167 protein-coding genes and 1 tRNA gene (1 of these 168 only partly in view) are annotated in these 188596 nt (G+C 54.7%); 102 read left to right on the forward strand and 66 right to left on the reverse strand.

The features are described from left to right. The 5 genes from trpB to ACKC9G_RS12220 all read left to right on the forward strand — a co-directional run. Positions 1–237, forward strand: partial view of a tryptophan synthase subunit beta gene (gene trpB / locus ACKC9G_RS12200; protein ID WP_411405716.1) — the 3' portion only. Its footprint begins 1014 nt before the window's first position; only the last 237 of its 1251 coding nucleotides appear in the window; its start codon lies beyond the left edge, outside the window; it ends in the stop codon at positions 235–237. After that, complete coding sequence (trpA, locus tag ACKC9G_RS12205) at positions 234–1031, forward strand: tryptophan synthase subunit alpha (protein ID WP_411405718.1); 798 nt, start codon at positions 234–236, stop codon at positions 1029–1031. The genes trpB and trpA overlap by 4 nt, the downstream gene beginning before the upstream one ends. Before the next feature lie 126 nt (positions 1032–1157). Beyond that, on the forward strand, positions 1158–1667 hold the full coding sequence (locus ACKC9G_RS12210) for a molybdopterin-dependent oxidoreductase (RefSeq protein ID WP_411405720.1): 510 nt from the start codon (positions 1158–1160) through the stop codon (positions 1665–1667). Positions 1668–1695: 28 nt separating this feature from the next. Continuing rightward, positions 1696–3591: a putative bifunctional diguanylate cyclase/phosphodiesterase gene (locus ACKC9G_RS12215; protein ID WP_411406046.1), complete on the forward strand. Its 1896-nt coding sequence runs from the start codon at positions 1696–1698 to the stop codon at positions 3589–3591. A 248-nt stretch (positions 3592–3839) separates the two neighbouring features. Beyond that, on the forward strand, positions 3840–6206 hold the full coding sequence (locus tag ACKC9G_RS12220) for a putative bifunctional diguanylate cyclase/phosphodiesterase (RefSeq protein ID WP_411405722.1): 2367 nt from the start codon (positions 3840–3842) through the stop codon (positions 6204–6206). Positions 6207–6231: 25 nt separating this feature from the next. On the opposite strand, the gene ACKC9G_RS12225 is transcribed toward ACKC9G_RS12220, so the two are convergent. Together ACKC9G_RS12225 and ACKC9G_RS12230 are read right to left on the reverse strand one after the other, a co-directional pair. Beyond that, a complete protein-coding gene (locus tag ACKC9G_RS12225) occupies positions 6232–8037 on the reverse strand; it encodes a methyl-accepting chemotaxis protein (RefSeq protein WP_411405724.1) in 1806 nt (601 codons plus the stop codon). Positions 8038–8164: 127 nt separating this feature from the next. Then, positions 8165–9037: a LysR family transcriptional regulator gene (locus ACKC9G_RS12230; protein ID WP_411405726.1), complete on the reverse strand. Its 873-nt coding sequence runs from the start codon at positions 9035–9037 to the stop codon at positions 8165–8167. Between the two features lie 322 nt (positions 9038–9359). Between ACKC9G_RS12230 and ACKC9G_RS12235 the strand changes: the two genes are divergently transcribed. The 5 genes from ACKC9G_RS12235 to ACKC9G_RS12255 all read left to right on the forward strand — a co-directional run bounded on the left by ACKC9G_RS12235 (position 9360) and on the right by ACKC9G_RS12255 (position 14045). After that, a complete protein-coding gene (locus tag ACKC9G_RS12235) occupies positions 9360–10472 on the forward strand; it encodes an S-(hydroxymethyl)glutathione dehydrogenase/class III alcohol dehydrogenase (RefSeq protein ID WP_411406048.1) in 1113 nt (370 codons plus the stop codon). Between the two features lie 91 nt (positions 10473–10563). Continuing rightward, on the forward strand, positions 10564–11403 hold the full coding sequence (gene fghA, locus ACKC9G_RS12240; RefSeq protein ID WP_411405728.1) for an S-formylglutathione hydrolase: 840 nt from the start codon (positions 10564–10566) through the stop codon (positions 11401–11403). 94 nt (positions 11404–11497) lie between these two features. Further along, positions 11498–11947: a hypothetical protein gene (locus tag ACKC9G_RS12245; RefSeq protein WP_411405730.1), complete on the forward strand. Its 450-nt coding sequence runs from the start codon at positions 11498–11500 to the stop codon at positions 11945–11947. Between the two features lie 310 nt (positions 11948–12257). Further along, entirely contained in the window at positions 12258–12752 is a 495-nt protein-coding gene (locus ACKC9G_RS12250) for a TIGR00645 family protein (RefSeq protein WP_411405732.1), read from the forward strand. Positions 12753–12803: 51 nt separating this feature from the next. After that, positions 12804–14045, forward strand: coding sequence for a leucine-rich repeat domain-containing protein (locus tag ACKC9G_RS12255; RefSeq protein ID WP_411405734.1), 1242 nt, complete (start codon positions 12804–12806; stop codon positions 14043–14045). A gap of 75 nt (positions 14046–14120) precedes the next feature. Here the strand turns inward: ACKC9G_RS12255 and ACKC9G_RS12260 are convergent, their stop codons facing one another. Beyond that, a complete protein-coding gene (locus tag ACKC9G_RS12260; RefSeq protein WP_411405736.1) occupies positions 14121–14846 on the reverse strand; it encodes a glycerophosphoryl diester phosphodiesterase in 726 nt (241 codons plus the stop codon). A 231-nt stretch (positions 14847–15077) separates the two neighbouring features. Here ACKC9G_RS12260 and ACKC9G_RS12265 point away from each other — a divergent pair, with 231 nt between their 5' ends. Next, on the forward strand, positions 15078–16079 hold the full coding sequence (locus ACKC9G_RS12265) for a WD40 repeat domain-containing protein (RefSeq protein ID WP_411405738.1): 1002 nt from the start codon (positions 15078–15080) through the stop codon (positions 16077–16079). A gap of 83 nt (positions 16080–16162) precedes the next feature. Here ACKC9G_RS12265 and ACKC9G_RS12270 read toward each other — a convergent pair whose 3' ends face one another. Both ACKC9G_RS12270 and ACKC9G_RS12275 read right to left on the reverse strand, forming a co-directional pair. Continuing rightward, on the reverse strand, positions 16163–16876 hold the full coding sequence (locus ACKC9G_RS12270) for an FKBP-type peptidyl-prolyl cis-trans isomerase (RefSeq protein ID WP_411405740.1): 714 nt from the start codon (positions 16874–16876) through the stop codon (positions 16163–16165). Between the two features lie 137 nt (positions 16877–17013). After that, a complete protein-coding gene (locus tag ACKC9G_RS12275; protein ID WP_411405742.1) occupies positions 17014–18972 on the reverse strand; it encodes an ATP-binding cassette domain-containing protein in 1959 nt (652 codons plus the stop codon). Between ACKC9G_RS12275 and ACKC9G_RS12280 the strand changes: the two genes are divergently transcribed. Then, positions 18971–19504: a TIGR02444 family protein gene (locus ACKC9G_RS12280; RefSeq protein ID WP_411405744.1), complete on the forward strand. Its 534-nt coding sequence runs from the start codon at positions 18971–18973 to the stop codon at positions 19502–19504. The genes ACKC9G_RS12275 and ACKC9G_RS12280 overlap by 2 nt on opposite strands. Here the strand turns inward: ACKC9G_RS12280 and ACKC9G_RS12285 are convergent. The 3 genes from ACKC9G_RS12285 to ACKC9G_RS12295 form a co-directional block, all read right to left on the reverse strand. Beyond that, positions 19469–20353 (reverse strand): DMT family transporter, encoded by an 885-nt coding sequence (locus tag ACKC9G_RS12285; RefSeq protein ID WP_411405746.1) that lies wholly within the window; start codon positions 20351–20353, stop codon positions 19469–19471. The two genes, ACKC9G_RS12280 and ACKC9G_RS12285, sit on opposite strands and share 36 nt — an antisense overlap. Before the next feature lie 137 nt (positions 20354–20490). Then, a complete protein-coding gene (locus tag ACKC9G_RS12290; protein WP_411405748.1) occupies positions 20491–21030 on the reverse strand; it encodes a hypothetical protein in 540 nt (179 codons plus the stop codon). After that, positions 21027–21758, reverse strand: a complete 732-nt coding sequence (locus ACKC9G_RS12295) for an AraC family transcriptional regulator (protein WP_411405750.1) — start codon at positions 21756–21758, stop codon at positions 21027–21029. The genes ACKC9G_RS12290 and ACKC9G_RS12295 overlap by 4 nt, the downstream gene beginning before the upstream one ends. A gap of 198 nt (positions 21759–21956) precedes the next feature. Here ACKC9G_RS12295 and ACKC9G_RS12300 point away from each other — a divergent pair, with 198 nt between their 5' ends. After that, the gene (locus ACKC9G_RS12300) at positions 21957–22253 is read left to right on the forward strand and encodes a hypothetical protein (protein WP_411405752.1); all 297 of its coding nucleotides are present in this window, start codon (positions 21957–21959) and stop codon (positions 22251–22253) included. A gap of 66 nt (positions 22254–22319) precedes the next feature. Here the strand turns inward: ACKC9G_RS12300 and ACKC9G_RS12305 are convergent, their stop codons facing one another. The 6 genes from ACKC9G_RS12305 to ACKC9G_RS12330 form a co-directional block, all read right to left on the reverse strand. Further along, positions 22320–22754 carry a hypothetical protein gene (locus ACKC9G_RS12305; protein ID WP_411405754.1) on the reverse strand — a complete coding sequence of 145 codons (435 nt, stop codon included), beginning with the start codon at positions 22752–22754 and terminating at the stop codon, positions 22320–22322. An 11-nt stretch (positions 22755–22765) separates the two neighbouring features. Continuing rightward, positions 22766–23350, reverse strand: a complete 585-nt coding sequence (gene sodB / locus ACKC9G_RS12310) for a superoxide dismutase [Fe] (protein WP_411405756.1) — start codon at positions 23348–23350, stop codon at positions 22766–22768. 222 nt (positions 23351–23572) lie between these two features. After that, positions 23573–24526 carry a thioredoxin-disulfide reductase gene (gene trxB, locus ACKC9G_RS12315; RefSeq protein ID WP_411405758.1) on the reverse strand — a complete coding sequence of 318 codons (954 nt, stop codon included), beginning with the start codon at positions 24524–24526 and terminating at the stop codon, positions 23573–23575. 258 nt (positions 24527–24784) lie between these two features. Continuing rightward, the gene (locus ACKC9G_RS12320; RefSeq protein WP_411405760.1) at positions 24785–26533 is read right to left on the reverse strand and encodes a SulP family inorganic anion transporter; all 1749 of its coding nucleotides are present in this window, start codon (positions 26531–26533) and stop codon (positions 24785–24787) included. Positions 26534–26550: 17 nt separating this feature from the next. Continuing rightward, positions 26551–28293 carry a TIGR01244 family sulfur transferase gene (locus ACKC9G_RS12325; protein ID WP_411405762.1) on the reverse strand — a complete coding sequence of 581 codons (1743 nt, stop codon included), beginning with the start codon at positions 28291–28293 and terminating at the stop codon, positions 26551–26553. A 47-nt stretch (positions 28294–28340) separates the two neighbouring features. Next, complete coding sequence (locus tag ACKC9G_RS12330) at positions 28341–29207, reverse strand: MBL fold metallo-hydrolase (RefSeq protein WP_411405764.1); 867 nt, start codon at positions 29205–29207, stop codon at positions 28341–28343. A gap of 305 nt (positions 29208–29512) precedes the next feature. On the opposite strand from ACKC9G_RS12330, the gene ACKC9G_RS12335 reads away from it, so the two are divergent. Together ACKC9G_RS12335 and ACKC9G_RS12340 are read left to right on the forward strand one after the other, a co-directional pair. Continuing rightward, positions 29513–29589: transfer RNA gene (locus ACKC9G_RS12335), tRNA-Arg, on the forward strand. 243 nt (positions 29590–29832) lie between these two features. Further along, positions 29833–30255 (forward strand): hypothetical protein, encoded by a 423-nt coding sequence (locus ACKC9G_RS12340; RefSeq protein WP_411405766.1) that lies wholly within the window; start codon positions 29833–29835, stop codon positions 30253–30255. 143 nt (positions 30256–30398) lie between these two features. Here the strand turns inward: ACKC9G_RS12340 and ACKC9G_RS12345 are convergent, their stop codons facing one another. The 4 genes from ACKC9G_RS12345 to ACKC9G_RS12360 form a co-directional block, all read right to left on the reverse strand. Beyond that, positions 30399–31682: a short-chain fatty acid transporter gene (locus ACKC9G_RS12345; RefSeq protein ID WP_411405768.1), complete on the reverse strand. Its 1284-nt coding sequence runs from the start codon at positions 31680–31682 to the stop codon at positions 30399–30401. A gap of 173 nt (positions 31683–31855) precedes the next feature. Continuing rightward, positions 31856–32203 (reverse strand): hypothetical protein, encoded by a 348-nt coding sequence (locus ACKC9G_RS12350; protein ID WP_411405770.1) that lies wholly within the window; start codon positions 32201–32203, stop codon positions 31856–31858. Between the two features lie 88 nt (positions 32204–32291). Next, positions 32292–33410, reverse strand: a complete 1119-nt coding sequence (locus tag ACKC9G_RS12355) for a trypsin-like serine peptidase (protein WP_411405772.1) — start codon at positions 33408–33410, stop codon at positions 32292–32294. Positions 33411–33652: 242 nt separating this feature from the next. Further along, positions 33653–36643 (reverse strand): hypothetical protein, encoded by a 2991-nt coding sequence (locus tag ACKC9G_RS12360; protein WP_411405774.1) that lies wholly within the window; start codon positions 36641–36643, stop codon positions 33653–33655. Positions 36644–37126: 483 nt separating this feature from the next. Between ACKC9G_RS12360 and ACKC9G_RS12365 the strand changes: the two genes are divergently transcribed. Continuing rightward, positions 37127–39475, forward strand: coding sequence for a glucose/quinate/shikimate family membrane-bound PQQ-dependent dehydrogenase (locus tag ACKC9G_RS12365; RefSeq protein WP_411405776.1), 2349 nt, complete (start codon positions 37127–37129; stop codon positions 39473–39475). Between the two features lie 130 nt (positions 39476–39605). Here ACKC9G_RS12365 and ACKC9G_RS12370 read toward each other — a convergent pair whose 3' ends face one another. Next, entirely contained in the window at positions 39606–40502 is an 897-nt protein-coding gene (locus ACKC9G_RS12370) for a LysR substrate-binding domain-containing protein (RefSeq protein WP_411405778.1), read from the reverse strand. Between the two features lie 61 nt (positions 40503–40563). Here ACKC9G_RS12370 and ACKC9G_RS12375 point away from each other — a divergent pair, with 61 nt between their 5' ends. After that, positions 40564–41190 (forward strand): LysE family translocator, encoded by a 627-nt coding sequence (locus ACKC9G_RS12375; protein ID WP_411405780.1) that lies wholly within the window; start codon positions 40564–40566, stop codon positions 41188–41190. Between the two features lie 71 nt (positions 41191–41261). On the opposite strand, the gene ACKC9G_RS12380 is transcribed toward ACKC9G_RS12375, so the two are convergent. Then, complete coding sequence (locus ACKC9G_RS12380; protein ID WP_411405782.1) at positions 41262–42122, reverse strand: SDR family oxidoreductase; 861 nt, start codon at positions 42120–42122, stop codon at positions 41262–41264. A gap of 118 nt (positions 42123–42240) precedes the next feature. Between ACKC9G_RS12380 and ACKC9G_RS12385 the strand changes: the two genes are divergently transcribed. Together ACKC9G_RS12385 and ACKC9G_RS12390 are read left to right on the forward strand one after the other, a co-directional pair. Beyond that, positions 42241–42756, forward strand: coding sequence for a winged helix-turn-helix transcriptional regulator (locus ACKC9G_RS12385; protein WP_411405784.1), 516 nt, complete (start codon positions 42241–42243; stop codon positions 42754–42756). Positions 42757–42870: 114 nt separating this feature from the next. Then, positions 42871–43785, forward strand: a complete 915-nt coding sequence (locus ACKC9G_RS12390; protein WP_411405786.1) for a glutaminase — start codon at positions 42871–42873, stop codon at positions 43783–43785. A gap of 75 nt (positions 43786–43860) precedes the next feature. Here the strand turns inward: ACKC9G_RS12390 and ACKC9G_RS12395 are convergent, their stop codons facing one another. The 4 genes from ACKC9G_RS12395 to ACKC9G_RS12410 form a co-directional block, all read right to left on the reverse strand. After that, on the reverse strand, positions 43861–44070 hold the full coding sequence (locus ACKC9G_RS12395) for a hypothetical protein (RefSeq protein WP_411405788.1): 210 nt from the start codon (positions 44068–44070) through the stop codon (positions 43861–43863). A 234-nt stretch (positions 44071–44304) separates the two neighbouring features. Continuing rightward, positions 44305–44712 (reverse strand): hypothetical protein, encoded by a 408-nt coding sequence (locus ACKC9G_RS12400; RefSeq protein WP_411405790.1) that lies wholly within the window; start codon positions 44710–44712, stop codon positions 44305–44307. Next, on the reverse strand, positions 44709–45230 hold the full coding sequence (locus ACKC9G_RS12405; RefSeq protein ID WP_411405792.1) for a T6SS effector amidase Tae4 family protein: 522 nt from the start codon (positions 45228–45230) through the stop codon (positions 44709–44711). Before ACKC9G_RS12405 ends, ACKC9G_RS12400 begins: the two co-directional genes overlap by 4 nt. 138 nt (positions 45231–45368) lie before the next feature. Beyond that, positions 45369–46886 carry a TrkH family potassium uptake protein gene (locus ACKC9G_RS12410; protein WP_411405794.1) on the reverse strand — a complete coding sequence of 506 codons (1518 nt, stop codon included), beginning with the start codon at positions 46884–46886 and terminating at the stop codon, positions 45369–45371. A gap of 257 nt (positions 46887–47143) precedes the next feature. Here ACKC9G_RS12410 and ACKC9G_RS12415 point away from each other — a divergent pair, with 257 nt between their 5' ends. The 3 genes from ACKC9G_RS12415 (at position 47144) to ACKC9G_RS12425 (ending at position 49590) form a co-directional block, all read left to right on the forward strand. Then, positions 47144–47491, forward strand: coding sequence for a DMT family protein (locus ACKC9G_RS12415; RefSeq protein ID WP_411405796.1), 348 nt, complete (start codon positions 47144–47146; stop codon positions 47489–47491). Positions 47492–47623: 132 nt separating this feature from the next. Beyond that, positions 47624–48310, forward strand: coding sequence for a glutathione S-transferase family protein (locus ACKC9G_RS12420; protein WP_411405798.1), 687 nt, complete (start codon positions 47624–47626; stop codon positions 48308–48310). Between the two features lie 173 nt (positions 48311–48483). Continuing rightward, positions 48484–49590, forward strand: a complete 1107-nt coding sequence (locus tag ACKC9G_RS12425) for a TIGR04552 family protein (RefSeq protein WP_411405800.1) — start codon at positions 48484–48486, stop codon at positions 49588–49590. A 94-nt stretch (positions 49591–49684) separates the two neighbouring features. Here the strand turns inward: ACKC9G_RS12425 and ACKC9G_RS12430 are convergent, their stop codons facing one another. Beyond that, positions 49685–51049 (reverse strand): sigma-54-dependent transcriptional regulator, encoded by a 1365-nt coding sequence (locus ACKC9G_RS12430; protein ID WP_411405802.1) that lies wholly within the window; start codon positions 51047–51049, stop codon positions 49685–49687. Between the two features lie 91 nt (positions 51050–51140). On the opposite strand from ACKC9G_RS12430, the gene ACKC9G_RS12435 reads away from it, so the two are divergent. Further along, positions 51141–52103: a magnesium transporter CorA family protein gene (locus tag ACKC9G_RS12435; protein ID WP_411405804.1), complete on the forward strand. Its 963-nt coding sequence runs from the start codon at positions 51141–51143 to the stop codon at positions 52101–52103. A 311-nt stretch (positions 52104–52414) separates the two neighbouring features. Here the strand turns inward: ACKC9G_RS12435 and ACKC9G_RS12440 are convergent, their stop codons facing one another. Continuing rightward, positions 52415–53425, reverse strand: a complete 1011-nt coding sequence (locus ACKC9G_RS12440) for a hypothetical protein (RefSeq protein WP_411405806.1) — start codon at positions 53423–53425, stop codon at positions 52415–52417. 547 nt (positions 53426–53972) lie between these two features. Between ACKC9G_RS12440 and ACKC9G_RS12445 the strand changes: the two genes are divergently transcribed. The 13 genes from ACKC9G_RS12445 (at position 53973) to ACKC9G_RS12505 (ending at position 66717) form a co-directional block, all read left to right on the forward strand. Then, positions 53973–54884 (forward strand): hypothetical protein, encoded by a 912-nt coding sequence (locus ACKC9G_RS12445; RefSeq protein WP_411405808.1) that lies wholly within the window; start codon positions 53973–53975, stop codon positions 54882–54884. Between the two features lie 106 nt (positions 54885–54990). Next, positions 54991–55632 carry a hypothetical protein gene (locus tag ACKC9G_RS12450; protein WP_411405810.1) on the forward strand — a complete coding sequence of 214 codons (642 nt, stop codon included), beginning with the start codon at positions 54991–54993 and terminating at the stop codon, positions 55630–55632. Positions 55633–55793: 161 nt separating this feature from the next. Next, positions 55794–56882, forward strand: coding sequence for a hypothetical protein (locus ACKC9G_RS12455; RefSeq protein ID WP_411405812.1), 1089 nt, complete (start codon positions 55794–55796; stop codon positions 56880–56882). Positions 56883–56978: 96 nt separating this feature from the next. Continuing rightward, the gene (locus ACKC9G_RS12460; protein ID WP_411405814.1) at positions 56979–58184 is read left to right on the forward strand and encodes a hypothetical protein; all 1206 of its coding nucleotides are present in this window, start codon (positions 56979–56981) and stop codon (positions 58182–58184) included. A gap of 58 nt (positions 58185–58242) precedes the next feature. Next, positions 58243–59139, forward strand: a complete 897-nt coding sequence (locus tag ACKC9G_RS12465) for a hypothetical protein (RefSeq protein ID WP_411405816.1) — start codon at positions 58243–58245, stop codon at positions 59137–59139. A gap of 363 nt (positions 59140–59502) precedes the next feature. Beyond that, positions 59503–60006, forward strand: coding sequence for a hypothetical protein (locus tag ACKC9G_RS12470; protein ID WP_411405818.1), 504 nt, complete (start codon positions 59503–59505; stop codon positions 60004–60006). 80 nt (positions 60007–60086) lie between these two features. Further along, positions 60087–60635, forward strand: coding sequence for a hypothetical protein (locus ACKC9G_RS12475; protein ID WP_411405820.1), 549 nt, complete (start codon positions 60087–60089; stop codon positions 60633–60635). A 50-nt stretch (positions 60636–60685) separates the two neighbouring features. Continuing rightward, positions 60686–61615: a hypothetical protein gene (locus ACKC9G_RS12480; RefSeq protein ID WP_411405822.1), complete on the forward strand. Its 930-nt coding sequence runs from the start codon at positions 60686–60688 to the stop codon at positions 61613–61615. Positions 61616–61845: 230 nt separating this feature from the next. Beyond that, complete coding sequence (locus ACKC9G_RS12485) at positions 61846–62778, forward strand: hypothetical protein (RefSeq protein ID WP_411405824.1); 933 nt, start codon at positions 61846–61848, stop codon at positions 62776–62778. Positions 62779–63000: 222 nt separating this feature from the next. Beyond that, positions 63001–63996, forward strand: coding sequence for a hypothetical protein (locus ACKC9G_RS12490; RefSeq protein WP_411405826.1), 996 nt, complete (start codon positions 63001–63003; stop codon positions 63994–63996). 26 nt (positions 63997–64022) lie between these two features. Continuing rightward, entirely contained in the window at positions 64023–64520 is a 498-nt protein-coding gene (locus ACKC9G_RS12495) for a hypothetical protein (protein WP_411405828.1), read from the forward strand. 211 nt (positions 64521–64731) lie between these two features. After that, positions 64732–65244 carry a type III secretion system chaperone gene (locus ACKC9G_RS12500; RefSeq protein WP_411405830.1) on the forward strand — a complete coding sequence of 171 codons (513 nt, stop codon included), beginning with the start codon at positions 64732–64734 and terminating at the stop codon, positions 65242–65244. Positions 65245–65868: 624 nt separating this feature from the next. Then, positions 65869–66717, forward strand: coding sequence for a hypothetical protein (locus tag ACKC9G_RS12505; protein ID WP_411405832.1), 849 nt, complete (start codon positions 65869–65871; stop codon positions 66715–66717). Between the two features lie 114 nt (positions 66718–66831). Here the strand turns inward: ACKC9G_RS12505 and ACKC9G_RS12510 are convergent, their stop codons facing one another. Continuing rightward, complete coding sequence (locus ACKC9G_RS12510; protein WP_411405834.1) at positions 66832–69048, reverse strand: NAD(P)-binding protein; 2217 nt, start codon at positions 69046–69048, stop codon at positions 66832–66834. Positions 69049–69172: 124 nt separating this feature from the next. On the opposite strand from ACKC9G_RS12510, the gene ACKC9G_RS12515 reads away from it, so the two are divergent. From ACKC9G_RS12515 to ACKC9G_RS12600, 18 genes are all read left to right on the forward strand, one after another. Further along, positions 69173–75589 (forward strand): AAA family ATPase, encoded by a 6417-nt coding sequence (locus ACKC9G_RS12515; RefSeq protein ID WP_411405836.1) that lies wholly within the window; start codon positions 69173–69175, stop codon positions 75587–75589. 82 nt (positions 75590–75671) lie between these two features. After that, a complete protein-coding gene (locus tag ACKC9G_RS12520) occupies positions 75672–76676 on the forward strand; it encodes a diguanylate cyclase domain-containing protein (RefSeq protein WP_411405838.1) in 1005 nt (334 codons plus the stop codon). A gap of 428 nt (positions 76677–77104) precedes the next feature. Next, positions 77105–78469 carry an ABC transporter substrate-binding protein gene (locus tag ACKC9G_RS12525; protein ID WP_411405840.1) on the forward strand — a complete coding sequence of 455 codons (1365 nt, stop codon included), beginning with the start codon at positions 77105–77107 and terminating at the stop codon, positions 78467–78469. Between the two features lie 86 nt (positions 78470–78555). After that, positions 78556–79449: a carbohydrate ABC transporter permease gene (locus ACKC9G_RS12530; RefSeq protein ID WP_411405842.1), complete on the forward strand. Its 894-nt coding sequence runs from the start codon at positions 78556–78558 to the stop codon at positions 79447–79449. A 4-nt stretch (positions 79450–79453) separates the two neighbouring features. After that, on the forward strand, positions 79454–80416 hold the full coding sequence (locus tag ACKC9G_RS12535) for a carbohydrate ABC transporter permease (RefSeq protein ID WP_411405844.1): 963 nt from the start codon (positions 79454–79456) through the stop codon (positions 80414–80416). A 26-nt stretch (positions 80417–80442) separates the two neighbouring features. Beyond that, positions 80443–81594: an ABC transporter ATP-binding protein gene (locus ACKC9G_RS12540; RefSeq protein WP_411405846.1), complete on the forward strand. Its 1152-nt coding sequence runs from the start codon at positions 80443–80445 to the stop codon at positions 81592–81594. Then, positions 81591–82751 (forward strand): glycerate kinase, encoded by a 1161-nt coding sequence (locus ACKC9G_RS12545; RefSeq protein ID WP_411405848.1) that lies wholly within the window; start codon positions 81591–81593, stop codon positions 82749–82751. The genes ACKC9G_RS12540 and ACKC9G_RS12545 overlap by 4 nt, the downstream gene beginning before the upstream one ends. Next, entirely contained in the window at positions 82748–84499 is a 1752-nt protein-coding gene (locus ACKC9G_RS12550; RefSeq protein ID WP_411405850.1) for an alpha-amylase family glycosyl hydrolase, read from the forward strand. Before ACKC9G_RS12545 ends, ACKC9G_RS12550 begins: the two co-directional genes overlap by 4 nt. Positions 84500–85227: 728 nt before the next feature. Continuing rightward, positions 85228–86217: a TRAP transporter substrate-binding protein gene (locus ACKC9G_RS12555; RefSeq protein ID WP_411405852.1), complete on the forward strand. Its 990-nt coding sequence runs from the start codon at positions 85228–85230 to the stop codon at positions 86215–86217. Positions 86218–86316: 99 nt separating this feature from the next. Then, a complete protein-coding gene (locus tag ACKC9G_RS12560) occupies positions 86317–86952 on the forward strand; it encodes a TRAP transporter small permease (RefSeq protein WP_411405854.1) in 636 nt (211 codons plus the stop codon). 5 nt (positions 86953–86957) lie between these two features. Continuing rightward, a complete protein-coding gene (gene dctM / locus ACKC9G_RS12565) occupies positions 86958–88241 on the forward strand; it encodes a C4-dicarboxylate TRAP transporter large permease protein DctM (protein ID WP_411405856.1) in 1284 nt (427 codons plus the stop codon). 218 nt (positions 88242–88459) lie between these two features. Then, positions 88460–88873 carry an SRPBCC family protein gene (locus ACKC9G_RS12570; protein ID WP_411405858.1) on the forward strand — a complete coding sequence of 138 codons (414 nt, stop codon included), beginning with the start codon at positions 88460–88462 and terminating at the stop codon, positions 88871–88873. Further along, entirely contained in the window at positions 88870–89307 is a 438-nt protein-coding gene (locus ACKC9G_RS12575) for a GNAT family N-acetyltransferase (RefSeq protein ID WP_411405860.1), read from the forward strand. The genes ACKC9G_RS12570 and ACKC9G_RS12575 overlap by 4 nt, the downstream gene beginning before the upstream one ends. Before the next feature lie 82 nt (positions 89308–89389). Further along, entirely contained in the window at positions 89390–89845 is a 456-nt protein-coding gene (locus ACKC9G_RS12580; RefSeq protein WP_411405862.1) for a DUF3465 domain-containing protein, read from the forward strand. Between the two features lie 124 nt (positions 89846–89969). Then, positions 89970–90353 (forward strand): YkvA family protein, encoded by a 384-nt coding sequence (locus ACKC9G_RS12585; RefSeq protein ID WP_411405864.1) that lies wholly within the window; start codon positions 89970–89972, stop codon positions 90351–90353. A 270-nt stretch (positions 90354–90623) separates the two neighbouring features. Continuing rightward, positions 90624–91250 (forward strand): NMCC_0638 family (lipo)protein, encoded by a 627-nt coding sequence (locus ACKC9G_RS12590; protein WP_411405866.1) that lies wholly within the window; start codon positions 90624–90626, stop codon positions 91248–91250. A gap of 4 nt (positions 91251–91254) precedes the next feature. Beyond that, the gene (locus ACKC9G_RS12595) at positions 91255–91533 is read left to right on the forward strand and encodes a hypothetical protein (protein ID WP_411405868.1); all 279 of its coding nucleotides are present in this window, start codon (positions 91255–91257) and stop codon (positions 91531–91533) included. Positions 91534–91743: 210 nt separating this feature from the next. Further along, positions 91744–92169, forward strand: a complete 426-nt coding sequence (locus ACKC9G_RS12600) for an OsmC family protein (RefSeq protein ID WP_411405870.1) — start codon at positions 91744–91746, stop codon at positions 92167–92169. Positions 92170–92284: 115 nt separating this feature from the next. Here ACKC9G_RS12600 and ACKC9G_RS12605 read toward each other — a convergent pair whose 3' ends face one another. Further along, positions 92285–92440 carry a hypothetical protein gene (locus ACKC9G_RS12605; protein WP_411405872.1) on the reverse strand — a complete coding sequence of 52 codons (156 nt, stop codon included), beginning with the start codon at positions 92438–92440 and terminating at the stop codon, positions 92285–92287. Positions 92441–92553: 113 nt separating this feature from the next. Between ACKC9G_RS12605 and ACKC9G_RS12610 the strand changes: the two genes are divergently transcribed. The 4 genes from ACKC9G_RS12610 to ACKC9G_RS12625 all read left to right on the forward strand — a co-directional run bounded on the left by ACKC9G_RS12610 (position 92554) and on the right by ACKC9G_RS12625 (position 96236). Further along, positions 92554–93249, forward strand: coding sequence for a dienelactone hydrolase family protein (locus ACKC9G_RS12610; protein WP_411405874.1), 696 nt, complete (start codon positions 92554–92556; stop codon positions 93247–93249). A 153-nt stretch (positions 93250–93402) separates the two neighbouring features. After that, positions 93403–94770 carry an MFS transporter gene (locus ACKC9G_RS12615; RefSeq protein ID WP_411405876.1) on the forward strand — a complete coding sequence of 456 codons (1368 nt, stop codon included), beginning with the start codon at positions 93403–93405 and terminating at the stop codon, positions 94768–94770. Between the two features lie 54 nt (positions 94771–94824). Further along, positions 94825–95106, forward strand: coding sequence for a YrhK family protein (locus ACKC9G_RS12620; RefSeq protein ID WP_411405878.1), 282 nt, complete (start codon positions 94825–94827; stop codon positions 95104–95106). An 83-nt stretch (positions 95107–95189) separates the two neighbouring features. Beyond that, on the forward strand, positions 95190–96236 hold the full coding sequence (locus ACKC9G_RS12625; RefSeq protein ID WP_411405880.1) for a threonine aldolase family protein: 1047 nt from the start codon (positions 95190–95192) through the stop codon (positions 96234–96236). A gap of 81 nt (positions 96237–96317) precedes the next feature. Here ACKC9G_RS12625 and ACKC9G_RS12630 read toward each other — a convergent pair whose 3' ends face one another. The 6 genes from ACKC9G_RS12630 to ACKC9G_RS12655 form a co-directional block, all read right to left on the reverse strand. Next, positions 96318–97451 carry a mandelate racemase/muconate lactonizing enzyme family protein gene (locus ACKC9G_RS12630; protein ID WP_411405882.1) on the reverse strand — a complete coding sequence of 378 codons (1134 nt, stop codon included), beginning with the start codon at positions 97449–97451 and terminating at the stop codon, positions 96318–96320. Between the two features lie 7 nt (positions 97452–97458). Next, positions 97459–98403, reverse strand: coding sequence for a bifunctional Delta(1)-pyrroline-2-carboxylate/Delta(1)-piperideine-2-carboxylate reductase (gene lhpI / locus ACKC9G_RS12635; protein WP_411405884.1), 945 nt, complete (start codon positions 98401–98403; stop codon positions 97459–97461). A 69-nt stretch (positions 98404–98472) separates the two neighbouring features. Then, on the reverse strand, positions 98473–99243 hold the full coding sequence (locus tag ACKC9G_RS12640; RefSeq protein ID WP_411405886.1) for an amino acid ABC transporter ATP-binding protein: 771 nt from the start codon (positions 99241–99243) through the stop codon (positions 98473–98475). Position 99244: 1 nt separating this feature from the next. Further along, a complete protein-coding gene (locus ACKC9G_RS12645) occupies positions 99245–99997 on the reverse strand; it encodes an amino acid ABC transporter permease (protein ID WP_411405888.1) in 753 nt (250 codons plus the stop codon). A gap of 1 nt (position 99998) precedes the next feature. After that, positions 99999–100673, reverse strand: a complete 675-nt coding sequence (locus tag ACKC9G_RS12650) for an amino acid ABC transporter permease (RefSeq protein ID WP_411405890.1) — start codon at positions 100671–100673, stop codon at positions 99999–100001. A 69-nt stretch (positions 100674–100742) separates the two neighbouring features. Next, the gene (locus tag ACKC9G_RS12655) at positions 100743–101582 is read right to left on the reverse strand and encodes a transporter substrate-binding domain-containing protein (RefSeq protein ID WP_411405892.1); all 840 of its coding nucleotides are present in this window, start codon (positions 101580–101582) and stop codon (positions 100743–100745) included. 329 nt (positions 101583–101911) lie between these two features. On the opposite strand from ACKC9G_RS12655, the gene ACKC9G_RS12660 reads away from it, so the two are divergent. Next, on the forward strand, positions 101912–102619 hold the full coding sequence (locus tag ACKC9G_RS12660; protein ID WP_411405894.1) for a FadR/GntR family transcriptional regulator: 708 nt from the start codon (positions 101912–101914) through the stop codon (positions 102617–102619). A 99-nt stretch (positions 102620–102718) separates the two neighbouring features. Here the strand turns inward: ACKC9G_RS12660 and ACKC9G_RS12665 are convergent, their stop codons facing one another. The 3 genes from ACKC9G_RS12665 to ACKC9G_RS12675 form a co-directional block, all read right to left on the reverse strand. Next, on the reverse strand, positions 102719–103540 hold the full coding sequence (locus ACKC9G_RS12665) for a formate/nitrite transporter family protein (RefSeq protein ID WP_411405896.1): 822 nt from the start codon (positions 103538–103540) through the stop codon (positions 102719–102721). Between the two features lie 313 nt (positions 103541–103853). After that, a complete protein-coding gene (locus ACKC9G_RS12670) occupies positions 103854–104690 on the reverse strand; it encodes an AraC family transcriptional regulator (RefSeq protein ID WP_411405898.1) in 837 nt (278 codons plus the stop codon). Positions 104691–104840: 150 nt separating this feature from the next. Continuing rightward, positions 104841–106460 carry a methyl-accepting chemotaxis protein gene (locus ACKC9G_RS12675; protein WP_411405900.1) on the reverse strand — a complete coding sequence of 540 codons (1620 nt, stop codon included), beginning with the start codon at positions 106458–106460 and terminating at the stop codon, positions 104841–104843. Between the two features lie 451 nt (positions 106461–106911). On the opposite strand from ACKC9G_RS12675, the gene nfsB reads away from it, so the two are divergent. Together nfsB and ACKC9G_RS12685 are read left to right on the forward strand one after the other, a co-directional pair. After that, positions 106912–107568 (forward strand): oxygen-insensitive NAD(P)H nitroreductase, encoded by a 657-nt coding sequence (gene nfsB, locus ACKC9G_RS12680; protein ID WP_411405902.1) that lies wholly within the window; start codon positions 106912–106914, stop codon positions 107566–107568. 453 nt (positions 107569–108021) lie between these two features. Further along, a complete protein-coding gene (locus ACKC9G_RS12685) occupies positions 108022–108843 on the forward strand; it encodes an aldo/keto reductase (protein WP_411405904.1) in 822 nt (273 codons plus the stop codon). Between the two features lie 163 nt (positions 108844–109006). Here the strand turns inward: ACKC9G_RS12685 and ACKC9G_RS12690 are convergent, their stop codons facing one another. Continuing rightward, positions 109007–109924 (reverse strand): SDR family oxidoreductase, encoded by a 918-nt coding sequence (locus ACKC9G_RS12690; RefSeq protein WP_411405906.1) that lies wholly within the window; start codon positions 109922–109924, stop codon positions 109007–109009. A gap of 175 nt (positions 109925–110099) precedes the next feature. Here ACKC9G_RS12690 and ACKC9G_RS12695 point away from each other — a divergent pair, with 175 nt between their 5' ends. Beyond that, a complete protein-coding gene (locus tag ACKC9G_RS12695; protein WP_411405908.1) occupies positions 110100–111002 on the forward strand; it encodes a helix-turn-helix transcriptional regulator in 903 nt (300 codons plus the stop codon). Positions 111003–111037: 35 nt separating this feature from the next. On the opposite strand, the gene ACKC9G_RS12700 is transcribed toward ACKC9G_RS12695, so the two are convergent. Beyond that, positions 111038–112069, reverse strand: coding sequence for an SDR family oxidoreductase (locus ACKC9G_RS12700; RefSeq protein ID WP_411405910.1), 1032 nt, complete (start codon positions 112067–112069; stop codon positions 111038–111040). A gap of 234 nt (positions 112070–112303) precedes the next feature. On the opposite strand from ACKC9G_RS12700, the gene ACKC9G_RS12705 reads away from it, so the two are divergent. From ACKC9G_RS12705 to ACKC9G_RS12720, 4 genes are all read left to right on the forward strand, one after another. Next, entirely contained in the window at positions 112304–112867 is a 564-nt protein-coding gene (locus ACKC9G_RS12705) for a VOC family protein (protein ID WP_411405912.1), read from the forward strand. Between the two features lie 133 nt (positions 112868–113000). Further along, complete coding sequence (locus ACKC9G_RS12710) at positions 113001–113711, forward strand: SDR family oxidoreductase (RefSeq protein WP_411405914.1); 711 nt, start codon at positions 113001–113003, stop codon at positions 113709–113711. A 287-nt stretch (positions 113712–113998) separates the two neighbouring features. Next, positions 113999–114160, forward strand: coding sequence for a hypothetical protein (locus ACKC9G_RS12715; RefSeq protein WP_411405916.1), 162 nt, complete (start codon positions 113999–114001; stop codon positions 114158–114160). A 109-nt stretch (positions 114161–114269) separates the two neighbouring features. Continuing rightward, positions 114270–116258: a hypothetical protein gene (locus ACKC9G_RS12720; RefSeq protein WP_411405918.1), complete on the forward strand. Its 1989-nt coding sequence runs from the start codon at positions 114270–114272 to the stop codon at positions 116256–116258. A 3-nt stretch (positions 116259–116261) separates the two neighbouring features. Here the strand turns inward: ACKC9G_RS12720 and ACKC9G_RS12725 are convergent, their stop codons facing one another. Next, positions 116262–117161 carry a LysR family transcriptional regulator gene (locus ACKC9G_RS12725; RefSeq protein ID WP_411405920.1) on the reverse strand — a complete coding sequence of 300 codons (900 nt, stop codon included), beginning with the start codon at positions 117159–117161 and terminating at the stop codon, positions 116262–116264. Between the two features lie 150 nt (positions 117162–117311). Between ACKC9G_RS12725 and ACKC9G_RS12730 the strand changes: the two genes are divergently transcribed. Both ACKC9G_RS12730 and ACKC9G_RS12735 read left to right on the forward strand, forming a co-directional pair. After that, positions 117312–118283: a TDT family transporter gene (locus ACKC9G_RS12730; RefSeq protein WP_411405922.1), complete on the forward strand. Its 972-nt coding sequence runs from the start codon at positions 117312–117314 to the stop codon at positions 118281–118283. A gap of 122 nt (positions 118284–118405) precedes the next feature. Beyond that, complete coding sequence (locus ACKC9G_RS12735; protein ID WP_411405924.1) at positions 118406–118954, forward strand: DsbA family protein; 549 nt, start codon at positions 118406–118408, stop codon at positions 118952–118954. 115 nt (positions 118955–119069) lie between these two features. Here ACKC9G_RS12735 and ACKC9G_RS12740 read toward each other — a convergent pair whose 3' ends face one another. After that, positions 119070–120245 (reverse strand): 2-isopropylmalate synthase, encoded by a 1176-nt coding sequence (locus ACKC9G_RS12740; protein ID WP_411405926.1) that lies wholly within the window; start codon positions 120243–120245, stop codon positions 119070–119072. A gap of 181 nt (positions 120246–120426) precedes the next feature. Further along, a complete protein-coding gene (locus ACKC9G_RS12745; RefSeq protein ID WP_411405928.1) occupies positions 120427–121065 on the reverse strand; it encodes a LysE family translocator in 639 nt (212 codons plus the stop codon). A gap of 209 nt (positions 121066–121274) precedes the next feature. Between ACKC9G_RS12745 and ACKC9G_RS12750 the strand changes: the two genes are divergently transcribed. Beyond that, complete coding sequence (locus tag ACKC9G_RS12750; protein WP_411405930.1) at positions 121275–121736, forward strand: DUF2000 domain-containing protein; 462 nt, start codon at positions 121275–121277, stop codon at positions 121734–121736. Here the strand turns inward: ACKC9G_RS12750 and ACKC9G_RS12755 are convergent, their stop codons facing one another. Next, the gene (locus ACKC9G_RS12755) at positions 121737–122564 is read right to left on the reverse strand and encodes a helix-turn-helix domain-containing protein (RefSeq protein WP_411405932.1); all 828 of its coding nucleotides are present in this window, start codon (positions 122562–122564) and stop codon (positions 121737–121739) included. Positions 122565–122669: 105 nt separating this feature from the next. Between ACKC9G_RS12755 and ACKC9G_RS12760 the strand changes: the two genes are divergently transcribed. After that, positions 122670–123182 carry an Lrp/AsnC family transcriptional regulator gene (locus tag ACKC9G_RS12760; protein WP_411405934.1) on the forward strand — a complete coding sequence of 171 codons (513 nt, stop codon included), beginning with the start codon at positions 122670–122672 and terminating at the stop codon, positions 123180–123182. Between the two features lie 65 nt (positions 123183–123247). Here the strand turns inward: ACKC9G_RS12760 and ACKC9G_RS12765 are convergent, their stop codons facing one another. Together ACKC9G_RS12765 and ACKC9G_RS12770 are read right to left on the reverse strand one after the other, a co-directional pair. After that, positions 123248–124066, reverse strand: a complete 819-nt coding sequence (locus ACKC9G_RS12765; protein WP_411405936.1) for an N-acyl homoserine lactonase family protein — start codon at positions 124064–124066, stop codon at positions 123248–123250. Positions 124067–124738: 672 nt separating this feature from the next. Then, positions 124739–125629, reverse strand: a complete 891-nt coding sequence (locus ACKC9G_RS12770; protein ID WP_411405938.1) for a LysR family transcriptional regulator — start codon at positions 125627–125629, stop codon at positions 124739–124741. Positions 125630–125764: 135 nt separating this feature from the next. Here ACKC9G_RS12770 and ACKC9G_RS12775 point away from each other — a divergent pair, with 135 nt between their 5' ends. Next, positions 125765–126598 carry an SDR family oxidoreductase gene (locus ACKC9G_RS12775; protein ID WP_411405940.1) on the forward strand — a complete coding sequence of 278 codons (834 nt, stop codon included), beginning with the start codon at positions 125765–125767 and terminating at the stop codon, positions 126596–126598. A gap of 163 nt (positions 126599–126761) precedes the next feature. On the opposite strand, the gene pncA is transcribed toward ACKC9G_RS12775, so the two are convergent. The 5 genes from pncA to ACKC9G_RS12800 form a co-directional block, all read right to left on the reverse strand. Further along, complete coding sequence (gene pncA, locus ACKC9G_RS12780; RefSeq protein ID WP_411405942.1) at positions 126762–127394, reverse strand: bifunctional nicotinamidase/pyrazinamidase; 633 nt, start codon at positions 127392–127394, stop codon at positions 126762–126764. Between the two features lie 31 nt (positions 127395–127425). Next, entirely contained in the window at positions 127426–128442 is a 1017-nt protein-coding gene (locus ACKC9G_RS12785) for a BMP family lipoprotein (RefSeq protein WP_411405944.1), read from the reverse strand. Between the two features lie 291 nt (positions 128443–128733). Continuing rightward, positions 128734–129120, reverse strand: a complete 387-nt coding sequence (locus ACKC9G_RS12790) for a hypothetical protein (RefSeq protein WP_411405946.1) — start codon at positions 129118–129120, stop codon at positions 128734–128736. 162 nt (positions 129121–129282) lie between these two features. Then, on the reverse strand, positions 129283–129936 hold the full coding sequence (locus ACKC9G_RS12795) for a sensor histidine kinase (protein ID WP_411405948.1): 654 nt from the start codon (positions 129934–129936) through the stop codon (positions 129283–129285). Beyond that, complete coding sequence (locus ACKC9G_RS12800; RefSeq protein ID WP_411405950.1) at positions 129929–131065, reverse strand: response regulator; 1137 nt, start codon at positions 131063–131065, stop codon at positions 129929–129931. Before ACKC9G_RS12800 ends, ACKC9G_RS12795 begins: the two co-directional genes overlap by 8 nt. Before the next feature lie 815 nt (positions 131066–131880). Here ACKC9G_RS12800 and ACKC9G_RS12805 point away from each other — a divergent pair. The 9 genes from ACKC9G_RS12805 to ACKC9G_RS12845 all read left to right on the forward strand — a co-directional run bounded on the left by ACKC9G_RS12805 (position 131881) and on the right by ACKC9G_RS12845 (position 141898). Further along, on the forward strand, positions 131881–132300 hold the full coding sequence (locus tag ACKC9G_RS12805; protein WP_411405952.1) for a cyclic nucleotide-binding domain-containing protein: 420 nt from the start codon (positions 131881–131883) through the stop codon (positions 132298–132300). 17 nt (positions 132301–132317) lie between these two features. Continuing rightward, positions 132318–132974: a hypothetical protein gene (locus ACKC9G_RS12810; RefSeq protein ID WP_411405954.1), complete on the forward strand. Its 657-nt coding sequence runs from the start codon at positions 132318–132320 to the stop codon at positions 132972–132974. Between the two features lie 241 nt (positions 132975–133215). Further along, positions 133216–134469: an adenylate/guanylate cyclase domain-containing protein gene (locus tag ACKC9G_RS12815; protein ID WP_411405956.1), complete on the forward strand. Its 1254-nt coding sequence runs from the start codon at positions 133216–133218 to the stop codon at positions 134467–134469. A gap of 170 nt (positions 134470–134639) precedes the next feature. Further along, entirely contained in the window at positions 134640–135866 is a 1227-nt protein-coding gene (locus ACKC9G_RS12820; RefSeq protein ID WP_411405958.1) for a glycosyltransferase family protein, read from the forward strand. Between the two features lie 42 nt (positions 135867–135908). Next, positions 135909–137054: a glycosyltransferase family protein gene (locus ACKC9G_RS12825; RefSeq protein ID WP_411405960.1), complete on the forward strand. Its 1146-nt coding sequence runs from the start codon at positions 135909–135911 to the stop codon at positions 137052–137054. Further along, positions 137047–137829 (forward strand): hypothetical protein, encoded by a 783-nt coding sequence (locus ACKC9G_RS12830; RefSeq protein ID WP_411405962.1) that lies wholly within the window; start codon positions 137047–137049, stop codon positions 137827–137829. The genes ACKC9G_RS12825 and ACKC9G_RS12830 overlap by 8 nt, the downstream gene beginning before the upstream one ends. Before the next feature lie 80 nt (positions 137830–137909). Then, positions 137910–139091 carry an enoyl-ACP reductase FabV gene (gene fabV / locus ACKC9G_RS12835; protein WP_411405964.1) on the forward strand — a complete coding sequence of 394 codons (1182 nt, stop codon included), beginning with the start codon at positions 137910–137912 and terminating at the stop codon, positions 139089–139091. A 482-nt stretch (positions 139092–139573) separates the two neighbouring features. Beyond that, complete coding sequence (locus ACKC9G_RS12840) at positions 139574–140080, forward strand: hypothetical protein (protein ID WP_411405966.1); 507 nt, start codon at positions 139574–139576, stop codon at positions 140078–140080. Between the two features lie 123 nt (positions 140081–140203). Beyond that, a complete protein-coding gene (locus ACKC9G_RS12845; protein WP_411405968.1) occupies positions 140204–141898 on the forward strand; it encodes a hypothetical protein in 1695 nt (564 codons plus the stop codon). 353 nt (positions 141899–142251) lie between these two features. Here the strand turns inward: ACKC9G_RS12845 and ACKC9G_RS12850 are convergent, their stop codons facing one another. The 3 genes from ACKC9G_RS12850 to ACKC9G_RS12860 all read right to left on the reverse strand — a co-directional run bounded on the left by ACKC9G_RS12850 (position 142252) and on the right by ACKC9G_RS12860 (position 144682). After that, positions 142252–142932, reverse strand: coding sequence for a YoaK family protein (locus ACKC9G_RS12850; RefSeq protein ID WP_411405970.1), 681 nt, complete (start codon positions 142930–142932; stop codon positions 142252–142254). Positions 142933–143029: 97 nt separating this feature from the next. Then, positions 143030–144109, reverse strand: coding sequence for a DUF1176 domain-containing protein (locus ACKC9G_RS12855; protein WP_411405972.1), 1080 nt, complete (start codon positions 144107–144109; stop codon positions 143030–143032). 93 nt (positions 144110–144202) lie between these two features. Then, on the reverse strand, positions 144203–144682 hold the full coding sequence (locus ACKC9G_RS12860) for a GNAT family N-acetyltransferase (protein WP_411405974.1): 480 nt from the start codon (positions 144680–144682) through the stop codon (positions 144203–144205). Between the two features lie 334 nt (positions 144683–145016). Here ACKC9G_RS12860 and ACKC9G_RS12865 point away from each other — a divergent pair, with 334 nt between their 5' ends. From ACKC9G_RS12865 to ACKC9G_RS12945, 17 genes are all read left to right on the forward strand, one after another. Beyond that, the gene (locus ACKC9G_RS12865; RefSeq protein WP_411405976.1) at positions 145017–146012 is read left to right on the forward strand and encodes a rhodanese-related sulfurtransferase; all 996 of its coding nucleotides are present in this window, start codon (positions 145017–145019) and stop codon (positions 146010–146012) included. A gap of 343 nt (positions 146013–146355) precedes the next feature. Next, positions 146356–147738: a glutamine synthetase family protein gene (locus ACKC9G_RS12870; protein WP_411405978.1), complete on the forward strand. Its 1383-nt coding sequence runs from the start codon at positions 146356–146358 to the stop codon at positions 147736–147738. A gap of 16 nt (positions 147739–147754) precedes the next feature. Beyond that, entirely contained in the window at positions 147755–148081 is a 327-nt protein-coding gene (locus ACKC9G_RS12875) for an antibiotic biosynthesis monooxygenase family protein (RefSeq protein ID WP_411405980.1), read from the forward strand. 82 nt (positions 148082–148163) lie between these two features. Then, entirely contained in the window at positions 148164–149549 is a 1386-nt protein-coding gene (locus ACKC9G_RS12880; protein WP_411405982.1) for an aldehyde dehydrogenase family protein, read from the forward strand. Positions 149550–149560: 11 nt separating this feature from the next. Continuing rightward, entirely contained in the window at positions 149561–150751 is a 1191-nt protein-coding gene (locus ACKC9G_RS12885) for an iron-containing alcohol dehydrogenase (RefSeq protein ID WP_411405984.1), read from the forward strand. 57 nt (positions 150752–150808) lie between these two features. Beyond that, positions 150809–151510 (forward strand): glutamine amidotransferase-related protein, encoded by a 702-nt coding sequence (locus ACKC9G_RS12890; RefSeq protein WP_411405986.1) that lies wholly within the window; start codon positions 150809–150811, stop codon positions 151508–151510. A 310-nt stretch (positions 151511–151820) separates the two neighbouring features. Further along, positions 151821–152654 (forward strand): hypothetical protein, encoded by an 834-nt coding sequence (locus ACKC9G_RS12895; RefSeq protein WP_411405988.1) that lies wholly within the window; start codon positions 151821–151823, stop codon positions 152652–152654. After that, the gene (locus ACKC9G_RS12900) at positions 152647–153048 is read left to right on the forward strand and encodes a PAAR domain-containing protein (protein WP_411405990.1); all 402 of its coding nucleotides are present in this window, start codon (positions 152647–152649) and stop codon (positions 153046–153048) included. The genes ACKC9G_RS12895 and ACKC9G_RS12900 overlap by 8 nt, the downstream gene beginning before the upstream one ends. A 21-nt stretch (positions 153049–153069) precedes the next feature. Beyond that, positions 153070–156570, forward strand: coding sequence for a hypothetical protein (locus tag ACKC9G_RS12905; RefSeq protein WP_411405992.1), 3501 nt, complete (start codon positions 153070–153072; stop codon positions 156568–156570). A gap of 1 nt (position 156571) precedes the next feature. Further along, on the forward strand, positions 156572–157393 hold the full coding sequence (locus ACKC9G_RS12910; RefSeq protein WP_411405994.1) for a hypothetical protein: 822 nt from the start codon (positions 156572–156574) through the stop codon (positions 157391–157393). Positions 157394–157460: 67 nt separating this feature from the next. Continuing rightward, a complete protein-coding gene (locus ACKC9G_RS12915; RefSeq protein ID WP_411405996.1) occupies positions 157461–158306 on the forward strand; it encodes a hypothetical protein in 846 nt (281 codons plus the stop codon). Between the two features lie 121 nt (positions 158307–158427). Continuing rightward, positions 158428–159150, forward strand: coding sequence for a hypothetical protein (locus ACKC9G_RS12920; protein ID WP_411405998.1), 723 nt, complete (start codon positions 158428–158430; stop codon positions 159148–159150). An 81-nt stretch (positions 159151–159231) separates the two neighbouring features. Further along, the gene (locus ACKC9G_RS12925) at positions 159232–159714 is read left to right on the forward strand and encodes a hypothetical protein (protein WP_411406000.1); all 483 of its coding nucleotides are present in this window, start codon (positions 159232–159234) and stop codon (positions 159712–159714) included. Positions 159715–160106: 392 nt separating this feature from the next. Continuing rightward, positions 160107–161105, forward strand: a complete 999-nt coding sequence (locus ACKC9G_RS12930; protein ID WP_411406002.1) for an ABC transporter substrate-binding protein — start codon at positions 160107–160109, stop codon at positions 161103–161105. A 116-nt stretch (positions 161106–161221) separates the two neighbouring features. Further along, positions 161222–162112 (forward strand): ABC transporter permease, encoded by an 891-nt coding sequence (locus ACKC9G_RS12935; RefSeq protein ID WP_411406004.1) that lies wholly within the window; start codon positions 161222–161224, stop codon positions 162110–162112. Continuing rightward, a complete protein-coding gene (locus tag ACKC9G_RS12940; protein WP_411406006.1) occupies positions 162105–163196 on the forward strand; it encodes a quaternary amine ABC transporter ATP-binding protein in 1092 nt (363 codons plus the stop codon). The genes ACKC9G_RS12935 and ACKC9G_RS12940 overlap by 8 nt, the downstream gene beginning before the upstream one ends. A 652-nt stretch (positions 163197–163848) precedes the next feature. After that, positions 163849–165183: a cation:proton antiporter gene (locus ACKC9G_RS12945; protein WP_411406008.1), complete on the forward strand. Its 1335-nt coding sequence runs from the start codon at positions 163849–163851 to the stop codon at positions 165181–165183. A 106-nt stretch (positions 165184–165289) separates the two neighbouring features. Here the strand turns inward: ACKC9G_RS12945 and acnA are convergent, their stop codons facing one another. Beyond that, positions 165290–168028 (reverse strand): aconitate hydratase AcnA, encoded by a 2739-nt coding sequence (gene acnA / locus ACKC9G_RS12950; protein ID WP_411406010.1) that lies wholly within the window; start codon positions 168026–168028, stop codon positions 165290–165292. Between the two features lie 426 nt (positions 168029–168454). On the opposite strand from acnA, the gene ACKC9G_RS12955 reads away from it, so the two are divergent. Further along, positions 168455–169834, forward strand: coding sequence for a class II fumarate hydratase (locus tag ACKC9G_RS12955; protein ID WP_411406012.1), 1380 nt, complete (start codon positions 168455–168457; stop codon positions 169832–169834). Between the two features lie 15 nt (positions 169835–169849). On the opposite strand, the gene ACKC9G_RS12960 is transcribed toward ACKC9G_RS12955, so the two are convergent. Together ACKC9G_RS12960 and ACKC9G_RS12965 are read right to left on the reverse strand one after the other, a co-directional pair. Then, positions 169850–170887 (reverse strand): hypothetical protein, encoded by a 1038-nt coding sequence (locus ACKC9G_RS12960; protein ID WP_411406014.1) that lies wholly within the window; start codon positions 170885–170887, stop codon positions 169850–169852. Positions 170888–170975: 88 nt separating this feature from the next. Then, positions 170976–173792, reverse strand: coding sequence for a cation-translocating P-type ATPase (locus ACKC9G_RS12965; protein ID WP_411406016.1), 2817 nt, complete (start codon positions 173790–173792; stop codon positions 170976–170978). 118 nt (positions 173793–173910) lie between these two features. On the opposite strand from ACKC9G_RS12965, the gene ACKC9G_RS12970 reads away from it, so the two are divergent. Then, positions 173911–175116, forward strand: a complete 1206-nt coding sequence (locus ACKC9G_RS12970; protein ID WP_411406018.1) for a DUF1835 domain-containing protein — start codon at positions 173911–173913, stop codon at positions 175114–175116. On the opposite strand, the gene ACKC9G_RS12975 is transcribed toward ACKC9G_RS12970, so the two are convergent. From ACKC9G_RS12975 to ACKC9G_RS13000, 6 genes are all read right to left on the reverse strand, one after another. Continuing rightward, entirely contained in the window at positions 175098–175556 is a 459-nt protein-coding gene (locus ACKC9G_RS12975) for a hypothetical protein (RefSeq protein ID WP_411406020.1), read from the reverse strand. The two genes, ACKC9G_RS12970 and ACKC9G_RS12975, sit on opposite strands and share 19 nt — an antisense overlap. 273 nt (positions 175557–175829) lie before the next feature. Next, entirely contained in the window at positions 175830–176318 is a 489-nt protein-coding gene (locus ACKC9G_RS12980; protein WP_411406022.1) for a universal stress protein, read from the reverse strand. Between the two features lie 152 nt (positions 176319–176470). Next, positions 176471–177622 carry an ABC transporter permease gene (locus tag ACKC9G_RS12985; protein ID WP_411406024.1) on the reverse strand — a complete coding sequence of 384 codons (1152 nt, stop codon included), beginning with the start codon at positions 177620–177622 and terminating at the stop codon, positions 176471–176473. Next, the gene (locus ACKC9G_RS12990; RefSeq protein ID WP_411406026.1) at positions 177619–178617 is read right to left on the reverse strand and encodes an ABC transporter permease; all 999 of its coding nucleotides are present in this window, start codon (positions 178615–178617) and stop codon (positions 177619–177621) included. Before ACKC9G_RS12990 ends, ACKC9G_RS12985 begins: the two co-directional genes overlap by 4 nt. After that, positions 178617–180512 carry an ABC transporter substrate-binding protein gene (locus tag ACKC9G_RS12995; protein ID WP_411406050.1) on the reverse strand — a complete coding sequence of 632 codons (1896 nt, stop codon included), beginning with the start codon at positions 180510–180512 and terminating at the stop codon, positions 178617–178619. Before ACKC9G_RS12995 ends, ACKC9G_RS12990 begins: the two co-directional genes overlap by 1 nt. 56 nt (positions 180513–180568) lie before the next feature. After that, on the reverse strand, positions 180569–182485 hold the full coding sequence (locus tag ACKC9G_RS13000; protein ID WP_411406028.1) for a dipeptide ABC transporter ATP-binding protein: 1917 nt from the start codon (positions 182483–182485) through the stop codon (positions 180569–180571). Positions 182486–182715: 230 nt separating this feature from the next. Here ACKC9G_RS13000 and ACKC9G_RS13005 point away from each other — a divergent pair, with 230 nt between their 5' ends. Together ACKC9G_RS13005 and ACKC9G_RS13010 are read left to right on the forward strand one after the other, a co-directional pair. After that, complete coding sequence (locus tag ACKC9G_RS13005; protein WP_411406030.1) at positions 182716–183207, forward strand: hypothetical protein; 492 nt, start codon at positions 182716–182718, stop codon at positions 183205–183207. Then, positions 183204–185051: an adenylate/guanylate cyclase domain-containing protein gene (locus ACKC9G_RS13010; protein WP_411406032.1), complete on the forward strand. Its 1848-nt coding sequence runs from the start codon at positions 183204–183206 to the stop codon at positions 185049–185051. Before ACKC9G_RS13005 ends, ACKC9G_RS13010 begins: the two co-directional genes overlap by 4 nt. Positions 185052–185152: 101 nt before the next feature. Here the strand turns inward: ACKC9G_RS13010 and ACKC9G_RS13015 are convergent, their stop codons facing one another. The 3 genes from ACKC9G_RS13015 to ACKC9G_RS13025 all read right to left on the reverse strand — a co-directional run bounded on the left by ACKC9G_RS13015 (position 185153) and on the right by ACKC9G_RS13025 (position 187162). Then, on the reverse strand, positions 185153–185641 hold the full coding sequence (locus ACKC9G_RS13015) for an FKBP-type peptidyl-prolyl cis-trans isomerase (protein ID WP_411406034.1): 489 nt from the start codon (positions 185639–185641) through the stop codon (positions 185153–185155). A gap of 77 nt (positions 185642–185718) precedes the next feature. Further along, positions 185719–186507, reverse strand: a complete 789-nt coding sequence (locus tag ACKC9G_RS13020) for a M48 family metallopeptidase (protein WP_411406036.1) — start codon at positions 186505–186507, stop codon at positions 185719–185721. Positions 186508–186538: 31 nt separating this feature from the next. Next, on the reverse strand, positions 186539–187162 hold the full coding sequence (locus ACKC9G_RS13025; RefSeq protein WP_411406038.1) for a DsbA family protein: 624 nt from the start codon (positions 187160–187162) through the stop codon (positions 186539–186541). Positions 187163–187289: 127 nt separating this feature from the next. Here ACKC9G_RS13025 and ACKC9G_RS13030 point away from each other — a divergent pair, with 127 nt between their 5' ends. Then, positions 187290–187676: a VanZ family protein gene (locus ACKC9G_RS13030; protein ID WP_411406040.1), complete on the forward strand. Its 387-nt coding sequence runs from the start codon at positions 187290–187292 to the stop codon at positions 187674–187676. On the opposite strand, the gene ACKC9G_RS13035 is transcribed toward ACKC9G_RS13030, so the two are convergent. Next, positions 187654–188226 (reverse strand): GspH/FimT family pseudopilin, encoded by a 573-nt coding sequence (locus ACKC9G_RS13035; protein ID WP_411406042.1) that lies wholly within the window; start codon positions 188224–188226, stop codon positions 187654–187656. The genes ACKC9G_RS13030 and ACKC9G_RS13035 overlap by 23 nt on opposite strands. Positions 188227–188596: the final 370 nt, after the last annotated feature.

The following is a 188596-nucleotide window of genomic DNA, read 5'->3' on the forward strand; positions in this document are numbered from 1 at the left end:
CGGATGCTGATGATGCACGAGGGTATTATTCCTGCGCTGGAATCCTCCCATGCGCTGGCGGCAGCCATCGCCGATGCGCCAATGCTGGATAAGGACACGCATTTGTTGGTGACCCTGTCAGGCCGCGGCGACAAAGACATCTTCAATATGGCAACGGCGATTCGTGACGATGCCTTTCCCACATTTTTGCAGGAGTTCTGCCAGAACTACGCTCAGACCGAGGAGGGCGAGGTATGAAGCCGCTAAGTGCCTACATGGATCAACGTCTGCATGAACGCCGCCGCTCGGGTGAAACCCTGCTCATGACCCATGTGGTTTATGGCTATCCGAGTGTCGATGAGAGTCTGGCGCTGATGGAGCATCTGCTGGAGCAGGGCGTCGCATTTCTGGAGGTCCAGTTTCCGTTTTCTGATCCCGTGGCGGATGGCCCGGCGATTGTGAATGCCTGTCACCGGGCACTGGAGAATGGCCCCTTGCCACTGGTCGACTGTCTTGAGTCTCTGGGCAAACTGCAGCGACGTTTCCGCCAAAGCCGGATTGTGCTAATGAGCTATCTGAATCCGCTGTATCGCTTTGGTCTAACCAAACTGGTCGACAGCTGTGCAGAGCAGGGCATTACCGGGCTGATTATTCCTGACCTGCCACTTGAGCAGGCAGGGGCATTTCGTCAGGACTGCGAAGCTGCAGGCATCAGCCCCATCTGGATGGTGACCCCGGCGACGCCAATATCACGTTTGAAAGTGATTTGTGAGGCCGCTGATGGCCTGCTTTACTGCGTCAGTCGTGCGGGTGTCACGGGGAGTAACCCGGATGCCGTGCAGCGTTCACAGGAGGATTATCTGCAGGCAGTCAAAACACTGACGGCCACCCCTCTGGCGCTGGGTTTCGGGATACGTTCAGCGGCTCAGGTGAGAGAGGCCAGCCAGCGGGCTGATGTGGTCGTACTGGGTTCTGTGCTGCTGGATGCCTTTACTGCGGGGGGAATTCCCGCCGTGGACGCCACCCTTAAACAACTTGTCGCCGAAGAATGAGATTTAAGCGCTAGAACCACAGGAAAGGCTATAGCCTTGGTTGGGCTTTGTGTCAAAATGTCACCACTGCCGGATTGAAAGTCATAAGAGTCAGTCGGCTGTTGATCAACAAGGCATGGAGTCTGAATGATGAAGCGATTGATCGCCTGGCTGGGGGCTGTAGCCCTTCTCCTGTGTGGTAATGCTTTCGCCGGTGATCTGGCAACCCCCGCAGGTGAGGTGTTGCTGTCCGTTAACGGTGAAATCGCCCACTTTAATACTGATCAGGGTGCGGACTTTGACCGTGCCATGCTTGAGCAGTTACCACAAACCGAATTCGACACCACGACTCCGTGGACGACCGGTGCCCACCATTACAAAGGTGTACTTCTGCGTGATGTGCTGACGGCGGTTGGTGCCAGCGGGGATCGTATCGAAGCCCGCGCTCTTAATGACTACCAGACCGTACTGGAAGGTGAAACGCTGGCCAAATATCCGGTGCTGATTGCCATGGAAGAAGACGGTCAGGTGCTGACTGTTCGCCATAAAGGGCCGCTCTGGGTCGTCTTCCCCCTCTCCGATTATCCTGAGCTGGATGTTGCCAGTGTTCACAGTGCCATGATCTGGCAACTGCGCAGTCTGGCTGTGCTGCCATAATCGGGCTTGCTCACGGATGAAACGGGTGATGCTCAAACAGCTCAGAAGCAGTTTTCTCTATGCGATTGTGGTCGTATTTGTGCTGCTGTCCGGCTTTTCCTATGTGCAATACACCCGTAATGCCAGCCTACTCTCTACCCACATACAGCTGAGCGCCTGGTCATTGGCGCAGCTGGAGCTGGAACACCAGAAGTTCTATAGCAGTCTGAGTCTTTATCAGGCGGGGGCGCTGGATCATAAAGGCCTGATGTTCTCCTACGATATGCTCTGGAATCGCCTGACGGTGTTTTTACAGGGCAAGGAGAACGCTGCACTGCGAAGCCGTTTCGGCGCCGATGAAACCGTCTCCTCGCTGTTCGCCCTGATTCGTAGTTACGAGCCCATCATCTCGGACCCCGCCAAACTTACCGATGCTGAGCTGTCGCGGATGCATCTGGCGATTGAACCCTTCACCAGCCAGATCCGGGAAATCATGGTGCTTAACTTCACTGGCCCCGAAGCCCTGAGCAGGATGGATTCCATCCGTAAGCAGCAGCACTTATTAGCGCTGAATATTGCCGGTCTGGTGCTCAGTGGCCTGATTCTGGTGGTGTATCTGCTTCGTCAGAACCGCAAAGAACGCTTTCGCGCCATGCATGACAGCCTCACCGGGCTGTATAACCGCGGTGCGTTTCAGCAGGCGCTCAAACAGAATCAGTCACAACGTCATGCCCAGTTAAGTGCATTGGCACTGATTGATCTTAGCCGGTTTCGGGACATCAACTCAGCCATGGGCCAGGCGCATGGGGATGAGTTACTGATCGACATGGCGCGGTTGCTGGTGCGCCATGGCCGCAAGGATGATCTGGTCGCCCGACTCGACAGCGACCATTTCGCTATCCTGATGACGAACCTGTCCAGTCGTGAGGAAACCCTGGGCCACTTGCACCTGTTGCAACAATTGTTGATGACAGAATGCCTAAGTCAGGAAACCCGCTTCCAACTGGAGGTGCGTGCCGGTATTTGTTTCCTGCATCCGGAACTAAGCAGTGATCAGGCCATGAGTCAGGCCAGTCTGGCGCTGATCGAGGCTAAGAAAAAAGCCGTTAACACGCCGGTCAGTTTTGCCCCCGCCATGGCTGAGCGCTCCCGCCGTCAGCAGATGCTGTCACGAGACCTGCGTACACAGTTGCTGGAAACGCCGGTGGCCGATACCCAGCTCTATCTGGTCTACCAGCCTATTTATGATATGCAAAGTCAGCAGCTTCGAGGTGCAGAAGTGCTGATCCGCTGGTCGCATCCGACGCTGGGAGCCATTCCGCCGATGGAGCTGATCGATATGGCGGAAAGCCATCGTTTAGGTCAGTTGCTGGGGGACTGGATTTTTAATCGTATTGGCAGTGATGCGCTGGTTCTGGCGCCGGGGCTTCGTCTCTCCGTGAACCTGAGCCCTTCGCTCTTTAATCATGGCTTGCCCCAGTGGTTGCTGGGTGGCCTGCAACGTGCCGGGCTGACGCCTGAGCAGCTGATGGTTGAAATCACCGAGAATACGGTGATGGCGAGCATGCAGCGTTCCCGCAGTATTTTGCATCGCGTGCGTGATGCCGGTATTGAAGCGGCGCTGGATGATTTTGGTACCGGTTACTCCTCACTGTCGTACCTGCGGGAATTGCCCGTTGATAAGCTCAAGATCGACAAGAGCTTTATTCAGGGGCTGAGTCATAAAGCCAGCCAGCGTGCCTTCGTCGGAACGATGATGCAGCTGGCCAATCACCTGCAGCTTGAGGTCGTCGCCGAAGGCATCGAAACCGAGGAAGATGCCCGAGCCGCGCGCCAGTTAGGCTGTCAGCAAGCACAGGGCTTCTTCTTTTCCTATCCGCTTGAAGCCTCGGCCATGCGCCGTTTATTGCCTTCATTACCTTCTATGCCAGACACCCTTCACTAGGTGCGGGTTTTCTTATGTCCTGCTGTGAAACGGAGGGCGATAAAATTTCCCTAACAGCCTGATTCCACGGTAAAAAAATGTTATCAAAGGGAACCAGCCTGGCTTTATTTGAACCTATGGGTAGGGACTGACGCTGTTCATGACTAGACTGTCACTATGGGTGAGTGATTGTCTGCACCTTCGGTTCGGGCCTTGTGTAATGTAACGGGCTTGGAATACTGGTTTGAACCCCTCAGAGCATTAATGGAATGTTTGCGAGTCTGCGGAGCCGTCTGATTCTTTTCGTACTGCTGGTGCTGGCACTGACCCAGCTCCTGACGGCGGCCTACACCCTCAACACCATGGAAACCCATGTCCGCTCGGACGCTGAAGACCGCCTGTTATTAGGCTCCCGTGTTTTCAATAATGCGATTCGCGTTAACGGTGAACAGATCACCAACGCGATGGATATTCTGGCCGATGATCGCGGCTTCAAAACCAGCCTGCTCAACTCCAATAGCGATGAAGTTCGTCTGGCGCTGAACACCCGTGCCCATCGTATGGGCGCTGAGCTGGCATTTGTGATGACCGAGCAGGGGATCGTACTCGGCTCCAATGTCTCAAGCCTGGTAACGGGCAAACCTTTTCCTATCCCTGATTTCAAAGATCATGTCCGTGACCGCGGTTATACCGTGGATGTCACGGTGGTGAACGGCAAACTCTATGAAATGGTCGCCGTCCCTCTTGAACTAAACGAGCCCATGGCCAGCATGCCGAAAGAGGCAAACCCGCTGGATAAACGCCTGGCGCTGGTGATGGCTTTCCCTATGAATCAGGAAATGGCGCACGAAGTCAGCGCCATTACCAATCTTGATCTGAGCTTCCTCGGCTACGATAACGGTAGCCAGCTGGTTATGGCCTCCACGCTTTCGGCAGATGCGACCCGTGCGATTGAACAGGAAGTGGATAAACAGCGCCCCCCGATTAATCAGCTTTTTACCACGGGGAGCGGGCGCTTTCGTGCACTGATGGTGCCGCTGGCGACGGTCGGGAACGAACCTGTCTTCGCGTTGCTGTATCTGGATAACCACCATTTGCAAATGCTCAGCGCCCAGCTGCAAAAGCAGCTGATTATGGTGTTCTTTATCACCGTGCTGCTGGGCGTGGTGGTGGCATTCCCGCTATCGCGCTCGGTCTCTGGCCCCGTCAAGGAGCTGGCCGAGTTTGCCACCGCCGTTGGTCGGGGGGAGTCTTCCAGGCCGCCGCGGGTCATCAAGGGCGAGATCGGCATGTTGAACCAGACGCTGCAACAGATGCAGGCCAACATCCGCCACCGTGAAGAACAGCTCACCTTCCAGAGCAGCCATGATGATCTTACCGGGCTGATGAACCGTGTTGCAATGACGCAATACCTGCGCAAACTCCTGCTGGACCCGTCCCGTCCGGAAGGGACGGTCATGCAAATCTGTATTCGTGACTTTAAAGAGATCAATAACGCCCTGGGTTATCAGAACGGTGACGATACTCTTTGCGAGTTTTCCCGACGCCTGGCGGCTTTGCCTGTCGATGCAGTTTCCCGTCATGGCGGAGATGAGTTCTTTATTGTATCGACGGGTCATCTGGGGCCGGAGCTGATTGAAGATCTGCTCAAGCCTCTGGTGGCGCCAATGGTTATTCAGGGAACCCAGCTGTCTCTGCGTGTGGCAACGGGTGTGGTCTACTTCCCGGATCAGGGCCGCCATGTGAATGAGCTGGGCCGTCGTGCGGATATTGCAATTAACCTGGCCAAGCAAAACAGCTTGTCACTGTTCTTCTATAAAGATGGTCTGGATGAAAGCCACCGCCGTGAGCTGCGTCTGATCCGCGATCTGCGCCGCGCACTGGCCAACGGTGAGATCTATCTGGTGTATCAGCCCAAGATCACCCTGATTACCAATCGTTGTAACGCCGTCGAAGCGATGATCCGCTGGCTACACCCGGAACTGGGTGTGGTGCCACCGGATGAGTTTATTCGTCTGGCGGAGCACTCAGGGAATATTGGTCTGGTCACCCGCTGGGTAATGGGCTCGGCCATGGACCAGATTCAGCACTGGCATGATGCGGGCCGCGAGATGAAAGTGGCGGTCAACCTGTCCGTGCGTGATCTCAGTGATCCGGCCTTCCTGCCGGAAGTGCAGCGTCTGATTGATCGTAATCCCACCGCTTCTCGTGGTTTGATGTTTGAAGTCACGGAAAGCCAGATGATGACCGATGCTGAGCGGGTGATTAAAACCCTGCAGCAGCTGCGTGCCATGGGCTTCCCGCTGGCGATTGATGATTTTGGTACGGGGCACTCCAGTCTGGCTTATCTGAAGCGTCTGCCTGTGGATGAGCTGAAAATCGACAAGTCCTTCATCAAGAACATCAGTGATGATGATCAGAACCGCCTCATTGTGGCTACGACGATCCGACTGGCCCATGCCATGGGGATGACCGTAACCGCAGAAGGGATTGAAGAGAAAGACAGTCTGGAAACGCTGCAGGCCATGGGCTGCGATACGGTGCAGGGCTTCTACTTCACCAAACCCTTGCCCCCGGCGAAGCTGGAGGCCTGGATTGATGGCCCGAATGATCTTATTGACGGCTCGCCCGTCTGACCACGCTTGGCTGAAGCCGCGGGCCTCAGGCTAGCGCGCGGCCACTGTAGTGTGATGCGGTGGACGTTGAAAAGGCTTCCCGTGAGCGGCTATAAGGCTGCTCTGCAGTAAGGTGTGCCTCATCGTCCTGCCCGGTCTGATAGCCACTTTCTTCCAGAACAAAATCCGCGGTTGCCTGATTCACTACTTCAATCTGTGCATCCAGTTGTCGCGTTTGCTCCTGCATATCCTGACCGAGCTGATACTGCTGACGGGCATGATCATGGATGTTTTCCATCTTGTCGGCGATTTCTTCAGTGGTAGTGGATATTTCCTCTACCGCCCCCACCACCTGATAAATATCCGCGCGCAGGTCAGTAATATACTGGCGAATCTCGGTGATGCTGCCTGCCACATCGGCGGCGCTTTGTTCGCCATTGGTGGCCAGTGTTAAGCCTTTATCCATAAGGATGCTGATAGCCTGGGTTTGCTGACTGAACTCCTGAATGATCACGCCGATACCCTCAGTCGCGGCCACGGTTTTCTGCGCCAGTGAGCGTACTTCATCGGCCACGACCGAGAAGCCCCGACCAGCATCGCCGGCGCGTGCTGCTTCGATCGCTGCATTGAGTGCCAGAAGGTTGGTCTGGTCGGCGAGAGAGTTAATGGTATCGAGAATGCCTTTGACGCGAGTACCGGATTGCTGCAGGCGGCTGACCTGTTCGTGAGAATCGCTAATCAGGGTGGAAAGCTCACGGATGGCACCCGCATTGGTGGTAATCACCGCTTCCCCCTGAGTGGCTTTGGCTTCGGCCTGCTGAGACAAATTGCTGACCTGCGCCGAGCGCTCGGCAATTTCGTTGAGGGTACTGGAGATTTCCTGAGTCGAGGCGGCTGTCATCTGAATGCGCTCTTCAATCTGACGGCTGCTATGGCTGAGGCTGGTCATGGTCTGCCCCATGTGTCCCTGGATGGTGGTTAGCGTGGCATTGCCATTCAGTAGTTGCTCCACCAGTGCCGCCATCGATGCCACCATGGCATTGGCTGACTGGCTAAGCTGGTTAAATTCATCGCGCTTGTTGCGAGTAACCGCGACCCGCTGGGACAAATTACCTTCACCCACCTGATGCATCAGCCCGGAAATGGCCTTAAGTTTGATATTCAGCCCGCGAGCCAGGGCTATCACGCTTAGCACCAGAATAAGCGCCACACTCACTGAACTGATGATGATCACCAGCAGGCCCGTTTTTTTCACCTGGGCAATGGTTTCCTCCCCCTCGGCCAGAATGCTGAACTTGATGGTGGTGCCGAGCATTTCCAGTTGATTGGCGAGGTTATCCGTCGTGGCCTCCAGCGCCACGCTCTCACGGTACAGATCCTGCTTTTGCTGAGCATTCGGTTCGCCCTCGAAACCGACGGACTGGCGAAGCTCCAGCCATTTCTCCCGCTGCTCAACATAGGTATCGACGCTTTGCACGATATCAGTGGCTTGCTGGGTAAGGTCGTCGTTATTCAGTGCGGCGGCCTGCAGGTTCAATTGCTGGGCGGTGGTGGGCAGGGTATTCAGGCTGTTTTGCAACTCGATCAGGGTATCTTCGCTAATGCCAAGGCTCAGGTTCTCCAGTTCCTTCAAATCCGTGAGTAAGCGCAGGGTGGCATTCTGATAAGCCGAGGCTGCGAGCATGTTCTGGAAGACGGCGGATTCTTTCTTCTGGCTAAGCCAGGCACCCAGCGTGATGGCTGAAAGACCGAGGAGTGTCACCAGAATCAGCAGAGTGAACTTTTGACGCCAGGACAGGGCGATCCAGGAAAGCGATAGCCAGGAAAAGGACAGCCGGGGCTTGGACGACATAGGGTGGGGCTCCTGAACAAGTGAAAACACCCACTTCTGACGAAAAGGGCATCCTCCCAGTGTTACAGGCGAATGTGACAGTTTTCTGAAAGCTGTTCATTTAGTGTGCAGTGTCTGCCGAAGCAGGCTACTTTCCAAGGTTGGCTTCAAGAAAATCCAGCAGCAGGCGTACCTTTCTTGAGGTGTAGCGGTTAGAACCCATCACCGCCCAGACGGCATTGTCCTGTACGGCAAAAGGCGCCAGCAGCGGTAACAGCTCTCCGGAATTCAGATAGTTATCGACGTAGAAGTCCGGCAGCTGGCAAATACCCAGACCTCTCAGCGCGGCATCCAGTACCGAGTGTCCGTTATTGCAACGTAACCGGCCATGCACCCTGACCAGCCGGGTGCGGCCTTGCTCGACAAAGCTCCAGGTGTCCTGGGTGCCAATCAGGCAATGGTGCTGATGCAGCTCATCCAGAGTATGGGGCGCACCGTAACGGCTAAGATAGGCCGGACTGGCACAGACATGCAGGTGGCGGTCCGCCAGACGCTTGGCGATCAGGCTGGAGTCCGGCAGCCGACCGAGCCGAATGACCAGATCGTAGCCCTCCTCAATGATATCGACGATGCGATTACTCAGGTGCAGGTCAATCTCAAGGGCCGGATAGAGGCGTGCAAACTCATTAACCAGCGGAGCAATATGGCGTTCACCATAAGCGACAGCACAGCTGACACGCAGCTTGCCCGTTGGCTGGTGATTGAGCTCATGCAAGGTACGCTGGGCTTCGCGCAGCCCTTCAAGCAGCGGGCGACAGCGCTGGTAATAAAGCTGACCGAGCTCCGTCAGCGCCACATGGCGAGTGGTGCGCTCCACCAGCCGAACCTTCAAGGCTGTTTCCAGTGCCTGCAGGCGACGGCTGACGTTGGCCGTCGATGTTCCCAGCCGATCCGCAGCGGCAGTAAAACTGCCGGTTTCCGCCAGTGCAATCAGCTCATTAAGCCCGGTCCAGTGATCCATAGGGTTCCTTTGCCGCTGCCGCACGCACCTGAATAAGTGGTCGTCAGTTTTTCTATTACGAATTTGTAAAAATCATTTTCGAAAAAGGCAGATTATCACTGGCTCGTTAGTCGCTACAATCCGGAGCTATTCACATCACTGTTGTCCGGGGAAGGACGCTGGCTTACGCAGCATTCTTGCCTGCCTGTTGGCGTGATCTGGCTCAGCCAGATGAGATTGGCGCCACTTCGATGACATGCCAGGCCTGCGAGGCCCCACATTCACGATTCTGTTTGATCCACCTTTTTCACTAAAGATTAGCGATAACGCTAAGGAGTACATGATGATTACCTGTCGTGCCGCCGTCGCCTGGGAAGCAGGCAAACCTCTGAGCATCGAACAAGTGCAGGTTGCCATGCCGAAAGCCGGTGAAGTGCTGCTGAAAATGGTAGCGACCGGTGTATGCCATACCGATGCCTACACCCTGTCCGGTGCTGATCCTGAAGGTCTGTTCCCGGTGATTCTCGGTCACGAAGGTGGCGCTATTGTGGAAGCCGTTGGCGAAGGCGTAACCAGCGTCGCTGTGGGCGATCACGTGATCCCGCTGTACACCCCTGAGTGCGGCAAGTGCAAATTCTGCCTGAGCGGCAAAACCAACCTGTGTCAGGCCATTCGCGCGACTCAGGGTAAAGGTCTGATGCCGGATGGCACCAGCCGTTTCTCCCAGAATGGCAAAGAGCTGCTGCACTACATGGGCACCTCTACCTTCTCTGAATACACCGTCGTGCCTGAAATTGCCGTCGCTAAAATCAACAAGGAAGCCCCGCTGGATAAAGTTTGCCTGCTGGGTTGTGGCGTCACCACCGGTATGGGCGCTGTACGCAACACTGCCAAAGTGGAGCCAGGTTCAACGGTCGCGGTCTTTGGTTTGGGTGGTATTGGTCTGGCGGCGATTATCGGTGCGGTACAGGCCAAAGCCGGTCGTATCATCGCGGTGGATATTAACCCCGAGAAATTCGAAATCGCCCGTCAGCTGGGTGCGACCGATGTGGTGAACCCGAAGGATTACGACCGTCCTGTACAGGAAGTGATTGTTGATCTGACCGACGGCGGAGTGGATTACTCCTTCGAATGTATCGGTAACGTCAACGTCATGCGTTCGGCGCTGGAATGCTGCCATAAAGGCTGGGGCACCTCGGTCATCATCGGCGTTGCCGGTGCCGGTCAGGAAATCAGCACTCGTCCCTTCCAGCTGGTGACAGGCCGTACCTGGAAAGGCACCGCTTTTGGTGGCGTGAAAGGCCGTACCGAGCTGCCTGGCTACGTTGACCGTTACATGAATGGCGATTTTGATCTGGATGTGTTCGTGACTCACACCATGGGTCTGGATGACATCAACCACGCCTTTGACCTGATGCATGAAGGCAAGAGCATTCGCTCCGTCATCCTGTTCTGATCAGGGCAGGATAAGGAAGAGCCGCCTGAGCGCGGTTCTTCTTGACTGATGCGACAGACACTGACGTCGACACATCCGAAAGGAGTACGCCATGACCCTGAACCTGGTCTCCAGCCAGCGCCTGTTTGATGGCTGGCAAAAGCGCTACACCCATCAGGCCAGCAGCACGGCCTGCGAAATGACTTTCTCTATTTATCTGCCGCCCCAGACGGCTACCGGCGCCCGCGTTCCCGCGGTGTACTGGCTGTCCGGCCTGACCTGCAGTGATGAAAATTTCTCCAGCAAAGCCGGTGCGCAGCGTATTGCCGCTGAGCTGGGGATTGCCCTGATCATCCCCGACACCAGCCCACGAGGTGATAATGTCGCCGATGATGATGCCTATGATCTGGGCAAGGGCGCCGGTTTTTACCTGAACGCCACCCAGACACCGTGGCAGCCGCATTTCCAGATGTATGACTACATCGTCAAAGAACTGCCCGCGCTGATCGAAGCTCACTTCCCGGTGACAGAAGCCCGCGCCATTAGCGGCCACTCCATGGGCGGCCACGGTGCGCTGACCATTGGCCTTAAAAACCCCGAGCGTTACGCGGCCATTTCGGCCTTCTCGCCGATCTGCAATCCGGTGAATTGCCCCTGGGGCGAGAAAGCCTTCGGTGCTTATCTTGGCGATAATCGTCAGGCATGGGAGCAGTACGATGCGACCCTGTTGCTGGAAAAGCTCGGTGTGGCACTGCCCATCAAGATTTCCCAGGGCTCCGATGACGCTTTCCTCAAAGAGCAGCTAAAGCCCGAAGCCTTCCTCTCTGCGGCAGAAAAAGCCGAAGTGGAAGTCGATTATCAGCTCTGCGAAGGCTACGACCACTCGTACTACTTCATCAGCAGCTTTATCGAATCCCACCTGCGTTTTCTCGCCCGTCATCTGGCGGATTAAGCTTGGGTATCAAGTGAAAAAGGCAGCTTCGGCTGCCTTTTTGTTGTGTGTCGATTAATCTGAGGCCAACGGTCACTCAGCTAAGGACAGCTTGATGAAAAAGGAAATTTGGGCGGTTCACACTATCGCTTTACTGGCTTTCAGCGTACAGGTGCATGCCAGTGATCTTGATGAGCAACAGCGTTTTTTACAACGCTCTGTCATGAGCACACCTTTTACCGCAGAGGTGCAGCATACTAAGGTCAGCAAAACCGCCACACTGGCAGATGAAGATGTGTATGAGTTGGATGCCGATGTATTAATGACTATTGTCGGCAAGACGGAACACCATATTACCTATCGCATGACAGTAGAGTCTGGCGAGGATGTAAATCTTGATCCAAAACCGGTAATTCTCTCCTTGTGCCAAGATGCTCAAGGGTACTACTGGCCGGGCGTCGGCGCTGAGTTTCCTGCTACTCAGGAGTTATTAGCGCTAGCGCAGCAAAGTGCTAAAAAGCGTGCTGCCTTAACTCCCGATCAGCTGCACACGGATTGTGAGTAACCTCTCTGTCTGTCCACGCGTTGATAGCCTGTCCATGTCACTGGTTGAGGTGGCAGCATTCGATCCTTACGTGTGAAGTGTCTGATGCTGGGTATCAAGTGAAAAAAGGCAGCTTCGGCTGCCTTTTTATTATCCGGTGGGTCGTCACAGGAAGCTGGTGTCAGCGATTGAAGCCAATCGTTGCTTGCCGCAGAGGGGGGAGGCGGTATCATAACCGCCGCTTGCTCACAGGGTGGTTTTAAGACTGACAGCTACCGGTGAAGAAAAGAATGCAATTGCGGCGAATGACGGGGAAGAAGAGTAGAGCACGATGGAAAAATACCTAGAACGCACCATGTATGCCATGCGCTGGCTGCTGGCTCCCATTTATATGGGCCTGAGTCTGGCTTTGCTGGCGCTTACCATCAAGTTCTTCCAGGAAATCGTCCACGTCCTGCCACATATTCTGGATACCTCCGAGACCGATCTGGTGCTGCTGGTATTGTCACTGGTGGACTTGTCTCTGGTCGGTGGCCTGCTGGTAATGGTGATGTTCAGTGGCTATGAGAACTTCGTCTCGCGGATGGATATCCCCGATGATGGCGACAAGCTCGGCTGGATCGGCAAGTTGGACTCCAGCACGCTGAAATCCAAAGTGGCCGCTTCGATTGTGGCGATCTCCTCAATTCAGCTACTCAAGGTCTATATGAATGCCTCGAATTATGAAGCCAGTCAGCTGAAATGGTATGTCATCCTGCATATGACCTTTGTGGCTTCCGCGTTCGCCATGGGCTACCTCGACCGGCTGACGCGGGACAGTCATTGAGTGCATCAGGAGTTCTCTCCTGCACTGAATAAACCCTAAGGAAAATCGTCTATGCATACGCTGGCGCAACTTGAGGCAGGAGCGCTTCAGGGAATCACCCGCTTACAGCTCGCCGCCGGACTGACGGCGTTTCCGGAGGCTATCTATACTCTGGCAGACAGTCTGGAGATTCTGGATCTTAGCAATAATGCGCTGAGTGAACTGCCAGCGGATCTGCATCGACTGACGAACCTGCGGGTGATCTTTTGCTCGAATAACCGCTTTCGACGCTTGCCGGAGGCACTGGGTGCTTGTCCGAAGCTTGAGATGATCGGCTTTAAGAGTAACCAGATCGAAGAGGTTCCTGCCGGGGCGCTTCCTGAACAGACCCGTTGGCTGATCCTCACGGACAATCGGGTTGCGTCGCTGCCTGAGCGGCTGGGCATGCTTAAGCGTTTGCAAAAGCTGATGCTGGCCGGGAACCAGCTCACGGCTTTACCTGCTTCACTGAGGCAGTGCCATCATCTTGAATTACTGCGTATTTCCGCAAATCTGCTGACTTCCTTCCCGGATGTGGTGTTGGATTTACCAAGGCTTTGCTGGCTGGCTTTTGCCGGTAATCCTTTTTGTGAGTCTCACAGCGAACATGGCGAGTTTCCTCAGGTTTCCATGGAGGATCTGCAGATTCATGACGTGCTGGGTCAGGGCGCTTCCGGTGTGATCAGCCGAGGCTCATGGAAGCGTAATATTCACGGTTTCAGTGATGAGGTGGCGGTTAAGGTTTTCAAAGGTGAAGTGACCAGCGATGGCTATCCGCTGGATGAGCTGGAAGCCTGCTTGTCACTGGGCCAGCATCCCAATCTGGTCACGCCGCTGGCGCGTATGCACAGCGCAGGGCATGCCGGTCTGGTGATGGAGCTGATTCCTGCCGACTACCGTAACCTGGGGCAGCCGCCCAGTCTGGCCAGCTGTACACGTGATACCTTCACTGCGGGGCAGTCATTCCGGATTCAGACGCTGAGCCGTTTCATCGAGCAAATGCAGAGCGTGGCTTCTCACCTGCAGGAGCACAGTATCAGCCATGGCGATCTTTACGCGCACAATGTGCTGGTCAACGATGAGGGGCACGTGCTTTTTGGTGACTTTGGCGCGGCTTCCCGCTACCACTTTCTGGCCAAATACCAGCGTGAAGGCATAGCGCAAATAGAAGCGCGAGCGCTGACATGCTTTATCGAGGACATGCTGGGGCTTTGCCCGGAAGAGGATAAAGGCACGACCGAATATCAGCGCCTCTTGGCACGGGTGTCCGGCTGATCTTTGAAAGCCTGCGAAAACGGATAACGTAAAAGGCAGCTCAGGCTGCCTTTTTTAACCAATTACATCAACGACTTATTCGGCCAGCAAAAAGCACGGCGGATTATCAGTGATAATGCCATCCATGCCCCAGGCCCAGTGTTTAGCCACTTCACTGGCTTCGTTAGAGGTGTAGCAGAACAGCTGATAGCCCTTGGCTTTGATGGCCTGCGCCAGTTCGGGTGTCAGGTGGGTATGGTCACAGTGCAGACTAAAAGCGCCGATGGCGCTTAACTCATCGGCCCAGTGCTTCGGAATATCTTCATACAGCTGCCCCAGGGCAAAGCGGCAGTTCAGGGCTTTTGCGTGTAACAAAGTGCCGTGGTTAAAGCTCGAAATCACCAGCTTATCGCTATCCTGCCAATGCGCCTCCAGTGCTGCCAGCGTTGGGTCAACAATGCGTGAATACTCGTGGCCTTCGTATTTAATCTCAAGATTAAGCCCCAGCCCTAGCGACTGAATACACTCCAGTGCCTGTTCCAGGGTGGGAATACGTTCATCCGCAAAGCGTGGGTCGAACCAGCTTCCAGCATCGAGATCCTTGATGTCGGACCAGAACTGCTGCTCCAGTACGCCACTGCCCGAGGTGCAGCGCTCCAGGGTTTCATCATGGAAAATCACCAGCGTGCCATCCGCCAGCACCGAAACATCAATCTCAACCCAGGTGGCGCCGGTGGCTTTGGCTTCCCTAATGGAGGCCAGGGTATTTTCCGGGGCCAGTGCGGCGGCGCCTCGGTGACCAATGACTCGCGCTACGTGCATGCAGAGGATCCTTGCTGAAAAGAGGGGGCGTCTGTGTCTTAGCAGACGTGTTTAAGCTAACGCGAAACAGGTAAGGGAGCCAGTGTTGCCCGAGTGCTTGTCGTCATTGGAGTTCTGGGGGCGCTGCGCTATGCTTTGCTGTCATATCCACGCGAATCCGGGCGCGCCCTGAAGGGCGCCAAACCCCGAGTCTGGCGCTATGCCAACTCATCGGCAGGAATAAGAAATACTGTGAAAGGACGTTGGCGCTTTCTTAACAATCTTGGGCTCTGTGCTCTGACCATCGTCGCGCTGGGGCTGGCAGGCTGTGGCGAGCGTAACCCGGATCAGGCGAATGAAATGGCGGTGCAAGGGCTCTACAGCGGCGCTCTCTCGCCCGATGGTAAATATGCGCTGATTGGTTCGGTCGCCCACGGCGGAAGCTTCTGGGACATTAAAAGCAATGAGCGTTTGTACGACTGGAACCATCAGGCCGGTGTCTATTCCAACCTGGTCGCCGTCGATATCAGCGCCAACGATGCCCGTGCGATCACGGCCGAGAATTTCGATTTTGTCTTCTGGGATGCGACAACCGGTAAGGCGCTGGATTTTCGCCGTGCTCCCGCCAGCATTATGGATGTGTCACTGGCTCAGGATGGCAAGACTGCAGCATTAGGCCTTGAGAACCAGACGGCGGTTATCTTCGATGTTGATGCTGGCAAGGTCACCCACAGCTTTGTACATGATGCACGAGTGCGAAAGCTGGATCTTAACGCTCGGGCAGGGCTGCTGCTGACCGCCGATGACAGCTTTAATACCTACCTTTGGGATCTATCAACCGACACCCTGCGGCACAAGCTTTCTATCGGCAATCAGCCCAGTACGGTCGCCATTTCCGATAACGGTGCGCTGGCATTCTCTGCGGCGCAGCTGAGTAAAGCCATTGTCTGGGATACCGTGACCGGACAGGTGAAATACACGCTGGCCTCCATGGGGTCGATTCTGGACCGTAAGGCTACCTTCACCGCTGCACGTTTTATTGATGAGAATCAGCGGCTGTTGACCGGCACCAGTAGTGGCAAGGTGATGCTATGGGATATGCGCACCGGCAGTCTGGAAGCGACCTGGCAGTTGCATCGGCGCAATGAGCTGAAGCCCGTGAGCGTGGCAGTGATGAGCGTCGCGAGCCGTGGTGGAATCCATCATTTTGCCATTGGCTCCAACGGCTTTCTTGATTTACTCGAAGGGCCATAAGTAGGGTACTGGTATCGCACTTACGACATTACAGACACAAAAAACCCGGCACTGGCCGGGTTTTCTTATTGAAGGCGTTAACCTTACTTGGTTTTTGGCTTGGCAGCCGCAGGTGCTTTGTCGTCACCCTTGACGATATCCAGTAGCTCCACTTCGAAAACCAGTGCAGCGTTAGGAGGAATGCTACCTGCACCGCCAGGACCGTAACCCAGTTCAGGCGGAATGTAGAGCTCGTACTTGGAGCCAACAGGCATCAGCTGCAGACCTTCGGTCCAGCCAGGAATAACGGCATTCAGCGGGAATTCAACAGGCTCGTTACGCTTGTAAGAGGAGTCAAACTCGGTGCCATCGGTCAGGGTGCCGCGGTAGTTAACGCGTACGGTATCAGTGGCTTTAGGCTTTGGCCCTTTGCCTTCTTTGATCACTTTGTATTGCAGGCCGCTGTCAGTGGTTTTTACACCATCTTTCTTGGCATTGGCCTTCATGAACGCATCAGACTTGGCTTTTGCTTCAGACATCATGGTTTCCATCTGCTTTTTCTGGAAAGCCTGGATGGTGTTGCGCACTTCATCCTGAGTCATCGCAGGATCGTTTTTGCTGTAGATGTCTTTGATACCGGCCAGAAAAGCATCGTAATCGAGCTTATCGACGTGGCCAGACAGCTGCTCGCCCAGCACCAGGCCGAAAGAGTAGCTGAGTTTGGCGTTCTCATCGTCCAGTTTGACGCTGGAAGACGCGGCAAAAGCGGGAGCCGCTACTGCCAGGCTGAGGGCACAGGCCAACAGACGCTTTTTCATGCATGCATCCTTAAGGTTTGAGAATGTAACGCCGTTTTTGTACGGCTTGTCAGCCGTCCATCAGGGCCCTGCACCCAGGTGCAGGGTTCTAACAAAAAGCATGACAATTGTGGCAGAGGGTACTCGTTTCCTGGTCGTTAGTCGTCCAGGGCGTTGCTTAATTGTATTTCCAATTGTTCCAGCTCTTCCGTGAGTCCGAGCCAGATTTCCTCTGCATTTGCCAGCCGAGTTTGCACGTCTGCTTGCTCAGTTAGCAAGCCTTTAAGCACAATCTTCTTACTTTCGTCATAGATGGAAGGATCCGCCAAAGCTTCATTCAATTCGGTCAGTTTTGCTTCCAGTTTGCCGACTTCAGCTTCCTGTTTTTCCGCCTTTTTCTTAAGAGGGCTGAGCTGCTGACGCATCTCGGCAGCCAGACGCTTGCGCTCCTTTCGGGCGGCAGCGTTATCGACCACAGGCGCGGCGGGAGCGACTTCTTTTTTGACCTCAACTTTGGGTTCTGGCGCCGCCTGTGGTGCGGACTTGGTATTGCGTTCGCTCAGCCAGCGCTGGTAGTCGTCCAGATCGCCGGGGAATTCCTCGACCTTGCCATCGGCTACCAGCAGGAAGGTATCGACGCAGCTGCGCAGCAGGGAACGATCGTGGGACACCAGTACGATGGCACCTTCGAAATCCTGCATGGCCATCGTCAGCGCATGACGAACTTCAAGGTCCAGGTGGTTGGTTGGCTCGTCCATCAGCAGTACGTTCGGACGTTCGCAAGCAATCAGGGCCAATGCCAGGCGGGCTTTTTCTCCCCCGGAGAAAATGCCGACTTCTTCAAAGGCACGATCTCCCAGAAAGCCGAAGCTGCCCAGGAAGTTGCGCACCTGCTGCTCACTCCAGGCAGGCTTGCGACGTTGCAGATGCACTGCCGGTGTCGCGTCCATATCCAGGGATTCCAGGGTGTGCTGGGCAAAATAGCCGATGCGCAGGTGTTCGCCGGAGTGGTACTCGCCGCTGCGCAGTGGCAGCTCGCCGACCAGCGTCTTGATCAGGGTGGATTTACCCGCACCGTTCGGACCGAGCAGGCCAATACGCTGACCGGGCTGCAGGCTCATCTTCATCTTGCCGACGATGGCTTTCTCGGCATAGCCCAGACTGGCATCGGTCAGACTCAATAGCGGATGGGACAGCTTATCGCTGGCTTCAAAGGTAAAGGTGAAGGGCGTGTCCACGTGCGCCGCAGCAATACGCTCCATACGCTCCAGCGCTTTGATACGGCTCTGGGCCTGACGGGCTTTGGTGGCTTTCGCCTTAAAGCGGCGAACGAAGTCTTCCATGTGGGCGATCTGCGCTTGCTGACGCTCAAACATGGCTTGTTGCTGCATCATGCGCTCGGCACGGGCCATTTCGAAGAAGGTGTAGTGGCCTTTATAAAGCACGGTTTTGCACTGATCGAAATGGACGATGTAATCCACCACGTTGTCGATAAAGTCGCGGTCATGGGAGATCAGCAGCAAGGTGCCCTGATACTGGCGCAGCCACTGCTCCAGCCAAAGGGTGGCATCCAGATCCAAGTGGTTGGTGGGCTCATCGAGCAGCAGCAGATCCGAAGGGCACATCAGTGCCTGGGCCAGGTTCAGGCGAATACGCCAGCCGCCGGAGAAGGAGGAAACTTCACGCTCGTGGTCATGGGGGCCAAAGCCCAGACCATCCAGCAGCTGCCCGGCGCGTGCCTGTGCACGGTAACCATCGATGGCGGCAAATTCAGCGTGCAGTTCGCCCAGTTCGATATAGCGCTCCTCGCTCTCGGCGAGGGCCATTTCATTTTCCAGACGGCGGTATTCGGTATCGCCGTCCAGTACGTAATCCAGCGCGGTACGTTCTGAGGCGTGAACTTCCTGACGCATGTGGGCGATACGCCAGCCGGAGGTGATGGACAAATCGCCGCTGTCAGGTTGCAGCTCGCCAGTCAGCATCTTGAACAGGCTTGACTTGCCTGCGCCGTTGGAGCCGATAATACCGACCTTGTAACCTGGGTTGAGAGTCAGGTCGGCTTTATCCAACAAAAGCTGGCGGCCACGCTGAAGACTGAGTTGGCTGAGTTTTATCATGAAAGATTCGCAATACCTGCAGGCCCCGGCCGGGGCGCTTTGGACTTTTGCCTGCCGCCTCTACGATCAGCCTGGGGTGATGACATGCTGTCTCGACGCTCAGGATCAGGCGGGGCTATCGGTAAACTGGCTGCTTGCCTGCGCCTGGTTGTCCAGTCGTGGGCAAAGGCTCGATTATAACGTGATTCTTGGCGCAACGGCATGGCAGGAATGGCATCGGGAGGTCACTTCGCCATTAAGAAGTGCCCGAAAGCACCTTGGCGTGCAAAATCGGCAGCATTCGCTCTATGCCGTCCTGAAAAATGTGGAGCTGGACGCTGAGCGCGAGGAGCTGGCTATGCTTGAGCGCTGTTGTGCTCCCCTTACCGCTGCTGAGCAGGATGTGGATGCGGCAACGCTGATGCAGGATAACCTGCTGGTGTACCTGCACAGCACCGGTTTGCAGGGCGAGGCGATTGAGCACTGGCAGCAACAGCTGATACCGCTTCGCCAGGGTTCACTGCGCCTGCGCGATGAGCTTGCCGGCCCGTAAGCGAGACCAAAGCCAGGGCAGTAGCGCCGAGGTGACAATCAATAAGCAGGCGAGCCACAACCGGGGTGAGCCTTCCGCGACTGCGAAGACGACCAGCAGCAAGGTCGACAGTAGCGGTGCGCTATAGGCCAGTAACCCCAGCAGCGACACATTGCCGTGCTTCATCCCGTAATCCCAGGTAAAGAAGGCAATACCGACCGGCCCCAGGCCCAGCGCGAGAATGGCCAGCCAGTTGCGGTCTGAAAGTGCAGCCATTGGCGCTTCAAAAAGCTGATGGGCGATCAGGCCCAGCACTGCCGTCGCCAGACAAAACCAGCCGACAGAATCCGTGGCGACCTGTTGCTGCAGGCGCGACGTGACGGAATATCCGGCCCATAAGAATGCTGCGATCAAGGCGGCAAGGTAGCCGCTGATCTCTCCGCCTCCCCAGTGATGTCCGGGTTTGATCACAATCAACAAGGTACCCGCCAGCCCCATTAATGCCGCCAGCAGATGAGGCAACTGCAGTTTATGTCCCGGTAGCAAGCCTGAGAACAGGACGATTAACAGCGGCCACAGATAACACAGCAGGCTGGCTTCAATCGCCGGGGCATGCTGTAGCGCGTAGAAATAGCAGGCGTGATAACCAAATAATCCTCCGGTGCCCAGTAGCCAGCTTTTCACTGGTACACGGGCAAATCGAAGGGGCGATTGTCGGCAAAGAGCCCACTTCACCAGCATGACGCAGAAGGCGAGGGCGAATGTCATTGCCAGCAGTTTGAAGGGGGGAACCGGGCCCGCCCAGCGTGTGAACAAGGCCAGCAGGCTCCAGAGGGCGATGGCGCTGTAACCGATTAAGGTGGCATGCATGAAAAGACTCCTGAGCTGAACGGGCAGAAGTCTAGGGGAGAGCGATGGGCGTTGCTTGTGAGTGTTCGCCGGGCTGTGGCGAAAGTGCACATGGCGGTTGCGCACAGGCATGCCGCGGCCGTAGGGTGTTGGTGGCTTTAGCCCGAGGACTCTTCTTCCAGCGGCAGAACGTTCTGACCCGGCTCGTTGATGCGGCAAAGTCCCTGCAGGTGGTGAATCAGGCGGATTCCACTGCCAAAGTCACAGCGACCTGAACGTAGGCTGACCCGAATCAGCACACCGCTGCCTTCGGGGCGTCGCGGCAGAATCCGTATCGCCAGATCCTGTCTGAGCAATCCGAGGGCGAAGCGACGCGTGGCCTCAAGTCGTAATTCCTCCGGCGCATCGCGGGCAATGGTGAAGCCATGACGACGGCACCAGCGGCTGAGTAGCATAAAGAGCGTTGCCGGATTTTGCTGGCATTCCAGTGGGCTTAGCTCCGGGAAGTGTTGCTCCTGAAGCAGGCGTTGTTGTTCATCCCACTGCAAGGAATTCTGCCAGCGTGAGCGCTGGATACTCAGAAACTCAGGAGGGGACTCAGGCGCGTTGGTGATGTCGTGCAGCAGAATAAACCAGCGGCGATAGCTCCAGATCAGTCCGGCGATCACCAAGAACGCAATCAATGCGGCGAGTATCATTGGGTAAGTTCCAGTCGCCGTTGCCAGTGGCCTGGTGCATGGCCCGTCTCACGCCGAATAAAGTGGCTGAAGTTGGAGGTGTCCTGATAGCCGAGGTGCAGGGCGGTTTCGGTCACACTCACGCCCTGTGTTAGCCAGGCGATGGCACGCTGGCAACGCCAGTACTGCCAGCATTGCTGTGGGCTGCGTTGCCAGTGCTGTTGACATAAGCGGTGCAGAGAGCGGGCGCTGAGCCCCAGTTTGCGCGCCAGGGTTTCGAGTTTGGGTGGTGTATCGAGTTGCTGATGGATGCAGTGATAAAAGCGTACCAACACCGTCGGCAGCCAGGCAGGGTCACCGTCGGCCAGTAAGCTCAGGCACAGATTGCCGAGGTGCTGGCGGCTTTGCTCATCGGGCTGATGCCTTAGTGCCGAAGGCAGATAATCCAGAAAGGCGCGAGCCCCCGGGCCGATGGCAAAGCTGGTATGCAGAGGCAATTGCTGAGGGGCTTGCCGGCCGCTGGCGGGCAGATCCAGTACCAGAAACTGGTCGCTGCTATCGGCATGAAAGCCATGCAGCATCTGCGGGGGGATGCAGGCGCCGCGCTCGGTGTTTAACGTCAGGGCGTTGCCTTCAATGTCCAGATGCAAGGCTCCTTTGAGCGGCAACACAATCTGAAAATAGCTGTGCTGATGCACTTGCCGAGTGGGCAGATAATGGCGCTGTTCCATATATCCGGATGCTTGCACTGGTTTTCCCCATACCCTGAGCTTCAGGCGTGAACGCGCGGCAGTGGACGGTTTGCCGTGTTCATCATGCTAGCTTACAATGTGTGCCCATTCATCCTTCTGAATGTTTCTTTACACGCAGGAATTCTGCGGGAAACATGCGCTGTTGAGGATGATGTCTCCTTACTCACATTCCACCACGGATGTTTAGCTGCTGGCATGATGAAGCCCAAACGTAAAACCCTCTCCGAAAAATGGCGACTGGCTGCCGTTAGTCAGGGGGTCGATGTCGGGGTTGCACGCCTGGGACAGCTGGTATTCCAGTCCCATTACGAAGGGCGTTTGCCACACGCAGAGAATGTCGGTGTGAATGCCTGGGGCAATATGATCAGCTTTGCCCTGAACGAGCCGGATGCCGCCAAGGAACATTGGAAGTGGCTGCTCTCAACCGAGCAGGATGCGGTGGAAGAGTCTCCCGAAGAAATCGAAGACGATGGGCAGATGCCCTTATTCTGAGTACCAGATAACGAACGTATTGCCGGTTTCCCTTCTGTTTTCATCCTCTTCAGCTTGTCTGGATAGCTAGTCGTAATCCTTTGGTGTCGGCGGCAAACCGTGCTTCAGCAGCCAGAACTCTCCAAGCCAGGCCAGCAAAATTCCGCTCAGCACCCCAAGCATGTTATAGCCCACGTCATACCATTCCATGATGTGAGAGTGGCCAAAGACTTCCAGCCCTTCATGGCCAATGGCCGCCAGTGTGCACAGAATCAAACCCAGCAACCAGCGCTGACCGCCCAGCAACCATTGCACCGGAATGCTTAGGAGAAAGAAGGCCAGCCAGTGCAGCTCTTCGTGCCAGGCTCCGGAGGCATAATGGCCCACCACGCGAATTTGCGAAGCGATAAGCAAGGTGACCAGTTCGATAGCCAGAAGCTGCAGCAGGTAGCGTCGACGACGCGGATGGGAAGGATGCAACCACGAAAAAACCCGGCCTAAGCCGGGTTTTTTTTCGGACACAGGGGTCGTCATTAGCCTGCCAGGTTGGCAGCAACGAATTCCCAGTTAACCAGTGCCCAGAAGTTTTCCATGTACTTAGGACGCGCGTTACGGGTGTCGATGTAGTAAGCGTGTTCCCAAACGTCACAAGTCAGCAGAGGCGTTACACCTTCTTCGGTCAGCGGAGTGCCAGCGTTGGAAGTAGAGCGCAGTTCCAGTTCGCCAGCAGCGGTTTTCACCAGCCATGCCCAGCCAGAACCGAAAGTGCCGATCGCGCACTTGGTGAACTCTTCTTTGAATGCAGCGAAAGAACCGAACTTGGCATTGATGGCATCAGCCAGTGCGCCAGTAGGTTCGCCACCTGCGTTAGGTGCCAGGCAGTTCCAGTAGAAAGTGTGGTTCCATACCTGAGCTGCGTTGTTGAACAGGCCACCAGAGGAAGAACGAATAATTTCTTCCAGAGACTTGCTGGCGTTATCAGTACCGGCAACCAGGTTGTTCAGGTTGGTTACGTAGGTCTGATGGTGCTTGCCGTAGTGATATTCCAGGGTTTCCTTGGAGATGTGTGGCTCAAGCGCGTCCATCGCGTACGGCAGAGCGGGCAGTTCAAAGCTCATGGTGTTCTCCTATCAGTGCAATCAGGGTTGGTTCTTTTATTGTCGATAACTGCCGGAGGCGGTTACCGAAAACAGTCGCACTCTGATGAGTGTCGTTGTTATTGCAACCCCAGCATCTTAGCACTGCGATCCGGGCTTTTCATGGCCGAGAGCGACAGCACCTCACGGATGCCTTGGGGTGAAACAGGAAAGGCCCGTCAATGACGAGCCTTTCGATAAGGATTATTCCGCGTTTTCGAGGAAACGCTCTGCATCCAGTGCGGCCATGCAGCCAGCACCTGCAGAGGTAATGGCCTGGCGGTACACCTGATCCATCACATCACCTGCGGCAAAAACGCCGGGCTTGCTGGTGGCGGTCGCCATGCCTTCAAGGCCGCCTTTGACCTTGATGTAGCCATTGCTCATGTCCAGCTGGCCTTCGAAGATGCCAGTGTTGGGCGTATGGCCGATGGCGATAAAGACGCCGTCGACATCCAGCTCTTTGATTTCGCCACTGTCGACATCCTTGATGCGCATACCCGTCACGCCCATGTCATCGCCCAGCACTTCTTCCAGAGTGTGGTTCCACTCCAGCTTGACGTTACCGTTAGCCGCTTTGTCGAGCAGTTTGTCGGACAGAATTTTTTCGGAGCGGAAGCTGTCACGGCGATGCACCACGGTCACTTCTGCTGCGATGTTGGATAGATACAGCGCCTCTTCAACGGCGGTATTACCACCACCGATGACCGCGACTTTCTTGTTACGGTAGAAGAAACCATCGCAAGTGGCGCAGGCAGAAACACCTTTACCCTTGAAGGCTTCTTCGCTGTCGAGGCCAAGGTAACGGGCGCTGGCGCCAGTACAGATGATCAGCGCATCACAGGTATAGGTCGCACTGTCACCGATCAGACGGTAAGGGCGGGAAGACAGGTCTGTGGTGTGGATGTGATCAAACAGAATTTCGGTATTGAAGCGTTCAGCGTGCTCGCGCATGCGCTCCATCAGTGCAGGGCCTTGCAGACCTTCGACATCACCGGGCCAGTTATCGACTTCGGTCGTGGTGGTCAGCTGACCGCCCATTTGCATACCGGTGATCAGTACCGGATTCAGGTTGGCGCGCGCTGCATAGACAGCGGCAGTATAACCCGCAGGGCCGGAACCCAGGATCAGCAGACGGGCGTGTTTGGTTTCGCTCATAGTGCACCTTTCACTTCAAATACGCGTTGGCCATGCAATGGTGACGCTGACGCAGAAATTCAATAGCAAGACGGAAAGTTGCTAAGTGTATTGGTCTGCGACAGCGGCGCCTAATGAAGCCAACTTATCAGAGTCATTGACTAAGACTATCAGAAAGCCCGTGCACATAACTCCTTGTCGGACATAAAAAACCGCGATAAGCCAGAGCGCTGATCGCGGTGTGTTGTGAGTGCAGGTGATGACTGATCGTCGCGGGGGCTAGGGCACAGTGGTTATCCGCGGTGTGCTGACGTGGCAGGCGGCTTCACCGTGTAACTGCTTCCAGGCCTCGTATTGGCTAAGGAAGACCTTGCCGGTCAGATCCTGCAGGAAATGGGTACGCTTGAGCATATCCATCACCGGGCCTTTGACCTCCGACAAGTGCAGCTGCACACCGCTGTCGGAAAGGCGTTGATTGATCGCTTCGAGGCTCTCCAGCGCTGAGGCATCAATCAGGTTAACCGCCGGACACATTAAGACCAGATGCCTGAGTTTGGGCTGCTGGGCGACCAGCTCATAAATGCGGTCTTCCAGATAGCGGGCATTGGCAAAGTACAGGCTTTCATCGACCCGCAAGGTCAGGACGGCCGGATCGGTTTCCACCTGAAAACGCTCGACATTGCGAAAGTGTTCGGTGCCAGGCAGGCGGCCGACGACGGCACTGTGGGGACGCGAAGTCCGGTAGAGGTAAAGCAGCACGGAGAGTCCAACACCCGCCATAATGCCGGTTTCCACACCGTCGACCAGCGTCAGTACCAAGGTGGCAGACATGGCGGCAAAGTCGCTGCGGCTATAGTCCCAGGTGCGCTTCAACGCTTGAAAGTCGACGAGCCCCAGCACGGCCACAATAATGGTAGCGGCCAGTGTTGCCTTGGGCAGAAAGTAAATAAGCGGGGTCAGCAGCAGCGCCGCTATGGCGATGCCGACCGCGGTGAAGGCGCCGGCGGCTGGCGTCTGGGCGCCTGCATCATAGTTAACGACGGAGCGGGAGAAGCCGCCCGTCACCGGGAACCCCCCGGAAAAGGAAGAGGTCACGTTGGCGGCGCCCAGGCCGATCAACTCCTGATCAGGCGAGATACGTTGACGGCGTTTGGAGGCCAGGGTCTGCGCCATGGAAACCGATTCAACAAAGCCAACGATGCTGATCAACACCGCAGACATCAGCAGTTCACGCCAGGCTTCACCGGGAAGACTGGGAATCTGCAGTGCCGGCAAGCCTGCATCTATCGCGCCGACAATCCTGACGCCTGCGGAGTCCAGGCCGCCAAGCCAGGTCACCGCCGTTGTCAGCGCCACCACGACCACCGGGCTGGTTTTGGATAACAGATCGGCGCTGCGAGCCGACAGTTTTGTTTCCAGCAGCAAGGGTTTCAGAAAGGAGCGGCTCCAGAACAGGAAGATCAGGGCAAAGCTGCCTATAAAGAGCGTCGGCCAGTGAATGTCAGCAATATGGCTTGCCAGGCTGGAGAGCAGCGTCAGCAAATCATCGCCGTGAGCCTGAATCCCCAGAATATGCTTGAGCTGACTGGCGGCGATGATCAGGCCTGAGGCCGTGACAAAGCCGGAAATCACCGGATGGCTGAGAAAGTTGGCAATCATGCCCAAACGCAGGATGCCCATGGCAATCAGCACTGCGCCGGACATTAACGCCAGCAGAATGGTGGTTTCCACGTAAGCGTCACTGCCGGGACTGGCGATCTGGCTGGCTGCCGCCGCTGTCATCAGGGAGACCACGGCAACCGGGCCTACCGAAAGGGTGCGGCTGGTGCCAAAAATCGCATAGGCCACCAGCGGCAGAATACTGGCGTACAGACCCACCTGAGCGGGGAGCCCGGCCAGCAAGGCGTAGGCCAGCGATTGCGGGATCAGCATGATGGTGACGATCACCGCCGCCACCAGATCGGCGCCGAGAATATGGCGGTTGTACTCGCCAATCCAGGTCAGAATCGGAAGATAGCGCTTCAGCATGGCCGCGACTCCTGCTCTCAGGGCTTCTTGGCAGAGCTATTGCCGGTGAAGTCGCAGGCTTGCTCTGCCTTTTCCTTCAACTCGGTAGTGCTCAGGTAGTCCGGTGCGGCCAGCCATTCACGGCCCTTCAGCATGGCATTCCAGTAAAGCCAGGGCAGCATGTTGGCTTTGAGCATCCACGACAAGCGGCTTGGGCGTTTACCTTCCAGCAACCAGGTGGGGAAAGTGGGGAGCAATTTGCCGCCATAACCAAACTCTGCCAGAACAATCTTGCCGCGCTCGACCGTCAATGGGCAGGAGCCATAACCGTCATAGGCTGCCTGGGGCTGACGACCGCTCAGTGACAGCAGGACGTTTTCCGCCACCACCGGGGCTTGCTGGCGGACAGCTGCGGCGGTTTTGGCATTCGGGGAGTTGGCACAATCGCCGAGGGCGAAGACATTGCCGTAGGTTTTATGGCGCAGGGTTTGCGGGTCCACATCCAGCCAGCCTGCAGCATCGGCAAGGCTGCTGCCTCGGATAAACTCAGGAGCGCGTTGCGGCGGGCAGACATGCAGCATGTCGAAGCTTTTCTCGACCTGCGTCACTGTGCCTTCTTTATCGGTGACAGAGAACACTGCTGTCTTATTGGGGCCGTCGACTTCCACCAGATTGTGCATAAAGTTAAGGCCGATCCCGTACTTTTCGATGTACTCCATCAGGGCGGGAACATAGGCCGCTACACCAAACAGCGCGCCACCAGCGGTGCAGAATTCCACTTCCACATCGGGCAGGACACCACTTTTCAACCAGTGATCACAGGACAGATACATGGCTTTCTGCGGCGCGCCGGCACATTTGATCGGCATGGGAGGCTGAGTAAAGAGGGCTTTGCCCTTGCGGGTTTTCTGCACCAGCTCCCAGGTGTAGGGCGCGGTGTCGTAGTGATAATTGGAGGTCACACCGTGCTGACCGAGGGTTTCCTTTAAACCCTGGATGCCTTCCCAGTTCAGGCTTAGGCCCGCTGCCACGACCAGCGTGCGGTAAGCGAGGACAGTGCCATCCTTGAGCATCACGCTCTGCTGGTCGGGCATCATGCCGCTCACTTCGCTGCGATACCAGGTCGACTGTTCTGGCATGACATCAGCCATGGGTTTGCCGGTTTCCTGCGGGGTGAAAATACCGCCGCCGACCATCGTCCAGCCGGGCTGGTAATAATGGGTATCGCGGGGTTCGATGATCGCAATATCCAGATCGCCCTGGCGTTTAAGCAGGCTGCTGGCCACGGCCAGACCCGCGGCACCGCCGCCAATAATCACCACATCATGTTTCCTGGCGGGAGCTGTGAAGGTCGCATTGGCGTTCGCCAGCTCCTGCATACGGGGTTGTTGGGCGCTCAGGTCATAACCTGCTGCGGAGGCAGTATCCAGCGCTGACTGAACACGCCCGGCCCGGGCTTCATTCATGGCCCACAGAATCGTACTGCGCGTCCCTGTGCGGCAGAACGCCAGGATGGGCTTGGGCAGGTTCTCCAGCAGTGTGCCGAAGTCCTGAATATCCTGATCCGTGATCTGGCCCGAAATCACAGGGAGATAGGCCCATTGCAGACCGGCGGCCTGGCAGGCATTTTCCAGCGATGGCATGTCCGGTTGATCATCACTCTCTTTCGCCGGACGGTTGCAGATCAGGGTACGAAAGCCCTGCGCCGCGACGTCACGGATATCGGCTTCCTGCAACTGTGGGGTCACGCTCAGGGCAGAGGTCAGCTGGCTGATTTTCATGGGCATCTCCTGATTTCTTATGGTGTTCTCGTTATGCCAGGGACGGATCAAAACAGGTTGATCGGGATTTTCAGGTAGGTCTGGCCGTTGTCTTCCGCAACGGGCAAGTGACCGGCACGCATGTTGATCTGCACTGAGGGCAGAATCAGCCGCGGCATGCTGAGGGTTTTGTCACGCTCGGTGCGCATGCTTACGAAGGCTTGCTCATCAGTACTGTCTTTGACGTGGATATTGCCTTCGCGCTGAGCTTTGACGGTGGTTTCATGGACGTATTCAGTCCGCCCCGGTGCCTTGTAGTCATGGCAGAGGAAGAGCCGAGTGTCCTCCGGCAGGGCGTAGAGTTTATGAATGGACTGAAACAGGGTGGCTGCATCCCCACCGGGGAAATCACAGCGGGCAGTGCCGTAGTCCGGCATAAACAGGGTATCGCCGACAAAAGCAGCATCACCCATCACATAGGTCATACAGGCCGGAGTGTGCCCCGGTGTGTGCATGGCATGGCATTCCAGCGAGCCAATATGAAAGGTTTCGCCATCCACAAACAGGTGATCAAACTGGCTGCCATCACGAGCAAACTCAGTACCGGCATTAAAGGCCTTGCCGAATGTTTCCTGCACTGTCGTGATATGAGCGCCAATGCCCATTTTGGCCTGAGTATGGTCACGCAGATAAGGCGCTGCCGAGAGGTGGTCGGCGTGAACATGCGTCTCCAGCACCCACTCAACCTTGAGTTGATGCGCTTTGATGTACGCCAGAATTTCCTCAGCAGAGCGCGTGTCTGTGCGGCCTGCGGCATAGTCGAAATCCAGAACAGAGTCGACAATAGCGCAACTTGAGGAGTTGGGGTCTTCCACCACATAACTGAAAGTAAAGGTGGGTTCATCAAAGAAGGCGGTGACCTTAGGAGAATTCATAAGATGTACCTGCTTATTAATATATGGAATAAGCTTAGAGCTTAAATTTATATAAAGTGTAGAGAGCTTTTTTATTAAAGCCAAGATGCAGGACAAAAATGTCATCAAGTGGCGTGTCTCTGGTATCGGGCGCGCGGTGAAAAGCGTTATCAGGAATTGCAGGATGTTGGAGTTGAGGGCATGCCGCTGACGGCTAATAAAACCGATGTGTGGAGCTAATCTATTGATTTTTCACTGCCTGAGGCTGGACGTCACCCCGGTGCCTCAGTAATATACGGCCTCGTTCAGGCATCTTGCCGGACATTGCGCCCGTAGCTCAGCTGGATAGAGTAGCAGGTTCCGATCCTGTTGGTCGGGGGTTCGAATCCCTCCGGGCGCGCCACCTCAAAGCCTTATACGGCGCGGCTTTCAGCCAAATCCCCAAAAAATTATCTTCCCCGAAAATGGCTACTGTGACCCTCACTGTGACCTTGCCTTGTATTGAGGCCCTCCCAAGTAGACCCTTTTAAAGCGCTGATTGATACTCTATGGCGGATAGGGCCAGCGTACATTTTCAGGTCTTGGCCCGGTGCGCCGGACTGAATTTAACTGCACAAAGTTGCCGTTCAGCGGATGCCTGTCTACGTTGTACTTACTGACATTTTTGTTGCTGGTAGGTAAGGGAATAATGGTTAGGCAACTGGTAGCAGGTATTACCGTGATCGCCTTTGGCACTGGCGTTGCCTTCTATTTTCTCAATCAGCAATCCACCGAAGTCCACGAGAACTTCAATCCAGAGGCCTGGCACTCTCACATTCCCAGCCGGGCTCCCATGATCTACACGCTCACTCATCAGTATGACCTGACCGCCATGTCACAAGCGCAGATCATAGAATTGCTCGGGCAACCCGATGGTTATTATGAAAGGGATGAGTTTCCCGCCTATCGCTTGCGGCTGGGCAGAGACTGCGTGTTCGCTATCTCAACAGATCAATCCACTGGCTTGGCTGATGGCTGGCAGGTAGCCCCGCGAGGTTGCCTGCGGCAGAAAAAATCGCAGAAGCAGTGAGCTCCGGCATCGCAAAGCTTCTAACTACCTTCGCTACTCACATTCCTGCTTCTGCCTTTCGGGCCGTTATCGGAAATCTCGGTTGTCGATAGCAAAAAACCGGGCAAGCCCCGGTTTTTGCATCTTGTGCGATGATGTCTGTGTCAGAGAAAGCTTAAGCCCAATCCGATAACGATACCGGAGACGATCAGCTGGATCAGGCAGTAGCCCATAATGTCGCGTGCCCCGAGTCCCGCGATGGCGAGTACGGGCAATGCCCAGAAGGGTTGCAGCATGTTGGTCCAGGCATCACCCCAGGCCACTGCCATGGCTACACGCCCAACATCCACATTCAGCATCTGTGCTGCGGGCAGCATGACGGGGGCCTGAACCGCCCATTGTCCGCCACCACTCGGTACGAAGAGGTTGATCAGGCCGGCCGAGAGAAAACTCCACAGGGGGAGTGAGTCCTGATTGGCAATGTGGACAAAAAACTCGGCCAGCGAGGTCGCCAGCCCGGAGCCTTGCATGACGGCCATGATGCCAGCGTAGAAAGGAAACTGAATCAGAATGCCACCGGCGGTCGATACTGCCGGGCTAAGGGCGCCCAGCAAACGGGCGGCGGTGCCAAAGAGCACGAGCGCGATACCGAGGAAGATCAGATTGAGGACATTCAGGTTCAGCCCGCCACCGTTAACAAAGTAAGGCACCAGATAAGCCAGCATCAGCACCGCGGTTAAGTAGAGTGGCCAGCGCTGGTGCAGCATCGGGCCTTGTCCTGCTTCCAGAACTTTCTCCTCTTCACTGATGACCTTTTTCAGCGGCGACTGGCGATCCAGCATCAGCATGTTCAGTAGTGGCATGATGATCAGCAGTGCCACCACGATGATGAGGTTATAAGGGGCGAAGATTGTTTCGCTGGTGGGAATCAGCCCAATGGTGGCTTCGGTAAAGTTGCCGGGGGTGTTGATCGTGAGAGGAATGGAGCCGGAAATCCCTGCGTGCCAGATCAGGAAGCCTGAGTAGGCCGATGCCACCAGCAGCTTGTAGTCGATGGCGATTTCCCGGGCAATCGCACGGGCAAAGAAGGCGCCGACCACCAGCCCGAAGCCCCAGTTCAGCCAGGAGGCGACCAGTGCCACCAGCGTGACGGCAACGATGGCACTGCGCGGTCCGGGCAGACGTTTGGCCAGCGCTGCCAGCAGTCGGCGAACAATCGGTGTTGAGGCGACAAGATGTCCCAGTACCAGAATCAGCGCCATCTGCATGGCGAAGGTGAGCAGCTTCCAGAAGCCGCCGCCCCAGCTTTCGATGGCGGCCATCGGTGCCATACCTTCGACGCCAACAGCGAGCACCATGACCAGCAAGGTCAGCAGTAATACCAGTACAAAGGGATCGGGGAGATAACGCTCCACCAGACGGACCGACGCATTCACCAGCCAGCGCATAGAAGGCTCCTGTTGTTATTGGAATTGTGGGGATGGAATAGCTTTGAGTACGAGGCTCACTGCTTTTAGTGTGGCTGGTTTTGGCAAGCTGGCAGGGCAACAAAGTGTTGAACCCTGCTATGGCCTAAAGTCGACTCGTCTTGAGGAGGCAATCTGTGAATGAGCTGACGTGCTCAGGACTTCATGTAAAGGCGCTGATAAATCAGTTCGAGATTGTCGAGTACGTGACGGTACATGGCCCCCGCATCCCAGTAGCCGAGGCATTGATTACAGGTGGCCAGCAGACGTTTCAGAATCTGCGGTTCATCGACAGCGCCTTCCCTGATCATCATTTCCCTGAGGGCGGTGAGATGGGGGATAAAAGTCTCGGGTAAGGGTCTGTTGATGGCATCTTCATCAGCAAGAAAATCCGCGATGCGGGCAAAGTTCTGACGAAAAGCATCGCTTAACCCCTGTGAGCGGGCTTCGGCTTCCGCCCGGGAGAGGTAGTCATGCATATCTGACAGTGGCGTCGTTGCCATGGTGCCCCCTGCGCTGATAATGGGTCTCTGAGTAATACACTATAGACCGTTTTATTCGCTTGCGGCCGTCACCCGAGGGCAGTGTCGGCTAGCGGCAACCGAAGGGAAAGGTGTAAGGGCCGTAAACGAAGGTTTGCACCTTCTGATAAGGAACGTCGTCGTAACGGGTGTCCTTGCGGTTGAGGAAAGACTTGCCTTTGTCGCGGGTGCCGCTCATGTAGAAAATGCCATTGCCAGTCTTGGCGATCAGCATGTCAGTGCCAGCCGCAATGTGATAGAAGCCTTCGTTTACCCACTTGCCATTCAGGTTCTTATAGCGAATACCGGCCAGCACTTCCGAGGATTGGCAGGTATTCGAGACAATCACACTGATCTCGTCCACCGGGTGTTCTATCTCGTACCAGTGCTCGGCAAACGCCGTGTCGTCGTAACGGTTATTCATGATGGCCTTGATGATTTGCTGTCGCTCGGCGCTGATGTAGGCGCCGTAGCTGTCATTGGCAGACATTCCTGAAATCACCCCGAAGATATAGTTGCGGTCATACTCAGCTGAGTAGCGAATCAGCGGCCCGCCGCTCTGGCCCTTGGCGACATCACAGTTGAGCCTGAGCAGGTTGTCGTACTGTTTGATGACCTTGCAGCCTGTCTCATAAAAAAGCGCATTCTTCTTGTCAGAGGGATAACCGATGGTGGTGATTGGCACCTCATTCTCCGGGTATTTACGGCCCCAGTAAGAGAAGGTGCCGACCAGGCGGTTGGCGTCCTGCTCACTCTGATCCTGCCCAATCGCCATGATGGCAATGTCGGAGGCAATACTCATCGAGGTGGATTTGTAGTCGTAATCGTAATCCTGGGGGACGTAGGAATACTTAATCGGGAACGAGCCATAAGGCAGGTGGTAAGGGTCTTTGGCGCCGGGGCTGAACATGGCGTTACGAATGGGGTTGCCGTATTTGTCAAAGGCGCAGTGGGCGGCGGTAAGGATAAACCCCGCGCCAATCATGGCGCCGGTACAGACAGTAATGGTGACGGGGTTTTTGCCGGGGGTGCCGGTACTGTAATGAATCAGGCCGGTTTTGGTGGCGAAGTCCTCGCGCAGTGAGTCCGCGCTGACCCGGTTATCCTTACCGATCACATCGGCGTGGCTGGTCAGGCTCAGGATGAGCAGCATCAGCGTTAGCACACTGAACAGGCTGTGTTTTTTCATTGCCCCTCTCAAATCCAAAAACACCCATCAAAATACGTACTGTCCGGATATGCGCTGTAACAGCTTTGCTCCCGCCAGTCGTGGCTTGGCGCCATTCTTACAGAGTTTTGACATACTTAAGTACGGATTAAGAAGTCTAACACAGCCTCACCGGTGCGCCTGACGAAAAGCCCTGACCAGCCGGTATTGCACCGACTGGCACTGGAGATGCCGCAGTGGATTGGCGTGCTATCAAAGCGGCATCAGCCCAACTTATTAAAGAAGCGGGCGACCTGTAACTGAAGGCGGGAGTTAGACGCCAGCTGCTGATCCCGGTTGCTGTAGGTGCTGTCTCCAAGCAGTGGCCCTTGGGCTGCGTTGGCTTCAATACCGCGCAACACGCTTTGCAGCTTCACATGCTGGCCCTGTAGATACAGGCGCTCAGCGACCAGTAACTGGGAGTGGGCTTCCATATGACCGAGCATGCTTTGCACCAGATGCTGCTTCATCTCGTCGTCCGCCTCATTAAAGACGGGCTCCGGAATGTTGAAGAAGTACTCCGGATTGGAGCTGAGCTGCAGTCTGGCACCTGCATCGGCCAGGGTTTCCAGCCCCTGACGGCGGATGGCCGGATCATGGGATTTCATATCATCAGCGCAGACGGTGGCCTGTACATCCATGATGGCGAGTTTCGAATTCATGGAGACATGGGGCATGCCGGAGTGCACCAGTCCGTAAAGCAGGTAATCCAGCTCGCGACGATTGGTGCCTTGCATGGCCGTGTGGGGGTTGGCCAGCGGCATCTTGTTGGCCTGATGATTCGCCAGATAGGTTGAGATGCCCAGGCCCATCACCCCGGACACAATGGAGTGAATGCGAAAGTCATTGGCATTGGCCAGCTCGCGCTGGCGAAGCTCAGCACTGTTCTGAATCTGCGCCTTGGGCGGCAGAGGATTCGCTTCACGATCAATATCGATCAGCTTTTGTGCCAGCGCATTACCCAGGCGATGATCCTTGTCGGCCTGGGTGCTGAAGTCGGGTTTGGGAATATCCAGCAAGGTGGTGGCCATATGCACGATGCTTTCGGCATTCCACTGGTTCATCTTGCCGCTTTGCAGAATCGACACCAGCTGCAGGGCTTCGGTCAGTTCGGCCGGGCTTTCCTGGCCAAAGGCCAGACGAATCTGGTCACCCTTGAGGCTGGCGGTCGTCTGGGTGTAGCCCGAGCCTTCGCGCATTTCGACATGCTGAGGGCAGAGGCCAAAGACGCCATCAATCGGGCATTTCACCTGCAGGCCACGTTTGGCACCTTGCTTCATGGAGTCAGTAAAGAAAGTGTACTGGCTATTGTCCTTGGTGAAGCTGGCGATGGAGGAATTCGGCTGATGGTGGGCGAACTTACCCAGCACACCGGTGCCGGAGAAAAGCATCTGCTGTGCTGTCTGCGCGGTGGCGACTGCGCGCTCTTTGATATCAAACGCACGTTCGCGACTGATCAGCATGTGGGTGAGCAATTGGGTATCGTTACCGCCGAGGCGGTTCAGGCCCTGCTCGATATTGGCCAGTGAGGCGCGAATCTGCCGCGCGGGTTTGTCATTCACCGAGATCAGGCCAATACCACCGCCTGTGGCTTTGGGGTTACCCAGTCCGGTCTGCTTCTGGTAGCTGGTACAGGACAGAATACGCAGCTGGCCCGCGGCGATCTCCCGCCCAAAGCTGCCCACCACCTTGTCCATATCGCCCCGGTTTTCCATGGTGGCATCCAGTACGAGGGTCAGTGGTGTGCCGTTATGGGCCTTAAACCGCTCACGCATCCCGGCAATGACGGCATTGCCATCCCAGCCCTTGCTTGAGCCCAGGCGCGGGCTGCTGTCATCGCCCAGCGAAGCGACAATGATGGGAGCGTTACCGGAAACCTGAAAGTTCTTCTGCAGATGCTTTTCAAGATCCGGGTAGATCGGTGTGTCGTTATAGCCGGGAGCGGCCAGATATTCGATCTGATTGCTGCCGGTCAGGTGTCTGGCTGCACGAAGTGCCGTGGTCAGGGCGCTGGTGCCGCTGCTCATCAGATGCACTTCCGGCGTCGGTACGCTAGGCGGCAACTGGTCCGGCGCAACCAGAGGGGAGGCGGCCTGGCGGAAATCATTCACATCATAGGGGCGCGCGGCAGAGAGGCAGACCTGCAGCTCCTCGAGGAGCGCATGGTAGCCAGTGGCAAAGATGGCGGTGCCGTCCTTCGCCAGTGATGGCAATGAATCGGCAACATCCGTCAGCGCCTGCAGGCCATTGGCGAGCAGCACATCATGACGCAGCTGCTGACCACTGCCCCGGGCATCCAGCATGGTGACCAGATTGTCGATCAGTTCTGCTGCTGTATGAGCGAGGGGACCGGTGCTGTGCTGGTTAGGAATTTCACGCAGGCGTTGGCTAACCGAGTTGCCCGGTGTGCCACGCAGCTGATGAATCAGCGCCTGATTGTTAATGCTCGGGTCCTGCTGGCGAGGCCGCACTGCGCCTTTGAACTCCGCCATCATGTCGTACATGGTCGGACGCGCGCCCTCATCCGTCAGGGTGCGCGGCATGGCTTCGAGCAGATTGGTCTGGCCCTTGGGCGTCTTGTCCATAATCAGGGTGTAGACATTTTCCCCCAGTTTCTGGAAACGCTCTGACTGCATGAACTGCTCGGTCGTCAGCCCCGCCATGTGCGGCGTGCCCTGATAAAGATTCAGAATCGAACGGGCGCTGTGCGGTGAGTTCACATGCACATAGGCCAGATTGCCCTGGGTACCAAACTTGCGCCGAAACAGCTCGGCACTGACTTTTTCCGGCAAATTGCCGCTGTCGCCAGTCTGGTAAATGCCATCGCTGCCGGTGTTGGCGCGCAGGTGGTGCAGCGCCGGGGAGTTCATGTCCTTGGAGCGGGACACACTGAGGCCGTACTGAGCGGCGACGTGCTCGCCACCGGGAATGGCTTCAAGTTCGATACGGCGACGGTCACTGTAGGAGCGCATGTTCAGACCGTCCTGCTCAAGGGTGCGGTCATGGCGGGAATGGCGCTGCAACTCCTGCAGCAGGGTGTTGCTGTCAATGCTGCCTACATTCAGCTGCTGGCGCAGGCTTTCCATCTTTTGCGCCAGATGATCCGCCTGAGGAGTGCTGCCGGTGCCGTTGGCAGGGTTCGGTTGAGTGTTCTGGTGCTGGGTCTGCTGTGTGTTGTAGTAACCCGAATTCCCACCCACGCCGGGGATATGCATGGCGACACTCCTGAAGATTCTTGTCGTTATGCTCCGGGGCTGTTGCCTGCCGGAGGCGGTCTCAACGCGGTCTCACTGACGCGCGTTCCTGGCAAGGGCGTGTAATACACGCTCCCTGCGTAGTTTACTTCAGGTAGTAGTGTGGCCGAAAAGGGCACAGAAGTTCCCCCATTTGACGGAAAGTTGCCCGGTTGTCGCCTTTGATTGGACGACTCATGAGTGTCCGTTGGCGCGTCAGGCTTTATCGGAATCACAAGGCGGCAATGTCATCGGAATGATTCAGCCTGATACGAGGGTTGTCATTTGTCGAAAAAGTAACCAAGAAGCTCTTGTTACTGCACTGTTTGTGCAGATGCATGACCGGGCATTTCACCGTGGCGATCTCGGGGAAGTGCTACTTCAGCATCAGCAGACGTGCATTACTTATCTCAATGACATTGACCAAGAACCCTACACCAACAATCAACTAAGGGATTAGACGTCATGATTGTTCTGGCAATCCTTTTTGTCCTGCTGGGGGTCGCCCTGCTGGGCGGCGGACTCTGGCTTATCTTCTCAGGCGGCAGCTGGTATTACGCCATTGCGGGAGCCGTGCTGATCGGCGTGGGTGTCTTTACCACCCGCCGACGTGGCAGTGCCCGCTGGATTTATGCAGCTTTCCTGTTGGCCACGCTCGGCTGGGCGCTGTGGGAGTCCGGCTTTGACTGGTGGCCGCTGGCCACGCGCATGGGCCTGTTTCTGGTGCTCGGTATTCCGCTTCTTTTTGCCGCACGGCGCTACCCCAGCGGTCACAAGGTATATTGCCTGGCCTGGCTGGTCAGTGTGGTGGTGACTCTGGCGAGCCTGACGGCGGATCAGCACCGCATCGACGGTGAGTTGCCAACGGACACGGTCGCCAGTGCGCCTGAGATGGGAAATGTGCCGGAGGATCAGTGGCTGGCCTATGGCCGCAGCAACATGGGGCAGCGCTACTCTCCGCTGGATCAGATCACGCCGGAGAATATCGGCACGCTGGATCTGGCCTGGCAAACCCAGACGGGCGATGTCAAAGGCCCGAAAGATGTGACCGAAACCACTTATGAGGCAACACCGCTGAAAGTGGGCAATACCCTCTATCTCTGCACGCCGCATAACTGGCTGGTGGCGCTGGATGCGGACACCGGCATGAAGCGCTGGATCTACGATGCCAAGGTGCCACCGGAAAGCCAGCGTCAGCACCAGACCTGCCGTGGCGTGTCTTATTTGCCACCGCAGGCCGGTGTGGCGGTGCCCACGGCGACGGCCGCAACTCAGGAAAAAACCACCGATACCCTGGCGGCAACGCAATGTGATGCCGAGCTTTTCCTGCCAACCTCCGATGCTCGCCTTATTGCTATCGACCCCACCACAGGTGCTCGCTGCAGCAACTTTGGTGAGGATGGCGTGGTCGATCTGATGCAGGGCATGCCTTTCAAGCAAAGTGGCTATTACTACTCGACCTCAGCGCCTTTAGTCGCGGGCGGCAAGGTGATCGTCGCAGGCTCCGTTAATGATAACTACGATGTGAACTCACCTTCGGGTGTGATCCGTGGCTTTGATGCGCGCACGGGCGAACTGGTCTGGAACTGGGATTCGGGCAACCCGGATGAGACTGCGCCAATCGGCCCGGATCAAAGCTATACCACCAGCTCCCCGAACAGCTGGTCCACCGCGAGCGCCGATGAAAGTCTGGGTCTTGCCTACTTCCCGATGGGGAATCGCACGCCTGATCAGCTCGGGACCTATCGCTCACCGGCGGAGGAAAAATACGCCACGTCTGTGGTGGCGCTGAGCCTTGAAACCGGCAAAGCCGTCTGGGTTCACCAGTTTGTGCATCACGACCTGTGGGACATGGATACCCCGGCACAACCTTCGCTGGTGGATCTTAAAACCAAAGAAGGCGTACAGCCGGCCTTGGTCGTCCCGACCAAACAGGGTGATGTTTATGTGCTGAACCGTGAAACCGGCGATGCCATTTTGCCTGTCACCGAAGAGCCTACGCCTCAGGGCGCACAGGTGCCCGGCGACTTCACGGCACCGACTCAGCCGACCTCGGCCCTGAGCTTCAAGCCCAAACCTCTGACCGAAGCGGACATGTGGGGCGCCACACCCATTGACCAGATGATGTGTCGCATCAAGTTCCGCTCGTTGCGTTATGAAGGCCGCTATACGCCACCGAGCGAGCAGGGCACCATCGTCTATCCGGGTAACTTTGGCGTCTTCAACTGGGGCAGCATTGCCGTCGATCCCAAGCGTCAGGTGATGTTCGGCATGCCGACATATCTGGCCTTTATCTCGACGCTGGTACCAAAAACGCCCGAGATGGCAGATGACCCAACGGCGAACACCGGTGAGCATGGTCTTAATTCCAATGAAGGAGCGAAGTTCGCGGTGAAATTCACGCCGTTCCTCTCCCCCGTGGGAGTGCCTTGTCAGCAGCCGCCCTGGGGTTATGTTGCCGGTGCCGATCTGCGGACCGGCAAGATTGCCTGGAAACACAAGAACGGCACCATCGAGGATATGACGCCTTTGCCACTGCCTGTGAAGATGGGTGTGCCCGGTATTGGCGGGCCGGTGATTACCGCCGGTGGCGTGGCTTTTCTGGCGGCCTCGGTGGATGACTACCTGCGCGGTTATGACCTGACCACGGGCAAACAGTTGTGGGAAGCACGATTGCCCGCCGGTGGGCAGGCAACGCCAATGACTTACCTGAACTCGAAAGGCGAGCAAATGGTGGTACTGGTGGCCGGTGGACATGGCTCCATTGGCACCACCACCGGGGACTATATCGTTGCCTATAAACTGAGAAAGTAAGCCGAAAAGGGCGAGTCCGTTTTACGCCAACCTGACTGGGCTCAAGACCAGGATAAAGCTACGTGGCGTCACCAATAACCCGGAGGAGTGATCCCCGGGTTTTTCTTTGGTCGATGCCAGGGAAAATGAGTCAGCTCGCCAGTGTCTGCAACTGGGTGGCGCTGCGAATCATCTGCGCCAGTGCTTCTATCGCCCGCGATTGCTGGCTTTTGGCAAGGTAGAGGTTGATGGCGACGGACGGCAGCTCGGGCAAATGCTCACCCGCCGGGAGAATATCCAGATGTTCCGGCACGGTGGAGACGAGCCAGGCCGTCACCGCAAGATCCGCCGCGACGGTCGCGCGGGTGGCATCAATGCTGCCGCTTTCAAACAGGGTGCGCCAGGTGCGCTGGCCTTGTTCCAGTGCGGCCAATACCAGCGGTCGAAAGGCACAGGTTTCTGCCACCATCGAGACGGGTAGCGGGCTCTTAAGCTGAGCCACGCCGCCGCGCGCGCCGACCCACACCAGCTTGTCGATAGTCAGGCATTCACCCGAACCCTGACCGACCGGTTCCTCGACCAGCGCCAGATCAAGCCTGCCTTCCTCGATGGCCTGGCGCAGTTCCGGTGAGGCCAGACAGACCAGTTCGACATCAACCTGCGGATGGGCATGGGTAAAGTGTTTAAGGATGGGGGTGAGCCAGGTGCCCACCAGATCATAGGGTGCGCCAAGGCGGATGACGCCGGACATGCTGTCCTCACTGATGTCCGCCCACAGCTCATCATTCAGTCGCACCAAACGACGTGCTTTGCCCAGTAGCCGCTCGCCATTAGGCGTCAGGCGCAAAGTTCGCTTCTCCCGAATGAACAGATCGCCGGTCTGTTCTTCCAGTCGGGCAATCTGCTGACTGACGGCGCTTTGGGTCAGGTGCAGGGTATTGCCCGCCGCCGTCATGCTGCCGTGGTCGGCAACAAAGACAAAGGTGCGCAATAAGGCGATATCAAGGTTTCTGCTCATGGTGGCATTATGGTTGATAATGCATGGCATGCACAACATTCGTTTCTCTAATGTATTGGCGCTCGCTAGCATTCACTCTCAGGTAGAACACATGGCGCTGAGAAGTGAGGGCCTTATGCTGATTTCAGAGACATTACCGCTGGCACTCTTTGTGCTGGTATCGACGATGTCACCGGGTGGTGCAACCACGGTGGCGACCGCTTCCGGGGCGCATTTTGGCTACCGGCGTTCACTGCCGCTGATCAGTGGCATCGCGCTGGGGCTGGCGTCGATGGCGGCCTTTGCCGCGTTGGGTCTGAGCAGTTTCCTGCTGGCCTTTCCTTCCCTGCAGCTGGCGATGAAGCTGATCGGCTCTGTGTATTTACTCTGGCTGGCGCTGAAAACCGCCCGCAGCGGCCCGCCTCGACTGGGTGCCAGCATTGCCCGGCCGACACGGTTTATCGGTGCGGTCCTGCTGGTCTGGTACAATCCCAAAGGCTGGGCGATGACTCTCGGGGCAGCGGCCTCCTTTGCTTCTCTGGCGGCAGGGCAGGGCACCCTGGCGGTACTGCTCGGCAGCTCTTTCGGGCTGGCGGCGCTATTGTCCCTGTCTATCTGGTGTCTGGGTGGGCTGGTGTTGGCGAAGTTATTGACCACTGATACCCAGTGGCATGTGCTGAATGCGCTGCTTGGCCTGTTGCTGGCGGCCTCGATTGTGCCCATGTGGCTGGAAGGCTGATCGGGAATCCTGCCATCGGGATATGAAAAAAGGAGGCATCAGGCCTCCTTTACTCGTTTCGCGCTTTTAGCTTACAGCGCCGCTAATGCTGCCTTGACGCTTTCCGCATAGGGCGTGGTCGGGCGACCCAGCAGCATGCTGAGGGTTTTGCTGTCATCTTCCAGACACTGGCTGGCAGCGGCGGCGTCCCAACCGGCGATAGCAAAGGATAAACCTTCCGGCAGACCAATCTCGGTGAGCACACCGGCGTATTCTTCCATGCTCATGTTTTTGAAGCCGACCGGTTTACCGGACAGTTCCGATAGGGTCGCTGCCAGTTCAGCACGGGTGTAGCTATTATCACCGGCCAGTTCATAGATCTTGCCTGTATGACCTTCGCCGGTCAGCACGATGGCTGCTGCTTCGGCAAAATCCTTGCGGGAAGCGGTGCTGAAGCGGCCTTCACCACTGGCTCCAATGAGTACGCCGTGCTCCAGCGCCGGGCCAGGGTTGCCGGTCAGGTTTTCGGTGTACCAGCCATTGCGAAGGATGGCATGCGGGATCGCGCTGTCCTTGAGTAGTGCTTCAGTGGCCAGATGCTCTTCGGCCAGCGACAGCGGCGAGCTGTCGGCATGCAGAAGGCTGGTGTAGGTCACAAACCCGACCCCGGCGGCTTTGGCGGCATTGATGACATGACGGTGCTGAGCTTCGCGCTGACCCACTTCACTGGAGGAAATCAGCAGCAGGCGATCGGCGCCGGTCAGTGCGGCCTGCAGAGCGGCTTCATCGTTGTAATCCGCTTCACGAAGGGTAATGCCCTTTTCTGCATAGGCCGCCAGTTTGGCAGGGTTACGCACGACAGCGATGATGTCGCTTGGGTGCAGGCGAGCCAGCAGGGCATCCAGAACCAGCACACCTAATTGGCCGGAAGCAGCAGTAACAGCAACTTTCATAACATTCTCCACAAGATCAGAGGCATCGTTGAGTTCATCCCTGTTCAGCGAACGGGTTGAAAGTTATGCTAGCGATCACACGAACTAAAAGTAAGTACGAACATAAAGGTAAGTGTCGATGAATCTTTCTGACCTTTCCCCCAGGGCCGCGCGCTCATCAGCGCCGCTGTCTGAAGAGCATCCGGCATCAGCAGCGCAGTTAGCGACGGCCCCCGGCAACAAAAACGTCTCTGACAAGGAACCCGAACCCTATGGCCTGCGCCAGCATTTACGTACCGGCAATGTACTGGCATCGGATTGCCCGTCCCGCGATGTGCTAAAACATATCACCAGCCGCTGGGGTGTGCTGGTGCTGGTGGCGTTGCTGGATGGGACGCATCGCTTCAGTGCCCTGCGACGAAAAATTCAGGGCGTGAGCGAGCGGATGCTGACGCAAACCCTGCAGTGGCTGGAGCATGACGGCTTTGTCGAGCGCATTGCCTATCCGGTGGTGCCGCCCCACGTGGAGTATTCCCTGACCCCTATGGGCCTGGAAGTGGCCAATCAAGTGGAGGGGCTGGTGGACTGGATTGAATTTAACCTGCCACGCATTCTTGCCCAGCGCGACGAGGACGCCACAAGTTCTGTCGCCTGAGGCGCTTTTTAGCGGTTTTTTCTAGGTTTTTGCGCCTTCATCTGGTTTGATAGGCGCCCCTGACCCGCTCACAGAAGCAGGCAGGTTTTGCTGTCAACTACCAAGAGAATAACCATGGATTATCCCGAATTACTGGAAGAGATCTTCCATGTGGCACGGGCCTTTGTCGGCAAGGGCAAAGTGGCGGACTACATCCCAGCGCTGGCGCGAGTGCCGGCAGAGAAGTTCGGCATTGCGATCTCCCTGCTCGATGGTCGTGAATATGTGATGGGTGACGCTGACGAGTCCTTCTCGATCCAGAGCGTCTCCAAAGTCTTCAGTCTGGCACTGGCGCTGCATCATCTGGGCGATCAGGTCTGGCACCGGGTGGGCATCGAGCCTTCCGGTAACCCGTTCAACTCTCTGGTACAGCTGGAGTACGAGAACGGTATTCCCCGCAACCCCTTTATTAATGCCGGTGCACTGGTCGTTACTGATTGGCTGTTAGGCTCAAGTGCTGACCCGACTACCGAACTGCTGGACTGGCTGCGTGCCGCGACCGGCAACCCGCATATCGGGATTGATCGAGAAGTGGCGGACTCCGAGTGGGAGCACCGGCACCGTAATGCAGCGCTGACTCACTTTATGGCCAGCTGCGGCAATATCCGCAGTAATGTCGACCGCGTGCTGCGTACCTATTTCGAGCATTGTGCTATTGCCATGAGCTGCCGGGATCTGGCCCGGGCGGGTCTGGTGTTGGCAGGTCACGGCAAAAGCCCGCGTCTTGAAGAGCGCTTCCTGACCCGTAGCCAGGCCAAGGAAATCAACGCGCTGATGCTGACGTGCGGCACTTACGATGCGGCAGGGGACTTCGCCTTCCGCGTGGGGTTGCCAGGCAAGAGTGGTGTTGGCGGCGGTATTCTGGCGGTTATCCCGAACCTGATGAGCATCGCAGTCTGGAGCCCGGCGCTGGATTCCCACGGTAACTCCATGGCCGGTGTGGAAGCGCTGGAGCGCTTTACCACTTTAACCGGCATTTCAGTGTTCTAGTCGCCCGTTCCGGGACGCTTGCGCAGTGTATGAAAAGGCCAGCGATTTCAGCTGGCCTTTTTTATTTTCATAAGATTAGCTGGCTATATTTAGCGCAACATCTTGAAGAATACTTTCGATACTATCTAACTTTTCTAAATGCATTTTGCTGCTAGATAGATCTTTAGACCAATCTGGCTCCTCATGAATGGATTCAAGACTCAGTTTTATATCTAGCATCGTTTCCAGAATGTTTTCGTTAACTGAGATAAGACTTTCAAGTAAAGCAGCAACTTCTTCGCTCATATGTATCTCCTGCCTTGGATAGAGTCATGGACTAAATTATCAGCATCTCAAGGCAACAGAAATGTCTTACTAAAGAGTTTTGCTAGCCTAGAAAGTCACTCTAATGGGGCTGCTGCGGTAACTCCATGGCCGGTGTGGAAGCGCTGGAGCGCTTTACCACTTTAACCGGTATTTCGGTGTTCTATGTGCTAATCCAGAGCCCTGCCCCCGTTGATGTTGCTAACTGACAGGGGATTAGGGTTGTGGATAATCCTTGCTGATCGCTTTGGCCGCCTGATCTATGGCGGATTTAACCACCGGTGTGCTGGCCATTTCATAGCAGTAGGGGATGTAAACCACGCGATCATGCGTGGGTGAAGTCTCTGAGGAAACCACGAAGGGCTTTTGTTGCTCGCTTGCTTTAAGTACGGCTTGGTTGATCTCCGTCAGAACATCGATAGCGCCGTGCATTCTATTGATAATTATTGATGCCCACGCATTTCCTTCCTCCTGCAAATACTCACTCTTCTGATGGTAAAGGCAGCTGGCCATGGCGTACTCGGTCATGTCTTGTAATGGAGTAATAGAATTTATAGGTGATGCTAATAAATTTTTGGAAAAAATTAACGTAAATAATAAAGAAATAGTGATTAGGTGTCTCATGACAGCTCCCAGAACTCACTAAGATAAGTCTTAACGTTAGAATTTGAACTATTAATATAAGTTGAATAATTATCGTGGCTTGGTTCTCTATATGTCCTTCCGTTCCATAATGCGATGTGGCCTGTAGCATCACTCCAGTTTACCGAAAAACAAATTATTCCCTTTTTACCTCTGAAACTATCGTCAAAAGGGGTAATATTATCAACGCTGGGAGTACCTAAGGTTTTCAATAAGTAGTTTCTAAAATGGCGTATATTAAAAATAATTTTGCTACCATCTTCAGCGCTTATTGTTTGCGCTCCAGCATTACTTGCAATTGCACGGTTTATTGGTGCCCCAGCATGATTGAAGGCAACACTCATTCTGCTTGCGCAGGTGTTTCCATTTGGTCCAAATCCGGGTACGTAAATATTCTTTTCTACCGTTCCGCCTAAGCTAGTATATAGGTCTTTTAAAGTTGGATACTTAGTGTGATCGGGGAAAGAGTTCCATAATTTTTGAAAATTTGGTTTTCTCATTTAATAATTCCTTAATGATTATTTTGCTTCCTGCAAACCAAGATACCAATCCATATTTTTGAAATTATGGAAAATTTAGCAGCTCATGGTCACAAATAAGAGCGCTGGAATTTTACATTATTTTACAAACAATGGAAGCTACCAGCGCCAGGCGGCGGGTATCAGCAGGACCAGTACGGTAAGAATTTCCAGACGTCCCATTAGCATGCCGAAGGCCAGCAGCCATTTGGCGCCATCCGGCAGCGAGGCAAAGTTACCTGCCGGGCCGATGATGTCACCGATACCGGGGCCAACGTTGGAGACCGCGGTGGCAGCGCCACTCAGGCTGGTCAGTACATCAAGACCCATGGCCGTGAGGGCAAGGCCAATAGCGGCGACGGTCAGGCAGTAGAAGAAGGCGAAGGCGATGATCGCACGCAGAACATCGTCACTCACGGGGCGGCCATTGTAGCGTTGCTCACGAATGGCGCGCGGGTGCAGCAGCTGGTTCATCTGGCCCATTAACGCGCGGGTTGCCAGCTGGAAACGGAACATCTTGATACCACCACTGGTGGAGCCGGAGCAGCCGCCCATAAAGGTGAGGAAGAAGAACGTCAGCACCGCAAAGGCGCCCCATTGGGTGTAATCGGTGTACGCAAAGCCGGTGGTGGTGACCACGGAAATCACGTTAAAGGTGACGTAGCGGAAGGCTTCTTCCCAGGTCATGTAGGTGTAGGCCGGCTGAAATTTCAGCCATACCGACAAAATGGTGATGATAAAGGCAAGGAAAATCAGCAGGCCTTTAACCTGATCATCCTGCCAGATGGGCTTGCGTGAGTTACGAAAGCTCTGGGCATACAGCGCCAGTGGCAGCGCCGACAGCAGCATAAAAATAGAACCGGACCAGACCAGAAACGGCTGGGTAAAGTGGGCAAAGGAGTCATCGTAGTTACCGAAGCCTCCGGTCGAGACGGTCGCCAGCGCATGCACCACCGCATCGAAGAAACGCATGCCGCCAGCCCAGAAAATCGCGATGCACATCAGGGTCAGGCTGCCATACACCTTGCCGATACTGGCCGCCAGGGCGCGGGCATTGGGCAGGTGATTATCCGAGCGGTCCGAGGACTCCGTCTGGAACAGCTTCATCCCGCCGACCCGCAGGAAGGGCAGAATGGCCAGCGCCATCACGATAATCCCGATACCGCCCATCCACTGCAAAAGACCGCGCCAGAGCAGCATGCCGTGTGACAGTGTCGGTAAATTGGACAGTACTGTGGAGCCGGTCGTGGTGATGCCGGAAACCGTCTCGAAGATGGCATCGGTAAAGCTCAGGTGCAGACGGGTGAACATAAAGGGCAGGGCACCGAAGAAACTCAGTACCAGCCAGCTCAGTACCGTCAGCAGGAAAAGATGACGCGCCCTTAAGTGCATACGTGCGCCGTAGCCTGCGCCGACCAGCGCCGAGCCGCCACCGAGGGTGAGCAGAAAGGCCATGGCAAAGGCGCCCCGGTCACTGTCACCTTCAAAGATCAGCAACAGCCAGGGCGGCAGCATAAAGAGGGAAAGAAAACAGGTGATGGCACCCAGTACGAAACCCAGTGCCCGGATGCGGGAGAGGGTTTTACTCAAGGGGCGCTCGGCATCAAGTAATGACAGTGACGATTGACTCGGATTCATGCCTTAACGTACTTCCAGCGGGCAGTTTCGTGGCTGACTCTTTGGCCTATGATGCCGCATTGCAGCATAAAGGCCAGTATTTTATGACGCTCCTTGCCCGATGCTGCAGCTGAGGTCATGCTCTGCCGCAGCCCTGAATCAGACGGCCTTGTGCGGCAAGTGTTGCAGCAGTATAGACCTGCCAGTTTCAGGAAAGAGGAAACTTCCTGAAATTTCCGCCTTTTTCTCCTGACTCTACTCTCTTAAGGGACTTTCTGATGAACCCCGTTTTCAGCACTGTCGGGCTGTTGATGCTCAGTAACGTATTCATGACCTTTGCCTGGTATGCCCACCTGAAAAATCTGGCGGACAAACCCTGGATTCTGGCAGTGGTGATCAGCTGGAGTATCGCCTTCTTCGAGTACCTGCTACAGGTGCCCGCCAACCGGATTGGTCATGAGGTGATGACCGTCGGCCAGCTCAAAATTCTGCAGGAAATCATCACCCTCACCATTTTCGTGCCTTTTACCGTGTTTTACCTCAAGGAAAAGCTGACCTGGGATTACCTGTGGGCCGGGCTTTGTATGCTCGGTGCGGTGTATTTCATGTTCCGTAGCAAACTCTGAAACAGACTGATAGCCGCCGTCAGGGGACGGCTTATTGCAGAGCGTTAACGCCGGGCGCATAGTGGGCGTCCGGGTGTTGTCGGTCGTTCCCGGTCATCACAGGATTGTATGGCCTAAGGCCAGGGAGGTGCGATGAGCGCCCTGCTGCATGCTCCATTACGTCTGGTAATCGGAGATAAAACCTATTCCTCCTGGTCGCTGCGTGCCTGGTATTTCATGACCATGAGCAACATCAGCTTCGAGGAAGTTCCGCTCTCCCTCAGTAGCGAAAGCTTTGCCGCCGAGATTCAGAAATACTCCGGTGCGGGTAAGGTGCCGGTGCTGCTGCATGACCAGAGTGTGATCTGGGACAGCCTCGCCATTTGTGAGTATGCCTCGGAGACTTTTCTTGATGGTCGCGGCTGGCCAGCGGTGCCCCAGCAACGCGCCTGGGCACGCTCTGTGGTGGCAGAAATGCACTCCAGCTTCAGCTCGTTGCGTCAGGAAATGCCGATGGATTGCAGCCTGGCCCATCCGAGCTTCTGCCCAAGTACTTTGGTGCGCGAGGATATCCGCCGTATTGAAAGCCTCTGGCATGACTGCCGTAAAGCACATCGCAGTGAAGGGCCCTGGCTGTTTGGGCGCTTCTCCATCGCAGATGCCATGTTTGCCCCGGTGGCCAGTCGCTTTCGAAGCTACGGCGTCAGCCTGGATGCGCTCGGTGATGACTACATGCAAACCCTGCTGGAATCTGAGGGTATGCAGCGCTGGTATGCGCAGGCCAAAGCAGAAATGCAGAGCCGGCAAGGGCTGCAAGCGACCGCCGCAAACGTCTTCTGATCAGGCTGCAATGCCCGAATTACGCCGCATTGCAGCAATCTCTCCTTCAGGACAACTGGCGCCCTTATGGTGCCAGTGACCTTGACCTGCAGGGTGAATAAGCCCAAGGTCTCCTAGGGTGTTAAGGTGGCAAAACCCCGAAACACACACTCCTATGGCAGTCGGAATCTACTATGAGTCAACGGGAAACGGACCCTAAACGGGTGCCGCGCCTGTCCAGTGCGGATGAAGTTGATATCCCCTGGGCGGCGATTGAGCCGCTGATTGCTGGCCGCTCGGTCGTCGATCTGCAACGTTTGTATTTACCCAACATTGCGGCCGCTTCGCGCTTTTTGCTGAGCTATGGTTTTGATACCCAGCTGCGTGAAGACCGTGAATGGATCGCCGTCATTCAGGACAAGGCGCTGGCGTACATTGAGGGCAGAATTCTGCCCTGGCAGGGGATGACCGAAGTGCCGGAGCCGTATCGCTCCATGACGGTGGAAGAGCTGCTGGTGGCGGCATCCTCACCGGAAACCCAGCCCTGGCCGAACTGGCCCTGTGTCATGTTGAAAGTGCTGCACTGCGCGGCTCATACCCTCTTTAACCAGGATCATGATGCCCACCGTGTGGCACTGGAAACCGTCCGCAAACGCTATCTTCCCTACCTGTTGGAGCAGCAGGGCTCCCAGTGGATTGGCGATGATGGCTGCAAGATTCCTCTGGTCGAGTTTCGTATCAAGGAAGAAAAGAGCTTTGAGCGCATCATGACCAAGCTGCTGCACAAGCCCGGTAACCTTGCTTCCGAGGTGTATGATCATCTGGGTGTGCGGCTGGTGACCTACGATATTTTCTCGGCGGTGCTGCTGATTCAGTTTTTGCGAAGCCGCGGCATCATCATGCTGGCCAATCAGCTGCCGGAGCGCAGCCGTAACTCGCTGGCGGAGCTGGATGAAATCCATCGCCTGTATGGCGTTGGACCTCCCGGCTTTATCGTGGAAAAAGCGGGTCAGGAACCCACCGAGCTGGCATCGCGGGACAACCCCTTTACCGACCGCTCTTTCCGCATGTTCAAGTTTGTGGAGCGGCTGATTTTGCGTATGCCTTCCGGGCGTCGGCAGATTTTTCCCTACGAGATTCAGGTGCTGGATGCCAATTCACTGGAAGCCAGTCATCATGGCGATGCGACCCATGATGCGTATGAGGAGCGGCAGATGCGCCATGTGCGCCGTCGTTTATTCGGGTTGAATCCGCTCGCCGGTCAGGATGAGCAGGACGACAGCTTCAGTGATGATGACTGAGGCGAAAGGGCGCTATCTATAAGAAGGGGCGTTAGCCAAAAACAGAAAACCGGCGTGATGGCCGGTTTTTTTGTGTCTGCTGCGTTTGGGAGGATTAGCTTTCACTGGCTTCCTGTAGATAATCCCGGCGGTCGAGGCCGTATTTGCGCATCTTGTCCGAGAGGGTCTTGCGCGGCACGTTCAGGGCTTCCATTGTCGCCTTGATGGAGCCGCCTTGGCGCTCAAGCTCGGTCTGAATCAGCATGCGCTCAAAGCGTTCGATCTGTTCGGGCAGGGACAGCGGGCTGGCAGGCGCGTTATCCATCAGCCGGTCGAACTCAAAGGAGCAGGCATCTCCCAGCAGGACATGACGCTCGGCAAGGTTGCGCAGTTCGCGGACGTTGCCCGGCCAGTCATGGGTCATCAGTGCATGAATCTGGCTGGCCGTCAGTGGCTGCACCTCACGCTTGTAATGGGCGGAGGAGATCAGGGCAAAGTGATGGAACAGCAGGGGAATGTCATCGCGGCGCTGGCGCAGCGGTGGAATATGAATCTCGACAATATTCAGGCGGTAGTAGAGATCTTTCCTGAACTGGCCCTGCTCAGCCAGTGCCAGCAGATCAACCTTGGTGGCCGCAATAATTCGCACATCCAGAGGGATCAGCTCGTTAGAGCCCAGACGCTCGATGGCGCGTTCCTCTAATACCCGCAGCAGCTTGATCTGCAGGCTCATGGGCATGCTTTCGATTTCATCCAGAAACAGCGTGCCTTTATCGGCGTGCTCAAACTTGCCGATGCGCTTTTGCTTGGCATCGGTGAAAGCGCCTTGTTCGTGGCCGAAAAGCTCACTTTCCATGATGGTTTCTGCCACCGCGCCGCAGTTGATGGCGACGAAGTTCTGCTGATGGCGCGGACTGTTCTCGTGCAGATAGCGGGCGATCAGCTCTTTGCCGGTGCCGGTTTCACCGTGCAGCATCACATCGGCAGAGGTTGGCCCGACCTGATGAATCAGGCGGCGCATCTGCTGCATCACCGGAGTCTTGCCGTGAATGCGGGGGCCAAGCGAGCTGTGCGTCGCCAGCTCTTCGCGAAGGGCGCGGTTTTCCAGCGTGAGAGAGCGCTTTTCCATCGCCCGGCGCACAACATCCAACAGCACATCGGCAGGGAAGGGCTTCTCGATAAAGTCGTAGGCGCCATCGCGCATGGCATTCACGGCCATGGAAATATCGCCGTGGCCGGTAATCAGAATCACCGGCAGGTCATGATCAAAGCTGTGCACCTGCTGCATCAGCGCCAGCCCATCCTGCCCCGGCAGGTTGATGTCAGTGATGACGACACCCGGCCAGTCCGCTGTCAGGGAAGGGCGAACCGTTTCGGCGCAGGCGTGGCAGACCACGTCGTAACCGGCCAGTTCCAGCGTTTGGCTGACTGCCACCCGGATGTGTTCTTCATCGTCGATAAAGATGATCGGCAAGGACATGCCTGGCTCCCTGATTCACTCGTTGCGCTTGCATATTAGCAAAGATACCGTCACAAAGGGCCCATGGCTGGCAGCTCAGCAAGGAGAAAGTATGCTCAGAATTAGCCACAGCGTTCCCGGTCAGGGAACGGTCGTGACGGAAAATGTTCTACCCGAAACCTGGCCACCGGCTCCGGATGAAAGCATGTGGATCGACATTGGGGCGATGGATCCGCAGCAGGAAATGCAGGTGTTACTGGCGATGGGGATTGATGCCCTGACGGTCGAGGACATCCAGCATCCGCGTAAGCCGCCGAAGCTTGAGTACCACGATAATTACACTTTCGTGCTGCTGCGCGGTATGGATCAGGAAAGCACCAGCCAGAACCTGAAAACCCTGCAGATCTCCTTTGTGATCGGTAAAAACTTTCTGATTACCCGCCACATGGGCCGCTCCCGCAGTGTCGAGCACAACTGGCAGGACATGACGACCCGCCCGGAAGTGGCGATTGACCCTCAGGCCATTGCCTGGCGAATCATGCAGCGGGTTCAGGACCGCTACGTGCCACTGCTGATGGATCTGGAAAGCCGTCTGGGTGAGATCGAGGAAGAGCTGGCTGAAAACGCCAATGATGAGTTGCTGTCTGAACTGATCGGTTATAAGACCCGCCTTCGTCGCCTGCGCCGGACCTTCAATTATCACGAGCGTCTGTTTAACGAGTGGGAAGAGGATTTGCAGGAGGAGAATGGTGGCGAGAGTAATCGCACTATGCTGCGCTTGTGGGAATCTGCCGAACGGTTACAGAGTCTGACGACCCTCTATTACGACTGGGTCGGTGACTTGTCTGACGGTTATATCTCGCTGGCGTCACACCGCCTGAACAACATCATGAAGGTGCTGACGATCATTACCGCGATTTTCGTACCACTGAGCTTTTTGGCGGGGCTCTATGGCATGAACTTCGACAATATCCCTGAGCTGCACACACACTACGGCTACTTCGTACTGCTTGGCGTGATGCTGGCACTGGCGGTTGGCCTGCTCTGGGGCTTTCGAAAAGCCAAATGGATTTAGCCCTGTCTCCGGCCTGGCAGGGAACTCGCAATGAGTTGTCTGCGGGCCGTCAAGGCTGACGGTGTGGGTGTCGTCGCTGGCGGTGGCGTCACCCGATAGTGATTGCTTCTGCTGTTACCTTAAACGTACTACTGCGTATGACTTGATGATGCGCCGGTAAGCTGTTTCTTCAGAAAATCGCGTCCTTCGCAAAATCGCGGCAGAAAGGTGGTGTTTTCTGCCTGCCCGGGCTGAAGAGCTGACCCAACATCAGCTCTTCAGGGATGGGCAACAGAGGCGCAAGGCCTCACTGCGCCAGGCGCAGTTGTAAATCAGGAGAACGGGGGAGGATCACTCTTGCCAGTGGCGGCCTTGTAACCCTCGGTGACTGCCGTCTCGATGCCTTCACGAATACCCAAACGGGCAATACCCGCTGGTCCCTGCAGAATTGCAGGAATCGCTTTGGCCATACCCTTTCCATAACCCTCAGCAGCCTTGGCAAAAGAGTCGCCCAGTGAGCGGCCTTCACCGAAACCTTCCAGGGTTGGGCCCCAAACGGTACCCAGAATCGGGATCTTGGACAGCACTTTACCGACTTCACCCACGAACCACTGGAAGTTGTCCTTGTTGGAGCCATCCTTGCGGACATGGGAGTCAGTGGTCTGGTCAAGCTGACGCTCGCCATCACCACAAATGGCATCAAAGCCTTTCTCGGCAAAGTCCTTAACCATACCGGCTTCAGTACCGTGACGAGCATCACCATCACTGGTGATACCTTCGATGTTGCCATCGCCGGCGCAGTCACGTTCGTCACCATCACGGTCTTTGGTGCAGTCGATGTAGTTCAGTACTTTCGCTGCCTTGTACGCAGCATCAGCACGTTTTTGCGGATCAGGCTCGTTCTCCCAATCACCGCAACGCTCTTTCAGCTGGTCTTTCTTGATGTCTTTCTGATCGCCCAGGTTCTTCAGAACCGGGTTGTCATTAATGATCTGATCAGCATTGCGCTTGTCGCTGGCGGGGCGTTGGCAGTTGGCTTCAGTGGGTTTCTCCAGGATGTTGGCTTCACCCTGTCCACCTTGAGTAAAGCGGTTCATCACCTTCATTGCGCCTTCGGACAAGTCCAACTGGGATGCCATGTTGGCACCATCCATACGCTTCTGGGTGAAATCATCCACTTTAGGTTGTTGCTGAGCTTGAAAGTCCACAGCACCGGTACCGGTAGGGAGTTGGGTTCCCTGAGTACCTTGACCTTCGGCTTTATTAAACAGGTTATCGATTGTGCTCGAGATCACAGACTCGATGGACTGTGGCTTCTCTGCACCTTGCGTTGAAATCTGCATGGTGAAAACCTCGCCTTTCAATATGAAGTTACCCTTTCGGGACCTCTGTTGCCTGAATTGAGTCGCTGTACGTGTTCAGGGGTTCCTCGAATGAATGGGCAAAAAATGTGCAGGTTTGGGTTTTATGTGTACGCCGGGGTGGTGTGTTTCGAAAGTTTGTAGCACCTCAACTCCCCAATCGCCTGCTATTAAAGGGGTTATGATGGTATATCCTGAGGTTATGGGTTGTGTATGAGATAATTATCCCGCTGCTTTTTTTCTAATGCGGCGCAAAAAAACTGTCCATTAAGATGAAAAAGTGTCGGAAATAGGCGAAGGCTGGTGAGCTAAGTCTGGGCGCAGGCAGCTTTTTGGCGTAATTTGTCGTGTCCTGCGGTGCTATTAAGTGAAATGCTGTTCTGTCATGCAGTGTGCAACGCTGTTCCTTGGATTGATCATTCAGTGATCTTTTCTGGTTAAAAAAGGAACTGGGACAGGGTTGCGGTCACTTAAATCTCAGCAAGTTATCTGTGCAGCAAAAGTTGTTGTGCCGCCACAGGAGCCGCCGATGCCCGTTACTCTGGGACAGACGTATAATCATTACCTTGCCAATGGCCATTCATCAGCCAGCAACGGGAATGCTTCTCCCACGAAAACGGCCAGTCAGGCGGTCGTTCACAACGTGAACGCCTCGACCATGGACAAACTGCAGCTTTCCTCTGCAGTCGCGAAAACCATAGGAACCCTCTGTGATCGCAGTAATCAGCTGGATCACATCTACATGACCAACGGGGATTCCAACTTTCGCAGTGCCACCATTCGTCGCTACGATTTAAGCGGCGATATGATGCGCAATCATGTGTTTTCGGGTGCCTGTGATGAAATGCGCGATTTTTCCGAACACGTGTTGTCGGCGGTCATGAACCAGCGACGCGATTATAATCGCAGCCACAGCAGTGCTTCGCGCCTGCCGACTCATGCGGTGACGGTGGGTGAGTTAACCGATGTACATGGCTTTGCCATGTTGGGTGACCCCCGCGAAAAACCTGCATCGCAGGTGGCCGTGGTGGATGGCTGGGTGATGAACCCGAGCGCGGTGACGCTGGATAACTACCTGTTCAGCGGATCGTTAAGTGTAAGTTCATCAACCACGCAGGAACCGTCACGCTACCTTAATAAGGTGGTGGAAAAATACAGTCTCTCGCAGCTGGAAGAGACCCATTACGGGCGATCACGCTCAAGTAAAGAGCGTGATAACTGGCGAGAGCAGCTGAAGGACCATATCGCGGCGGGGAATGTCGAGATCTGGGATACCCGATACAGTGACCGAACGCCGGATAAACTGGCCTTCTATAAAACCGGGGATCAGGGCGCCGTCAGCTTTGACTACCTGCCGCGGCAGGAGATTGAACAAAAGAATGCACTGCATGCGCAGGCGGTGGCTTCCTCCTGGGGAAGGCTGACTGGCGCAGGCAGTTAAGCGATTACGAGCAAAAATTTCAGAACGACAGCTCAGGTTTCCACTACCCTGAGTTGTAAGTCAGTATGAAAAGCGGAACGTACCTAAACGTTCGAGGAGACTGCCCATGCCAATTCAGGGTTCACATTTAAGTAACGCGCAGCTTCATGCGCTGGCGCAGTCCCAAACCCTGCCGAAAGCTCAGGATGCGCACGTCCGCACCGGCGGAGCCAATATTGGCAGTCAGGGCGTGGTTGCAGGCAAGCTGCTTTCCGGTTTGTCCAAGGCGCTGGAGAGTCTGAGTAATGCCGGCGCGATTTCCTCGGCGATCAGTTCTGTTCCGGTAAAAAATCCAAAAATGCAGATTGTGGCACTGATTGCCGCGCCGCTGGCGGACAGCATTGCTTCCGTGGCATCCAGTCTGCTGGCCAAAACCAGTCAGAACATGCTGGAAGGTCGTAATAACGCGCTGATTGGTGATACCCACGGCGATATGCTGCTGGACGATATGCACGGCAGTAATCCAACCCACGGGCCGGATGAAGCCAACGATTACATGGATTCGTTGATGGACCGCATGGGGGGGATGGACGATAAGTTCTCCGCTCAGGTGGAAGGCTTTTCCATGCAGAATCTTGCCAATGCTGGTGCTGCGGCAACTAACGCTTCTGCCCGTCAGGATCGCCAGCCAATGATGCCGACCGGCCTCAGTCATCTGAATCTGCAAAACCTGCCCAGTGGTGGCGGTGGCAGTACCTCTCACGAATAAGCAGGCCTGAGTTTTCATCAGGCGTTCACCCGTAAGCCAGAGCCTTGTGTTCTGGCTTACGTGTTTTCGGTGGCGACGTTACTGCCCACCGGTTGATCACGGCCAGTGTTCAGGCTGGCTGGTAACGGATGATGGGTTCATCCAGCAAGAGGTTAGACGTTATGGCTTTGACTACCCTGCGTGGCCATCTCGATCACTATCAGGCTTACGGATCTTCCCAGGCGTCCTCTCTTCATGTTCGCCGTACCAAGGCAGACACGCAGTATCGCGCTGTTCACAAAGTCACGGATAAGGTTTATGACCGTCTGGCACTGTCCAGTCAGGTGGCAAAAACCATTGATGCGCTCTGCTCCAAGGGCAATCAGCTCGACAGCCTTTATGAGTATTCCGGTGTGGAAGCGTATCGGGTTGATGCCATGCGCGATCTCAATCTGGGCACTGATCCGGTCAAGCATCGGGTGTTCTCCGGCAACTGCGGTGAGCTTGCCGACTTTGGCGAGCACATCCTCGCTGCGGTCAACGCCATGCGTGCGCAGAAGCAACAAACCACCGGGGAAAAGCAGGACATTATTCCTGTGACCATGGCCCACTGGGTGGGTGATCATGCCTTCCCGATGCTGGGAGACCCACGCGTCAGCAAGCCCAAGCATGTCGTCACGGTCGATGGCTGGGTCATGCGCCCTTCGGCCCACACGCTCGCGAACTCGGCCTTTCTGCAAGGCGGCATGCAGGTGCATTCCTCTACCCTGAAAGAACCCGAAAGTTATCTCGATCAAGTCCTGAGCCGCTCCAGTCTGCAGGAGTTGGAGCATCAGTACGAAGGCCGTCCGCGAACCAGTGAAGAGCACCAGAAGTGGTATCAGGAGCTGCGTGAAGACATCGTCAATGGCGACTTCAAACTCTGGGATCATCAGTATTCTGATGCCAATCACAGTGCCTTGAACTTCTATGAAAGCCCCAGCAATAGCGCGGTGAATTATGACTTCCTGCCCAAGGCAGAGATGCTGGCGAAGTGGAATACCCATGTGAATGCCAAAGGCTCAGACTTTGCTCAGGCGCTGAATGAGCGCTATCTGCGGGAGGCGGAGGAAGAAGCGCTGGAAGAGGATGCGCTTTACGGTTCGGGTGATGAGGATGATTACTTTGCGCAGGCATCCTCTGCGGCGACCAGTTCTGAGGCCACCAGTACGGCCACTACGCCTTATTCCTGGCACAGCGCCGTGGCTTCGCCATCCGATCGGGAAAGGTAATAAAAGCTCGTGATGTGTCCGTGACAGGACCGACGTTTCGATGCTGTCGCGTAAGACCGTCAACACGTATTTAGCAGGAAAGATGTAAGTAGCGTTATGACAGTAAGAACGGTTCGTGAGGGCATTATTCATTATCGGGAAACCGCGCATTCCGGCGCGAATAATGCCGCCTGTACCAAGCCTAATGCCCAATACCGGCGGATCAATGAGGCAACCGAAACCACCATGGGACGTCTGCAGCTCTCCAGCGCCGTCGGCAAGACGATTGATAGCCTCTGCGTGAAGGGCAATCAGCTTGATGATGTCTATGAGACCCATGGTGAAGCGAAATACCGGGTATCCATGCTTCGCCGTCACAAGCTGAGCAGTAACCAGCATGCCCATGGGCTCTTCGCCGGCTATTGCGGTGAAATGTCCGGTTTCGCTGAACGTATCCTCGCGGCGGTCATGAGTGACCGTCGTCATGCCAATCGCAAGGAGGGACAGAGCTTTGAAACCCCTCCGATCACCCTGGCGAGCTGGGAAGGTGACCATGCCTTTGCAATGCTGGGCGACCCCCGTAAAGACAAACAAACCACGGTCGTGCCTGTCGATGGCTGGGTGATGCGCCCGGCGGCACACACGCTCAACAATAGTGCCTTTACCGGCACCCTGAAGGTGTACAGCAGCACCCGGCAGGTGCCTGGGCGCTATCTCGACAAGGTGGTGCAGGAATGGTCGCTGGATGAGGTCGAGAAAAAGTACGAGCGCAGTGGTAAGGCCCGCAGTACCAAGCAACGGGACAAGTACTACGATGCGCTGAAAAAGGATGTTTCCCGGGGGCGGATGAAGATCTGGGACCATCAATGGTCCGACCAGAGCCGCTCCACCGTGCAGTATTATCAGGCGCCGGGCGGCGAAGCCATCAGCTATGACTATCTGCCCAAAGACGAGCTGGAACTCAAGATCGAGCAACACCGAGATGCACGGAATTCAGGTTTATCCCGAACGCTGGATCAGTATCTGGGGCGTTCTGGTCGCCGTCAGGTGGAGGAAGAACGCGCTATTGTCAGTGGTGATGATGACAGTAGTGGAGAGGAAATTTCGCGACCCACATTGCCGGAAGCCACCGACAGTGAAAGCGATGGCGAGGCCGCAGGTGCCGCGTCCGTTACCAGCCCGACGTTGCTGTCCCGGCAGCCGACGGGTTCTTTGGAAGAATCGACAAGGCGTCTGGCGCTTCCGGAAGATACCGACAGTGATGAAGTTTATGACACCGATGACGACAGGGATGCAGATGCGGGCCGTGACCACGAAGACTAGTTAAAAGCCGTGGCGTAAGGTGAGTGATCGCCTGACGTTGGTGAAGGGGAGAAGCGTTGTGACGACAATAAGAGCGACAATGGCCCATTATGCGCGTTTCGGCGATTCCGACGCGCATCCTCACGAGGTCGGCTGCGCAAAAACAGGCGCGCCTTATCGGCAGATCAATCACATCAGCGAAACCACTTACGACCGCCTGTGTATCGCCAACAAAGTGGCAAAAGCCGTGGATGCCTTGTGCGATAAAGGCAATCAGCTCGACAGTATCTACGACACCTATGGTGACTCGGCCTATCGAACCACGGCCATGGTCAATATGGGGTACCGCGGTGATATGTTGCGCAATGGCGTGTACTCGGGCAATTGCGGCCAGCTCAAGGAGTTCGCTGAGCACATTCTGGCGGCCATCAATTCTGAGCGATATAACCGCAATAAAGTGGATGGCGGTTACCGGCAGTTGCACCCTATTACTCTGATGTCCTGGGATCAGGATCATGGGTTCCCTGTGCTGGGGGATTCCCGCAGCGAACCCGTTGAAAAGCTGGTTACGGTGGATGGCTGGGTGATGCGGCCTGCAGCGCATACCATGGACAAGACGGCTTTCACCGGTAGCTTTCGTTCCCAGTCATCAACCTTGAGCGAATCCAGGGATTATCTCGACTCAGTCGTAGCTAAACGCAGCCTGGCCAGTATCGAGCGTGAATATGGTGGCCGTTCAAGGACACCCTGGGAGCGTGAGCACTGGACGGATCAGATTGAAGACAGCATCTACAATGGCATGCCGATCTGGGATGTGCAGTTCTCTGATCGTCAGCGAGAGACCGTGCAGTATTACCAGCCGCCCGGACGTCCGCCGATCAGTTTTGACTTTATGCCCCATGCTGAACTGGATCAGAAAATTGATACCCACAGCGGGGCCTTGGCTCAGGGTATTGATACCAATGTGCGCCGTTAAACGACTGGGTAAAAACCGATGAGGGTTGCCTGAATCGGTTCAGGTGTGATGAGTGCTGGGGCAAGAAAGACGGGGTTTTGAGGTGCAAACCCTGATCAATCGGATGAGAAGGAACTGATCCGGCACTTCTCCCACCTAACACCCACGAAAGCGTTCAAATAATGATCAATGTCTGTCTGCGCAGGCCTTTTGTGCAGTGGTTTGGAGCACAACTCCAGAGTCTCATAACGCAGACATTCCGTAATAACGGCCGCTTGATGGGAGCGCCAGGCGTTCGCTTTGCCCGGATGGCGAGGCTTGAGCCTTTTGAATGTTGGAAGCACTGTCTTCCGATGATGATTAACCCGGTGAGGAGAGAAGTCTGTGGCAGAAGAACTACCCGCAGTGGTGCATCAGTTCCTGCAGCGCAAAGGCATGGATGACAATTTCGAGCCTGCTGAGGGTGAGGATGATCATCGTCCGTTCCTGCTGGTGGAAGATGAAAGCATTGCCATCTTCATGAAGCTGGAAGAAGAACGCGTCGTGTTTTTCTCATTGGTTGCCAGCTTTGAAGAGCTGCGTTTTCGTTCCGCCGCGGTGCTGATGCTGGAGAGCCTCAAGCTCAATAACTACCGCTGGGAGCAGCCGGTACGACTGGCGATGGACGAAGATGGCGATCACATCGTTATCTGGAATGAGCTGCCGCTGATCGGTATCGAGCCTGCGGATATGGACCGTTATTACGATGCCATTGCAGAAGGCGCGCGTCGCTTTAGCGAAATGACCCGCAGCATTGAGCAGTGGGCTGAGCAGGGTGCCAAGCAGGACAAGGCAGAAAGTGCTGCGGCGGCACCGGTGAACACCGGGCTTAATACCCGACGATTTTGAGGGCGCGCCGGGGTTCCGGCGTCAAAGTGGCCTGATCCGGTGATCGGCCAGAGAATCAGCGCTGAAAGAGAGAATGCAGGATGTCGAGCAGCATTAACCCTGTCCTCAAACAGTTTTTGAGCAACAAGGGCATGGATTTCAGTCAGGAAATCAACCTTGCGGAAGACTCGCCCTTTATCGTCACGGTCGATGACAGCTTTGCTGTTTTCCTGGACCTCAAGGGCAACGAAAAGATCGCGATTTTTACCTTCGTGGCCGACTTCGACCAGATGGACCCGGAAGCGATGCTGATGATTGTCAGCGAGAGCCTGAAGCTTAATAGCTTCAAGTGGGGCTCCAAGGTGCAGTATGCGCTGGACCCGGACGGCCGTTATCTGATGGCTTGGACTGAGCGCACGCTGAAAGGTGTCGATCTGCAAACCCTGGAAACGGCATTTTCCCATGTTCAGGGTGCCTATGGTGCCTTTACCCGACTGGTGGCACGCATCGAGAGTGATGTGGCCAGTCGCAAGGAAAAAGAGCAGGGCAAGGCGCCGGTTGCTGCCGAAGGCTCAGCACCCGCGGCGGAGAAGAAAGCTGCGCCGACAGATAATATTCCGCCGGAGCTTCGGGCGCGGATGAAGTTTTAACGGCCGGTTGATCTGACAGCAATGGCGCAAGCATCAGAGAGCGTGATGCCGTGGTAAGAGGTGTCGGTGCGACGACGATTCGTCAGCACATGCAGCACTACTCGCGGGTGGGTAATTCGGACGGCCAGAGCCTGGAGGTCATCTCCTCCAAGCCTGAAGCCGCGCGCCTGCTCTATCACGTCAGCGACCAGACCATGGGCAAGCTGATGCTGTCTTCTGCGGTGGCGAAAACGCTGGATAAGCTCTGCATGAAGGGCAACCAGCTGGACGATGTGCATTGCAGCTCGTCGGAATCGAGCTTTCGTGAGCAGCAGGCGCTGCGTGCCGGTTTGTCGGGTAATCAGATAGAAACCGGCGTGTTTGCTGGTAATTGCGGGCCGATTTCGACCTTTGGTGAGCATATCCTCGGGGCGATGAACAGCCGCGTGGTGGTGCCCGGCACAGGGATTGGCAAGCCCGGCCCCATCACCGTGTGTGTCTGGGATGGCGATCATGAGTTTCCGCTGATCGGTGATCCGCGTGAGAAACCTATGGATCAGGTCGTGCCGGTCGATGGCTGGGTGATGCGGCCTTCGGCGCATACCTTCGCCAACTCCGGCTTTAACCGGGGCTACAGGATTTACTCATCGACGGTACAGGAGCCGGTGGATTATCTCGATAAGCCCATCGTCAAACACTCACTTGGGCAGCTGCAGCAACGCTATGGATCTGGCCCGGCGGTGGATCTCAACACCTGGTACAACCAGGTGATGGATAACGTCCGCGATGGCAGCTTTCGGATCTGGGACCAGCAGTACGGCGAGTTCACCACCCGCGCGGGTCTGGACTATTTCAGCCCTTCCAAAGGGCTGATGAACTTTGACTATCTGCCGAGGGAAGAGGTGCTTGAGAAGGGGATGAAGCATCATGCGGCATCCTCGACACCCCTCGCGGAGTTAATTCGGATTCATGATCCCTATCGTCATTTGCGTGGCGATTAAAAGGGATGAGGAAAGCGCCGCTTTCAGGTGGCTAGCTGCCTGGGATAAAGCGCTTTCGTGACAGGAGCAGGGTCTCCTGCAATGAAGTTAAAAGAGCGACGGCTGTTTTAACGCCTTGAGTGGCTAAGCCCTGTGAAGCTCCAGCGGGAGAGCGAACGGCTTCGCCCTGCTGGAAGCCCGAGTGGTACATCAGCTCGGGATAGAACTATAAAAAGTAATGGAGTCAATCAATGCCTACAATTCGCGGTCATTTGGATACCTACAGTCAGCTGGGGAATTCAGATGCTTCCTCACGCCATGTGAAAACGACGAAATCGGCTTCGCATCGCCAGATTAATAACGTCTCTGATGTCACCATGGTGAGGCTGAAAGTCAGCAGTAAAGTCGGCAAAACTGTCGATAAAATCTGCGATAAGGGCAATCAGCTGGATGATGTCTATAAAACCAGTGGTGAGGCGGTGTTCCGTGCCGGTGTCGCACGTCAGCACTACAGCGATGAGGATCAGGCGGATCACAAAATTTATGCGGGTAACTGTGGCGAAATGGCCGACTTTACCGAGTCCATTTTGTCGGCGGTCAATACCGACCGTCAGGAGCGCGGCCTGAACCGTATTCCCGTCGTCTTCGCTGACTGGCCGGGTGATCACCACTTTATGATGCTGGGTGATCCGCGGGCGGAGCCTGCCAGTTCCGTCGTTACCGTTGATGGCTGGGTAATGCGCCCCTCGGCTCATACCCTCAATAACTCGGCGTTTCAGGGCAGCACGGTAAGCAGCTCGACGGCGATATTGCCTTCCAGTTACCTGGGTAACTCTACTGCCAAACGTTCGATGGACAGTATTGAGGAAGAGATGTTTGGTCATCGCCTGCGCTCAGGTGACCGCCGTGAGGTTTATTACGACATGGCCAAAACCAAAATTCGTAATCACGAATTCAAACTCTGGGATCACCAGTACGCAGATAATAATGCGAGTGTGGTTCAGTACTATCAGAGCCCGCGTACCCCTGCGATTAACTTTGATTTTCTGCCGCGCGCCGAGAAGGATCGCAAGTCTGATATCCATCAGGCGGCACGCAACTCCGGTTTGCAACGTGCGGTACAGGGTGTGCCGGGTATGCGTGATCTGGCGGGGATGTTTGCCCAGATCGTGCTTGATCGCTGATCTCAAACCTTTCCTGAGCGCGGGGTCGTTATGGCGGCCTCGCGTTTTTGTATCGACTGCCTGCAAGGCGTCAAACCCCAACTCTCCGGCGACGAAGCGGGGGTCTTTCCGGGAGGGAAGGACAAGGAGGGGAACCACGGCCGTTAGCGCTCCACCCAGAGGGCAATGCGGTCACACTTATGACAAGTACAACGATTGTGTACAACGTATCGCGGAGAAATTATGCCAACTCTACGTGGGGTCATGGATACCTACGCTGTCTATGGGAATTCGGAAGGCCCAAGACGAGATATCAAGGCGACCAAAACAGCTGATTATCGGGAAGTAAACCAGGTTACTGATGCGACCATGGTGAAGCTGAAAATCAGCAGCAAGGTGGGTAAAACCATCGATAAATTGTGTGACAAGGGCAACCAGCTGGATGATGTGTACGCGACTCGCGGTGAATCATCCTTCCGTCGTGGTGTTATTCGTAACTATGATGTGCCCCGCAACGAAGATTCCGATGATGATGAATCCCTGCACTATGCCGATATGGATATGCTGGATCACAAAATCATGGCCGGTAACTGTGGTGAGATGGGTGATTTTGCCGAAAGCATCGTCGCCGCCGTCAATCAGGACCGTGTGGCCAATGGCCTGCCACATATTCCGGCGGTCTACGCCGAATGGCCGGGAGACCACCACTTTATGGTGCTGGGCGACCCTCGTGAAAAGCCGGCCAATGAGTGTGTGACCGTGGATGGCTGGGTCATGCGTCCGTCGGCACATACCCTGGATAATTCAGCTTTCCAGAGCGGCACGACCTATGGATCTTCCACCCGTCAGGTAAGTGAAGACTATCTGGACAAGCAGTTCAGCAAGCGCTCACTGAACAGCATTGAGCGCGAAGTGCTGGGCGACACCCTGACCAACAGTCAGCGTCGTGAGTTTTACTACGACAAGGCCAAAGAGCAGATTCGTAACCACGAGTTCAAGCTTTGGGATCACCAGTATGCCGATGCCAATGCCGACGTCGTGCAGTACTATCGCAGCCCCCGTCAGGAAGATATTAACTTCGACTACCTGCCGAGAGCTGAGAAAAACCGTAAATCCGATGAACATGCTGATGCACGTCGATCCGGGCTGCAGCGTGCGGTAACCGGTCAACCTGGCATGCGCGATGTCGCTGTGGGTTTGGCGGGTCTGGTTGCCGGTATGGTGCTGGATCGTCGTTGATCTGAGATAACGTTCAGGAGTAGCAGATGGCTGTGATTATTCCTCCCGTGGTTCAGTCCTTTCTGGATAGCAAGGGTCTGGACTTCAGTAATGATCTCGCTGAAGGGCAAGATAACCGGCCATTTCTGCTGGTGGTCGACGACAGTTTCGCGGTTTTTCTCAAGGTGGAAGATGATGAACGCATCATCTTCTTTACCTTCGTGGCGGACTTCGAGAAGGTCAACTTCCGCTCGGCTTTCGTGTTGATGCACGAAAGCCTCAAACTGAACAACTTCAAGTGGGAGCAGAAAGTAAACTACTCCCTTGATCAGGAAGGGCAGTTTCTGGTGGCGTGGAATTCCATGCCGCTGTTTGGTGCCGAAGTGGGGGATCTGGAGCGTGGCTATCAGGTCATCGCTCAGGCCTACCGCTCCTTCAGCGCCATGCGTGACAAGGTCGATAGCTGGTCCAACCAGCGTATGCGCCGTGAGCGCGCCGCTGCTCCTCGTGTACAAACCGGACTGCGTCCTCGCGCCGGGCTCTGATCCCTTCACGACAACCCGTCACTTGTCCGGCTTGAGTGCTTGCCAAGTGACGCCTGTCAGCTTATACCCTTGGTGATGCCGGATGTTTAAGTGTTGCTAAAGGTTGCAGCCATCAAAGCATCCATAGCACAATACTTTTTACCCGTTAGGCGTTTGTCTGCTAGCGGGTTTTGACCCCTCGTGATGAAGCTGTACCAAGAGGACACCCTGGATGTCGACATCGCTTAACCCTGTTCTGAAACAGTTTCTGTTGAGCAAGGGACTCGAGCTGGATGAAGGCCAGGTGGAGCCCCAGAAAGATTTGCCCTACATGATCGTGGTGGATGAGTCGATCTGGGTTTTCATGCGTATGCAGCGCGATAACAGCATCACACTTTTCACCTTTGTGGCGGATCTTAAAACCGCCGATCCGCACTCGATCTACCTCATGCTGAATGAAAGCCTGAAGATGAATAACTTCACTCAGGGCGTACCGGTCATTCAGTACTGTCTGGATGATGAAGGCCGCTTTCTGGTGGCGTACGTCACTATTCCTCTGGCCAATACCACTCAGGCGATTCTCGATAACGAGTTTCAGGGGTTGCTCAGCGCCCATCAGGTTTTTGCCAGGCTTCGGGCAAAGGTCGAAGGCTGGGTGTCGGGTGAGCAGCAAAAAGCGGCGCCTAACCGGCCAACCACCAAACCTGAAATGTCGGCAAGTCTGGCCGCACGCATCAAGTTCTAACCCTGGCTTAACTCCCACGGAGTAACGCGCTGAAGTGCAACTTTTCCGCGTTTAGTCACACCGCTGTTGCTTACTTCCTTTCGTATCACCCGCGCTTTGATCCCCCTGGCAGCGTTTGCTGTCTTTTTGTCTTTTGCCTCTTAAGTGATTAATCCTGCCGAATGTGACTTTCTTTGGAACTCTGGCTGACCTGGGTTCACTTAAGTGGTAGTGCTTGCTCCTGACTTCTCTGAAGCAGAGTCAAGGGGTGAGAGAGCACACAGGTCTGCCGGGGGGCAGCAATACTGACAGCGCCGGGGATGGCGGTTGTCAGTATCTGGAAAGGTCAGGACAGGTCGTGGAAATACAGCCTTAAGATGCGGGGAGCATCCTATCGCTGTGTTTCCTTTTTATCTTTTTTTGCGGATTCACATCAGGCGCAAGTATCGCTCTCTGGCGGCGCGCCGGCCGTCTTCCTGTACTGGATTATTATCCTTACGTTGCACGCCTGGGCGTGTTTTACCTCCGGGTCAGTCCTGCTAGGGATTCTGACCGCTGCAGGTTCGGGTGAGCCTGAAGCCTTGCTGTCTCAAGATCACCCACCTTGCTCAGGTCACTCTTCGCGTAATAGCTCAGGAGTGAAGCATGGCAACCTATCAGGAACTGGAGCTCGAAGCTCAAACCGCCTGTGATCAGGTGCGTAATTCCCCGCAGGGACGACGCAAGTTACGGGTCGATTTTTATCAGCGTTTTGGTAATCCGGGGCACGGATTACTGAACTACGGTGACTCAGAAATCGCCTTTCTGGACTGGGAGATTCGCCGCGGTGTGCTGAACCCGATTCCGGCGACGCTGGGACAGCAGGCGGGCAGCCACTGGTGGCGTGATGTGAACCTGAGGTTTATCTATTTCTCCGAGCTGGCGGGGCTCATGTACGCCGAAGAGGTGCAGTACCCCGCTGCGCCTGCACCCGTGCAGGCCTGGCTGCATTTTCTGCACTGCCCGAGCAGTGAGTCCTGGTATCGGGCGCACAATACCTCCATTCTTGCGGGCTTCGAGGAATATCGTGAGCTGGCGTTCGAAGAAAATGCAATCGAGCAGAAGTTCCTCAACATCATTCTCTATCGCCTGATGTTTGCTCAGGCACTGGTTAACGGTGCCACGGTCTTTGGTGATTTGGGCAAACTGGTGGCCAATCCGCAGGGGCTGGCGGTGGATCTGCTGGTGCATATCGAGGACTTTTATCCCTGTCATTATCCTCTTACCCTGAGTGACCTGCCCAAAATCGAAGGTATTGGCCTGACCGTGGAGGCGCTGGAAGTCCGGGTGATGGACAGCATCATCATTCTGCCGCACCTGACGCAGCTGTATACCGCCGCCGCAGGCTGGAATGCCGCACCCTGGCTGCTGCAGTATCAGAAACACGGCAAGCCGGTTTATCCACACCTCAACAGCATTCCTTCGCCGGGGCAAAAGGTGCCTGAGCCTGCCTGATGCTTTTCCGTGAACAGGAAAACCTGGTTCTGCGAGATGTTCAGGCAGCGTTGGCGGAATAAAAAAAGCGGAGGCTAACCTCCGCTTTTTAGTGCTTCCATGGAAGTGCAGCGACTAGCGTGGCCGCTTGCCAAGGTCACTGGCTTTGGTTGGTGGTGTGTCCTGATAGAGATGATCCTCACCGGGAATGATCTCGTCATGGCCAATAATGGCCCGCGCCGTTTGCAAGCCGGACCAGGTCGCCGATTCCACACAGCCCATGTTAAAGCCGTTATCAATCCAGTCGCCGGTCAGGTAGAGGTTGCTGATGCCTGAGCCGTTCGTCGTTAGTCGATAACGGGAGGTGTCAGCAACGGACTGCACGTAACGCTCGGAAGGGTCGATATTGGCGCGTGCATATTGGGCATCAAAGCGTGCTTCGCCGATCTGGGAGGGTGGGGCGATCAGCACGCTCCAGTCAAACTGGCCGTCGGTTACTGCCTTTGTCCACAGATCCCCCAGACTGGTATTCATCATGTGAATCATGTCTGTCGTCACTTTGAGCTTCTGGCTGTCCGGGTAGGACGGGTCAGGTGCAGGCGGTGCCGCATCCGGGTGAAAGACGCCGCAGAAATAGCTGATGTCTTTAGGCGTATTTTCCACAGGCCAGTTTTCTACGGCATCGAGATAACTGACATCCGCCCAGGAATCCATCGCCTGCACATCAAAGCCCAGCAGTTCCGGCGCATCGTCTTTGCTGCTCTCGCCAATCCAGCCGAGGGCCTCGATATCCTTGTTCATCCACAGTTGTACCGCCTGGGTTGCCACCGTCTGAATCTGCTGCGTCATGGTGGCAAAGGCGGGGGACAGGGTCATGAGTGTGGGGCAAAGGGCGGGCAGGGAAGCCACCGAAATGCCAAGGATCACCTCATCAAAATCCTCACCCTGACGAAGCGTGATTTCAGGCTCCTTATAAAGCTCCGGCCAGTTGCTCCAGGTCGATTCCAGATTGATGTGATTGGCCTTTAACAGCTCAGCCACTGTGGGGTCGAGCTGTTCATACAGGGGCTCCGAGGGCCAGCAGGGTAAATTCTTGACCGCAAACAGCGGGTCATAGTCGCTAAGACCCTCACGCAGCGGTACCTGTTGCACCAGATGAATAGCACTTAGGGCAGGGCCATCGCTTTGCTGGGTGGCGACGATTTCCGTGACGCGGTGAAAGAAGCGGAACTTCACACCGCGGCGTTTGAGCAGTTCGTAGTAGGGTGCGAAAACGACATCGCCCATACCCGCATTCATGCGCCAGACGAAGGCTTCCTTCGCGCAGGTAACAGCCATCAGGCCTGCGCGCAAGACTGTTCCGGTCTCAACATTGGGTTTCTCAATATCACCCTCTTGATAAGCGAAAATTCCCCCATACAAGGATGCAAGAAGCGGCCCGTCTAGCGTATCCTTGGACGCTCCATGGGTTTTTAACCAATCGATCAGGTTAAGATGATTGACGCTGTCAAAGCCGCGCCGATAGATCTGGTCGCTGAGGAATCCGATGACGGCGGTCAGGCCAAAGTCCAGTAGCAGCCAAAGTCGTTCAATACGCAGGCTGAGTTGGCGTGCCGCCAGCGTGAACTCATTAATGTGTTTGCGCAGGCTGACCAGCCAGTCGATCAGGTGCTGATAGGGCTCTTCGCTGTCATCGCCCTCGGTGGAGGCGGAGTGAGCAGTGGAATGCAGGCTTTGTTTGGCCGCTCGCAGCTCCTCTTTCCAGTGGTTGATGCGGGCGATATCGAGAAGGGTCAGCTCGGCTTTACCGATGAGCCGACGCCAGAGGCTGGGTGGTTCATCTTCTTGCTCTGAGGTGTCGGGTTCCAGGTGGGACAAAAGCCAGTCGAGAAAAGCATCGACGGCGCTCATCACCGGCAGCGGGTTCCAGCCTTCTCCGACCTTGCCGGGCCAGGCGGGCGGATCAAGCGCCCAGGCATGCCACTGGCGGTGATACTGCTGGGCAAAGGCGGTGCCGTGGTGAGGATGAAAAGCCTCTTCCAGGCTTCGAATCGGACAGTCCTGCGGGCGGTCGAGTTCGTCGTAGCATGCCCGTAAACCGGCAAAAGCGTTGTAGTAAAAACCAAACCAGACATGAATGCCGTGCTCTTCAATACGGTCGTAAAGGTCGCGATTACGACCGCTGGCACCCTTGCCGCCCAGGCGCCAGCCCATTTGATAGAGCGTGATATCGTAGCGATGTTGCCAATCAGGTTCTGATGTGAGCCTGAATGCCGTGGTGATGGCTGAGACGCCGCCGCCAAGGATGACGAGCCGACGCGGGGAACCGGGTGCTGCTGTTGTTGCACTCATGCATAACTCCTCACGCAAAAGGCTGACCTGCAGGATAGGGGTCATAAACGAACAGTCAGGAATTGATCCCGAATCAATTACCTCAATGATCACCGATACGCGAATTCTGGGAATATAGCAAACGATGTTAGTCGCACTGCCTGGTTATGATGTCGAGGCTCTGATTTTCGAGGGAAGCCACTCTCTGATCTATCGGGGCCGCTCACGCACGACCGGCGAGGCTGTTGTTCTGAAGGTACTGCGTGAGAGCTATCCCAGTATCGAGCAGCTGAATAACTTCCGCCGTGAGTACGCCTTGCTGCAGCGTTTGCAAAGTCTGCGCGCGACCGTTCCCGTTATTGAGTTGATTGGTTTCGAGAATTCGCTGGTACTGGTGATGGAAGCCAGTCCCGGCGAACCCCTGAGTGATCTGATTGCCCGCGAGCGGCTGGATCTGGATACCGCCCTGACGCTGGCCATTGCGATGGCCGATGCGCTGGGAGAGATTCATCAGCATCAGGTGACCCATAACGATATCAACCCTCGCAACGTTCTCTGGCATGCGCCGACCCGGCGTTTGTACCTGATCGATTTTGGCATTGCCTCGGAGCTGCCGGTCACTCTGAGTAAGGCACTGCCTCCTGCGCGCATTGAAGGCTCACTGGCTTACATGGCGCCGGAGCAAACCGGGCGAATGAACCGCGCGGTGGATTACCGGGCGGATTATTACGCCTTTGGCGTCACCCTTTATGAACTCTTCACCGGCCAGCGTCCTTTTACCTCCCAGGACCCGCTGGAGCTGATTCACTCACATTTGGCCAGCGCGCCCACTGAGCCTCATCTGCTCAACCCGGATATTCCTGAAACCCTGTCGTCGCTGATTCTGCGACTGATGGCCAAAGCGCCGGAAGATCGTTATCAGAGTGCCTTTGGTATCAAGGCGGATCTGGTGCGAATGCTGGAGCGCTGGCGAGCCCATCAGCAGGTGCGTCCTTTTACCCTTGGGCGTCAGGATGTCTCGCCGGTCTTTCGTATTCCGCAGCGGCTTTATGGGCGTCAGCGTCAGATTCAGCAGCTGTTGTCCGCCTTCCAGAAAAGCTGCGAAGGCCATAAACGCTTTGTGACGGTGTCGGGGCATTCCGGTGCGGGCAAGTCGGCGCTGGTGAATGAGTTGCGTCCGCAGGTCGGTGGCCGCCACGGTTTTTACATTACCGGCAAGTTTGACCAGTACCGCCGTGACGTGCCTTACAGCGCCTGGACGGAAGCCTGCGATGAGTTGATTGACCAGATTCTTACCCTGCCGGAAGACCAGCTCACCTATTACCGCCAACAGATTCTCGATGCACTGGGCAATAATGCCGGTGTCATGACGGAGCTGCTGCCGGCATTGGCTCAGGTGATTGGCCCTCAGCTGGCACCGCCTGAGCTGCCAGCCGCTGAAAGCCAGAATCGTTTTGTCTATGTGTTCCAGTCCTTTATTGCGGTGTTCTGCCGACCTGAGCATCCGCTGGTGCTGTTCCTTGATGATTTGCAATGGGCGGGTGTGCCTTCCCTCAAGCTGATCGAAACGCTGCTGCAGAATGATCACACCGGCCATCTGCTGATTATCGGTGCGTTTCGCAGTAACGAGGTCGATGCTGCTCACCCGTTAACCCTGGTGTTGGATGATCTCAGTCGGACAGCGCTATCAGCTGAAACGATACAGCTTTCCGGTCTGCAGCTGGGTGATGTGCTGCAGCTGCTGGAGGACACCTTACCGGGCCAGCAGCAGGATCTCGACAGTCTGGCGCAGCTTTGCTTTGCCAAAACCCTGGGCAACCCCTTCTTCCTTAACCAGCTTCTGCACTCGCTTTACAAGGAGCAGCTGATTCGCTTCAACATGGAGCGAGGCCAGTGGCATTGGGCGATTGATGAAGTCACCCGCTTTGAAGTAAGCGACAACGTGGTTGAGCTGATGGTGCGTAAGATCCGTCAGCTGTCACGCCAGAGCCAGCAGTTAATGCAGCTGGCTGCCTGCATCGGTAACCGTTTCAGCGTGCGCTCCCTGATTGAACTCAGTGAGCTAAGCCATGTGGAAATCACGCAGAACCTCTGGGAGGTGTTGCTGCAGGGCCTGATATTGCCGGTGGATGCACAGCTTCGCAGTGCCAATGAACCTGATCTTGATGCACTGGCCTTCCGTATGGATACCTTGCGCCAGACCGGTGGTGCCGAAGACAGCAACGCTCATTACCGTTTCCTCCATGATCAGGTGCGTCAGGCCGCCTATTCACTGATGCCGGAAAACCAGCGGGCGACAGTGCATCTGGGGATCGCGCGGCTGCTGGAAGGGTATTATCAGAAAACCGGCGAAGGCCTGTTTGATGTGGTGAACCACTTCAATGGCGCACGGGAGCTCCTGACGCACTGGGAAGAACGTCAGCATCTGGCACGCCTCAATCTGGAAGCGGCACAGCGGGCACGGTTGTCCAACGCCTACGAGGGCGCGGTGCACTTCCTGCAGGTGGGCATTGAATTACACCAGGCGGGTTTTGACGCTGGCAGCAGTGTTGGCTGGTCACGAGACAGTGAGCTGGCCTTTGAACTGCAGCTGACACTGGCCGAGTGTCAGCATCTGAATGGCCAGTTGCAGGACGCCTTAAAGCGCTGTGAGCAGCTGCTCGGCAAGGTGCAGAACCCGCTGAATCAGGCTCGGATTTTCAGCCTGCGCACGGTGCTCTATGCCAGCCACGGCCAGTTTGCCGAAGCGTTGGCTGCTGCCTGCGAAGGTCTGCGTGTGCTGGGCGTTGACTGGCCCGAAGAAGAAGCCGAGATTCAGGCGGCGATTGGTCAGGGCAGTGCCAAAATTTCAGCCTGGCTTGAGAATAACGAGGTGGAGTCTCTGCTGGATCTGCCGGCCATGACTGATGAGCGTGAGAAGCTGATCGTGCATCTGCTCGGCCTGCTCTGGCCACCAGCGATTAACGTCAATCTCAGTATGAGTGCGCTGGCGGTGGTGAACATGGTCACCTCGTCCATCGAGTACGGTAACGCTGAGGTTTCGCCCTTTGGTTATGGCAACTATGGCTCCATGCTGTCGGCTTTCTTTGGTCAGTATGCGCTGGGCCGCCGCTTTGGGCAGCTGAGTGTCGATCTGGTCGACAAAACCGGCAACCTGACCTGGAAGTGCAAGGTCTACACCATGTTCGCGGTGACCAATAGCCCGTGGACCAGCCACCTGCCGGAGAACATTCCGCTACTGGAGCAGGCGCTGGCAGCCGGTCTGGAAAGTGGTGATGTGATCTTTACCGGCTACAGCGCTTTTCACATCCTCAAACACATGCAGCACAGCGGTATGCCGCTGTCTGAGCTGAAAGCGGCCTGTGCCCGCTATCGTCCGATTCTGGAGAAAATCAACGATCCGAATACCCTGGAGGTTTTCTGGATTCTGGAGCGCTCCATCAAGCAGCTGGCCGGTGAAACCGAGACGCTTCACAGCTGGAACGGCGATGGCTTTGATGAGGATGCACTGCTCAAACAGATGGAAGACAGCCAGCACGCGTTGTGTCTGAACTATTACCACTACAACAAGATGCTCGGCTATGCCGTGTTTGCCGAATACGATCAGGCCGTCACGCATTCCGTGGAAATGGAAAAGACTCTCGGCGCGACTTTTGGCTGGTACAGCATCGCTGAATATCACTTTGTGCGGGCCTTGCTCTTGCTGGTGGACTTGTCGAGCCAGTCGCCGGAGGAGCAGGAAAAACGTCAGCAGGAAATCGCTGCACTGCAGGACAAGATGGCCACCTGGCGCGACAGCGCGCCGCGTAACTTCGAAGCCAAGTGGCTGCTGGTTGAAGCCGAGCGTGCGCAACTGGCCAAACAGCATGATCAGGCCAGCGAGCTCTACGACAAGGCGATTGATGCAGCCCAGCGTTCCGGCTTCTGGCAGATGCAGGGCTTCTGTAATGAAAAGGCGGCCCGTTACTGGTTGTCCCAGGGCAAGGAACGTATTGCCCGGGTCTATTTTCAGGAAGCGCTACAGGCCTATAAAAACTGGGGCGCCCACGCCAAGGTTGCGCAGCTTGAATCTCGCTTTGGCAAATGGCTGATGGTCGGCGAGCGTCCGGTACATAACCTGACGCTGCACACCACGGAAAGCGCCGCCGGTAAAAGCCTGAATCTTGACCTGCTATCGATTCTTAAAGCCCTGCGGATTATCTCTAACGAGATTGTGCTGGAGCGTCTGCTTTATCAGATGATGCGCACCATCATCGAGGAAGCCGGTGCCCAGCGCGGTACGCTGCTGCTGCGGGATAAAGACAAGTGGCTGATTCAGGCGCACGGTACTCAGGAAACCGATGTTGAGGTGATGCAGGGTATTCCTGTCTCCCTGAACGCGCCTTCTTCCCTGCTGGAGACTGATCGCGTGCACCTGCCGGTCTCGGTGATTGCTTATGTGAACCGCACCCGTGCACCGCTGATTCTGGATAACGCCCAGGACCGTACCCAGTTCTCCCATGATCCTTACATTCGTGAGCATCAGCCCCGCTCGGTGATTTGTTTGCCGGTGATGCGCCAAAGCCACCTGATCGGCATGCTCTATCTTGAGAACAATATGCTGTTCGGTGCGTTCACGCCGGATCGTCTGCAGGTGCTGGATATTCTGGCGGCGCAGGCGGCGATTTCCATTGAGCACGCCATGCTGTACGAAACGCTGGAGCAGCGGGTGAATGAGCGCACCAAGGAGCTGAACCGGGCACGCCTGAACGCCGAGGAAGCTAACCGCGCCAAATCCATGTTTCTGGCCACCATGAGCCATGAAATCCGTACGCCCATGAACGCGGTGCTCGGGCTGAATCACCTGTTGCTGAAAACCCATCTTGATGATGAGCAGCGCCAGCTGGCCACGCAGGTGCAAAGTGCCGGTGAAGGCCTGCTTGGGGTGATCAACGATATTCTCGATTTCTCCCGTAATGATGCCCATCGCACTCATCTTGAACAGGTGGCGACTCCGCTTCGACCACTGATTCAGCGCGCGCTGGGGATTTGCGAAGTGCAGGCCCGTGAAAAGCAGTTGCCCGTCTCCTGGAGTGTGTCGGAACAGTTGCCCGAGGCCATCACCACTGATCCACAGCGCCTGCAGCAGATTCTGGTCAATTTGCTGGGCAATGCGGTCAAGTTTACTGATCGGGGCGAGGTCCAGCTCAAGGTGACCGAAGGTACCCTGTTGGGGCGGCCCAGCCTGCATATTGAAGTGCGCGATACCGGTGTCGGGATTGATGCCGAAGCGCAGCAATTGCTGTTCAAGCCGTTCACCCAGGTGGACGGCGAGCTTTCGCGGCGAGTCGGTGGTACTGGCCTTGGCCTTGCCATCAGCCGTCAGCTCACTGAGTTGATGGGCGGCACCATCGGCCTTGAAAGCACGTCGGGGCAGGGCAGCTGCTTCAAGGTGGATCTTCCCCTGTTGGTCGCTGAAGCAACGGCGACGACTGCTGAAAGCGAGACTTTCACCAAGGTGCCTGATTTCTCCGGACTGCGTCTGCTGATTGCTGATGACAACGCCCTGAACCGTCAGGTTGCCCTCGGCCTGCTGGAGGACACTGGCGCTGAGTTAGCCACCGCCAACAATGGTCAGGAAGCGGTGGATCTGATTCGCCAGCGCCACTTTGATCTGGTGCTGATGGATGTGCAGATGCCGGAGCGTGATGGCTTGAGTGCAGTGGCCGAGCTTCGTCGCACCTTCGATAAACAGCAATTGCCGGTGATTGCCATGACGGCGCACGCTATGCCGGAAGACCGCGAGCGCAGCCTGCGCGCCGGGATGAATGCTCATCTGGTGAAGCCGATTGATCCTAACAAGCTCTATGAGCTGATCAGCCGTTTTGCCAGCCAGACATCGCTGCAGTTTAAAGATGCCTCGCATATTGATACCAGCATGCTGACGCCGGAGCAGACCCAACGGTTGAACCGTCTGGCGGCGGTGGTGGATGTGCCGGGTGCACTGGCGCGGCTCAAAGGCAAGGTCGAGGTCTACCTGACGCTGGTCGAGGATTTTGTCCGTGACTATCGCAATACAGCCCATCATTTCCAATCGACCCTGACCATGGAAGGGCCGACAGCCCTGACCCAGCAGCAGATGCTGGCTCACCGCCTGCGCTCGGTCGCTGCCTATATTGGCGCCATGGAGCTGTCCTTGCTGGCGGCTGAAGTGGAAGATCAGCTGCGTCTCGGACAAAGTTTGCCCGCGAAACAGATTGAGCGTCTATGCTTGGAGCTTGAGGAACTGATCGCCACACTGGCGCCACTGATGCCAAAAGGCAGCGGTGAAAAAGCAGATCAGGCATTTGATCCGCTGCGGGTTCTGGTATTGTTAAAAGATGCTAAATTGCACCTTGATGCTTCCAACTTTGGTGCTGAAGGTGTGTTGGAAGAAGTTGCTTCGCTGACGCGCGGAACGCCCTGGCACATCCAGGTCGAACAGTTGCGCCAGTGGGTCGATGAAGTGGAGTTTGAACGCGCCAGTGATGGCGTCGAGCTGCTGATCGTACAGATTCAGCAGGCGCAGCAGTCGGGTGCCTGAATAGCCAAAAAACGCCACACAAGCCAGTGCTTCAAGAACAGTAAAAACGACTGATAACAATTACACAGCGAGTGTCTACTGCTTGAATAACCAGACTGTTCTGATCGTTGACGATGAGAAAAGCAACCTCAAGATCCTTGGGGATCTGCTGCGTGACGATGTCAGAGTCATTCTCGCCAAGAGCGGTGCCCAGGCTTTGCAAAAGGCCGAGGAGCATATGCCGGATCTTATCCTGCTGGATATTGTCATGCCCGGCATGAGTGGCTTTGAGGTGATGGCGGAGCTTCGCAAGCGTCGTCCGACCCGCAGTATTCCGGTGATTTTCGTCAGTGCGCTGGGTGATACCGAGAGCGAGGCCCGTGGTTTTGAACTCGGCGCTTCCGACTATATTCAAAAGCCTTTCCAGAGCCGTCTGGTGCTGGCGCGGGTCAAGTTACACCTGCAGCTGGCACGTCAGCGCGAGATGCTGGAGAGTCTGGCCAACATTGATCCTTTAACCTCCATCGCTAACCGTCGCCGTTTTGCTGAACAGCTGAGCCAGTCCTGGCGTCAGAGTCGCGAGCAGGATCAGCCCTTGTCGGTGGTGATGCTCGATGTAGACCACTTCAAGGCCTTCAATGATCACTTCGGTCACGGTGAGGGAGATCTGGTGCTGAGCCGGGTTGCCCGGGCGCTGGAGTCGGTCGTGGAAGACTATCAGGGGTTTGTCGCCCGTTATGGCGGTGAGGAGTTTGTGGTCCTGCTGCCGGACAAGGACGAAATTCAGGCCCGTCAGGTCATGATGCATGTGCGCGATGCCATTGCCGCCCTGCACATTCGCCACCCAACCGGAGAGAGCGAATGGCTGACCGTCAGTATGGGCGGTGCGACCAGTCGGGTGCAGTCAGACTGTACGCCTGCGCAGTTTATGGAAGCGGCGGATAAGTGCCTGTATGAATCCAAACAGCAGGGTCGTAATTGTCTGCGTTGGCACGAGCCGGATAACCTCCTGCCCGCAGCCTTCAAACCGGACTTGGCGGCCCATCCGGACATCCTGTCGTCAGTTGAGGCCGATGCCGCAGAGCTACCGGACGCGGCGGCAGGTTAACCCTTACTAAGCCTTTCTTCAGCGGATGCCTTGCTGGTATTCGCCCTCGTCTTTTTTGTCTTGTCCTGCATCTCATGACGACCGGCTTCGTCAGGCCGTTCCGCCTTTCTTTCCCCACTGTCTTTATTGAATCTGCGCAAGCGTGGCGCCCTCTGCTGTACGCTTTTTGAGCGTTAAATGTTTCATTATGTTTTCAAACAAGGCAAAGGGAAGAAATTATGCGCATAAACAGGAGGTTGCCGACATTTTCTGCGTCTCCTGTGCACGAGGTTACTCGAATCAGGGTGGCGTGGTTATGGCTTAAGGCCTGAGTCGCGGTTCTTGCAGTATCAGAAGCGTAGTAACGAACGGAAGACAACTGACGCACAGGGACGCTCCTGATCGGCAGCTGTATCGCCAGAGCGTTCCTGACGAACGAGGACGCCTGAATGCGCAGAATAACAACAAGTATTGTCACTGGAAGTCTGGCTCTGGGGATGGCACTGGCTTCGCCGTTGGCGGCTGCCACCACGCTGGAGTTCTGGACCGCCGAGACGCAAAGCGAAAGGCTCAAGGTGATTGACGCCCTGACCACCACCTTTGAAGCGCTGAATCCGGATATCACCATCAAGGTGGTGCCGGTGGATGATGACCAGATAGCCACCCAGATGGCCGCGGCTTCTGCAGCGGGGACGTTGCCGCAGTTGGTGGAAACCAACTCCGAACAGATCATGGCCTTCGGTGAGGCCGGCATTGTTGATACCGGCCTGAATGCCAAGGTGCGTGATGCGGTGGGCACTGACCGCTTCTATGAAGGCGCCCTGAAAATGCTCTCCTCTCCCGACGAGGACGCCTACGGTATTCCCTATCACGGCTGGATTCAGGGCATCTGGTATCGCAAGGACTGGTTCAAGCAAGAAGGTCTGGAACCACCGACCACCTGGGACGCGATTCGCAAGGCTGCCAAGGTCTTCAATAACCCCGGCAAGAACCGCTACGGCATCTTGATCGGCACCAAGGCTGAAGGTTACACCGAGCAGGTCTTTACCCAACTGGCGCTGTCCAATGGCGTGTCCGAATTTGATGACGACGGCAAGCTGGTATTCGATAGTCCCAAAACCGTTGAAACCCTGAAGTTCTACAAGGATCTGGCCCAGTACACGCCGAATGGCCCGCAATCCTGGCGCGCACGTGATTACTACCTGCAGGGCAAGATGGCGATGTTCTTCTACTCAACCTACATCATGGATGATCTGGCCCTGGCTGAAGTGGCCAAAAACTCCCTGACCTCCGAAAACTTTGCCGAACTGAAAAACGGCAGCTTTGACCCTGAGCTGGTGAAAAACACCGGCTTTGTACCGGTGATTAATCACACTCAGGATGCCAGCTACGGTGTCGTTGTCGGTCTTTCGGCGATTGATACCAAGGACGCCGCCAAAGCCAAGGCCACCGAAGCCTTTATGCAATTCCTCTATGAGCCTGCGGCGTACATCAGCTTTCTGCACATGGCACCCGGCGGCATGAATCCGATGCTGAAGGATATCGCCAAGGACAAGACCTTCCTTGATGAACCGAGCGGCACCTTCAAGCTGTTTGGCATGGAGAAGCTGCAGGAGATCTTCGAAGGTTTTGATGACATCCGCACCTTTGCGGTGGTGGATGGTCACCCTCATCCCGAAGCCGGGGAGTTCTTCGCCAAGAACATCATCCCGACCATGGTCTACAACACTGTCTTTGAAGGCGCCAAGCCTGAAGCGGCGGTGAAACAGGCGGCCAGGGAGATGCAAGACCTGCTGGATGCCAAGGGTAAATAAGCGGCAAAGACCTTTCCCGCCAGGCGTGTCCGTCTCGCGCCTGGCGGGTGCCATGGATGTTGAATGACTGCTAAAAGGAATTTGCCATGTCTCTTGGAGCATCACCTTCTTCGCATACCTCGGTATTGCGGCGACAGGAAGCCCGCCTCGGCTATAAGCTCATCGCCCCGGCGATCGGCATTATCGCGTTGCTGGTGGTCTATCCCATCGCCTTCAATATTTATCTCAGCTTTTTCGATGTTGAACTGAACGGCAGCCGCACCTTTGTCGGCTTGCAGAACTACACCAGTCTGCTGAACGACAGTGGTTTCTATCACTCGATCTGGACCTCGGTAATTTACCTGTTCGGCACGGTGATCGGCGGGACGACTCTCGGGCTGTTGGTCGCCCTGCTGATGAATCAGGAGTTCCGCTTTCGAGGCCTTGCACGGGCGCTGATTCTGCTGCCGTATTTTGCCCCGGTCATTTCGGTGGTGTTTGGCTGGCAGTTCATCTTCGACCCTGTGAACGGTATCTATAACCACCTGGTGGTGGATGTTTTCCACCTGACGGATGCCCGGGAGAACCTGATCGGCAATCCTGAAAGTGCGCTTGGCGTGGTGATTCTGTTCGATATCTGGAAGCACTTTCCCATCGCCTATCTGCTGCTTCTGGCCAAACTGCAAAGCATTCCCAAAGACCTCTACGAAGCGGCTGCCATCGATGGTGTCGGGCCGGTCGGGCGTTTCTTTGTGGTGACCTTGCCGGAGATTCGCTTTGTGCTTGGCACCGTGATCCTGCTACGGGTGATCTGGAACCTGAACCGTTTTGAGGATGTGTTCCTGCTGGCACCCAATGTGATGACGCTACCGATCTTCACCTATTACCACGCCTTTACCGGCGTGATTGACCAGGGCCTGGCGGCTTCGGTATCCGTGCTTCAGCTCGCCGTGCTGGCGGGGCTGATCTGGTTCTATGTGCGCAAAGTCTTGAAGTGGTGAGCCTATGTTTGGAAAACGCACGCTAGTACAAAATATTCTGCTCTACGGCGCGGTGCTGCTGATTCTCGCATTCTGCCTGTTTCCGTTCCTGCAGATTCTCTCGACCTCCCTGAAACACCCCATCGACTGGGGCAATCCTTCGCTGATTCCGCGGGTGCTGCATCTGGATGCCTACAAGGAATTGCTGGGGCTGAATCCGCCGCAGGAAGTGGAAGTGCCAGCCTCCATCAAACAGCTGCTGGACAACCCGGCAATTACCGAGGAAATGCGCCAGAAGATTCTGGCCAAGTTCTCCAACACGGAGAATGTCTTTCCTTTTGGCCGCTACATGCTCAATACCTTTGTCATCAGTGCGCTGACGGCACTGGTCTCGACGCTGTTGGCGGCGCTGGCTGCCTATGCGTTGGCGCGTCTGCGTTTTGCCGGACGCTCGCTGCTGTCGAATGCGGTGCTGTTTGTCTACATGGTCGGTGGTGTATTGCTGATGGTGCCGCTCTATCAAATGGCGGTGAACGTCGGACTGGCCTCGTCGGCGACGGGCACGCTGGTGTGCATCTTTCTGATTTACATCATCCAGACGCTGCCGGTGGCCATGTACATGCTCGGTAACTACTTTCGCACCATCCCGTTTTCGCTGGAGGAGGCGGCAATGATGGATGGTTGTTCGCGGGTGGAATCTTTCTTCCAGATCATCCTGCCGCTGTCACGCCCGATGCTGTTTACGGTGTTCGTGTACTGCTTTGTGATCGCCTGGAATGAGTACCTCTTTGCCTCGGTATTCCTTAAGCAGTATCAGGACTTCTACACCCTGCCGCTGGCATTGCAGACGCTCTTTACCTCCAAGAATGCGATCTGGGATCGCATCATGGCGGCGTCGATGCTGACCCTGCTCCCCGTTGTGATTGCTTTCATGCTGGCTAACCGACACATGTCCGGTGGGCTGACAGAAGGTGGTGTTAAAGGCTGACCGGCCAAGGAAAAAGGATAACAACCATGAGTTCAGTCACCCTCAAGAATGTCTGCAAATCCTATGAGGATCTGCCCATCGTCAAGAACCTCGACCTCACCATCAGGGATGGTGAGTTTGTGGTTTTAGTTGGCCCCAGCGGCTGTGGTAAAAGCACGACCCTGCGTATGGTTGCCGGGCTGGAGGAGATCACCGACGGCGAAGTGCAGGTTGGAGACACTACGGTGAATTCCCTGCCGCCACACAAGCGCAACATCGCTATGGTGTTTCAGAATTACGCGCTCTATCCGCACAAGTCCGTGCGCGAGAACATTCTCTTTGGGCTGAAAAAAGCCGGCGCCTCGCAGGAGGTGATGGCCACCAAGCTCAAGGAAGTGGCGCGAATGCTGGAGCTTGAGCCCTATCTTGAGCGCAAGCCGGCGGACCTTTCCGGCGGACAGCGCCAGCGTGTGGCGATGGGGCGGGCACTGGCGCGGGATGCCGAGGTGTATCTTTTTGATGAGCCGCTGTCGAATCTCGATGCCAAGCTGCGCCACCACATGCGTACGGAAATCGCCCGTATTCAGGGGGAATACAACATGACGGCGATTTACGTCACCCACGATCAGGTCGAGGCCATGACCCTTGGCGACCGGGTGGTGGTCATGCGTGATGGCGTCGTTGAGCAGATCGGCACGCCGATGGAGATCTTTCTGCAGCCCGCCAATACCTTTGTGGCGACCTTTATCGGCTCGCCGGCGATGAATCTTATTGAAGCAGAAGTCACGCCTGACGGGGTGAAGGTGGGTGAAACCTTATTGGCCCTGAATCGTCTGGCCCACGCGGATTCTGCCTCATTGCAGGGCATGAAAAAGGTGCTGGTCGGCATCCGCCCGGACTTTTTTGAGGATGCACGTTTCTTGCAAGCCAGTGACAATGAGCCACTTTTACTGGAAAACCTGCCGGTGAAGCTGGTAGAAAATCTGGGTTTTGATAAGGAATTACTGGTCGGCATCGGTGATCAGGAAGTAAAGGCGCGGCTGGATCTTCGCAGTACCGTCAAGCGCGGCCAGTCACTGACCCTTGCGGTCGACCCGAAACGTATTCTTTTGTTCTCCTGCGATGAGGCAGGGGAGAATCAGCAGCTCGCTGGCCAGGGAAGGCTCCTGAATGCCGGCGCCGTGCAGGACATGCTATGAAGTTACTCATTGCTCCGGCCGCCTTTAAAGGGACGCTGACTGCGTTTGAAGCGGCTCAGGCCATTGAGGCCGGCTGGACGAAAGTATTTGCCCGTCATGATCTTTCCCTCTTTCCCTTTGCCAATGGTGGTGAAGGAACTGCCGAACTGCTGACCCGCCAGCGTGGCGGTGAATTCAAAACCTATCAGGTGCGCGGCCCGCTCAACGAGCCGGTCGATGCCAGACTGGGCCTGATTGATCACGGCCGAACGGCAGTGCTGGATGTTTCCACGGCCTCGGGCCTGCGTCTTTTGCACCCTGAACACCGGGCGCCGGTACAGGCTTCAAGCTATGGTACCGGCGAGCTGATTCGTCATGCGCTGGATCTTGGTGTCGAGAAAATCATCGTGGGTCTGGGCGATTCCGCCACCAATGATGCCGGTGCCGGGCTGTTCATGGCGCTTGGCGGACGGCTCTTTGATGCCCACGGCAATCTGCTGGGGGATACTGCCAACGGCGGCACGATTCCGGCATTGGCGCAGGTCTTCCACGTGGATCTGGCGAATTTCGATGAGCGGATCTACCGCACCCGTTTTGAGCTGGTCTGTGATGTCAGTAATCCGATTCTCGGTTCGGACGGCGCGACCCGTGTCTATGGCCCGCAAAAGGGTATCGCTGAGGATCAGATGCCGCAGTTTGAAGCGGCGCTGACGGCCATGGCGGCGGTGCTGCACCGTGATCTTGGCATCGACATCACCCGTCGTCCCCACAGCGGGGCGGCAGGTGGTATCGGCGGCATGATGATGGCGGCCTTTCGTGCCGAGGCCTATCCCGGTGCCCGTTATGTGATGGAGCATTGTGGCCTTGAGGCGCAGCTGGCCGAAGCTGATCTGGTCATTACCGGAGAAGGGCGCTCGGATCAGCAATCGCCCCAGGAAAAAGTGCCGCTGATGGTGCTGGATGCGGCCAAGCGCATGCGCACGCCAAGCATCATGATCTCCGGTGCCATCATTAACGCCAACGAGCTGATGCTGAGCTGGCCTGCCTCGGCAATGTTTGCCTCCCTGACCGAGCTTCGCCCTTTGCCGGATGTGCTGGAATCCGCCGCAGCGGATCTGGAAATGTGTACCTATAACCTCGCCCGAACGATGAAACTCAGCCTGGAGCTAGGTCTATGAGCAATGCCCTGTCTCCAATCGAGACCCATCAAGCCTTTGTCGATGCGGCGCGGCCACTGCTCGCGACCCTCTATCCTGAACGCTACGAAGCGGTGCTCAGCCGCCTGGTGAGCCGTCTTTCCGACTGGCAGCAGCGGCTGGCGGAACCTGAAGCCTGGGGGCAGGCGCGGCTGCAAACGGAAGTGACCGAAAAGGATGTGATGCTGATCACTTACGGTGACACGCTTATCAATGATGGTGAGCCGACGCTGAAAACCCTGGAGCGCTTTCTTAAGGAGTACGTGGGTGATCTGATTCCCAATGTGCACCTGCTGCCCTGTTTTTCCTACTCCAGCGATGATGGCTTTTCCGTCATCGACTACCTGCAGATCAACCCCGTGCTGGGCGGCTGGAAGGAAGTGCATGAGCTGGCCAGCCACCACGGCCTGATGCTGGATGCGGTGGTGAACCATATCTCCCGCTGGAGTCGCTGGTTTGAAGGCTATCTGGCCGGAGAAGCGCCTTACAGTCGTTACTTTATCGAGGCTGATCCCGGTGCGGATTACTCCCAGGTGACGCGCCCTCGCACCTTGCCGCTGCTGCATCAGGTTGAGACCAGTAAAGGCCCCAGACATGTGTGGACGACGTTCAGCGCCGATCAGGTCGATCTGAACTTTGCCGAGCCGGACCTGCTGCTGGAAGTGATGGATGTGCTGCTGAGCTATGTCGACCATGGCTCGCGCTTTATCCGTCTGGATGCAGTGGGCTTTGTCTGGAAGCAGCTTGGCACCAGCTGTATGCATTTGCCCGGCACCCATGCCATCGTCAAACTGATCCGGCTGGTGCTCAATACCATTGCGCCGGGCGCAAAAATCATTCCGGAAACCAACGTGCCCCATAAGGAGAACATCTCCTATTTTGGTGAAGGGGATGATGAAGCCGATCTGGTCTATCAGTTCACCCTGCCGCCGCTGGTGCTGCACTCCTTTGTGACCGGGCGCAGTACCGCGCTGCATCACTGGCTGGAGTCGCTGGAGCCTTGTCCCGGCAGCAGCATGTTCTTCAACTTCCTTGCCTCCCACGACGGTATCGGCATGCGTGCCACCGAAGGGCTGCTGGATGATGAAGACCGCCGCCGGTTAATGCAGCAATGCCTCGATAACGGCGGTCGTATCGGCTACAAATCCAACCCGGATGGCACCCAGGCCCCTTATGAGCTGAACATCAGTTACATCGATGCCTTGTCGCCTCCGACGGCGAAGGTGCCGGACCGCATCAATCGGATGCTGGCAGCGCACTTTATTCTTTTGAGTCTGCAGGGCTTACCGGCGATCTATATCCACAGCCTGTTGGGTTCGGGGTCGGATTTCCACGGCATGCATGCTTCCGGTGTTAACCGGCGGGTCAACCGCGGTAAGGTCGACTGGCGCGATGTAAAACGCGTGCTGGATGATGAGGAAACCGAGAATGCGCAGCAATTCCGGCGCCTGCTCGGGCTGATCAGCATTCGTCGTCGTGAAGCCGCCTTCCACCCCAGTGCTGCACAGCGGGTGCTGAATCTGGATGAGCGTCTGTTTGCTCTGGAGCGCGAGTGCAAAGTCACTGGCAGCCGCCTCTGGTGTCTGGCCAACCTCTCGGAAGAAGAGGTCAGTATTGAGCTGCCGGAAATGGCGGAGGAGCTGATTCAGGCCAGAAATCTGAGTGAGATTACCCTGGGGCCGAATCAGTATTCCTGGCTGCGTTGGAGCGAACCTGTCACGGCGGAGTAGCCCCAAAAGCCACAGGCAATAACGTCAAATCTGACATTCAGGCCAGAGCCGGTAGCAGCTTGCCGGTTTTGCGCCTGTGACTTACTTCACCTATCCCGCCAGTTTTCCCTTTTTTACTACCGCCTGCCGTTACTGCCGTTTTACGGCAAACCCGCACTTTATCCTCTTCTGGTTGCTCAGGGCGCGTTGAGCGTTCTGCGGCGCAGATTTTTGGCGTTGGCGGAAATCCGCCACTTGGTTGAATTGTGACTGGCGAGATTCCGCCTGTTGCGATCTATTGCGATTCGACGCTGTTTCTTACAGCCCAGCAATGGCGCGGTCTCATAAGGATTTTTTAGCCTTGGCATAACGGTTGCTTATGTAGAGACAGCGATGATGCAATGACAATAACGCCAAGACGAATGCATCCGCCTGACACCTTCCCGGGTGTTACTCAACATGAGTTTTCAGGATGGAAAAATCCGTCTGTACCCTTGGGGTACAGCCCTTCGTCTAACTGGTCATTGTGTTATTTGCGCCTAGACTTTCGGGAAGACTTTTCAGTTGCGCCGCAGTGGATTCTCCCTGCTGATGCGTACTTTTACTGACAAGCCAACCGACCAGATCCTGAGTGAGGCGTGGTGTTTGCCACGGGTTTCAGGGAAATGGGTAAGAGCGTCAAAGTGTGCTTTCGCGGCCCGCCGCAAAGCTCCTTGAACAACAAATAAAATAATCGATGAGGAAGTCTTATGTTGAAGTTCACTGCAAAAGCCCTGGTATGTGCGGTCTCTCTGGGTATCGCTTCCTGGGCAAGTGCTGATCCTATTCTGATCAAGTTCTCTCACGTTGTTGCAGACAGCACCCCGAAAGGTCAGGGCGCACTGATGTTCAAGAAACTGGTCGAGGAGCGTCTGCCTGGCAAGGTGGAAGTTCAGGTGTATCCGAACTCTTCTCTGTTCGGTGACGGTAAAGAAATGGAAGCGCTGTTGCTGGGTGACGTGCAGATGATTGCACCTTCACTGGCGAAGTTTGGTCAGTACACCAAAAAACTGCAGATTTTCGATCTGCCCTTCCTCTTTAACGATATCAATGCCGTGGATCGCTTCCAGCATTCCGATGCTGGCCAGGGTCTGTTGCACTCCATGGAAAGCAACAACATCACCGGTCTGGGCTACTGGCACAACGGTATGAAGCAGCTGTCTGCCAACAAGGCACTGCATGAACCTAAAGATGCGCGTGGTCTGAAATTCCGTGTGCAGTCATCCGAAGTACTGGAAGAGCAGTTCAAGGCGCTGAAAGCCAACGCCCGTAAGATGAGCTTCTCTGAGGTGTATCAGGGTCTGCAGACCGGCGTTGTGAACGGTGCTGAGAACCCCTGGTCCAACATCGAATCCCAGAAGTTTTATGAAGTTCAGAAATACATCACCGAATCCAACCACGGTGTACTGGACTATATGCTGATCACCAACACCAAGTTCTGGAACGGCCTGCCACCCGACATCCGTACCGAGCTGGACAAGATCGTTGTGGAAGTGACCGATGAGGTTAACAAAGAAGCAGCCGAGCTGAATGACAAGGCCAAAGCCAAAGTGGTGGCTGCTGGCACCAGCGAAGTGATCGAACTGACTCCGGAAGAGCGCGGCAAGTGGGTTGAAGCCATGAAGCCTGTGTGGAAGAAGTTTGAGGGTGATATCGGTTCCGACCTGATCGAAGCTGCGCAGAAAGCTAACGCAGAGTAATCCTCGATCTACCCGGATGAGTCATGACTCATCTCTCCTGACCTCCGAAGGGAGGTCAGGACCCTTTCGTGATCTGAAGTAATGCATCTGGAGTCGCCAATGAGCGGAATCAAGAATGTCTGGGCAAGGCTGGAAGAATGGCTGATTGCCTTTCTGCTGGCGGCGATGACGTTGATCACATTCATCTACGTCGTGCTGAATAACCTGTACCCGGTCTTCTATTTTTTAGGTGAGCGATTTTCTGAGTCGTCGGTTGAGATGAGTGATTTCTTCTATGCGATAGGAGATTTCTTTATCACGCCAGCACAGGAAATGACCTGGAGTAATGCTCTGGTCAAAATGCTGTTTGGCTGGCTGATTTTTATCGGTATTTCCTACGGCGTTCGTACCGCAGGGCATATTGGTGTCGACGCTCTGGTCAAACTGGCCAATAAACCCATGCAGAGAGTCATTGGTGTTGTGGCCACTTTGTGTTGCCTGGGTTACGCAGGCTTGATGGCTGTTTCCAGTTTTGAGTGGATTCATACTCTGTATCAGCATCCCACCGAAGCGGAGGATCTTGGGCGCTTTGGTATTGAGCAGTGGCATGTTGGTGTCATTGTTCCTGTCGGCTTTTTTCTGGTAGCTGTCCGTTTCCTTGAAGTCTTGATTCGCATTCTGACAGGAAAACAATCCGGTCTGGGCCTCGCTGATGAAGCGAAAGATGCGCTGAAGCTGGCGGAAGAGCAGGAGTAATTCAGATGACTATTCTTTTCCTGTTTTTTGTTCTTTTTGGCCTGATGCTGATTGGTGTACCTATCGCTATCTCTTTAGGTCTGTCTGGCGCTTTGACTATCCTGATGTTCAGTCAGGATTCCGTAAGTGGCCTGGCGATCAAGCTGTTTGAAACCTCCGAACACTACACGCTGCTGGCGATACCTTTCTTCCTGTTGGCCGGTGCCTTTATGACCACGGGCGGTGTGGCGCGTCGTTTGATTGATTTCGCCAATGCCTGTGTCGGTCATATCCGTGGTGGTCTGGCGATTGCTGCGGTATTGGCCTGCATGCTGTTTGCCGCTCTGTCTGGCTCCTCTCCGGCGACGGTCGCAGCGGTGGGCTCTATCGCCATCGCCGGGATGGTGCGCTCAGGTTACCCTCAGGAATTTGGCGCAGGTATCGTCTGTAATGCCGGTACGCTGGGTATTCTGATACCGCCTTCTATCGTTATGGTGGTATACGCCGCCGCAACGGAAACCTCCGTGGGCAAGCTTTTTATGGCTGGTGTGGTACCGGGCCTGCTTTTAGGTTTGGTGCTGATGGTGGCTATCTATATCGTCGCGGTGAAGAAGAATCTGCCAGCGATGCCACGTGTCTCCATGCGCGAGTGGCTAACCACTGCCCGCAAAGCCTTCTGGGGCTTACTGCTGATGGTGATCATCCTTGGTGGTATCTACTCCGGGATGTTTACCCCGACAGAAGCGGCGGCCGTTGCTGCAGTGTATTCAGGTTTTATTGCGCTATTCGTCTATAAAGACATGGGTTTCAAAGAGTGTCCGAAGGTGCTGCTGGAAGCGGGCAAGCTGACCATCATGCTGATGTTCATCATCGCCAACGCCATGCTCTTTGCTCATGTACTGACCACCGAACAAATTCCTCAGACCATTGCTGCCTGGGTCTCCGGCCTTGGGTTGTCACCCTGGATGTTCCTGCTGATCGTCAACATCGTGCTATTGATTGCCGGTAACTTTATGGAGCCGTCAGCCATTATCCTGATTCTGGCGCCAATCCTGTTCCCGATTGCTATCCAGCTAGGTATCGACCCGATTCATCTGGGTGTGATCATGGTGGTGAACATGGAAATTGGCCTGATCACGCCACCTGTCGGTCTGAATTTGTTCGTGACCTCGGCGGTGACGGGAATGTCTCTGGGAGCCACCATTCGTGCGGCACTGCCCTGGCTGATGCTGCTGCTGGGCTTCCTGATGATTGTGACCTATGTCCCTGCGGTTTCTCTGGCACTGCCCAACTTCCTCGGCATGCCATAAGGAATGCCCGCCGGGCTGCACAGACTCGAACACTGAGTGGCTTTGGTAGGTAACAGGAGGCGACGGCCTCCGGCAGTTTGAGCTATTGCTCGGCCCCGCTTCGGCGGGGTTTTTTCGTTATGGCTGTGCTAGGGTGCTGGATGGTGGGAGCTATTCGTTTCTCTCTGTTATTAGCTGCCTTGTCTCACCCGTTCATGCCCGTTATCCCGGAGCCACCTATGTCTGACGCGCTTCATCTGGGAATCACCCTTCAGTGCACGGCTGAAAAGGTCTACGCCTTTGTGCGTGACGCTCGTCATTTGCCCCTGTGGGCGGCGGGACTGGCCAGCTCCGAGGTCAGTGAAATTGCGCCGGACCGCTGGGCGATGGCATCACCGCTTGGCAGCGTCGAAGTCGCTTTCTGTGCGAAGAATACGCTTGGCGTGCTGGATCATGAAGTCACGCTGGCAGACGGTCAGCGCTTCATGAATCCCATGCGTGTCGTGCCCTTTGGGCCGGACCCCCGTTACAGCGAATTCAGTTTTACCCTGTTTCGCCAGCCCGGCATGAGTGATGCTGACTTTGCCCGCGACCGGGCGGCGGTGGAGGCCGATCTGGTCACCCTGAAAGCCCTGCTGGAGGAGCTGCCATGAGCCTGAGTATTCGTCTTGCCCGTGAAGCTGATGCAACGGCGATTCAGAGGCTGACAGCGCAGCTGGGCTATGGCGCCAGTGTGGCCCAGACTCGCCAGTGGCTGGCCGTGCTTGGTCTTGAGCCCGGACGCTACGGGGTGTATGTGGCGGTGCGGCAGGAGGAGGTCTGTGGCTGGATCGTGGTGGAAAAACGCCTGTCACTGGAGACGGGCTTTAAAGCGGAAATCACCGGGCTGGTGGTTTCTGATCAGCACCGTCGGTTGGGTATCGGTGAGGCACTGGTACAAGCGGCGCAGCAATGGACCGCCGATAGCGGGCTGGACCGTCTTGTGGTGCGCTCCAACATTCAGCGGGAAGCCTCGCATCCCTTTTATGAGTCGCTGGGTTTTATCCGCCAGAAAACAGCCCATAACTATCTGAAAAAATTGGCCTGATGGATTTCGCTATGAACGCTTTCATCAGAAACAGCCTTGCCTCAGGCCTTATGCAAATCACCTTGTCAGGAATCAGTAGTCGATGAATTTATCCCGCTGGATTATCGCCGGAGTCATTATCGGGTTTCTTGCCTCCGGAGGCTGGAAGAAGCTGGCCGCTCCCTTTCTGGCGCCGGAAACGGCGACGGCAGCACCTGCTGTCGCCACCGAGCAGGCCATTACTGAGGCCTATGCACGGCAGCAGAGCAATGTGCAGGTACAAGGGCAGGGCGTGGTGACCCGCATCCTGCCTGATGACACCAAAGGCAGTCGTCACCAGCGTTTTATTCTGCGACTCGCTACCGGTCAGACGCTGTTGATTGCGCACAATATAGATCTTGCCTCGCGGCTCAATGGGCTTAAGGAAGGCGATCAGGTCGCTTTTTACGGTGAGTATGAGTGGAATGACAAAGGCGGTGTCGTGCACTGGACCCATCATGATCCTCAGGGCCGACACACCAATGGCTGGCTCGAGCTTAACGGCGTGAAGTATCAGTAACGCCGCGCTGCAACGCATTCACACGCTTTTTTCCTTGTTGATTAGGGAGTGCGCCTCCACCTGTAAGTGATACCAGGCTGGTTTAAGACCTTCTCTTTGCCTGACTTATAACAGGAGATTTAACGTGCTGGCCAAATTGCGCCGAACGGCAACGTTACTGAAAGCTGAAACCTTTGCACTCTTTCTGGCGGTGAAAGATCCACGCACGCCGCTGGCCGCCAAGCTGCTGGTGGCGGCTATCGTGGCTTACGCCGTCAGCCCCATTGACCTCATACCGGATGTGATTCCCATTCTGGGTTGGCTGGATGATCTGATCATTCTTCCCTGGGGGATTCGTCTGGCCCTGAAAATGGTGCCTGAAGAGGTGATGGCGGAATGTCGCCAACGCGCCAGTTCGGGGCTTTCCGGTCTGAAGAAAGCCGGACTGATCGCCGCTGCCGTGATTATTCTGCTGTGGGTTACATTGGTATGCCTGCTGGGTTCGCTGCTTTACTCCGCGTTTAACTGAACTGCCCGCAGGAGTTCGCAGTGTTAAGGTGTGTTTATATGCACCTTACAGGCGTATTACTCTCTCGTTTGAGGCTTATTCTTGAGATTGTCGTGATCAGGGGGGATAAAGCGCCGTTTGTCGTCAAACAGTGATTGCCCTTTCTTTTTGCTTGCTCAATGATGGATTGGCTTGCCCGAGAGATAAGGATTTTCCTTAGGCTCATTCCTCACTCTCCCGCCAGCATCACGGATGTTTGCTCAATGACAGGGAACGAGGGGGAGAACTATCATGACACCCATTGTGCAACGCTGGGCTGCGTTTAGTGTGCTGACCTTCGCCTCATGGGGCATGGCTCCTGTCGTTCAGGCAGAAGATGCGCTGACTGAAGGTGAGCCCGAGTCAGTGCTTCAGGCCAGAACCTTCAATAGCCTCTACGCCAAATTCTGCCTTAAATATCTCTACGATCTGGACAGCCTTCGCGACATGATGGCACCTGTGCCTCAGCTCGCGCCTGAGCAGGCGATGTTGCTGCTGCAAGGCCAGCCCGGTGATGCCTGGCCGGTTCATGATGCCAATGGCGACTTCGTGGTGGTGGTGCCGAAGCTTCGTAAGGAGTGCTCGGTGGCAGGAAGGGCTGTCGATACCACTGCTGTTAGCGCCTTTTTCGCCAAACATCTGGCGGTTGCCCCGGACCCTCTGACCGCTAAAACCCTCAAGGATGAAGACCTGGTGCCCAGTGCAGACGAAGCCGCTCAGGGAGCGGTGCCTCAGCATCGGGTGACCTATGAATGGCATGGGCCGGATGCGCCCGTGCTGATGCGATTTACGCTGGTGACAGCTCCCGGTTCCACTCAGGGTCTGCAGGCATGGGGCACGGCCTCATTGCTGATGCCCAGTGACCTGAAGAGTGAATGACGCCATGGAATCATCATCTGTTCATGAAGGCCTGATTGAAGCTCAGACCCTGTTCATTTCGGAGTCGCTGAATCTGATACTGGCCTATGAGCTGGCGCTGGGTAATCAGATTATCGAGCAACTGGCCTGGCCGCCGCATTGCGATGTGCTCATTGTGCTGGCCCGGCGCTTTGGCAAGCGACATGATGCCATTGGTCTTCGTTACCTTTGCCTCAATGACCCCCAGGACTGGCATACCCAATACCAGACCCATGATGGTCGTGAGTCCCTGGTGTGTCGCTAGCTGGCCTGTGGATTACACGAAAGTGGCCGTTAGGGCAGGCATAATTCGCGAAAAGTACGCAGTTAATGAGGAAATAGGCCTTTAACATGTCTTTTTCCGTCATGTGATGTCGTCTTTACGCCGTTCCCTTGGGTTCTGTTGTTCAAAGCATCGCCAATGCAGTGATTCTGTGTAATATGGCGAAAAGTTTATCTTTAGGTGGTAATGCATATGGCCATCGATGTGACCTGGAAACAGAACTGCGAATTTGAGGTTTCGACCGAAAATCAGTTCCACTTCTCGATTGATGCGGACAACATCAGCGCACCGTGCCCAACGGAGGTGCTGCTCTCTGCGCTGGGGTCATGCTCTGCAACGGATGTCGTCATGCAGTTGTGTGATGCAGGTGCCATGCTGGCATCCCTGACTAACCGGGTGACTTTTACCCGTACCGATACACCGCCTTGCCTCTATAAAACCATCACCCTGAACTTTGTGATCAGCGGTGAAAACATCAGTACGGAACAGGTCGATCAGGCCATTCGTAATGCGCTGGATAAATACTGCCATGTCTGTCTGATGCTGCATCCCTCCATTGAGGTGGACTACACCTTCAGCCTGAATGCCGAAGCAGAAATTCACGAACCGGCTTTTTGATGCACTCTTAAAAAGGCCGTTTACGAACGCCGGTTGGGTTTCCTGATCGGCGTTTTCGTTTTTGCGTTACCCTGAGCGCTGCTTGGCCGGGTTGTTAGCCGCTGTTATTGCATTGTCACAATCCCTGCGTAATCCCGAAAACTGTGGAAAATACTGCGTGGCCAGACTGTTGCTGCCAGCCATCGCTATCGCCGTGATAACGTGGATTGATATTGGTCTGTCCGCAGTTGGCGGTGAGTTGCTCTCTGGCGATAACGCATTCTGTGATCACCTGGGCTTGAGTTCCCTGGCTGTGGCAGGCACAACAATGATCTTGAGTCGGGTTGCACAACGACCCGCCTCCCCGAACGCAATGACGATAATTTCCCACAGGAGAGATGTGACATGAGTGGTGAGTGGAAACAGGTGCAGGTGGCTGATGGCCAGATGGATGTGTTTGTGGCCCTGAGCGACAAGCCTGATGCGCCTTCACTGGTGGTGGTACAGGAAATCTTCGGTGTGAACCGTCATATTCAGGATGTCGCTCAGCGTTATGCGGCCATGGGTTTTAACGTTTATGCCCCTGATATTTTCTGGCGTGAAACCCGCAAGGTCAGCCTGAGCTATGAAGGCGAGGATTATCAGCGCGCTATCAGCCTGCTGCAGGCGACCGAGCCTGAAAAAGTCGTGGCGGATATCGTCGCCCTGCGCGCTCACATTCAGGCCACGTTGCCGGGTAATGGCAAGTGCGGCATTGTTGGCTACTGCTTCGGCGGTCTGCTGTCCTTTATGGCGGCAGCGACAGGCTCCTTTGATGCCGCAGCCTCCTACTACGGCGGCGGTATCCTTAACCGCATGGAGCTGGCCAGCAGCATCAAGAACCCGATGATCTTCCATTTTGGTGAAGTGGATGATCACGTGCCGCTGGAAACAGCCGTGAAGCTGGAAGAAGCTTTTGCCGGTCGTGATGATGTTTCCGTGCATGTGCATCCCGGTGCGGATCACGGCTTTAACTGCGATCTTCGTGCGTCGTTCCACCCACAGGCTTCCGCCATGGCTGGTGAAATGACTCACAGCTTCTTCAAAAACTATCTGGGCTAATCCCGCAGGCTCAGTCTCGTGGTTGATCACGAGAGTTTCTGAGTAGCCTGACGCCGGTGATGCAGTCATGTGTCACCGGCTTTTGTGTCTTTTTGCCCGCTATCCTTCGCCGGTCTTGCCTTGGTGCAGGCTGGCCATTCCCGGGGACGAATCATGTCATCACCACAACAAGCGACACCGGCTGCAGATCAGCCCGCCAACGGTATTGAATGGTGGGCCGTCGGCTCGGTATTGCTCAGTGTCTTTCTGGTGGTGATGGATGTCTCCATTGCTAATGTGGCGTTGCCGGCGCTCAGCCGCGAACTGGAGGTATCCTCGGCGAACTCGGTCTGGGTGGTGAGTGCCTATCAGGTCGCCTCGGCGGCATCGATTCTGCCCTTTGCGGCGCTAGGCGCGCGACTGGGCAATCGACGTGTCTACATTGGCGGGCTGGCGGTCTTTCTTCTGTGTTCGCTGTTTTGCGCAACTGCCTCGGATTTTACCGGGCTGGTGATTGCCCGCTTTGCCCAGGGGTTGGGAGCCAGTGCAGTGATGGCGGTGAATGCGGCCATGCTGGCGCAGCTTTTCCCGATGAACCGGCTGGGGCAGGGGATTGGCTGGAATGCCCTGACCGTCGGAATCGCCTTTGCGGCAGGGCCGGTGGTATCCGCGCTGCTGCTGACTTTTGCTGGCTGGCGCTGGCTGTTTTTGATCAATCTGCCCATCGGGGGATTGGCGCTGCTGGGTTGTCTTAAATTCTTACCCGCCTCAAAGCAGCATCCCGGCAGCTTTCGCCCACTGGCGTCCCTGCTGTGTTTCCTGTTGGTGATGGGCACCAGTCTGGCGGCAGTGCTGGTGTCTCAGGGGCAGATCAGCCAGTGGCTGGCACTGGTGGTGATCGTGGCGGTGCTGGCTGGTTTCCTGCTCTGGCGAGTGGAGCGTGGCCGGGATTTTCCGGTATTGCCGGTGGATTTGCTGCGCCTGCCGATGTTTCGTTTATCCTGCCTCACGGCGGTATTTGCCTTTGCCACTCAGGCGACGATCTTTGTCTCCCTGCCCTTTTTCTTCGCTCATCTGCTGAATTACAGCTCATTGCAGATTGGTCTGGCGCTGACGCCCTGGTCTGTGGCGGTCGCACTAATGGCGCCGATTGTGGGGCGGGCTGCTGACAAGTTTCATCCCGGGCCGATGGGCGCCGCCGGTTTTGTGCTGATTGCACTGGTGCTTGGCATCTTCAGCGGCTGGCCCGATGAGCTGGTACTGACCTTGATGCTGATGCTGCTCGGCGGCATGGGCTTTTCGCTGTTTCAGTCACCTAATCAGCGCGCCATGATTGCATCGACGCCCGCTCACCGGCGCAGTGCCGCCAGTGGCATGGTGGCCTCGTCCCGTTTGATCGGCCAGACGCTCGGTGCCGGTGTGGCCGCCTTATGCCTGTTGGTGGATGGCATCCATGGGGCGAGTTACGCGCTGTATCTCGGTATTCTGCTGGCGCTGGGTTCGGCGCTCTGCAGTGGTCTTCGTGTACGGATAAAAGGCTGAGACGGCTCGCTTCGCTAATACGAGTTCATTCGCTGTCTGACAAAGGAGTTTGTCATGAAACGTACCCTGCATGACTCAGGGGACTTTATCTTCACCTTCGGTCACGACGAAATCATTATCCATCGTCGTTACCTGTTCCTGAGCACCCTCAATGACCTGATGATCGGCATCTGGTTTGTGATTGGCAGTTTCTGCTTTTTCTATGAGGGTGAAATCCAGACTATCGGCGTCTGGCTCTTCGTGATTGGCAGTGTCCAGCTGGTCATCCGCCCCTGTATCCGCATCGCCCGCAGTATTCATCTTAAGCATTTGCCGGAGGATGAACTCGATCATTAACGGCGCTGCAATATTCTACAAGTCAGGCGCTGACAAGGACGTCACACTGGTGTTAATGCGATTTAAACCAAGGAGTTACCCTCATGAGTTCTTCTCTGCGTCCTGCCTTTCACAGTGACAATGTGGCGGGGGCTTCCATGGAAGTGCTGAACGCCATTGTTGAGTCCTCGGCAGGCAGTGCGGTGCCCTATGGCAATGACCCACTGACCGAGCGCGTCGAGCAGCAGCTGGCGGAAATTTTTGAGTGTGAACTGAGCGCCTTTCTGGTGCCAACAGGCACCGCTGCCAACTGTCTGGCGCTGAGTACGCTGACGCCTCCCTGGGGTGCGATTCTTTGCCACCCTGAAAGCCACATTAATAACGATGAAAACACCGCGCCTGAGTTTTTCACCGGCGGTGCCCGTCTGATCGAGGTTTCAGGGGATAACGGCAAGCTCAACCCTTCGCGTCTGGTGGAACAGCTAAGCCATAAAAAAGGCGATGTGCATTCCGCACAGCCGCTGGCGGTGTCGATCACGCAGGTAACGGAAACCGGCAGCGTTTATCGTCTGGAAGAAATCCAGACCATCGGCGCTCTGTGTAAAGAAGCCCAGGTGCCCCTGCATATGGATGGCGCCCGCTTTGCCAATGCACTGGCGGCGCTGGGCTGTACTCCGGCAGAGATGACCTGGAAAGCCGGCGTCACCGCACTGAGTTTTGGTGCCACCAAAAACGGTGTGCTGGGCGCTGAAGCGGTGATCATGTTCGATAAGAAATACGCGCAGGAAATGGGTTTTCGCCGTAAGCGCAGTGGTCATCTGTTCTCCAAGATGCGTCTGCTTTCCGCGCAGATGAATGCCTACCTGAGCAATGGCCTGTGGATGCGCAATGCCACTCATGCCAATGCCATGGCAGCGCGACTGGCCAAAGGGCTGAGTGGTTTACCCGGCGTGGAAGCCGTGGGGCGCAGTGATGCCAATATCCTGTTCTTCCGTTTCCCACGGACACTGATTCAGAACCTGCAATCCGAAGGCTACGGTTTTTACACCGGACGCTGGGAGCCGGGTGTTGTGCGCATGGTGACGTCGTTCGCCACCACAGAAGCTGATGTCGATGCCTTTATCGAAGGTGCTAGCAAGGCGCTGCGCTAGGTCGCGAGCAGTGTGATAAAAAACGCCCCGCAGGAGAGTCTTCCCGGGGCGTTTTTTATAGATGGCATTTAGCGCGCAGGCTTAAAACACCTCGGACATCAACGTGATGTCACTGCCATCAGGCTGTTTGCCGAGCTTCGGTAGCGCCAGGCCCAGGCCGGGGGCGTTACTGAGGTGTGCCATGCCCTGGCTGACCGAGCCAAGCTCGCCCAGATAGAGCTCTTTCAGGTGATCGTGGTAGCAGTGGTATTCCGCCGACACCACATTGCTGCTGGCGGCGCTAAAGTGCAGCGTGGCTGCCTGAACCACCGCCGTGGAGAAGCATTGGGGCGTCGTGCGGATGCCCTTGTCGGCCGCCAGTGCGTCCAACTCCAGTGCGCCGGAGATACCGCCGATCAGCGGTAGGCAGAACTGCAGATAACTGACCGCATTGGTGTTCAGTAGCTCACTGAATATCGCGGGCTGAAACTCGGCTTCCGAGGCAATAACCTTCACACCGCTCTGATTAAGCTCTGCCATTGCTTCGAGATAGTGGGCCGGTAGGGGTGACTGCATGGCGCTGACTTCAAAGGCCGCAAGGCGTTTCCACAGATCCTGGGCGGAGCTGAGCGTCAGCTGATTCACCGCATCGACCCATAACATCGACGACTCGCCAAGGCCTTCACGTACCGCTGCCACACGTTCAAGATCCAGAGCGCGGCCTTCCCCGGCAATTTTCATTTTCATGCCGGTAAAGCCCTGATCGATATAGCTTCGGGCTTCATCGCGAAGATCACTCAGGGAGTAATCATCCCGGTACAGGCCACCGCTGGCGTACACCGGCGCACTGGCCCGTGTGCCACCCAGCAGCTGCCAGAGTGGTTGCTGGTGTAACTGTCCAAACGCATCCCACAGGGCGATGTCCACTGCGCTCCAGGCCGCTGAGCGCTCGCGGGTGCGAAGCTCGGTTTGCAGGCGGCAGATCAGAGGGGCGATCTCCCTGGGCGAATTCACTTCGCAGCCCAGCAGCGCCGGGGCAATCTCGTCGCTCAGGGTTTGCAGTATGCCATCGACGCCGTAGTAGCCGGACCAGGCCTCGCCCAGTCCGACAATGCCGTCGTCCAGCTCAATCATCAGCAGGGGGGCGCGGCGTTCCGTCCAGCGAAAGGCCGGATTCCAGGCTTTACCATCCAGCTTTCGGGAAAACTGCCACACGGCGATGCGTTGGATTTTCATAACGGCTTCAGTCCGTCAGATGCAGTGACTTAAGAGCGGTTCGGGCGGCAGCGAGATCCCAGGCAGCGGTGCCCACGCTTTTGAACACCAGAGGCTGCTGGGTGGGTGTCGTCCCCTTAAGCATAGCAGCCAGAGAATGTACCTGCGTCCAGTCGATACCGGCCTGAATCAGGTCGCCCGCTTCATGGCGCGCACCGGCGGGGTCATCCGCAATCAGGGTGCTGCCTGCCAGTGTGTCGGCGCCAATCTCGGCCATTTCCGGCTTGAATGCGCCGACACCAATCACCAGTCGACCTTCCTGCGCGGGCAGGTTGTAAAGAGGCGTGGTGCTGGTGGTAACAAGAATAATGACCTCGGCCTGCTCGGGAAGTTCCTGACCGCAGGCTTTAAGATGTCCGTGCAGATGCTGATAGCGCTTGCAGAATGCCTGAGAGGATTCCAGCGTACGCCCGGCAACCCAGAGTGTCGCTTTCGGATAGAAGGCATTGATGGCCTGCACGTGATAACGCGCCTGCACGCCGGTGCCGTACATCACGATGTGCTTTGGCGCTTCGCTCAGGGCGGTGCGCATGGCCAGCAGGGTGACTCCCGCTGTGCGGCGGCCGGTGACTTCCGGGCCATCCAGCAGGCACTGGATTTTACCGGTCACGGCATCGCAGACGGTCACAGAGCTGTGGATGGTGGGCAGATCAAAATCGGCATTACCGGGGTGAACATTCACCAGTTTGTGAATACCAATATCGTGCGCCGTGGCGGGCATGCTGAGCATGACTCCACCATTGCCCATGGGTACAACCATGCGCTCGGGGCTTAAAATCCTGCCGGCTTCAAGCTCCAGAGCGGCATCAGCGATGGCATCGACCAGCTGATGGAAGTCCAGCAGTTCGGCGGTGCGGGCGCGGTCACAGGCGATCAGAAGATCATCGTGCTGTGGGGTAGAAGTGCTGCTCATTGAAGGCTCCGTTGACTGGCTGAATCTTGTTGTGTTGATCAGTTGACGTTGTGCTGTGGCTTCAGGGGCTTAGCCCGCATGAATGTCCGACAGGAATTTCTGCGCCCGTGGATGGTTTGGTGCGGTAAAGAAGGCCTCAGGATCAGCCACTTCAAGCAGCTGCCCCTGGTCCATAAACCAGACCTCGTCCGAGACATCGCGGGCAAATTTCATTTCATGGGTAACGCACACCATAGTCATGCCTTCGCTGGCGAGGGCTTTCATGACCGACAGTACTTCGCCCACCATTTCCGGATCAAGGGCGCTGGTCGGTTCATCAAACAGCATCACCGGTGGCTTCATCGCCAATGCCCGGGCGATGGCAACACGCTGCTGCTGGCCGCCGGAAAGCTGGTTCGGGTAGGCCTCGGCTTTGTGGGCCAGGCCGACTTTTTCCAGTAGTTCATGGGCCAGTGCGCGGGTCTCGCGGGCATCGGCCTTGTTGACCCACAAGGGGCCACAGGTCACATTCTCCAGCACCGACAGATGCGGAAAGAGGTTGAACTGCTGGAACACAAAACCAATGTGGCTGCGCAGGCGGTTGATGTTGATGCCCCTGGCATGAACGTTCTCACCGTTAACGATGATGGAACCTTCATTAATGGGCTCAAGGTGATTCATGGTGCGAATCAGGGTCGACTTGCCCGAGCCTGAAGGGCCGCACAGCACCACCACTTGCCCGCGTTTGACGTCGGCGCTGACGTTGGTCAGCACGTGATGATCGCCATACCATTTCTCGACGCCACTGAGCCGGATCATGGTGTCCTGAGCGTTCTGGGGTGTGGATGAGGTCGCTGACATATCAGTGCGCTCCCGCGATAGGTTGTGGGGCTGAGTTTTTGTTAGCGGTACTTTTGTTGGCAGAACTTTGCGGCGAGTTACGACGTTCAAGGCGTTTCTCGATCACCCGGACGCTCTGGGTCAGGGCAAAGCAGATCACAAAGTAGGCCAGCGACAGCACCATAAAGACGGCGAAGGGTTGGGTCAGCAGGCTGCTGTTGACCTGATTGGCGGCGTAGGTCAGTTCATTCACACCAATGACATAGCCCAGTGAGGTGTCCTTGATGGTGGTCACGAACTGCCCGACCATGCTTGGCAGCATGTTGGCCAGCGCCTGCGGCAGAATGATGCGGCGGGTACGGGTCCAGTAACCCATGCCGAGTGCGGCGGCGGCTTCCGTCTGGCCTTTGGGCAGGGCCAGAATCCCCGCGCGAACGATCTCCGCCAGATAGACCGACTCAAATATCACCAGCGTCACAGCCATTGATGTAAAGCCGGCAATCGGCCGCCCGATGATCATCGGCACAATGAAATAAGCGCCGAAGATCAGCATGACCAGCGGAATGCTGCGGATCACAAAGCGAATCAGCGTCGCCGGATAACGAATCGCCTTAAAGGGGCTGAGCTGTGCCAGTGCCAGCAGAATACTCAGCGGCAGCGCCACACCAATACCGATGACGGACAGCAACAGGGTGGCCGCAATGCCGCCCAGCGGGCCATGGGGATAAGCGCCGACCAGAAACAGCAGCCAGTAGTCATGAATGATATCCAGCATCTTAGCGCCCCTTGATCTGCAGACGCTGGCTCAACCAGCTGCCGAAAAACAAAATGCACAGGGCGACGACCACATACATGGCGGTACTGATGCCGTAGGCTTCGAAAATCTGAAAGGTATCGCTGGCGATGTCTTTGGTGACGTAGGTAAGCTCCATCACGCCGATCACCATGGCCAGGCTGGAGGTTTTCACCAGCATGACCGAGCCGCTGACCATGGGCGGAATCGCCACCCGCAGTGCCTGAGGCAGAATCACCCGGCGCAGGGTGCCTGCGTAACTGAGGCCAATGGCGCGTGCGGCTTCATACTGGCCGCGGGGAATACTGCGCATGCCGCTTCGAATATCCTCGGCAAAGTAGGCGCCGTAGTAGAGGCCAATGGCGATCACCGCGAAAATAAACTCGCCGTTGTGGGCGTTGATCCAGTCCTGCATATCGAAAGCCAGCAGGCTGCTGACACCGAAGTACCAGATAAAAAGATGCACCAGCGGCGGGACGTTGCGCTGGTATTCAATAAAGGCCAGCACCAGAAACTCCAGTACCCGAATGCGGGTCATGCGAAGCATCGTCAGTGCCAGACTGATCACAAAGGCGGCAATCCAGCTACTCACCGAGAGCAGCAGGGTGATCAACAGCCCCTGTAGCAGGGCCGGACCATAGTCGTGCAGCAATGCCATGCCTTTTCCTCTTGCTCAATCATGCTAAAGCACTGCGATGGCCAGACAGCCACCGCAGTTATTGCCGTGTTACTCGGTAATCGGCTTGATGGTGAAGGCGCGCTTCATGTTGAAGGCGGAATCCTTGCCCAGCCATTTATCAAAAATCTGCTGGGCTTCACCCGAGGCTTCCATATCTTTCAGGGCACCATTCACGGCATCCAGCATGGCGGTTTCACCTTTACGCACGCCAAGCCCCCAGACTTCCTGGCCGACCGCAGGCTCCAGCAGCTCATACTGTGAACTCTGTGGGCCAAGCTTGTTGATCAGGCGGTGAGCCACCACTTCAGGCACGCTGAAGGCGGCTACCTTGTTCTGTACCAGCGCCGTAAAGGCGGTGGGCGTGTCTTCATAGCCGACCAGTTCAGCACCGGGCACTGACTTCTTCACGAAACCCTCGGTGATGCCGCCTTTGGTAAAGCTCACGCGTTTACCGGAGAGATCCGTGGCGGTTTTGAAGTTACGGGCTTTCTTAACGGTCAGCTTGTGGTCGCTGATGTAATAGCCGTAGGTGTAATCCACTTGTTCAGCGCGCTTGGCGGAGTAACCGAGGCCCGCTGCCAAGAGATCCATACGGCCTTGCTGCAGCTCAGGAATACGTGCTTCAACAGACACCGCTTTCACTTCGGCCTGCACCCCCAGGTGTTTGGCGATCGCCTTACAGAAGTCGACGTCATAGCCTTCCAGAGTGCGAGTGCTGATGTCGGTAAAGCCAAAGGGTTCGAAGGCGCCAAGAACACCACAGACCATTTTGCCGCTGGCCTTAACATCCGCCAGTTGATCCGCCCAGACCGGGCTCATCGCACCTGAAAGTGCGGCGGTTGCCAGGATCATTTTCACGTGGGAACGGACCTTCGTGGATTTAAACATCACAGCACTCCTCGTGCCCAATCGGGCAAACTGGTTTTTGAAATAACCACCTTGGGGTCAGGTGTTATGGGTTTTCTCTAGCGATAAGCGTGCCAGTTTGGGAAATTGGTTTATTTTCCAATCCAAAATTGGTTTATATATGGCCATTGATGCGTTGGCAAGGCGTAAAGACGCTGGGTGTTTCCGGGTTTTTGGTTTGCTTGCTAACCAGAGTGGTGCGATATTGACCCAAAGTGGTCACTAATCGTGCGTGACAGGCGATGCCGTTGGCGTTGATGACCAATCTCTATAAGGACTGATCCAAGTGGTCAAATCAAAGGACCAGAGTGATGCAATCGGATTTTCGCGCCAAACAGATCTATGAGCAGGTTGCCGACCAGATTCGCGCCGGCATTCTTAACGGCACTTATAAGGCAGGTAGCCGTTTACCCTCCGAGCGGGATCTGGCCCAGCGGCTGAAAGTCAGCCGTCCGGCGGTGCGTGAGGCCATTGGCGCCTTGCAGAATGAAGGTATTGTTGTCACTCGCCACGGTTCCGGCACCTATGTGGCTGAGCAGGTTGAAGCCAGACCTGTCCAGGAGGCCGAGCCTCGTGAGGCGGATTTCAGCCCTAACAGTACGTTGGAAGTCAGGCTGTTGATTGAGCCTGCCATTGCCCGGCTGGCCGCCCGTCGCGGCAAGAAAGACGCGATGGTCGAGAGCTATCTTGACCAGATGGCAAGCATCACCGATATCACCGATGAGAAGCAGCAGGCGCTATGGAATGAATGCGATCGCCTGTTTCACCGGCAACTGGCACTGATGACGGAGGATGCCCTTATCGTCAAGATCGCCGATGAGGTGGAAAAGAGCATGGCGCAGCCCCTGTGGAATCGTCTGCGCGATGATGGCATTTACGATCCGGCGCGTATCCAGCTGTATGTGGCTGAACACCGGCTGATTTATGAGTCCATCATCTCAGGGGATGAAGAGGGCGCCGCATTTTATGTGGAAGGGCATCTTAAGCGCGTGCAACGGGATATTAACTCCCGCGAATAACGCCGAGAAATGGGGATATAAAAAAAGCCCGGGCTTTAGTGGCACCGGGCTTTTTTATGGGATAACCCGCAGGGCAGGCTATCCGCTAAAGGCGTGAAATCAGGCGGCTTTGGAAGGTGCAACAGAGGCGCTTTCCTGAGTTGCTGCGCTGGAATCCTGCTTGCGAAGCAGTGCCAGGGTGTAAGGAATACCTACGAACACTGCGCCGCCAACCACGTTACCGAGGAAGACGGGAATCGCATTGCCGAAGTACTGAGCCCAGGTCACTTCACCAACGAAGATACCCAGTGGCACGATGAACATGTTAGCAACCACGTGCTGGAAGCCCATGGCAACGAACGCCATCACCGGGAACCACATGCCCAGAATCTTGCCTACCACTTCCTTGCTGGACAGACCCAGCCAGATGCCCAGACAAACCAGCCAGTTACAGCCGATACCGGAGACAAAGGCGTGCATGAAGTCTGCGTTAACTTTGGCTTTGGCTACGGCAACGCTTTTCGCCAGGAAGGCACCTTCTGCCAGACCCAGATAATGGCCGAAGAAGTAAGCAATAAAGACCGCACCAATAAAGTTGGCGATGGTGACGATGATCCAGTTGCGAACCAGCGCAGCCACACCAATTTTGCGGGAGAACAGTGCGGTTGCCATGTACATCATGTTACCGGTCAGCAGTTCACCACCGGCCAGAACGGTCAGGATCAGGCCCACAGGGAATACTGCAGCGCCCAGAAAGTTGCCGAAACCGGCCCATTCATGAGGAAGCTGTGCAGTGACACGGATGTCGAGCAGGAAACCCATGGCGATGAACGCACCGGCCATAAAGCCGAGGATCAGCAGGGTCAGGGTGTCGAAAGAGCTTTTACGAACGCCGGCCTGAATTACCGACTCCGTAATCTGGCTGGGAGTTTGGGTGGACATGGTTGACTCCAGAGTGAGAAATACAACATTGCCCCCGAAAAACGGAGGTCCCTCACAGCAGGGAGGAGAGCCACTGATAGGTCAGGCACACACAACAGCCTGCTGGTCATGAATTGAAACTTTATGCCATGACCTGTATCAGCTCAATTAAACGAACGAGGGTTTATGTCAAAAATGGACAGATAACAGCGTTGTTTAAAAGAAGCTAATATTTCTTATAAATGGCTGAAAAGTGCAAATAAATAACGCTAAATCGCAGGAAAATAACAAATGCAAACTTTCCTGCCAGAGAAAGACTTTTGAGCGGCAGTGATTAACTGAGCTGAGCAAAACGTGAGGGGGCAACGCCATAAGCCTGCCGGAAGGCACGGTTAAAGTGACTCTGGTCGTAAAAGCCAACGGCGGCGGCAACATCGGCAATGATGCTGTCTTTGCGCATGAGTAGCAGGCAGGCATGTTCAAGCCGCAGGCGAATCAGCCAGCCGTGGGGTGTCATGCCGGTGGATTGCTGAAAGCGGCGCAGGAACTGATAACGACTCAGGTCACAAAGTGCCGCCAGCTGATCGAGAGTGATTTTCTCGTGCAGATGGGCATAGCAATAATCGCGTACCTGTTGCCATTGTGGATGGCTTAGGGCATCGGACTCGGTATCTTCCCGGGTCGAGACGCCAAACAGCCTTGCCATGCCGGCAAGCCAGCGACCTTCCTGAACAATGCCTGACAGCTGATCACCAAGCATCATCACCGAGTGCAGGTCAGAAAGCTCAGTGCTCAGTGCCTGCTCATCCAGCAGCTCAGGCGCAACATCGGCCAGGTGGATGCGCACCTGCAGCTCTTCACTTAACTGATCCAGCAGTTCCGGGGCGAGCCGAAAGGTGCGCAGTAAATGCGCCTGAGGCTGGTGATGGCGGCCATCGTGAATCTCACCGGGGGGCATCACGGTAATCTTGCCCGGGCCGAGCAAGGTCGCCTCACCACGAATGAACTGGCTCTGCACGCCCTGCGTTACCAGGCCGATATGCATTTCCAGATGGTAATGAGGCTCGAACTCGAACTCCTGCAGCAGCGCTTCGCCAAGAATCAGCCCCGGAATCTGGGAAACCGGCTGATAACGGACGACGTCCTGAGAGGCAGGGGGGCGCTGGGCCATAAGCTCAAGCTCCGCAGATGAAGGGATGTTTTTCTATTATGAGGGGCAACGTCGCAGGAGCAAGGCGAAAGCACGCCGTTTCTGCCATTAAAAAAGCCCTGCGTAAGGATCAGGGCTTTTTGCGGAACAGGCTTGTAGATTCTTGCAGCCTCAGAGGCGGAAGACGGACACTTCCTTCTCCAGTGACTGGGCGATACCCAGCAGTTGCTCTGAAGAGCGGCTGGCCTGCTGGAAGGCGACGGCGGACTCCTGCGCCAGATCATTAATGCGCGTCAGGTTCATATCCACTTCTTTGGCGACCTGAGACTGCTCTTCCGAGGCGCTGGCGATCAGCAGGTTACGCTCGGTGATGTAGTTAACGGAATCCATGATATCGGCCAGCGCCTGATTGGCTTTTTCCGAGGCTTCCACGGAGCTGCGGGTACTGTTCAGGCTGTTTTCCATCGCGCTGACGGCACTGTTGGCACCGGTCTGGACATCCACAATCATGCTTTCAATTTCCTGCGCTGACTGCTGGGTACGCTGGGCCAGTGAGCGCACCTCATCGGCGACTACCGCAAAGCCACGGCCCTGATCCCCGGCACGGGCCGCTTCAATGGCTGCGTTCAGTGCCAGCAGGTTGGTCTGCTCGGACACCGCACGAATCACATCCAGTACGCTGCTGATGCGCAGGGCATTGTCGGACAGCTGGTTAATCTGTCCTGAGGTGTTGGTAATGCCGATGGAAAGTGCCTCGATCGCATCTTTAGTGGAGCTGACGACGGACAGGCCAGACTCCACGGAGCGAGCCGATTTCTGTGAGGCTTCCGAGGTTGAGGTGGCGTTGTTGGCGACATCCTCAATGGCGGCGGTCAGCTCGTTGACTGCCGTCGCCGCCAGATGAATCTGGTTATTCTGATGCTCGATGGTGGCCGAGTTGCTGCGGGCCGCCTCATTAATCTGGCGGGCATCGGTAGCCAGCGCTGCGCTGGCATGCTGAATTTTCTCCACAATACGGCGCAGGGACTGCTGCATATTGCTAAGGGCGGTGAGCAGCTCGGTGAGTTCATCCTTGCCTTCAGGGTTGATCGCCACGTTCAGCTCCCCTTTGGCAATGCGCTGAGCAACATTCAGTGCCTTGGCCAGCGGGGCCTTGATGCTGCGAATTGTCAGCACTGAAATCACCACGGAGATCAGCGCCATAATTACCAGAATAGTGACAAGGGAGTTACGGGAGCTGCGGTAGTCATTGCGGGCATCTTCTGCAGCATCCGCAGCACCTTGCAGGTTAACTTTTTTCAGCTCCATCAAACTTTGCGCCATCGTACTGGCGGCCTGATTCATGGCATCAATATCTTCTTCGTTCTGTGCACGGTCGGCCATCGCTGCATCAGTGACTTGCGCCTGATTCTCGACATAGACCGCACGAGCATTCAGAAATTGCTTAAGCAGGGCTTTTTCCTGCTCTGAGCTGACCAGTTCAGTGTAGTGATCAAGGTCGGTGGCGAGCTGATTGCGGGCATCGGCAATACGCTGGCGGAAGCCTTCGCGCTCCTTAGGCTCCTTCGATGTCACAATGCGCAGGGTGTTCACGCGAACCGTGGCGATGTCATCGCTGATGCTGCCAAGGGCGGTGATACTGGCAAGCCAGTTGTTCTCCAGACTGTCTGCGTTGTCCTGCATGTTGGCCAGCTGGCTGATGCTATAGAGACCAACCCCCAGCAGCACCACAAAGAAGAACCCAAAGCTTAAGGCGGTACGCAGGCCTACACTGATCGAGCGAAGGGACATAAAGCATCTCCAGAGAAACGGCTATTACTAATGAGCAGCTATCTGACTCTCTATTTCAGGCTGAAATATAAAATACAGAGTTGCCATTGAAGAGTAGCATGCGTGCAAGAAATGTGAATGCGTGGGGCGTAATAAGACTTTTGGTCGACGCAAGCCGCAGGAAAGGCAGTTAAGGACGCAGAGTGACGCTGTGAGTATCGACAAGAGTAACGCCAATAGTGACTTGATCAGGCAAGTTGCCCTCGACGATTGACGCCAGAGGACGGGCGGCGGATAGTGTTGGCCGCCTGATTCTCCATCCTGAGAATGGGCAGGCCAGCTGTCCGGGATGACAGCGCCAACTTGCGAAGTTCATCATGACAAGGCTTCAGACGGACAGACGGCTTCGCAAGCAGAATACTATGATACCGGGTGCCGCCGCCCGTCAGCGGTCCGAACCACAGGAGTTACCATGTCTTTTGCTGCCAATGCCAAGCGCCGCTACACCACCAAGGCCTTCGATGCCAGCCGCAAGATCTCGGCTGAAGTTATCGATGAGCTGAAAACCCTGCTGCATCTGAGCCCTTCCTCCGTTAACTCCCAGCCCTGGCATTTTGTGCTTTCCGGCAGCGAAGAAGGCAAAGCGCTGATCGCCAAAGGATGCCCGGCGCCTGCCTACGGCTATAACACCGAAAAAATTCTGAACGCTTCCCATGTGGTGGTGTTTTGCGCTCGTACTTCCATGGACGAAGAACACCTGCAGGCTGTTCTGGCGCAGGAAAAAGCCGATGGTCGTCTGCCGGATGAGGCGGCGGTGGCACGTCAGCACGGTGCGCGCAGTCATTATGTGAACCTGCACCGCTATACCATGAAAGATACCCAGCACTGGATGGAGAAGCAGGTCTATCTGGCAGCCGGTTCCCTGCTGACGGCAGCGGCGAATCTGGATCTGGATGCGACGCCCATCGAAGGTTTTGAACCAGCGCTGCTGGATGAAGCTCTGGGTCTGCGCGACAAGGGTCTGACTTCTGTCGTTATCGTTGCACTGGGTTACCGCGATGATGCTGACTTCAATGCGGCGCTGCCCAAATCCCGCCTGCCGGTCGAGCAGATCATCAGCGAGATCTGAGCCCTGGCTTAGTCCATTGCTGCCTGAGCGCCCCGCCTGATTCGCGGGGCGTTTTGTTTCTGAGCACTTGTGTGGTGATTACTGAAGTGCTGTGGGTGATGTTGATTGCTGCCGCTTAAGCCCTATAAAAGATGGCTTGTCGACGTATGGGCAGTGGCGTAGTGCCTTACTAGCCTTACTAACTAGCCATATTAAGTAGCCATATTAAGTAGCCATATTAAGTAGCCATATTAAGTAGTGCCTTGCGACCCAGTGTTGCTTTGCCATCCACCGGATCAGGCGCTACTACTTAACACTTTGCTTATTAAAGCCCACCGGTTTTTAGGCCTTTTTACCTCGTGACCGGCCACTTCGCTGCGGCAGGTGAAAGCTACCCTGGTGCGGCAACCCAGTTTCAGTGACTTCTCTGCCCGTGAGTGATGCTCGGGGCGCAGACAGATAAGGAGAGCGGTAATGAAAACATTAACCAGTCAGGGACTGACCATTCCCCGTCTTGGCTTCGGTACCTGGCGACTCAAGGGCGAGGAATGCCAGCAGGCCGTGGAAACTGCGCTGGAGCTGGGTTATCGCCATCTTGATACCGCCGAAATGTACGACAACGAAGAAGGCGTGGGTGCGGGCATCAAGGCCAGTGGCATGGCTCGTGAAGAGTTTCACCTGACCACAAAAGTCTGGCATGACCACCTGACTGCCCCGGCCATTCGCCGTGCGCTGGATAACAGCCTGAGCAAGTTGCAGACGGACTATGTCGATCTTTACATGGTGCACTGGCCTAATCCGGAGATGGACATGGAGAAGGTCTTCACCACGCTGAAATACCTGAAGGAAGAAGAGCGCATTCGCGGTATCGGCGTGTGTAACTTTCCGGTGCCTTTGCTAAAAACCGTGGTCGAAGAGCTGGAAGTACCGCTGGTCTGCAACCAGATCGAGTATCACGTGTTGCTGGACCAAAGCCCGGTGCGTAACTATCTCAGCCAGTTCAATATTCCGGTGACGGCGTATTGCCCGCTGGCGCAGGGGCGGCTGGCAGAGCATGAGGTGCTGTCCGACATCGCCAAGGAGCAGAATGCCTCCGCCGCGCAGATCGCCCTGGCCTGGCTGTTGTGTCAGGACGGCGTGATGGCGATTCCGAAATCCAGTCGTCGTGAAGGGATTGCCGCAAACTTCGCTGCCCAGCATATCGAACTGACCGCCGACCAGATGGCACGGCTGAACCAGTTACCCAAAAACCAGCGTCTGGTGAACCCGGACTTTGGCCCGCAATGGGATAACTGAGCACCGCTTATCGCCATGATTATGGATTGATAGCAACAGAAACGGCGCCTTGAGGCGCCGTTTTTTATGAGTGGTTTGCTCTTCGCCGTGCACGATTCACCGCTCACATTTCACCCCGAACGGTTCACTGCTCACCGCTGGATGCGCTAAAGCTGGTTATCACTCAGTCTGACAGGGCCAGCGTGCCTTTCTCCGGGTAGTAGTCATCTCGCGTCAGGCCGTTGCGCAGGCTGTATTCCACCGGCTCCCAGCCCAGCGTTTCACGAGTAAAGGCGCTGGAGGCCGGGTTATGCATGGCGAAGAAATGCCCCAGCCAGTCAAAGTGTTCGGCAGCTTTTTCGGCGGGCACAGAGACCACCGGCAAGGACAGGTGAGCGCCCATCAGGCTTGCCAGTTCTTTGGTCGGGATGCCTTCATCGGCGACCGCATGATAGGCCGTACCGGGCTGGCCTTTTTCCAGTGCCAGACAGAACACCTTGGCGGCATCCTTGCGGTGAACCGCTGGCCAGCAGTTCTCGCCGCTACCGATATAACCTGCAACGCCACGCTTGCGGGCAATCTCAATCAGCGAGGGGATGAAGCCGTGAGCCGTCGCATCGTGTACCGAAGGTGGCAGGCGCACCGAACTGCTGCGCACTCCCTGTTCGGCCAGATCCAGCAGATACAGCTCGGTCGGCGCACGGGGGAAGTCCTCCGCTTTCATGCGATCACTCTCCAGTGCCGGACGGCCCTGATAGGAAAGCATGGCGGTGCCGGAGGCAATCACAAAGGGTTTGTGGCTGCCTTTCAGCGCTTCACCCATGGCTTGCACGGCGGCCCGGTCGACCGCAACGCTGTGGGCAAAATTGGAGAAGTCGTGGATAAAAGCGGTGTGAATCACACCGTCACAGGCGCGGGCCGCCGTGGCGAGGATCTCGGTATCCTCAAGGCTGCCGTAAACCACCTCAACGCCCTGCTGCCTGAGGGCCGCCGCTGAGGTATCACTGCGGGCCAGCCCCATCACCTCATGGCCGCGCTGCCGCAGCTCGGTAACCACTAGGCTGCCGATAAATCCGGTGGCGCCAGTAACAAAAACCTTCATGGCATTTCTCCTGCGTTAGGAAAGAGACTCTGTACCCTTGCTATCCTAAGAGGGTGGCGCCAGACAAAAAGCCGTGAGGTTATCAGGGTATAGGCACTAACAGGCTAAGTTCGTCGAAGTCAGGCACACTGGAGCGCTGTTACCCGCGCCCATGAGATGCGCGAAGGAGTCAACCATGCATTCACTGAATGAATCCCATACGGCGGCGACAGTAACGCAGCTGGCAGAGCTCCCTGATGAGGCTGACGTCACTCAGCCGTCGAACCTGCTTGGTCAGTACCTGAAAGCGCGACGCGAGCGCCTTGACCCCCGAGACTTTGGTTTCGTGGTCGGGCGACGCCGGACTCCGGGTTTGCGCCGGGAAGAAGTCGCCCAGCTCGCCTGTGTCAGCCCGACCTGGTACACCTGGCTTGAGCAGGGCCGCGGTGGAGCACCCTCTGGCGAGGTGGTGGAGCGTCTTTCCCGTGCTTTGCGGCTCACTGAAGTTGAGCGTGAACACCTGTTTTTGCTGGCGCTGAATCGGCCACCGGAGGTGAGCTTTCAGGGGCCGGGCGCCATTACTGAGGCCCTGCAGAAGATGCTGGAGGCGCTTTCGCCCAATGCGGTCATTATCAAAACCGCGCTTTGGGACGTGGTGGGTTGGAACAAGGCGGCACGCGTGCTGCTGACAGATTATGAACAGCTCCCGGTGCGTGACCGTAATGTGCTGCGGATGATTTTCATAGGCCCTGCGCGAGCGCGAATGCTGAACTGGGAAGCGGTGGCGCAAATGGCAGTGGAAACCTTTCGCCGGGAAATTGCCCAGTCCGGCGCCCGCGCCGATGCACAGGCGCTGATCGCAGAACTCAGCGAAAGCAGCGAGGAGTTCCGCCATCTATGGGCGCAAACCGATGTACGGGCTTACGGTCAGGGGCAGAAGCTGATCTGCCACCCGGAGCTCGGTTCACTCTGTTTTGACTACGCCTCATTCAGCGTCGATGGCCAGCCGGAGCTGGGGATGGTGGTGTACTCGCCTTCTTCTACGGAGGATAAAGCCAAGGCAGGCCGCCTGCTGGCGGAAAAACTGCCGAATCTCTAGCCCAGGGTTATCTCCTCGGCGATGGCGAGCCTGAATCAGCCTTCGCTGCGCAGCAGGCTCATGGCCGTCGCCAGCACCGTTTCTTCCACCGGACGCGGCTCCCAGCCCAGCATCTGCCGGGCCTTGATCGAGGCGACTGACTTGTGCTGTCCCAGATGCGGGGTAATGTCCCGAAGCTTTGGCACCACCAACGCGGCTGCGCGAATCAGCAGGCTGGGTAACGGCAGACGCGGCACTTTACAGGCACGCTTGCCTAAACCCTGACGCAGAATCCTGGCCATTCGGGCAATGGACACCTGATCCTCCGCGACTGCCAGATAGCGCTGACCTGAGGCTTCCGGTGTTTTCATGGCTTTCAGGTGCAGATCGACCACATCCCTCACGTCCACCAGCCCCATGCTGATATCCGGGCAGCCCGGAATCGCGCCACGAATCATCATGCGAATGACTTCCTGCGAGGCAGAGAAGTGGCTGCCGATGCTGGGGCCGAGTACCACCACCGGGTTCACTGTTGCCATTTCCGGGGCATAAGGCGCTGAACGGATAAATTCCCAGGCGGCCTTTTCGGCCAGGGTTTTTGAGGCGATATAGGGCAGCACATCGCTGGAGCCCGGATTGGTCCAGTGGGACTCATCCAGACAGCCTTCAAACTCCGGGTTGCCGTAACCGATCGCGGCAAAGGAGGAAGTGAGCACCACGCGTTTTACACGCGCACGCTGGCAGGCCTCCAGCACGCGAAGGGTGCCTTCCCGCGCCGGACGAATCAGCTCATCGGCGTCCGCCGGGCTGGAAACGGGCAAGGGTGAAGCGGTGTGATAGACCTGTTCGCAGCCGGCGACGGCGTCATCCCAGCCGGCATCACTGAGTAGTTCTGCCTCGAAAATCCGCAGGTCAGTGGTGTCGATGCCTTCATCGTGCAGTGCGCCAAGCAGGCTTTGAGCGCGCGCAGCGTTACGAACAGTGGTATGGACAGTGAGACCGCTTTTTAACAAAGCGACCAGTAGATGGCTGGCAATAAAGCCATTGCCGCCGGTGACAAGTACCGGGGCAGCAGGGGATGCAGACATGGGTGACCGCGAGGTGTCCGAAAATGAACGCCCACTGTGCCAGAGCGACGCGGCCGGGAAAAGACCGCAAAAGTCGTAGAGTGTCGGGCATTCCTGTCGGCAGGACGGAATGTTTCCGGTGCATTATGTTGCAGTGCGTTGATATAAGGCCGTCGGGGAGTTATTGGCAAAGATAATTGTCATGGCACGTTGATTCGCAACGGCCAGGCCTTGACGTTACTCAGGGAGGATTTCATGTCGACGGCAGCCACTACTAACAGTCCGGAGCGTAAAGGCAATCGAGGTATCAAAGGCATCGAGCACATTGGCATTACCGTGCCCAACCATGAGCAGGCCGTGGCCTTCTTTGAACAGGCCTTTGGTGCCACGCCGTTATTTTCACTGGTGACCAAGAACGACCCGCCCATGACCTTTGAGGATGTCGGCCCCAAAAATGGCCTGCGTCCGGGCACGGCGATGGTGGCGGTGACCATGATGCGGTTGGCCAATGGGGCGAATGTCGAATTGTTTGAAATCGATTATCCGGGCAAGAAGGAGAGTATTGGTATCAGTGATATCGGTATCAGCCACTTCAGCCTGAATGTGCAGGACATCAACACCGCCACCGATGCCTTTGTGAAAGCCGGTGGGCAGTTGCTGGAAGGTCCTTATGAACTGGGTGGTCAGGAAGAGGGCGAGGGCAATATGGGCTGTTTTGGCTTGACGCCCTGGGGGTTATTAGTGGAGTTTGAACGCTTTGACTCGCCCCTTCAGTACGATGAAGGCGCCACCGAGACTCGCTGGTTCCCCAGTGCCTGAGGCACGGGGTATTGAGCCTTACGCATCAGGATTATTGCAGTACAACAGCGGCGCATGGCGCACAATCCATCGGCACCTTTACCTTCGCGATGATCACGACGGTAAGAGCGCCGCTGCCAAAGGAGATTAGGTAATGACGTTGAATGACAAACGGGTACTGGTGCTGGGCGGTAGCTCAGGGATCGGCTTTGGGATTGCCAAGGCAGTACGCGCTGCGGGTGGCAAGGTCACCATCGCATCACGTTCGGCAGAGCGTATCAATCAGGCCGTGGCACGTCTGGGCGGCTCGGCCCATGCCTATGTGCTTGATACCCACGACAACGAAGCCATCGAGAAGTTTTTCGCCGAGCACGAACCCTTTGATCACATCTTCGTCTCTGCTGCGAGCACCACGGCGGCGCCGGTGATTTCATTGCCGCTGGATGCAGCCTATGAGTCCTTTGAATCCAAGTTCTGGGGAGCCTACCGTGTTGCCCGTGCTGCACGTGTCGCCGAAGGCGGGTCGATCACGCTGGTGTCCGGTTATCTGTCGATTCGTCCTCGCGCTGGCGCAGCAATTCAAGGCGCGATCAACGCCGCGCTGGAAGGTCTGACCAAAGGTCTGGCGCTGGAGCTGTCGCCGATTCGCGTGAACTGTATTTCACCGGGTCTGGTGGAAACCGAGATGCTGGATGGCAAACGTGATGATTCCCGTCAGGCCATGTTTGATGGCGCGGCGGAGCGTCTGCCGGTGAAAATGGTCGGCAAGCCGGAATACATTGCTTTGCAGGTGTTGGCGATGATGCAGAACCCCTACATGACCGGTAGCGTGGTGTATCTCGAAGGCGGCGGCGCGCTGATTTAACGCCAGCCATGATCTGTAAGCCTGCGCAGTTGAGCTAAATTCCTGATCCGCAACGGCTTTCTGATGTACAGAACCCCGATGACAGAAAAATCATCGGGGTTTATGTTTTCCTTAAAGAAGGAAATGCATGCCACAGGAAGGAGATTCCGAGCTTTCTTGAAGTCTGTTCGGAACTTTTCTGCCCAGAAGTTACTCAAGGGCACTTCCAGCGTTAAACCCTCCTCCGGTGAGGTAGAACGCTGACTCTTAGCGACAAAAATAATAGCCCAAGAGGCAAGGAGTACCCTTTGTCCGCAGCGTTTTGTGAGCGGTTGCATCCGCTATCTCAGTATCCCGGCGTTGAGCCTGACCTTGATCACCCCGATGCCGCCCTGGCGCAGGTTGTGTTCTCTGAGCATTCTCAGCGACTCGACACGCCTCCCCAGTTGTCGGCGACGTTCAGCGTCTAGACCCCTTTTTACTTATTTCTCTCTGCACTCCTGAGTGCGGAGCGCGATTTCATTTTTTCGGCAAAGCCATTGATGGCAACGGAATGCCGAACACACTAAAGGAATAAACATGCGTATTGGTTCCCCCCAGATTCCTGTCAGTCACTTTAATCAGGTGCAGCAACCTGAGCCGCTGGCGATTGAGGATGCTCCGGCAGAACAGCACGAGCTGGCCGAGTTTAACCACGATGAGCACCAGGGTGCGGCCGGTGCCGCTGAGCCTGAAAGTGCCGAGCATCGCCAGCACAAGGAATCGATGATCCGCAATGAGCTGGAGATGAAACAGCTGATTGATCAGGTCAAGGAGCAGCTGCAAAACGCTATCGGCAAGGAAAACCTGCCGGATGAGCTGCAGCAAAAACTGTCGGATGGCATTAACAACATCACCAGCATGGAAACCATGCACCAGTCCATCGTCGAGCTGCTCAAGCACGAAGGCATGCTGGAGGAGAGCGATAAAGGCAAGGGTAAGCAATCGCTGTTTGAATCCATGCGCTCAAGCCTCGGTCAGCTGACCCACAAAATGACCAGCGAAAACACCAAGAAAACCGTCTTCGGCATGGTGGTCGCGGCCACGCTGCTCAAAGTCGCCGCCTGGTACGGTCATCAGTTTGTACCGCCCATCGCCGCCGGTGGCGGCAAGATTGATGATCTGAAAAATGACCTTTTCAAAGCCATGATCGGCTGGGGTATTGCTTCCATCGAATACCCGCTGATGACGCAGGCCGTGCATCTGGCCGCGAAGAACAAGATCAGCATGTCCTACTTCAAGCTGCTGTCGGTCTCTCTTGATCTTGGCGCTTCCTATGGTCTGGATATTCTGCGCTCCAAGAAAATGAACCTGAACGAGACGCTGGCGATTTTCTCCCTGATGTCAGCCTCTTTGGTGATGGCGTTGCCTGAGAAAGTGCAGAAGAAAATCTCCGGTGCGGTGGATAACCAATGGCTGCACACCATGGGTAACTGGGTGAAGAACAACCGTCTGATGGAGGCGGCCACCGAGATGTTCCAGCGGGGTCAGACGCCAGCGGCCATTGAAGCTGCTCCCGCCGCTGAGGGTGAGGAGCAGGCAGAAGGCGCAGCACCTGCAGGTCAGCCCGCGGCAGATAACGAGCAGCAGCTGGCGCGCACCAAGTTCACCGACAAAAAAGCCTTCTATGACTTTGAATCCTCGGCCTTCCACCTGACCAAAGCCTCAGCCAAGCTGTCTGCGCTGATGGACAAGGAATCCGAGAATATTCAGGCGCTGATGACGGCGGGTGTGAGCGAGCAGGCACTGGCGACCGTCTCCAATGAGCCAGATCAGCTGCTGCAGCGCCTGCGGGGTTATCCTGAACAGCTCGACGGCGAGAATGCCAGGCTTAAGGAAAACATTCAGGGGTTGGGCTTCTCCGGCATTAAAGGCTACTCACCCGGCGCGTCCAAAGGCGAGCAGTTGTTCCTCTATGCCGGTCTTGCCATGTTTGTAGGTTGTATCGCCATTGGTGCGGGCCTCAAGTACGGCGCGGGCAACGACACTGCCGCCAGTCCGGTACTGGGCTTTGCCGCATCCATCATGAAAACCAATGCCTGGTTCCTGCTTTCTCACGTGCCGAACGAGCACCTGCTGAACGTTTTTGATGCGGTGAAGGACAAGCTCTCCTCCGTGACCTCTTCCTCGACGCCTTCTGAGGAAACCTCTGACCGCGCCCTAAAGCTTCGCAACGAAAGCAAGGACAACACCGCGGCGTTCTTTATCCGCTATCTGGTGTCCTACGCGATCGCCTCCGGGGAATACGTTCCGCTGATCGGCAGTATCAATGCGGCCGAGAAGTCCAAGGACTTAACCAACATGCAGCAGCGTGTGAACCTGGAAACCTCCGAGTACATCGGCCCGAACTCCATCAAGTTCCATATGGAAGGCGAGAAGTTCACCGCCAGCCACTGCCTGGCACTGGCCCTGAACGTGGTCTCCATGGCGCTGGCGAACATTCCACAGGCCCGCGTGCCGCTGATATCTTCCGGCAATGACAAGGTCAACGCCACGCAAGGGTTTGAGCGTCGTTTGCTGGAGAGTTAAGTTTCACGTATCGGTAGTGGCTGACGTTTGAGGCTCACACAGCTCGATAAAGCGTTGCATCAGGCGGGTGTGGTACTTCTTGCGATGCCACGCCAGCCTGAGCTCTCGCGGAAAGCGCTGGGTCAGGGGTAGGGCGATAAGTCGGCCGCTGGCAAGACGATCAGCCACGGCCAGTTCTGAAATCAGCGTCAGCCCCAGTCCCTGCTCAATGGCCTGCATCACCGCTTCCAGGGTATTGAGTTGCAGCAGCTGACCGCAGTGTTCAAGTCCGGGCAGCAGGTCATGATCAAAGCGCTCGCGACTGCCCGAGTTCGGTTCACGCAGCACAAAGGCCTGACCGCTCAAGTCCCTGACAGTGAGGGTTGTAGCCGTCGCCAGCGCATGTGTCGGCGCAGCAACCACCACCATTTCATCTTCCCGCCAGTGCTGGCTATGAATGTCCGGATGGCGAATCTCCCCTTCGATCAGGGCCAGGTCCAGCTCGAAATTCAGCAGTCGGTCGCCCAGCTGATGCGTGTTGGTAATGCGCACATCGGGGCGAATATTCCCCTCGCGCTGCAGTCTGGCCAGCAGGGCCGGCAGCAGGTAGTTACCGATGGTCTGGCTGGCGCCCAGGCGCAGCACACCCTGCGCGGCGCGCTCCGGATGGAAGCGATAGGCAATGTCCGTGAGACGGGACAGGGCATCCTCCACCATGGGCTGCAACTGTTGCCCTTCACTGTTGAGCTGCAGGCGCGGGTGCACCCGGTCAAACAACGGTGTGCCGAGCTGGTTTTCCAGTTGTTGTAATGCCTGTGACAGCGCGCCCTTGGTTAGGGAAAGGGCTTCTGCGGCCGCGGTGAGATTGCCGTGGCGGGCAATGGCCGCGAAGGCTTCGAGTTGACGTACGGTGATATGCAGCATGGCGAGCCAATGTCAGGTGTTTAGTTTAGTTAAACATAGCATAAAAGATAGTTAGATATGCTGTATGCCCTGGGCGGCGTAGCATGGTGGTTGTCACGGTCAGCCCATGCTTGCTGTGACGGTATTTGAACTGCTGCTCAGGAGCTTCCCATGACACCGCTGAAACGCTTACGCCTCTTTGCCACAGCTCCCACACCCATGGCGGGTCTGGCGCTGGGGATTGGGTCGCTGGGCTGGTGCTGGGAAAGTGCCGGTGATTTTCATGGCTGGATGCAAAGTGGCGCAGCGGCGCTGGCGGCAGTATTGCTGCTGATTCTGACCCTGAAGTTTCTCTGCCAACCACGCCTGTTGCTGGATGATCTGGCCCACCCGGTGGTGGGATCAGTAGTGCCGACCTTTGCCATGGCGACCATGGTTGTCTCCAGGGCACTGGGCCTGCATGCGCCAGCCCTCGGCGCCGGGCTCTGGCTGTTTGCGGTGATGCTGCATCTGGCGTTTCTGACCACTTTTCTCTGGCACCGCAGCCGTGCTTTTGAGCTGCATCACATGGTGCCGAGCTGGTTCGTACCGCCTGTGGGTATTATTGTCGCCTGTGTGGCGACGCCCGGTGGTGTCTGGCTTGGGCTGTCTCAGTGGCTGCTGTGGCTGGGGATTATCAGTTACGCCATTTTGCTGCCGTGGATGCTTTATCGGCTGATGTTCAGCCATGAAGTACCGGATGCAGCCAAACCCACGATTGCCATTCTGGCGGCACCGGCCAGTCTGTCGCTGGCGGGTTATCTGACGGTGATACATCAGCCTGATCCTGTGCTGGTGGCGCTGCTGTTCGGCATTGCTGTGCTGATGACTGCGGTGATTTATCTGGCCTTTATCAAACTGCTGCGACTGCCTTTCAGCCCCGGTTATGCAGCCTTTACCTTCCCGATGGTGATTGGTGCGACGGCGCAGTTTAAAACCGCGCATCTCTTAAGCGGTGCCGGTTTCAGTGCATCTATTGTTGAGCAGGTGCAATGGCTGGCAGAGCTTGAGCTGATCGTCGCGACACTGGTGGTGAGCTACGTGGCGGTGCGCTACCTCGGTTTTTATCTGCCACGGATGCTGACTCGGACTCAGCCCGCCTGAGTGACATTGCCCTGGAGAAACGCTGGTTATTGGTTAGCAGAAGACTTTAGGGTAGACGGGTTGCGATCCTTGGTTAAGGTCGCCAATAGCACTGGCATTGGTGACATTCACAAGGAGTAACCATGAGCGATATCCACGTGGCCCCCCTGACTTGGGGCACCGGCAAGCAGACGTTTGAGATGTTTCTGGAGCCGACCTGTCCTTTCTCAAACAAGGCCTTTAACAAGCTGGACAGCTTTCTGGCGGAGGCCGGTGAGGATCAGGTCACCGTGACGATCCATCTGCAATCCCAGCCCTGGCATATGTATTCCAGTGTGATTGTGCGCTGCATTCTGGCGGCTGCCTCGTTACCGGAGGGCCGTGAGGCGGCGAGAAAAGTGCTGCAGGCGGTGGCGGATCATCGTGAGGAGTTCGAGTTTGAGGATCACTGTCGCGGCGCCAATATGGACACAACGCCGCAGCAGATTATTCAGCGCATCGAGGACTATTCCGGCGTCAGACTCGCCAAGGCCTTTGACAACCCCGCGCTGCAAAAGGCCATCAAGCGCCACGCCAAATATGGCCGCCAGAACGGTATTCATGTCTCGCCGACCTTTATGGTGAACGGTCTGACGACCACGCTGGGCAGCGGCGATTCCATCTCAACCTGGGTGCAGGCGCTGTCTGCCTGATAGGCAACCAGAGCCATAAAAAAGGCGACGTCAGGAGCGGACAACCACCGTTTAGACGTCGCCTTTTGCTTTATCTGGCTTGTTACTCTATGCCTTTGACTTGCCGCCGAAGCGATCAGCCGCCCTGGCCAAACCACTGGCGCAGGGTGGCCTCATCAATGCTGCTATCCACATCGCTGGCCAGCGCTTTAAAGCGCTCGAAGGTGGCGGTTTTCTGCTGCTCTGCCACGGTAATCCCGAGTTGCTGCAGGGTCGCAAACAGCGCCGCACGCCCGGAAAGCTTGCCAAGATGGAGACGATCAGTACTGCGCTGCCAGCCTACGCGCTCCGGCGTAATCACTTCATACGTGCTGGCATGTTTCAGCACGCCATCCTGATGAATGCCGGACTCATGCGCGAAGGCATTGGCACCGACGATGGCCTTGCCCGGAGCAATTGCCAGCCCCAGCAGTTCGGCAATATCACGGCAGACCGGGCCTATCTGTGGTGGCTGGGCATGGGCGGCCCGGTATTCCGGCAGGCGCGTTTCCAGCGCCATGATGATTTCCTCCAACGCCGCATTACCTGCCCGCTCTCCCAAACCCAACACACAGCCTTCCACCTGACGGGCACCGCCCTGCACGGCGGCCAGTGAATTGGCGGTCGCCAGTCCAAGATCGTCATGGCAATGCGCCGACCAGATCAGCGGCGTTGAAGTGCGTGGAATAACCGCCTCCTGCAGCAGGGCGAAGCGCTGGCGGATTTCGTGAGGCAGGGCGTAGCCGACGGTGTCCGGCACATTAAGAATGGTGGCACCGGCATCGACTGCCGCCTGTAATACCTCCGCCAGAAATTCCGGCTCCGTGCGAAAAGCATCCTCCGCAGAGAATTGCACCTCATCGCAGTAGCGTCGTGCCAATGTGACTGCCTGCACGGCGCGCTCGATGACCTGGGTTTTATCCAGCCGAAGCTTGTGCTGGCGGTGCAGCGGGCTGGTCGCGATAAAGGTATGCAGACGTGGTTTCTGCGCCGTTTCCAGCGCCTTCGCCGCCGCTTCAATATCCTTCGCAGTGGCGCGCGCCAGAGCACAGAGGGTGGTGCGCCTTAGGCGGGTGCCTATCGCCTGGAGTGTTTCGATTTCCACCGGGCTGGCGGCAGGAAAACCCGCTTCAATCACATCCACACCCAGCCTTTCCAGTAGCTCGGCAATACGTAGCTTGTGCGCAGGCGACATTCTCAGGCCGGGTGTCTGCTCGCCATCGCGTAAGGTCGTATCAAAGAGACTAACGGGGGATGCGGGGTGAGATGTCATGAGTAAGACTCCTCCTTTGGGTGGAAAAGTCAGCAGTATGAGGCGCGCGCCATCGAGGGTATTGAGGGGCGTTGCAGCAGGCTTGCTGCAATAAGATTCAAAAGCTCAGGGAAGGGACGCTGGAGTGATGGCAGCAACAAAAAGGCCCCGACGTGCGGGGCCTTGAGGGCATAGAGGATGGTTAAGAAGCGAGCTTGATGCCAAGGCCGATAAAGGCCATGCCGACCATGCGGTCGACCCAGCGTTTGAGCTGGTCATTACCCGCGACTTTCTTCGACAGGCTACCTGCCACCAGCGCCAGAAAGACCGTCCAGATCAGGCTCATGGCAATGAAAATGGCGCCGAGGGCCAGAAACGCCAGCGTGGTGTGCTCGCTGCCGGCAGAGACAAACTGCGGGAAGAAGGACAGGAAGAACAAAATGACCTTCGGGTTCAGCAGGTTGGTAATAAAGCCCTGGGTAAAGAGGCGGCGGTTACTCATGGGCCGGGATGGCGGCAGCGGCTCATTGCTGGCGGAGGCCGCTCGTGCCTTGAGGGTTTGACGAAGAATCATCACGCCCAGATAAATCAGGTACATCGCTCCCAGAATCTTGATGCCAAGGAAAATGCTGGGGGAAGCCGCCAGCAGCGCACTCAGGCCAAAGGCCGTGGCCATTACATGAATCGTACAGCCGCAGTTGATGCCCAGTGCCGAGAGTACGCCAGCCATGCGTCCCTGACTGACACTGCGACCCACGATAAAGGCCGAGTCCGGGCCGGGGGTCACATTCAGGACAAATACGGCGCCCAAAAAGAGGGGCAAACTCACGATTCCCAGCATGGTCTGTGCTCCGTGAAACAGGGGTGATCATCAGGTGCTTTTTCGAGCGGTTGCCCGAAAACAGCAGCATACGCCAAGGGCCGAAAACTGCCCAGTGGTGAATTGTCTTGAAGCGGGTTGCAGCGGCAGGCGGGCAATCGCGCTCAATCCTTAAAAGCCTGTTTCAGGGACACTGCCCGAACGCTTTTATCGTGCTACCGGGAGAATCCATGAAAACTGCCAGTCCTGACTTTATCCGCCAAAGCGCCGAACTGCCTGAGCGCTGTGTCATTATTCTTGATCAGGCGCTACCCACCGGCAAGGCCGCCAATGCCGCGGCCGTCATGGCCCTCAGCATGGGCGCCCAGTGGCCGGAACTGAAGGGCGATAACTACGCCGATGCCAGCGGCGGCGTGCATCTGGGGCTGATACCTATTGGCATTCCGATACTGACCGCCGGGCAAAGCCGCCTGCAACAGTTGCGTTCACAGGCACAGGAAAAAGGCTTTGAAGTGGTCGACTTCCCCGAGCAGGGTCAGCAAACCACGTCTTACCCTGACTTTATCGAGGCCGTAAATCAGACCGCAGCAGCAGAGCTGCGTTATGTCGGTATCGTCGTGCTGGGCAAGCGCAACCCGATCAGCCGTTTGCTAAAAGGCCTGCCGCTTTTCGGTGCCGTGGCAGAACAATAACTAGCCTTGCAGCGCCTGCCGGTAATGGCCGGGCGTGACGCCCAGGGTGCTTCGAAAGGTGCGCGTCATATGGGCCTGGTCGGCAAAGCCTGTGCTGGCGGCAATATCTGCCAGCGTCAGTGAGCCTTTGAGCAGCTGCCGCGCCTGACGAATACGCGCCTGTCGCTGATAGGCGTGAGGCGTCATCCCCAGCTGCTTCTCAAAATGACGATACAACTGATAGCGCGGCAAGCCTGCGACCTCACTGATGTCATCCAGTCCGAGGTTGTCGGCCAGTCGTTCCTCAAGATACTGACGAGCGCGTTCAACAGCGGCAGCGGCTTTGCCCCGGGTCGATGACAGTTGGCCCTGCCGGCTATGGCGAAGGAGGATCTGGCGGGCAAAGCCCAGATAGAGTTCGTCCTGTGCCAAACGGGTTCTGGCCTCGGCGGATGCCTGCGCAGCCTGTTCTGAGGCCAGGTGCAGCCGGAATAACTGCTGGCAGGTGTGAGAGTCGCGAATCACCGGCTCGCGCAGAAAGGCGAGGGTTTGCTCCTCATCCAGCGTATTCATTAACTGTTGCCAGTCGATATAGAGAGTGCGCTGGGACCAGCCGCGCTCATCAATGGGCCAGCCTGCGTGGGGCTCATCTGCATGGGCCGCATAGATTTCCCCGGCGCGGACCACAAAGGTTTCCCCTCGCACCCGAATCTTGATGGCACCGCGCGTCAGCAGGGCAAAACAGGTGGTGTCGTGGGAATGCACGTCGTAGCTGAAGTCGAGGAAATGCCCGCTCAGTAGTTCACTCGACAGATGGCTGTCGTGCCAAATGGTGGTTTCTGCGCCCATGACTGCAATCTCGTTCTGTTAACGGCGGCCTCTTCGCCTTATGGTGTTATCCAATATGGCTATTTTGCTGAATTTGATTCGGTGACGTGAAGTGGGAAAAGGCTTATGACCGAAAAAACGAAAAACATTCGGCAGCGCTCCGGTAAAGAGGCCGCACTGGATGCGACCGACCGAAAACTATTAGGCCTGCTGGCCGATGATGCGACCCAAAGCTACGCCGAGCTGGGGCGCCAGCTACACCTTTCACCGCCCGCCGTGCATGAACGGGCCAAGCGCCTGCGTGCCGAAGGTGTGATCAAGGATACGATTGCCCGCATTGATGGTGCCAAAGTGGGACGTCCGCTCCTCGCCTTTGTGCATGTCGACACCACCAGCTGGAAAGTGACCCGCGCCCTGCTCGAGCTCAAAGCCTTGCCTGAAATCGAGGAGATTCACTCTGTCACCGGCGACAGCGCCATGCTGCTTAAAGTCCGCACCCGCGATACCCAGGCACTGGAAGATGTACTGGAGAAAATCCACAGCATCGAAGGCTTTACCGGCACCCGCAGCTATATCGCCCTGACAACGTTTCTTGAGAGAGGGCCAAGTGCGGAGCTTGATGACGAGGACTCTTTATAGACAGTAAGAAGTTTCCTGAAACTCGACGCATTCGAGTAAAGCGCAGGCCCTACAGCGTAGCTAAACTAGACAACTTTCACGACTCTGTATCCTTCCAATTCAGCTACTACGGGATACTCTTTCCAGCGGTCAACGTCATGCTGAATAATCAAGTTGGTTTTGTCCCCAAGTAATTCGTCATTAAGGCGATCAATAGAAATCAACTGATCCCAAACACTACCTGTTGCATTATTTAGTGGGGCATAAACACCGTCGTGTTTATGCCCTGATAGTTGTCGATGGGTGTAAATGCAATCGCCAGAAATTACTTTACGACCAGCGCTGCTCTCCACAATAACAAACTGATGTCCAAGTGTGTGCCCAGGAGCAAGGCGAACATGTACTCCTGGCAGGATATTGTCTTTGTCGCCATCAATCAGCGAGACTCTATGATCAAAAGAAGCATCTAGCACTTGTCTGAGATTTTCAGGATCGATGATTTTCGTGAGATGAGAAAACCGCTTTGGCAAAGCAGCAGCTTCGTACCATGACATTAACTCACGTTTTTGGATATGTATCTGGGCATTAGGAAACTCACCAATCGCACCCATGTGATCAAAATGCGCATGAGTAATCACGATGTCTTGAATATCTTCTGGCGCAATACCTATTTGTTCCAGCATTCGAATGGGTGAAATCCACTGCGTCACCGAAAACTTTAAGGGAAATTCGTTCCGGGAACCCGTTTGCATAAAACCAGAATCGATCAGGATTTTCCGCTCACCGTGGCAGGCCAGGATGAAAGAAAACGGCAAATCCACCATGCCTTCCTGTTCCATACCATTCACGAGACCTCCCCAAGGCTCATGTGAGCAGGCGTATTCAATGATATAAAGGTCCCACATTTTCTATTCCTTTTGCTGTTCTTATAATTAATACGTATTTGAAGGCTGATTTTAATAGATAGTTTGGGGAAGAGTAAAATTAAACGCTACCCCTTGGTCGATTCGTCTTCATGCTATTTTTTCTACATTAACGTATGAGCGAAAGGATTTCCAAGTTACGTCGTCCCATGGCTTCTATATCAGTTTGCGCCTATTCTTGAGCATAATTTGCGCTATTAATTATATTTCATGGAAATGCCAACGGGTTAGGGAGTATGTAAAAAAGCCATTCAGCTTTGCTCTGATTTATATCGCAAAGTCAGAAATAAATTAGAAGGAGGTAAGAAATTTATTTACGAATGGCTTCTGAATAAAATAAATAAAACCAGTGGTGAGAAAATATAATCCGAGCATTTGGAACGAGTTTATTAAATATTTCATCAATCACAGATGTAGAATATTCTCAATGTATTGCAGCTTTGCAGCGGATCAACTTCGTGAAACAGAGAAAATAACAGGCAACGATTTTTCTCATCTAGGCCCGTATTGGCGACGTTAAATGCCAACGTGATAGTTATCATTAAAAATGAAATTTTATTGATGCCAATATAGTCCTGGATTGCTATCGGATCAGGATGTCTGACATAAGCATAAAACGCCTTGAGCCAATTGAAACCTGCAGCAATAGGTTGATTACTCTCTCAGCACTTCAATAAACGCCTTTAATGCCCTGGGCACCTGCCGGTGTCCGGGGTAATACAGATAAATGCCCTCAATGATCGGGCTCCAGTCATTCAGCACTGTGACGAGCTTGCCTTCGGCAATATCCTCTTCCACTTCCTGCTCCAGTACATAGGCGATACCGCTTCCGGCGCGCGCCGCTTCAATCATCAGCGTCATATCGTTCAGGGTTAAACTGCCCGGCACGTCGATGCGCTGCTCAATGCCCTGTTTTTCAAACTCCCAGTGATAGAGCTTGCCGCTCGGTAATCGGTTGCGAATGCAGTGGTGCTGATGCAGTTCCTCAGGCGTGGTGGGCATCCCCATTGACGCAAGATAGGCGGGGGAGGCCACGGTAATAAAGCGGACTTTGGGGAAAATCGGCACTGCCACCATGTCCTGGGGAATAAATTCCAGCAAGCGAATGCCGGCATCGAAGCCTTCCTCGACGATATCGACCAGCTGCCCGTTGGCGACCAGATCCAGCTCTATCGCAGGGTAGCGCTGCTGCATCATCGGTACGATATGACGGATCAGCCATTGCAGGCTGGACTGCGGACCATTGATGCGCAGCAATCCCTGCGGTGCATCGCGGTAGCTGTTGAGGTTATCGAGGGTGTCATGAAGATGGTGCAGCAGTGGCCGCAGCTCTGCCGAGAGAGAAGTGCCTGCCTGCGTAAGCGATACGCTTCTGGTGGTGCGATGAAACAGGCGCACGCCCAGTTGCTGCTCCAGCGCGCGCATGGCATGGCTGACGGCCGATGGGGTTTGCTCCAGCTCCTCGGCGGCACGGCGAAAATTCAGATGATTCGCCACACAAAGAAAAGTCTGCAGATCAGTCAGTCGGGGAGTGCTATTGGCCATCGGGTCTCGCTATTGGTGATGAGTTTTCATCAGCCCATGCAAATTGTTGAGGATAGTTTGGTTATTGGTAGATCGCTAGGGTAAAGGCTCACTCATCACGCCGCTGGCCCAAGGCTGGCACACAGGAGTTTGATTATGTCCCGTACCTGGATGATCACCGGCACTTCAACCGGCTTTGGCCGTTTAATGACCGAGCAGCTGCTCGCCAAGGGCGACCGTGTGGTGGCGACCCTTCGCCAGCCGGAAAAGCTGCAGGCGCTGCAGCAGCGTTATCCTGATCAACTACTGGCGCTGACGCTGGATCTGACAGATTTTGCTGCGCTGGATTCGGCCGTCGAAGCCGCCTTTCGCTGGGCAGGAGAGATTGATGTGGTGGTCAGTAACGCAGGCTACGGCGCCTTTGGCGCGGTCGAGGAGCTGACAACGACGCAGATTCACCAGCAGCTGGCGACCAATCTTGAAGGCACGATTCTCTTTATCCGCGCGGTGCTGCCGTATCTTCGCCAGCAAGGCCGTGGCCGCCTGCTGCAAGTCTCTTCCGAAGGCGGGCAGCGTGCGTTTCCCTCCTTCAGCCTGTATCACGCCTCCAAGTGGGGAATCGAAGGTTTTATCGAAGCCCTTGCGCAGGATGTCGCGGTGTTTGGCATCGAATGCTGCCTGATTGAACCGGGAGCCTCCATGACCAACTTTGGCGCAGGTCGGGATGTGGCCGAAGCCATGCCGGAATACGCAGGCTCTGCGGCCCATGAGATTCGTCGCATGTTTGATGAGGCAACCTTTGAAGCCTTCGGCACCTTTGTCGACCCGGTTAAAGTCGCCAGTACCATGGTGCATCTCGGGGAGCGGGCAGAGGCGCTGCCCTTGCGCTTACCCTTGGGCAGCCATGCTTATGAAGGCGTAACGCAGGTTCTGAAAGAGCGACTGGCGGCCATTGAAGCGCTGAAATACATGAGTTACGCCGCAGACTAAACGGCGGTTGTCATTAAACCGTAGTGATTTACGGGCATCGTGACTGCGGTTGGACCTGTGGCTAGCGGCGCGAACACGTGCCCAGGGTCGTTCAACTATTCGTTCTCATCCCAGCTTTGGCCGAACCTGAAGCTGGGTTTTTTTTATGCTGTCTGGGGCGGTCTCAGGTGGCATCCTGCAGAAGGTCATCCAGCGTCATGCGCCGAACACCGGCGGCCTCCATCGAAAGCCAGGCCGCTGCAAGCGAGCCTTCAAGATCAATCCCCCAGCAGGCATCTGCCATCACGATGGTGTCGAAGCCCGCCGCACAGGCATCCAGTGCGCTCCACAGCACGCAGAAGTCCGTCGCCAGTCCGGCAAGATAAAGCGTGGTGATACCGCGAGCGCGCAGATAGGCGGCAAGACCCGTGTTGGTGCTGCGATCGGCTTCCTGAAACGCGGAGTAGCTGTCGATCCCGGGATGATAGCCCTTGCGCAGAATCAGCTGGGCATGGGGAATGTTGAGATCGGGGTGAAACTCGGCATCACGGCTACCCTGAATCGCATGGTCCGGCCATAGCACCTGTTCTCCATAGGGGAGGGTTGTCGTCTCGAAGGGCGCTTTGCCGGGATGTGAACTGGCAAAGGAGGTATGCGCGGCCGGGTGCCAGTCCTGAGTCAGGATAACATTGGCGAACTGACCGGCCAGTACATTGATGATCGGCACCACTTCATCTCCCTGAGGGACGGCCTGCGTCCCGCCCGGGATAAAGCAGTTCTGTACATCAATAACGAGCAAGGCGCTGGTGGCATTCATGCGTGGCTCCGCTGGGCGATTAACCTGATCACTAGGGCAGTGGCGGGCAGTGGCTGTCGGTCATGTAGTCATGCACCTGAATTGAGCCATCAATAATGCCCTTCTCGATACGCTTCAGTTGGTCACGCATGTGGTCCGTGACAAGGTGCTTGTTGTACTTGTCATCGGCCCAGGAAACGCCGTTTTTGGCCAGCCCCAGCTCTCTTACACCGGCGTGCCACTGGCCCTTCATCGCTTCCTCAAAGGTGCTGTAGGTCGCCACATCCACACTTTTTACCATGGAGGTCAGCATGGTGCCGGGGTGCAGGTAGTTCTGGTTGGAGTCGACACCGATGGCATATTTGCCAGCGTCCGCAGCCGCCTGATACACCCCAAGCCCGGTACCACCGGCGGCGGCAAAGACAACATCGGCGCCTCGGTCAAACTGGCTGCGGGCAAGCTCGGCCCCCTTGCCGGGGTTATTCCAGGCGGCAGGTGTCGAGCCTGTCATGTTCTCAAAGAGGGTAATGTCAGGGTTAATAAAGCGTGCGCCCTGGGCGTAGCCACAGCCAAACCGGCGAATCAGGCTGATATCCATGCCGCCGATAAAGCCGATCTTTTGTGATTTGCTGGCCATGGCAGCAAGTGCGCCGACCAGAAAAGAGCCCTGTTGTTCCTTAAAGACAATGGATTCCACGTTAGGCAGATCGACGACGGCATCGACGATGGCGAAATGTTGTCTGGGAAACTCCCGGGCAATTTTCTCCAGCGCATTGGCTTCATCAAAACCCACCGCAATGATCGGGTTGGCGCCGCGGCTGGCCATGCGCCGAAGTCCCTGTTCAATCTGCGCTTCATTGGCAGGTTCGAACTCCTGCACTTTCACGCCGGTGTCTGCCGTGAAGCGAGACATGCCGTTATAGACGGATTCATTGAAGGATTTGTCGAACTTGCCACCCAGGCCAAAAAGGACAGCAGGGGCGAAGGAGGAGTCCGCTGCAGGAGCGGAGGCTGACAGCAGGCTGGCCGTCAAACCCAGAATAGCGGGTAGCGATGACAGTGCTTTCATAGAGATACCTTGCGTTATTGCCGGGACGAGCCAAGGGCCGTTATCTGCAAAGGGTAGAACAGGCGATGAACTCATGCCCAACGTCTTGGTTTTTATCTCAGGCTCGGTTTTTGTGTCTGGAAATCTACAAAAGCTGCACAAAAAATGCTCAATGCTAAAAACGGAAAAGTATTGCGCAAGGAAGTACAGTTTTGGCTTCTGTGATGCCGGTGAGCGGCTGGCAAAAGAAAAGGGCTGAAAAATGTCAGCCCTTAGCGCTTGCTCAGTGAGCATCTGCCTGCAGGAGATCTGTCAGTGCAGCGACGGTTCTGCAGGAGAATACTGCTGCCACAGGGCATCCAGCTCCTGCCGGGATAAATAGGCGCGTACCGGTGCCAGTCGATAGAGAGTCACCACCAGCCGCGGCACCTCCACTCCGGCTTCATAACCCAGCGGCATGTCCTCATCACGGATGCAGTCCAGATGGCGCTCCATCAGTTCGGAGTAGAGGGATTCCAGCTTGATATGAACCTTGTCGGTTCGTTGTGGCAGGTCGATATAGGTATCCAGTTCATGACTGCAGAGCAGAAGCTGCTGCTGTGACCAGTCTTCACTGTGGCATTGAACGTCGAGAATCAAAGGTTCCAGTAAAGGAATGGCCTTGGGTTCTGCGTGAAAGGTCAGGAGAGTTTCCATCATGTGCCCACCACTGCGCTAATCGCACGAACAAGCTTTGAACATACTGCGAGTTCAAATTAGGTGCAAGTATTGTGCAGAAAATCACCAGGGTAAAACGGAGGTTGGTCTGCAATCTCTCCTTGAATCGGGCGATTGTTTCTCAGCAGGGCGTGATTCAGCGGCTTAGTCCGGTATCCATAGCTCGACACAGGCGCCGCCGGCTTCGCGGTTGAAGACCTTAAGTGCACCGGTGAGTTCACTTTTTTCCAGCTGCGCCAGACTGGCGGCGGCAAAGCGTAAGCCAAGTCCGGTGCTGTTGGGGGCGGCCTGGGTTGCTTCATTGAAACCTGCGCCATTGTCGCAGACGCGAATCACCAGAAAGCCGGGTGTCTGGTAGGTATCAATGCCGATCCAGTTGCGTGTGAAGTCCAGCGCGTTGAAGAGCACGGTGCTGAGTGCTTGTTCCAGCAGATGGCGATCAAACCAGGCGACCTGAGCTTCATCAATGCTGTACTCCAGCGCTATCCCACGGGTGCTGGCGAGCTGATCAAAGTGATCAAGCGTATCTTCAACAAACTCTGCAACGCTGTGGCTGTCGAGCTGCAGGCTGTATTTGCCAGCCTTGATGCTGTAGAGCTGCAGCATGCGCATCAGATCATGGTTGAGCTTGCGGACGTCTTTATCCATGGACGCGATAACGTCTTTGAGCACCGGGTCATCCCGGTCGGCCAGCTGCACTTGCAGCTTCTCGATGGCCTGTAACAAATGCACCAGCCGGTTTTTACTTTCATGCACCGTGCTGGCCATTAACATGCCGACATCCAGTGGACTATGCATGGGCTTGACCTTTAGCGGGTTTGGCGTGTCGCTCAGGGAAGAGGGCGTAGTAACGCTGACTGAGACGGGTTCGGTCATCCGTGCGTACCTCATCAAAATCGTTGGAGAGCGTCGAAAGTGCTTCATCAACCTGATTCAGTGTTGTGCGGTCAGGGCGTGCGCCGGACTCCGCCTGCTGAACCACCGCATCAATAAAGGTCAGGTAATTGTCTGCCGTGCGGTACACCGAATGGTTCGCCAGAATAATGGCACGTTTACTGGCCTGCTCGGCGATGGGCCAGTGCTGATTCATGGTGGCAATACGCGCCAGTGCCATTTGCCGAAGTACGGCTTTGGGTGATTTCTCAATGGCTTTAATAAGGATGGTTTCCGCTTCCGCCAGATTGCCACGTTGCTCCATCACATTCGCCATCAGGTCATCTGCCCGGACAAAGTACTGGTTATCCAGCATCAGCTTGTCGAGGTATTCACTGGCTTTATCGTAGTCCTGCATAAAAAAACAGGCGCGCGCCAGGCCATAAAGCGCCCAGGGCATTTGCCGTTCTTTGAGCTGAAGCGCATAGAAGCGCCGGGCATCATCGTACTGCTGAAGCTCGATCAGCAGCTCGCCACGAATGCGCAGCAGTTTGCCGGAGAGGGCAGGCAGGGTTTCCAGCATCGCTTCACAGCAGTCGAGTGCTGCGTGGTGATCTTTCTCATCCAGCAGCAGGTTCAGCGGCTTGAGCTGTTCCTTCTGGGTCATCATGCGCAGCAGACGTTTTTTAAGTTCGGCGCGGGTGAAGGGCTTGGTGATGTAGCCGTCGGGCTGATATTCGAGCGCACCCATGACCATTTCCGGGGAGGTTTCCGCAGTGATCATGATAAATGCAGCGGTATGGGGGATGAGCTCGTTGAGGCGGGCTTCTTCCAGAATCTGTTGACCATCCTTGCCGCGACCCAGGTTGTAGTCAGACAAAATCAGGTCATAACGACGGGTACGCAAATACTCCATCGCAGCATTGGCGGACATGGCCACATCGACATTAACTGCGCCGGCATCCTTCAGAGTTTCGCGCACCATGGATCTGGCTTCGACCAGATCGTCGATGACCAGAAAGCGCTTCCTGGAAAAGTCAGGTTGACTCGCCACCGTACATCCTCACGCTGTGTTCTTATCCTGCTTGGGATCTCTGTCTAACCGAAGTAAAGCAAAATGTTGCAGTTGAGGCCATAGTCAGGGAAATCATCCTTTCCCTTACTTCAGCGCTCATTCTGTGACCAAACACCATTTCGCTGACACAGAGACGTTATCAAACTGTCATTAGTGGCCGGTAGGCTCTTTGCGGCTGTTATAACGGCTCCTTTCACAAGATTGGCGCCAAAGGCCAGTCCTGTGGCGCTGAATGCGCTGGCAGAAAACCTCTGTGCTCTCCACACTCAGAGTAATGACCTCAGAAGTGTTTTCTGTGCCGATTACGACACAGTGTTGCAATGCCTTCTGCTTTTACTGGTATTTATAGTGCATGTTTCTAAAGGAGCGTGCTTATTTAACGGGGATTGTTGCCGATAAAGAATAAACTGCCGCTTTTTATGGGCCATGGCTGACCAGTGGTGTCACCTAAGTACTCAATAAAAGTGCAAGGTTGGCGATGGAAGCCTGCGCAGTTTCAGATTTTTTGTCGGTCGCAGAGGACTTTGACAGTTCTGACTGATCATATCTTGACCTGTATCAGTCGGGGTGCGAGTCTGTAACGAATTTGCAACGCTGGGTGGCACGGAGTTTCATTCAGCGCAAACTGACCCCAGAACTAGAGTTATAAGGCAGGAAATGCCTGATTGACTCACCAGTTACCGGGTGATGATCAAGATTTTGCTGCTTGTCATGACAGTGTTGAGACTCATGGCAGGTCGCGGGGGGAAACGTTGGACATACATCAGGAAGTGGAGCTGCTTCGGAAAATACCGATGCTGGCCAAGCTTGATACGTCAAAGCTTAAGTTGCTTGCCTTCACCAGTCGCCTGATGAAGTACGAAGACAGCGAGCAGCTCTTTGCTATTGATGAACCGGCTGATTCGGTTTACCTCATTATTGAAGGTGAGGTCGAAATCATGGCTGCCACTGAAATGGGTGAGGTCATTTCCGTGGTGCGTGGCACTAACTCCCTCATTGGTGAGATTGCCGTGATTTCCAAGGGCCGTCGTAGCGCAACGGTGCGAGCCAAAGGCGAAGTTGCTGCCCTGTGTATGGAAGGTTCTATCTTCCTGCAGCTGATTACGTCTAACCCTGATGTGGCACTGGATGTACTGAAGCAGTTGAGCGACAAGCTGGTTGAGGCGCACCACACCAACGAGAAACTCTATAACCAATTGGAAATGCACGCCTGAGCGCAGGCTGGTTATTTATGAACAAAGAACGCTTTTTGTCCCTTTGGGAACGCACCCTGGCAACAGGTGAAACAAGTGCAGAAGCAGCCTTTGCTCTACTGGAGAGGCTGTATGCAGAGACGGGGCGCCATTATCACAATGGCTGTCACATCAAGCATTGCCTGCTATGGCTGGACCGTTATCGCTCTCATGCTGAGAACGCCGACGCGATTGAGCTTGCCCTCTGGTTTCATGATGCGGTCTACCAGTTTGATGCGCGGGACAATGAGCAGAAAAGCGCCGAGCTTTTCATGCATTTTACAGCCGGTGCGGATGAGGCTTTCCGTCAGCATGTGTATGAGCTGATTCTGGCAACAACGCATCGTGAATCGCCCGCCAATATCGACCAGGCACTGATTATGGACATTGACCTGTCCAGCTTTGCATTGCCCTGGCATCCCTTCATTAAAGACTCCATGAAGTGCCGTAAGGAAAAGCCTTTCCTGACGGACCCTGAGTTTTTCGAACGACAGATCTGCTTCTGGCAGAGCCTGTTGGCCCGTCCGGCATTTTTCTTTTCGCCGGTCTTCTTTCAGGAGCACGAACATCAGGCGCGCCAGAATGTGCGCAAGTTGCTCGAGCTGATGGTTGAGCGCGGCTATTACTGTGAGCTTCCTGCCACGCAGTCGGCGTGAGTTTGCTGGCGTCATTTCTTTCATTTCACGCACAGCCTGACGTCTCAGCTATCTGAAGTTTAGGCTGTGGCAATATCGAACAATGATTTCCTCGCACGTTAAGTGCTTGTTTTTATTCCTGCCTATCGCCATTTCTGCAGCACCTTGCGACTGAGAGACGAAAACTCCAGCAGCACGGATGGGGTGTTCTATCCTTAAGGGTGGTCTCACTCGCCTTTTCTTCTGCAAGGAGGCTACTTGCATGACCCCTGATCAGTTCCGACTTCTGACCTCTGGTATGGCGCACTTTTCCGGCTGGCCGGTATTGCCCGTGCTTGCCGAGTTGATGCTGGATACCCAGGTCGTTGAGCCCAAAGTGCTGGTGACCCGTGTTTGTGAGTCGCTGGCGCGCGCAGGTGCGGGGCTTCAGCGTATTCGTATTGGCCTCAATGTGCTGCACCCGGAAGTGATTGGCCGAACCTATACCTGGTGGCGTGGCAGCGCGGAGGTGGAAGAAACCAGTGCCATGCTGTCAGTGAAGGATACCTCCAGCTATATCGGTAGCCCCATTGAAGCGCTGAACCTTCAACGCCAGCCTATCCGTTATCGCCTGAGCGAGATCCCCGCTGAAGACATGCATATTGCCCTGAGCGAACTCAAAGAGCAGGGCGCAACAGACTATATTGGCTTTCCCATGGTCTACGCCGATGGTCGTGTTCAGACGGCGATGTTCTGTACTGATGCTGCCGAAGGGTTTAGCCGTGAGGATATCGAGAAGCTGGCGCTGGTGGTTGCCGTGCTTGAGCCGCACTGGGAAGTGATTGCCCGGCAAGAACTGTGCGAGTCCCTGCTCTCGACTTACATCGGCCCAAGGATTGCGCAGCGGGTGATGAAAGGGCAGATCCGTCGCGGCGATATGGAAGAGATTCAGGCCGCGCTCTGGTTCAGTGACCTGCGTGACTTTACCTTCATGACCGAGCATCAGCCTGCCGATCAAATGCTTGATGCACTGAATGCGTATTTTGAAACCGTGGCGGAAGAAGTCACCTCGCGCGGCGGTGAAATCCTGCGCTTTATCGGCGATGCCATGCTGATTGTTTTCCCGGTGAGTGAAAAGGTCGATCTGAATCAGGCGGCAGCGCTGGCACTGGAGGCGGCGCAGGCGACTCTGGCGCGCATTGAAGTGCTGAGCAACCAACGTCAGGCTGAGGATTTACCACCGCTGCGTTTTGGTCTGGGTTTGCATGTGGGCCGCGTGCAGTACGGCAATGTGGGCGCCCCAAGCAGACTCGATTTCACCGTACTTGGCCCTGCGGTAAATCGTACTGCGCGAATTGAAGACACCACCAAGCGGCTGGGTTATCCGCTGCTGATTTCTGCCGAGATGGCCTCGCTGCTGAGTAGCCCTTTGCAGAGTGTGGGTACTCATGCCTTCCGGGGAATCGATGAGCCGATGGAGCTTTTCATACCAATGGTCGAGGAAAGTGCCATTCCCGCCGTCAAAGAGCTGGGCTAAACTACTGTTTTGCCTGAGAAAATTGACTGATCCTTAGCGTCGGGTTGTGTCCGTCCGGGGTCATCAGCAAATAACTACTGGAAAGAGTGTCTTACCAACTGGCGCACTTTCAGGTTTCGTGTCAGGCTTCGAACACGGATGAATGCTCTCCGCAACAAGGGCTTGTCACAATGAATGCATTGGCTGAGGAAGTTGAAGACTTGAGACTGAATGATGCTCGCGTCCTGATTTATAGCCACGATACCTTTGGCTTGGGACATCTGCGTCGTTGCCGTGCACTGGCGCATGCCCTGGTGGATCGCTTTAAGGGCTTGTCTGTGCTCATTCTTACAGGCTCCCCCATTATTGGCCGCTTTGACTTCAAGGCCCGGGTCGACTTCGTCCGTATTCCCGGTGTGATCAAGCTCTATAACGGCGATTACACCTCGCTGGGTTTGCATATTGAACTTGGCCAGACACTCGCATTGCGCGAATCCATCATTCTGAATACTGCCCGTGCCTTTGATCCGGATCTCTTCATTGTCGATAAAGAGCCGCTGGGGCTTAAGGGCGAAGTCGAATCCACCCTGCAGATGCTCAAGGACACCCGCTGTAAAACCGTGCTGGGTATCCGCGATGTGATGGACGAGCCGGTCAAGCTCACCGAAGAGTGGCATCACAAGAAAGCCTTTCCTGCACTGGAAAACCTCTACGATGAAATCTGGGTCTATGGCGACCGTGCCATGGGTAACCCTCTGGAAGGTCTGCCGATTTCCGGGCAGGTGCTGAACAAAATGAGCTATACCGGTTATCTGGAGCGTCAGGTGCCGGAATACAGCCAGTCCCGCTATCTTGATCGTGTTGAGCGCCCTTATTTACTGGTCACGCCCGGCGGCGGTGGCGATGGTGCGTCCATGGTGGATTGGGTACTGCGTGCCTATGAGCAGGACCCGCGTTTGCCCTGGGATGTGATGATCGTGCTTGGCCCCTTTATGAGCCGTCAGGAGCAGCAGGGCTTTATTGAACGTGCTGAGCCATTAAGTGGCGTGCATGTCATTACCTTTGACTCCAATCTTGAAAGTCTGATGAATGAATCTGCAGGTATTGTTGCCATGGGTGGCTATAACACCTTCTGCGAGATTCTTTCCTTCAACAAACCCTCGTTGCTAATTCCTCGCACTGAGCCGCGTCTGGAGCAGTTTATTCGTGCGACCAACGCGACTTCTCTGGGGCTGGCGACCATGCTGGACCCACGTGAGGAGCAGACCACGGGCCGTATGATCGAAGCGCTTTATGCGCTGGCAGAGCAGCCGTCACCGCAAAGCCGCATGTCCGAGGATATGCTGAGTGGTCTGACGCGTGTGCAGGACCGTGTCGAAGGTTTGTTACTTCACGCCGCTGAAACCTCTGCAAGTTAGCCCTGACGGGCGCCGACAAATTCTCAAGGCCGAGGATATCTCATGAAAGTGCTGTTCTACGTCCAGCATTTGCTGGGCATCGGACACGTCAAACGCGCCGCCTTGGTTGCCCAGGGAATGAAATCCGCTGGTCTTGAGGTTGTCGTCATTCAGGGCGGAGAGTCTGTCGCGCAGGCAGACTTCTCCGGCGTAAGAGTTGAATCTCTTCCTGCATTACGCGCGGCGGATGCCAGTTTTAGCGGACTCGTCGATGCCGAGGGCAACCCGGCGGATGATGCCTTCAAAGCCAAACGCACCGAGCAACTGCTCGCACTTTTTGCCGCAGAACAACCTGATGCACTGCTGATTGAAAGCTACCCCTTCGGGCGTGGACAGCTGCGCTTTGAGCTTGAGCCGCTGTTAAAAGCCGCAGTTGCCACCTCGCCCAAGCCACTGATCCTGAGTTCCGTACGCGATATTTTGCAGCAGCGGTCTGAGGCGAAAGAGCAGAAAACCCTGGATCGTCTTGGCAAGTATTTTGATGCCGTGCTGGTACACGGTCAGGCCGATTTTATCCCGCTGGAGAACAGTTTTCTGGCGACACCGCAGCTGCCTGTGCCCCATTACTACACCGGTTATGTCGCCGATCAGTCAGCGGTGGAGACAAGCGCAGGTCAGGGTGAAGTCATCGTCTCTGCCGGTGGTGGCGCGGTGGGTTTTGCCATTATGGATGCGGCGATTCGGGCCAAACCTCTGACTTCTCTGAAAGATCACCGCTGGCGGGTGTTAATCGGGCCGAACCTTCCCGCGGCTGAGCGGGAGCGGCTGGAAGCGCTGGCGGATAGCTGCGTTATTATTGAGCCGGTGCGTAACGACTTTCGTGGGCTGCTTGCCCATGCTGCGCTGTCAATTTCTCAAGGCGGTTATAACACCCTGATGGATATTCTGCTGACCAGAGTGCCTAGCCTGATTGTGCCCTTTGAAGGCACGGGGGAAACCGAACAAATTACCCGGACGCGTGCCTTGGCCGGGCTTGGCCGCCTGAGCTGGGTTGCGGAATCGAGCCTGACGCCTGAGTCCATGGCTCAGGCAATTGAAGAGGCTCTGCAGCAAGAGGCGAATCATTTGCCGCTGGACATTGATGGCGCGCGAACCACAGGCGAGATTATCCTGCGTCTTTGGCAAGAGCGAGAGACCGCTCATGGCTGAGAAACACCGGGATTACCGAACATCGGCACAAGCCTGGGCGGCACTGGAGCAGGAACTTAAGCTCTGGAAAAGCGCAGGCGATACGCCGGCATTTTGGTGGCGAGATGATGATGCTGTCGCTGATACCTCTCAGTTGCAGGCACTGAAAGCGATCAGTGAGAAAGAAAACACGCCGGTCTTTCTGGCGGTCATCCCTGCGGATCTTGAGGCATCGCTAGCGCCTGCACTGGCGAACTGGCCGTTGGCTGGTGTGCTGCAACATGGTTTTGATCACCACAGTCATGCTGCAGAGGGGGAGCGTAAGCTGGAGCTTGATCCCCATCGGGCACCTGAAACGATTATTGAGTCCCTCAACGAAGGCTTTACGCGTTTAGCCGCAGTCTTCAAAGAGTCGCTTTATCCGGTATTGGTGCCGCCGTGGAATCGTTACCGGCCCGATCTTCCGGTGTTATTAGCCCAAACCCCGCTTAAGGTGTTGTCCGGCCTTGATGCGCGTGAACCTGCCGCTGTTGCCATGCTCAATGTGCATGTGGACCTTCTGCATCTGGATAAGGAAGAATCCGCTGAACTGGGGGAAGTGCGGGTGCTGACCAGCCTGATTCGGCATCTGGCGGCGCGACGTCTTGGTCAGAGTGAAGCCAGCGAACCGACGGGCATCATGACCCACCATCTGGTGATGTCGCCCGCGCATCTCTCCTTTCTTGAACGCCTGCTGCATTGCCTTAACTGCGCGCGCGTCCATTGGATTACCGATCCCGTTCCTGCGGCGCGCTAGTGGCTGTTGCAGGCCGAGGTTGTTTCTGTTGCCCTTGGCATTACAATGTGCACAGTCAAACTAGCGGGAAATAGGCATCCATGATTATTCAGCCCAAGATTCGAGGCTTTATCTGCACCAACTCACATCCTGTTGGTTGCGCAGCGAATGTTCAGCAACAGATCGAGTACGTAAAGGCGCAAGGCCCTTACTCTGAAGGCCCCAAGAACGTACTGGTTCTGGGTTGCTCCACGGGCTACGGTCTGGCTTCACGTATCGTTTCAGCCTTTGGTTATGGCGCGAAAACTCTGGGCGTGTGTTTTGAAAAAGAACCCAGTGAGCGCAAGACCGCCACGGCTGGCTTCTACAACACCGCCGCTTTCCACGACAAGGCCGCTGATGCTGGCCTGTACGCACGTACCCTCAATGGCGATGCCTTCTCTAACGAGATCAAGGCGGACGTCATTGAAGCGATCAAGCAGGACATGGGCAAGATTGATCTGGTGATCTACTCACTGGCCTCCCCACGTCGTACTGACCCTGCGTCCGGTGAAACCTACAAGTCTGTCCTGAAGCCGATCGGTCAGGCGTACACCACCAAGACGTACGACACCGATAAAGACCTCGTGCACGATATTTCCCTTGAGCCAGCCAGCGAGCAGGAAATCCATGACACCGTTAAAGTCATGGGTGGCGAAGACTGGGAACTGTGGATCAAGGCACTGGCCGAGGCGGATCTGCTGGCGGATAACTGCACCACCACCGCTTACACCTACATCGGTAAAGAGCTGACCTGGCCTATCTATGGTTCTGCGACCATCGGCAAAGCCAAGGAAGATCTGGACCGCGCCGCGATGGCTATTCAAACGGATTATGCGGACAAGCACCTGAAAGCCTATGTGTCTTCCCTGAAAGCACTGGTCACTCAGGCAAGCTCTGCGATCCCTGTTATGCCGCTGTATATCTCTTTGATCTACAAGGTCATGAAAGAAGAAGGCACCCACGAAGGTTGTATCGAGCAGATCACTGGCCTCTTCAAAGAGAAGCTGCTGGAAGCCGCGCCTGAAACGGACGAAGTGAACCGTCTGCGTATGGATGGCAAGGAAACCAACGATGCCACCCAGGCCAAGATCAAGGATCTGTGGGCACAGGTGACTCAGGAAAACTTCCACCAGCTGAGTGATTACGCAGGTTACCACAAGGAATTCCTGCACCTGTTCGGCTTCGGTTTTGACGGTGTGGACTACGAAGCGGATGTTGATCCGGTCGTTACCTGGAAATAATGCAGCGAACAACAGCGTAAAGAGAAAACCCGGCCTTGGCCGGGTTTTTTTATATTTACCCTATCCGGATAAGACCGGTTTTTTCGGTCCGAAGACGGTAGCCACAAACACGACTCTCTCAACGAATCTGGCCTAAGAATGGACGTCAGACACAGCCCACCTCCTCAAGAGTCCCATCCCTGCATGCTGTGTATCCAGCGAATGCACAATATCAGGCTCAGTTAGTAGAACAATAGGTTTAGAAAGCGGTTGGAAATATTTAGAAACTGATGCAGTATCAGGTAAAGAATGGACTTGCTGCCTGAGATACTGTGCCAGGTATTCCAGCAGTAGGCGCCTGCTCGTTTTCACGGAAGAGAATAAAGGATGCTTTCCAAATTCTCTTTATTTCTCCTAATGGTTATCCAGATTTAAAGGGTGCAGCTAAAACGGTAAGCCGAGTTGGCTCAGAATCGAAGTTTTATGCACTGCAGGAGTAGACTATGGAGCAACTCGAAATTCGCGAAGGCGCACGTAGACAGCATCGAGGTCTTGCCATGTTTTGCGTTCTTTATTGCTGGCACCATAACAAGAACGCTGTATTCTTAAGAAAAGAACTCTTGCTGCGCTACCTTGGCCTAGAGCGAATGAAAACCACTCGCTACGAGTGGATTATTGAAGATATCACAGATTACTTCCCTTACATCTTTAAAAGAAATAAAAATAATAATGAGCTCATTGTTTTCTCAAAAATCCCAGAAAGTGAGTTGTTGGAAAACAAAAACGAAGCAATCCATTTTTTTCCAAAAATTCTTGACCTTGCCAACTATAGCATAATTGGTTTAGATGCGGATGGGGATCAAGCCTATAAATTTATTGAAGACTCTATGCCATTCTTATCTGGAATTAAAAATCTTCATGAATTTGCAATAAATAATGCACTTTCACTTCTATCTAACGGCATAGTTCAACCAGCTAAAGTGCTTGAGTCGCGACTCATAAAAAAATAGTTCAAGTTTCTTGCATTGCTCACTCGGGAGAGACTCAAGCCGGCCTCTTAACCAAACGTTATGTTACTTTCCTTGATGCTGTATGGCATTTGAAGTTAGCCAACAATCTTATATAGGTGAATAATGAGTGGGGATTATGCTACACACAGAGCTGATATTGAGTTAATGATTGATGAGGAGTTTTATATTATCGAACCTCCTCATCCCTTAGTTGATATCTCAGTATGGCATTTATTCACTGTTGCGGAGGATACGCTGAGAATGTTTTTTGCTGGGTGGATTCCGGAGGGAAAAATTGACCCATCTTTTGTAGATGCGTATAAATATTCACTACGTCACTCCATTAGCCACGTGTTGAAGCATGCATTAAATAATAAAGTCACTTTGCCAGAAAAAACTATCCCTAAATCGTATGAAAAATCTGTAATGTTACTTGAAGCGGGTAAGAAGTACGAAAGATTATCGAGGTTAGTAGCTGCAACATACAACTCTCATGGCAAATTTATTAAAGTAGAGGGAGGGTATGAGCTAAAGTATCATGACTCATTAGACATGAGATATAGCGTATTGGAGCTCCTTGGTCATGGTGCAGATGTTTCAACTGACATAACAGGAATCTTACATTTCTGGCTAACTAGTGATGTCCCTGAAGCTCATTTAATCTTTTCAAGAATGCATGATTCTGTACGAATTAGACGTAAGAGAGTCACCTATAAATATGACGCTGTTACGACATGTGAAATAGCTAAACACATTCCGCAAAGAGAAAAAATTATACCTGATAACTTCGACTTTCCTTGGGGAGGCTCATATAAAACTCACGCACTGATCAATGCATTACTAATAAGGTGCTTCTACCATATTTTGGCCGTAGAAATTGCGGCGTTGAAATACTCTTTAAAGGGAGGTGGGGAGTCAAGTCTAGTGCTAATTATAAGTAGAGAACAACTTTGTGAAGATCTAATGCAACTTGCAAGCATTGCCAATGAAGAGGTTTATAGCTTTATAGATATGCTGACTTTTGGTAGGAAAAGTAAAACGCCTGACCCTGCTTTGCAACCGTTATATTTATCCAAGTCGAACATGTTTATGGTTCCGTGCATCCATATACTGAACAGTAATGTTCAGAGGAATATTTTATCTCTTATGGCTAAGACAAGGCAAAAAGAGTTTGATGCTCAAAGCGAAAGTTTTGAGGAACATATGGTTTCTAATATAAAGTCTTCGTTAGAATGTTGGAAATATTTTATTTTTAACAGAGAGTTTAAGTTTAATAAAAATAAAGAGGAAATTGATGGCCTCATAGTTGATGATGCTAGTAAAACTGTTCTATTGCTTGAGTTTCGATGGATTTTACAACCAGGTGATTCGCGTGAGGTCTATAATAAGATGAAGGCTACATCTTCTAAAGTAGATCAACTTAATCGTAAAATTGTTTTTTTTGAAAATAATTTAACTGAATTTATTAAAAACTCGTTTAACGGAATTATTAATGTTGGAAATCCTTCTGAATGGAAGGTTCAAGGTGTTGTTGTTATTCAAGGCTATGGTGGTACAGCTTCGCATGAATCTAATATTCCTGTGGTTACACTTGATGTATTTAAAAAAGGACTTAAGAAAATAAATAATTTGCAACGCCTATTTGAATGGATTAGAGATTTGAGTTGGCTGCCGACTAAAGATAAACATTTTACGGTAAGCATTGCGCATGAGAATCTAGGTGTTGAAAGGATATCTCGAGTTGCTGTAATTCCACTTGTAGATCAACTACAGTACACTGCTAGCCTGCAACAGAGCATTTTATCCTATACAACATAATCAGGAACTTAAACAGTGGATTAGATTTCGCTTCCCTACAGATTATAACCCGCTTAGTGCGTCATTATTGCCACCTCTGTGTCGATAGATGACGCTCTATAATATTCCGCATATATTGTCAAAATAAACATTCCCTTTCACTTTTCTATACAAGATAAGTCTACTAAATCGACGCTAATAATCCTCCAACCTATCCAATCAGGTCATGATTAACCGCCGTTAACTATCCGTCCCGTAGTTAAAGCTTAGAGAAAAGCCTTACAGGATATGCCCTGTAAGGCTTTTCTACGTTTTAAATCTGAATTTTAGTTAGAGGTATTTTTTTGTGCTTGCTACAAGGCGCTTTTGCGGTGTTAGGTTTCAGCGGCCTCAAGCAGTTCATTGTGATATCGACGATAAAAGCGATAGGCCGCTGCCATTAGCAGGCAGGCGATAGCAGGAACGGCGAGGGCATCAAAGCGTAATTGGCCAAAGAGCAAGGTGCCTGCATAACCACCGCAGATCAGGCCTGTAATGATGATAAGAAAGATCTTGGCTTTTCGGCGGTTCAGAGGTTCACCGCGAACTAGCGAGCCGAGCATAATGCCAAGGTCGGTGAAAATACCGGTGACGTGAGTGGTGCGGACAATCGCTCCGCTGTAGGTCGTCGCCAGCGCATTTTGAAGACCGCAGGCGGCAGAGGCGAGGAAAATCCCCGGATAGTCAAAGTGCCAGAATAATGCCATCGCCGCGAACAGCAGCACGGCTGAACAGATCAGGGCGATATCGTAATGTCCGCGCTTGAGCGTTGTGCCGTGTAGCAGCCAGCCTGCCCAGGCAGCGCCGACCAGAAATGCCAGAAGAACCCCAAACAGATAAAGGGCTGTCTCGTGAGAACCCTGAGCGACATTCACACCCAGAAGGTTGGTAGAGCCTGAAAGGTGGGAAACCGCCTGGAGATCAAAACCGACCAGACCGACAGCATTCACATAACCTGCGACCAGCGCCAATACAAAAGCGGCTGTTTCCACCCAGTGTGGTAGACGTGAAATCACACTTTTCTCCTTTAGCTAACGCCGGACCGGCGAGCTTTATGCGTCCTGTGGTCAGGTTATGCCACAAAGGAGAAGCGTTACCTATGCGCAGAGTGTTTTAGGGTATTTCCACCCTGGAAACAAAGGTTGGAAGATGCCAGGCGCCGCCTGCTGCTACCAAGCGACACATACCCGTAGAGGACTGTCCGGTTAGCTCAAAATTATGTCCGGTCCATGTCCAGTCCTGGCTACTCCAACAATCGCCAAGACCCCGGCCTTTAAAATTTGATAGTAGTTGTCCTTGATAATAATCGCTTACATCGGCAAAGCCTTCGCTGTAGGGAAGGTGTAAAGGCCAAGGGGTGTCATCAGGATAGTGTAACCATACTCCTGACCCACCTTGATAAGCACCTAACCAGCATTGAGTCATGATTAGGCTATAGCCATTTGAGAGTTCTGCAGTCTGAACTGTTGGCTCACCGATCCCATCTGATTCGGAAAGAGAAGGGCACTCATTGGCTTTGGTCGCTTTATCTCTCAGGCGTTTTATCCATGATGAAGCCTTCTTGTCAGGGAAACTTCGAGCTTCCTGATCTTTAACTGTCGCGGCATGAATTACCGGAACTGGTAATGGAGGGAGTGCCTGTGTTTCTGGCAGCTTACCTGTTTGGTAAAGGGCTGAGGGGGTATTCAGGCGACCCTGTACCTCATCTGCTTTCAGAAATACGGCATTAGAGCCTGTTGAAGACAACTCCCAACGCTTTTGATTGCTGCTGAAGGTGATGGGGTGTTCATATTCCAGTGCGTTCATTAACGCCGCTACTTGGGAGTCATTGAGTTTTCCCAGCGTATCTTCCAGTTTGATATTGCCAAGAAACTTACCATCGATACGCATTTCAACGGCGGTTATTGGTGGACTTGCGCCGTCATCATCATATGTACCTAGTTGAAACTGGCCCAAAACGGGTGTGCTTGGTCCTGCTGTGCGTTCCAGTAATACCGACAGGGATGCGCTCTGGCTGCTTTCATCCTGATACCCCGCCATTCGGCAGGTACGCGTATTGTCGCAACTAACCTCCCAGTCGCCATGTTCAAAGTGAACCCCCGGCCTGAGGTTTTCTGGCAGTATAGCGGGCGCGGCCCAGCTCAGAAGAGGCAGTAAGTACGATGCCAACAAGGGTAAAAGAAAGCGCTTCACCACATGATCCTCCATGATCAAAAAAGAGGCTCATTGTAGTGAAAAGGGGTGACTTGCCAATAGCAATGAAGAGTGGGGTGGGGATGCAGACCCTTAGTGGATCTGCATCGGTAACTCGAACATAGGGAAGGTCGCTTCACGCATAAAGGGCGCCTGATACTGCATCAGTAGCAGTGCCTGACCGTCCTGATTGCGGGTAAAGCGCTGGCTGGTGACAAAGCCGTAGCGGTCATAGAAATGACGGCCCTGACGGTTGGATTCATAAATCACGGCGGTCAGCTCGGGGTTAAAGCAGCGAACATGGTTAAGGAGGGTACAGCCGATACCTTTACCGCGATGTTCCGGTTCAACACACAGACAGACGATTTCGTTATCGACCAGACTGATAAAACCCACCACCTGCAACTGGTGAAGGTAGACCCAGGTTTCGCCCTGTTCGAGAACGTGGTCCAGCTGCTCCAGCCGTTCATAGCTGCGCCAGGCCGGATGATAATAGGCGCTAATTTCATTTTCCGTGTCTTGCCAAAGGGACTCGACAGCGGATCGATCGGAGGGCAGAAAGGCTCTGATCATGAGGGGTTCCTCATCTTAAAAATACTTCTCGGAATAGCCAACTGCGTGTACTCAGGTCCTCGTGACCTGAGAATCAGTTTCAACTCTACGCCTGTTGGTGGAAATCTGCCTAGAGTGATTCGCAACCGATTGCGCCATTTTTTGAGGCAGGCGCAGAGGGTCGTAATCTTGGCGTCGATCGCTGACACATCGATGCCAAGCCTTGGTCTGGCGGCCCTTGGCGGGTACAATACTGCCCCTCGAAATCACCGCAAAAGTGCGAACCACTCGCCTTTGCCGGTTATCCCTCATTCACTTGCTCTGGTTTTACGTTCCAGATCGCATGGAGAAAAGCATGTCCCAGTACGTTGTCTGTGCCCTGTATAAATTTGTCGCCCTGCCTGATTTTAATGACATCCGCGATCCGCTGCTGGCGGTGATGGAAGCCCATGAGATTCGCGGCACTCTGCTGCTGGCCGCCGAAGGTATTAACGGCACCGTGGCCGGAAGTCGTGAAGGGATTGATGTGCTGCTGAACTGGCTCAACAGCGATGAGCGCATGTCTCCCATTTCCTATAAAGAGTCCTATACCGACGTACTGCCTTTTTACCGCACCAAGGTCAAGCTGAAGAAAGAGATCGTGACCATGGGTGTGGAAGGTATCGACCCCCGCAAAGTGGTGGGTACCTATGTGAAACCAGCAGACTGGAATGCGCTGATTTCTGACCCGGAGGTGGTGCTGGTCGACACCCGCAATGACTATGAAGTTCAGATCGGTACTTTTAAGGGCGCACTGAACCCGAACACCGAAACCTTCCGTGAGTTTCCCGAGTACGTGAAGACCCATCTGGACCCTTCAAAGAACAAGAAGGTGGCGATGTTCTGTACTGGTGGTATTCGTTGTGAAAAGTCCACGGCGTACCTGAAAGAGCAGGGTTTTGAAGAGGTGTATCACCTGGAAGGTGGCATCCTCAAATACCTGGAGGAAGTGCCTCAGGACGACAGCATGTGGGAAGGCGAGTGCTTCGTTTTTGATAACCGTGTGGCGGTTAACCACCAGTTGCAAAAGGGTCAGTACGATCAGTGCCACGCCTGCCGTCGTCCGATTACCGAGGAAGACAAACAGCGTCCTGAGTACGTTGCCGGCGTGAGCTGCCATCAGTGTCATGAAACCCTGACCGATGCGCAGCTTCAGCGTTTTCGTGAGCGTGAGCGTCAAATGCAGTTGTCCCAAGAACGTGGCGAAAGCCATCTTGGGGGAGATGTGAAGCGCACCATTGATGAGCGTCGTCGCATTAAAGCCGCATGGCGCAAGCGCCAGCAACAGCGTTCCGCCAAAGCGGCGGTGTGAGCGACACCGGCGCTTTTACATAGCGCAAGCGAGAGAAGAGCGAAGGTTAGCCCCTTCGCTTTTTTTATGTCTGTAGCGTCGTCCGAGGCGTTCCGATGCCGGTGCAGGCCGGCATTTTTGCTTGCCTTTCTGTCACTATCATTTTTTTTAATAGTAGTCTCCCGGCCAAAATGAATCTGATTGCGTCGTCCGGGGGGCTGACGCTATAAGGTGGTTTTACTCAGAACGATTCCCACGGCGCCCGGCGCCGACCGGCAGTGGTTGTGCACGACAGTTGCTTGCTGCCTTTGCTATGGATGCAGGACCGAGCAGCGGTCTTGTCCGAGACACAAAGGAAGGACAGATGAATCCCAGAGACGTAAAAACCATTGCCGATGCCAAGCAGATTGTGAAGGAGCGCGAACTCACCCACGTCAAGGTCGGTTTGTTCGACAATGACGGTGTGATGCTGGGCAAGTACATGAGTCGGGACAAGTTCTTCTCGTCTCTGGAAGGCGGTTTTGCGTTTTGTGATGTGGTGCTGGGCTGGGATGTCAAAGACCAGCTGTATGACAATGCGAAGTATACCGGCTGGCACACCGGCTACCCCGATGCGCCTGTGCGCATCATTCCTTCCAGCTGCCGTGAGTTACCTTTTGAAGACGGCGGCATGCTGCTGTTCCTCGCCGAGTTTGATCAGGCGGCCAGCGAGATTTGTCCGCGAGGCACCTTGCAGCGCGTGCTGGCGCAGGGCAAGGAGATGGGCTTTGATGCCTTCGCCGCGCTGGAGTATGAGTTCTTCCTCTTTGATGAAACCCCGGCGAGTATCCGCGAAAAGGGCTTTCGCAACCTTAAGCCCTTTACGCCTGACTGGATGGGTTACTCCATCATCCGCAATACCGTGCACTCCGATCTGTACCACCAGATTCTGAAGCTTGGCGAAACCATGGATTTCCCCATTGAGGGGTTGCATACCGAGACCGGCCCCGGCGTGCTGGAAGCGGCCATTGCGGTGGATGATGCCAGCGCTGCCGGTGATAAGGGCGCGCTCTTTAAAACCTTCATGAAGGTGCTGGCCCAGCGCAATAATCTGATGGCGACCTTTATGGCCAAATGGTCAAAAGACTATCCCGGCCAGAGTGGGCATATTCACCTTTCGCTGCGCCATCGCAAGGGCAAGCTTAAAGGCAAGTCCGCCTTTTATGATGCTGAGCAGAAGCACAATATGAGCAAACTGCAGCGTCACTTTCTGGCAGGTCAGCAACGTCTGATGCCGGAATTCCTCTGTATGGTGGCGCCCACGCTGAATTCCTACCGGCGCCTGATTCCCGGCTTTTGGGCGCCGACCCATGCCACCTGGGGGGTCGAGAACCGCACGACCTCGCTGCGAGTCATCCCCGGATCGGAGAAGTCCCAACGCACGGAATACCGTCTCGGTTCCGCTGATGGCAACCCTTATCTTGCGCTGTCGGCGGCGCTGGCCTCCGGCCTTTACGGCATCATGCAGGAATGGGAACCGGAAGAGGAAATTGTGGGCAACAGCTATGAACAGGAGCATCCATCCGAGCTGGCACTGCCAACCACGCTCTGGGAAGCGGCTCAGCGTTTCAAAGCCTCCAAAGCGGCGCGCACGATGTTCGGTGATGCCTTTGTTGAGCATTTTGCGGCGAGCCGAGAGTGGGAAGAGCGAGAGTTCCGTAAGCACATCAGTGACTGGGAACTGGATCGCTATTTCGAAATTATCTAAGCCTGAGACTGATGCCATGAGTATTGCCTCCACCCCCAGGCCTCCTTACTACGCGGTGATTTTTACCTCGCTGCGGACGCAGGAAGACGCAGGTTATGTTGAGACTGCCGAGCACATGGTGGCATTGGCGCAGCAGCAACCCGGCTATCTGGGGATGGAGTCGGCGCGGGAAGAGGTCGGTATCACCGTTTCCTACTGGCGCGACCTTGAGGCCATCCGTGCGTGGAAGCAGCAGGTCGATCACCAGGAAGCGCAGCGTCGCGGCAAGCAGGACTGGTATCAGGCGTTTAAAACGCGTATCGCCTGTGTTGAGCGCGATTATGGTTTTGAGGCCGGTACCTGAGGGTGCTGTCGCCAGTGTATTTCTTATTACGTCGTTTAAATGTGTTAGCAACGGACTGCCCAGCAGTCCCTCGGGAGAAGTTATGACCCTGAAGACCATCAGCCCGATCGACAATAGTGTTTATGTCGAACGCCCTTATGCCACCGATGCGCAGATTGATGAAACTCTGGCACAGGCGACGCGCGCGCAGGCGCTGTGGAAAAAAGTGCCATTGGCTGAGCGCAAGGCACTGTGTGAGGCGGCGATTGCTGCCTTTGTGGCAAGCAAGGAAGAGATCGCCAAAGAGCTGACCTGGATGATGGGCCGCCCTATTCGCTATACCCAGGGCGAAGTCGCAGGCGTGGAAGAGCGCGGTCGTTACATGAGCAGCATTGCCGAGCAGGCACTGGCGCCGGTGCAGGTGGCTGAGAAAGACGGCTTTATTCGCTATATCAAGCGTGAACCCATAGGTGTTGCGCTGGTGATTGCTCCCTGGAACTACCCTTATCTGACCGCCATCAATGCGGTGATTCCGGCCATTCTCGCGGGCAACGTTGTCATCCTCAAACACTCAGCGCAAACCCCACTGTGTGCCGAGCGTCTGGCAGAGGCTTTTGCCAAGGCCGGTCTGCCTGAAGGTGTGTTCCAGTATCTGCACCTTGATCATGCCGCGACCGAAGCGCTGATTCAGGCACCTGTCATTAACTATGTTGCCTTTACCGGATCCGTGGCTGGCGGTGCGATGGTCGAGCGTGCTGCCGTCGGCCGCTTCATCGGTGTGGGTCTTGAGCTGGGTGGCAAAGACCCTGCCTATGTCCGTGCCGATGCCAATATTGATCATGCGGTCGAGACGGCGATTGATGGTGCCTTCTTCAACTCCGGGCAGTCCTGCTGCGGCATTGAGCGTATCTATGTACACGAAGCGGTCTACGATGAGTTCGTCGAGAAAGCCGTTGCGCTGGTGAAGACCTACAAGCTCGGCCGCTCGGATGACCCTGAAACGACACTCGGCCCCGTCGTTAAAGCCAGCGCCGCTGACTTTGTTCGCGGCCAGATTCGTGAAGCAATTGAGCAGGGCGCGGTAGCGCATATTGACGCGGCACTGTTCCCCATGGACAAAGAAGGTACGCCCTATCTGGCGCCTCAGGTGCTGACTCATGTTGATCACACTATGCGTGTCATGACCGAAGAGTCTTTCGGGCCGGTGGTCGGTATTCAGAAAGTTAGCAGTGACGAAGAGGCGATTCGCCTGATGAATGACAGCGATTACGGCCTGACGGCGGTGATCTTTACCGCCGATATCGATACCGGTATTGCACTGGGTGATCAGGTGGAAACCGGTACCTTCTTCCTGAACCGCTGCGATTATCTTGACCCTGCGCTGGCCTGGACGGGGATCAAGGATTCCGGCCGTGGCTGCACCTTATCGAGCGTGGGCTTTGAATCCCTCACACGTCCCAAGTCTTACCACATCAAAACTGCTGTTTAAGGATTGCTTCGATGACGCAGCCAACTTCACGTGAGCAATTTGCCCACTTTACCCGTAACTGGAACTACCCCACCAATATGCGCGTGGGCGTAGGCCGCATCGACAATCTGGCCGTGGCCTGTAAAGAGCTGGGCATGAGTCGCCCGCTGCTGGTGACGGACCCGGGCCTTGCAGCCTTACCGATGATTCCCAACATTCTGGCGATGCTGGAAAAAGACGGCCTGCCTGCCGGTCTCTTCACTGAAGTCAAAGGCAACCCCACTGGCGAAAACGTTGAAGCCGGTGTGAAAGCCTTCAAGGAAGGTGAATATGACGGTGTCATCGCACTGGGCGGTGGCTCCGCGCTGGATGCGGCCAAGGCGATTGCGCTGATGGTCGGCCAGGACCGTCCTATCTGGGATTTTGAAGATGTGGGTGACAACTACCTGCGCGTCAATGTCGCAGGCATGGCGCCTGTCGTTGCTGTGCCGACGACGGCAGGAACCGGCTCCGAAGTCGGACGCTCGTCTGTCATCACCGATGCCGCCAAGCATGTGAAGAAGATTATTTTCCATGCGCGCATGTTGCCGGAGATTGTCATTCTGGACCCGGAGCTGACCGTCGGTCTGCCTGCCAAAATTACGGCGGCAACGGGAATGGATGCGCTGTCCCATAGTCTCGAAGCCTATTGCGCGCCGGGTTATCACCCGATGGCAGAAGGCATTGCGCTGGAAAGTATGCGCCTTATTAAAGACTTCCTGCCACGTGCGGTCGCGAAGGGCGATGACATTGAAGCCCGTCTGCAAATGCTGGTGGCATCAAGCATGGGCGCAACCGCATTTCAGCGGGGGCTGGGCGCCATGCACGCACTGGCTCATCCCCTCGGTGCGCTCTTTGACCAGCATCACGGCATGCTGAATGCCATCCTGATGCCTTATGTATTGAAGGCGAATCAGGCGGTGATTGCGCCACGTATCGGTGATCTGGCGCGTTATCTGGATCTGCCAGAGCATAGCTTTGAAGGCTTCCTGACCTGGGTGCTGGAGCTTCGCGCCTCCCTGGGGATTCCTCACACGCTGGCTGAAATCGGCCTGAATGATGCGCAGGCGGATCAGGTTGCCAGCATGGCGGTAGAAGATCCCACGGCGGGCTCAAACCCTATTCCCTTTACCGCCGAGCAGTACAAGGCAATCTATCTGGCAGCCCTTTCAGGCACGCTGTAATTACAAGTCACCGTGCTCAGGAAGCTTTCGGGCTTCCTGAAACGAGGAGAAGCTGTGATGAAAATCGGCATTTTGCAGTGTGATGATGTCAATCCGGCCTTGCAGCCGGACCATGGCAATTATCCGGCAATGTTCGAGGCGCTGCTGCGTGAGCAGGCGCCCGATGCCACCTTTGCGGTCTACCGCTGTCTGGAGGGGGAACTTCCCGCCTCGGTCGGGGAGTGTGATGCCTATATCACCACCGGCAGTAAAAGTTGTGTGAATGACGACAACCAATGGATTCGCCAGCTGGAGGACTTTGTTCGCGCCCTGTACGAAGCCAACAAAAAGCTGGTCGGGATCTGCTTCGGTCATCAGCTGATTGCCAGAGCCCTGGGCGGAGAAGTGTTGAACTCTGAAAAAGGCTGGGGGGTCGGTATGTCATTCAATGCCGTATCCAGCCCGAAACCCTGGATGCAACCTCAACAGGACAAGCTTGATCTGATTGTCAGCCATCAGGATCAGGTAGTGACGCTGCCGCCTGAGGCACAAGTACTGGCCAGCAGTCGCTTCTGTCCTTTCTACATGCTGGCTTACGGTGAGTGTTTTATGAGTGTTCAGGGCCATCCTGAATTCAGTAAAACCTACTCGCGGGATCTGATGAACCTGCGCCGCGGTGTGATTCCGGATGAGCGCATCCGCGAAGGGCAGGTATCACTGAACGCTGAGGTCGATGATCGGGTGATGATGTCCTGGATCATGCATTTCTTTAAAGCCTGACGCTGACAAAGCGGTGAGGTATCACTCAAAACCGATGCGAAAGCGTCGGTTTTCTTATGCCTGCAGCAGCGGCTAACAAGCCGGTTAAGGGGAAAAGGGAGGAAAAAAGGATAATCAGTGCCTGAGTTAAAAAATGTTACTGAGTGTGAGTGAGCTGGTTCTATGATAGGCATCTCACTTAGACCCCTCCCGCAGGCTTAACTCTGGAGCCTGTGTGTGATCTGTTCAGGGACGAGCGGATGATACTCCTTAGGTTTTTAATGACAGGCTTTCGCCTGGCGGTTTCCTGTGGTTATAGGAAGTGGCGGCGATGACGATGTCGATCCGGCTTTTAGCCCAGCTGTTGGGTGATGTACCTCTTCCCGATGCGTATTCTCCGACGTCGTATCTGCTTGCTGATATCCAGGGGGCGAATCCCTGTGAGCGCACGCTGGCGATGATAGATGTTGCACTTCGCCGGTACCCTGAACTGAACGAGCATCCTTGTGTATTCCTGCTACCAGAGTTTGGGCTTCACTCCGTAGAGTTTGATGCCATCTATCAGGCACTGCCTCACACGCGGGCTGTTGATCTCTTTATGTACGGTAGTGTTGCGCTGTCGATGGCGCTAAACCGCATTCAGCACCATCTTTCTACGTCTGAGCATGTGATGGTGGTGGCGGTGACTACGCCACTACCTCAGAACCCGGCTTCGGTTCAAAGCGAGGCGCTCTGTATTGCTCATGTCAGTCCTGCATCAGGCACGCGTCGTGTGGCAGATGTTCGTCACTCGCGTTGGCGACCCTACACCGAAGGCTCCGGTCCGGAGCTGTTGGCTCAGCAGCTACAGCGCTGGGAAAACGTCGATATTACTCACGTCTTGAACTATCCCCTTCATACCAGAAGCGATGCGGCCCAATTTACGCGCTTCTGGTACGAGGCCCCCTTGCTGTCTTCAACACAGTTACTCGGTAAACAACACTGCGATGGAGAGAGCGGTGCGGTCGAGCAACTTTTGAGATGGGTGGAGTTACAACTCATGCCAGCCAGTGCTGGCCACATATTACAGCTGGCGAGAAATACGCTGGGTTGGTACTCCGCCGTGCTATGGGAGCATCAGGCCACTGAGCCTCACCACAGAAAAGGAATTCCAGTTTATGGGTAAGCCAGCAGCGGTGGTTGGAAGCTATCACACCTGTCCTGCAAAACGGGGAAAGACGCCTCATGTCGGCGGTCCGGTAGCGGGAGGGTCATCTAACGTTTTTATTGGCGGTGTACCGGCGGCTCGGGTGGGAGACCCCCTGATCTGTAATGCGCCGCCAGATGCTATCGCTGCAGGCTCCGCCACGGTTTTTATTAACGGGAAACCCGCCGCGCGCCAAGGCGACCGCACCGTTCACGGTGGTGTGATTGTCAGTGGTAATGCCTCGGTCGAGATTGGCGATAAAACCTACGCAAAAGACGGCGTCTATGTGGGAGCAGGGGATTCCAGCGAGATGCCACATTACGAGCGTGAAGTAAGCCCAATGACCGATGCCACTTATGGCTTTAGTTACTGAGAAGGCAACAGGATATAACGGATGACAACAGGTACGGACACCACCACTGCCACACCCGCAGCGGTTGCCTCAACTTCTTCTGCAACACCGGCAGCCACTCCTGCGCCGGAATTCAAACCGACGCAATTTGCTTTACCCGTAGTCAAGGCAGATGGCACCGAGTTTAAAAATGCCGAAGAGCTGGATAACAAGATCGGCGGTAACCTGATGGGTAACTACCTATTGGGCGAGAATAATTTCTGGCACGGCGGCATTCATTTAACGGGTCACATGTTTCCCCATCACCGGGCTAAATTACCCATTCGCTGTATTGCCGACGGCGAAGTTGTTGCCTACCGCATTAATGAAGACTATTTCAAACAGACCTTACCGGCTGTCGATGGGCTAAGAGAGGCTGAGCTCTATACCTCATTGGACTTCTGTCTGGTCCGGCATGATTACAAAAGTCCGAAAAGGAAAGACCCCCCCAAAGCGGCAGAAACGCCTGCCGCAGCTCCTCAGGCTGCCAACGTGGCCGCTGGTCAGCGCTATCGGGTTGCCACGAGTAAAGATCCTCTGACAATGAGGAAGTCTCTTGAGGCCGCGAGTTTCAATGCCGCGACTAATAAAGTCAAAGTGGCGAGAGACTCCGAAATGACGATTGTCGATGGCACTTCACAAAGGGCTCCAAACGGGCTTGATTACTATCAGGTTTCTACTGATGGGCAGACGCTTTATGCGCCAATAACGCTGATTACACCGGTACGCTATGTGGTTAAAAGTACGGCAAATGGCAGGGCTGATCCTGCAGGAGCTGACTTTAAAAAGGTGGGTAGCCAAACGCTGGTAGAGCTATTGTCAGTCGATACCGTTAGCGCTGTGCAGGGCGGAACTTCGCATCAATACTTCCACTGTAAAATTATTACGCCGATGAGCTGCGACCTGGCGGTTCATGAAGGTGATGAGCTGTATATCGTGGACTCTTGTTTGCGTCCTGAGCCTTTGCCAGCGGCAATTGTGGCTGCGGAGCCTGAACCCGCAACACCTGCGCCCATGGAGGAGACTCCACCAGAATATAATAGTCTGCGTTTGTACAGTCTTTATATGCACCTCACGCCTTTTTCCGAATATAAGAAAAATGAAGAGGAGCCATCAGAACAACTATTACTTATTAAAGTCACAGGCCGCACCAACCTTCGAAAAAAAGATACGACAAAGGAAGGGTGGCTAATAAAAGACGGTCACTTTGAAAACGGAGAGGTGCTTTCCAAGCAGTCAGGTAGTGCCAGCTCTTTTCAATACGATAGTGGTAGTACAAATACTTTTTATAAAGTGAAAAAAACCGTCAGGAAGCAGGATGGTAGTTATGAAGAAGCCGGTGAGGAAATCTATGTCTATAGCGGTAAAGTAGAAGCGTTTACGCAAGAAAAGAAAGCTCAAATTAAACCGATCTATTGGACTGAGCAGCGTGAGGCTCTTACCAAAGGGCAACGTGGCACGCGAGAAGAAGATAAAACAACGTCCGCTGGGTTGATTAAAACGGGAACAAAAGTCCGCTATCAGGTTGCCAGCAGAACAAAAGCGGCGCAGGGTGACACCTTCGATATGATTCGCTGCACAATTCTGGTCGATGGTGCCTACACGGATATGCCGAACGCGATAAGCAAAGGCAAAACGGTGTGGTTGGAGATTCAATCTACAGCACTGGCCGATAGCCTCGAAGATTTGGGCTTGGGTATACCTGAGCATTGCAACTCTGGCGCAGAATCCACGGTGTATGTACCTCCAACGCCTATCCCTGTGAAAGCCGGTGACCCTGTCGGGTATATCGGCAGATACGATGTCCAGGCAACCAATGGTCAAGGCTCCCAGGCAACCCAGTATGATTGGGTTCATCTTGAATTGTTTTCAGACAGTGATGAACAAGCAATTAACGATCTGCTAAATAACAAAGCAAAGGTCAACGTTGGCCGACAGTATCTTAAGATCCCCGCGACACAAGAGCCAATCACTCTCTATAAAGCGGTAGAGGATGCGAACCACAAAAAGGTGATGCAACCTACTGAGCAGCAAGTCATCTTTAACGATACTTTTGGCGGTGGCTACCTGCCCGAATATGTCGAAGTCAGTGGTAGCCCAACGAAAGATGCGCAGGGAAAAGAATGGTACCCCTTCAAGGAAGACACATTTATTGAGGCCAGTCGCGGCAAGGTCATCAATCAGTTTGATCTTAAAGAGATGGGCTTCCAAATCATCAAAGAAACCGATGAGAGTACCAGCGGTTTTTACTCTCAGGATGCGACTGAAGTAACGCAGGATTCTAGAGAGTTCTTTAAGAAGATTTTTGCAGCGGCAGATAACCAAGCCACTTTATCTGACGGCTCCAGTAATACTGGCAAAGGTGATGGCAAACTCTCCAAAGAAGAACTTTACGCGGCGTTCTCGAATACGAATTTTCGGGATGTGGTTAATAAGGTTGTTGCTTATCATCCGAGCGAGTGGGGACAAGATCACTTAGCAGCGATAAATGAGTTAATAGATGATTGGCATAATAAAAATTTAAGTAAGCATGTTAGAAATACTATCGATTTTGAGGCCGAAAGAGTCAAAGAACTTTCAGTTATCAATACTCCATTTGATAACTTATTATGGCATATTCAGCCATTGGCAGGAATTAATGCTCTTGCAAATGGGAGTTGTTGTGATAGAAACCTGAATGCAGATATAATGCTTGCTATAGCAAAGAATAAGATTTCACGGGATTTTGCAGAAGAACTGGCAAATAACTTTAATCTTTCTATGGGTATGGATAGTAGATTTAACTCTTGTATATGTAAAGCTTATATGTTTTCTCAAATGTCGACGGAAAGTGGTTTTTTTACAAAAACTTTAGAAAATGATGGTAAAGGAAAAAGAAAGTACGATCCCTTCCGTGGTAGAGGATATATTCAGTTAACAGGAAAAAGAAATTATAAGTCTTACGAAAATTTTTCAAAACAAAATTTTACTGAAAATAATAATTGGGAAAAACTAGAGACTCTTCCTCATAGTGTCAATTGCTCAGTATGGTTCTTACATAATTGTCATCCTTTTCTTAACCATGCTCAAGCAGATGATTTTCTTGCTTGTTGTATGGATATAAATGGTGGTCTAAATGGACGTCAGCATAGACTTAATGAATACAAAAGACTGTTGGAAATTTTTAATGTAAAAAATTGCCCTCATGCGAGCCTTAGAACAGCATATGATGACTTTGAAAAAAGTCAAATTTTCAATATGCAACGCGGTGCTTTCGGCTGGGGAGTTTGGCATGACCACTATTTTATCGATCATCCTAATAATTACGTTGTTAATATAGATAAAAACAAAGTCGAATCTATAAAAGGATACGAAAGGTTTTTGGATTTGATAGAAGGTACTAATTTTAATGATAAGACAAATGAAAAAGATGATAATGGGAATTATGTAGATAAAATCTGGTTTACAGCTAGGCGGCCAAAGGAATTTGCAGTAAGAAGGCTGGGTTTTTTAAGAGGAGAGTAATATGAGATGGGTTTGTTTTTTTATCTATATTCTTTTTAGTCCATACAGTAACGCTTTGGGTATTAAAGATTTTAATAACAACTATATTACTCTGGAGGAAGGAGGGAATAGTAATATAATTGATGTGAGTTATATTTATCGTGAAATGAGTAATTATTTTGGTGTGAGTCAAGGTGATTTGGATGCTGATATTTCTCAAGATAAAAGATATATTGTTTTTTCTTTTGGAGTAGGTATGAACTCTGAAATTCTTGAGAAAATATACGTTCCTATTCAAGGGAGTTTAATCCATTTATATGATATTTATATATCCTCCTATAATCCGACCTGGAAAAAAAATTCTGAAAACGTAACTTTGATGAAATGCTGTTATGACAGTACTAACATCAATCATTCAGATCTTGAAAATATGGTTAAAGATAAATATCTATTTAATAAAAATTGGTCTCCGAAAGAGATAGCTATGCACATTGATGATTACAATGTATATGCGGTATCTAATCTAGGAAGCGTACAAAAAGCTAATGATGTAGGCTTTTATTTAAGTCAAGATAAAAAATATGATTATGCCAATATTGTACTCGCTGATATTATAAACAAACATCCAGCTAGAGTTGTTGCACATTTAAATTATGCAGATAATTTATATGATATGTTTATTGTGAATAGTAATTCTTATGAATCTGATGAAAAGAAAGATATATATGATGCTATTAGTGTGAATTATAATTTATATATTAAACTTATGACTAAGTTAGGTAAGGAAATTAAAATTCCTCCTCGTGTCTACGAACGATTAAAATTTCTATCTAAAGTTGATTGATTAATTGGCGGTTATAATATTTTTAGTATTTTAGATTTGAATCAGCGGCTGTGCTAGGGAGGGGGAGTTGAAATGGGCTGTTAGAATATTTTTTATTATCTTTTCAGTAAATGTAAGCGCACAAGACTTTCAGTCTAAAAATGGTATTGATTTTAGTTTTGCTCCGTATCCAGACGAACCTGGGGGAATAGTAGTTGCAAGCGTGGCCGGTAGTAATAGAGAGCCAGTAAGTATCGATGTAATAGGTGCTGAGTTAACCTATGTAGAGATGTCGAGTTCTCTTGTCGCTGTCGTTAGTGCTTCGGAAGCAGGTAAACATTTTCAAGTTATATATTTTCTGTCTAAGAACCACGAAGTTACTGAAATTGCTGATTTGGAGTATGACTATGAATATTCGCCTGATGTAGGTGATATCCAATCTAGCGTTCGAATAATGAAAAATAATGAAGGCGCGTGGTCGTATGTGGATGATGTCGATTTTAAAGACGACATGCCATATCTATTCCTTCCTGTTCTTTCAGATAAATTTAGTAAGCCTTCAAAATATTATATGCATGCAATCGAAAGTGAGACAGTTAAAAATAGTCTATATTTGAATGATGCCTATATTAAGAAGTGGGGTGGATCTCTTTGTGGTGATAGCGAAGTGACGATTCTTTCATGTAGGACTAAACTAAAAAGTTTGGCATTGTGTGCAGGTAGTGGAAATTCTATTCTGTATAAATATGGAAGGAAGGGGGATATAGAAATTTCATTGCTAGGAGGCAATCAGTCAGTTGTTTCAAATAACTACATATTTCATAATGGAGAATATGAGTATAGAGTGACCGTAAATGGTGATAATAGTGGTTTATTATTGGTTCGGAATAAAGGGAAAGAGATTTATAAAACGGATTGCAAAGTGAGCAATTAGTTATATGGAAATTAAAATATATGTTCTCTGTTTTTATAAAACGTGCCTGCAGAGAAAATTTTAATTAAGCGCTTACGTTAAAACCGGAAGTAATGGTTGGGGTCGTTGAGTCCGTCTGGTAATGAGAGAAAAGAAAAATTTCATAAAGCTTGCTTTATATTTACTTCTGTTGGCTTTCAATTATTCTCACGCAAATGAAAAATGCGATGCGCTTCTTTATCAATATGGGAGAGATAAATTACTTTTCCATGAAAATAATATATGCATTTTTCATTTCTCTCAGGGAGATAAAGACTCTCTCTATGGTTCCTGGGATGATTCTGAGATAAATCTGAAAAATATAATATCGCACAGCTATTTTGAGAATAGTTGGGATCTTGAGTCAGTTTTAGGTGAAGATAATGCGTTAACTATAAGCTTTATTTTTCATTCAAATACATACTCTCTTAGTTTGAATAAGAATGGTTTTTTAGGCGCTGAAATAAATGCCTCCATAGAAAATGATAATTCAAATGAAGAGATTTTTAAGTATTTTACTATTAATTTTGACAGAGAAAAGTATTTAGAAGTTTTTAAGGATGTTGAAAGTAGTAGTGATTTTGATATTTTTAGTAGCAAGTACTATGTGTTGGGAAGAAAGACTGAAAATGAAACTTTTAAAATTTCTTCTGAAAAGGATTTTCTGAGGAGGAATTACACGGATAAAAAATCAAAAGTTTATGTTGTAAAGGGTGATGCAGTTCAGCTTCTTGATTTTCATGATAATTCTATCCAGGTGCTGTATAAAGGTGTTTCAGGAAAAGAATATAAAGGCTGGATATATAGTTCTGATATTTTATTTTGAAATGCTTTTGTGGTCGTTATGCTTTTTGTGTTGATTTATAAAATGTCGGTTTCAATTGTTAAGTGATTTCTAGGGTGTTTGATGAATTTAGGAAAAGGGCTGTTAAGAATTAATGTTGTAGTGCTATCAATATTCTATTGCTCACTTGCCAACGCCAGTGACGACTGCACCTTTGATGAAACTGCCTACACCGCTTTCACTGAAAAATACGTTAGCACACATGATTTGATTACTTCTTACGATAAAAATACCGGTGCCTTTACTCGACAGTTACCTGATCAAACTGTTCAGGTAACAGGTGGTGGTTGTGTGGATATTGGCACCTCGATTATCGTCATCTTTAAATATCCGCTAAGTAAAAGCCATTTGCCGGATCTTATTCACGAATATCTCTCCCTCTATGGAAACTGGTTGATTGATGAGTCGCTCTTAGCTGATGCGAATACACAGTACCGCTGGAGTGTTGATGGGCCAGTTTTTGAATATAACCTCGGTGAGTCTGGTTACTACGTAAGTGCAGAAATAAATGACAAGGTGCTGCGTATCAGTGCCTACATGAATTAATTTTCTTGCTTACTCTCTTTAAGTTTGTTTTTACTCACTTTTTCTCCAAAAACAGACCTTTTGGATGATCTTTCTTTCCTGCTCCTTCCCGATATTTCCTCCCCGCGGACTCACTTTTTTACGTCGTATATGTCGCAAAAAGCTCAGAAAAGGACGTTATAGCCCCCTTCTTATTTTTCGTCGGATAGCAGAATGCTGGAGTTGCCGCTGTTCTGATGGCGCAAGCCTCAGCCGGAATAAACGCTCGCAGAAGCGTCGCTTTCGGTCGGTAACACTGATGCAGTGCCCTACTGATTTCACCTTCCGGTGAACTCTGAATAACCAAGTCTTCGAACCATGAATACCGCCAACAGAGCGGGAATCAGCGTCGCAGTAGAATAAAGGGGTAGGAAATGAAGCCACGTTACGCCATCAGTTGTCTTGCCATTGCTCTGGCAGGTCTGACTCAACAATCCCAGGCAGCAGAGTGCGGTAGCGTCTCTATTGCCAACATGAACTGGCAGTCAGCCGAAGTGCTGGCCAACGTCGATAAGCTGATCCTTGAAAAAGGTTACGGCTGTGAAGTCGAGTTGCTTGTCGGTGACACTGTGCCAACCATCACTTCCATGGAGGAGAAGGGCAAGCCTGATATCGCTCCTGAAGGCTGGGTTGATCTGATTCCTGAGGTTATGAACCGAGGCGTCAAGGAAGGCAAACTGATTGTCACCTCCAAAGCGATTTCTGATGGCGGTAAATCAGGCTGGTGGGTACCGAAGTATATTGTCGATGCCCATCCTGAAATCAAAACCATTCCTGATCTGCTCAAGCATCCTGAGCTCTTCCCTGCGCCGGAAAACCCCAGCAAGGGTGGCATCGTCAATGGACCTCAGGGCTGGGGTGGCACGGTGGTGACTTCTCAGCTGTTCAAAGCCTACGGTGCGGCGGACAAGGGCTGGGTTCTGGTTGATCCGGGTTCAGCCGCTGGTCTTGATGGCTCCATGGCGAAAGCCTATGAGCGTAAAGAAGGCTGGGTGGGTTACTACTGGGCGCCTACCGCACTGCTGGGTAAATACGACATGGTCAAGCTGGACCACGGTGTGCCGGTCGATATGGCTGAGTGGAAGCGTTGTACTTCCAAGGCGGACTGTCCGGATCCCAAGCCAAACGCATGGCCTGTGGATAACGTTGAAACGGTGGTCACCAAAGAGTTTGCGGATCGCGCAGGCGTCACCATGGATTACCTGAAAGCGCGTAGCTGGTCCAGCGACACCGTCAACAAGCTGCTGGCATGGATGGGTGATAACCAGGCAACTGGTGAAGAGGGTGCGGAGTACTTCCTGGAGCACAACGAAGACCTGTGGACCAAGTGGGTTCCTGCTGACGTTGCCACCAAGATCAAAGATTCACTCTAAGGGCCGTATGGCAATTGGCATGAAGAAGTCACCGTGAGGCTTCTTCGTAGTGTGCCCTTCTCTGCGAAGGCTCATGATGAGCCTTCGCGTTCCCCAGGATTTCATTGGAGAACGCCATGGCCAACTGGTTAGCGGATTTTCCGCACATGGACAAAGACCTGCTCAGGTCACTAAAAAAAGTTATTGATGAAGGCTTCCGCACTTTTACCCGTGCCTACGGGGACAATATCGAAGCGTTCTTTTCACCTCTGCATACCTTTCTCGTCGGCTCTGAGCGGTTTCTGACCAATACGCCCTGGCCGATTATTCTGTTATTGATCGCTGGCATTGCCTGGCTGGCCAGTCGCAACTGGAAGATCGTGGCTGGTACGGTCGGTATTTTGCTGTTGATTGGCTATTTCGATATGTGGGAAGACACCATGAAAACGGTGTCGATGATCTTTGTGTGTACGGTGCTCGCCATCGTCGTGGGTATACCCATCGGCATACTGATGGCCCGATCAAGCAAGATGCAAAGCATTATTAACCCGATACTCGACATCATGCAGACCATGCCGAGCTTCGTGTATTTGATTCCTGTCGTTATGTTGCTGGGTATCGGCAAGGTGCCTGGACTGATTGCGGTGGTGGTGTACGCCTTGCCGCCGATGATACGTCTTACCAATCTTGGCATACGGCTGGTGGATAAAGATGTACTGGAAGCGGCGGATGCCTTTGGTGCCTCCTCCTGGCAGCGTCTTTTTAAAGTTCAGATGCCGCTGGCGTTGCCTACCATCATGGCGGGGATTAACCAGACCATCATGATGGCGCTGGCGATGGTGGTTATCGCTTCCATGATCGGTGTTCAGGGTCTGGGGCAGCCTGTTCTCAAGGCGATTGCCAACCAGTATTTCACCCTGGGTATGTTTAACGGTCTGGCGATTGTCGGTATTGCCGTGATCTTTGACCGTGTCAGTCAGGCTTATGGCCAGCGACTGCAGAAGCATCTGGAGGTGGTTCATGGCTGATCATGACAAGCAGGGTCTCGGTATTGAGATCCGCCATCTCTACAAGATTTTCGGCAAGACGCCTGAAAAGTATGTGGATCTGGTACGCCAGGGCATGAGCAAGACCGAGCTGAATGAACAGCATGGCCATGTGCTCGGTCTGAAAGACATCAACATCAGCATGCCTGCAGGTGGTATTCAGGTGATCATGGGCTTGTCGGGTTCCGGCAAGTCGACGCTGATCCGCCATATCAACCGTCTGATTGATCCGACGGCGGGCGAAGTGCTCGTGGGCAGTGATGATGTGGTCAAGATGAACAAGGATGCGCTTCGTGAGTACCGCCGTCATCAAACGGCGATGGTATTCCAGAAGTTTGCTTTGCTGCCTCACCGCACGGTGCTGGATAACACCGTCTTTGGTCTGGAAATCCAGGGTAAGCCGCGTTCGGTGCAGGAAGAGTCTGCGCGTTACTGGATTGAGCGTGTGGGCCTTAAAGGCTTCGAGGACAGCTATCCCAATCAGTTATCCGGTGGGATGCAGCAGCGTGTTGGTCTGGCTCGTGCGCTGGCGAATGATGCGCCCATTCTGCTGATGGACGAGGCATTCTCCGCTCTTGATCCGCTGATTCGTGTGGACATGCAAACGGTGCTTTTGGATCTGCAAAAGGAGATTCGCAAGACCATCGTGTTTATCACTCATGATCTGGACGAGGCGCTTCGCCTTGGCGATCGCATCGCGATTCTGCGTGATGGCGAAGTTATTCAGCAGGGTACGCGACAGGATATCGTGCTGCGGCCGGCCGATGACTACATCGCCACCTTCGTTAAGGAAGTGAACCGTGCTCGCGTCGTCACGGTGGAATCCATCATGGAGCCTATTGTGGCCGGGATGGATGCTGACTTACCGACGGTGGAAGAAGGCACCTTGCTGGAAGAGGCCGCGCGTAAAATCAGTCTGGCGCAGTCCCATGCATTGCGTGTTGTCAGCCATAAGGGTGAAACCCTGGGTGCGATCTACCTAGCAACGCTGATGTCTGCCATGGTTGGCGCAGAAGATGAAGCTTCCGCACCTCTGACGGCGGATGCCCTGAGGCAATCTGCTTAAGGCAATCTGCTCAAGGCAAACGCTGTTTCACCCTCTGGCAGTCCTGATATCGGCAGGCTGCCTGAGGGTGAATTTCCCTATTTCGTCCTTTTTTATCCCATCATCGCAAACGCCTGAGTTTGCAGGGTTTTCAGTCAAATTAAGGAAGAAAACCTCGTTTTTGGCAGAAAAGTACAGAAGCCAGGCCGACAAATAGCCAACGACGTTCCCACATTTGCTGCTACAATGTGCGCCTTCTGAATACCGGGCCAGTCATCTGAACCCGTTCGGAGACGGAGCGCTTCACCTGACAGGCTCTCCCACAGATCGAGGCTCTCGCAGCAGTGACGACGAGAGATAAAAACACTAGTAATCCTCTTCTGATCTGTGTTCGTGGTTTCACGAAAAGGCATCGTTCACATCACCAGCCTTCATCGTCGGGTAGGATGGCCAGACAGGCGCCTGAGCACGTTGCTCCTGCCGTTCCTGCACATCATCCCTCGGGCAACCCCCGATAACGCTCGACTTCAAGCGCTAGCGACAAGCGTTGAGATCCGGTTTTCAAAGTGCCTTGCGGCATACGTCAGTGGTATTAAGCGACGCGTATGGGCAGGCAGGACACTCTGAAAACCCGATTCTTTCTTTCTCGCTTTTAACCTCTTTGGAGTGAACGATGAACCTCTGGTATTTCCTCTGCTTCCTGTCAGCAGTGGCAATCTTTATTGCCTTTGCGAACCAGTATCTGCTCAAGCTGCAAACCACTATTGCTATCACTACCGGCTCGGTCGTGATGTCACTGGTGCTGATGGCGGCGATCAAATTTTCCGGTAACGGTCTGGCTGAATCCATCGGCAGCGCCATGGAAGGGGTGAACTTCAACCTTCTGCTGCTGAAAGGCATGCTGGGCTTCCTGCTGTTTGCCGGCGCCCTTGAAATTGACCTGCACCTGTTGCGTCGTCAGCGTTGGGAAATCGCCATTATGGCGTTGGGCAGTACGCTGATTTCGACCTTTATCATCGGTTACGCCAGCTACTGGCTGCTGCAGCTGTTGGGTTGGGACCTGAGCCTGATCTACTGCATGTTGTTTGGTGCGCTGATCAGCCCAACCGACCCGATTGCGGTACTGGCGATCATCAAGAAAATGAATGCGCCGGATAACATTTCTGTGCAGGTTGAGGGTGAATCCCTGTTTAACGACGGTGTGGGCCTGGTGGTATTCACCACGATTTTTGCGGTTGCCTTCTCCGGTGAGGAAGCCACTGCCGGTGGCATTATCGAGCTCTTTATGGTCGATGCCGTCGGCGGCATCATCTTCGGCGCAGTGCTGGCGGCCATTGCTCACTGGCTGATCTGTCGCAGTAATGACTCCAGTATCGAGCTGCTGATTACCCTGTGTATTCCTACGGCGGGTTATGCGCTGGCCAACATGCTGGATATTTCCGGCCCACTGGCGATGGTGGTGGCAGGTATCGTGATCGGTAATGTGACCCGTTCCGTCGGTTTCTCCGAGCATTCAAAACATACCTTGTCGCACTTCTGGCACACCGTGGATGCTTTCCTGAACGCTCTTCTGTTCCTGCTGATTGGCCTGTTGCTGGTGGTGATGCCGGTGACCTGGGGTGAGTTTGGATTAGGCTTGCTGATGATTCCTCTGGTGCTGCTGGCGCGGTTTATCAGTATTGCGCTGCCGTACATGGGTTTCCGCCGCTTCCGCAAATACGATGCTCACTCGGTCAAGATTCTGACCTGGGGTGGTCTGCGTGGAGGTCTGGCGCTGGCAATGGCAGCATCCATTCCGGAAGGCAAACTGATGGTGAATGGCGTCGATTACCACACCATGATTCTGATGATCACTTATGTGGTCGTGATCTTCTCCATCGTGGTGCAGGGTTCCACCATTGCGCCGATGATCGAGCGCAGTATTGAGGCCGGTCGTGAAAAGATCGACCCGGACTTCCAGCGCGCAGAAGATGCCGTTAGCAAACTCTCTCACTCGGTGGGTAAGTAAGCCTTATCACTTGAGTTAAGCATTAAAAAAAACGGCGCCTTTGGGCGCCGTTTTTGTTTCCTGCTGCTTTTGTTCTGGCAGCTGTTGGATGTCGGAAGGGGGCTTATCAGCCTTTGCTGGCCAGCTGACGCAGCACGTAATGCAGGATGCCGCCGTGGCGGTAGTAATCCCACTCAGTGCTGGTATCAATACGCACGCGCGCCTCGAACTCAAAGTCCGAGCCATCTTCACGCTTAACGCTGACCTTCAGCATCTCAGGCTTGTCTTCCAGAGACGCAAAGCTGAAGTGCTCTTTGCCGGTCAGGTTCAGGCTTTCCACCGAATCGCCGTCCTTGAACTGCAGGGGCAGCACACCAAAGCCCACCAGATTCGAGCGGTGAATACGCTCAAAACTTTCGGCGATCACGACTTTAATGCCCAGCAGATTGGTGCCTTTGGCGGCCCAGTCACGGCTGGAGCCGGTGCCGTATTCCTTACCGGCCAGCACCACCAGCGGTACGTTATCTTTCTGATACTTCATGGAAGCATCAAAGATGCTGGTCACTTCGTTATCGGGCAGATAAGTGGTAAAGCCGCCTTCGGTACCGGGGGCGAGCTGGTTACGCAAGCGCACGTTGGCGAAGGTGCCGCGCATCATGACCTCATGGTTACCTCGGCGTGAACCCAGACTGTTGAAGTCAGCCACTTGCACACCTTGCTCCTGCAGATACTTACCGGCAGGGCTGTCGGCCTTGATGGAGCCTGCGGGGGAAATATGGTCGGTGGTGATGGAATCACCGACTTTCACCAGGCAGCGCGCACCCTTGATTTCCGGCAGCGCGCCGGGCTCTTTGCCCATATTTTCAAAGTAGGGCGGATGTTTCACGTAAGTGGAATCCGGCCACTCGTAGACTTCACCTTCCGGTGCAGGCAGTTTCTGCCAGGCTTCGGGCCCTGCGAAGACATCAGCGTACTTATCGCGGAACATGCCGGAGCTTATCGCTTCACCCATCAGTTCCGAGATTTCCTTCTGGGTTGGCCAGATATCTTTCAGGAAGACGTCTTTGCCGTCTTTGCTCTTACCCAGCGGCTCTTTATACAGATCCACATTCATGGAACCTGCCAGTGCATAAGCGACGACCAAGGGCGGTGAGGCCAGATAGTTGGCGCGAACATCCGGGTGGATGCGGCCTTCAAAGTTACGGTTACCGGACAGTACGCCTGAGACAATCAGTTTGCCTTCGCGGATGGCGTTGGAGATCGGCTCAGGCAAGGGGCCGGAGTTACCGATACAGGTGGTGCAGCCAAAGCCGACCAGGTTAAAGCCCAGTGCAGCAAGAGGCTCCAGCAGGCCTGCTTTTTCAAGATAGGCAGGGACGACCTGAGAGCCGGGCGCCAGCGAGGTTTTTACCCACGGCTTGCGCTCAAGGCCGAGCGCATGGGCTTTCTTCGCGACCAGACCGGCGGCGATAAGTACTGCCGGGTTCGAGGTGTTGGTACAGGAGGTGATGGCTGCGATGACAACATCACCATCGTGCAGCACATGTTTTTTACCATCCAGCTCAAAGTCGATGCCTTCGGCGGGTTTATCATCCGCGGCACCAATAGCGCTCTGGCCACCTTCGCCATCAAAGCGGGCTTCCTGTGAGGCAGCGCCACCGGCGGCAGGTTTTTCTTTGCTGATCAGATCGCTGAAGGCCTGTTTGGCAGCGGCCAGTGCAATGCGGTCCTGAGGGCGTTTTGGCCCGGCAAGGCTTGGCTCAACAGTGCTTAACTCCAGTGACAGGGTATCGGTGTATTCCGCTTCACGGCTACCGGTTTCACGCCACAGGCCCTGCGCCTTGGCATAAGCTTCAACGCGCTTGATGACATGGTCGTCACGGCCGGAAAGCTCCAGATAACGCAGGGTTTCTTTATCAATGGGGAAGATACCGCAGGTCGCGCCGTATTCAGGGGCCATGTTGGCGATCGTGGCGCGGTCGGCCAGTGGCAGGTTATCCAGGCCATCGCCATAGAATTCGACGAACTTGCCGACCACGCCCTTCTTGCGCAGCATCTGGGTAACGGTCAGCACCAGGTCAGTGGCGGTAGCGCCTTCTGGCAGGCTGCCGTTGAGCTTAAAGCCGATCACTTCCGGGATCAGCATGGTAATGGGCTGGCCCAGCATGGCCGCTTCAGCCTCAATACCGCCCACGCCCCAGCCAAGGACGCCAAGGCCGTTGATCATGGTGGTGTGGGAATCCGTGCCGACCAGCGAGTCCGGGTAAGCGTACTGTTCACCATCGACTTCCTTGGTCATCACGCCATCGGCCAGATATTCCAGATTGACCTGATGCACGATGCCGGTGCCGGGCGGCACCACGCGGAAGTTGGAGAAGGCTTTCTGACCCCAGCGAAGGAACTTGTAGCGCTCCTCGTTGCGCTGAAATTCGATCTTGGTATTCAGATCCAGCGCATCCTTGCGGGCAAAATAGTCGACCATCACCGAGTGGTCGATGACCAGATCAACGGGCTCCAGCGGGTTAATCAGCTCGGCATTGCCACCCAGCTTTTTCATCGCATCACGCATGGCGGCAAGGTCAACCACGGCGGGGACACCGGTAAAGTCCTGCAGCACCACACGGGCGGGGGTAAAGGCGATCTGGGCAGAAGGCTCTGCCTTGGCATCCCACTGGCACAGGGCGTCAATATCCGCTGGCGTTACGTTCTGGCCATCTTCTTTACGCAGCAGGTTTTCCAGCAGAATTTTCAGTGAGTAGGGCAGGCGGTGAATATCGTATTTGGGCGTCAGGGCTGACAGGCGAAAATAGGTGTATTCCTTGCCATCCACCTCTAGGGTGGCGCGTGCATCAAAGCTGTTGCTCATTTTTCCTCCCGGTTCCTTGGTATCTGATTCTGAGATCCTAGTTGCGGACTAGTCTTCGCTGAGAATCAGGGCTCTGGTCTTATCTGGCCAGATGTGCAGTTTGGTTTTACTCCAGTGCCTTTGGATATGTCGCCGCAACGCGGAAATTTCAAACTCGTCTTTAGTCGAGTTGGCAACCTTATGTTTCTGCGCTGCTCATTCGCTCCTTGTTAGTCTCGAACTTTCGCAGATGCTCAATGCCGCCTTTAAAGCAGGTGCGACTGACCTTATCAGTCCTGATAGCACGCGTTTGCTGGCCATAGAGACAGTTACCTTAAGTTCAGCACGGGTATGTGGCTGGTAATAGCGCGATGTAGTAAGTCCATTTTTCCCTGCCTGAGCGGTGCTTTTGCACTGCACAGTCAGGATGAGTTCAAGGAGTGAGTTATGGCCACCCGCATAGAAAAAGACAGCATGGGTGAACTTCAAGTACCGGCAGAAGCGCTTTATGGCGCGCAGACCCAGCGGGCGATCAACAATTTCCCTGTGAGCGGCTTATCCATGCCGCGGGAATTTATCAGTGCACTGTTGAAGGTGAAACGCGCTGCAGCCAGGGCTAACTTGTCGCTCGGACTGCTGGATGAGAAAAAAGCCAACGCCATTATTGGGGCTTGTGAAACCCTGCTGAATGAGAATTTTATGCAGCATTTCCCGGTCGATATCTTCCAGACCGGTTCCGGCACCAGCACCAATATGAATGCCAATGAGGTGATTGCGCGCCTCGCCACACAGCAAAGTGGTGTTGAAATTGCTGCCAATGATCACGTGAATTACGGCCAGAGCAGTAATGATGTGATTCCCACCACACTGCATGTGAGTGCCGCCTTACTGGTAGAAGAGAAGCTGCTACCTGCTCTGGGCTATTTGCAACAGAGCATTGATCGTAAGGCTGAAGCGGTTGACAGCTTTGTTAAAACGGGGCGAACCCATCTGATGGACGCCATGCCGGTACGCATGAGCCAGTCACTGTCTGCCTGGAGTACCCAACTGGCGCAGGTGCAGCGTCAGCTGGAAGCGCTGCAGCCGGATATTCAGTCCCTCGCCCAGGGCGGAACCGCAGTTGGCACCGGGATAAACGCCCATCCCGACTTTGCTGATGCCTTTGCCAAACAGCTGAGCGAAGACACTGGTGTGACCTTTAAGCCTCACGCCAATTTCTTTACTGCCCTGAGCAGTCAGGATACGGCAGTGGCGCTGTCGGGTGCCCTTAAAACCTGCGCCGTGACGATAATGAAAATTGCCAATGACCTGCGCTGGATGAATTCCGGCCCTCTGGCGGGTTTGGGTGAGATTGAACTTGAGGCCCTGCAGCCCGGTTCCTCCATCATGCCCGGTAAGGTCAATCCGGTGATTCCGGAAGCCGCAGCCATGGTGGCGGCACAGGTTATCGGCAATGATGCTGCCATCACGATTGGCGGCCAGGCCGGTAACTTTGAGCTTAACGTGATGCTGCCAGTGATTGCCCATAATCTGCTGGAGAGCTTGTCGTTACTCAGCAATATCGCGCCATTGATGGCGGATAAGGCCATTAGCTCGTTCACGGTACGGGAAGAGGATCTCAAAGCGGCACTGGCGCGTAACCCGATTCTGGTGACCGCGCTTAACCCGATTATTGGTTACATGAAAGCGGCGGAAGTGGCGAAGAAAGCCTACAAGGAAGGTCGGCCTATTATTGATGTCGCGCAAGAGGAGACCGACCTGAGTCGCGATGAGCTGCAGAAACTGCTGGATCCTGCCAAGCTCACCGCGGGGGGCATTTCTTCCTGAGTTGGGGGTGGCCTCTTATTTGAGGCCGACTAGCTTCATCAGCCCATCAAGATCCGTCATCACCGCATAAAAGGTGGACTGATCCTTGGGCTGATCGGCTCCCGAGACTGTCTGGCTAATCATGATGCCCTGACTGTTGATACTGGTGGATATTCCTGCATTGAGCTCCATGATGATGGCTTTTTCAGAGTCGGACAGTGCCGAACTGGTGAGCAAGGCCTCTGAAAGCCTGGCATTGACCCGAATCGCTTTCTGCGACTGATCATCGGCGATATAAGCCAAATATGGCGTGCTCATGACCAGGGTCGCTATTTTCAATTGTTTTGTGGTTTTAGCATTAGCCCCTTCCAGGGACTTGACCAGTTCGGGAGTCAGACGCAGCTGGTAAATATCCAGCCCGCCAATCAGGGTGTAACCCGAGGCCTGATGCTGGCTGGAGGCCTTGGCATTGTTGTCATCATCCAGTGTGGCACCAAGGCTGCTTTCAGAGCTGTCGGCCCAGTTGTAGAGAATCAGGTTCGACTCCAGTGCTTTCTTTTCAATGGTTTTCTGTTGGGTCTGATAGTCGGTATAGAGCTTGTTAACGTTCGTATCATCGGGTGTGCAGTCGCTGTTCGTTTTGCAAATCGCCTGAGCCAGCAGCGCAGTTTGTAGTGACTGCTTCGTGGTATTCAGTGCTTCCAGATCACTTTTGAAGCCAGTAACTGCGGTTCTGAAATCATCAGCTGTTTTCCCGTAAGGATAGGCAATGTGCTTATAGGTGCCGGCGGCGGGAGTGTCTCCTGTCAGGCACAACATTGCCATTGGGGTGCGGTAACGGCTGTCCTGACAACGGTCGCCGATATTCACTGGCAGTTGTCCATTCAGTGATACCCATCGGCTTTGCAAGGGATAATCCAGTCGAACTGCCTTATGCCACCAGCCATAGGTGCTGGACTGGGTGGTTAGTCGATCAACGACATTGAGCTGACTGTTTGATGCGCAGCTGCTCAGGCTGAGCACCATGACGGCCCAGCCACAAAAAGACCAAAAAGCTTGCGGACACTTTTTCATCGTGTCTACCCTCCATGTTCCATTATGTTTCCGTTACTGCTCCTTTTTGAAGATAGAACCAGGCTGCCAAATGTGCCAAAAACTTTGATCATCGGAGTTTTGGTCGGTAATGGTGGCGAAACCTGATTCTGATGAGTGCTACGCCCTTGATGCCTTCAACGAAGAAGTAGAGTCCCAACCCTGCCAGTAATACACCTCCCCAATAGCTCAGAGGCAGAGGAGTAGAGCCAAAAAGTGTGTTCAACCAGGGCAGGTAGGTGAAAGCCAGTTGAAGCACAACAATGGCGATGATGCTGATCAGCACTGAAGTATTGCCACGCCAGCTATCCCTGTTGAGGGTTGAGTGCCTGAGCGATCGGCAGCTAATGAGATAAAAGATTTCACCGCTGACCAGTACGTTGATGGCCAGCGTCTGCGAGAGGGCAAGATTGCCCGTTAGCTGATGACTCCAGAGAAAGGCCACCAGACTGGTCACGGCCAGGGCGATGGACACCAGGCTGATACGGCGCAAAAGAAAGCCACTGAGCAATGCTTCCTGCGGCGGTCGTGGCGGTCGCTGAAGCAGGGAGGGGTTGGATTGCTCAAAGGCCAGCGCCAGTGCCAGCGTGATGGCGGTGACCATGTTGACCCAAAGGATCTGCACTGGCGTCATCGGCAGGGCCGTGCCCAGAAGTATCGCCGCGACCATCACCAGTGCCTGTCCGCCATTGGTGGGTAAGACAAACGCCAGGGCTTTTTGCAGATTGCTGTAAACGCTTCGCCCTTCAATAACGGCATCCCGCAAGGTGGCAAAGTGATCATCAGCCAGCACCATTTCCGCCGCCTCTTTTGCCGCTTCCGTGCCTTTCAAGCCCATGGCAATGCCGACGTTGGCACGTTTGAGAGCGGGGGCGTCATTCACGCCATCACCTGTCATTGCCACTATATGCCCCATGGCTTGCAAAGCCTGAATCAGCCGCAGTTTATGGGCAGGGCTAGCCCGGGCAATTACGCAGCGGCTGCCGAGTGCCTGCTGTAAGGCTTCATCAGAGAGAGTGTCGATCTCACTGCCTGTTAAGGGGTGTCCCGCCTGACCCAGATCCAGAGACTGCGCGATGGCAGAGGCCGTATCGGCATGGTCTCCGGTGATCATGATGATGCGAATACCAGCACGGTGGCAGTCCGCCACGGCTTGGGTTACTTCCTCTCTCAGCGGATCACTGATACCCACCAGACCCAGCAATGTCAGATCATGCAGATTGTCCTGTGTTAACGGATGGTGCGCCGGGTGATCCGCAGGCAAGCGCTTTTCGGCGATAGCGAGAACCCGTTGCCCTGAGGCGGCCAGCGTCGCGATACCCTGGCGCCAGTAGGCAAGGTTAACGGCTTCGGCCGAGGAGTGTTGGTTATCCGCAGCGTTATGACGACAAAGCGGCAGAATTTTCTCAGGGGCGCCTTTCACCAGCAGATGAGGTTGCAAGAGCGCTTCCATCGGTGAGTCAGTAAGGGCAGAGCCTTCAACGCCAGAGCGCGGATGATGCAGTGTCGCCATATAGCGGTGTTCAGATTCAAAAGGAATTTCCTGACTACGAGGGTGGTGCTGGCGGCAGTGATCCTGATGCAATCCGGCTTTGGCGGCGAGAGCCAGCAGCGCGCCTTCGGTGGGGTCTCCCTGCAGTTGCCAATCATGGCTATCACTCATATCAAAGCGAGCGTCATTACAGAGGGCCCCTGCCAGTGCAAGGTGCGTAATCTGCCGCTGAATCGCCTCGCTCACCGGCTGGTTATTTAAACTGAAGGCACCTTCTGCCTGATAACCGCTGCCGCTGACCTTGATCATCCCCTCTGGTAGCAGAACGCTTTGCACCGTCATTTCATTGCACGTCAGGGTGCCGGTTTTGTCGGTACAGATAACCGACACTGCACCCAGTGTTTCCACCGCAGGCAGCCGCCGGATAATGGCATTGCGCTTGGCCATACGCTGCACACCCATGGCGAGCGTAATGGTAATGATCGCGGGCAGGCCTTCCGGAATGGCGGCGACGGCGATACCAACGCTCGACATAAAAAGTGTGCCGAGGGGATAACCATGAACCCACCAGCCAAACAGAAAGATCGCGATACTGAGGCTCAGGATAATCCAGGTCAGACGCTGGCCCAGTTGACTCATTTGCGTTGTCAGCGGCGTATTTAATACATCCACATCGCGTAGCAGGGCGCCGATTTGCCCAAGCTCCGTCTGGTCGCCGGTGGCGGTAACCACGGCACGGGCTCGTCCCTGAGTGATCAGCGTACCGGCAAAAAGCAGACAGTGACGTTCGGCAATCGGAGTATCCGCAGCGACTTCCGTGAGAGATTTACTGACACTGGTCGCTTCCCCGGTGAGGGCGCTTTCCTGCGCACGCAGATTAATGCCATGCAGGAGGCGAAGGTCCGCCGGAACCCGATCTCCCGATTCCAGCAGGACAATGTCACCCGGCACCAGTAGCTCTGCGGGCAGGCTTTGACGCTGGCCATCGCGCAGTATGCTTGCCTGCAGTTGCATCAGGGTTTTAAGGGATTGCAGGGCTTCCTCTGCCTTGCCTTCCTGCAGTAATCCGAAGAGTGCATTGATGATCACCACCGCCAGAATCACGCTGCCGTCTATCCAGTGTCCCAGCAGTGCGCTGACGACCGCCGCGGCCAACAGCACATAAATCAGGATATTGCTGAACTGACGCGCCAACCGCAGCAGCCAGCTTTCCTGCGGGGGCGGCGACATCCGGTTCAGGCCATACTTTGCGCGGCGAAGACGTGCTTCCTCTGTGGAAAGACCGGCGTCGCTGCTATTAAGCTGGTGAAGAGCGGCCTCTGCGGAAAGATGGTGCCAGCAGGGCTCGCCCTTATCTGTGAATGACGTTTGTGGCCGGGCGGAATGCGTGGACATGGCCGGCTCCTTTGCGTAGGAATAGGTGTTTCAAGTGTAGTGGAGTTTTCTGTCGATGCTGCGGTGCAGCAGGGACGGTCAGCTTCTGTCTTCCGGTTTCTTGATAACGATCAATCTCATGACGGTAGTGGATCATCGCCAAAGGCTTTTGCAGGATATTGAGCAGCAGTGCCGACGATTGTTGCGTGGTTTCGATCAGGACGATGCCTTGGTCTGGCAGCGTTTCAAGGCGGTTTATCCTGCGTTGGCGGCGGACTTTCAGCCCTCCATGGCTGAGGCGCGTCAGGTGCTGGCGGCTGAGGCGGGTTTTGCTTCCTTCGAGCGCTGGTTAGAGCGGCTACTGGAAAATGGTGGTCTGGATTCTGTGCGTACCCGTCATTTGCGCTGTGGCCACGATATTCAGGTACGGCTGAAAGAAGCGGGTCTTGTGGGAAGTTTTGCCGCGCTCACCGATCCGCTCTGTATTGGTCCGTTAACTCAGGGGCTGACGACGCCATCGCAGTTTATGGATGAGCGGGCGGCCTATATCAGTGAAACCTTCGATCTGGCACTGCCTGCGGCGCGATTGCGTCTGGAAAATGAATATCAGGGATTACTGGATCTGCGTGGCGTGGAGCAGCTGGTGATCTGGTGCGAGCACGATACCTATGATCAGCTCAGTCTGGCGTACTGGCTGTATTTGCTGGCCACAGCGCTGGCGGATCAGCCCTTGCCGCGCATTGAGCTGATTGCCGTGGATCAGGTGCCGGGTGTCGAGGACTTCATCGGCCTGGGGCAGCTTTCTGCGCAGCAGCTTCGCTGGCTCTGGCAGCAATCGCGAAGGCCTCTAACGCTGGTGCAGCTGGAAGCGGGGCGTCAGGCATGGCGAGCATTATGTCAGCCTGAGGCAGAGAGTCTCGCTCAATTGACTCAGCATTGTATCGCCTCACTGCCTCTGCTTGAGCGTGCGCTCAGGCGTCACCTCAAAGAGTTGCCTGCCAGCTTCAATGGTCTTGGATTAACGCAGCATCTGATCCTGCAGGCGCTGATGGATGCAGGCCAGGCGACCGCTTCTGTGCTCTTTAGCCGTTTACAGCAGCTTGAGCCGATGCCTTACCTCGGTGATGCCATGCTTTGGCAGGTGCTTATTCCTCTATGGCAGAGCGGATTGGTGGTCGCAGACCCTGCCGCAGAAATGCGCCTGCATAACTGGCACAGCATGGCTTTAAGTCTCTCGGCGACAGGTCGGCAGGTGTTGGAAGGCGAGGTGGACTATCGCTCGCTCATGAAAACGCCACGCTGGGTGGGCGGCGTCACTATTCTTCCTCAGGGAGAAGGCTCGTAGAAAACGCTGATGCTGGAGGGAATCGCCATCGAATCCGGGCGTAGTTCGCGCATGATCAGGCCACCCTTTACCAGACGGATTTCCACATCCTGCGCCTGAAATGACCCCATGCCTGAGCAGCGGAACTGATAATCCTGCTCCTGTTCCGGAACGCCGGGTTCGGAATAACGGCGAATAATGCTCTGTAGATTCGGTGCAAAGGTGATGGTCAACAGCGCTTTGCCAATACGGGTGCGATAGCGGGTGTTCAGCAGGCGGTTATCACCCTGATAGTCACGCATTTCTGTGAGGGTATCGTTGCGAAGAATACTCAGCCCTTGTAGCAGGGAGGGCGAGCCATCGCAGCCAGTACTGATATCCAGTGGCGTTGCCTGTACTGCGCCACCTGAGAGTGAGCAGAGGGAAAGAATGAAAAGGAGCGGCGCTCGCCGGTTCATCATAAGAAGCTTCCTGCAGCGTGCGTATCCCATCCTGCGGATACGGCCAGCCAGAGCTGGCAGAGATCTGTTGTTGTTCTTGGATTGGGACGTATTGAAGGCGAAGTGATCAGGAATGACAAGTATTTCATTGCAGGTTTAGGGGTGAAAATGTTCAAGATGGCGCCATCACTGGCTTTCTGCCTCTTAATTTTAGAGGCAGAAAACGTCAGGTGAGTGTTTGGTACTAGTAAAGTGCGAGGTTTTTTTACCGATGCAAACGGATCGTCAGAAGGCTTAACCCTTGCCTTCCAGAGGGACAACTAACACCGGCTTGCTGCTGCGCTGAAGTACCCGCTGGGCGCTGGAGCCGAGTAGTAGTCGGGTAATGTTGTCATGGGTGCGGGTACCCATCACGATCATATCGGCCTTGATCAAATCAGCGACTGAGAGAATCTCTTCTTCGACATTGCCCATGGCGACGCGCACGTTAGGGGCTTTGGGGAAATGGAAATCCTGGGGCAGTTCATCCTTGCAGAAAGCGCGAATGCGTTCCTCCATGGTGCTTTTTAGCTCATTGATACCGGCTTCTTTGATTTCCCGGTACATCTTGTCGGACAGGTAGTTGCTAAGCACGTTTTCTGCGGTGTTATTCAGTGGTTCGATAACGTGCAGAAAAGTGAGGGAGGCGTTGTTCTCGGCGGCCAGTTTTACTGCCATGCGAAAGGCGGGGCGGGAATTGCTACCAAGATCTGAGGCATAAAGAATGGTGTTGAGATCAAACATGGTCGAGGCTCCTTTCATCGAATCAATAACGACTGATGAAATTATGCGAAGCCTCGACTCAGGGGATGTAGACCTGGATCAATACTTTTGCCGGTTGGCGGCAAGTGAGCAAAAAATCCTGCGTTGATCAGTGCCCGGTACCGGATCTCTTATTAGTTCTTGTAAGGGTCGGCTGCATCGCGCAAACCGTCTCCGAAGAAGTTGAATGCCAGAATCACCAGAATCACAGGCACGACCGGCAGCATCAGCCACGGGTAAATTGCCACGACGTTGATGTTCTGGGCCTCATTCAGCAATACCCCCCAGCTGGTAATGGGCGGGCGCAGGCCCAGACCCAAAAAGCTGAGCGCGGTCTCGCCAAGGATCATGGCCGGAATCGATAGGCTGGCGGAGGCGATCAGATGGCTAAAGAAGCCGGGCAGCAGATGCCTTCGCACAATGCGCGCTGGCGTGGCCCCCATCAACTGCGCTGCGCTGCAGTAGTCTTCCTCACGCAGGCTCAGAATTTTCGAGCGCACCGCGCGAGCCAGGCTGGTCCAGTCCAGCAATGCCAGAATCAGGGTAATCCCAAAGAAGACCCACAGCGGACTCCAGGTCACGGGCAGCACTGCCGACAGGGCCATCCATAAGGGCAGCTCGGGGAAGGAACGAATGACCTCAATGCTGCGCTGAACGCAGGCATCCACCCAGCCACCGTAATAGCCCGCAAGGCCACCCAGTACAAGCCCCAGCGCAAAGCTAAGCGCGATACCCAGCAGACCGATCGTCAGGGAAATTCGGGCGCCGTAGATAATGCGCGAGAGCATATCCCGCCCGAGCCGGTCCGTGCCTAACAGGAAAAGCGGCTGGTTATCCGCGGCGCAGAACAGGTGCTTTTCGGAATAGATCAATCCCAGCAGGTGGTAGCCGTCGCCGTTGCAGAAAAACTCCACCGGGTACACCTGGTTGGTGTCCTCATGGTATTCCCGCAGCAGCTTGTCCATGTTGAGGGTGTATTCCCAGCCATAGACAAAGGGGCCGACAAACTCACCCTCTTTATTGAAGAAATGCACCGGTTGTGGCGGCGAATAAATGTGATCGGCATCGCGGGTGTCTTGCGCATAGGGTGCCAGAAATTCACTGATCAGTGTTGAACCGTAGAGTAACGCCAGAAAAATCGCTGAGATCACGGCAATGCGGTGACGGCGGAATTTCCAGTACATCAGTTTCCACTGACTGGCGAGATAGTACTTCTCCTGCGTTGGAGAGAGCTTCTCAATACTGGCCGGATCAAAAGGCGCCGGATTAACGTAATGCTCGCTCATCGCTGGGCACCTCCGGTCAGACGAATACGGGGATCAAGCCAGGCCAGTAACAGGTCGCTGATCAGCACACCGATGATGGTCAGCAAGGCCAGAAACATCAGAAAAGAACCCGCCAGATACATATCCTGACTCTGCAGTGCGCTGATCAGAATCGGCCCGGTGGTGGGCAAGGAAAGCACGACGGCGACGATCTCTGCACCGGAAATCAGGCTGGGCAGCAGGCTGCCGATATCGGCAATAAAGAAGTTCATGGCGACGCGCAGTGGGTACTTCACCAGTCGGCGCAGGGGCGGAACCCCTTTGGCACGAGCGGTGGTGACATAAGGCTTATGTAACTCATCCAGGAGATTGGCGCGTAGCCGGCGGATCATCCCGGCAGTCCCCGAGGTGCCGATAACAATCACAGGTATCCACAGATGCTCAAGGATGGATTTAATCTTGTCCCAACTCCACGCCTGATTGAGATACTGCGGGTCCATCAATCCGCCGATGGATGACCCAAAATAGACATTGGCCAGATAGAGCATCACCAGAGCCAGCAGAAAATTGGGTGTGGCGAGCCCAAGAAAACCAAATAGCGTGAGGCCATAGTCGCCCCAGGAATACTGGTGAGTGGCGGAATACATGGCGATGGGAAAGGCGACAATCCAGGTAAAGAGCACAGTAAACAGCGAGATCATGATGGTGAGTACCACGCGATCCCCGATGATGTCTGTCACCGGCAGGTCGTACTCGAAAGAGTAACCAAAATCCCCGTGCAGCATGCCGCCAGCCCAGGTGAAGTACTGCTCCCATGCCGGTTTGTCGAGGCCATATTCCTGGCGCATAAACTCGATTTTCTTGGGATCAACCGTTTCGCCTTGGCTTTGCAGCTCCGCAATGTAGCTGGTGAGGTAATCCCCCGGTGGCAGTTTGATGATGGTGAAGATCAGCATGCTGATGATCACCAGAGTGGGAATTATGATCAGTAATCGGCGCAGGACATAGGGCAACATCACTTAGACTCCTGTGGCAGGCGGTCATCACTTAATGGCCGCGATTGCGCCGTGGAAGGATCAAACCAGAACTGATCCATACGATAAATCCCGAAGAAGGACTGAGGCTCCCAGTTGTAATAGCCTTTTTCAGGCACATTATGCAGCGCCTTGCTGACAACAACCGGCTGCAAAATACCGGCGACGGTGCCAATGGAGAACACTTGGCTGGCATAGATCTGCTGCATCTGATTCCAGATCTGCAGACGTTCACTGTCATCGGTGGTGTTGCGCCATTGCTTGAATAAATCCAGCAATTGCTGAGCTTCGGGCAGTGTGGGGGCCTGCCCGCCACCTGAGGTCTCGTAATATTTACCCCACTCCGGCCACTGCAGTTGGTCCTGTGTCGTGGGTGCAAGCTCTGCCGGGCTCATGGCGCTGGTGGGCAAGGCGTTAGGCAGGCCGGTAAACACCGACAGGCACGCCTCGCCAGAATAGACACGGTTGCGGAAGACTTCGCGCTCGGAAGGGCGTGGGTGAATGAGAATGCCCAGTTGCTGCCAGCTGTCCTTGACCAGCGCCAGCACGTCGGTCTCTTCCGTGAATTCTCCGGTGGTATGCACGATAAGCTCCATCGGACGGCCATCCGGGAGCAGGCGAAGACCGCGATCATCCCGTTTGGTCAGGCCCAACCCATCCAGCATGCGATTGGCCGTCTCAGGGTCAAATTGCGCCCAGGCATAACGAAAACGCGGGTCATAGAGGTTGGAATCCGGCAGCAGGCTGTCATTACCTTCAATCCCCAAACCAAAGTAGATGGCCTGGTTGATCTCATGGCGGTTAATGCCCAGGGATAACGCGCGCCGGAATGTGGTGTTTTGCAGCAGCTTCTGCCACACCGGATCACTGCAGTTCATGTTCGGGTACAGCGTGACCTGTGAACCGGTGCCGGATTTCCACAGCAGGACCCGGTTATCATTTCGGTGTTCTGCCTGTCGCAGGAAGGTGTAGTTATCCATCTGCAGGTAACGGGCTTGTAAGTCGCTTTCACCTGCGCCGGTTTTGGCAGGAATCAGGCTACTTGAGGCCAGATTCACCATGACTTCATCAAGATAGGGTAGCTGATGTCCCTGGCTGTCGACCCGGTGGTAATAAGGGTTGCGGCTGAACAGGAAACGCTCGGCGGGTGATTCTGTGCGAACGACCCAGGGCTGCAGCGTGGGGAGATTCGGGTTGTCCTGCTTGTAGCTGTGGGCATATTTGTAGAAAAGCCCCATCCAGTTACGCTTGCGGGACTTCTCGACCATCGCTTTGAGCTTTTCAGGATCCTGATAGCGCGGGTGATAGCGCTTGAGGTAATGAAAAGGCGCATAGATATAGGTCGGGCTCGGTGCTGCCAATGCAGGTAGAAACGCAGGGTTAGGTGCTGCCCAGGTATAGCGAACCGTGTATTGATCCAGCACTTCAAAGGTAGGCCCCTGGCCCTGAACCAGCAGTTCAGCCGGCAAACCGAAGGGGTTTAGTTCTTCGTTGGTGGCTTCATCCTCCCACCAGAAACGGAAATCCTCCGCTGTAAAAGGTGCGCCATCGGACCATTTCATCCCATGGCGCAGGTGCAGGGTAAATATGCGGCCTTCCTTGACCTCGTAGGCGGCCAGAATATCGGGCTGCAGCTCAAGGTTTTGGTCATAGCCGACCAGCCGTGCGTAGCCAAAGACCGTCATCATGCGGGTATCTTTGGCTTTCGCCATCAGCATGTTGAGACGCCCGCCTTGGGAGCCAAACGTTTTTACCACCAACGGATCATCCGGCAGACGCTCATCGACAGGCGGCAGTTTTTGCTCCGCGACCAGTTGGGCCAGATAAGGTGTTTCTTTGGCCGCTTGTGCCAGGGAGGTTATTGCCAACAGGAGCACTGTTACTATACCTGGCAGCAGTGACCTTCGGGTTTGTCTGAGTACGTCAAAACAGCTCATTTGGCGTGCTCCTGTGTTTTACGAACCCAGTGGCCGGGGCTGTGCTCGACCAGTGCCGAAGCCTCACCGGGTTGTACACCGAAGGGCGCGGGCCAGCGTCTGGGATCCCGGTAGCTATCCTCCAGTCGGGCAAAATCCAGCGGACGCTCAAGATCAGCATAAGGCACTGCCGAGAGCAGTGTCTGGGTATAAGGATGTACCGGGTCGCGGAACAGCATCTCGCGAGGTGCCACCTCTACCAGACGGCCATTGCACATTACGCCGATGCGATCGGCGATGTAATCCACCACGGCAAGGTTATGACTGATGAAAAGGTAGGTCAGCCCCAGTTCCTGATGCAGGTCTTTGAGCAGGTTAAGAATCTGGGCCTGGACTGAAACATCCAGCGCTGAGACCGGTTCATCACAGATCAGCAAATCCGGCTCCAGCGCCAGGGCGCGGGCAATGGCGATACGCTGGCGCTGGCCACCTGAAAAACTGTGGGGATAACGACCCAGAAAGCGAGGATCAAGCCCGACCAGTTTCATTAACTGCTGGGCGCGGGCCTTGCGATCTGCTGAGGTCCCTTTCTGATGAATAGCCAGCGGCTCAGTCAGGATGTCCAGTACGGTCATGCGTGGGTTGAGCGCACCATAGGGGTCCTGAAAAATGAACTGCATCTTTGGGCGAAAGTCGCGCATGGATTCGCCTTTCATCTCATGCAGGGCGATGACCTTGCCGCGATCGTTATAGAGAATCTCGCCCTGATCCGGTGTCAACGCGCCCATGATCAGTTTGCTGAGTGTGGTTTTTCCACAGCCAGACTCACCCACCAGGCCAAAGGATTCTCCGCAACGGATGGACAGATCCAGCTCATTGACCGCCTGGATTTGCTGCACTTCACTTTGCCACCAGCCCTTTCGTCGGCGGGTTTGATAACTTTTGCTCAGGCCTTTAAGTTGCAGGTGAGGGGCGACACTGCGCTGTTCGGGTTCCCAGGGGCGACGCTGCGTCTGCAGGGCGCCAAGATCCGGCGTAATATCGCGAAGGCTTTTCAGGCGCTCACCCGGGTGCATGTCAAAGTGTGGGATTGCATTAAAGAGTGCCTGCAGATAGGCGTGTTCCGGCGAGGAGAAAAGTTCGCGCACCGGGCCGGATTCCATGACCTCGCCGTGGTACATCACCACCACATCGTCAGCCATGTTAGCGACAACGCCAAGGTCGTGAGTGATTAACAAGACCGCCATCTGCATCTCGGCCTGAAGGCGTTTAATGAGCCCTAAAATTTGCGTTTGAATGGTGACATCCAGCGCGGTGGTGGGCTCATCGGCGATCAGCAGGCTCGGTCCACAGATCAGCGCCATCGCAATCATGGCACGTTGACGAAGACCGCCGGAGAGCTCGAAGGGATACATATCCAGCGCACGATCAGGGTCAGGAAAACCCACCAGTTCCAGCATGTCGCGGGTTTTGGCGCGCGCTTCTTTTTTACCGGCTTTGCGATGCAGCCTTAATACCTCTCCGATCTGATCGCACAGGGTGTGCATGCTGGAGAGTGAAACCATCGGCTCCTGAAAAATCATGCTGATGTGCTGGCCACGAATGCCATTCATCAAACGGGACTTTTTACTTTCCGCGGCGAGATCATGCTGGCGGCGTGTTTTGGGGTGACGAAAGTGGATCTCGCCCTGACGGATATTGGCATTCGCCGGTAATATCCCCAGAATGGCCTGAGCAGTAACGGATTTTCCTGAACCGGATTCACCAACGATCGCCAGCGTTTTTCCCGGCATGACGCTGAATGAGACTGAGCGTACGGCGTGAACCGGTCCGGATTGCAGATGAAAATCAACTGCCAGATCCCGCACTTCCAACAGTGCCTGATCTGCTTGAGGTGTAACGTCGGTCAGCTGTTCTGCCGTCGAATCGTTCAAGAATGCCACCCTTTATACTGTGATGGGTCGGTGAATAGTGTAGGCGGAATAATCGTGTGCTGGCTGATGCCGCATCAGCTAATTCAAATTAAAACCAGAACTGTTGTCATAGAAGACCTAAAATAACTCTGATGCAACAGTGAAGTTAACGTCTTGATGGTATAGGGGAATCGGGTTCAGTGTCTAAATTGCTTGCGAGGTGGCTCACTCCAGTTCTGGGCCTGCTGATCATGTCAGGAGTTGCGCATGCTGCAACCTTGCAGGATTTTTATGGAGAGTTTTTGGGACACACCGAAGTCTCCGGTGAACGCGACCGCGATGTCAGTGTCAGTATTCATCCATCCCCGGAAGACAATGGATTTTATATTCAGTGGACGACGGTGATCTATCAGAAAAACCGGGCAGTCAGCCATATCAAGCGTCGTGCGGACTTTGTCCCGACCAAAAACAAGAACGTCTTTTCCTCTGCCATGTCGACCAACGTCTTTGGACGTAAGATCCCGCTGGACCCGCTACAGGGTAAACCCTACATCTGGGCGCGCATTCAAGGCGACACGCTCTCGACCTTTGTCCTGTCGATTGATGATGAAGGTGAATATGAGTTTCAAACCTATGAGCGCACTCTTACGAAAGCCGGGATGCAGCTTCATTACGTCAACATGCGGGATAACAAGCTTTATCGTGAGCTCGATGCCTATCTGACACGGGTGTCTGGCCAATGATGAGGCTCGCCCGGCGCAGTATCTCCATGACCACCATGCTGATCAGCTGTTTCAGCCTGGTGGTGGTGCTTGGGGTCGGCAGTGTGATGTATATCGGGCTCAGCAGTGCCAGTCATAACAGCAAGGAAATGCTGCGCGAGCTTTCGCAGATGACAATGACTACGGTGGCCAATCAGGTCTACGGTCATTTATCGCCTGTGACCACCCAGCTCACTTACCTCAGCGATATTCTGCAGCAAGGCAAGATTGATCCTGAAGATGACTTTGAAGTGGGCACCCTGATTAACGGGGCGATGGCCACAACACCTCAGGTTGTGGGTATGGTCTACATTCGTGCGGACAAAACCCTGGTTTCTGCTCAGCGTCAGGATAATCTCATCATGAGTGAGAACTGGCGTCAGTCCAGCTGGGTCACTCAGTGGCTGGATAAGGCCCCCGATATTTATGGAGTCACCTGGCTTGAGCCGAGAATGTCTCCACGGCTGGGGCGCACCGTGATCCCGGTTGCCGTTCCTTTGCATGACGGGCATCAGTATTTGGGGACTTTGCTGGCAGCGGTGGATATTCGCGAGATCTCGCTGTTTCTGGCTTCGCTATCAGAGCAGATCAATCGTGTGATTTTCATTCTTGATGGCAGTCATCATGTGCTGGCTCATCCGGGACTGTTTGATATTGGTGGCTATCGCTCGACCCTGAGCCAGCCCTTGCCGAGTGTTGAACAGTTCAATGATGTGTACCTGAAAGGAGTTTATGAGCAGAAAAAAAGCGAGCAAAGCTGGCTTTCCGTACCCGGAATGCATAGCCACTACACCACGGAGAATGGTCAGGGCGTGCTTTATATCTACCAACAGATCAGTGGCTTTGGTCCTGAACCCTGGAAGCTGGGGATGTATGTGCGGGAAGATCAGCTGCCGCCGGTGCTTAGCCGTCTGCAGCGCTATCTGGTGGTCAGTGGCATTCTTTTGCTCGTGGTTCTGTTGGTGACCTGGCTGATCAGCAACCGGATTGGCGGCAAGATTCGCTCCCTCGCCAAAGGTATGGATTCCGTTCATGGCGGCCGTCTGGATCAGGCGAAATATTTGCCAGTGAGCCGTATCCGTGAGGTGGATCAGGTTGCCCGTGCTTATAACGTCATGCTGGATAACATTCGCCAGCATCAACTGGCGCAGCGACTTTTAGGGCAGTTTGTCCCTGAGGCAGTGGCAATGCAGCTTGTGAAAGAGGGCGGTGAGATTCCACCCAGGCAAACCGTTGCCACCATCCTGTTCTGTGATCTTGAAGGCTTTTCGACACTGACCCAGCAGATGGGGCCATCACGTCTGGTCAGCGTGCTCAATGCCTACTTCTCTTTGTTAGTGGACCTGATTGAAGCGCAGGGCGGCATCATTACCCAGTTTCAGGGCGATGCCATTTTAGCGACGTTTAATGTGCCCAACCCGCAGGTTGATCACGCCCAGCGTGCGCTTCGTGCGGCGAAGGCCATTCTCGAAGCGCTGGTTGATACCCGTTTTGAGGGTGAAAAGCTGCAGTGTCGCATCGGTATCAATACCGGTGAAGTCGTAGCGGGATCGGTAGGTGCGCCGGATCGGCGTAACTACACGGTACATGGCGATGCGGTGAACATGGCGGCACGACTGGAGCAGATGAACAAATCTTATAACTCCTATCTGCTGGTCGCTGAGTCGACCTATGCGCTGTTACAGGATCTGGACTGGGAGTGTATGGGAAGCGTGCAGCTGCGTGGTCATCTTGGTGAAATGAATATCTATCGCCCTGCAGGCTGGGATGTCGTTAAACCTCCCGTCAGTTCACTGGCTCCGCCCGATGCGTCGGGCTGGCAGTAGCCTGTACTGCTTTTTGACTCAGGGATTGTAGATAAGTCGCGCTATTCCGGCATAAAAAAACGCAGCTCAGGCTGCGTTTTTTAACACCAGATCAGTAGACCTTAGTGGTGGTGATGCTCACCATCTGGGCCGTGAACATGGCCATGAGCCAGCTCGCTCTCAGTTGCTTCACGAACGGTCTGAATATCCACCTCGAAATGCAGGGTTTCACCCGCCAGAGGATGGTTGCCATCAACGGTTACGTTCTCATCATCCACATCAACTACCAGAACAACGTGAGGGCCGTGTTCGGTTTCAGCGTGGAAACGCATGCCAGGCTCGATCTGCTCGATATCGCCAAAGGCTGAACGAGGCACCTGCTGTACCAGTTGATCCTGACGTGGGCCGTAAGCTTTTTCCGCAGGAACGGTCGCAGTCAGCTTTTCACCTGCCTGACGGCCTTCCAGTTGTTCTTCCAAGCCTGGGATCAGGTTGCCGTTACCGTGGATGTAGTCCAGAGGCTGTCCGCCTACTGAAGAGTCCAGTTCATCGCCGGCATCATTACGCAGAGTGTAGTGCATGGAAACTACCGCGTTTTTACTGATTTGCATGGATCAGCCTTCTCTACAAGTGTGTGTAACAACTATGGTAACCCAGCTGGACTGGGTGATGATACCCTTGCCCGGGTTCAGGTCTCGCAGTTGGGATGTTTGCCGAGTCCCCGCGCCTGCTCATAAAGAGGCAAGGCGACTGACAATCGCTTCTGCAGATTTTCCATACGGTTCGCCGGAGCAGGGTGTGTCGAAAGCAGCTCTGGCGGAGAGGCTCCAGCTTCGCGTGCCATGTTTTCCCACAGACTAATGCTTTGCCTTGGGTCGAAGCCCGCACGCGCCATCATATCGACGCCGATAAGATCGGCTTCGCTTTCCTGAACCCGGCTAAAAGGCAGAATGACACCATATTGCGCACCAACGCCTAGCAGGCTTAATAACTGGCTACTATTGCCCGTTACTCCGGTGGCGATATTCACAAGGGAGAGTCCGGTGTCCGTTACTAGCTGAGTTGACATGCGCTCGTTAGAGTGTCCGGCCAGCACGTGCCCAACTTCGTGGCCGATGACTGCGGCAAGCTGATCTTGGCCCTTGGCAACTTTTAATAATCCGCTGTATACGCCAATCTTGCCGCCAGGCAGGGCAAAGGCATTAGCCTCATCGGACTGGAATAGCGTTACCTCCCAGCTCCGTTGTGTGTACTGATCAGGTATTCCGGCTACGACAGCCTGTGCGACACAGCTGACATAGCGATTGGCCTTAGCATCTTTACTGATCGTCGCTTCTTTCTTCAGATCATCGAACGACTGAAGTCCCATTTTCTGCACGTCATCATCGGACAATAGCTTCAGTTGCTTCCGTCCCATGGGGGAGGTGGCGCAGCCTGCCATTGTCAGACACAGCAAAAGAACAAAAAGACGCTTCATAAACGCTTTGAACCTATCTCAACGGGTAGAATTATCGTTTTGCAGCAAGTGCACGGCTGATACGCTCAACCATGACACTTGGGTCATTGTAATCAACCCTGATCGGGTAACGACTGTTCTGATGCAGCAAAATCAGGCTTGGAAAACCGTTAGCGCCAAGGTCCTGTCCTTGACGAATTTCCTGCATGAGTTCGTTGTCGGTGTGTTCGCTGTAGAGCCTTTCAGCAAAAGGCTCGATCGGCAAACCCAGTTCATGAGCGCACTGAAGTAGTGTTTCCGGAACGGAGGGGTTCTGAGCTTTCAGATAGTAGGCTTCCTGAATTGCCCTGATCATGGCCTCTTCTGCATTCCAGAATCGCGCCGCAATTACCGCGCGGCAGGCAGGATAAGTACTTCTTACGGGCTGACAGCGTTCCCAGAACTCATGGTTAAACGGTGTGCCATGCTCTGCCTCAATGAAACGCCAAGTTTGGCTGATGCGCATTTGCATCTCCTTGAGCATCGGCCGATTGCTGTCAGGCGCCAATCCGCCGAGCAGCCGTTTTGTCTGAATCCCTTCCGGTAATGCAGGAATTAATGCATTCCAGCTTGGCATGAATGCCCAGCACCAGCTGCACATCGGATCATGAACATAGACAAGCTGCGCCAGCGCCATGCCTTATACCTCCTGAAGGGTTCTGAAGTTGTGCTAGTGTAGCCTTTTTTAAACTCCGGCCTCATCTCTTACAGTGCTCCCTATTTGGAAATGCCGTGAAGAGATGAGAGCGAATCAAGGAAAGAAGATGGGACAGCGTCAGGAAGATCATCAATACTGGCTTTCATTGACTGGCTTATGGCGTATTGCCGCCATCGGCTGCCTGATTTCAGTCACTGTGTTGAGTCTTCTTCCCGGCGAGGATGTACCAAAGACATCCTTAACAGATAAGCAGTCGCATTTTATTGCCTACGCTTCTTTATGCTTTTTGTTTTCGATGGGGTGGGTCCGCTGGGCTACATGGAAGTGGATGATCATGGCCGCGTTCTATGGTGTCTTTATCGAGTTTTGTCAGCAATTTACCAGTCGCACACCGGATCCTTTGGATGCGCTGGCTAATTCATTGGGGGCGCTACTCGGGTTGGCGTTGGTTGTGATTATCCGAAGCGGACTTAAGTCGTTTGGCCGCAGTTAACATCCTTCCCATTACCACCTTCGGGTAAACCGTTATGGTTTGAGTCGCTACCAAAACGCGGGCGGCCGGGCCGAGAAATGACGATGACGGAGATGCCATCTGTTTCCATTGCAGGAGCGCACACCACCATGGAGCCGAAGTTCGCTGTACTTCCTGGGCCAGCAAAACTGATATAGCGTCTTGGGTAGGTGATTTTGACCCAAGGCTCAGCGCCGGGCAGAAGAAAAATTACCTTCTCATTCCTGTCATGGCGCTTATTGTTATTAAAATCATCGAAAATAATGAGCCCTAAGTTCCAGTCAGGGAGACAGTCCACTTGATCTGTTGTAGGGCAAAGTATGACATGGTGACCGGACTGGATAGCGTGAAGTCTGGCAGCGTTAATGGCGCTGTATGCGTTCCGGGACTGTTCCAGCAACTTATAGCGTTGATAAAGGTGGGCAAAAGCGGGAGAGATGATTCCAATAACAATAGAAATGATCACGACCGTGACAAGTAACTCTACGAGTGTGAATCCTTTCGCACGCGCGGTCTTCTGCAATCGAAGCATCCTGCTTCTCCTTGGCTGGTTGTAGACTTTCATCCGTGAAAGACATCGCAAGACTAGCTCAGGGCTTAGAAAAGTAGCAAACAGATTTTTTATCTGTCTTGCCTGAAAAGTCCTTGACGGACTCATTTAAAGGTCTATAATGCGCCCCCACTGAACGACGCGGCGCATCGCCAAGTCGGGAAAAACAAGAGTAAAATCAAGCAAGTAGCTGCTTGGAAATGAAGTGAGTCATCACCGAATTTTGTAGTTGCTTCAATGAGTCAAAACGCTAACGCAAAAGACTCCTTGACAAGCTTGAGCGGTTCGGTAGAATGCGCACCTCTTGATCGCTGAGACGCAACGCGGATCGGCTTGCTCTTTAAAAATGAAT

This window comes from Pokkaliibacter sp. CJK22405 (genome assembly GCF_046614695.1).
Taxonomy (GTDB): Bacteria; Pseudomonadota; Gammaproteobacteria; order Pseudomonadales; family Balneatricaceae; genus Pokkaliibacter.

What these genes read in the sequence shown, in the direction of transcription:
- ACKC9G_RS12415 (WP_411405796.1), top strand. Translation starts at nt 47,144, where the DNA reads ATGAACCCCGTTTTCAGCACTGTCGGGCTGTTGATGCTCAGTAACGTA.
- ACKC9G_RS12740 (WP_411405926.1), bottom strand. Translation starts at nt 120,245, where the DNA reads ATGACATCTCACCCCGCATCCCCCGTTAGTCTCTTTGATACGACCTTA.
- ACKC9G_RS12830 (WP_411405962.1), top strand. Translation starts at nt 137,047, where the DNA reads ATGGCTGAGAAACACCGGGATTACCGAACATCGGCACAAGCCTGGGCG.
- ACKC9G_RS12535 (WP_411405844.1), top strand. Translation starts at nt 79,454, where the DNA reads ATGTTTGGAAAACGCACGCTAGTACAAAATATTCTGCTCTACGGCGCG.
- ACKC9G_RS12510 (WP_411405834.1), bottom strand. Translation starts at nt 69,048, where the DNA reads ATGAGTGCAACAACAGCAGCACCCGGTTCCCCGCGTCGGCTCGTCATC.
- ACKC9G_RS12785 (WP_411405944.1), bottom strand. Translation starts at nt 128,442, where the DNA reads ATGAAAGCACTGTCATCGCTACCCGCTATTCTGGGTTTGACGGCCAGC.
- ACKC9G_RS12300 (WP_411405752.1), top strand. Translation starts at nt 21,957, where the DNA reads ATGATGAAGCCCAAACGTAAAACCCTCTCCGAAAAATGGCGACTGGCT.
- ACKC9G_RS12675 (WP_411405900.1), bottom strand. Translation starts at nt 106,460, where the DNA reads ATGTCCCTTCGCTCGATCAGTGTAGGCCTGCGTACCGCCTTAAGCTTT.
- ACKC9G_RS12900 (WP_411405990.1), top strand. Translation starts at nt 152,647, where the DNA reads ATGGGTAAGCCAGCAGCGGTGGTTGGAAGCTATCACACCTGTCCTGCA.
- ACKC9G_RS12330 (WP_411405764.1), bottom strand. Translation starts at nt 29,207, where the DNA reads ATGAATTCTCCTAAGGTCACCGCCTTCTTTGATGAACCCACCTTTACT.
- ACKC9G_RS12980 (WP_411406022.1), bottom strand. Translation starts at nt 176,318, where the DNA reads ATGTTTGATCTCAACACCATTCTTTATGCCTCAGATCTTGGTAGCAAT.
- fabV (WP_411405964.1), top strand. Translation starts at nt 137,910, where the DNA reads ATGATTATTCAGCCCAAGATTCGAGGCTTTATCTGCACCAACTCACAT.
- ACKC9G_RS12985 (WP_411406024.1), bottom strand. Translation starts at nt 177,622, where the DNA reads ATGAGCGAGCATTACGTTAATCCGGCGCCTTTTGATCCGGCCAGTATT.
- trxB (WP_411405758.1), bottom strand. Translation starts at nt 24,526, where the DNA reads ATGAGCGAAACCAAACACGCCCGTCTGCTGATCCTGGGTTCCGGCCCT.
- ACKC9G_RS12905 (WP_411405992.1), top strand. Translation starts at nt 153,070, where the DNA reads ATGACAACAGGTACGGACACCACCACTGCCACACCCGCAGCGGTTGCC.
- ACKC9G_RS12735 (WP_411405924.1), top strand. Translation starts at nt 118,406, where the DNA reads ATGAGCGATATCCACGTGGCCCCCCTGACTTGGGGCACCGGCAAGCAG.
- ACKC9G_RS12210 (WP_411405720.1), top strand. Translation starts at nt 1,158, where the DNA reads ATGATGAAGCGATTGATCGCCTGGCTGGGGGCTGTAGCCCTTCTCCTG.
- ACKC9G_RS12505 (WP_411405832.1), top strand. Translation starts at nt 65,869, where the DNA reads ATGGCAACCTATCAGGAACTGGAGCTCGAAGCTCAAACCGCCTGTGAT.
- ACKC9G_RS12665 (WP_411405896.1), bottom strand. Translation starts at nt 103,540, where the DNA reads ATGTCCACCCAAACTCCCAGCCAGATTACGGAGTCGGTAATTCAGGCC.
- ACKC9G_RS12970 (WP_411406018.1), top strand. Translation starts at nt 173,911, where the DNA reads ATGACGGTAGTGGATCATCGCCAAAGGCTTTTGCAGGATATTGAGCAG.
- ACKC9G_RS12440 (WP_411405806.1), bottom strand. Translation starts at nt 53,425, where the DNA reads ATGCAGATTTCAACGCAAGGTGCAGAGAAGCCACAGTCCATCGAGTCT.
- ACKC9G_RS12930 (WP_411406002.1), top strand. Translation starts at nt 160,107, where the DNA reads ATGAAGCCACGTTACGCCATCAGTTGTCTTGCCATTGCTCTGGCAGGT.
- ACKC9G_RS13010 (WP_411406032.1), top strand. Translation starts at nt 183,204, where the DNA reads ATGATGAGGCTCGCCCGGCGCAGTATCTCCATGACCACCATGCTGATC.
- ACKC9G_RS12875 (WP_411405980.1), top strand. Translation starts at nt 147,755, where the DNA reads ATGAGTATTGCCTCCACCCCCAGGCCTCCTTACTACGCGGTGATTTTT.
- ACKC9G_RS12290 (WP_411405748.1), bottom strand. Translation starts at nt 21,030, where the DNA reads ATGATACTCGCCGCATTGATTGCGTTCTTGGTGATCGCCGGACTGATC.
- ACKC9G_RS12810 (WP_411405954.1), top strand. Translation starts at nt 132,318, where the DNA reads ATGAACAAAGAACGCTTTTTGTCCCTTTGGGAACGCACCCTGGCAACA.
- ACKC9G_RS12655 (WP_411405892.1), bottom strand. Translation starts at nt 101,582, where the DNA reads ATGTTTAAATCCACGAAGGTCCGTTCCCACGTGAAAATGATCCTGGCA.
- ACKC9G_RS12660 (WP_411405894.1), top strand. Translation starts at nt 101,912, where the DNA reads ATGCAATCGGATTTTCGCGCCAAACAGATCTATGAGCAGGTTGCCGAC.
- ACKC9G_RS12745 (WP_411405928.1), bottom strand. Translation starts at nt 121,065, where the DNA reads ATGCTGGGAATCGTGAGTTTGCCCCTCTTTTTGGGCGCCGTATTTGTC.
- ACKC9G_RS12220 (WP_411405722.1), top strand. Translation starts at nt 3,840, where the DNA reads ATGTTTGCGAGTCTGCGGAGCCGTCTGATTCTTTTCGTACTGCTGGTG.
- ACKC9G_RS12895 (WP_411405988.1), top strand. Translation starts at nt 151,821, where the DNA reads ATGACGATGTCGATCCGGCTTTTAGCCCAGCTGTTGGGTGATGTACCT.
- ACKC9G_RS12945 (WP_411406008.1), top strand. Translation starts at nt 163,849, where the DNA reads ATGAACCTCTGGTATTTCCTCTGCTTCCTGTCAGCAGTGGCAATCTTT.
- ACKC9G_RS12350 (WP_411405770.1), bottom strand. Translation starts at nt 32,203, where the DNA reads ATGGCAACGACGCCACTGTCAGATATGCATGACTACCTCTCCCGGGCG.
- ACKC9G_RS12820 (WP_411405958.1), top strand. Translation starts at nt 134,640, where the DNA reads ATGAATGCATTGGCTGAGGAAGTTGAAGACTTGAGACTGAATGATGCT.
- ACKC9G_RS12955 (WP_411406012.1), top strand. Translation starts at nt 168,455, where the DNA reads ATGGCCACCCGCATAGAAAAAGACAGCATGGGTGAACTTCAAGTACCG.
- ACKC9G_RS12920 (WP_411405998.1), top strand. Translation starts at nt 158,428, where the DNA reads ATGAGAGAAAAGAAAAATTTCATAAAGCTTGCTTTATATTTACTTCTG.
- ACKC9G_RS12555 (WP_411405852.1), top strand. Translation starts at nt 85,228, where the DNA reads ATGTTGAAGTTCACTGCAAAAGCCCTGGTATGTGCGGTCTCTCTGGGT.
- ACKC9G_RS12395 (WP_411405788.1), bottom strand. Translation starts at nt 44,070, where the DNA reads ATGAGCGAAGAAGTTGCTGCTTTACTTGAAAGTCTTATCTCAGTTAAC.
- ACKC9G_RS12345 (WP_411405768.1), bottom strand. Translation starts at nt 31,682, where the DNA reads ATGCGCTGGCTGGTGAATGCGTCGGTCCGTCTGGTGGAGCGTTATCTC.
- ACKC9G_RS12670 (WP_411405898.1), bottom strand. Translation starts at nt 104,690, where the DNA reads ATGGCCCAGCGCCCCCCTGCCTCTCAGGACGTCGTCCGTTATCAGCCG.
- sodB (WP_411405756.1), bottom strand. Translation starts at nt 23,350, where the DNA reads ATGAGCTTTGAACTGCCCGCTCTGCCGTACGCGATGGACGCGCTTGAG.
- ACKC9G_RS12705 (WP_411405912.1), top strand. Translation starts at nt 112,304, where the DNA reads ATGTCGACGGCAGCCACTACTAACAGTCCGGAGCGTAAAGGCAATCGA.
- ACKC9G_RS12375 (WP_411405780.1), top strand. Translation starts at nt 40,564, where the DNA reads ATGGCGCTGAGAAGTGAGGGCCTTATGCTGATTTCAGAGACATTACCG.
- ACKC9G_RS12630 (WP_411405882.1), bottom strand. Translation starts at nt 97,451, where the DNA reads ATGAAAATCCAACGCATCGCCGTGTGGCAGTTTTCCCGAAAGCTGGAT.
- ACKC9G_RS12975 (WP_411406020.1), bottom strand. Translation starts at nt 175,556, where the DNA reads ATGATGAACCGGCGAGCGCCGCTCCTTTTCATTCTTTCCCTCTGCTCA.
- ACKC9G_RS12990 (WP_411406026.1), bottom strand. Translation starts at nt 178,617, where the DNA reads ATGTTGCCCTATGTCCTGCGCCGATTACTGATCATAATTCCCACTCTG.
- ACKC9G_RS12610 (WP_411405874.1), top strand. Translation starts at nt 92,554, where the DNA reads ATGAGTGGTGAGTGGAAACAGGTGCAGGTGGCTGATGGCCAGATGGAT.
- pncA (WP_411405942.1), bottom strand. Translation starts at nt 127,394, where the DNA reads ATGAATGCCACCAGCGCCTTGCTCGTTATTGATGTACAGAACTGCTTT.
- ACKC9G_RS12285 (WP_411405746.1), bottom strand. Translation starts at nt 20,353, where the DNA reads ATGCATGCCACCTTAATCGGTTACAGCGCCATCGCCCTCTGGAGCCTG.
- ACKC9G_RS12730 (WP_411405922.1), top strand. Translation starts at nt 117,312, where the DNA reads ATGACACCGCTGAAACGCTTACGCCTCTTTGCCACAGCTCCCACACCC.
- ACKC9G_RS12765 (WP_411405936.1), bottom strand. Translation starts at nt 124,066, where the DNA reads ATGTGGGACCTTTATATCATTGAATACGCCTGCTCACATGAGCCTTGG.
- ACKC9G_RS12400 (WP_411405790.1), bottom strand. Translation starts at nt 44,712, where the DNA reads ATGAGACACCTAATCACTATTTCTTTATTATTTACGTTAATTTTTTCC.
- ACKC9G_RS12890 (WP_411405986.1), top strand. Translation starts at nt 150,809, where the DNA reads ATGAAAATCGGCATTTTGCAGTGTGATGATGTCAATCCGGCCTTGCAG.
- ACKC9G_RS12695 (WP_411405908.1), top strand. Translation starts at nt 110,100, where the DNA reads ATGCATTCACTGAATGAATCCCATACGGCGGCGACAGTAACGCAGCTG.
- ACKC9G_RS13030 (WP_411406040.1), top strand. Translation starts at nt 187,290, where the DNA reads ATGGGACAGCGTCAGGAAGATCATCAATACTGGCTTTCATTGACTGGC.
- ACKC9G_RS12425 (WP_411405800.1), top strand. Translation starts at nt 48,484, where the DNA reads ATGAGTCAACGGGAAACGGACCCTAAACGGGTGCCGCGCCTGTCCAGT.
- ACKC9G_RS12280 (WP_411405744.1), top strand. Translation starts at nt 18,971, where the DNA reads ATGAAAGATTCGCAATACCTGCAGGCCCCGGCCGGGGCGCTTTGGACT.
- ACKC9G_RS12390 (WP_411405786.1), top strand. Translation starts at nt 42,871, where the DNA reads ATGGATTATCCCGAATTACTGGAAGAGATCTTCCATGTGGCACGGGCC.
- acnA (WP_411406010.1), bottom strand. Translation starts at nt 168,028, where the DNA reads ATGAGCAACAGCTTTGATGCACGCGCCACCCTAGAGGTGGATGGCAAG.
- ACKC9G_RS12380 (WP_411405782.1), bottom strand. Translation starts at nt 42,122, where the DNA reads ATGAAAGTTGCTGTTACTGCTGCTTCCGGCCAATTAGGTGTGCTGGTT.
- ACKC9G_RS12560 (WP_411405854.1), top strand. Translation starts at nt 86,317, where the DNA reads ATGAGCGGAATCAAGAATGTCTGGGCAAGGCTGGAAGAATGGCTGATT.
- ACKC9G_RS12275 (WP_411405742.1), bottom strand. Translation starts at nt 18,972, where the DNA reads ATGATAAAACTCAGCCAACTCAGTCTTCAGCGTGGCCGCCAGCTTTTG.
- ACKC9G_RS12550 (WP_411405850.1), top strand. Translation starts at nt 82,748, where the DNA reads ATGAGCAATGCCCTGTCTCCAATCGAGACCCATCAAGCCTTTGTCGAT.
- ACKC9G_RS13005 (WP_411406030.1), top strand. Translation starts at nt 182,716, where the DNA reads ATGTCAGGAGTTGCGCATGCTGCAACCTTGCAGGATTTTTATGGAGAG.
- ACKC9G_RS12750 (WP_411405930.1), top strand. Translation starts at nt 121,275, where the DNA reads ATGAAAACTGCCAGTCCTGACTTTATCCGCCAAAGCGCCGAACTGCCT.
- ACKC9G_RS12960 (WP_411406014.1), bottom strand. Translation starts at nt 170,887, where the DNA reads ATGAAAAAGTGTCCGCAAGCTTTTTGGTCTTTTTGTGGCTGGGCCGTC.
- ACKC9G_RS12790 (WP_411405946.1), bottom strand. Translation starts at nt 129,120, where the DNA reads ATGATGGAAACTCTCCTGACCTTTCACGCAGAACCCAAGGCCATTCCT.
- ACKC9G_RS12475 (WP_411405820.1), top strand. Translation starts at nt 60,087, where the DNA reads ATGTCGAGCAGCATTAACCCTGTCCTCAAACAGTTTTTGAGCAACAAG.
- ACKC9G_RS12690 (WP_411405906.1), bottom strand. Translation starts at nt 109,924, where the DNA reads ATGAAGGTTTTTGTTACTGGCGCCACCGGATTTATCGGCAGCCTAGTG.
- ACKC9G_RS12230 (WP_411405726.1), bottom strand. Translation starts at nt 9,037, where the DNA reads ATGGATCACTGGACCGGGCTTAATGAGCTGATTGCACTGGCGGAAACC.
- ACKC9G_RS12825 (WP_411405960.1), top strand. Translation starts at nt 135,909, where the DNA reads ATGAAAGTGCTGTTCTACGTCCAGCATTTGCTGGGCATCGGACACGTC.
- ACKC9G_RS12420 (WP_411405798.1), top strand. Translation starts at nt 47,624, where the DNA reads ATGAGCGCCCTGCTGCATGCTCCATTACGTCTGGTAATCGGAGATAAA.
- ACKC9G_RS12700 (WP_411405910.1), bottom strand. Translation starts at nt 112,069, where the DNA reads ATGTCTGCATCCCCTGCTGCCCCGGTACTTGTCACCGGCGGCAATGGC.
- ACKC9G_RS12840 (WP_411405966.1), top strand. Translation starts at nt 139,574, where the DNA reads ATGGAGCAACTCGAAATTCGCGAAGGCGCACGTAGACAGCATCGAGGT.
- ACKC9G_RS12500 (WP_411405830.1), top strand. Translation starts at nt 64,732, where the DNA reads ATGTCGACATCGCTTAACCCTGTTCTGAAACAGTTTCTGTTGAGCAAG.
- ACKC9G_RS12805 (WP_411405952.1), top strand. Translation starts at nt 131,881, where the DNA reads ATGCTGGCCAAGCTTGATACGTCAAAGCTTAAGTTGCTTGCCTTCACC.
- ACKC9G_RS12775 (WP_411405940.1), top strand. Translation starts at nt 125,765, where the DNA reads ATGTCCCGTACCTGGATGATCACCGGCACTTCAACCGGCTTTGGCCGT.
- ACKC9G_RS12515 (WP_411405836.1), top strand. Translation starts at nt 69,173, where the DNA reads ATGTTAGTCGCACTGCCTGGTTATGATGTCGAGGCTCTGATTTTCGAG.
- ACKC9G_RS12385 (WP_411405784.1), top strand. Translation starts at nt 42,241, where the DNA reads ATGAATCTTTCTGACCTTTCCCCCAGGGCCGCGCGCTCATCAGCGCCG.
- fghA (WP_411405728.1), top strand. Translation starts at nt 10,564, where the DNA reads ATGACCCTGAACCTGGTCTCCAGCCAGCGCCTGTTTGATGGCTGGCAA.
- ACKC9G_RS12575 (WP_411405860.1), top strand. Translation starts at nt 88,870, where the DNA reads ATGAGCCTGAGTATTCGTCTTGCCCGTGAAGCTGATGCAACGGCGATT.
- ACKC9G_RS12245 (WP_411405730.1), top strand. Translation starts at nt 11,498, where the DNA reads ATGAAAAAGGAAATTTGGGCGGTTCACACTATCGCTTTACTGGCTTTC.
- ACKC9G_RS12495 (WP_411405828.1), top strand. Translation starts at nt 64,023, where the DNA reads ATGGCTGTGATTATTCCTCCCGTGGTTCAGTCCTTTCTGGATAGCAAG.
- ACKC9G_RS12590 (WP_411405866.1), top strand. Translation starts at nt 90,624, where the DNA reads ATGACACCCATTGTGCAACGCTGGGCTGCGTTTAGTGTGCTGACCTTC.
- ACKC9G_RS12455 (WP_411405812.1), top strand. Translation starts at nt 55,794, where the DNA reads ATGGCTTTGACTACCCTGCGTGGCCATCTCGATCACTATCAGGCTTAC.
- trpA (WP_411405718.1), top strand. Translation starts at nt 234, where the DNA reads ATGAAGCCGCTAAGTGCCTACATGGATCAACGTCTGCATGAACGCCGC.
- ACKC9G_RS12910 (WP_411405994.1), top strand. Translation starts at nt 156,572, where the DNA reads ATGAGATGGGTTTGTTTTTTTATCTATATTCTTTTTAGTCCATACAGT.
- ACKC9G_RS12760 (WP_411405934.1), top strand. Translation starts at nt 122,670, where the DNA reads ATGACCGAAAAAACGAAAAACATTCGGCAGCGCTCCGGTAAAGAGGCC.
- ACKC9G_RS12845 (WP_411405968.1), top strand. Translation starts at nt 140,204, where the DNA reads ATGAGTGGGGATTATGCTACACACAGAGCTGATATTGAGTTAATGATT.
- ACKC9G_RS12640 (WP_411405886.1), bottom strand. Translation starts at nt 99,243, where the DNA reads ATGTCAGCGACCTCATCCACACCCCAGAACGCTCAGGACACCATGATC.
- ACKC9G_RS13025 (WP_411406038.1), bottom strand. Translation starts at nt 187,162, where the DNA reads ATGGCGCTGGCGCAGCTTGTCTATGTTCATGATCCGATGTGCAGCTGG.
- lhpI (WP_411405884.1), bottom strand. Translation starts at nt 98,403, where the DNA reads ATGAGCAGCACTTCTACCCCACAGCACGATGATCTTCTGATCGCCTGT.
- ACKC9G_RS13020 (WP_411406036.1), bottom strand. Translation starts at nt 186,507, where the DNA reads ATGAAGCGTCTTTTTGTTCTTTTGCTGTGTCTGACAATGGCAGGCTGC.
- ACKC9G_RS12490 (WP_411405826.1), top strand. Translation starts at nt 63,001, where the DNA reads ATGCCAACTCTACGTGGGGTCATGGATACCTACGCTGTCTATGGGAAT.
- ACKC9G_RS12710 (WP_411405914.1), top strand. Translation starts at nt 113,001, where the DNA reads ATGACGTTGAATGACAAACGGGTACTGGTGCTGGGCGGTAGCTCAGGG.
- ACKC9G_RS12405 (WP_411405792.1), bottom strand. Translation starts at nt 45,230, where the DNA reads ATGAGAAAACCAAATTTTCAAAAATTATGGAACTCTTTCCCCGATCAC.
- ACKC9G_RS12865 (WP_411405976.1), top strand. Translation starts at nt 145,017, where the DNA reads ATGTCCCAGTACGTTGTCTGTGCCCTGTATAAATTTGTCGCCCTGCCT.
- dctM (WP_411405856.1), top strand. Translation starts at nt 86,958, where the DNA reads ATGACTATTCTTTTCCTGTTTTTTGTTCTTTTTGGCCTGATGCTGATT.
- ACKC9G_RS12365 (WP_411405776.1), top strand. Translation starts at nt 37,127, where the DNA reads ATGATTGTTCTGGCAATCCTTTTTGTCCTGCTGGGGGTCGCCCTGCTG.
- ACKC9G_RS12815 (WP_411405956.1), top strand. Translation starts at nt 133,216, where the DNA reads ATGACCCCTGATCAGTTCCGACTTCTGACCTCTGGTATGGCGCACTTT.
- ACKC9G_RS12615 (WP_411405876.1), top strand. Translation starts at nt 93,403, where the DNA reads ATGTCATCACCACAACAAGCGACACCGGCTGCAGATCAGCCCGCCAAC.
- ACKC9G_RS12445 (WP_411405808.1), top strand. Translation starts at nt 53,973, where the DNA reads ATGCCCGTTACTCTGGGACAGACGTATAATCATTACCTTGCCAATGGC.
- ACKC9G_RS12250 (WP_411405732.1), top strand. Translation starts at nt 12,258, where the DNA reads ATGGAAAAATACCTAGAACGCACCATGTATGCCATGCGCTGGCTGCTG.
- ACKC9G_RS12215 (WP_411406046.1), top strand. Translation starts at nt 1,696, where the DNA reads ATGCTCAAACAGCTCAGAAGCAGTTTTCTCTATGCGATTGTGGTCGTA.
- ACKC9G_RS12860 (WP_411405974.1), bottom strand. Translation starts at nt 144,682, where the DNA reads ATGATCAGAGCCTTTCTGCCCTCCGATCGATCCGCTGTCGAGTCCCTT.
- ACKC9G_RS12720 (WP_411405918.1), top strand. Translation starts at nt 114,270, where the DNA reads ATGCGTATTGGTTCCCCCCAGATTCCTGTCAGTCACTTTAATCAGGTG.
- ACKC9G_RS12320 (WP_411405760.1), bottom strand. Translation starts at nt 26,533, where the DNA reads ATGCTGAAGCGCTATCTTCCGATTCTGACCTGGATTGGCGAGTACAAC.
- ACKC9G_RS12485 (WP_411405824.1), top strand. Translation starts at nt 61,846, where the DNA reads ATGCCTACAATTCGCGGTCATTTGGATACCTACAGTCAGCTGGGGAAT.
- ACKC9G_RS12270 (WP_411405740.1), bottom strand. Translation starts at nt 16,876, where the DNA reads ATGAAAAAGCGTCTGTTGGCCTGTGCCCTCAGCCTGGCAGTAGCGGCT.
- ACKC9G_RS12595 (WP_411405868.1), top strand. Translation starts at nt 91,255, where the DNA reads ATGGAATCATCATCTGTTCATGAAGGCCTGATTGAAGCTCAGACCCTG.
- ACKC9G_RS12625 (WP_411405880.1), top strand. Translation starts at nt 95,190, where the DNA reads ATGAGTTCTTCTCTGCGTCCTGCCTTTCACAGTGACAATGTGGCGGGG.
- ACKC9G_RS13035 (WP_411406042.1), bottom strand. Translation starts at nt 188,226, where the DNA reads ATGCTTCGATTGCAGAAGACCGCGCGTGCGAAAGGATTCACACTCGTA.
- ACKC9G_RS12545 (WP_411405848.1), top strand. Translation starts at nt 81,591, where the DNA reads ATGAAGTTACTCATTGCTCCGGCCGCCTTTAAAGGGACGCTGACTGCG.
- ACKC9G_RS12450 (WP_411405810.1), top strand. Translation starts at nt 54,991, where the DNA reads ATGCCAATTCAGGGTTCACATTTAAGTAACGCGCAGCTTCATGCGCTG.
- ACKC9G_RS12255 (WP_411405734.1), top strand. Translation starts at nt 12,804, where the DNA reads ATGCATACGCTGGCGCAACTTGAGGCAGGAGCGCTTCAGGGAATCACC.
- ACKC9G_RS12225 (WP_411405724.1), bottom strand. Translation starts at nt 8,037, where the DNA reads ATGTCGTCCAAGCCCCGGCTGTCCTTTTCCTGGCTATCGCTTTCCTGG.
- ACKC9G_RS12935 (WP_411406004.1), top strand. Translation starts at nt 161,222, where the DNA reads ATGGCCAACTGGTTAGCGGATTTTCCGCACATGGACAAAGACCTGCTC.
- ACKC9G_RS12435 (WP_411405804.1), top strand. Translation starts at nt 51,141, where the DNA reads ATGCTCAGAATTAGCCACAGCGTTCCCGGTCAGGGAACGGTCGTGACG.
- ACKC9G_RS12540 (WP_411405846.1), top strand. Translation starts at nt 80,443, where the DNA reads ATGAGTTCAGTCACCCTCAAGAATGTCTGCAAATCCTATGAGGATCTG.
- ACKC9G_RS12355 (WP_411405772.1), bottom strand. Translation starts at nt 33,410, where the DNA reads ATGAAAAAACACAGCCTGTTCAGTGTGCTAACGCTGATGCTGCTCATC.
- ACKC9G_RS12360 (WP_411405774.1), bottom strand. Translation starts at nt 36,643, where the DNA reads ATGCATATCCCCGGCGTGGGTGGGAATTCGGGTTACTACAACACACAG.
- ACKC9G_RS12530 (WP_411405842.1), top strand. Translation starts at nt 78,556, where the DNA reads ATGTCTCTTGGAGCATCACCTTCTTCGCATACCTCGGTATTGCGGCGA.
- ACKC9G_RS12685 (WP_411405904.1), top strand. Translation starts at nt 108,022, where the DNA reads ATGAAAACATTAACCAGTCAGGGACTGACCATTCCCCGTCTTGGCTTC.
- ACKC9G_RS12725 (WP_411405920.1), bottom strand. Translation starts at nt 117,161, where the DNA reads ATGCTGCATATCACCGTACGTCAACTCGAAGCCTTCGCGGCCATTGCC.
- ACKC9G_RS12645 (WP_411405888.1), bottom strand. Translation starts at nt 99,997, where the DNA reads ATGCTGGATATCATTCATGACTACTGGCTGCTGTTTCTGGTCGGCGCT.
- ACKC9G_RS12430 (WP_411405802.1), bottom strand. Translation starts at nt 51,049, where the DNA reads ATGTCCTTGCCGATCATCTTTATCGACGATGAAGAACACATCCGGGTG.
- ACKC9G_RS12580 (WP_411405862.1), top strand. Translation starts at nt 89,390, where the DNA reads ATGAATTTATCCCGCTGGATTATCGCCGGAGTCATTATCGGGTTTCTT.
- ACKC9G_RS12965 (WP_411406016.1), bottom strand. Translation starts at nt 173,792, where the DNA reads ATGTCCACGCATTCCGCCCGGCCACAAACGTCATTCACAGATAAGGGC.
- ACKC9G_RS12755 (WP_411405932.1), bottom strand. Translation starts at nt 122,564, where the DNA reads ATGGGCGCAGAAACCACCATTTGGCACGACAGCCATCTGTCGAGTGAA.
- ACKC9G_RS12260 (WP_411405736.1), bottom strand. Translation starts at nt 14,846, where the DNA reads ATGCACGTAGCGCGAGTCATTGGTCACCGAGGCGCCGCCGCACTGGCC.
- ACKC9G_RS13015 (WP_411406034.1), bottom strand. Translation starts at nt 185,641, where the DNA reads ATGCAAATCAGTAAAAACGCGGTAGTTTCCATGCACTACACTCTGCGT.
- ACKC9G_RS12870 (WP_411405978.1), top strand. Translation starts at nt 146,356, where the DNA reads ATGAATCCCAGAGACGTAAAAACCATTGCCGATGCCAAGCAGATTGTG.
- ACKC9G_RS12925 (WP_411406000.1), top strand. Translation starts at nt 159,232, where the DNA reads ATGAATTTAGGAAAAGGGCTGTTAAGAATTAATGTTGTAGTGCTATCA.
- ACKC9G_RS12620 (WP_411405878.1), top strand. Translation starts at nt 94,825, where the DNA reads ATGAAACGTACCCTGCATGACTCAGGGGACTTTATCTTCACCTTCGGT.
- ACKC9G_RS12600 (WP_411405870.1), top strand. Translation starts at nt 91,744, where the DNA reads ATGGCCATCGATGTGACCTGGAAACAGAACTGCGAATTTGAGGTTTCG.
- ACKC9G_RS12325 (WP_411405762.1), bottom strand. Translation starts at nt 28,293, where the DNA reads ATGAAAATCAGCCAGCTGACCTCTGCCCTGAGCGTGACCCCACAGTTG.
- ACKC9G_RS12795 (WP_411405948.1), bottom strand. Translation starts at nt 129,936, where the DNA reads ATGCATAGTCCACTGGATGTCGGCATGTTAATGGCCAGCACGGTGCAT.
- ACKC9G_RS12940 (WP_411406006.1), top strand. Translation starts at nt 162,105, where the DNA reads ATGGCTGATCATGACAAGCAGGGTCTCGGTATTGAGATCCGCCATCTC.
- ACKC9G_RS12460 (WP_411405814.1), top strand. Translation starts at nt 56,979, where the DNA reads ATGACAGTAAGAACGGTTCGTGAGGGCATTATTCATTATCGGGAAACC.
- ACKC9G_RS12880 (WP_411405982.1), top strand. Translation starts at nt 148,164, where the DNA reads ATGACCCTGAAGACCATCAGCCCGATCGACAATAGTGTTTATGTCGAA.
- ACKC9G_RS12770 (WP_411405938.1), bottom strand. Translation starts at nt 125,629, where the DNA reads ATGGCCAATAGCACTCCCCGACTGACTGATCTGCAGACTTTTCTTTGT.
- nfsB (WP_411405902.1), top strand. Translation starts at nt 106,912, where the DNA reads ATGTCTTTTGCTGCCAATGCCAAGCGCCGCTACACCACCAAGGCCTTC.
- ACKC9G_RS12370 (WP_411405778.1), bottom strand. Translation starts at nt 40,502, where the DNA reads ATGCCATGCATTATCAACCATAATGCCACCATGAGCAGAAACCTTGAT.
- ACKC9G_RS12525 (WP_411405840.1), top strand. Translation starts at nt 77,105, where the DNA reads ATGCGCAGAATAACAACAAGTATTGTCACTGGAAGTCTGGCTCTGGGG.
- ACKC9G_RS12235 (WP_411406048.1), top strand. Translation starts at nt 9,360, where the DNA reads ATGATTACCTGTCGTGCCGCCGTCGCCTGGGAAGCAGGCAAACCTCTG.
- ACKC9G_RS12570 (WP_411405858.1), top strand. Translation starts at nt 88,460, where the DNA reads ATGTCTGACGCGCTTCATCTGGGAATCACCCTTCAGTGCACGGCTGAA.
- ACKC9G_RS12410 (WP_411405794.1), bottom strand. Translation starts at nt 46,886, where the DNA reads ATGAATCCGAGTCAATCGTCACTGTCATTACTTGATGCCGAGCGCCCC.
- ACKC9G_RS12885 (WP_411405984.1), top strand. Translation starts at nt 149,561, where the DNA reads ATGACGCAGCCAACTTCACGTGAGCAATTTGCCCACTTTACCCGTAAC.
- ACKC9G_RS12650 (WP_411405890.1), bottom strand. Translation starts at nt 100,673, where the DNA reads ATGGCATTGCTGCACGACTATGGTCCGGCCCTGCTACAGGGGCTGTTG.